This is a genomic window from Aquimarina acroporae, from assembly GCF_023195925.1.
Classification (GTDB): domain Bacteria; phylum Bacteroidota; class Bacteroidia; order Flavobacteriales; family Flavobacteriaceae; genus Aquimarina; species Aquimarina acroporae.
The window spans coordinates 57,672-240,637 of sequence record NZ_JALPRE010000012.1 but is presented as its reverse complement, the minus strand read 5'-3'; the positions used below and the strand labels follow the sequence as shown (position 1 = coordinate 240,637).

Here is a 182,966-nt window from a genome sequence, read left to right as displayed (position 1 = left end):
GATTTGTAGTATCGTTAATGGTGATTGTTTGTGTCACATTGATACTATTCCCAGCAGCATCCGTAACACTATAGGTTCTAGTGATCACTTCTGGATTACTGTTTCCATCACTAACATCACTTACAAAGGCTACTGTTGGTGTACCACAGTTGTCTGCCTCATCAGTAACCACAGTGATATCTGGCGCTGGTGCAGCACATTGTGCTGTGATCGGTGATGGGTTGCTTGCTGTAGGATTGGTCGTGTCCTCAACGGTAAGTTCTACGTCATTTGAGGTAATAGCATTACAAAGATATGTTGAACTAGAAACAATCACACGATAACGATTTCCATCAGCGCCTACTGGTGCATTTGTTATTGTTAAAGTCGCAGAGGTTACTGTACTATGAATACCACTATTGGTTAAATCATCCCAAGAACTACCATTAAACAACTGCCATTGATATGTATTAGCGTTAGATGTCGTAACACTAAATGTAGTGCTTGTATCAGGGCATATGGTTGAATTGGTGGGTTGAGTAGTAATGGATGGAGCTGTACCTGGAGTAATCACATTTGAATTTGTTCCCGTATATCCATCGCTTCCTGAAGTTACTACTCCGTTTCCATCTACAGTTAATCCAGAACCAAAAGTACCATTACCTAATAGTCCGTTATTATCATTATCGGTAAATCCTGCTTCGATGACATCATCACATCCATCATTATCACTATCTAATTCTAAAAAATTATCGTCATTATCGGTATCGCTATCGGTTACTGTATAATTTATGGTTCCGCTATTTTCATTACCCACTCCTTGAACAACATCTGGAATACCATCAGTTCCTACTGCTCCTGAAACGACTCCATTTACCTGGGTTTGATTATGCCCTGCTTCTACCGCATCATAAATCCCATCATTATCACTATCTAGATCTAAATGGTTGGGAACTCCATCTTGATCACGATCGAAGGTACTATCTAAATCATCACATATTCCATCGGTATTTCCATCAGTACATGTCGGAGCACTTCCACTCCCATTATTATCGGCATCCTGATAGTTTAATATTCCATCATCATCGGCATCGGCAGAAGGATCTACACCTAGATCATTTTCTAAAGTATCAATTATCCCGTCGTTATCATCATCTAAATCTACTTCATCTGGCACATCATCATTGTCTGTATCTAATGTTCCGATGATCGTTATAATTAAATTTGCTGAATCTGTATTTAGCGCTCCATCCCTCAACGTATAGGGAGTAGAATCTATTAATGTTGCTCCAGCTGCTAGAGCGATTACAGCAGGGTTATTTTGATCTAATACATATGTATATGTCCCGTCTGAATTGATGGTTAAAAAACCATACATCGTGGGAATTGAATTTCCTACATTGGCAGCGACTCCATTTACTTCTGATACTGCAACAACATTCTCTCCTTGCCAAAATATATCTGAAACTCCAGCTATTTGTCCACCAGGATCGGCATCGGTTGCATCTGGACCATAATTATATGAAATCACCAATTGATCAATTGGCGCTTGGAAAGCAACATTAATGTTTCCTGTTGCATCAGCTTCTATTGCTGTCCCCGTCCCGTAATAGGTATCAGATCCTGCATCAACAATTCCTCCAGTTATTATAAAATTATAATTTACCGGTGTTGGAGATCCTCCAGCAAAACCTTGAATGGTAATTTGATCCTGCCAGGCAGTTCCCTGCGAGTAGTCAATATCGGTTACTAAAAAACCAACATTAAAAACCTCTTGATCAAAATCTATAATAAGTTGAGTATCTGATACTGGATTGGTTGCAGGGTCAATATTAAATAACAAATATCCTGTATGTCCTCCATTGGTAAGGTTATTTTGAGAAGTCTGATTAAAAGCATTCCCTGCTCCACTTGGATCTAACGAAGTAAAGTCTAAACTTACCCCATCAATAACCCTCGTTTGCCCTGTAACTGTTGCTCCATTAACAAATTCATTCTCCCATATAAGACGGGATAAAGGTCTATCTAATAAATCTTGTCCACTTACTCCGTCCCCATCAATTACATTACCGGTAGCTGTATTTACTACTCCTACACTTACGCTATTATTATCATCTACCGCTACTGGAGGATCATCTACTCCATTAATCGTAATGGTTAAAATTCCATAATCTATTCGGCCAGTAAGATCTTCAACGGTATATGCTATAATATCATCTAATGAAGTGGTACTTGTGAGACCTGCGACTGCTGGACTGCTAGTATTAACAGTATAAGAATAAGAACCATCAGACTGAATAGTTATTGAACCGTATAACGTTGTATATGTAGAACCCACTGCAGATGGAAATACGTTCACCTCAGAAACTGATAATACTTCTCCTGGGGTACTATCGGTATCATTTGTAAGAATATTCCCAGTAATTGGTGTAACTGCATTTGCAAGTATGGTACCAGTATCATCTACTGCAACTGGTTCATGTCTCCAAACTCGAATAAACGTATTTGCGCTTCCCATCCCTGCATTAGAATCAGTTACGGTAACAGTCATCGTTCTTACTCCCTCTGTATAAGAGTCGTTTAAGTCTCCATAAAAAAGAGTAGCCATAAAACTTTCAAATACACTATTAGGGATAGGTAAACCATTAGCCTCTGTAACCGTAAAATTTGTACCTCCTGTTTGTGTAAATGTTAATACTGTGCTTCCGAAGGTATAATTCACAGCTTTATCGGCTCCATTAAAAAAGAAAAGATCAGTGCCACTAAATGGTGGAATAGCAAAAAGCTCCTGGGGGTCTAACACCCCGCTAATGCTTATGGTGGCACTTACGATATTTCCATCATCCGATGTAACCGACTCGTTTTGGGAAACCCTATATACAAGACCACTTGTGGGTTGTACAAAAAAACTAAAATCATTACCCGTAGTATTTCCATCTAAATCAATAACAGGTGCTGCTCTATTTGCTCTTGCACTTCGAAATTGTACACTAAAGGAATTATCGATAAATAAATCCTCTGGGAAGAAGATAGATTCTCCTCCTGCATCTTCGCGCTCAAATAAATATAAAGACTTTGGATCATCTATGCCTTTTATTTGATTCTTGGTAGTCTGCGCCAAGGAAACCTCGGAATAAAAGAGCGTAGTTAAAAATAAAAAAACTAACAACGAATAACGTATAAAACTTTTATCGTTATTGGTCTTTTTTAATGCTGTAACTTCTGAATTAGATGTATGCGAATTTTCTATTTCTAGATATAACATATTTGCATTTTTAATAAGATGATGTTTTACTTTTTATAATTTGCACTGACGTAATCCTAAAGAGTTAAAGTGATGTGTAAGCTCCTTTTAACTTCAACACTGTTTGGTTTTAAGTGAATGTAATCCCACGAAAAACCGGTGTGGCTGTGATCTGATATTTTTTCATAATCATTTCATACTTCTTTTCTTTGTTGATATGGGGCATATGACCAATTGAAAATATTGAATGGGATGAATTGTTTTGATTTCTATTGAACTGTATTTCGAATAACATTCTATAAGGGGAAAGACAGGATGCTAAGTATTCGCTTTTTACGAAATTTAAAAAGTGTTTTTTGAAACAAAAAGATGGGAAAAGATAAAACAGAATACCAAAATTATAGTAGAAAAACTGGTTTTGGTTGACCAAATATTTTTTAAAAAATCTGTTTTGCACTGTGGACCAGTACATACCTTTTAAAGAAATCCATAGGAGTAAATCTCTGCCTCTAAATTTTGAAGAAGCATAGCATATAAAATTAACCATAGGCAGGTAATTTAGATTGCATTTTGTTTCATTACATACCCATAACTTGGGTATTGCATTTACAACATTTTGACGTGCATTCTTTCTAAATCAATACTACTTGGTTTGTATAACTCTACTAAATTGTTGAAACATTCTACATTTTTAAGGGGTGATTAAACAATCTAGAATGTATTGTACTTACAATTTATATAAGTAGGAATGATAAAGTATACCTGTTGATATTTTTATGTATTTAAATTTAAATATAAATAATTGATAATTTGAGTATTAACACATCAAACTAATTACGGAAATTCCATAACCAATTTTCTGTAAGTAACACTACCATATATGCAATAATATGCATGATTAATATTTGGTAAAAGGTCTTTCTTTAATAGAAAGACCTTTTCACAAAGTGTTATCTTTTGAGCTTATCTTTTCTACCCATCGGTATTGTCATCTTCTGTTACGCAAGTACATTGTCCTGTGAAAATATTAGCTTGTACTGTACCATTACAAGGGTCGCTACAAGAACTCATAATGTAATCACCTCCATGGATGAATTTTTGCGCATTTCGATCTAAAGTTTTTACTCCTGTAAGGTTTAATAAATTTTTCATGATTAATTTTTTTTAAAATAATTATTCTTGAACTTTTAGAGACACTCAAGACTTATGTCTTAGTAATGAATATTGCTTAATAGTCTTGAATTAACGATAATGAGGAAGCTTCAAAAAAGGAATATGCCACATATCCGTATAACACCATTAGAAATACAATAGATACAACTAATGCTAATATCGATTTTGGATTCTGTGCGGGTGTTAAACTTGCAGAAAAATGTTTTGAAACAAACAGAAATGTTGGAAATGTAGATTTCATTTTGGTTAACTTCATTATTATTTAATCGTTATTCAAGTTTCTACTATTGTTGGCTCGCCAAAACTTTTACAATAGTAAAAAGGTTCTTATTTAATTGATATTAAAGATGTTTAGAACTAAATATAAAGGCTAACAAAACGATGATTAGTTGTACATATGTTTTGATCCAAAATTTGAAATATTTATCCTATACTTTTCAATCAAGTTAAATTTATATATAAATGACTGATTATAAATATTTTAAAACATCAAAATAAGTACGGTAAAACCTCAGTAAAAAACATAATTAGTTAAAAATCAAACACTTAAACAACGTATCATTACTTAAAAAAAAGGTGTTTGACCGTTTTTTTAAGAAAAAACACACCAAAAACATGTAAAAACACCTAATATTTACTTATTTAAAAGTGTGCTCACGAAGCTATTAATCGTCAAAAAACGTCGTTTAGTCGATTTTCAACATCAATCCTTGAAAGTTATTATTTTAATTTTTCTGCTAAAAGCAAGGTTCAAAGTTTGTTCTTTATTAGAACGTTATTTTATAAAAAAAAACCAAATGAGTAAATACCTATGGGCTTACTCATTTGGTAACACTTATCAATTATTTATTGAATTAAAATAAACTAAAACTTACCTTTTCAATACTTGATCTTTGTATGCCATTTAAAACTTCTATCGCTCATAAAAAGATAAGTCTTAAAAGCATAACTTATTCATCTTCATAAATCGCTATTCAGGTCTGCTATTGTTGGCTCGCCAAAGTTTAACAATTCACAGATATTATTTTATATCTCTCAAAAATTAAAATCGATTATTAGTACCAATTTCAATTCAAGAAAAAACATATTTTACCATTGTTATCATAACAAACAATATATGTCATGATAATTTGACGATCAAAGAAGTGACGGCTAGTAATAAAGAGATAACATATGGTAATAGGGGTAAGAAGAAAGTTAATCTCTTTATATTTTATAAACCGAAAAACTTATGTTTTTTAGTTTTTACTTATACTATAAAAATATACATAATCTATGGAAAACAGGTACTTTAAAACAATAAAATAATTACGGTAATAAATAATCAAAGTTTTAGATCTTAACTACTCAAGCTATCATTCAATATTCTATTAAAAAGCTAAACCCTTATGGTTTAGCTTTTACAATGTCATGTTATATAGTAGTTATGCTATGTGACTACTATTTTACCAGAATAAATTCACTTCGACGATTGCGTTGATGTTCTTCTTCACTACATTTAGAATTATTATTACATCTATTAATTAACTCAATTTCACCATAGCCGCGTCCAGTAACTCTTGAGGCATCTATTCCTCCTTTTTCAATGATATATTTTACCGTACTTTGCGCTCTTTTCTCACTAAGCTTAAGATTGTAACTATCATTGGCTCGACTATCGGTATGCGAACGAACCTCAATTTTTAGTACTGGGTACTCCTTTAGCGCAGCAATAATCTTTTGAAGTTCAATTTCTGCATCTTTTCTTATGAATGACTCATTTAAGTCAAAATAAATAGTTTCTAATTTTAGTAATTTCGAAAGATCATCTCCTGGCTTAAGACTAACATTCTCCAATCCTCCTGTTCCTAATTGCATTGTTAAATTATGCTCAAATTCAAAAACATTATTGCTAGACAATATTACTTCTGTAGCCGTGTATTTCTCTTTATATGCTCTTAAAGCATACGACCTATCACATTCAATATCAAACCGATACTGACCAGAAGCATCAGTAAGTATTCGTTTCAATTCATTATTTTCTGCATCCATTAAAAGTACCTCAGCATTTACAATTATCTCTCTTGTATTAGCATCGGTTACCACACCTGAGATGTATTGATTACATTCTGTAATTAAGTCTTTTATTTGTTTAAACCTATAAATGTCATCGCTACCTTTTCCTCCTAGTCTATTACTTGCAAAGTAGCCTATTTTAGTGTCTTCATTCAACACAAAACTAAAATCATCTTCTGGACTATTAACAGGTTTCCCTATGTTATAAGGTATTGATAACTCTCCTCGTTCGTTAGGAATAGCTACAAAAACATCTAATCCTCCCAACCCCACATGACCATCGCTAGCAAAATACAACCTTCCTAAATCACTAACATACGGAAACGTTTCACGGCCTTCGGTATTTATTTTATCACCAAGGTTTTTTGGTGTCCCAAAAGTTCCATCTTCATAAACATCTACCACAAACAAATCTGATAATCCTTTACTACCAGGCATATCACTTGCAAAATATAGTTTTTTCCCATCTGCACTCAATGCTGGGTGAGCTACTGAATAATTATTACTATTAAAAGGCAATTCTTCAACATTCGTCCATTTATCACCTTCTAGAGATGCTTTGTACAATTTCAATAAAATAGTTCCCTCTTCATTTGCCTCCAACTTTTTCTTAGTAAAATTGTTCCGAGTAAAATATACCGTTTTACCATCATTACTAAACGATGTAGACGATTCATGAAAACGGGTATTAATTTTACCCTTAAGTCTTTTAGAATCTGAAGATTCCTTTGAGCTTTCTGAAAGATCTGCTACATAGATGTCAAGAAAAGGCATTTCATCCCACTCATGTATAGTCTTAATCATACTACCGGCTTTATTTCTAGCCGAAGCAAATACAAGTTGGCCTTGATGATTAAAACTTGGAGCATGATCAGAAAATTGGGAATTTACATTCATCGTTTCTATCTCATATCTTCCAGATTGCATCTCTATAAATTTCAAATAATCCCTAGTGCTCACGAAATATTCTGCTCGTTTATCTTTCTCATAAATTTTATTGAATTGCTCCATAACACGGTCTGCTTCTTCATATCTTTTAGAGCTTTTCAATGTTTGGGAATAACGAAATAAATATTCAGGATCCACTTGGTTTGGATAATTAGTAGTCAATTTTTCATACCATGATACAGCATCTTCTAATTGCGCATTGAAATAGTACGAATCTCCCAATTTTTTAAACAGATCTAAGGATTCATAACCACTTTCGGCTACCTGAAGATAAATCTTACGTGCGTCTACATAGGCGAAGCGGTTAAAATTCTCGTTTGCTTTTTCTAATCGTTTTTCTTGACCATATCCAAAATCGATACAAATGAGAATTATAAGGATACATATACTATATTTTTTTAATATCATAATCATTTATTTTACGCGAGTTTCTAAATTGAATTGTTAGTTCATACATAAACTTTGAATGTATCAGAAATAAAATCATAGTTTAGAAGAAACGAGGTGTGAGCATTCTGTTATATTTTTTAAACAATTCAAATCTTAACATAACTTCATAACTACCATCATTGAATTGTGACCGTCCTAGCTCTGTAGTCTCTCTGTCATATGCAAATCCAATCATCATAGAGTCTGATATCTGGAAGCCTACCTGCCCTGTTACTGCAGCACTCCAACGATAAGCCACTCCCAGAGTAAGCTTCTGATATAATAAGAAGTTTGCAGAAACATCTACCTGTAAAGGCGCACCAGATACTAATTTGGTAAGTACTGCTGGTTTAAACTTTAAATCGTCTGAAAGATTAAATACATGCCCTGCAATCATATAATAATTAATTCTTTCTTCCGCTAGGAAACTGGTTGATTCGCTTCCACTTATAGTAGTGCTTTCGTCAAAGTGATCAGTCTCTAAAAGGTTGGGAGCACTTAATCCAAAGTAAAATTTGTCGGTATGATAGTAAACTCCTATTCCTACTTGCGGACTAAATTTATTATCGATATTATTTTCGAACAATGCATCATTCTGATTAAATCGGGTAAGCTGTTGAAAATCTACATTCAGTAAATGTGCTCCTCCCTTGATCCCAAGGCTTAGCTTTCCATATTCTGAAGTAGGAATAGTATAAGAAAAATCAATGTCTATATAGGTTTCATTTGTGGGACCTATCTCATCATTTATAACCGATAACCCCAGCCCTACTCTTTCATTCTGTCCCAAAGGCGTATTAAGGGTTAATGTTTGGGTACGAGGGGCTCCTTCCAGGCCTACCCATTGACTGCGATGGAGCCCCATTATACTCATTACTCCTCTGCTTCCAGCATAGGCCGGGTTTACACTTATGGTATTATACATATACTGCGTGTACTGCGCATCTTGCTGAGCTTGAATATTATAAAACCCAAAACTCAAAAGTATCGTAACTATTATTTGCAATTTTTTCATTTTAAATATTTTTAGTTTTTAAATAGTCTTTTTGGCTTTGCCAAGACTTTTAAATTTTGGTTTTTAATTATTGAGATATAAATATCCTGCTCTACTCTTTTGTTCTCCAGATTCTAGATTGTAATAAAGAATATAGTAGTATGTTCCATCGGGTAACTTGTCTTTTTCTTCTATGGTAGTTCTTCCCTTTGATATTCCTCTGAAGAAATTATCATCTCTTCCATAGTTATCAGACTTAAATACCATAACACCCCAACGGTTATATATCTCGAGTGTATTCTGTAATGTTTCTATTCCACTAATTATGAATACATCATTGATTCCATCCCCGTTTGGCGAAAGTGCTGTGTATACGGTAACTCCATCTTCGTCTATATTGGTAGGAGCATTTGGCTCTAAGTAATCCGGAACTCCATTCCCATTTGTATCTACGGCATCATTAGGGTTACCATCTCCATTTAAGTCTGATGATTCATCGATGGTTAATATACCATCACCATCGTCATCATTATCCAAAATATCTGGAATATTATCTCCATCGGTGTCTCGAGGATCACTAGGATTGTCCCCTATTTCAAACTGATTTAATACACCGTCTTGATCACAATCTCCATTTGGAACAGCTCCTGGGTTAGGGTCACAAGGATTTAAAGGATCTGTATTATTTGATTCTTCATCCAAATCCATGACTCCATCTCCATCAGTATCACTTAGATTTATTTCTATCGTCCCGATAGCAGTATTTCCTCCGGGGTCAGTTGCCATAACACTAATGATATCCATATCTTCTAATACTGGGAAACTTCCACTATCTGGCGTTACAATATCTGGGTCTATACTCCAGTTCCCTGAGGCATCTGTAGTAACAGTATATGTAACTTCTGGGGTACCATCGCTATTTTCATCAACAGTAATGGTTAAGGTTTCATTGGCTTCTCCTGTTCCTGTAAGTACAGGTGTAATATCGTTAGTTATGTAATCATCTACTGAGATTGTAACTGTATCGATTGTCACAACCCCTGATCCACTATTTCCTCCTGCATCGGTTGCTACTACATCTAAAGTATCATCATCTACCAATACTGGTAAGGATCCACTATCTGGCGTAGCTATTCCTGTATCTACACTCCAGTTACCTGTAGCATCGGTAGTAACAGTATATGTAACTTCTGGAATACCATCTCCATCTTCATCAACGCTAATGGTCAAAGTCTCATTGGCCTCTCCCATTCCGGTTAATACTGGAGTGATATCATTTGTAGTAAATGTATTAGCAGTTGGAACAACAAGATCAATAGTCACAACTCCTGATCCCCTATTACCCCCTGCATCAGTAGCTACCACATCTAATGTATCATTATCGGCTAACAGCGGTAAGAAACCATTGTCTGGTGTAGCTGTCCCGGTATCTACACTCCAATTACCTATAGCATCAGTAGTAACTGTATAGGTTACCTCTGGAGTACCATCTCCATCTTCATCAACGGTAATTGTTAAGGTCTCATTAGCTTCTCCCATTCCCGTAAGTACTGGAGTAATATCATTAGTAGTAAACGTATCTGCTGTTGGAGCTACTATATCTATAGTCACAACTCCTGATCCACTATTACCCCCTGCATCGGTAGCTACTACATCTAATGTATCATTATCTGACAAAATCGGAATAAAACCAGTGGTTGGAGCAATTATTCCAGTATCTACACTCCAATTACCTACGGCATCAGTAGTAACGGTATAGGTAACTTCTGGAGTACCATCTCCATCTTCATCAACGCTAATGGTCAAAGTCTCATTGGCCTCTCCCGTTCCTGTAAGTACAGGAGTAATATCACTAGTAGAAAAGGTATCTGCAGTTGGAGCCAACAGATCAATAGTCACTACTCCTGAACCACTATTTCCTCCTGCATCGGTAGCCACTACATCTAATGTGTCATTATCTACTAATACTGGTAGTGATCCACTATCCGGTGTTTCGGTTCCAGTATCTACACTCCAATTTCCAAGGGCATCGCTTATAACCGTATATGTCACTTCTGGTAAGCCATTTCCATCTTCATCAACTGAAATTGTTAAGGTCTCATTGGCCTCACTTGTTCCTGTTAACACTGGAGTAATATCATTCGTGGTAAAGGTATCGGCCGTTGGAGCTACTAGATCAATAGTTACAATTCCAGAACCACTATTTCCTCCAGGATCGGTAGCTACTACATCTAATGTATCATTATCTACTAATACTGGTAGTGATCCACTATCCGGTGTTTCGGTTCCAGTATCTACACTCCAATTACCTACGGCATCAGTAGTAACTGTATAGGTAACTTCTGGAGTACCATCTCCATCTTCATCAACGCTAATGGTCAAAGTCTCATTGGCCTCTCCCATTCCGGTGAGTACTGGAGTAATATCATTGGTAGTAAAGGTATCTGCCGTTGGAGCTACTATATCTATAGTTACTACTCCTAATCCACTATTACCTCCTGCATCAATAGCCACTACATCCAAAGTATCATCGTCTGTTAATACCGGTAATGAACCACTATCTGGTGTTGCTGTTCCAGTATCTACGCTCCAATTACCCATAACATCAGCAGTAACGGTATAGGTTACTTCTGGAGTACCATCTCCATTTTCATCAACAGTTATAGTCAAAATCTCATTAGCTTCTCCCATTCCTGTTAATATTGGGGTAATATCGTTAGTTGTAAATGTATCTGTTGTAGGTGCGGTAAGATCTATCGTTACTACTCCTGATCCACTATTACCTCCTGCATCGGTAGCCACTACATCCAAAGTATCATCATCTGTCAATACTGGTAACGAACCACTATCTGGTGTTGCTGTTCCAGTATCTATACTCCAATTGCCTGAAGCATTGGTAGTAACTGTATAGGTTACTTCTGGAGTACCATCTCCATCTTCATCAACTGTGATTGTCAAAGTCTCATTGGCTTCTCCCATTCCAGTAAGTACTGGAGTAATATCATTGGTAGTAAACGTATCTGCTGTTGGAGCTACTATATCTATAGTTACTATTCCTGAACCACTATTTCCTCCTGGATCAGTAGCCACTACATCCAAAGTATCATCATCTATTAATACCGGCAATGAACCACTATCAGGTGTTGCAGATCCTGTATCTACACTCCAATTACCCATAGCATCGGTAGTAACGGTATACGCTACTTCTGGTGTACCATCTCCATCTTCATCAACGGTAATCCTTAAGGTCTCATTAGCTTCTCCCATTCCGGTTAACATTGGGGTAATATCGTTAGTTGTAAAGGTATCTGCTGTTGGCGCAGTAAGATCTATCGTTACTACTCCGGTCAAACTTATATTTCCTGCCGGGTCTGTCGCAATAACATCAAGAGTATCATCATCATTTAATGCTGGTAAAAAGCCACTAATAGGAGCTGTAACACCAACATCTATACTCCACTCTCCAGTTGCATCTGCAGTTACGGTATACGTGGCCTCTGGACTCCCGTCTCCATCTACGTCGACAGTTACTGTAAGTACCTCATTAGGTTCTGCATCACCAGTAAGAATTGGAGTAACATCATTGGTAGTAAAAGTATCTACAAATGGTTCTATAAGATCTATGGTAACTACTCCTATTGGGCTATTATTACCACCCAAATCGGTTGCTACAACATCAATCGTATCATTATCGACCAATGTAAGAGGAAATGTACCGCTATCTGGAGTCAAAGACCCGGTATCTACACTCCAATTACCGCTCCCGTCTGCTGTTATAGAATATGTAGCTTCAGGAATGCCGTCACCATTGGTGTCTGCTGTAATGGTTAAAGCTTCATTTGGTTCTGCTGTTCCTGTTAAAACAGGTGTGATATCATTAGTTGTAAAGGTATCTGCCACTGGAACAAATAAATCAAAAGAGACTACTCCTATTGTGCTACTGTTACCAGCAGGATCTGTGGCTATTACATCAATTGTATCTCCATCTGAAATTCCAGTAGGAAAAGTGCCGCTATCTGGAACCGCCACACCAGTATCCAAGCTCCAATCTCCAGATGCATTTGCTATAACGGTATAGGTAACTTCTGGAGTTCCGTCTCCATCCTCATCTACAGTTATAGATAATACTTCATTAGGTTCTGCACTTCCAGTAAGTACCGGTGTTACATCTCCGGTTACAAATGAATCTGCTGTTGGTGTCAATAAATCAATACTTACGATTCCTGTAGCACTGGTATTTCCTGCCGGATCAGTTGCAACTACATCGATTGTATCGTTATCTACTAAAGTTAGAGGAAATACACCGCTGTCTGGAGTTGCTCCCCCTGTATCTATACTCCAATTACCTGAGGCATCTGCTGTAACCGTGTATGTTGCTTCTGGTGTTCCATCTCCGTTAGTATCGGCAGTAACCGTTAATACTTCGTTTGGTTCTGCTGTCCCTGTTAAAACGGGTGTGGTATCATTTGTAGAAAAAGTATCTGCTACTGGCGCTAATAAATCTATTGTAACTATTCCTATTGCGCTGCTATTATCTGCTAAATCAGTTGCTACAACATCAATGGTATCATTATCTACCAAAGTTAACGGAAATACTCCGCTATCTGGTGTTACCGCACCTGTATCTACACTCCAATCTCCACTTCCATTCGCAGTTACTGTATAAGTAGCTTCTGGAATACCATCACCGGTGGTATCTGCTGTTATTGTTAACACCTCATTTGGCTCCGCAGTTCCTGTTAAGATTGGTGTTGTATCATTTGTTATAAAAGTATCTGCACCTGGTACTATATTATCAAAAGTTAAACTAGCAGAATTTGATGTTGTAGAACTACATACATAAGTATTATCCATTAGAATAACACGATATAGGTTCCCATCATCACCTGCTGTAACTCCTGTTAATGTAAGCACAGCTGTATCACTACCTGTATAAATATCACTTCCATTTGCTGGATCTATATTTACAAAACCTGATCCGCTTCCATCATCGACTTGCCATTGGTATGTATAATAGTTCAAATTAGGTGCTACGGTAAACGTTTCTGTTCCAACACCATTTGCATATTGATTAGTTGGTTGTGTGGTTATTGTAGGTGCACTACCTGCCTGTTGATAATCTGCCAAGGTATTATTGGTTGGTGCAATACCATCAGCATTTGCAGGGGTAATACTATAATCAACTCCCGAACCTGCAGTAGTCACCAATCCTGTCATACTGGTTGTAAGAGAACCATCTACACCATAAACTCCAGTATCTCCACCGTCTGCACTAGCATTCGCGTAGGCTTCATTGGCATCTGAGCAACCATCTGCATCACTATCCAAATTTAGAAAATCGAAACTTCCATCTGCCAAGGTATCGATTGGTGAAAGCCCGGTTCCCGCTGAGGAAGGAATACCATTAGTTGTTGGAGTATTTCCTACTGTTCCGTTTGCCTGACCTGGATTTGTTCCACTAGTAGTGCCTCCAGCTTCGACTACATCATAAATACCATCATTATCAGAATCTAAATCAAACGCATTTGGAACATTATCTCCATCGAAATCAGCAAGGCAATAATTCAAATCATATATTGCTAGAGTAACCGTTGCTCCTGTTGGAGTATTAGTTTCTTTACCTGTAGTGATTACAATTTTGTCTATCGGTTCTGTGAATGTAAATGTTACTTCATTATTTGTAAAGTTTCCAGATCCTGGTCCGGTACTGGTAACTACATTTGGGGCAATTAAGTATACATTTGATGAAAGGTTTGAAAAATTTGAAGAATCTATTGGTAAAGCTTGAGTTCCTCTAAAAGCTTCAAACTTAGCCGCGTCATAAAAAGCGGTTGCTGTTCCATCTAAACCTCCAAGTTTAAAGGTTACATCTGATACTAACTCATTAAAAGTTAATGTATATACCGCAGTATTTGCGCCTGGAAAATTGGTTTGCCTGGGTTGCATATATAGGTAACTTCCTGTTATTCCTCCTGAATTACTTCTTAATTGAATACCATTTGCCCAAACAGCTCCCCCAGTAAGCGCATAAGTAAAGTCAAAGTTAGCGGTTTTATATGGAGCTAAATCGTCAAGAGAAAGGCTTGCAGAAAAATCTGTGTTCTCGGCATATCCTGGAGTATTGATAACTCTATTTGTACCAGGGCAATCTGCTTCCAAATTATCTGTGATTCCATCATTATCATCATCAAGATCAGTCAAATTACCTATTCCATCTCCATCAGTATCTTCATCAACCAAAATAGTAATCGTTGCCATATCACAAGGAGCCGTAAGGCCTGCCTCACAAATTTGATACGTAATTTGATATATTCCTGTTGGGGTACCCGCAGTAACGGTTACTTCTCCATTGGTGGTATTTAATACTACACCAGGATCAGAAGCTGCAGTAATTAAAGTTAAATCCACGTTTCCAGTAGTTGCAGTAACCGCACCAAAAGTATCGTTCGTCAACACATTGGTGATAGCTGTTCCTGCTATTCCCGATATAATTTGTGAAGTATTTGTATCATTGTTTGCATTTATACAAGTACTTGCATCATTACTATCTACAACGGCTGTATTTGTGCCAAGACCATAATTAATTCCTGTTTCAGTAACCAATCCGTTACTATCTACTGTTGCAGGATCTGAAACTCCAAATTGTCCACCATCTCCTCCATCGGCATTGGCATCACTATAAGCTTCATTGGCATCACTACAACCATCGTTATCACTATCTAAATTGAGATAATCAGGAGTACCAGGAGTTGTTTCTGTAGGTGTCAAACCAGTTCCTGCACTGACTGGTATTCCTATAGCACCTGCTGTGGTACCTGGAGCGCCATCTGCTTCGCCATTACTATCTGCATCAGTTCCTCCTGCTTCAACTACATCATAAATACCATCATTATCACTATCTAAATCCAAGTGATCGGATACATTATCACCGTCAAAATCAAAAGCAGGATCCAGGGTATCACATATTCCATTTAAATCAAAGTCTGAACAAACTGGCGGAGTAGCAGTACCATTATTATCTGCATCTTCAAAGTTGAGAATTAAATCTCCATCTGCATCACCAGAAGGATCAACATTCAAAGTATTTTCATCGGTATCTAAAATACCATCGTTATCATCATCGAGATCTGCCTGATCTGAAGAACCATCACCATCTATATCATTTGTACCAATTATTTGATTAATAAAAACAGCAGAATCCAGAGAACGATCCCCGGTATCTGCAATAGCCATTTTAAATCTATAGGTAACTCCGGCAACTAAACCATTTATGGTTCCTGTAAACTGTTTTGTAACTCCATTATATTCTGTAAAAATAGTTGGTGTTCCCGAATTTGTGTTACATGTTCCTGCTGGACCTGGAGGTGTGGCTACATCAAATCCATTATTGATGAATAAAGAGCTTTGCGACAAATCTGTTGGTGAAGGAAAAAAGGGTTCATTACACCCTAAATATCCTCCATTAACTGTATTAACCGATACCGCATTAGAAGTACCTGGTACTGTTGCAATATTCATTGGACTGGGTATTCCAGGGCCCGAAACAAAAAAACCAAAAATATCGTTATAAATAGTACCTACATAATCTGGATATTCATCTGAACCAAATTGATAGGTGATTTGTAGCGCAGTTAAGTTTGGGTCTAAAACCACATCAAAAGAAAATACGACCACATCAAAATTTGCCGTAGGATCAATAGCAACGATTTCTGGATCGTTATAGGTGGTTGAAGGTTGTGGGGTCAAACTAGACTGTAATTCTGTATTTTGTTGGTTTAGAGCCTGAGTTATGCTTCCTGTAGTCATTACAACTCCGGTGTCTATTTCTAAACCAGCACCTACTAGTCCGTTCGAAAATGTTGCTAATTGAGCAGTTCTTACTCCATTTTCTAATGAAGGATTAGATATTGTTATTCCAGGGCCAGAAAGCTCATTAACAATATCAATGTCTGAAGGGTTTCCCACCGACGTTGCCTGAGAAAAAACGCTCGAGGTAATGCAACATAGTAGAAAAAATAAAAACAATTGGGTAGTCTTTTTCATAAGTGATCTTTTATTTATTTTTTGTACTCTGGTGAGAACAAATTTTGGTTTCGTAGGAATAAACTTAACACCAAGATCTATTTTATTGTCTTTATTATCGATAAAACAAAAAAAAGTATCGTTTAAAAGCTTTTTTGCTTAGATAAAAAGTAAATCATCACAATGATCACTTGAAATACAACTATAAAGGTGTCTTACCACGTATGTATATTGGATAGACATAGAAACAATACAGACTCTATATGAAAACTAAAGGGTAAATAAAAAGCTTAAACTGTAAGAGTATTTTGAAACTTTACAGTTTAAGCTAATATGTTTGTATGAATTCAAAACTTAACTGATGAATAAGTTTGAAATCACTTGAAGTTATTTTAAAAATTCTGAGAATTATTCTACGAGGATAAATTCACTTCTACGATTAAGCTGGTGTTCTTCTTCACTACACTTTGAACCATTATGACAGGTATTCATCAATTGACTTTCGCCATACCCTCGACCAGTTACTCTGGAAGCATCGATACCTCCTTTTTCAATGATGTATTTTACCGTACTTCTTGCTCTACGTTCACTTAGAGCCATATTATAATTATCATCGGCTCTACTATCGGTATGGGAACGAACATCAATCTTCAATTCTGGATATTCTTTTAAAGCCGCAATAATTTTCTGCAACTCTACTTCTGCATCAGATCTAATATTAGATTTATCAAAATCGAAATATATGATTTGTAACGCTAACATTTTTGCCAGGTCTTCTCCAGGTTTAGCCTCACCATCTTGCAAACCAGGCTCTCCCAGCTGTAATGCTAAATTATGCTCAAACTCTAAAACCTTATTAGTAGAAAGCAGTACCTCTGTGGGCCCATAACCTGCTTTAACCGCTCGTATTACATAATTAGTATCACATTCTAAATCAAACTTATATACTCCTTTATCATTCGTAGCAGTGCGTTGTAATTCAGTATTGTTTTCATCCATTAAAATTACCTCGGCTTCAGTAATTATATCTTTAGTATTCGCATCGGTTACCTTACCAGTTACATATTGATTACATTCGGTAATAAGCTCTTCTGTTTGCTTAAAACTATAAATATCATCACTTCCTTTTCCTCCTTTTCGATTACTAGCAAAATAACCGATTTTGGTAGATTCGTTCAATACAAAACTAAAATCATCTTCAGAGCCATTAACCGGTCTTCCCACATTATAAGGCCTTGACAGTTCACCAGAATCTTCTGGAACAGAAACAAAAACGTCTAATCCTCCCAAACCAACATGCCCATCGCTCGCAAAGTACAACCTTCCAGAATCACTAACATAGGGAAATGTTTCCCTTCCTTCTGTATTAATGATATCTCCTAAATTCTTTGGAGTTCCAAAAGTACCATCATCATTGATATCTATTACAAATAAATCTGAAAGTCCTTTAGTCCCAGGCATATCACTAGCAAAATAAAGTTGTTTACCATCGGGGCTTAAAGCCGGGTGTGCCACCGAATAATCATTACTATTGAATGGTAATTCTTCTATATTAGTCCATTTACCATCTATAAAGGAAGCTCTGTATAATTTGAGAAGAATAATTCCTTCGCTGTTGGAACCTAAGCGTCTCTTGGTATAATTATTTCTGGTAAAATATACCGTTTTACCATCTTTGCTAAAAGAAGTAGAAGATTCATGAAAACGGGTATTTATTTTACCTTTTATTTTTTTCGGCGTTTGCAGTATTCCATTTTCTTCAATGATATCTGAAGAAAATAAATCCAAAAACGGCATTTCATTCCATTCATGAACTATTTTAGACATTCCATTACCTCCACTAGCAGAAGCAAAAACCAATTGTCCTTGGTGATTAAAACTAGGAGCATAATCTGAATATTTGGTATTAACACTTAAGTCAAGAAGTCTGAATTTGCCCGATTGCATTTCAATGAATTTCAAATAATCTCTTCTATTCATGAAGTATTCGGCTCTTTGATCATTACCTGTTAGCCCATTAAACTTTTCCATAATTTCATCGGCTTCATCATAACGTTCTACGCTTTTAAGACTTTGAGAATATCGAAACAAATATTCTGGCTCTACCTCATCTACATAATTAGAAATCAGTTTTTCATACCAGGGAACGGCATTCTCTAACTCGGCATTGAAATAATATGAATCTCCAATTTTTCTAAATAAATCCATAGATTCATAACCGCTTTCTGCTACTCTTAGGTAAATTTTACGGGCATCGACAAATGCGAACTTCTTAAAATTCTCATCTGCCCTTTCCAGTCGTTTTTCTTGCTGAGCAAACCCCTGGACACATGTCAAAAAGATTAGTAAAAGTAGAAGTTGGTGTTTCGTTGAGTTCATTGTAATATTATTTTAAAATAAGAGCTATAATTATTGACGTGTGTTTTTCTTTATGAATATATTATAATTTTAAAAGAATCTAGGGGTTAACATACGATTATATTTTTTGAACAGCTCAAATCGCAGCATAACCTCGTAGCTACCATCATTAAATTGCGATTGTCCTAATTCGGTAGTTTCGCGATCATAAGCAAACCCTATCATCATTGAATCTGATACCTGGAAACCTACCTGCCCGGTTACTGCTGCACTCCAGCGGTAAGCAACACCCAGTGTTAATCTTTCATACAGCAAGAAATTCGCAGAAACATCGACCTGCAATGGTGCTCCAAATACCAATTTGGTAAGTAAAGCAGGTTTAAATTTTAGGTCATCCGAAAGATCAAATACGTGACCAGTAATTAAATAGTAATTGATTCTTTCTTCTGCTAGAAAACTTATTGCATCACTATCATTAAGCGTGGTACTCTCATCAAAATGATCGGTCTCCAAAAGATTAGGAGCACTTAACCCAAAATAAAACTTGTTGGTGTGATAGTATATTCCTACACCTACCTGCGGACTAAATTTATTATCGATATTATTCTCGAATAAGGCATCATTCTGATTAAACTGTGTAAGTTGTTGAAAATCTACATTTAGCAAATGTGCCCCTGCCTTGATACCAAAACTTAATTTCCCATATTCTGAAGTGGGAATGGTATACGAAAAATCAACATCTATATAGGTTTCGTCTGTAGGACCAATTTCATCATTAACAACTGATAATCCTAACCCAACTCTTTCATTGTCCCCAATTGGAGTATTAAGAGTTAAGGTTTGTGTACGTGGTGCACCTTCTAGCCCTACCCACTGACTTCGATGAAGTCCCATAACACTCATGACACCGCGACTTCCAGCATATGCTGGGTTTACACTTATGGTGTTATACATATACTGAGTATACTGTGCATCTTGCTGAGCATTTGTTTGATGAACTATGAAATTTACAAGAACTAAAGTTATAATTAGTATTTTTTTCATCTGCCCTGGTTTAGATTTTAATTGCATATTTGGTGCATTATATGGTTTTAGAGTCATGACTTACTTTGTTATCTATTAATATATAAATATCCCGCCCGACTCTTGCGTTCTCCAGATTCTAATACATATTCCAACACATAATAATAAGTCCCAACAGGCAACTGATCTTCTTTTTCTGGGGTGATTCCTTTTGAAGAAATCCCATCAAAGAAATTACCATCTCTACCATAATTATCAGACTCAAATACTTTACCTCCCCAGCGGTTAAAAATTTCAACTCTGTTTTCTAAATCTTGAATTCCTCCTATTATAAATACATCATTAATACCATCTCCATTTGGAGACATTCCGGTATACACAATTACGCCGTCATCTCTATCTAAAATTGAATCATCATTATCTGGCTGAAGGTAATTCGGAATTCCATTTTCATCGGTATCCAGGGCATCTTCGGGATCACCATCTCCATTAGGGTCTGGCTCTTCATCTTCGGTTAAAAATGGATCTCCATCGTCATTATTATCCAAATAATCAGGAACATTGTCACAATTATTATCTATTGCACAATCGGTATCTTGAGTATCCCCTGTGTTAGGATTACCATCGTTATCTGGATTAACTCCTTCAAACTGAGTATGCACTCCATCACCATCATCATCTACATCTAAATAATCTGGAATAAGATCTCCATCGGTATCTTCATTTATGGGATTATCATCTGCATCATAATCTTCAAATACGGTATATACCCCATCATTATCATCATCGATATCTAAATAGTCATAAATACCGTCGATATCTGAATCTTGTGTATCACCAGTTTCAGGATCCCCATCACCATCAGGATTCGGGTTCTCGTCTGCAGTAAGCACATTATCTCCATCATCATCAGTATCCTGAAAATCGTCAATCCCATCTCTATCAGTTTCCTGAACAGCATAATTAACTACTCCTCCATCAGGATCATCCTGAACCACATCAGGTATTCCATCAGTTCCAAAAGGCCCTTCCAATCTTCCATCTCCATCCATATCTAATTGCCCATGTCCAGACTCATAAATATCGTTCACACCATCTCCATCGGCATCTAAATCCAAACGATCTACGATTCCGTCAATATCTGTATCAAGAGCTATATCACCATTTTGTTCTTCTTCATCTGTAATTCCGTCATTATCATCATCTAGATCAATTGCATCTGGAATTCCATCTGAATCACTATCTAATGTTATCGAAAGTACATTGGTTGTAGCGGAACAACTAACTCCGTTTAATTCGCTTATATCTACTCTTTGAAACCAAGTATCTTCGGTCAAAGGTGGACTATCATAGGTCTCTCCTGTAGCACCCACAATATCGGTAAAAGGACCCGTAGAGCCTACCGTACTACTTTGCCACTGATAAGTAATCGTACCATCGGCCGCAGTGGCAGTGGTTTCTGTAAAAGCTACAGGGTCTTCTGCACTTACTATAATTTGATCGGCGGCAATTACTCCTGCTACAATATTATTTACAGTGACTTCAATTACGTTCGTTATCGCTGAACAAGACACGGTGTTAAAAGTTGATGTATCAACTCTTTGGAACCAGGTGTCCTGACTTAGCGCTGGACTATCATAAGTAGCACTATTTGCCCCTACAATATCATTAAAAGGACCTGTTGCACCCGCAGTACTGCTTTGCCATTGATAGGTGATTACTCCATCGGCAACAGTTGCTGTAGTTTCTGTAAAAATAACTGGATCTCCTCCTTCGCAAATCGTTTCGTCTGCGGCAATAACTCCTGCCGTAATATCATTTACACTAACCGCTATGATGTTCGTGGTTGCCGTACAGGCTATAGTGTTCAAGGTTGAAGTATCTATTCGTTGAAACCAGGTATCTTGAATTAATGCAGGACTATCATAACTAGCACTATTTGCCCCTACAATATCAGTAAAGGGTCCTGTAGCTCCAGTTGTACTGCTCTGCCATTGATACGTAATTGTACCATCGGCAATCGCCGCAGTAGCCTCGGTAAATGCAACTGGATCTCCTCCTTCACAAATAGTTTCATCGGCAGCAATTACTCCTGCTGTAATATTATTTACCGTAACTGCTATTACATTGGTAGTTGCTGTACATGCAACAGTATTTAAAGTTGAAGTATCTACTCTTTGGAACCAAGTATCCTGAGTGAGTGCCGGACTATCATAAGTTAAACTAGTTGCTCCCGAAATATCGGCAAAAGGTCCGGTAGCACCAGCAGTACTACTTTGCCATTGGTAGGTTACTGTACCATCGGCAACAGTGGGTGTTGTTTCGGTAAATGCCACGGGATCTCCTCCTTCACAAATAGTTTCATCGGCTGCAATTACTCCTGCAGTAATATTATTTACAGTAACCGCAATTACATTAGTAGTTGCAGTACAAGCTATGGTATTCAACGTAGAAGTATCTACTCTTTGAAACCAGGTATCTTGAGTTAATGCAGGGCTATTATAAGTCGCACTGGTTGCTCCCGAAATATCGGCAAAAGGTCCTGTAGCACCAGCTGTACTACTCTGCCATTGGTAGGTTATCATACCATCGGCAACCGTTCCAGTAGTTTCGGTAAATGCTATAGGATCACCTCCTTCGCAAATGGTTTCATCGGCAGCAATTACTCCTGCAGTAATATTATTCACAGTAACTTCAATCACATTTGTAGTAGCGGTACACGCAACAGTATTTAATGTAGAGGTATCTACTCTTTGGAACCAAGTATCCTGAGTGAGTGCCGGATTATCATAAGTTACACTAGTTGCTCCCGAAATATCGGCAAAAGGTCCTGTAGCACCAGCTGTACTGCTCTGCCATTGGTAAGTTACTGTACCATCGGCAATCGTTCCAGTGGTTTCTGTAAAGGCTATAGGATCATCTCCTTCACAAATAGTTTCATCTGCTGCAATAACACCGGCAGTGATATTATTTACTGTAACCGCTATTACATTGGTAGGTACCGAACACGGAATAGTATTTAATGTTGATATATCTAATCTTCTAAACCAAGTATCCTGAGTGAGCGACGGACTATCATAAGTTGTATTCACTGCTCCAGAAATATTTGCAAAAGGTCCTGTAGCTCCAGCGGTACTGCTCTGCCACTGGTGTGTTATAACTCCATCTGCAGTGGCTGCTGTATCTTGTGTAAATGCAACAGGATCTCCTCCTTCACATATGGTTTGATCGGCTTCAATGATACCTGCAGTAATATTATTTACAGTAACTGCTATCACATTGGTAGTAGCGGTACACGCAACAGTATTTAAGGTAGAAGTATCTATTCTTCTAAACCATGTATCTTGCGTTAACGCTGGGCTGTCAAACACATCATTTGTAGCACCACCAATATTTGCAAATGGACCCGTGGCCCCAGCAGTACTACTCTGCCATTGATAGGTTATAGCGCCATCAGCAACCGTTGCTGTAGGAACGGTAAACGCTGTAGGGTCTCCTCCATCACAAACAGTTTCATCTGCAGCAATTACCCCAGCCGTAATATCATTTACTATAATTGCAACAACATTGGTTTCTGTACTACAAGAAACACTATTGAAAGTATTGGTATCTACTCGTCTGAACCAACTATCCTGGGTAACTACACCAGAGTTATAGACATCTGTCGTTGCTCCTCCAATATCAGCGAAACCTGCAGTAGCACTCGTAGTGCTTATTTGCCATTGATAAGTGATGACGCCGGAGTCTACACTTGCAGCTGTTGCTACTGTAAATGCTGCTGGATCTCCTCCTGTACAAATAGTTTGCTCTGCAGCTATAACTCCCGCAGTAATCTGACAATTATCTCTAAAAGAAAGATCATTATCTAAGGGTACTGGTGTAGGTGCTGCATCATCATCAAAATCACCATAAATTAACTGTAAGTTGGCTATATCACCTGTTGTAACCGCATCATTAACATCCCAGATAACCGTATTGTCTACGGTATCAAATAAATCATCGATTCCATCACCATCAGCATCTGCAAAAGCTACAATCGCATTGTCTGTATCCCCATTTTCTTCAATATCTAATATGGTATCTTGATCACTATCTGTATCTAAATAATCTGGAATACTATCTGCGGGATTATCTGTATTTACAGGTGCTAAACCAGGACCTCCTCCATTGGTTGTTAAATAAGCATTATTTACTCCTGAATTTATAACATATTCGGTTGGAGTTGTTGCTACCGGAATGGCATAGGTCGCTGTACTTTGTGCTTCAACATTGTCTGGGATTCCATCATTATCTGAGTCTAAATCAAAATGGTTTGGAACACCGTCGGCATCATGATCAAAAACAGGATCTAAACTATCGCAAATTCCATTGGCATCTAAATCTGCACAAGCTGGTGCGGTTGCACTACCGTTATCATTTGCATCTAAATAGTTCGGAATTCTATCCCCATCAGCATCTGAAGAAGGATTCACACCTAAGGTATTTTCTGTAACATCTAAAATTCCATCATTATCATCATCTATATCTAAACCATCTCCCACACCATCATTATCGGCATCTTCAAACGTAGGATCACAGGTGTTAGAAATTCCATCACCATCATCATCTGGCCCTACCTCCTGGTAATCTGCTGTTAAACTGGTATCGGTATCAAGAGGCGCGGCATATGTTGGTGCCGGAGTCCCAGAAGTTACTAATCCGTTAGCATTTACAGTAGCTGGGTCTGGACCATAGACACCAGTATCTCCTCCATCAGCATTTGAATTATCATATGCTTCATTGGCATCGCTACACCCATCACCATCACTATCTAAATTTAAAAAATCAACACTCCCATCGGCAAGTGTATCGGTAGGTAAAGTGATCCCAGCTCCAAAATTAGCTTCAGAAGGTATCCCATTATCTGCTGTATTATCTGTATTTCCATTATCGTCATCATGTCTTCCGTCGTTATCAGCGTCTAAACCTCCAGCTTCAACTACATCATAAATTCCATCATTATCACTATCAAGGTCAAATCTGTTAAAGATTCCATCGCCATCAAAATCACAATCTGAAGAAAATGTAAGTAAGTTATCATCCCTTGTATCACCATTGGTTGCATTTTCTACCAACGACCATTCGATTTGGGTCATCCCCATTGGACTTGTAGCAATAATTTTAATACTACCATGCCCGGTAGCTTCTGGTGGAGTAACCTGAGTATTATCTAATGTTCTTGTTCCCGGAATATAAGTCATTACCGCATTTGAAGAAACCAATTGTTCTGTATGTTGCGCCCCGGTAAACTGATAATTAGATCGTTCGATACTTCGGAAGTGAAAAGTGATCTCATACACTGGTTGACTAAAGGTCAATACAAAATCTACATCATTACTCACTGTATTTGCATTATCGGTACCCAAGAACAAATACCCTACTGCTACGTTTGGATTCGGACTGTGATCTGGTACATTAAATATACCTACCGGACCTCCAACACTTAATTGATATAGATCTCCCCCATTTTCGGTAATAGTAAGATCTGCCGTTGCCCCCAACGAAGGAAAACTAATCCCGCTAATTGTTTCTATCGGCCCCGTGCCTCCCGAATTTGTAGCCCCAGAATAGTCTGCAAATTGTGCGGTACACTCTACGGTATCTCGTATTCCGTCATTATCATTATCTAAGTCTACTGCATCAAGCACATTGTCATTATCTACATCTTGACTCATCATATCACTGAGACCAAGAAGCAAAAATGCGGTTAACAGTATTTTGATTTTAGAAGCGTAAGTTAGTTTCATAAGCCTGCCCTTTTTGTAATCGTATAACATTTCGATATAAAATAATTGGTTCTGAGATCAAAACATGTGCTTTTGATCTGCAAAAAATGATTTGTGAAAAAAATTGGATGTTGGAAACGCTTTCTTCTTTAAAAGTATAAGAAGCCGACAAATTGGGCCATAATAGTAAGGCCGTAATTCTTGACGATAGGTTGTTGCGTTTGCTCATTCTTAATTTATTACCGTTTGCTTTGGTCTCATACCAAGGCAAAACCGTTAATCATGTAATACACCAAGGGGGGGATGCGTATACCACACGTACCATCAATACTTAATAGTAAATCAAACTTATAATGCAATAGAAAAAATACACTAAATAAAACCAGGGGATGGTCTATCAATGAGAGGGGGGAGTTGTTAAATAAAGTGCTAAATGTACTATTTCCTTATACGCAAAAATTTATGTTTGATTTTATCAAATTAAGTTTTTCTTAATGCCGTAAATGTAGATATAATAAATCTAATCGCAAAGAAAAATGACCTTCAAAATACGGTTTTAGCGTAACAAAATAAAGGACTAAGTCTTTTCTTACAGACGCTGGTACGAAAAAGGCTATCCATTGGGATAGCCTTAAATATTTCAATATGAGTTATTTCTAGATCTTATATAAATCCTCTTCGTCTAGCTTCTTCTAGCAATTTTTGATCATCTGCTTTGGCTATTGAGAACATCTCTTTAATTTGATTTTTTCTTTTCTCAATTGCACTTAAAGAAAGGCTTACATAATTAGGAAGATTTTTTGTTTTTACCCCTCGAGAAAGGTGATATAAAATCTTTAAATTCTTTTCATCTAGTGAAAACTTATTGGTCATCATTTTTCTAAAATGATCATTAACAGTTGCACTATAATATGCTTTCCCTTTTACAATATTATTAAAAGCCAAAAGGAGTTCGCTAGAAGTAAGATCACTCTTTATCAAAAATCCTGCAGGATTGATATTCTTAAGAATGTTATGAATTCTATGATCTTCTCTATGCATCGTTAAGATAATAATTTTTGCTTTTGGCAGTAACTCTTTTGCATGTTTTGCCAAATCCTCACCAGAAGTAATACTCCCATCTGACGACGGAGGTAATTTAATATCTACAAAAAGCATATCATAAGGAGTAGTTTCTGATGCCTTTACAATTCTATCGTATGCATCATCGCAGTTGGAAGCGATATCTATTTTAATCTGATACTCTTTTTGATTTTCTCCTAACAAGGTATTCTTATACCCTTCAATGATCATAGGATGATCATCAATCATAAGAACTTTTAGCTTTTTCTTCATTTCAAATGTTGTTGTTTTTTTCTCTTCAAACAGAACGTCATATTATTTTAACTATGAATAGGTAAAAATAGTATAACCCTCATTAAAGAATGGTTCTTTTTTTCAGTTTAAACAGGAACACTAACCGATACCGTGGTACCTGCGTTATTGTTACTTAAAAATTGAACTACCCCACTCATCTGACTAACCCTAGAGGTAATATTTTTTAGACCAATTCCTTTTTTGACCTTGGTGCTTTTAAATCCTATTCCATCATCCAAGATAGTAAGATTTATTTTATCTTCTACATAATCGAAATTTATTTTTATACTTTCTGCCTGCGCATGTTTAAAAATATTCTGTAGTGATTCTTGTAATATCCTAAATAAGTTTACCTTTTTCTGGTCATCGATATGCTCCCAATCGATATCTTCGTCATTATTAAATTCGAAATGAATATTGTTTACTTCGCACAAATCACTTATTAAACTCTCGACGGCATCTATATAAGCAACATCAGACGGTAAGGACTCAGTACCCAAATCATGAGATATGAGGCGTATTTCTTTTTCTATAGATTTTAGCTCTTCTATATATTTATTACGCGCCTCGGTAAACCCATCGTTGGCGCGCTGGTTGATCCCATCTAAACTTAATCGTACTCCAAACAAGCGACCCAGTACCCCGTCATGCAACTCCTCAGACATGCGCTTTTGCTCGAGTTGGCGCCCTTCTTCGAGTTTAATTTGCTGATTAAGTAGTAAACGGTAAATTTCCTGGTTAGCCTCTTGCTGAGTTTGCGCAAACAATAGTTCCTTATTGCTTTGTTGCTGTCTAAATATAATATACCCCAACAAAAACAGTGCGGTTAGCCCTAAAATAGCAATAATTAAAATTTCATTCTCACGACTTATTTTAAGGTTTCTTTCGGCTATTTCATCGGTTTCGAAGCGAATTCTTGCAAATTTATCTCTAAATAACCTTTCTTCTTTAACCAAACTATCATTCAACTTGATGTACTTATTAGCATAATCTAAGCCCTTTTCACTTGAAGAGATTTCGGAAAGGAGCTGATAAGACGTAAGTAACTTTTCATTATTATTAACCTCTAGAGCTGTATTTTTAGCTCTCTCAGCATAAAAATTCGATAAACTATCATTTTTCAATGTTTTATAATACTCCGCCAAATGCAGTGTATTGGTAGCTATACCAGACAAGTCATTAATGCTATCTCTTTTTCTTAAGGCTTCCACAAACAGCGGCAAAACATTTTCTCCATCATCACCAGATAAAAAATTAACATAAGCAAAATTATCCAAAAGTAAAGCATGATGCTTAGGCTGAGTATCTAGGAAATCAACATACAATAAAGCGCGATTATAATATTCTTTAGCTTTATCATATTTTTTTTGAGATTTATATACAGTTCCAATATTATTATTCCCTAAAACTGCATACAATACTTCTTTATTAGTATTACGTGCATATTCTATGGCTTTTTTATGATAAGATACAGCATCATCATATCTTTCTAAATATTTAGCTACAGTTCCTAAATTAGAATACGATAAAGGTATATAAGATTCCTCTTTATCATCATCTATCTCAAACTTTTTTATTGCTCTAATAGTAAGGTCTTCACTTCCTGTATAATCTTTTACTTTTCTCGAAAGTTTAGCTAAATCAATTAAAACTTTTCCATGATCGTACGCATAGGAACTTGGATCTTTAGTTTTATCCTTATCGTAAGATGAATAGATTTTATCAGCCTCGTTAAAATTTTTATAAGCACTATCTAATTCTTTATTTCTATAGTAAATACCCAGAAAACCATAACTTTTAGCCATCTTAGTAGAATCTAAAATCTTTTTAGCTATATCAAGAGCTTTCAAATTCAACCTTTTAAATTCATTCCTATTCTTAATACTATAATATTGTATTGAGACATCATGTAGCTTTTCAATTTTGGGCCTTGAATCTGGCAAAGTGCTAATAACGCCATAAGCTTTCACCAGCTCTTCTTTCCTTTCAGTTATTGATCTAGATTTATCACTAGCATTATTAATATGAGTATCTATCATATTAAATTTTAATGAAATATTTTCATTATTATCACGATTGGTTTGCTTTCCACAGCCAAGCAAAATAATCGAAAAAACAAGAAATATTATGTTTTTAAAAAAAGATTTCATACAACAAATAATCTTATACATAACTAAGGTAAGTAATTAATCAAAAAAAAAAAATAAGGACCATCTTAATATTTTAAGATGGTCCTTATTTTTAGGATGTAGAAGTATTAATACTTTAATAATACTCTTATTTTGGATTCACTTCTTCGTCACCGTCCTCACCAATTACTTCAATATTTTCTAAACCTATTTCTTCGTCTACAGTATCTGTTTCACAACCAATAAATAATGCACCAAAAAATAATATCGCGAAAAAAGTTTTTATAGTTCTCATAGTATATATCTTTAAATTTTAATTTTGATTAACAACGAATTTTTTAATTATTTGTAGGAACAACCTCTTCATCACCATCTTCGGCCAACATTTTGAATTCTTCAATTCCTACTTCTTCGTTAACTGTATCTGCTTCACAAGCGATAAAAAATGTACTTAAAAATAATATTGCAAATAGTGTCTTTATAGTTTTCATAGTTGTTGTCTTTTTGTTTAATACTTGTTTTTTTTTAATAGAAATCATTTGATTTCCAGGGGTTTGTTAAAAATCTAATTTTACTTAGGGGCTACCACTGCGCATGTGATTTATATTGTCAAATTACTTAAGTAAACTGTTGTACTGGTTTGTAATTCTAATTGTACACTACAAATGTACGGGCTTATGCCTCGCGCGCCCAGAATAATAAGGTATGTTTAGTAAATGACCGTGTTTGAGAAGTGGTTGTACCGATTATACGAGTGAATGAACCGATTTTGGAAAAACCGTAATTTTTTGAAGTATAATTCCTACATTTATCTATATGTAAAACCGTAACCGTACATAACAAAAAAAACCGATAGAAGCAGTTATCTATCGGTTAATGTTTAAATAATACTTTGTTAAACTAGATTTGCACCAAGCTTTTCTTTGCCAGATTATCTTTAATTTCTTCTACATTATTTTTATATGATTTTGAAAAAGGAATCATATCGTTGGTATTTTTAATAGCACACTTTGCTTTTCCAAAATGTATTCTTGACACATAATGGGTATTGATAATATAGCTGTTGTGTATTCTCACAAAATGATCGGGTAATAGCCCTTGAAAATGTTTTAATGTTTTAAATGCCTCTACCTTATTACCATTACTCATGATGAAATCGGTGGTATTATTATCGGCCTTCAAATACAATACTTCGTCTACATCTACAAACCTATAATCACCATAAGATTTGAAACATAATGTAGCATCTACCTCTTTGTCGAAATCTTTTTCAAAACGCATTAAAGTTCTGATTATTTGACCCTTACTCAACGGTTTTAAAATATAATCTAGAATTCTATTGCGTATACCCTCAATGGCATAATCTGTGGTTTTTGTTACCACTATAAACTCCGGCAACACTGTCATATACCTAGCCAATTCTGTCATTAAAGCGTATTGTGTTTTTTCACAAGTTGATCCAGGTACTTCTGGTTCTAAAAAGACTAAACGGGGCTTTCTCTCTAGAATTAAATCTAATGCAGATTGCTCATCTTTTGCAATACCAGTACAGATATAATCGGTCTGTTCTTCGAGGGCAATTTGGATAGAATCAGCAATTTTTTGATCATTATCAATAATTACATAGGGATATTTCATAGGGTATGAGATTAAAAAAATTAGCGTTGGTATCTAAGCATTGTATTATTCTACTTACAAGATAGGGTTTTTACTAACCATTTATATACGGTTTTACCGTAATATAAGTACGGAAACTATTTGTAATCAAGCAGTTACAATTTGCTTTTAATCGTTTAATAACTGTCTTTTATCGACTTTATTGTATCCTGTATTCAAAATCAACAATTCTTAAAATAAACCTATCATTTTGTTAAAGGCCGCAAAAATAAGAGTAGCTCTTTAAGAATAGGTACTTCCAATGTTATTTTTTAAGCTTTTTTGTCATAAAAAAGGTCTTTTACTCATAAAAAAACACATCTAAATAACATCAACTAAAACATTTTTAGATAGTTTTAACCTGTAAAACAATTCAACTAATAGGTTTTTATGAAAAAGATTGTAGTGCTTACCGGTGCAGGAATTAGCGCAGAAAGCGGTATTAATACGTTTAGAGATGCGAATGGATTATGGGAAGGTCACGATATTATGGAAGTAGCTTCTCCTATTGGTTGGCGCAACAACCCAGAACTCGTATTAGATTTTTATAATAAAAGAAGACAGCAATTGCATACCGTTTCTCCTAATGCGGGACACAAAGCTTTGGTAGCGCTTGAAGAACAATACGACGTATCGATCATTACACAAAATGTGGACAATCTGCATGAGCAAGCTGGTAGCTCTCATATTTTGCATTTACATGGTGAACTCTTTAAAGTAAGAAGTCAATTTGATGAAAACCTAGTATTAGACTGGAAAGAAGATTTGGTGCTAGGCGATCTTTGTGAACATAATTCGCAGTTACGCCCTCATATCGTATGGTTTGGAGAAGATGTGCCTATGATGGAACAAGCCATAACGATCACCGAAACCGCAGACATCTTACTTATTATAGGTACTTCTATGCAGGTCTATCCCGCGGCAGGTTTACTGCAGTATGCTCCTTACGACACTCCAATATATTTTATCGACCCTAAACCAGCAATAGCGCCTTCTGCGAGACTTACTATTCTTGCCGAAAACGCTTCTGTAGGGGTTCCTAAAGTTGTAAGAGAGTTATTAGACGGTTAGACACATATTATAATGTCATCCCAAGCCTGCTAGATCAGCAGGCAAAGAATGACGGCGCTTTCAAAATAAGCAAGTTTGTATACAAATTAATTCATCGGGCCGGTAATAGAATCGAGTACAGGAACAGTATCTCGCACTTCTATTTGTAATGTGTCTTCTTTTTTGACAAACCCATTTTGTTTGAGTTCTTTTGCCCAATTTATAAGTCTTTCAGCTTCACCACTATTTAGTTCTCCATGAATCCAGGTATAGGGTTTTAAGGGCATCTCCTTCATTTCTATTTCTTCAACAATTTCTTCCAATTTATGTTTCTTTCTTTCTTCATCATACAAATCCCACTCTGAAACATTAAAATGCTCTCTGCCCTCTTCTATTTGATATGCCATCCAATGGGTTATTGGGCTTACCTCCATATACCACGGATATCGTGTTGTATTACTATGACAATCATAACATTTTTCTTCTAACACCTGCCGTACATCATCAGTAACCATAGCTTTGGTTTCAAACGCTGTGATACTATCATAACTCCCTTCATTTTTTTGAGGTCTCAAAAATTGAGAGATGACAAATACCAAAAGCAAAAGAAAAAATATGTTTCTGAACATGATTTACATCATTTAGTAAACAAATCATAATCATTACAATCTGCGATTACCGAATAGATAACGATTTTAACAAGTAATTATTATTAGTATTCTGTGATTAAAGAAATTTACAAGTCCATAATTGCTATTTTTACCGGTACATTTACGACCAGCACGTACACACATGAAATCACTTGAAGAAGTAATAGAAAACATAAATCATTCCCGCGAGCAAAGAGGTTCTTTTGCCAACCTTATCACCTCACGACCTCAATTGTTACCAGAGCTTCTTCAAATTTGTTCAAGAGTAGATGAAGAGGTTTCTTGCAGAGCTGCATGGGGATTAGAGTTCTTGTGCAAAAAGAATATCGAAGCTATTCTACCTTTTCTAGATGAATTGGTGGTTCTGGTTCCAAAAGTTTATAAAGATCCCGCAGTAAGGCCGATGGCAAAAATTTATGAATACCTAACTTTGGCCTACTATACTCAAAAGAAATCTAAGGTAAGACAATATCTTAGCCAAACACACCGGGAACAAATGGCCGAAGCTTGTTTCGATTGGTTAATTACAAACCAAAAAGTAGCACCTCAAGCCTACTCTATGACTTCTCTCTATTTATTGGGAACAGAATTCGACTGGATACATCCTGAATTAAAAATCACCCTGGAGAATAATTACAGTACAGGAAGTGCTGCATATAAAGCACGTTCTAGAATGATTTTAAAAAAGCTAAAATAACCTTGGTAAAAGTCATTTCTACAGCTTGTTATTTTAGTTAAAAAATCTTAGTGGGTTCGTTCGTAATTCGTAATTAATTGAATTATCTTTGCCCCTTTCAAAAACACACACAACATTATGTCTATATTTCCTTTACAAGCCATATCACCCATAGATGGTCGTTATGCTTCAAAAACACAATCACTAAGTGTTTATTTTAGTGAAGAAGCATTAATAAAATACCGTGTTCTTGTAGAAATAGAATATTTTATCGCTTTATGTGAACAGCCACTGCCACAATTAGAAAGTATTGACAGTTCACTATTTGAGAAACTAAGAGCGATATACACCTCTTTCTCTTCAGAAGACGCCTTAGCGATAAAGGAAATTGAAAAAGTAACCAATCACGATGTAAAAGCAGTTGAGTATTTTATAAAAGAAAAATTCGACACATTGGGCTTAGAGCAATATAAAGAGTTCATTCATTTTGGATTAACTTCACAAGACATTAATAATACCGCAATACCTTTAAGTATTAAAGAAGCGATAAGTAATGTATACATTCCTCATTATACAGAATTAATTACTAAACTTAAGGCTTTGGTAGAAGAATGGGAAGCGGTATCTATGCTAGCTCGCACTCACGGGCAACCTGCTTCTCCGACACGATTAGGAAAAGAATTTCAGGTATATGTAACTCGTTTAGAAGCTCAATTTGATTTATTAAAAGATATCCCAAGTGCTGCTAAATTTGGAGGTGCGACAGGAAATTATAATGCTCACAAGGTAGCCTATCCATCTATAGACTGGAAAGCCTTTGGAACCGAATTTGTTCAGGAAAAATTAGGGCTACACCACTCTTTCCCTACCACACAAATCGAACACTATGACCATATGGCTGCTTTGTTTGATGGGCTTAAACGTATAAACACTATCCTAATTGATCTGGACAGAGATGTTTGGACCTATGTTTCCATGGATTATTTTAAACAAAAGATTAAAAAAGGAGAAGTAGGCTCATCGGCAATGCCGCATAAGGTAAATCCTATAGATTTTGAAAATAGTGAAGGTAACTTAGGAATTGCCAATGCTTTATTTGAGCATTTGGCTGCAAAACTACCTGTAAGTCGTTTACAACGTGATCTTACCGATAGTACTGTGCTACGAAATATCGGAGTACCTTTTGGGCATACTCTTATTGCTTTTCAAGCGACCTTAAAAGGGTTGAAAAAGTTATTACTAAACGAAGAGAAATTTGCGCAAGATCTTGAAAACAACTGGGCGGTGGTAGCAGAAGCGATTCAAACTATTCTTAGACGTGAAGGGTATCCTAACCCATATGAAGCTTTAAAAGGACTGACTAGAACCAATGAGACCATTAACCAAAATTCTATAGCCAACTTTATAGACACGCTAGAGGTTAATGACACCATAAAATCTGAATTAAAAGAGATTACACCTTCTAACTATACGGGAATTTAGATAGAAGAAAAGAATATTATGTAAAAAGGCCTTGAGTAAACTCAAAGCCTTTTTTGTTTATCAATAATTGACGGTCTTTTAGTCTATATCTATGGTCTCGCCTATTTTTCTAAAAGCTTCCATATCTATATTACCTTTCTCAACAGATTTCATAAGCTTTACCATTTTCTCTGGTCTCATATTATCACCTAATACTCTTACCAAAGCCAATCCTTTTTTTTGATCGGTAGCAAAAACGATTACCTCATCAATATCATTGTCTTCTCCCTGATATTTAAGTACCGCATTGGTACCATTTGAACCGAACTTCATCAAAGTTTCATACTTATCGGTATTAAGAATTTTAGCGATATCTGCACTTTCTTTTTCAAAACGCGCTTTTGTACCTTCTTTTAACGGTAATGCCAGAAAGTTTACTTTTTTAATGCTTTCTAAAGCTTCTTTTTCATCTTTACTTAATTCTATGCCATCTTTATCTAATAAACTAGACGGGATATCTACAGCAATAAACTCATTGTCATTTTGATGATCTACAAAATACTGTTGCAACGAAGTGTCGCTGTTACAACTAGCAAATACAACTACACTTGCCAGTGCTAAAATTCTGAATACTTTTTTCATGATTATTATTTTTTTGATTGATTGTTCGTTTTTAATCTGCACACATGCAGATAGATGAATGTTAAAAACTATGTTTCTCCCACCTAGTTGGCAGAAGAAACATAGTTTTTGCAAAACGTATTAGTTACGTTTCTCTACATTTTTCAATTCTTTACCTCCTGGTATATTAAGATCTTTTGCGAGCTTTGAAACTTGTTTAAGATCAATATTTCCTGTGATAGTTAAAATAACAGTTTCTGGTTTTCCATCTTTAGAATCGTTACCTACCATGTACATAAATAGTTCTTTTACATGGTCTTCGTCACTACCAGGTTTGATGTAAAACTTAATATTCTCTCCATCATCTGTTTTAATTCTCATTAACTCGTCAAGAGAAGAACCTTTTAAGTATTTTGATACATCTCCTCCCATTTTTTGAGCGACATCTTTATTCTCTGTAACAAATACTTTAATATTATTTATGTTTTCTACCAGATTAAGGTATTCTTGAGTTTCCTTATCAGAACTTTCAAAATCGATTTTGCTTAAAAGTTTGAACATTTTGTTGGTGATTACCATAGAGGTTACATCACTCATATTTTCATACTTATCAAAATAACTTTGTGCATTCGATACATATGGTGCAACTACAAGTATTAAAAGGATTGCTAACTTCTTCATAATTATTGCTTTTTAATGGCGTTTTTACAACGTCAAGATTTTTTGTTTTTACTTAATAAATTTCTTTTTAGTGTTTTCAAATTCTTGCAGATACACTAAATTCTGCTTACCCTCATTCATATATTGAGAAACCATATTGAGGATTTTTTTGGTTTCCTGAAGTGCTATTTCCGGATCTTCAAAAGTATCAACAGGCTCAGTACTATCAACAGTTCTGGTTAAAAATATCCCTGCGATCAATGCGATCGAAGCGGCTACTCCTATCCATTTATACTTTGGTGTTCTACTAGCCTTAATTTTAAGATCCTTAGTAGCAGTTATGGTACTTTCATTAGAAAAATACTGAAACAAATCTTTGTATCTCTCCAGATGCGACGGCACAGTTTCTCCGGTAAAATAAACCTTTAATTCTTTTTCTTCAGAAATGGTCGTTTCGCCCTCAAAATACTTTTCCAGTAGCTTTTCAATGTTAGACAACTCCATAATTATGTTTTTTTAATAATTCTTCTCTAATTTTTTTTCTTCCTCTCGATAATGCTACACGAACTGCCGTTTCGTTAATCTCTAACATTTCTGCAATCTCAGCATTGTCATATTGTTCTATATCCCTTAACTGGATAATCATTCTTTGTTGTTTAGGCAGATCATTCATTATTTTACCTACCCAATCTAAACTATCCTTTGCCTCTACTTGTCTTTGTAGTGAAGGACGTTCATCCTGATAGTTGCTATGCACTATTTTCAGATTGCCAGTCTCTTTTGCTTTTAATTTATCATAACAATAATTTTTGGTCATTGTTACTGCAAAAGCTTCTACATTTTTATATTCTGCCATCTTGCTTTTGTTCTTCCAAAGCTTCAGCAACACTTCCTGCGTAGCATCTTCTGCCTCTTCATTACTTACCAATAATCGTTTTGCAAGCCTAAATAGCTTATCTTTAAAACCATTGGTTAGCGTTATAAATGCTCTTTCTTTCATTTTTTGATTGGTTGATGTATAAAACTTGTTAGCTTTATACTAGGGAGACGACTATACCTTTAATTTGTTACATTCTTTTTTAAAATTATAATAAAGTAGTTACTTTTAGCGCTATATAGAATAATAAATATACTATGAGGAACTTCAAATATATTGCCATTTTATTTCTTTTCGGAAGTTTAGTTGTTGGATGTTTTGATGACAATGACGATGTCCCTCAAGTTTCGAGTACTCTTGAAATCAATAATTTTATCTGGAGAGGAATGAATGCTTTCTATTTATACAAAGCAGACGTACCAAATCTAGCAGATGATCGTTTTTCTTCAGATCAGCAGTTGAACGACTTTTTAAATAGTTTTTCTTCTCCTCAGGAAGTTTTTGATGCCCTACAATCTAGTGTAGACGAGTTTAGTTTTTTGGTTGATGATTATATTGCCCTAGAACAAGCTTTCGATGGAATAACTCAAAATAATGGGATGGAGTTTGGATTGGTACGATACCCTAATGATCCTTCTAATGTTTTTGGGTTTGTGAGATATGTACTACCTGATACTGATGCAGAAAATAAAGGAATTAAACGAGGTGATATTTTTAATACTATTGATGGCACCCAAATTACAGATCAAAATTTTAGAGAACTAATTAATTTAGATTCATATACTATAGGACTAGCTACATTTGATGGCACCATTATAACCCCTAATGGAAATAGTATTGAACTTACTAAAGTACAGTACACCGAAAACCCAGTATTTATTACCAAAACCTTAGATGTGGGAGGAAGCCCTGTAGGATACTTAATGTATAATGCTTTTACGGGAGACTTCGATGCTCAACTTAATGCTGCTTTTTCTCAACTCAAAGCGAGTAATATCACAGACCTAGTACTCGATTTGCGATATAATGGTGGTGGCTCAGTAACTACCGCAATAGATTTATCGAGTATGATTACCGGGCAGTTTGCGGGTGAAGTATTTAGTACAGAAGAATGGAATGCTGACCTGCAAGATCAGTTTGGCAGTGTAAACCTATTTGATACTCAAATAAGAACCGGAGAAGCTATTAATAGCCTTGGGCTAGACAGAGTTTATATTTTAACCACTCGTAGTTCTGCCTCAGCTAGTGAATTGGTGATTAATGGTTTAGACCCATATATTGATGTAATTCAGGTTGGTGCTGCCACCCGAGGGAAATTTCAAGCTTCTATAACTATTTATGATTCTTCAAATTTTAGAAGATTAGGTGCTAACCCCGGACATACTTTTGCGATGCAACCCTTGGTGTTAAGATCTATCAATTCTGCTGGATTTACTGATTATTTCGATGGATTTGCTCCTGAAATCGCCATCGATGAAGATTACAGTAATTTAGGTATTCTAGGAGAACCCAACGAACCTCTTCTAAGTGCCGCTCTAGATCATATTTTGGGGAATCGAAGTTCGAAATCATACCACATTTCCGTATTACAAAATGTCGGAAATAGTAATATGCTATTGCCAGATTTCGAACTTATGTATAAATAAGAATTCGCTATCACAATACAACGAATTAACATTCGTTAGTATTGTAATTACCAAATTAAAAGCATATTTTTGCAAAAATTTAACATTTAAAGTATGGATACAGTAAAGGCAAAATTGTTATTGCTTATGTCATTATTGCTAATTTTTTCTTGCTCTAGCGATGACGATGCCACCCCAGATTCTGGTTCAGGAACAGAAACTATTAATAATCCCGACCAAGATATAGATCAATTCATTTGGTCCGGTCTTAATGCAGCTTACTTATATAAAAGTGAAGTGAGTAATCTAGCTAATGATGCATTTGCAACTGATCAAGACTTGAACAAGTTCTTAAGTAATTTTGCTACGCCAGAAGACACTTTTGACGGGTTGTTAACCAAAAGAACCGTGAATATTGGAGGTGAAACTTTTGAAATTGATGCTTTTAGTTTTATTGTAGACGATTATGTAGCTCTAGAACAAGCCTTTAGTGGTGTTTCTAAGAGTAACGGAATGGATTTTAGATTAACTTTGGTGTCAGACACTTCTAATGATGTTTTAGGTTATGTTCGTTATGTACTTCCCGGTACCGATGCAGAAGCTAAAGGAGTAAAAAGAGGTGATTTCTTCAATTCTGTAGATGGAGAAAAACTAACTAGAACTTCTGACTTCAATGAAATATTTGGTAGAGATTCTTATACCATTGGATTAGTAACAGTAAATAATGGAACAGTAACTGAAACTGGCACTACGGTATCACTTACCCAAGTAGAATATACCGAAAACCCAATCTTTATTTCCAAAACTATAGATCACGAAGGCAGAAAAATAGGATACATGATGTATAATAGTTTCGTTGGTGATTTTGACGATGAACTAAATACTGCTTTCGGACAGTTTAAAACTGATGGTATTGAAGAACTCGTTCTTGACCTAAGATACAACGGAGGAGGATTGGTGAGAAGCGCTATTGATATGTCTAGTATGATAACTGGGCAATTTAACGGAGAGATTTTCTCTAGAGAAATATGGAATGCAGAACTACAAGCTCAATTTTCTTCTGGAGCTGATGGTGAGGAAGCTTTGATTAATAGATTTAGAAATACAATTTACACAGGAGATAACATCAATTCTCTAGGCTTAACCAAACTATATGTTCTTACCACAAATAGGAGTGCATCTGCAAGTGAATTGGTCATTAATGGTCTCGAGCCTTATATTGATGTTATTCAAATCGGAACAACTACTTCTGGAAAATATCAAGCTTCTATTACACTCTATGATTCTAACGGATTTGGAAGAGAGGGTGCTAATCCTGATCATACCTACGCAATCCAACCATTGGTACTGAAATCGGCTAATGCAGCTGGAAAAACAGATTACATAGCTGGTTTAGCTCCTGATTTTGAATTCCAAGAAAGTATACTTAATCTTGGAACGTTAGGAGATCCAACAGAGCCTATGCTTAAGGCAGCGTTAGATGTTATTGTAGATGGTCAAATTGCGTCTGCGAGAACCAAAAGCGAAACTCAGTTCTTAGGAGAATCTATTGACTGGGAGCGTAAAGCGATGTTACCAAACTACCAGAAAATGTATATAGATACCAATAAATTCGAATTGGTTAGAAAAACATTGGAATAAATAGGCAGATAATTTATCAAAATAAAAAAACCATCTACGCGGGTAGATGGTTTTTTTATTCATTCTTTTTTTATCTAGAAATTCAGGTTAAATCCTAGTCTTAGGTTCCTTCCTCTAGTACTAAAACCAAAAATTTCTTGATAATCCTCATTCGTTACATTATTAAGTGCTCCATATACCATAAAATTCTGCATTAATTTGTAACTTAAATAGAAATCTAAAATCCCATAAGAGTCAAGTGTTCTAGCTTCTGATGCAAATGTTGTAGTGTTAAAGAAACTATCTTCTCTATCATCATTAAACTGATAACTTAACGATGAGAACACCTTTTCATTAATCTGGTAACCTACACTAGCATTCACTTTAATTTCAGGAATTCTAATTTGAGATAACTCTTCGTCTACATCTGTGTAAGTAAAATTACCCGTTAATGATAATTTATCTTCTAGTAATCTTGAATTAACTTCGAACTCGACTCCACTAGTAGTAAAATCATCACCTATATTTTGATATTGGAATACGAATCCTCCTGTATCTACAAAATCAACAAAATTTTCTTCGAATCGTGTAAAATAAACTACACTAGCCCTAAATTTTCTACCTCCCAGATATTCCAGACCTGCTTCTACAGTAGTATTCTCTTCTGGTTCCAAATCTGAATTACCAAAGTTTGGAGAAAACAACTGAAACAACGAAGGAGTAATATAAGCTGTAGAATAAGATGCCAAAGCTTTTACAGATCTAGTATCATCCAATTTATATGTGTAAGATGGGTTCACGCTATACACCAAATGAGTTCCATATGCACTATGAATGTTTAACCTAGCTCCCAGGTTTACATTAAGCCCAAAATCTGAAACGTAAACTACATTTGCATAAGGATCGATAATATCAAAATCGGCTACAACATCATCTATGGTTCTTACCAACTCATCATTTCTAGAAGGAGCACTAAAACCATCATAATCATTATTAGAACCATTAACCCCTAATACTGTATAAAAGGTATCATTAAAATTGTATTTATTATAAACATCATAAGAGTAAAATCTACTTTCATTTTTTGATGCGAAGGTGTTTGATAAGAATTCTCTATCTAATAAAGAGTAACTGTTGGTGAAGAAAACACTACCATTAGTATACTCAAATTCTATAGACGCTCCTGCTCTTAATTGTCGGCTAAATGCATCATTAATTGCATCTGCACCAGCACCAGCATCAAATTCATTCTTATACTGATCTAAATTTCCAAACAATTGAATGTTAATACGATCATTAAGCTCGTACCCCACTTTTGCGTTTACATTAAATTTTGAATATGCGTCGTCTTCAAAAGGAACTACTGATGTATCTTCTGGTAATCGTTCCGCAGCAGACAAACCATCAGAAAACTGATTACTAAAACTCGCTAAGTAAGATACTTTTCCTAAAGTACCATTAACAGAAGCTAGATTTACAAATTCGTTTACATCGTAATCTTGGTCTTCTTGAGATTGATTAGTTCCTATGCTCGATTGAAAATTTGCAGAAATTGCTTCTTTACTTTCAGATTTTGTTGTAATGTTAACAACTGCTGTTGAGGCACCCGAACCATATAGTGTACTTGATGCTCCCTTAAGAATCTCTATTTGTTTGATTTGATTTACCGATAATAATCTCAAATCAAATTCTCCGGTAATGGTAGATGGATCACTTACAGTAATACCATCAACTCTTATAACCACCTGTCGATTTCTACCTCCTCGAATAAAATACCCCAAAGATTGTCCAGGCGCACTGGTATTTCCATTAATTTCAATACCAGCAACTCTATTAAGCACAGTAGCCACAGATTGCCCTTGACTACGCTCTAATTCTTTTTGTGTGATTTTTGTAATTACTTTACCACTTTGTTCTCTTTTTAATCCAAATTTAGAATCGGAAATAACCACCTCTTCTAATTCATTGACTGTCTCTTCGTTTTGTTCTTCCTGACCAAATGTCAAAGAAGTACCCAGCACCAAGAAAGCTGCCCCTAAAAAAACCTTTTTGTTCATTAGTTAAATACTTAATTTTTACAATAACCGGAAAAAAGTATGTAGTTTACCCATACCCAAACCTTTATCCCGAAAGTTTGATATTAACAAATAATGGCAGGTCTCCTGGCTTGCGTTTTGTTATTTACCTTCCCATTCTTAGCATCAAGAACAGTGGTTTTGAAGTTTGAATAACAAACACCAAACATTATACATTTGGCAAAGCTTACAGTTGCGGGAACAGCTCGGGAATGCCTATAGATAATAGCGTCACCCGATTCCCTTTTAATCCATTACACTTTTGAAAAGAATAACAGAACCAAAATTCTGCGCGAATGTATCATATTTTGTGGAATTTATGATGTGTTTAACAAATAAATAATTAATAGAAGTAACTTTGCCAACGCTAAAAATCATCACACATGCTATATTACATCACAGGGGGCGAGCGATCAGGAAAAAGCAGTTATGCACAACAATTGGCTCTTCAGTTGTCTGACAACCCTTTCTATCTGGCTACATCTAGAATTTGGGATGATAATCATCAAAAACGTATAAATAGACATATTGATGATCGTGATGATCGCTGGAATTCTATAGAAGAAGAAAAGGAAATTTCTAAAGTAATCCAGAAAAACACTGTGGTAGTTGTAGACTGTGTGACGTTATGGCTTACCAATTTTTTTGTAGATACAAAAAATGATATTGAGTTGTCCTTGTTACAAGCAAAGGAAGAGTTTGACAAGCTGCTACATATCGAAGCCGATATTATCATTATTTCTAATGAAATTGGCATGGGAGTTCATGCTTCAACCGAGATTGGAAGAAAATTTACCGAATTGCAAGGTTGGATGAACCAACATATCGCAAAGCATGCCGATAAAGCTATATTGATGGTATCTGGAATACCTGTTGAAATAAAAAATACTATAAACTAATCAAGTCAATGGATTTCAAAATTGAACCTATTTCTAATCCACAATTAGAACAAACACTATTGCATAAAATCAACACCAAAACCAAACCTATTGGTGCTTTGGGAACTTTGGAAGACGTTGCTTTTCAGATCGGAAAAATTCAACAAACGCATGATCCAAAACTCAAACAACCCACCATCATTGTATTTGCCGGGGATCATGGTATTGCAAAACAGGGAGAAGTAAATCCATACCCTCAAGAAGTTACCGCTCAAATGGTGTATAATTTTTTAAATGGTGGTGCTGCCATCAATGTATTTTGTAAACAGCATCAAATCGATCTGAAAATTGTGGATGCCGGTGTAAATCATAATTTTGAGACTTCTAATGGACTTGTCAATGCAAAAATAGCAATGGGTACCAAAAACTACCAGGATGCACCAGCTATGAGTATAGAAGAATACCATAAGGCCATAACTACTGGGTCAGAATTGGTAAAAGACACCTTTAAAAAGGGATGTAATAGTATAGGTTTTGGAGAGATGGGAATTGGTAACACCTCTTCTGCATCTTTACTCATGTCTTATTTCACTAATATATCAATTGAAGAATGTGTCGGTTCGGGAACAGGTCTTGATAATAATGCGATTGTTAAAAAACAAAATATTTTATCTCAGGTATTTAATCAATATACTATTACTTCACCTGTAGAAGCGTTAACTCATTATGGCGGTTTTGAAATAGTAATGATGGTTGGAGCTATATTAAGAGCTGCAGCATTAAAAATGACCATTATTATTGATGGTTTTATTGTAACCGCAGCGCTTCTAGCAGCTCATGCGCTAGATAAAAACGTTTTAGATTACTGTATTTTTGCACATACCTCTGGAGAACAAGGGCATCAAAAAATGTTAACATTTCTGAATAAAAAACCTCTTTTGAATCTAGGTATGCGTTTGGGTGAAGGGACTGGAACTGCAGTAGCATTTCCTATTATAGCTTCAGCAGTAGCATTTTTAAATGATATGGCTAGTTTTGAAAGTGCTGGTGTTTCTGAATCTAAATAATATTGAAACAAAATAACTATTAGCTTTTTTTGATTTAAACTGAAAACAATCATATAAGCCTATGAAATTTGGTATTCTCTCTATAGTAATAAGCCTCATTGGATGTTATTTTTTGTATCGATTTCATACGTTTATTTATGAAACCATGCTCCTTTCAGAAATAGATATTCTTAACCAGAACAAAACCACACCTGTTCCAGAATTAGAGTCTTATATAAGACTCTCCAAAATAGTTTCTGTGAGTATAAGTCTACTAGGACTTTACTTAGGAATCATGGCATACCGAAAAAGACCACAAGTAGGCGTTTTGAGTATCTCTTTTGCTGTTACTTTGTTGTTGCTAAGTTTTGTTCCTTTTTGGTTTTACATGTTAGAGGGGGCTATTACAGAATTTAAAAATTCCTTATCATGAAAAAGGAGATCCATATATTTTTTACTGCTCTTATGTTTTTCACACGAATACCCTGTCCAAAATGGGTAAATCATGACCCCACCTATTTACGATTAAGTGCAAAGTATTTTTCTTTGGTCGGTATTTTAGTAGGAAGTATTGGTGCTTTTGTTTTTTATGTATCTTCTCTACTATTTTCTATTGAGATTTCATTACTACTATCTATGGTTTCGACAATATACACCACGGGAGCCTTTCATGAAGATGGTTTTGCAGATGTATGCGATGGCTTTGGAGGCGGTTGGACCAAGGACAAGATTCTTTTAATTATGAAAGACTCTAGACTAGGCACTTTTGGCTCTGTCGGACTTATGTTGTTACTCGCCATCAAATTCATGGCCTTGCTAGAGATTAATCCTGATTATATTCCCATAGCTTTAATTGCCGGTCATAGTCTTAGTCGATTCATCGCAACCACATTAATTTATACGCATAGTTATGTACGTGAAAATGATGATAGTAAAGCAAAACCGGCCGCCAAACATATTTCTTTGAGTATGGTTATTATAAGTGGAATTTTTGGCATACTGCCAGTGTTCCTTTTTCAAAACCCTTGGATTTTCCTTGCTTTAATCCCAATGTATATATCTAAAGTTTTCTTAGGAGTAAAATTTAAAAAATGGATAGGTGGTCAAACTGGAGATTGCGCTGGGGCGGTTCAACAATTAAGCGAAGTCGTATTTTACCTTTCAACTATAGGGTTATGGAAATATATTTGATAAGACATACCACTCCAAACATTGGAAAAGGAATTTGCTATGGTCAAAGTGATCTTGGTGTTACTTCATCTTTTGACATAGAGGTAGCTCAGATTCATAGACAAATACCGATTCAGGAAATTTCAACTGTATACAGCAGTCCACTACAACGATGCAAGTTATTAGCAAATACATTCTCGAAACCTGTGATTTGTGATAACCGTCTCAAAGAATTGAATTTTGGAGATTGGGAACTACAAGCATGGGATGATATCCCGAAAGAACAGTTACAACCATGGATGGATGATTTTGTAAATGTAACCGTTCCTAATGGAGAATCCTACATAATGCTACAACAACGAATATTAGAATTTTATGCTTCTCTTGATCTATCTTCCAAAGAAAAGATTATTGTCGTAAGCCATGCCGGTCCCATAAGAGCTCTCTTAGCCCATCTTCAGAATATTACATTAAAAGATTCTTTCAATATAAAAATTGCCTATGCAGAGGTGTTCTCCATTTAGATCAAGTTTAATCGCGCAAAGTTGTAATTTGATGAAGTCTCTTTTTCAATGACCTCTACATTCAGTGCATTTCTAAACAAAGGAGCATTGATCACCAAAGTGTGGTATTCTCCATTTTCACCACATGCATCTACACCTAAAGTTTCGAACTCTTCGACTAGTTCTCTGTTTATTTGTCTTCCCAAAAAATCTGGTCCCAATGTTTGGTTGCAAGATGTAATTATTGCCTCAATACCATAATCTATCATTTCTAAAACCAATTCTTTTCTTGATTGTTGCCAAAGAGGTAACATTGGATTCAAATTCGCTGCCTTAGATACTTTTTCTTCCCATTCTCTATGAGAATCTATATCGATATCTCCAAAAACAGAATGCTGTAAGTTATAAGATTGTGTCAAAGAGGTAAGGTTTTCAATATAAAGACGTTCATAATCATTCCAGGTACTTTCAAAAAAATGAATTGGTAAATCGAGTGCATCAGCCTGTGCCTTCAAAATTTCTTTTGGTATCCCGTGAGAACGAGAACGATCTCCAAACTCATTGAGTACAGTAAGCAAAACCGAAGGTTTAAACTCATTACTCACCGCCTTATGAAAAGCATAGCAACTATCTTTTCCTCCGCTCCAAGAGCATAAAAATGTTTTTGTTTGCATTCGGTAAAATTAGGTAACTAATTTCAAATTAGAATTACAGTGTTTTGTTACTTTTACAAAAAAATATCTATGAGAACTTTTTTTTTGATTGCAATTTCCTTGTTTTCATTTTTAGGATGTAAGCAAAAGCAAGAAAATACAGAACAGCTCACGGTGATGTACCTTGCTCCACAAAAAATAGAATATGCCAAAGGACTAACTATAGAACATCACAAAACTTACAAAAAAATAAGAGTTCATACTCCTTGGCCAGATGCACAAAAAGAACTTATTTATGTTTTACATCCTAAAGGAACTGATAAACCCTATACTTCTAATGAAGATGTTTTTGTTCAGGTCCCTGTAGAAAGAGTTGTTGTTACTTCTACCACAGACATCCCTATGTTAGAGTATCTTGGTTTGGAACAAAACTTAGTAGGGTTTCCCAATACAGATTACATATCTTCAGAAAAAACAAGAAAACTAATAGATAGTGGCGCCATAAAAGAATTGGGTAAAGAATACAATTTAAATACCGAGGTCGTATTAGAATTATCTCCAGATCTAATTATTGGATTTTCTGCTTCTGGAGATACTAAAGCCTATGATTTGATTCAAAAAACAGGTACTCCTGTAGTAATTAATGGTTCTTGGATGGAGGAACATCCATTAGGAAGAGCTGAATGGATAAAATTCGTAGCTGCTTTTTTTGGAAAAGAAGCTATAGCGAAAGATGTGTTTGAAGGTATTAAAAAAGACTACATTGAAGCTTTATCCTTAGCACAAAACACCAACGCATCACCAACTATATTATCTGGTAATATGTTTAAAGACATTTGGCACGTTCCTGGAGGAAACAGTTATGTTGCCAAATTTTTGAAAGATGCCCATACCACCTATTTATGGCAAGACGAACAAAATACCGGCAGTATAGCGCTAAGTTTTGAGAGTGTACTTGAAAAAGCGCAAAAAGCAGATTTATGGATTGGCGCCGGTAGTTCTAAATCGCTAGATGAGCTTAAAGAAAAAAATCATCAGTACGCCCTATTTGAAGCATTTAAAAATAAAACCGTATATTCTTCTTCATTAAAAACTGGTGCTAAAGGAGGTTTAATATATTATGAACTCGGTCCTATGAGACCCGATCTTATCCTAAAAGACATTATTAAGATCGCTCACCCCGAGTTATTAAGCGAATATGAACCCTATTTTTTTGAAAAACTTGACTAATTGACCCCAAACAAATCATACAAAAAAGTTTTTATTGGCATAACTATTTTTATGCTAGTTTGTTTTATAACCAATATTAGCCTTGGTTCGGTATTTATTCCTTGGTTAGATACTTTAAGTGCATTGGTAGGTGGCCCGGTAGAAAAAGATTCCTGGAGACATATTATTATTAACTATAGACTTCCAAAGGCGTTCACCGCTTTAATTGTTGGTAGCGGTCTTGGTGTTTCTGGACTTATGATGCAGACATTATTCCGTAATCCTCTTGCTGGTCCTTTTGTTTTAGGTATAAGTTCTGGAGCAAGGTTAGGTGTTGCAATTTTAATTTTGAGCAGTGCTTTTACAGGAACTTCATTGTCATTATTTTTAGTTTCAAAATGGGGACTTGTCATTGCGGCAAGTTTAGGAAGTGTACTGGTTCTAATCGCAGTTATGCTAGTTTCTGCAAAGGTTCGGGACACTATGGCTATACTAATTATAGGACTTATGTTCGGAAGTATCACCGCAGCGGTGGTGAGTGTACTTTCATATTTCGCTCCTATGGATAAGTTACAACAATTTACATTTTGGGGATTTGGTAGTCTAGGTAACTTAAGTTGGGGCGATTTACTTATTTTTTCTGGAATTTTTATGCTGGGTATACTCTTATCAATACTATCGATAAAACCCCTTAATACCTTATTATTAGGTGAAAACTATGCTAGAAGCCTTGGACTTAATATAAAAACAAGTAGATTTTTAATTATTATTTCTACAGGATTGTTAGCTGGTAGCATTACAGCCTTTGCCGGCCCAATTGCTTTTATAGGATTAGCCGTACCTCATCTCACAAGGCAGTTATTTCATACCTCTGATCATAAAACCCTAATTCCTGCGGTAGTACTTATTGGTAGTATAATTATGCTAATTTGTGATACCATTTCTCAAATCCCCTCTAGCGAATACACACTACCGATTAATGCCATTACTTCATTAATTGGAGCTCCGGTTGTAATTTGGCTTTTGGTAAGAAAGCGTAAAATGCTATTTTAAAGCTTATCAAAATTATACCTACTTATGGCTTTAAAGGTATTTCTATACTTACTATGGTCCCTCTACCCAATTTAGAATCTATATGTGTAGCTCCATATAACTTTTGTACCCTGCCCTCTATATTGTTTAAACCTATACCCGCAGATACCTTACCTTGATCAAACCCTTTACCATTATCTTCATAAACCACTCGTAGGTTGTTTTGAACTGCATCTATTTGTATATCTACTTTGCTTGCATCTGCATGTTTAATGGTATTTGTAATGAGTTCTTGAAATACTGAAAACAATTCGTTGTGAAAAAAAGCATCAATTCCATTAATCTCGCCTTCTTGATAGGTAGAAATATCAATAGTTAAGTCACTTGCATTCCCAATGTTTTCCATGTATTCCTTTAGCAACTTTGTAAAATTGGAATGACTAAATTTATCTGGGACCAAATCATGAGAAAGTACTCTAACTTGCTCATAAGTGTCATCAAGTTGATTATAAATTAGATCTAAATTATTCAAATCTTCTTTAACCGTACCGAACTGAAGCTTTATAGCAGCTAAATTCCCCCCTATCCTATCATGAAGTTCTTGAGCTATTCGTTTTCTCTCTTGATCCTGAACATTTATTGATGTTTTAATAAGTTTCAACTCTTGATTTCTAATCAAAGCCTCAATTTTTTGCTCTCCAATTTCCCTTTCTCTTTTATGAAGTAAACTTTGCCCTTTTAACTTTTGGTAATACATAAATAGCAAACCAATTAAAGGAACAAGAATAATCATAAAGGCATACAATATGATTTCTTTTTGAGATTGTTGTTTTTTAATCTCTAAGCTTCTTAATTCCTGATCTTTTTTTAGAACCGATATCTCTTTTTCCTTCTTTAATGTTTCATATTGCACCTCCAACTGAGCGATTTCCTTATTTTTTTGTAAATTAGAAATAGAATCCTGTAACTGGTTTTTCTTCTCCGTAAACTCTAGAGCTTTTCGATAATTATTCTCTAAAAGTGCAATATCTTTTAATTTGTGGTAGACATACCATTGTTGTTTCAGAAAACCTGAGTTTTGAGCAATCCCCAATACTTCATTATAGTTTTTTTTGGCTTTAGAAAGCTCTTTTTTTCCAGTGAATACTTCTCCAATATTTATCATATTATTTAGAATGATCAAAGGATAATCGTATGCTTTTGCTATTTTCAAAGATTCATTAAAATATGTTAGAGCTTCATCATCTTTGTACATTTCCAGATATACCGCACCAATATTCATTAAAGTGACTGCCTTACCTCTATTGCTATTCGTAGAAGCGGTATCATAATACTCTAAAGCTTTCTTATGAAAAAAAAGAGCCTGGGTATAATTTTTTAAATCCAGATAACACAGCGCAATTGAAGAATAACGCTCTGGGTTCTCTTTATATTTAAGAGCCGACATATAAACTTCTAAGGCTTTATCTACATTTCCCATAAGTCTATGGGTTATTGCTAAATTTGACAATAAATCATCCAGAATTTCATAATCTCCAAGTTTCTCGGCGGTTTCTATTCCTTTTAAAGCCCATTTTTTACTATCGGCGATTAGATTTTTATCTCGAGATGCATTTGAAAGTGTTAAGTACAAAACCGAAAGAGTCTCTAGTGATAAAGCGTCTTCTTTTGTATCTATAAGTTTAACTCCTCTATTGGCATAAAACAATGCAGAATCTATAGCATACTTATAATAATGAAACAAAGCCAAAACCTTATTTCCTTTTATTTTGTTATCTAAGATTTTAGTTCTTTTCAAAACATCGTGACTAATATGAAAAGCTTCATCTCGTCTTTCATCTTCCTTTCTTACATAATCTTCCGCTTTTTTAAGTAGTTCCTGGTCATCCACATCTGAGAATTGGGAATTAAATTGGGCTTGAGAACTAGCAATACCACTCAATATAAATGTAGATAGAAAAACAATATATTTATAAAAATAAGACATGGTAAGGGGTAGGAAGTTTAACAATGTACAAATTGGTTGTATTTATAGGTCAAGTATAATAAAATTATATCAAAACCCTTTATTTATTAGTCTTAGATAAGTTTTATCTTTATAAAAACTTCCTTTATGAACAACTCTCAGTATTTAGACGGTATAAAAAAACAATTTTTGTACTACAAGTCTTTAGGTGAAAAGACTATAGATCAACTACCTCAAGAAAAATTATTCTGGCAATATAATAATGACAGCAACAGTATTGCGGTCATTGTAAAGCACCTATGGGGGAATATGATGTCGAGATGGACAGATTTCTTAACTTCTGATGGGGAGAAAGAATGGAGAAAACGAGATGCAGAATTTGAAAGTGATATAAGAACAAAAGACGAATTGTTATCAAAATGGCAAGAAGGATGGGACTGTCTTTTTGAAGCCTTGGCCAGTATTAACGAAGCGAATTTTAACACTCCCGTGTATATTCGTAACATCGAGCATAGTATCACCGATGCTATTAATAGGCAACTGGCACATTATTCATATCATATCGGACAAATAGTGTTTCTCGGTAAAATGATTGCGGGTACAAAATGGGAAAGTCTATCTATTCCAAAGGGGAAATCCAAAGACTACAACCAGAAACGTTTTTCTGTACCTAAACATAAGGCGCATTATACTGATAAACTTATGGATAAGACTAAAGACTCTTAGCTAATCTTATTCATAATTAAGCTCGATAGTCAATAACTCCTACCTGTTTGTTAATAACTATGGTTTTGTGCATACCAAAATCCTTATTGAATACAATTATATTTGCGTAAAACTGTACAAAATAAGTCACACATACATATGAAATTTATAGTATCCAGTTCATATTTGTTAAAACAACTTCAGGTTTTAGGGGGAGTAATAAGCAATAGTAACACCCTACCAATTCTAGATAATTTCTTGTTCGAATTAGATAATAATTCTTTATTGGTATCGGCTTCAGATCTTGAAACAACAATATCTGCTAAACTGGAAGTAGAATCTGGTGATCAAGGTACAATTGCTGTACCAGCCAAGTTATTGTTAGAAACATTAAAAACCTTCCCAGAGCAACCGCTTACTTTTGTGGCTGGAGATAATAATACTGTAGAGATTAGTTCTAATCATGGTAAATATGCCTTGGCATATGCAGATGGAGAAGAATTTCCAAAGGCAGTCGAACTAGAAGATCCTAGTGCCACTACTCTTCTGGGAGATGTCCTGGCAACTGCAGTGAGTAAAACCATATTCGCTACCGGAAATGATGATCTTAGACCAGTAATGAGTGGAGTGTTTTTTCAATTCTCTACCGAAGGCTTAACTTTTGTAGCTACCGATGCACATAAACTGGTTAAATATACTCGAGAAGATGTTACTGCATCGCAATCTGCAGAGTTTATCATGCCTAAAAAACCTTTGAATCTCCTTAAAGGAATTTTGGCAGGTAGTGATAGCGAAGTATTGATCGAATATAATGAATCCAATGCAAAGTTTTCTTTTGATGAAACGCAATTAATCTGTCGATTAATAGATGGGAAATATCCTAATTATGAGGCCGTAATTCCAAAAGAAAATCCTAATAAATTAACCATTGCCAGAACACAATTCTTAAATTCTGTTCGTAGGGTTTCTATTTTCTCTAACAAAACAACACACCAAATTCGTTTAAAAATAGCTGGTGCAGAACTTAATGTTTCTGCCGAGGACATCGATTACTCAAACAAAGCTGAAGAACGATTAACTTGTGATTACCAAGGGGATGATATGCAAATTGGGTTTAATTCTCGATTTTTGAGTGAAATGCTTAGTAACCTAAATGCAGATGATGTACAACTAGAAATGTCATTACCCAATCGTGCCGGAATTCTAACTCCTGTAGATGGGCTTGATGAAGGAGAATTTGTGACAATGTTGGTGATGCCAGTAATGCTAAATAATTAGAAATAATATTTTTATAATACATAAAATCCAATCCTATACGGGGTTGGATTTTTTGGTTTTTAGGTTTTCTTTGGAATCTACCCGTTTTTATAGTATGTTTATAATGTATATTATATAGCCATGACCAGAATTTTGGTATGATTATAGTGATATGTAATTAAGCATTTTGAAGCAGACTATATCGAACAATAGAATCGACTTGGTAAATGAACACCAAAAAAATGAGTCAAAACTATTAAGTTGTAAGGACTGGTCTTAATGAGCAAACCGAAGCACTTAAAAAGTAAATAAGACAACAGAAATAACCCAAAACATAGAATTATATAACCCAAACGTATCGATCATGAAATTTAAATTAATAGCAATTCTTTTTATTGCAGGAATTATAGCAAGCGGATTTACGACCGAAAAAGAAGTTTATGATGGCATCGTCTATCAACTAGATGTAGAGTCATTAACAGGAAAACCGGAGACATTCAGTTTAAAAATTGTAAGTACGCCATATGGTAAAACTGAATCTAAAGAAATAGTGTTAAATAATGTACAAACTCCTTTTGAGAAAACACTATTAGATGGAACACATGTTATCTCAATTGATACCTATTCAGACAAAAAAACAATACAAGGTACTATAATTGGCTTAGTAGACGGGAAGAAAAAAACAGGAGCTTCATCGGTTAATGAAGAAACCAAAACTATTACACTGTATGCAGGCCCCGATGGCAAATGTGGTGCTGCTCAATAAACTATGAGTATTCAATACAAAAAATAAAATAACACAATCTTATATAGCGCTTCGAAAAGCGCTATATTTATTTAATAGTAAACAGGATACGATTATATGAAAAAAATTGGGGTTATTGGAGCTACTGGAATGCTTGGGCATCATGTTGCCAAACTAATTCAAAGTTATCCAGAAAATGAGCTAGTAGTTATTCATAGAGAAACCTCAAACCTATCTACCATAAGCGATTTAAATTACACTTCAAGAGTTGCAGATCTCAACAATTTTGAGAGTTTAAATAACGCTTTCAAAGAATTAGACTATGTTTTGAACTGCGCTGCTTACTACCCTACTGTACCTAAACCTCTAAAGGAAGAACTTAAAATTGCGAACTTACAAATGAAAAACTTTGTAAATGCTATTACCGAAAACAACATAAAAAAAGCACTATACTTAGGAGGATCTATCGCTATTCCTAAATCTGAAAATGGTATTGCCGATGAAGAGTTAAGATACAAAAGTACCCCTGGGAATCGATCTGCTTATGTTCAGGTAAAATGGTTGATGGACAAAATTGCCAGAAAAGCGGGTAAGATTGGAGTTCCTATAGTAATAGGCATACCATCAATGACTTTTGGTGAATATGATTATGGTCCGTCTACCGGGAGAATTATTACCAATACCGTAAACCAAACCTTACCAGGTTTTGTAAATGGCAATAGAAACGTGGTATATGCTGGTGATGCTGCACGTGGATTAATTTTGGCATGTTTAAAGGGAAGGGTCGGTGAACGATATTTAATAACCGGTGAGAATATCTCGATGGCAGAATTAATCAAAAAAATTACATTAATTGGTGGAATATCAGAAATGCCAAGAAAAATCCCACTACATGTAGCTAAACTTGTATCAAAGATCAAAATGACCAAATACAAATTACTTGGAGGAGAATTACCTTTACTTAATGATACTGCAATCGCAGTAATGTCTGCTGGTCAGTTTTTAAATGGTGAAAAAGCCAAAATAGAACTTGGGTATGAACCCAAAACCAATATAGATACAACTATCAAAAAAACCTTAGATTGGTTTAAAAGTCAAAATTATATAGACACAAAATGATAGAAGCACAAATTCATGCTACAGATGGATATCTGCTATCGGCTAATATTTATGCTGCCAATTTAAGCATAGATAAAAACAAAGTGCTCATTATTAATTCTGCAACTGCAGTTGATAAAAAATTATATCATCATTATGCTATGTATATCTCACAGCAGGGGTATATGGTTATCACCTATGATTATAGGGGCATTGCAAACTCAAGACCCAAAAAATTAAGAGGCTTTGAAGCCTCCTTTTTAGACTGGGGGAAAAAAGATTTTGAAGGTGTTCTAAATTTTGTTTCTCAAAAATTCCCATCTCAAAAAGTAGTAGTTTTTGGACATAGTATAGGAGGTACTATTATCGGCATGACCGAAAAAAACAAGATCATTAGTGGTGTGATTAATATTGGAGCACAAACCGCATATTATAAAGACTGGGACAAAAAACAGCGAAGAAAAATCTATTTTCTATGGCATATTGTTCTACCATTCATTACCGCTATTTTTGGGTATTTCCCTGGAAAAATGCTTAGAATGTTAGAGGATATCCCGAAAGGAGTAATTACACAATGGCATGGTAGAAGATTACATGAAAATATGAGAATGCAATTAGAATCCAACGGTATTAAATTCTATTACCATACTTACCTCAACAAACTACTAACATTGGGCGTTGAAGATGATCCTATAGGTACAGAGATTGCAATCAAAAGAATTCATGACGCTTTTGAATCCTGTGATAAAGAATTGAGCATAATAAAATTAGTAGAAGTTCCTACCACTAAAATTGGTCATTTTGGTTTTTTCAGTAGAAAATTTAAAGAGTCTCTCTGGCAACAAACATTAACATGGTTTAATGCTATCTAAAATAAAATACTATGACACTACAAGATATTAAAGATGGTCATTCTAGAATACAACCTCATATACATAGAACGCCAGTATTAACTTCGAGATTATTGAATAAAATTTCTGGTGCTACCATTTTCTTTAAATGCGAAAATTTTCAGCGTATGGGAGCTTTTAAAATGAGAGGAGCTACCAATGCTATTCTACAGCTAACCAAAGAACAAAGGAACAAAGGAGTCGTTACACACTCTTCTGGGAATTTTGCACAAGCTTTATCTCTGGCCGCTCATAGTCTTAATGTACCGGCATATATTGTTATGCCTTCTACCGCTCCGCAGGTAAAAAAAGATGCTGTGAAAGGCTATGGAGGTCATATTATAGAATGCCCACCTACCTTACAGGATAGGGAAAAAACCGCCTTAAGTATTCAAGAGGAAAAAGGAGCTACGTTTCTTCATCCATCAGATGATCTTGATGTTATAATTGGTCAGGGAACTGCTGCTATTGAACTTTTAGAAGATCATCCAGATCTAGAATATATCTTCACCCCCGTAGGAGGCGGTGGATTAATAGCAGGTACCGCACTTGCCGCACATTTTTTTGGAAATAATTGTACTGTGATTGGTGGAGAACCCTTTGAAGTTGACGATGCCTATCGATCTTTAAAAAGTGGTAAAATTGAAACCAATACCTCCACAAATACTATTGCCGATGGATTAAAAACTCAATTGGGTGATATTAACTTTCCTATAATAAAAGAACATGTTTCAGAAATCATTAGAGTTGAGGAGCAAGAAATAATCGATGCCATGAAACTCATCTGGGAGCGTATGAAAATTATTATAGAACCTTCATGTGCAGTTCCCTTTGCGTCATTATTAAAGGATAAACATAGGTTTAAAAATAAAAAAATAGGCATTATCCTTTCAGGTGGGAATGTTGATTTAGGTAATCTCCCCTTCTAAATACAAAAATAAATTTTTAAGAGTTTAGATCCTCTTTTTACTGAATCTTCAAGTTCGAGATCTAGTAATATTTCATTTTTACTCGTTATTATTTGCTTATCCCTTCTTACAAAAGAATTTATTATTTTTTTAACAGAGCACCAAAACGTCTTTATTTACAATGCTTTACATACATCAATACTAATTAATTAGTTGTATTACTAATAAATTAGTTGTACTACTAAAAAATTAGTAGTATGTTTGTGTTATAAAATTGAATCATGCAAAAATTAGCCAAGAGAGAAGAACAAATTATGCAAAGTTTATGGAAACTTAATAAAGCTTTCATAAAAGAAATTATTGCAGAGTTACCAGATCCTAAACCACATTACAATACCACTGCTACTATTGTAAAAATTCTTGAAGAAAAAGGTTTTATTAGTCATGTGGCCTATGGAAACAGTTTTCAATATTATCCATTAATTTCTAAAGATGATTATCAAAAAGAAGTTGTGGGCGACGTGGTAAACAATTATTTTGATAACTCTCCCCTAGCCTTGGTGAAATTTTTTGCTAAAGAAGAGAAAATAAACACCAAAGAATTAGAAGAAATTATACAACTGATCAAAAAGAAAAAATAATGGACTATATTATTCATAGCTCGGGATTAATAGCATTTTCATATATCATCTATCGTTTTTTTCTTTCCAAAGAGACTTTTTACGGCTTAAACCGATGGGTATTATTAACATTGGTAATTCTTTCGTTTACCTTACCGTTAATAGCTGTTCCCGAAAGTTTATCTTTTAGAAATTTGGTAGAGGAAGAGGCTATTATTGCTCCACTCACCGACTCTTCTTCAATTGAAATTTCGCAAGGTACAATGACAATGGAAGAAGTTCCTAATGTTGAAACTTCACCTTCAACTTATGAATCAACAAGCAGCGCAATAGGGTGGAAAACTATTCTGAAATATATCTATTTTCTCGGAATGTTGGTATTTGGTATTCATTTCCTAATCCAACTTGGAGTACTTTTATACAGAATATTGAAATACCCAACCATTGAAGTCGATGATTATAAGATTATCGAAACCAATAAAAAACATGCGCCTTACTCGTTTTGGAATCGCATATTTATGAATCCGAGTCAATACAATCCCGATACGTATCTACAGATTCTGAAACATGAACAAATGCATATTAAAGGAAAACATAGCCTCGATATGCTTTTGGTAGAATTATTAGTGATGCTGCAATGGTTTAATCCCTTTGCATGGTTGTATCGAAAAGCTATAGATAACAACCTAGAATATCTAACCGACGACGGTATGCTTAATATTGGCGAAGACAAAGAAAATTACCAGTTGAATCTTTTAAAAGTTTCGACTCCTAATATGCCAACGGGTTTGGCAACAAGTTACAATCAATCATTTCTCAAAAAACGAATCCTTATGATGAATTCTAAAAAATCAACCGCAAAATCAGGATGGAAATACCTAATCATTATTCCATTACTTGCTTTATCTGTATTTTCCTTTAACCCGATAAAGCCAAACACAACATTAACCCATGAAGATACTTCTTCAGATATGCCATTGGATGTAAATTCTGAAACTATAACCGAAGATACTCGAGATTTCACCAAAGGAGTATGGGATGCCGAACTGGGTGGAGGAAAACTATGTGTGATGTACCGAAGTGCAGAGCCTCTAAAACGAAGTTATTGGTCCACGACAAGATGCTATGACCCTTCATATTTTAGCAACTTTCCTAAAGGAGACCGTCGAGAGCTTAAAATAACCGGTGACGCTGGTACCATGACCTACACAGGCGAATTTGATAACAAAATTGGTGATGGAAGATACACCTTTACCGCCGATGAGCGTTTTGTAAAATCTCTTAAAGCCTACGGATTACAAGCCGAAGGAGGAGATCTTGTTCACTGCTTTCTTACTGGTTTTGATAATACATACCTGGCATACCTAAAAGCAGAAAATCTTGACATCAACCAAGATGACTTTGAAGATATTATTCACAAAGCACTTCCGTTAGACAAATTAAAACTATACAGAAAAGAGTTAAAAAGGTTAGGCTATACCGAGTATACAATGGAAGAAATTAGCAAACTTAACTTATTTGATGTTGATATAGACTATATCAAGTTTATCAACAAAATTAATGGTAACAAGGTTTCTCTAAGAAAAATTACCAAGGCTAAAATTCATAACCTTTCCCCTGAATTTATAAAATCTTATTCAGACAAAGGCTACGGAAAATTATCGCTAGATGAATATATAAAATTAAAAATTCACGATGTAACTCCCGATTATATTGCTACTTTTAAGAAGGAAGGTTACGGAAACATCTCTACCAAGGAGGCTAAAAATCTTAAAATTCATAACGTAACACCAAAGTTCATTAATTCTTTTAAAGCTGTGGGATATAACAATATTACTCTTAAAGAAGCAAAAGAGCTCAAGATTCATAATGTCACTCCTACTTTTATTAAAAGTATCAAGAAAATTGGATATCCTAATGTTACATTACAAGAAGCAAAAAAATTAAAAATCCATAATGTAACTCCAGAGTTAATTAATGCTTACAAAAAAGCTGGCCAAGAGAATCTTTCTTTAAATGAAGCTGTTAAATTAAAAATTCATAATGTAACTCCAGGCCAGGTAAAAGGTGCAAAAAATTATTCTTACGAATCCCAAGATTCAGATTCTGAATCAAGTTCAACCAATAGCTTTGGAAGTAGTAAACAAGAGTTTCAAAACACTCCAAATGATTACATCAAACAATTTAAGACTCTAGGGTATGACAATGTTTCTGTAGATCAAATCATTTCGTTAAAAATACACAATGTAACTCCTGAGTTCATTAAAATGTTTAACAATGCTGGATATAAGAACATTCCTCTTGATGAAGTTGTAGGTTTAAAGATTCACAATGTAACTCCGGAATTTATAAATTCCTTCAAAAAAGCGGGCTACAAAAACATATCCCTTAATGATGCTAGAAGCTTAAAAATACATAACATCTCGCCAGATGCTGCAGAAGCTTACGCAAAGCTTGGGTATACCAACATTTCATTAGATCAATTGAGATCATTAAAGATACACCGCGTATCTCCAGAATATGTTGCAGAATTCAAAAAGTCTCGATTTGGAGATCTACCATTAAATGAAATTGTATCTTTTAAGATTCACAAGGTTACTCCAGAATTTGTAAAGTCTTTTGAAGATCTAGGGTATAAAAACATTACTGCAGACCAGGCACAAAGTCTAAGAATTCATAGAGTTACTCCTGAATTTGTAAAATCATTAAAAGAGCAGGATAAAGATATTTCATTAGATCAAGCCATAAGAATCAAGATTCACTTTTAAACATTTTATGGTTTAACAAACATTCATCAATCAAAAAACGAAATATTGCTAATTCTTGTGCAAAAACAGCCTAATCAGCTACATTAAAATAAATAGCCCAAGAAATTTCAGTTCCTGAAGTTATGTTAATGAATAAGAACAGAATTTACCGGTCAATACTTGTAAGTTTACTAATCGTGATGCAAACCGCAAGAGCTCAAGAGCATTTAATTTACGAGCCCGGACAAATGCTGGCAGATTTGAAAAAGTTTAAAAATGTTTTGACTAAAGTACACCCTGGAACCTTTACTCATCAAACTTATCAAGAGTTTGATCAAATGGTAAATGTATTGAAGTTTCAAACTTCCAAACCAATGCAAGCCAAAGAATTCTATAAAGTTATTCTTAGACTTGTCGCAAATCTGCATGATGGACATACCCAAGCATATTCATTCGGTAAACTTGGAAATATCATTAATAACCAAAAAAGGTTCCCGTTTCAGATATACATTAAAGATGAACGATTATTCATCGTAAAAAATTTAAGTTTACAAGAAATCATAGAGGGATCAGAAATTCTTTCTATAAACGGGAACTTAAGTAATGAGATAATTTTCGAAATATTAGAACATTATTCTTCAGATGGTAAAAGTCATAACGGAATGCGACATTGGCTGGGAGGACCATATAAACCCTTCTACAACATCTATCCTGAAATTTTTGGAGAGCAAGCTACATATGATTTGGTGTATCGAGATGTTGAGACCCATAAAATCGCAAAGACCAAGGTTAAATCTATTTCAAAAGAGGATTATAAAAAAAGAGAGTCTATAAGGTATACAACAAAAGCAACAACTGAAGAGGCTTTTAGTTTTGATATTAACAAAAATGACAATTATGCGTATTTAAAAATAAACCGCTTCTTTAAGACAAGTTATGATGAACCCGAAAATACTTATCCCATTTTCTACAAACAATGTTTTAAAGAAATTGCTTATAAAAATATCAAAAACCTTATTATCGATTTAAGGAATAATGGGGGTGGAAAAGCAAGTAACGCTGCTTATCTACTGCAATACCTTGTTAATCAAAATTTCACCCCTGCTAAAGAAATCACAACCATGGGGGATGACAAGTACTTCTTGAACATTCTTGGAGACAGTCTTAACCTGAATGAGCCCTTTGGGTTAAAACAAAAAAAAGATGGCACATACAAAGTTACAGACCACAAATTATTAAGAGATTTGATGAACTACGCCCCTATTGAAGAATATCAATTTAAAGGGAAGTTAATCGTTCTTATCAATGGAGGAACTTCCTCTGCAGCAGGTATTGCTGCCGGCTTACTAAAACAATATACAAATGCCAGCTTAGTTGGAACAGAGACCTATGGGTATGCCGGCATTAGCAATGGTATTCGTCAAATTTCGGTTAAAGGGGATCATACTGAGGTAGCAATCTATTTACCTCTGCTACACGCTAAATACAACATAAACAAACATATTCAGAAAAGAACAGTAGTCCCAGATTACAATGTTTCTAGTTCCATTAGAGATATTGTTGATGGTAAGGATGTTATTCTACAATTTGCATTGAAAAACCTGTTGACGACCTCCAATAAAAATCAATAAAAAACAAAAGGCTGCTAATTCCCATTTTAGCAGCCTTTTCTTAACACTAATAATTAAAATATTAGATCCGCAATTAGATTCTTGGTAAATCTCCATCCCCTTTCAACGGTAGATTAGAGCTTCCCATTAAATATTTATCTACATGATGCGCAGCTTGTCTTCCTTCAGAGATTGCCCAAACAATTAAGGACTGTCCTCTTCGACTATCACCAGCTGCAAAAACACCTTTTACATTGGTAGTATAATTTTCATCACTAGCTTTTAAATTTGTTCTGGCATCCATATCTACTCCCAGCTGTTCTGCAATTGTAGGCTCTGAACCAGTAAACCCTAATGCTAATAATGCTAATTCACACTTCCATTCTTTCTCTGTTCCTAAAACTTCTTTAAGTGTAAAACGTCCGTTTTGTTTTACCCACTCTACCTCAGTTGTAATAAGTCCTTTCAGATTTCCATTTTCATCACCTAAAAATTCTTTTGTAGAGATACTCCAATGACGATCTACACCTTCTTGATGTGAAGAACTTGTTCTTAGTCTCATTGGCCAAAATGGCCAGGGTTGATTCGCAGGTCGTTCTGTAGTGCCTTTACCCATAATTTCAAAATTGGTAACAGAAGTTGCTCCATGACGTACCGAGGTCCCTATACAGTCTGACCCAGTATCTCCTCCTCCAATCACAATCACATCTTTGCCAGTCGCCAAAATCTCTTCTCCCAAGTCTTTTATACCATCTACTCTTCTGTTATTTTGTGGTAAGAAATCCATAGCCTGTACTACCCCATTAAGATCTGCTCCTTTTATAGGTAGATTACGTCGAACTGTAGCTCCTGTACAAAGCACTACAGCATCATAATCTTCTTTAAGTTGATCGGCAGAAATGCTTTTCCCTATTTCTGTGTTTGTTTTAAATACAATCCCTTCTTCTTCAAGAACTGCCAGCCTACGATCTATAATATGTTTTTCCATTTTAAAATCTGGAATTCCATAGCGCAATAATCCTCCTGCTTTCTCATCTCTTTCAAAAACGGTTACTAAATGCCCAGCTCTATTTAACTGTTGTGCAGCTGCTAACCCAGCTGGTCCAGAACCAACTACCGCAACCGTTTTTCCTGTTCTCTCTTTAGGTGGGTTTGCTTTAATCCATCCATTCTCAAAAGCCTGCTCTACAATATTTTTTTCAATATTCTCGATTGTAACCGGGTCTTCATTAATTCCTAATACACAAGCTTCTTCACAAGGAGCAGGACATAATCTCCCTGTAAATTCTGGAAAATTATTGGTAGAATGCAAAATAGAAGCAGCTTTCTCCCATTTTCCTCTATATACAGCATCGTTAAAATCGGGAATCAAGTTTCCTAACGGGCAACCGCTATGACAAAACGGTATACCACAATCCATACAACGTGCACCTTGATTTTTGAGTTTCTTTTCAGGCATTGCCACGGTGAACTCTTTATAATCTTTTATACGATCTTTAACAGGTTCGTACTGCTCAATTTCTCTTTCAAATTCTAAAAATCCAGTTATCTTTCCCATGTTTCTAATCGTTTTATGCTTGTGCTAATTTTTCTTCTTCTAATCGTTTTAAAGCCTGCTTATACTCCTCTGGGAATATCTTAATGAACTTTGGTAATTCTTTTTCCCAATTTTCGAGTATTCTTTGTGCCAAAGGACTTAATGTCGCGTTGTAATGGTTTTCGATTAACGTTTTCAGTTCTTCAACATCGTTTTGTTCGATAACAGGATCAAGGTTGAGCGCTTCTTTATTACAATGTGCTTCAAAAGTCTTTTTATCATCATAGATATAAGCAATTCCTCCAGACATACCGGCTCCAAAGTTTCTTCCTACCTCTCCCAGAATTACCGCTATTCCTCCAGTCATATATTCACAACCGTGGTCACCAATGCCTTCTACAACAGCTTTGGCCCCCGAGTTACGAACACAGAATCTTTCTCCTGCTTTTCCATTAATGTATACCTCACCTGCAGTTGCTCCGTATAAGGTTACATTACCGGTAATAATATTTTCTTCAGGAACGATCGTCGCTTGATCTGGAACTTTAATAATAAGCTTTGCTCCAGAGAGACCTTTTCCTAAATAATCATTAGTGTTTCCATTGACTATCATAGTTAATCCTTTGGTAGCAAAAGCTCCAAAACTTTGACCTGCTGCTCCAGTAAAATTTAACTTTAAAGTATTATCTGGTAAACCGTGGGCACCATAAATCTTTGAAATTTCATTACTTAAAATTGCACCTACAGCTCTATCAGTATTACAGATATCAAAATCTAAAGTGGTTTTCTCTTTACGGAATAACGCAGGATGCGCTTGCTCAATAATTTCAAAATCTATTGATTTCCCTAATCCGTGATCCTGAATTTCGGTATTATAGATTTCAACTCCTTCTGGCGCTTCAACCTGATGTAGAATTGGTGTTAGATCAATTCCCGCAGCTTTATAATGGGCAATAGCCCTGTTATGATCCAGTTTACTTACCTGGCCTACCATTTCGTTTACGGTTCTAAATCCAAGTTGTGCCATAATCTCTCGAAGCTCCTGAGCAACGAAATACATATAGTTTACAACATGTTCTGGTTTTCCTTTGAATTTTTTTCTCAATTCCGGGTTTTGAGTTGCTATACCTACTGGACATGTATTAAGGTGACACACTCTCATCATTATACATCCTGAAGCTACTAAAGGTGCTGTTGCGAATCCGAATTCTTCAGCTCCCAATAAACAAGCTACTGCTACATCTCTACCAGTTTTTAGCTGTCCATCACACTCTACTACTACTCTACTTCTAAGGTTATTTCCTACTAAAGTTTGTTGCGCTTCTGCAATACCTAACTCCCAAGGTAATCCTGCGTGCTTTAGTGATGTTAATGGCGAAGCTCCGGTACCTCCATCGAATCCAGAAATAAGAATAACATCGGCTTTAGCCTTAGCTACTCCGGCTGCAACAGTCCCTACTCCAACCTCAGAAACCAACTTCACATTAATTCGAGCATCTCTATTCGCCGATTTCAAGTCATAAATAAGCTGCGATAAATCCTCAATAGAATAAATATCGTGATGCGGTGGAGGTGAGATTAAACCAACATACGGAGTAGAATTTCTCGTTTTGGCAATCTCAGGATTTACTTTTGGACCCGGAAGCTGTCCCCCTTCTCCAGGTTTTGCTCCTTGTGCCATTTTTATTTGAATCTCGGCAGCACTAGTTAGGTAGTTTGATGATACTCCAAATCTACCGGAAGCTACCTGCTTAATAGCACTATTTTTCCAATCTCCTCCAACATTTTTGTAAAAACGTTCTGGGTTTTCTCCTCCTTCTCCAGAGTTACTCTTCCCTCCTATACGATTCATGGCAATAGCCAAATTTTCATGGGCCTCTTTACTTATTGAACCATAAGACATTGCTCCAGTCTTGAATCGCTTAACTATTTCGGTCCAAGGTTCAACTTCATCTAAAGGAATAGGGTCATAATTTGAAAATTCTAATAACCCTCGAATGGTCATTAAGCTTTTTGATTGCTCATTGATAAGCTCGGCATACTCCTTATAGGTCTTAGGATCATTATCACGTACCGATTTCTGTAACTTTGCCACAGACAACGGATTAAACTGATGTTTTTCTCCGTTTCGTCTCCATCGGTATTGCCCTCCAATTTCAAGATCGAGATTGGCTTCTACCTCTCTTTCTACATAGGCTCTATGGTGCCTTTTGGAGATTTCTTTCTCTATTTCGTATAATCCAATTCCTTGAATTCTTGTAGCCGTATTCGGGAAATATTTTTCTACTACGGTAGTATTAATCCCAATACACTCAAACAGTTGTGAACTTCGATAAGAATTCAAGGTAGAAATTCCAATCTTGTTCATCACCTTCAACACTCCTTTTCCAACTGCTTTATTATAATTATTGATAGCTTCTTCAAAGCTAAGATCTACAATATTCTTTTCTGCGATCTGTTCCCCGATAATTTCATTTACCATATATGGGTTAATCGCACTTGCTCCATAACCAAATAACAGTGCAAAGTGATGTACTTCTCTTGGCTCAGCCGATTCGATAATCATACTCACCTTAGAACGTTTGCCTAACTTCTGCAAACCACTATTCACAAAAGAACACGCCAATAACGCCGGAATCGGAGCTCTATGTTTACTCACATTTCTATCAGAAAGGATAATAATATTGTTTCCTTCATCGATAGCTTCAGAAACTTTATTTAACATGATTTGCAAGGCATCTTCTAATCCATTTAGTCCTCTGTTAATATTATATAGCATTGATATTGAAGAAGCCTTAAACCCTTTATCTGTATACGTTTTAATTTTATCTAAATCCTCTTTAGAAATTACCGGGTTTTGAATTTTAAGCTTATTACAATGCTTATCACTGGTATCAAAAATATTATGATCTGCTCCTAATGTTAAACTTATATCACAAATTAATTCTTCTCGAATACCATCTAATGGTGGATTCGTAACCTGAGCGAATAATTGTTTGAAGTAATTATAGATAAGCTGTGGTCTTTCTGAAAGCACTGCTATAGGAGTATCTGACCCCATAGAACCAATAGGTTCTTTACCACCCTGTCCCATAGGCGATATAATAGTATCAATATCTTCTTGAGTATATCCAAATACTTCTTTTCTCTTAGCTATGGTTTCTTCTCCTAAGAACAGTGGACAGTCATTATAAGGTATATCTTTTAAGTGAACCAGATTTTTGTCTAACCATTCTCTGTATGGATGTTTTGCCGCAATCTCTTCTTTAATCTCCTCATCATTAACGATTCTACCTTCATCCATATTTACCAGGAACATTTTTCCTGGTTCTAGTCTACCGTGATATTCTATATTTTGTGGATCAATATCGACCACTCCAGTTTCTGAAGACATGATTACATATCCATTTTTTGTAACCGAATATCGAGATGGTCGCAGACCATTTCTATCTAATACAGCACCGATGTAATTCCCATCAGTAAACGGAATAGAAGCTGGTCCATCCCATGGTTCCATCGCACAAGAATTAAATTCGTAAAAGGCCTTTTTAGCTTCAGACATTTCAGGGTTCTTTTCCCAGGCTTCTGGCACCATCATCATCATCACTTCAGGAAGTGACCTCCCTGTCATTAACAATAACTCAACTACCATATCCATAGAGGCAGAATCAGACTTCCCTGGTAAAACCACAGGAAGTACCTTTTTTATATCCTCACCAAACCAATCGCTCTCCAATAATTCTTCACGAGAACGCATTCTAGTAACATTTCCTCTTAACGTATTTATTTCGCCATTGTGACACATGTAACGAAAAGGTTGTGCCAAATCCCAGGTTGGAAATGTATTGGTAGAAAAACGCTGGTGTACCAATGCCAGTCTAGTTACCACTTTTGGATCTAGTAAATCCTCATAATACAACTTAATATCTTCTGGCATTAATAATCCTTTAAATATTAAGGTCTTTGTAGATAAACTAGGCAAATAGAAAAATTTACTTTCAGATAACTTAGAACTATAAATAGTATGTTCTGTCATTTTTCTGGCAGTAAATAATTTTAGATTAAAATCAAAATAACTTTGATCTTCTCTTTCTTTACCTATAAATATTTGTTTAATAAATGGTTCTGTAGTGGCTGCAATTTCTCCCAGATGTATAGGATCTACGGGAACTACTCTCCACCCTAACAAAACAAGTCCTTGATCTGCTATATTCTTTTCAAAAGTGTCTATACAAAACTGCCTTTGATTCTCTTTCTTTGGCAAAAACACATTACTCACTGCATATTCTCCAGCTTTAGGTAAATCAAAATCACAATTCTCAACAAAAAAGTCGTGAGGAATATCTATTAATATACCGGCTCCATCACCCGTTTTCCCATCAGCACTTACTGCACCTCTATGCTCCAGTTTTTCTAAAATTTCTAAAGCTTTATGTATAATGTCATTTGACTTTTTACCTTCGAGGCTACATATAAATCCAGCACCACAAGCATCATGCTCGAACTCTGGCAAATACATTCCTTGTTTCTTCATAATAATTTCCAACTTATTTTATGAACTCGTTAAGAAAAGTTCGGTGTTTTATGTGTATGAAATTAACAAATCGTTAAGGAAGGAGAAAGAAAACCGAAGTAATCAACATCACTTTTCCGGGCTATCCAAAAAAAAGGTCACTTGAATAAAATAATCACAAAATAAGGTCCTCTATTTAAGAATTTGATAATGCGATTTTTTCAAAAAAAACCAAATTTCATGCGGGTTTACGTAAAAAATTGATCACTTTTTTATCAAAAAAATGTATTTCAAACGTTTTCGTAAAAAAACCGAATTTTTGAAGTGAAGAATCATCATTTTTTTCTTCTAAAAATACATACCCCTAATTTTTTAGGGGGTATTTATTACAAAATGATAAAAATTACGTGATAACCCCATAAAATTTGGATGTAAAAAACAATTTCACATATTTTTGATCTGAATTTAACATTAATTTTAACTTTTATTCTTTATGAAGAAAATAGAGGCAATCATTAGGAGATCAAAATACCGTGTGGTTAGAGAAGCACTACATGATAAGGGTGTATTGTTTTTCTCATATTGGGATGTAACCGGAGTTGGTCACGAACAAAAGGGAAGTGTTTACAGAGGTATTTCTTACAGTACTACAGATATACAAAGGAGATATTTATCAATTGTGGTAAATGATGATTTCGAAGAGGCTACCATTTCTGCAATACTTGAAGCTGCCAAAACGGGAGAAGTCGGAGACGGAAAAATATTTGTATCTGATGTAAAGGATGCATATCGAATTCGTACCGGCGAAAAAGGTGGGGATACTTTAAAATAAACCTTTGTAACAACTAAAAATCAACTAAAACTTAAAATTAAAACACATATTTTATGAATAATATAGAACAACAAGATGTACAAAAAGCCGTCGAAGCTGCTGTCGAAGGGATCAACGGTGACATGGCAGCTTTATGGATTACGCTTTCTGCTATTCTAGTATTCTTCATGCAAGGAGGATTCACATTAGTAGAAGTTGGTTTTACTCGAGGTAAAAACGCTGCTAATATTGTAATGAAAAACATAATGGATCTCTCTATAGGTTCAATTATATTCTGGGCTATTGGGTATGCCATCATGTATGGAGATGAGGTTATAGCCGGTGGTTTTTTTAGATGGAGTTCGAGTGATCAAGGGTATGCTTTTTTTCATGCTGATGACTGGTATAACCTATTCTTTCAAACTGTTTTTTGTGCTACAGCTGCTACTATTGTATCTGGAGCCATTGCAGGGCGTACAAAATTTTCTACCTATTTAATTTTCTCTTTTATATTAACTGCTATCATATATCCTATTTCAGGTAGCTGGTACTGGCCATTTGATGATGATGCATGGCTAAACACACTAGGGTTTGTTGATTTTGCAGGTTCATCTGTAGTGCACGCTGTAGGTGGTGCAGCAGCATTCGTAGCTGCCAAACTGGTAGGGCCACGAATTGGAAAATATGAAGATGGTAAAGTTAATGTAATCCCAGGTCACAACATGCTTTTTGGTGCTCTTGGAGTTCTAATTCTTTGGCTAGGTTGGTTTGGATTTAACGGAGGTTCTCAATTAGCTTGGGGAGGCAGTGATACTGTAGGTGCTGGAAGTGTTATTATCAACACAAATATAGCAGCCGCTATTGGAGCTATTGCAGCATTATTATTTACTTGGATTAAGTATGGTAAGCCAGATGTCTCTATGACTCTAAATGGAGCTCTTGCTGGTTTGGTAGGAATTACAGCTGGTTGTGGTGCAGTAAGCCAGTTTGGCGCACTTGTAATTGGTTTAATTTGCGGAATTGTTGTTGTACTTTCTATTGAGTTTATAGACAAGAAATTAAAGGTCGACGATCCTGTAGGTGCAATTTCTGTACATGGAGTATGTGGTTTCTTAGGAACTGTGTTGATAGGGTTTTTGGCAACAGATGGTGGTCTTTTCTACGGAGGAGGAGCCAAACTATTAGGAGTACAAACCCTAGGTTCTCTTTCTTATATAGGATGGGCAGTACTTACTAGTTTTATAGTATTATTTATCTTAAAGAAAACGATTGGATTAAGAGTTTCTGAAAGAGAAGAAATTGATGGTCTTGATGTGCACGAACATGGTATTAATGCATATGGAGAATAAATTCATACAAAATTAATCAACACAAGATTTAAATTGTGTATTGCAATAGAAAGGGCAGTAAATACTGCCCTTTTTTTTATTTAATAATAGTTATCGAAAGTGGATACGAAGGTTGTTCACCGTTACTCGCTCTAATCGCATTGATAATTGGAAAAACTAAATACAAAATACCAATTACAATAAACCCTAAAATCCCTAAACCAAATAGTAATACTAAAGGAATACAAATAAGTGCATAAATAAACATGCTGATCTGGAAATTCATAATAGATTTCCCATGTTCATCCATAGCCAAAACCCTTTCACGTTGGGTTAGCCAAAGAATAAGAGGAACCACAAACCCACCGAAACCGGTAACTAAATCCAGCAACTGTGATAAATGTGTGATTACCAATAATGATTTGTCTTGTCTCATGATTTTGTTTTTTGATTGATGATTGAATTATTTGCTAAAAATATTAGCAAATATACTTATATGACGAAAATAATAGCAATTTGTTACATTTTTAGTTGAACTTTTTAAAAAATAAGACCTGGCTTAGATTTTTCATAATAAGGCAAAAAAAAAGGCATAGATCAATTTTGATCTATGCCTTGATAAGAGACTGTTATCGTTATCCTATGGGGCAACTTGCTTCTAAACTTTCTGGACCGCATCCAAAGTGAGAAGCGCAATCGTATAATAATTCTCCTTGTCCATTATGATAAGAAATACCATAAGCTTGACCTCCTCGAATACTGTTTTCTTCAAGTTTAGTAATTACTTTCTTGTTTAAAGAAAGACTGATCTTTTTGTTTTTTTTCATTTTATAAGGTTTTAATTATGAGTCCCCTGAACATTTAAAGACACTCAAGGTTTATGTCTTTTAAACAACCTCTACACCTAGGATAAAGTGGGCTATTTAATGTTTATATACGACCTCAAGATAACGTTACCCTCCTAATTCATGTTTAACAAAAGATTTGCTTTTGTACATCCAAATCAATTAGGTAAAAGTTAAACACAAAAAAAAGAGTCATCCTTTTACAGATAACTCTTTAATCAATCTAATGCCCTACTTAATTTATTCTAGTTTATAATTAATTTTTTAGTTAATGATTTTTCTTTAGTATCCAGTTTAATCATGTAAATACCTTGTCCCAGAGACAAACTTCGCGTTGAAATTCTGTTTTCGCCAGGTTGTAAGGTGATTTGCGCTTGTTTTCTTCCAAGAATATCGTAAACAAAAGCATTTGTGCTTCCTTTGGTAAATCCACTTAAATAGATAGAAAACACATCCTTTGTTGGATTAGGAGAAATACGAAGTCCAAATAAATCGCCTTCATCTTCGGTACCTAGAACCGGAGTAACATTTTCTAAAGTTGCAGCACGCTCTGCCAAAGCAGATTGCCCACAAGATCCTTCATAAACTTTTACATTAGAGAAGGTAGAATTATTGCCAGATCCAGCATCATTATCGTTTATGAAGACTAACCTATCCATGGTTCCCGTATAAAAGTTACCAACAGGAATTACATAGGTGGTAGTACCACCAGAGTAGTTATCATAATTGGTCACTCCATAATTTTGAGATCCATGAACTTTAAAATATCTGGTCGATGTTAAGGTATTATCATCTTCGAAACCAACAGCATGAATCTCTCCTTGAGAAGAACTACTGAAATTGAATTCTATAACCGTATTTGGAGTTACTGTATAATTAAATGCAATATACTTCCAGGTATTGTTAGTTAAAGTTAAGGAAGCCCCTCCTCCTCCAACAGAAGAATTACCTGCAGCATCCTGATTCGAGAATCCTACGATTTGAAAATCGTTGAAGTCTAAATCACTACAAGTAGGTGGTGGAGTACTAGATCCATTTTGTATACTCACGGCATCGATAGCAATATCACTTTGCCATCCGCTTCCTCCAGAACCTGTAACTACATTAAATCTAAGCTGAACGCTGCTTTCTCCTGCATAAGCAGAAAGATCTACGCTGGCTTGATTCCAGTTACTTCCTTGTTCTCCTGTTCTGCTGAAAACACTTGCCCAGCTTCCTGAGTTATTGGTCCTTGCCTCAACGGTCAAACTGTTAATTGCGCTTCCTAACATATGATATTCAAATGTTAGATTAGGATCAGATAGACTTCCAAAATTCAAACATGGTGAATTTAAAATTGCTCTTTTGTTGGGATACCCCGTTCCGTTTCCAGAAGCTTCTACATAGATATACGTGCTACCATCTGCTGCGCTGCTTGGTCCTGTTCCACTCGAAGGCGTACCTCCAGAATTTCTAGACCAGTTTAAATCATCTCCAGAACTGGCTTGCTCCCATTGCCCGAAATTAGATTCAAAACTTTCACTAAATGGATATGATGTAACATTCCCAGAACAGTCTTCATTTGGTGGTGGCGGTGGAGTTGTTCCCAATCCCATAGCATCCCAAAAGGCAGGAATTGTAGCTCTTTCTCCAGAGTTTGATCCCCCAGAACCTGAACATCCTCCATAGGCGTGAACTCCCACTGCATTACCTGTCGCCTCATCTATAATCGGGCTACCAGAGTTTCCTCCAGTAGTATCGGCTCTATAACGCACAAAAGTATTGGTCACCGAAGAAAGAGGCCCAGAATGTGTTTGCTGAGTTTGGTTATCGATACCAGTATCAGTTCCAAATCCAGTGATTCGAATTGTATTACCAGGTGCAGATTGCACCACATTAAAAGATTTTCCTTGCGCCTGAATTGGCGTAAGTCCAGTTTGAGTATTGGCGCTAGCTGTAAAAACACCCCAGTCATTAGCTTGGCTTGGACTATTAGGATATGGAGAAACAAAATTACCAATAGGATATTGATCTTCTGGCCCAGGGTGTACGATAGTACGATCTGGATTAGATTTCGGTACATTAAATTCTATAATCTGTGCACGACTACCTATACAGTGACCAGCTGTTACTAATCTTCCGTTGGTAATGATCCAACCCGTACATCCAATAGGAACGATTCTTCCGATAGCATCATCGGTAGAGTCTACCCTATCGTCATTAGATCCACACTGAGATTTTGTGTTAGGATCTTTAATCCCGATACCCAGCTCTTTTACGTTGAGACCAATAGAATTTTCTCCTTTGGCAACATAAAGTCGTAACGTTATTTTATCTCCATTAAAATAAGCACTGGTGTTTTTCCAGTCTTTAATATTAGCTGAAGTTAACTTTTGCGTTCCCCCGTCTAATTCTGAAGTGATAGTAAGGGAACTATTTTTCCCTAGGTTGATATCTTCAAAAAATAAACGCAACCATGTTGCTCCTGGTTCTGTTACCGTTTTTGTTAAAATTTCGGCATTACTTTTACCACCACTACCACTAGTTCCCTTTGTCCATAAAGACAAGTTTACATCTTTGTATCGTGTTGGCAAAGGATCGGTTTGCGCCCAATTGATAAGGGGCATTAATAAAAATACTGTGCAAATGAGTATTCCTAGTGCGGAATAAGAATACCTTTTCGTAGAGTGAATTGAGTTTGTGTTGTGTAAATTCATACGAATAAGAATTATTTATTATTGGTTAGACATTAAATTAGCTGTCAAAAAATGCTGTAGACAGTCAAACTACAACATCGTATTCCAATACCATCTGATCCTTCGACCAGTTTTCTCTTATTCTCTCCCCAAGAGGGATGTTACACACTAATTTCTTAAGTGGCTTATCTCCTTTGCTTTACAAGATAGGAAAGAAAAACAACACCTCAAAAAAAGTTTGATCTTGCGTGTTTAAAGTGAATATATTAATCTCTATTTTTGCCATTCAGTAAACGATATGATTTCACAAGATACCATAGTAGCATTGGCGACACCCTCTGGAGCGGGTGCTATTGCAGTGATACGCGTTTCAGGAAAAGACGCTATTACTATTTGCTCTCCTCTTTTTAGGTCTATAAGCGGGAAAGAATTAAAGAAACAAAAAAGTCATACCATTCATTTAGGTCATATCATAGATGAAGAACGTGTACTAGATGAAGTATTGGTTTCTATTTTTAAAGGGAGCAACTCCTATACCGGAGAACCCACTATAGAAATTTCGTGTCATGGGTCTACGTATATTCAACAAGAAATCATTCAACTTTTACTTCGTAAAGGATGCCGAATGGCAGATGCCGGAGAATTTACATTACGAGCTTTTTTAAATGGAAAACTAGACCTGTCACAAGCAGAGGCCGTTGCCGATTTGATTGCTTCAGACTCTGAGGCTTCGCACCAAATTGCCATGCAACAAATGCGAGGAGGATTCTCTAATGAGATTAAAAAACTAAGAGACGAACTTCTTAACTTCGCCTCTCTTATAGAGTTAGAACTCGACTTTGCAGAAGAAGATGTTGAATTTGCCGATAGAACCCAATTTAAAGAACTCATAGCTAGAATTACCAATGTTTTAAAACGTCTGATAGATTCGTTTGCTGTAGGAAATGTGATTAAAAATGGGATTCCGGTAGCTATTGTAGGAGAACCCAATGTTGGAAAATCTACACTTCTTAATGCCCTACTCAATGAAGAAAGAGCTATTGTTTCTGATATAGCAGGAACAACTAGAGATACGATTGAAGATGAAATTACTATTGGAGGTATAGGGTTTAGATTTATAGATACCGCTGGTATACGAGACACCAAAGACGTAGTTGAAAGTATCGGGATACAAAAAACCTTTGAAAAAATAGAGCAGGCAAAGGTGGTGATTTATTTGGTCGATAGCTCATTACTTACCCCAGATAGTCTAAAAGACTTAAAGACTGAAATTGGAAAAATCAAGAATAAGTACCCACAAAAACCTTTGGTAATTGTTGCGAATAAAGTAGACAAACTTGAGCAGAACGAGATTGATCATATGGTTTCAGAAATTGAAAATATTCATTTGTTATCTGCAAAATCTGGTTTGGGTGTTGAAGAATTACAAAACAAACTCTTAGATTTTGTAAACACAGGTGCACTTCGTAATAACGAAACTATTGTGACCAATACCAGACATTACGATGCACTTTTGAAAGCTCTTGAGGAAATACAAAAAGTTCAATATGGGCTAGACTCAGGACTATCTGGTGACTTAATGGCTATAGATATTCGACAGGCTCTATATCATTTTGGTGAGATTACAGGCGAGATTTCTAGTGATGATTTATTAGGTAATATTTTTGCAAATTTCTGTATCGGGAAGTAACTTTTTTTTACAGAAAAGCATTCATACCTGTAGTAAATATTATAATATATCTAATTTTTAAGTGTTTGTAAACACTTAAAATTAGTTACAAACAGTTACAACACCATATATAAGAAATATAGTTACCTTTAGTAATTATATACACTTATTAGCAATAATACTATAATGAGTAAACTCCAAAATTTGATATTATTATCTCTATTTTCTACCATAACTTTAAGTTGTTATCATAAGAAAGAAGAATTAATTGGAGAGTGGAACGTAACTTCTTTGAGTGAATATCCACTTTATATAACAAATTATGATGATGCTAAATTGGACAAACACTCAAAACTAAGAATTACTGAAAACGGGAAATTAGACTTCTATTTAAAAGATACTTTAAGTGAATCATATTACTATGAACTGGAAAAGAATGATTTAATTCTAATTTACAGTGATTATGGAATACCACTCAAAATTACCAAGCTGAATCCAAATAAATTGACTCTAGAAGCGAGTGGGTTTGGAAACTCTAAATCCGAAAGGAATCGCAAGATTAAAATTGAACTGAAAAAATAAAAACTATTGCTAACACAATATATGATCATAGCAGCAAAGTAATTAATCGGTGGGTTGTTCTATATTTATGAAGGCGCAATGCTCTCAGAATGGAAAAATTAGCAATCAATGCGCAGAAAAATCAAAACGTAAGGTAACATTTTGTTCTGCTACGATACATATATTAAACGTTATGCTTAATGAAAAATGACTGGGAAAGATTTACTTTATAAATATCTTGATTATAAATATTTGTGGTCAAACTCGGACAGATTAAATGAAAAACCCAGTATTATTAGACGACAGCAACTAAACTCATTGTTAGATGCTTTTGGTCTTTCTAAAAAACATATGAATCCTTTGGTGCAGATGAAATACTTCCTGTCAGGAAGAAAAAAAGAATTAAATCGTTCCCAACATTTAAATAAATTATCTGATATACAATATTTTGAGCAAGGAGAATTTCTAAATGATCGAGAATATGATGTAAATAAAGAATTAATTACATGTGCTTTCGACAAAATAAAAGAGTTATATAAAAATCCCCCTGAAAGTAGAATGAATAGACCAATTCATATTGGATGGATGTTTAATGACCTTATGAACTTTAGACAAGAAATATTAAAATTGCTTATCCATGGGGAGGTATGGACGAAGGTTTTGCTGTAGGATTGATTTACAGTAAGTATCTTCAAAGCGAATTAAAGAAAACTATAAACGAAAATCTTAATAAAATTGACGAAACTTTATGGTTAATAATAGACCCTCAAAAAAGAGAAATTGACTTGCAAACTATAAAATCCGAATTTCAATACCCAGATGTGGATTTAGAAGAAATTGACCTAAATTGGAGAATTGGAAATTATTAAAAAAAGCATAACAATTTGTATAGTTCATTTGCTCCCTTCGGGAAGCAAACGCACCATACAAGAGACGTTAGGGGTAATAAAAAATACTCTTACTAATTCAAATGATCATTTCACTTAATATAGATTTTCTTCAGAAGAAGTTTAATGTAGTTTCGTGAAAATTTGAAAGTTTAAATGATGAAAAAAACACTTCTATCCATAATTATTATATTTTCTATACAAAACACTTTTGCTCATCAAGATTTCTGGATGATTAAAGACTATGGGAATATCAAAGTCAGAATTAAAACAGGATATCAATACGAGGAAATTAATAAAGTTTTTATTTATGGACAATTGGCTGAAAAATTAGCTATTGAACTAGGATATAAAGATCAAATCTTTCTAGATTTTAATCATCATTATACTGGCGAATGTGAATCAGATTATTTTATTTCCTATGACAAAGGAGCTATTGAATATACTTGGAATGGTTCGACTGACCAAAAATCACTTTTAAGAAACAAATCAATCGTAATTCGACAAGTTTCGAGAAAATTTAATGCAGAAACAACATTAAAACTTGTGGAGTACGCGATCCAAAACTTACCTGAAATTAAATCTAATCAAAATTACATTGTATATAATGAGAACTATTGCCAATGGAAAATTCAAACAATAGATATGATGAAAATTAAGCAATCAGTTGAAGAGTCAACAAGTCAAGAAATAAAATCTATAATGTCTACTAGAATTGAAAGACCAGATAAAGATTTTAAATTTGGTTATACATACTATTGGCAAAATGATAAATATTTAATTATTGATAGGGATGTCTATGGTAAAGAGAGAATTGTAAAAGAATTTGAGGAGCTTTATGACTTCAAAAAAGTTGGGAATTGCACCTTTGTTTTTACTTCAATTTCTGACTTTTACACTGTAAACAAAACATATGGTAGAAGACCAGAAATTATATCAAAAAAATGGACCATTAATAACGCTGAATTGAATTATCGGCCATACAAGTTAGAACACCTCGGAGGTTATAAATATTCTATTTATTTTTCCTATAATTCTAACGAGGAAGGTTGGCAACCTAAACCTAGTACGCTGATTTATGATGAAACAACTGACGAATTAATAAAATTGTAAAAAAAACCGCTAACAAGGTGTATAAATCATAGTGGCTTCGCCATAACGATTCATACACCCGACGTTGTATGTCATTAAAAAACAAACTCTTTGAATAAATTTACAGCTCTAATATTGATTCTAATAATTGCACCAATTTTAGGCGGAGTTTATGGAATTTTACACGACCAGATTACTTATTCAATCTCTGAAGAATATTATTCAAAATTTAAATTCATTCAATTCGGACTAGAGAATTGGGGGTTAGGACAAAACATAGGAACAACAGAAAAACCTGAAATTATATTAGATAACCCACGATTTGGAGCAAGTATTGTCGGAACTTTAGCTACTTGGTGGGTTGGAATGATTATAGGAGTAATTCTAGGATTCGTTGGGCTGATACACAAGAATGGAAAAATGATGTTTAAAACGACAATGAAAGCATTTCTTCTAACAATAGTAATTGCTCTAATAACAGGGATTACTGGACTTGTATATGGAAAATCATTTTTGACAGACAATCGACCCAATTGGAATTTACCTGAGCACTTAAATGATTTTGATAGCTTTATTATGGTTGGTTCAATGCATAATTTCAGTTATTTAGGTGGACTAATAGGACTAATAATTGGAATTATTTATAGCTTGAGACAAAAAAGAAAAATAATTACTTAAATAATAAACTGATATTTAAAATGAACCTTAACCTTCTTGTAATAAGAACGAGTAATCCAGAACTTTTAAAAACTCAATATGAGAAAATTGGTTTTAAATTTGATTATCATCAACACGGAAAAGGTCCCTATCATTATGCCTGTGAGTACAATGGATTTGTTTTCGAGATTTATCCTTTGACCAAATCAATGACAAAAGCGGATGGAAATCTTAGGCTAGGGTTTGACATATCTAATTTAAGTTCTGTTATTGATAGATTAAGAGGAACTGACTGGATAATAAAATCTGATATTAAAAAAACTGAATGGGGAATAATAGCAGTTATTCAAGATTTAGACGGACGGAAAATAGAATTGAAGAATAAGTAAAACGCCATACAACAAGGTATAAAAAACATAGGGCGGTTTAGGCTAAACTTGAAAGTCTGTCTTTCTTTACAAAGTCGCCAAATATAAAATTTGGCATTTTCAACAAAAAAGATAAAAGCAAAATATTATATTTGGCTTATTACCAATCCGAAACGTATCGCTTATCAACCGCCCCACGTTTCTTATACGAGACGTTGTAAACAATTATGAACGAACGCGAAGACTACTTTAGAATTTCCAAAAATGGACACGTTCACACGTTGAGCGATAGAATTCCATTTAACTGGACAGAACTATTGATTTGGACTTCTACTTCATTCATATTTCTGATTTGGTTTCTCGGAATTGGAATCGGAATTTTTGTTGCGATTTTGACTTTAATCGGATACACAATTTATCGATTTGCCTCTTGGATTTACTACTCAGAATTAAAAATAGACGAGAAAAGCGGAAAAATAATCCGACTGAAGAAAATTCTTGACCGAACTCAAAAAACGGAATTGATAAGCGATAAGTTTGACCCAAACCGATTTGAATACTCGGAATTGACTCGAAGTGGAAAAACTAAATTCTTAATGAATTATCGGACACATAAAAACAACGAATTATTAATATTAAAAAACAAAACAGATAAAGAACAAATTGAGAAATACATTGCGGAAAAAATAACTGTTTACAACAATGTATAAAAATAATTGCTCAATTCTGGGCTTAACTAAAGGTAGTTGCAAGTTTACTACGTCTGATTTTCCTTCGGAAAATCCTCGCACGCAAACCCGCAACTATTCTTATACCAACCATTAGCAACAAGAAAAAATGAATGATATTCTAAAATTAGCGCGAATACAAATTGTTCTTATCGTGCTTTTCATTTTTTTCAAATTTATTAGACCTTCTATCATAGAAGGAAACTACTCCGAATGGATAAAAATTACTCTTTTATCGTTACCCAATTTCTTTGAAGGAATTATTGGAGTTTTGATTTTGACCGGATTAGGACTTTATTTAAATATTAAAGTGTTTAGTCCCGACAAACAAATTGGAACGAAGTTAGTATATGCAGTAGCATTAATTTTGGCTGGAATATATGTGCTCACTCAAGAATTTAAAATTCACAACCTAGGAGGAAACAATGTGTTTGACAAAAATGATGTGATATTTTCTATTGTCGGTCTAATAATTGGATACTCAATAGTTCGCATCATTAAACCCGTTGTTAATCGAACAATATAACAACGAAAAATCATAACCAGTTGCTAACAATGTGTATAAGTAATAGCGGTTTAAGTGATGAAGGGAAAGTATAACTATAAAAACAAGGGTCTGTACTAAACTGAAAAGTTAGTTGAGTATAAATGCGCTACTACTCATACACTAACCGTTATAGGCAATACCCTAAATACTTTATAAATAGTAAAAAACTTAAATGAGAAAAAAACTAAAAATTATATTTCTTACAATACTTTCATTAGTCCTATTCCTCTTAGTACTTCTTTCCATTCAATATACACCTACCTATGTTTATCGACTTATAACAATGAATGTCGCAGATGTTTATGATTATAAGAACTTTGAAAATCACGAGATTCAGGGAGCGAAGAGTACCAATACATTCATTTCTCAGCCTAAAGAGAAGTATGTTGAGTCACTATTTGAGGAACTAGTAACTAAAACTGGATTTAATAGTTTTGATGAGTGGGCCATTCAGTCTCAAACTACTGCACTTATTGTTATACAAAAAGATACAATCATTTATGAGAAATACTTTAATGGTTTTAGTAGAGATTCCTATTTTCATTCTCAATCTGTAGCAAAATCTTTTATATCATTTTTAATAGGAACTGCTATTGATGATGGTCTAATTAAAAGTATAGATGACCCTATAACAAATTACATCCCTGAACTTTTAGAGCGTGATGAACGCTTTAAAAAAATAACTATCAAAAATTTACTCGAAATGCGTTCTGGACTTGAGTACAATACCAGTCATATACCCTTCACTAACATTCATTCTCCTTGGCATGATGAAGCGGTTGGTTACTACCACCCTAATGTTCGAAAGCTACTACTTGAGAATGTAAAGGTTTCTTCTGAACCGGGGAAAATTTTTCAATATTCTAATTACAATACAAGCTATCTGGGATTAATTCTTGAAAGAGCTACTAAATTAACTGTATCCAATTATTTAGAGCAGAAATTGTGGTCAGAAATAATGGAGTATGATGCACTTTTTTCTATAGACAGCGAAGAATCAAATTTTGAATATATGCCAAGTCGTTTGATTGCCCGAGCTATTGATTATGCACGTTTCGGTCAGTTAATGCTAAAAGAAGGAAATTGGAATGGCGATCAGATCATATCAAAGGATTGGGTTCTTGAATCAACTAGAGAAAACAAATCAATTCCTAGAGATATATACCCAAAATGGTTTGGAAGAAGTGAGAAAAGAATTTATTATAATTACCAATGGTGGGGTCACGTAAATAAAGATGGTTCTTTTCATTACTATGCAAATGGGAACCTAGGACAGAATATTTACATTATCCCCCAAAAAGAAACTGTAATCGTTCACTGTGGCAATTCACTGAAATATTATAGTGGAGATTTTGACTTATGGGATGTTGCTTTACAATTGAATTAGTAAATAAAAACTGGCTGTAACACGGTGTATACAACATAGCTAATAAGTACTAAACCGAAAGGTTTGTGTTTATTTGCAAAAACCGCCAAATTTTTAAATTTGGCTTTTAGAATAGAAAAATTAAAAACAAAATATAAAAATTCGGCTCTGTGTTAATTCGAAAAGTTAGTACCTTTTTGCACGCTACGTTTCATGCACTGAGACGTTGCGTATAAGCTGATCAAAGGAGATGTAAATATGAAAACAGTAACTATAAAACATGCTGAAAAACATGAGTTAGATTGGATAAACGCAAAATACAATGAAATTGATTTTGTTGAATCTAATTATGAAAATGAATATATTGTTATTGCTAAAGTTGAAAATGAAAATGCTGGACTTGGTAGATTGGTGAAAATTGATGACAATAATGCAGAACTTGGAGGAATTTATACCTTTCCCAATTTTAGAGGTTTAGGAGTTGCTGAAAACATAGTTCAGAATTTATGTGAAAAGAAACCATTTGGGGAATCTAATATTTGGTGCCTACCATTTGAAAATTTATTGAATTTTTACTCAAAATTTGGATTTAAAATTTATAACAGTATAAAAGTTCCTGAAAAAATAATTAGAAAGCTGGAATGGTGTAATTCTGAAAGTAATTATGGAAAGAAGGTATTACTGCTTTGTAAAAAAAATAAAGCCAACTTACAACAATTTGTATAGTACGTATGTTCCTTGAGGGATGTAAACGCACCATACAAGGGACGTTAGGTACTATAAAATCAAATGAGGGAAATATTAATAATAATATCAATTGTGTTTTCAAGTTTTTATTTGAGCGCTCAAAAAAGTCAAATAAAACAAACTACATATAACGATGAGAATTATTGGAAATATGAATCTGTAGATTCCTTGAACAATACTCCGTTCAAGTTTCCAACTGATTTGTTAAGTCGAGATGGTAAATTCGCAAAAGACGGAAAATGGATAAGTTTTTTTGAAGAAGACAGTTCTAAAGTTGCCAGTATATTTGAAGTAAAAAATGGTAAGCTAAATGGAAAATCAACTCAATTTTACTTTAACGGAGGTAAACAAAGTGAATATGAATTCCTAGATGGCGAACAAAATGGATATGAAAGATACTGGAATAAAAAAGGAATATTGGTATTAGAATATCAACATAAATATAAAGATTATCTAAACTTCCAATCTTCTGTTCGAAATGGAGAATGGAAAGATTGGAATGATAACGGAACTCTTATCAGAATTAGAAATTTTCAAGATGATGAATTACATGGAAGGCAATTAAAATTTCTTGAAAATGGACAATTAGAAAAAGAAGAATTTTACATCAAGGGAGTTAAAACAAATAATTAATAAGAAAACAGTACCTAACACTAATGTATGAAGTCTTATTCCCTTTGGGAAGCAAACACACTATACATTAAACATTACCTACGAGCACCAAAAAAACTAAGTGGACAACAAAATAGAAACATATGACACTCTTTGGAGTTTAGTTGACCTTGACACAAAAGAACACAAGGTAAAAGACATTACAACATTGTTTTTAAATGCAATGAACGATTGGCCAACCATGAATCAAACTCTTATTGTTGAATTTATAGGAGAACTTAAAACCTTTTTCGGAACGCCACTGACCATTGAAAAATTAAATATGAATAAATTCAACGGACAAAACGCTTGGAATTTAGAAGCAGGAAGCTCAATTGCTGAACTAATAGACATTTCAACAAGGTTTGGCAACGAATCAGACTTTGATAAAATCCTAAACAACATTCTCAATCATTACAATAAAGAATTTAACAAGGTGGACTTTATTGCCGAACTTCGATATTTAACGACTGAAGAAGGTGGGCGAAAAACACCTACAAAATCTGGATATAGACCACAAGTTAAATTTGATTTTGACGAAATGCAGACTTCTGGACAACTGACTTTTATTAATAAAGAATTAGTAAATCCAGATGAGAATGTAAAAGCGAAAATAAAAATTTTGTCACCTGACCATTTTGCAAATACTTTAGCAGAAGGAATGGAGTTTGAATTTAGGGAAGGTGCGACAATAATAGGAAAAGGTAAGATTGAATATATCGTGAATGAAAAATTAGAAAAGCCAGCGGCGGGTAACACTGTATATAACAAATAAGGCATTTAGTGGTCTATGAAAGCTCAACACCTTTTCCCTGCCCTACTTACTTTATACAAATCATTAGCAAACACTCTTGAAAAATTGAAATATATTAACTTTCTACTAATACTTATAACGCTTAGTTGTTCGAACACCAAAACTAAATCGAATCACACAAATATTCCAGAACAAAATATTGATACCATAAGCTATCATTATAGCGGATTCAATAATGGACTTAAACTTGATTTATTAAGTGATGGTACTTTTGTAAACGAAAATTATTTATTTGGTTGCACTGGTGGTGGGGAAAGTAAGAAAGTATTCGGTACTTATAAATTGGATAGTATTAAACTAATATTAATTCCTCAAAAAGTGGAATTTATACAATATCCTATGGATATGCAGTCAGAACCAACTACTACTAAGGTTCCGTACGGAATTGACTCTCTTACTATTAAAACTGAATACCAAATTGTTACTTGGGGAAATAAAAAATATCTTTTATCTGATTTTTATGATTCAGTCTGGAGCAGTGAAAAAGAAAATGATTATATAAGATTTGCAGATTATTTAAATTCTGGATTTGAACCTAAAACGAGTGGAAGGTATTTAGTTAAAGGAACTAAAGATTCTATTACCTCACAATTTGACTTAAGTCAGATACCCGAAAAATGGCAAAAATACTTTCTAAAAGAACCTATCACAGCAAAAATAAAAAGTTTAAGAAAAGTGATTGACCAAGAAGACCATGAAAATTTTTGGTGGCAAATAGAATTGAATAAAGGAGAAGACCATGGAGTATACAGTCGTCTAACAATGACCACCAAGGATGATATGTTTTTTATTGATATTGATTCGGTTCTAAAAAATAGTAGTTATGGCAAATATTATATGCCTGATTTTACCCCTGATAAATATCCTATTGGAACTGAGTTAAGAACTAAATGGAAATAAAACACGTTTGCTACTTATTTTCATATGGTCATATTCCCTTCGGGAAGCGAACATATCATATAAGGAACGTTGCCCACAACACCAAAAATCTAAACCGAAATAAAAAAATGAATGAATCCAAATTTGACTGAATATATAAAAAGATATGTGACTTTTTCAGAAAAAGAAAATAACCTTTTTCAATCTTACCTAAAACCAATTAAATTAAAGAAAAAAGAATTTCTACTAAAAGCCGGTCAGTTTTGCAAATCAAGATTTTTCATTACAAAAGGCTGTGTTCGCTTGTTTTATATTGACAATAAAGGCAACGAACAGATTATACATTTCGGAATTGACAATTGGTGGATTACCGACTATGAAAGTTTGATTACCAATAAACCTACTACTCTAAACATTCAAGCAATAGAGCCTACAGAATTGCTCGAACTGCCACAAGAAAAATTTGACGAACTGTGTGATAAAGTGCCACAGACCGAGCGATTATTTAGAAAAGTAATGGAACGAACCTATATACCTATTCTAAAAAGAATCGAATATATCTACAGCCTGAAAGGTGAAGAACAATTTCGTCTTTTTATATCTGAAAATCCTGAGTTTACACAACGAGTACCTCAATATATGATTGCTTCGTATTTGGGAATGTCACCAGAATTCGTTAGTAAAATAAGAGCAAAAATAAAGTAAACCTATTTCTTAATCTTAATTAAGTTTTTTCATTCAGAAAGTATCGACCTTTACCCCAAACCAGATTAAATATGAAAAAAACACTTAAACTATTGGTAATTCTAACAATTATCGGTTGCCAATCAGAGAAATCAAACCCTAATCTTACAAACGAGCATACGAGTCAAGCTAAAAACGAAACGGATATCCAAGATAAACACATTAGACCATACAAAAAAGAACTTCCAACAATCGGACTATTGATGTATAACGGTGTTTTGCAAGGAGAAGTAATCGCTACATCTGATGTTTTTGCAAAATTGGACCAGAATGGCAATCAGCTTTTTAATGTCATCTCAATAGCGGAAACCAATGAACCAATTGTAACAGAAGAAGGAATGAAATTTGTTCCCGATTACTCTTTTGATAATTGTCCACAATTGACAGCTTTGTTCGTGCCAAGTGCCTATGATATGCACGCACAAGTAAACAACAAAAAAATTATCGAATTCATTAGGAACAAAAATCAAGAGACGAAATATATGGTAAGCAATTGTGCAGGAGCTCAACTAATCGGAAAATCAGGAATTGCAGACGGACATAAAATCGTTACTTGGATTGGTGGTGGAGAAAACTTACAAAAGGACTATCCGAATTTAAAGGTACAAAACGACAGTCTGGTAGCTTTTGTAGAAGACGGAAAATTTAGCTCATCTAATGGAAATTTAGCCAGTTATATTTCCGCCTTAAATCTACTGGAGAAAATGACAAGTCTAGAACATAGAGAATTTGTTGAAAGCTATCTTTATCTCGACCAACTTCAAAATTGGGAAAGATAAAGTACTGTGGGTAACAAGATGTATAAATCATAGCGACTAAACGCCACAACGATTCATACATGCAAAATTACGAATCATTTGACGAAACGTCAGACAAAATCAATAGTGTATGAGTATCTCCAAAAGGCATCAACTTGTCAATTAATTGTTGTAAGTGAAGTTGGTTTTTTAATATCACTTTTAAGTGAATATTTTGATTACCAGTAATTCTATAAGCCTTTTCAATTTCCGAAATAGAAGGTATTGTACTTAGCAGTAATTTTAATTTTCCATGAAATACTTTTACCAAAATAAAGGCTTCTAAATCATATCCAACTTTAGAATGGTCAATTTCGATACCATATTTTTTAATTACACCGGTATCTTCCATTTTTAGTATTCGCTCTCTAACCGCTGAAGCAGATAGTTTAATTGTTCGTCCTACTTCTGCAAAAGAAAGTCGAGCATCTTTTTGTAATTGCTTTAAAATAGAAACATCAATATCATCAATCATTGAAACAATTATTTAATAGCTTAAATTTAATTGATTCAAAGGTAAAACTAATTTATGACAAACGATTCGTCTTTTAATTATGGTAAGTATATCGGAAATTTGTTAAAAATATATGAGTTATGAGTATCGTAATTTGTTTTAACAACAAAGACCCAAAACCTTGGCAGAATGCATTGGCGTCAAAACTAAAAGGGGTGAACATTGAAATTTACCCAGAGGTAGAAGAACCTGAAAAAGTAACTTTCTCATTGTGCTGGAAACCTGATAAGAATGCATTATCAAAGTTTAGTAATTTAAAAGTTGTTCAATCTGTTGGAGCTTCAGTTGAGCATATTATTCAAAGTCAAAATCTTTCTCCTGATTGTATTCTAACAAGAATTATTGATCATCAATTGTCGCAAGATATGTTTGAATATATTCTTGCCGGAATTATGTCTCACCTTAAAAAATTACCTGAATATCAACTTGACGAAAAACAAAAACCTTGGGATCAAAAACCTTATAAAAGAATAGACAATACACGTATAGGTATTTTAGGTCTGGGTAAAATAGGTACTCATGTTGCTGTAAAACTCGAACAGCTCGGTTTCAAAGTCAAAGCTTGGTCGAAATCAGAAAAATCTGTTAAAAATATTTTATGCTTACATGGTCATGATGGTTTAAGCAATGTCTTATACAATACCGATATTTTGATAAATATTTTACCATTAACAGCGGAAACAGAAAATATATTAAACATTAGACATTTAGAGCAACTCAATAAAAATGGGTATTTAATCAATGTTGGAAGAGGTGAACATTTAGTGGATTCAGATTTACTTATATTATTAAATAACAATCATTTATCAGGAGCTTTGTTAGATGTTTTTAGGACAGAGCCATTACCGATAGAACATCCTTTTTGGCAGCATGATAAAATTAGAATCACGCCTCACATTGCAGCCATTACCAATGTAGATACTGCTTCTGACATTGTAGTAACAAATTACCAAAACCTCTTAAAAGGGAAAGAATTGATAAATATTGTTTCATTAAAAAAAGGGTATTAGATATGAATAGATTTCACTTAGCATTTAAGGTTAAAGATATACAGAGCACGTACAAATTTTATCACAAAATATTAGGATGTAAAATAGGACGAAAAACTGATAACTGGGTTGATTTTGATTTTTTTGGACATCAATTATCTGCACATGTTTCTGATAAAACCTCCTCGTTAGATTATTGCGGAAAAGTAGACGAAGTAGATGTACCTATTCCACATTTTGGGTGCATTTTAAAACCGGAAGAATTTGAAAAAATAAAAAATACTTTAGCATCCAATAAAATTGAATTTATCGTAAAACCACAGATAAGATATAAAGAAACTCAAGGAGAGCAACAGACAATGTTTGTATTAGATTTCAGCAATAATCCGATAGAATTTAAGAGTTTTAATGATGAAAAAGACATATTCTAAAAAAAGGTGATAAACGCAGTATCTAAAAAAGTAAACAGCTTTAAAAACGTTTTGTCACTATTACAATTCTATAAGCAAAATACCTTCTGTTGGGCCAAAAAGGCCTTCTATTAGACTTAATATAATCAAATTTAGACCCTAAGAGTCAAAAATTGAGTCTCAAGGGTCTAAAATTAGACCTAAGACGTCAAAATTTAGACAAGGTCGTCTCAATTTTAGACTATCGGTGTCTAACACTTCGTAAGAATAGCCCAACAGAAGGTTAAAACGGCCCATTACATGGCCGATATGTTCTAACGTTTAACGCAGCAGTATCAATTTTTGATCATACCTATATTATTCATAGGTTTTTAATAGCTCGTTTTGCTCTTGAATCGCACTTCTAAATTCTTCTTTCAAATTAGCAATCAGATCTTTTACGCTAGGCGCATCATTAATAGCGGCTACTCCCTGCCCTGCCGACCATATGGTTGCCCAGGCTTTTGCTTCATTTTCATCTACCGTTAATTCTTCACCAAAATCTACTTTGGTCTTTCGGGTTAGCATCTCTTCGGTAATCCCCATGGCTTCTAAACTCGGTCCCAAGAAATTTGCAGCAACTCCAGAAATAGCGGCAGTATAGACAATATCACTTGCTCCGCAATTGATTATCATATCTCTATATTCTTTTGGCGCTTTGCTCTCCTCTGTATTTATAAAACGAGTTCCCATATATGCCAAATCTGCCCCCATCTGCCTTGCCGAGGCAATATCTCTTCCGTTACTGATACATCCTGAAAGTAATATCGTTTTCTTAAAAAACTGCTTAATTTCTGAAATGAACGGCATAGGATTTAATGTTCCTGCATGTCCTCCGGCTCCGGCTGCCACCAGGATTAACCCATCTACTCCTGCTTCACTCGCTTTTTCGGCATGACGTTTTTTAATGACATCATGAAAAACCAATCCTCCGTAACTATGAACCGTATCTACCAATTCTGAAACCGCACCTAGCGATGTAATAATTAATGGTACTTGATGCTTTACACATAAAGCAAGATCTGCTTTTAATCTCGGGTTTGAATGATGAACGATTAGATTTACACCAAATGGCGCTGGTTTTTTTCCTGTTTCTTTTTCAAAATCTGAAAGAGCTTCTTTAATCTCAATAAGCCATTCTTCAAAACCTTCAGAAGTTCGTTGATTTAAAGCAGGAAAAGTCCCTACAATTCCATTCTTACAGCACTCAATAACCAACTGAGGTCCTGAGATTAAAAACATGGGTGCCGCTACCGCTGGCAAGGTTAATTCGTTAATAAAGGATGCTTTACTCATTTATAATAAACATTTATTGATGATTTCTAATTTCTTTACACAATATAATACAATTTATATATAACCAAAGCTTTATTAAACTAAACCAATAAGTAAGTAATTCATAGGAACATCTTCTTGACTTTCTCAATTAAGATAGCCAAGATAAACCTCATATAGTGTTACCTTATTTTTTTAATAATTCCATCGTATGTTTTCAACCCACTCCGATAATGATTGTGGTGTTACATCAAGTATTTCCTGAGAAGCTTTATAATCTTTGGCTAAGATTCTATCAATATTAAGATCTAAAAAACGATATAAGTTTGAAATTTCCTTGGCGGCTATTGCTCCAAAACTAGGACTTAGATTTTGTTCAAACTCATCAGGAGATAGGCTAACAAAGTGTACAGGCTTGTTTATTTTGGCACTAATTTCCTGTGCTATTTGTTCCCCGGCAAGAAGATTTCCACCAACAAAAAGTGTTCGTCCTGCTAACTCAGGTTTCTCAATGGCAGCAGTAATATATTTCGCAAGATCCGTATGACTAATCCAAGGTACTTTTTGTCCTTCTTTAATAGGGTAAGGAAGAATCCCTTTTTCGATAATCAAAGGTATTGACCAGGGAGCCGTTAAATTGTCTAAATAAATATCAGGACTTATTGTTATCACGTTTAACCCAGATTCGTCAAACTCTTTTTTCAAGATCACTTTGATATCTACACCAAGTAAATTTGCTTTCTCTTTTGGTAAATCAAAACCAGAATTAAATACAACTAATGGCACATTTTCCTTTTTAGCAGCTTCGATAAAATTTTTGGTTATAGATATCGCCTTATCTTTATCAAAAATCAACGGCAATGTAAATACGGCTCCATTTACATTTCTTAACGCAGATGATACCTCATTTACATTTTCGAACTCTCCAGGAATTGCCTCTACTCTACTATCAATAGTATCACTTTTTAAATTGCGTACCAGGGATGATACATTAAAGCCTCTCTCCAGTAAAAGTCGCGCGATTGCCGCTCCTTGAAATCCCGTTACCCCACTTACAAATATTTTCTTCGCATTCATTATTACTATTTTTTAAATTCAATGCAAAATTATAATTTAGCTTACTAATATTCTAGTACTTACCTTAAGGTAAGGTACCTACTATTAGGTAAAAATTTTAAATTTAAAGGTGTTTTGAAGGCAAAAAAAAATGAAAATAATTTAGAAACATGTCCAGTTAACAATACTCTAAAGATAATTGGTGGCAAATGGAGGTTACGAATCATTCACGAAATTGGTGAAGATAAAAGGCGATTCGGTGAATTAAAACGCCTAATTCCTGAAATAAGTGAAAAAATGCTAATCCAGGAATTAAAAGTATTGGTAGAATACCGAATACTCATCAGAAAAGCATATAAAGAGATTCCTCCAAGAGTTGAATATTATGTTTCTGAAAGAGGTAAAAAAGTATTTCCTATCATAGAAGAAATCAAAAAGTTTTCTAATGAGACAAATTAATAAAAGTGAAATTCAAATTCTATGATCTAGCAGTTTTATCTTAATAGATAGGTTTTCAAAAATATGGTGATTAAATTATTAATAGCAATTATAAGTGGTATTGGACTTGGGATAAGTCTATTCTTTGGTATCTATCTACTTAAAGGTAAAAAGATTCAGAATACTATCTTAGGAATATTGCTAGTTGTACTTACGTTAAGAATTACCAAATCGGTGTTTTATAATTTTGTAGAACTCCCTGTTTTTATTAAAAACCTGGGGCTAGCAGCAAATTTAGCCATTGGCCCATTACTATATCTATATGGGCGTTCTCTTTTCGTAAGCGCCAAAATTCAATTAAAGTGGGCTGCACCGCATTTTATCCCTTGTTTACTCTACATCGTTTTCTGCTTTAAAATCCCTAATGATACCAATAGTAATTTTTGGAAATTGAGCTATAGTTTTATTCTGGCACACTCATTTTTTTATGTAATTGCAAGTTTATTTATGGCCCGAAAAAAAACCATTGAAGTAGACAAAAAAATAAGAGAATGGTATAAGCTTTTGGTGTATGCTCTTTGCGCAGTTTGGACAGTTTACACATTAATATTTGTTAAGTTAATCCCTATCTATTCTGCAGGTATCGTTGCATTCTCAATTCTCATGTTTATTATCCTCTTTTTAGCGTTCGACAGAAAAACAATGTTTTATGAAGATCCTAAAGAAAAATACATAAACTCAAATATTACGCTAGAAGATGGCAAGTTACAGCTAAACCGGATAAAAGAATTAATAGAAGGTGAAGCTCTTTATTTGGATCCCGATTTAAAACTAGCATCATTATCTGCAAAACTTAATTTATCTCCCAGAGATATATCTATGATTATAAATAAATACGCCAATAAAAACTTTTCAAACTTCATTAATGAGTACAGAATAGAAAAAGCCAAAGAACTTCTGGTAGGTAGTCATATGAATACAAAAATTTTGGCTATTGCTTTAGACTCTGGTTTCAATAGCCTTTCTTCTTTTAACGTGGCGTTTAAATCATTGACAAAATCTACGCCCTCGCAATATCGGTTGAAACACGCAACCAAAGTAGTCTCCTAAATTTAATATTAAATCCCTATTGGATTCATGAATTCGATAGACTGTATCTCTGATTTTTAGTTGATTTAGCATAAATTTTAAACATTATGGATACAATAAATCGAAGACAATGGTTAAAAAATTCTTTAGCAACTTCTGCAGGTTTAAGCCTGCTCCCCCTGAACGTCTTTTCTGAAACTGACACAGCCCATACAAGGAAAAATCAAATTGATAACAACGACTCGGTTAGGAGATTACTTTACAATGAAAATCATTTGGGTCCAAGCAAAAGTGTTGAAGATATAATCAAGCAAGTTACATTTCGTAGTAACAGATATTCTACATTTTATGAATATGATGCAAACGCATTAAAACAGTTAATCGCTGAACAAGAAGGGTTAAAACCTGAAAATGTTTTACTTGGGCACGGGTCTTTTGAGCCGCTAATTTGGACAGCTACTCATTTTGGAAGTAAAGGGGAACAAATAATTGTGCCTTCCCCAACATTTGATGTGATCGGACTTTTTGCCAGAAAGATCGGTGCCAACGTAGTTCCTGTAGAAGTTGATTCTGATTTTAAAATGAACTTGACAGAAATGGAATCCAGGATAAATCCTAAAACAAGCCTTTTAACCCTCTGTAATCCTAATAACCCTACAGGAACAGCTATAGAAACCGATACCCTAAAATCATTCTGTAGGATGGTTTCTGATAAAACTACCATACTTGTTGATGAAGCTTACATTCATTTTATGAATTCCTGGAAAGAGAAATCAATGGCACCGCTTATTACCGAAGGAAAAAACATTCTTATAACTCGCACGTTTTCCAAAATATATGGTTTAGCTGGTTTACGAATTGGTTTTATGCTAGGACCAGAATCAATTATAGCCGAGATGGAAAAAAAATTCACATTAGGATTCCCGGGCAACATGCCTAATTCACTTAGTGTCGCCTCTGCCATTGTCTCTTTAAAAGACGATGCGTTTTTAGAAACATCAAGAAATAACAACACCAAAATACGTAAGGAGTTCTGTAATGCGCTTGACGCCATGGGACTAAATTACCTGGGTAGTGAGGCTAACTTCGTATATTTTGATGTGAAAAATTTTAAACCATATAAAGAACTTATGCTTAAAAACAATATTCTGCTTGCTGGGGGCTGGCCTACAAAACCTAATTGGGCTCGAGTTACCATGGGATCAGAAGAGGATATAAGTTTCTTGTTTGATAAAATGAAAGGAAAGAAATGGTTATAACCATTTCTTTCTGTTCTTGTTTTAATTTTTAAACTTATAGCTTAGTATCAAACCAAAAAATGAAAGTTATTCGCAATTAAACAGACTACTCATATACCATTAAAAAACTGTAACCATGAGTAAAGATTTTGTAAGTGATATTGCTTTTAGCCCAGAGGTAAAAAAAAGACAAGAGGAAATGGGTTCTAGAGGAACCTACCAAAAAATGGCCGAAAAAAGAGACTGGCAACATCTTATTACCGAGAACCTAAAATCATTTATTAGTCTTAGAAATTCATTTTATATGGCCTCTGTAAATGCCAATGGTCAACCTTATATACAACACAGAGGTGGGCCAAAAGGATTTCTTAAGGTTTTAGACGAGAAACATCTTGCTTTTGCAGATTATTCTGGCAACAGACAATATATCTCTGTTGGTAATTTTGATGTCAATAACAAAGTACACCTTTTTCTGATGGATTATCCTAATAGGATGCGTATCAAAATTTGGGGAGAAGTAGTTGCTCACCAACCAGATGATAGCCTATTGGACCTTGTAAAAGACGAAAACTACATAAGTTCTATTGAACGAATTATCAAAATTAAGGTCAACGCATGGGACGTAAATTGTCCTCAACACATAGAACAACGATATACTATTGATGAGTTTCAACCTAGAATTGAACAATTAGAAAAGAAGATATCGATGTTGGAAAAACAGTTAGAAGAATTCCAAAATCAAAACAAGTAATTTTCTAAAGGTATCACAAATCTAAATTTGGCCTTTACGACAAATAACCCAAATGCTTTTGATAATTAAGAATTTTAAGGTCACTACAAACGAAGTGCCTGATAAAGATTTACCGGAGTGAAATTATGGCTTTGTCCGTTACTGGTTCCATTAGACGCGGCATACATTTCACGTAAAAACAAAACTACACCATAAGAATAGTTTATTTTATCAATCCACTCATTAAAATACGCTTCTTTTTTGGGAGTCTCGGTATATTGATAAACCTTTTGCTTAAGTTTTTCTAAAGACGGATCGTCAAATATAGGACGTGTTGGGAATAATTTTGATTGATCATCTGAAATCCCAAGTCTTGCTTTAATCCACTCAACATCTATCCTATACTGCACCATCACTTTTTCTTCCATCTGATCGTAAATCCCTCTCTGAAACACTAATCTTGCAGTACTTTCGGGAGTAATATCACTCATATTGAATACAAGTTCACCATCGGAGGCTAAAAGATATTGTCCATCTTTTTTACTGTTTTCTAGTACAACAGTAAAAGGAATTCCATTTGCACTTGTGATACTAAAATCTTGGGAACTATTTTGACGTATGGTAATTTGCTCATTTTGCCCATAAACCTGGGTAATAAAGCATAAAACTGGTAGAATAAGTAAAAACTTTTTGATGTTTGTTGTCATGTCAATAAGGGGGTAATTATTAATACTTCAAATTTATAATTTCACAAATTGTTTTCAAAGCCTGAGCACATTTTTTCGCAAACGCTTTTATTGTGAACTTACAAAGCAATTTTCAAAAACCATACCAACTTAAAAATGATATTGTTACATAGGCAACTTGGTTATGAACAAAAATTGATTAAAAAGGTGAATAGGTAGTTTTTAAGAAACTCCTTGCATAGTTAACAATGTTGTAGACCATACAATTACAGAAGACAAGAAGATACCTACACTGTTTGCAACAAAAGCTTTTCTTCTTTTTATCTTAAATAGATATGTAGCTATACTACCGGCATAAACTCCGGTTCCAGGTAATGGTATCATTACGAACAATAACAACCCCCAAAACCCATATTTTTTAATTTTGTCTCCAGATCCGGTTTTTGCTCTGCGTGCAACAAAAATTGCAGCTTTCTTATAAGGATTCCAGCGTAATAAGTAGTTATTAATTTTTTCAAGAAAAAAGATCATAATAGGGAATACCAAAACATTGGCTAAGAAGCACAAAATAAATACCAAATAGATATTGAGACCATTAATGAGCCCATAAGGTATACCTACCTTAGCTTCTCCAAAAGGAGAAATACTCCATAGCATGGCTATTACAAATTCTTCAATCACTACTTCCTTTTTTTGGGACGACAAAGATAATGCTCTTTCTTTACAAGAAGCGTTTTAAAATCATAAAATTGGTTAAATCAGCGTAATTTTTAAGCAGATAAACCACAAATCTTCTTCATAATTATAAACAATACTTCTAAAACATATAATTTTAAAGCAATCAACATTCTTTTTGTTAAACACTTTACTTACAACCACTTGTCGATTATTAATTCTGTTAGTCGAATTTAGTCCTGTTTTTTCAAATCAAAGTATTGATTTTTAACAGTTTTTAACATACTTTTGAATATGGCAAGTATCAAAGACACTTCTTTTTATCACAACGCTATTCAAGTTATTAATTATCCTTTTGGAGATTATTACCTTTTTGACACTTTCATTGTGGGCGAAGTGCATAAAGATGTTGTATTTAACTGGGAACAACATGCAAAACAGGTGGTTGAAGAAATCACTGAACTCTATGATCAAAACGGAAAAAATCTTGTATATATCTCTAATAGAATTAACCCCTACTCTGTAGTTCCAAGTGATTGGTTAAGTTTTTACAAATATAGATATATGCTTAAAGGTTATGCTATCGTTAGTTATGACCAAAAAGGATTATTAAACACCTTATTGGAAAAATTATTTATGAGAAATAAATTACAAACATTCAATAACATAACCGATGCCATTACTTGGGCCAAAAGCTTATCCAAAAAGAATAAGCACAATGCTGCCTAGAATCGCCAATTTCTTATTTGATGGTTTCTATCACTTCTCCACAATTCAACATTAAGTCTCCGTAATACGGATTTTTTACTTCTTTACTTTCACTCAGCCAAATTGCACCTTTATTGCCATCTGCCATAGGACACTTTTGTACATATATAGCCTGATTTGTACCTTCTATTAACATCGCCAGCTCAACCATATTTTTATTGAAGTTAACAAAGTACTTTCTTCTCGTATCAATATTAGTAGTTTTCAACATTTCTCCCAGTATTTTTTTACAATTATCAAAATATGATTTTTCTGACTTTGATAAGGACGTAATATCAGTATCATTAAAATTTGATAATAGTGTCTTACCAAAATTTGAAACCTCTTCTACGTTAGAGTCTACAAAGGCATTTTTAAATTCAAAGTAAGATGAGAGTGCCTCCAAAAAGCTTTTTTGAAATGCTCTTGACATCTCGGTTTTTGGTGTTGCATCCATTACATTATTCTCATCTTTTTTATTCATCATTGATTTTTTTCCTTGCAACTGTGCAGCCGCATCGACAGTAAAAGTACCATTAGTAACGATTTCTTCACCTGGTTGCAAACCAGATAAAACCTCAACATTATCACCATTCTTCACCCCCAAAACCACTTCTTTCATTTCAAAAATTGGTTCATCAGGTTTTATTTTCACGTATACCAGAGAACGTTTACCGGTCCACATTACAGATGACGCAGGAACCAGTAATTTTGATACATGCTCAATATCACTTTTCGTTTCGACTATACCATTTACAAACATTCCAGGTTTAAAAAGAGCGTTATTATTAGTAAGAACAACGCGAATGGATGTTGTTCGGGTAGCAGTATTTAAGACAGGATCAATAAAAGACACTACACCTTTGAATGTTTGATCTGGATAAGCATTGGCTGTTATCGCTATGTTTTGCCCTTTCTTAAATTGTGATAATTGCCGTTCATACACATCAAACTCGGCCCATACTGTACCTAAGTTACTCACTTTAATAATGGGTTGTCCTCTTTTCACATAGTCTCCTTCAACTGCAATTACCTCTGTTACGGTTCCAGAAACCGTGGCATATACAGGAAATTTGTCACGAACCTTTTCTGAGCTTTCTATTGATTGTATTTGAGCATCAGACAGCTTCCATAATTTTAGTTTATTGCGAACCGCTTCATACAATCTCGGTTGCGATTCTTTGAGCGAAGCCGCCGTAATAAGTTCTTGCTGCGTAGCCACCAATTCTGGAGAATATATAGTGGCCAGTAATTGTCCTTTATTAATGTTCTGACCTTCGTAATTCGCATTCAATTGCTCTATCCTTCCATCAAAATAGCTCGCTTGCACGGCTATAGCTTTTTCATTCGCAGCTATCTTACCCGATATGGAAATACCATTATTACCATCTCTTTGTGTATTTCCCACCACTGTCGTCTGTATATTGGCAAGTGCAATTGCATTCTCTGTTAACCTGAATTGTTCTTGAGACAATCCGTTTGATCCTCCTTCTACAGGTATCAAATCCATTCCGCAAATGGGACAATCACCAGGTTCGTCTCTCACGATTTGAGGATGCATAGAACAGGTCCATTGTTCATTATGATCAGAATGAGCCTCAATATGATTTGAAGTCTCTTTGGGGCTCTTAAAAATTAAATATCCTATGAATAGCCCTAGCCCAATCGAAATTGCACAGAATATTACTATTTTCTTATTCATAATTAAGCCATTTGAATTAACATAAAAATTGACATCAAGATCATGATGATATTCTCGATAAACGTTGCTTCGGTCATCGGTAAATTCATAGTAGTACCAAGACACGCACATTGAATAGATTTTTTATCAAATAACACTTTTGTTACTCCAAAAGTGGTAATTCCTAAAATTAGTAATGTCGCTACCAACGCGAGAGGAATATACAGACGCATTAAAAACAAAATAGCAAGAGATAATTCTATAAAAGGATATATCCAGCCATAAAAAGGCACCAATTTGGCCAATGGATCATACATTCTAAACGACTCCGGAAACCCACTAAGATCCAACAATTTAAAAAAGCTGAATACCACATAAAAAAGCCCCATAAAATCGAGCATCATGTTTTGAATGTTCCAATCTTCATAATTCAGCAAAACACTAGCTATAGCGATATACCCAAAAATGATAAAGAGAGGTCGTAATTGCTTGGCTTTACTAGACACAGATACCGAATTAGGATTATCCTTCAAAATATCCAGATTTTCACCATGGTCTTTTTTCTCTGTTATGGTATATTTTTCTGGCAACAACAGTCTTAATTGATTTAATTCGATGTATGAATCTGTTTCTATAATGGCTTCCGATTTTTCTAAATCTACAGATAGATTGAGAATTTTTTGGTGATTACGTAGTTTCTGTTCTACATTATTTCGACAACCATTACAGGTCATCCCGCTGATGTTATATTTTAAAATCATTCTTAGTTACTTAAATAGTTTATCATCGAAGATTGCACATAATAATCTTCGATAGCATTAATTTGATTGACCTCAAACTTTAATTGAAGTTCTTGAATATCTAGCAAATCATTAAAATTGATCGTACCAGTCTCATAATTTTTCATTAAAATTTGCTCTGCGTCTTTGGCCCGTTTTAGGTTTTTATCTTGAGTATTAAATGAGATACGGGCTTTATTTCTAAGTGCTATCGACTTTGCTAAAAGAGACTCTAGTCTATGCAAACGTTCCTCTTGCTGAAAAGTTATCTCTTGTTTGCGAAGTTCATTTTGTTTGGTTACAGAGCGATATTGCTTATTAAAAATAGGAATAGAAACAGAAACCATAGGCATTACTATATCTTTACCATTATCGTCAAATACCATATTTGGTCGTTCCTGAACGGGAACATAATCTAATCCAAACCCGATCTTTGGAGAACCTTTCTTTTTATTTAATAATTCTTCCTGAATAACTGATGCAAACATCTTATCAAAACGAAGTAGTTCTGGATTCAAACTTAAGCTATCAATAAATGCTGGATCCTGATGGGGGATAGTAATTGCGGTATTTACATCTATCGGTAAAGCAACATCTCTATTCAATAAATTATTGAAATTAACTGTCTCTCCTAAAATTTGTTCATGAAGGATTTCAGATTCTTGTTGAAGTTCATTTTGTCGAATTTGTAAAAGTAACACATCTACCGCTCCTGCTTTTCCTACTTCTATAGATCGTAAAGCTAAGGTTTCATAGGTCTTAAGAAGTTCTATATTTTTGGTCAAAACACTACGCTTCGCGTTCAACCTATAAAGTTGGTAGTACGATTTTGTAACAGCCAAAGCTAATTTTCGCTTGGCAATGATATATTCTACATAATCGATTTCTGCCATTGCGCTGGCATGGTTCTGCCGGGTTTCCACAGTACCAAACCAGGGTAACATCTGTTTAGCCGAAAATTTTGCTACTTGTGCTCCTGTTCTTGTTTCTGGTTCTCTAACAAAATATCCAGCACTAAATTCTGTATTTGGCAACCAAGTAACTTCGTTTATTTTTTCCTGAGCGATATTATATCGCATCTCATATGCTTTAATACTTTCATTGTTTTTATCTGCTTCATTTATATAAGACTGCAACTGTTGCGCCTGAACAAAAGTAGGTACAACGAATATCAAGCAGCCTATGATTTTCATATACTTCATTTTTTGATTCTTTTTAGTTGAACTTCTTGTCTCCAGCTATATAGCACGGGTACCACAAAAAGAGTAATAAGTGCAATGAGCATTCCTCCAAAACTGGGTATTGCCATAGGTATCATTATATCACTTCCTCTTCCGGTAGAGGTTAAAATAGGTAGCAATGCCAATATGGTCGTCGCAGTGGTCATTAAACAAGGTCGTATACGTTTCTCCCCAGCTTCTATGATACTTGCGCGTATTTCTTTTATATCTGAAGGCCTATTTCTTTCAAAAGTTTGAGTTAGATAAGTAGCCATTACCACTCCATCATCGGTAGCGATACCAAAGAGCGCAATAAAACCAACCCAAACCGCTACACTTAGGTTAATGGTTTGTATCTGAAACAAATCCCTCCAGTTCTCTCCGAATACATTAAAATTTAAGAACCAATCCTGACCATATAGCCAGATCAGAATAAACCCTCCGGCAAATGCCACTGCTATACCAGTAAACACCATAAAAGAGGTAGCTACACTTCTAAATTGAAAGTAGAGTATCATGAAAATTATGAACAGTACTATGGGCACTACCAAAGACATCGTCTTTTCTGCTCGCAACTGATTTTCATACGTTCCGGTAAAGACATAGTTAATTCCCTTTGGAATAGTAAGCTCATTAATTTCTATCTTATTTTGAATAACCCGTTGTGCATTTTCAACTACATCTACTTCTGCAAAACCATCTAGTTTATCAAATAGCACATAACCAACTAGAAAAGTATCTTCACTTTTAATGGCCTGCGGACCTTGTTCATATCGAATCGTAACAAGCTCACTAAGTGGTATTGGACTTCCTTTGATAATAGGTACATATATGTTTTCTAAATCATCTGGTGTACCTCTTAATTCTCTGGGATATCGTACTCTTAATGCATAACGTTCTCTACCTTCAACAGTTTGTGTGACGGGCATTCCTCCTACTGCTGTTGCTATTATACGTTGTACATCTTCAATAGTAATACCATAGCGGGCTAACTTTTCCCGATCTATGTCCATAAGTATATAGGGTTTACCAATTATTCTATCTGCAAAAACAGCTTCTTTCTTTATTCCTGTACTTGTTTTTAGAATCTTCTCTAGTTGTAAACCGAAAGCTTCTATCTCTTCTAAACTCTGTCCCTTTATTTTTATTCCCATAGGTGCTCTCATTCCTGTTTGTAGCATCACCAATCTGGTTTCAATAGGCTGTAATTTAGGAGCTGATGTTACTCCCGGTAATTTAGTTACCCTTATAATTTCATTCCAAATATCATCGGGAGATTGAATCTCTGGTCTCCAATTCCTAAAATATTCACCTCCCTCATCTTCTATCAATAAACCTCTGTCAATACGGTATGGGTTTAATAAATCTCCTCCCATATTCGAGGCCTTTGAATTATCTTTTAAATTGGGATTAGTAACCATGCTTCCATTTTTCAATACAAAATCACCATTACTATCTACTTTAAATCGTTGTGGTTCTCCTTCTTTGTTCAATTCATATTCTGAATGATATTGAATCATATTTTCATACATCGACAAAGGTGCAGGATCTAGAGCAGATTCTGTTCTTCCTGCTTTACCAACCACAGTTTTTATCTCAGGAATTGAAGCCACCGCCATATCAAGCTGCTGCAGTACACGTTTGTTCTCTTCTACCCCAGCGTGTGGTAATGATGTGGGCATGAGCAAAAATGAACCTTCGTTAAGTGATGGCATAAATTCTTTTCCTGTATTTTTCATGATCAATATTCCGCAAATAACAATGTAAAACGGAATTGATAGAAATACAAACTTGTTATTAAGCGCCCATTGTAACATACGGCTGTAGTACATTTTAAACACCCAAAAGATTCCTAAAAGTCCAAAGCAAATTATCCCCACAAAGAATAAATTCAATACCAAGTTCTGTTCGAATCCTAAAGGTCTCCAATAAATAGCAAGCAGAAAAACAATCGTAACCGACGACAGTATTATAGTACTCAAATTAAACTGTTTTTGAGAAAGTTTATCTAGCAATGATAGTATCGTTAAAATTCCAAAACCAATCAATACCAGCCCCAACCAATAACCAAATATAATTGCTAAAAAACCTAGGACGATTAAAACTCCATTAAGCACGTATTTATAAAACGTCCTTAGACTTTTTCTCTTAAAAAAATAAGCCGCAAAGGGCGGAATTAAAAATAATGCCACTACAATGGAAGATACTAGTGCCATCGTCTTTGTAAATGCCAATGGACGAAATAATTTTCCTTCGGCTCCTATCATAGTAAAAACAGGTAAAAAACTAATAATCGTAGTAAGTACTGCAGTAAATATTGCTCCAGAAACTTCTGCTGTAGCATTATATACCATTAGATTAATAGCAAGCTGATCTTTTTCTTTTTTGTTTTCATTTTCCTCTAAATGTCGAACGATATTTTCTGAAAGAATAACACCTACATCGACTATGGTTCCTATGGCAATTGCGATACCTGATAGTGCCACAATATTAGCTTCGACATTAAACAATTTCATGGCAACAAACACCATTAAAACTGATACTGGTAACAATCCCGAAATAAGAACTGAAGCTCTTAGATTGAACACCATAATAACAATAACCAATATAGTGATCAATATCTCCAATGTTAAAGCCTCACTTAGAGTTCCTATAGTTTCTTCTATTAATTCGGTGCGATCATAAAAAGGTACTACAGTTACTTGAGAAGTTCTACCGTCTGTCAGTACTTTTGTAGGTAAACCGGCAGATAGTTTTGCTATCTCATTTTTCACGTTGTCGATTACCTCCATAGGATTAGCTCCATAACGAGCTACCACTACCCCTCCAGCCACCTCAGCTCCTTCCTTGTCTAATATCCCACGTCGCGGAGCCGGTCCCAAGTGTACATTAGCCACATCTTTTATTAGAATAGAAGTATAATTTTCTGACCCTACAACTGTATTCTCAATATCTGATATCGATTTTACGTTACCCAAACCTCTAACCAAATATTCTGCTCGGTTAATTTCTAAAGTTTGAGCTCCTGTATCCTGGTTAGATTTTTTTAATGCCTTGACAATATCATTAAGGTTGATATTATATTGGCGTATGAGCTCTGGGTCTACATCAACCTGATATTCTTGAACATAACCTCCAATAGAAGCTACCTCCGATACTCCACTTGCAGAAGAAAGCGAATACTTTACATAATAATCCTGTATACTACGAAGCTCATGAAGATCCCAACCGCCGGTAACATTACCCTTTTCATCACGTCCCTCTAGCGTATACCAAAAAATTTGCCCTAAACCAGTTGCATCTGGTCCTAAGGTTGGATTAACTCCTTTTGGAAGTAACCCCACAGGTAAAGAATTTAGCTTCTCTAATATTCGACTTCTTGACCAGTAAAATTCTACATCTTCTTCAAAAATGATATAGATACTTGAAAAACCAAACATCGAAGAACTTCTTATGGTGTTTACACCGGGAATTCCCATTAATGCTGTGGTAAGAGGATATGTGATCTGATCATCAATATCTTGAGGTGAACGACCTTCCCATTTTGTGTAAATTATTTGTTGGTTTTCTCCAATATCAGGTATCGCATCTACTGCTACCGGATCTCTTGGAAAAAAACCGAAATCCCATTGAAATGGAGCGTGCAATATTCCCCAGCCTACGAAGACTGCTAACAATAATACTGCTACTATTTTGTTTTCTATTAAAAATTTAATTGGCTTGTTCAGCATTTTGAATGTAATTAGATATGTACTGAAAAAGTGTATGTTATATATACACTATACGTTTAGCCCAAAAACAGAGTTCTGTTGGGCTTATTTCCAATATCTAATAAAATCAAATCAAAAAGGTCTCGTAAAGGATCTGATAGTCCTTATCGAGTAATGGAGGAGGATACTCTATAAATGATGTTATCGCAGTATCCTTAGCAGAAAAAAGATATATGTACGAATGGGTAAAACTTACTAAGAAAACCTGTTGCTCAAAAGTAAGATTTTTGACAATATCTTTCAGGTCTTCTTTACCCTCTACTATTATCTGCTTATCTGTACAACAAGATTTCTTTTTCGTTTCAACACTACATTCCTGTGTAGATTTCATTTGTGGCATCTCACAGCTTTTTGCCACATTAAAAACAGAAACATCTACTAGTGTTTTTCCACAATAATGCATGTTCACCGAAAAAGACATTGTCGATAACAATACCAATACGGCTAACAAAGAAGCGCAACTATTGTGAATGATTTTCTTCATATATACTACAAAATTACAAAATTCCTTATAAAACTCTAAGTTTTAAAGTTCTTCATGCTGTTTTAGGGAAAGATACCTGCAAATGATTTACATATTTTTGCCTGTATTTGTTAGGAGTATCTTCTATAACACGTTTGAACAATCTATTAAAAAGAGACAAGCTATTAAACCCACAATCAAATGCTATACTAGTAATAGTAGCATCGGTATTCACCAGTAAATTACATGCATTTTGAATTCTAATTTCTGTGAGTGCCTGTTTAAATGTTTTACCAGTACTTTTCAAGAAAAAACGACAAAAAGAGCTTTCTGTCATTCCTATCTGTTGAGCTACTTGTCTTGTCGAAATAGCTGTTTGATAATTCTCCTGAATGATTTTATAAATATCTCTAACTCTTTCGGTATGATTTACTGAGAGTGTTAAAAACTGCTTCACTTCCAAACTCTCATAACTAGTATTAGCTAATTTCTGTAATACTCTAAACAACTGTAGCAGTTTTTCTAGAGGAGAAAGCCCTATCATACTTTTAATAATCTCACCTATATCATGTTTATCTTTTGAGGTTAACGTTAACCCGGCATTCGAATTCACAAGTAATTCTTGAATATCTTCAAATTCTGTAAAAAACTTACTCGCTTCTTTTATATCTTCTCCTTTGAACTGAATAACATATTCCTCATATACTTCGGATTCAAAACCTACGTTAAAACAATTATGAGGAATATTAGGCCCCAACAATATTAGATCTCCATCTTCAAATCGACTTATTTTAGTCCCAATAAACCGTTTCCCTTTACCCGATGGTAAATACACTATTTCATATTCTGGATGAAAATGCCAACGACCTCCATATGGCAAAAAGGGGGCTTTTGAATAAAATACCTTAAACGAGGATCCCTTTGGGGGAATCACTTTCTCAAAAGAAGCTTTTCTCATACTCTTAATTATCTGACTAACTAGAACTGAAAGACAATTTAATGCAAAAAAATGCACAACAAGTTAAAAATAGTGTAAAGTTTTCACAATAAATTTGATGATAATCTAATGTTTTTCAACACACACCCATAAAACAACAAAATATACATCATAAAATATGTCTATATCCCGTCACTATCCTTCTCTAATTTTAGGGGATAGTGTGTCAACATCAAAAACCTAAAAAGATTATACAATTATAAAAAAGTAAACCGTCTGTAAAAGAAGATCACAATTTATGAAATCACTCTATTTAACTCTGGGGGTAGTTTGTCTTATGATTGCCACAGCTTGTTCTTCCAAAGAAAAAAAGGAAAAAGAAACCATTACGATAGGAACAAAAACCGAGGATAAAAAAGTAACTACAGAAAAAAAAACTACCACACCTGTCATGTTGGACAACAAAGGTATAGGCCCTATTACAGAAGTTACCTTTGATGAAAATATCAATACAGTATTAGCTAGTAAAGGAGAACAGCTGTTTAAGTCTAAATGTCTCGCTTGTCATAAAGCAACTCAAAAATTCATCGGACCTCCAATGGTCGGAATCTATAAAAAAAGAAGTCCAGAGTGGGTCATGAATATGATTATGAATCCCGATGAAATGCTAAAGAAAGACCCTGTAGCCATGGCCCTACTTAAAGAATACAACAATACGATAATGCTAAATCAAAATATTCCTGAAGAAGAAGCAAGAGCTATGGCAGAATGGTTTAGGACTCTAGAATAATCTCAATTTAACTCAAAAATCAATTTTTATTATGCAAAAAGAACCGCAATATGATGTCATTGTAGTTGGCACCGGAATTAGTGGAGGCTGGGCGGCAAAAGAACTTTGTGAAAAAGGCCTAAAAACACTTGTTTTAGAACGTGGACGCATGGTACGACATGTCGAAGATTACCCGACAATGAATGACGATCCATGGGATTATAAATATAAAGGGCAACCTTCTCGAAAAGAAATTCAAGAGCAGGAAAAACAGCATAGAACAGGATATGTAACCTCAAAAGCGCATCGCCACTTTTTTGTGAATGATTTAAAACACCCATATAACGAAACTAAACGATTTGATTGGATTCGAGGATATCACGTTGGAGGTAGATCATTGATGTGGGGTAGACAAAGTTATCGGTTAAGTGATATCGATTTTGAGGCTAATAAAAAAGAAGGAATAGCCGTAGACTGGCCTGTGCGCTATAAAGATATTGCGCCTTGGTATGATAAGGTAGAAGAATATATCGGGGTAAGTGGAGAAAAATTAGGGCTTGAACAATTACCCGACGGACAATTTCTTCCTCCTATGGAACTAAATTGTGTAGAGGAGCACTTAAAATCTAATATTGCAGATAATTACGAAGATCGACTTATGACCATAGGTAGATCTGCTCATATTACAGGCACGAAAAAGTTTGAAGGTCGCATGAACTGTCAGTTTCGCGATCGATGTATGAGAGGATGCCCTTTTGGTGCATATTTTAGCAGTAACTCATCTACCTTACCTGCAGCAGAACGTACGGGTAATATGACCCTTCGCCCTCACTCTGTGGTTTATGAAGTAATGTATGATGATAAAACCGGAAAAGCTACAGGAGTAAAAGTGATCGATGCAGAAACCAAAGAAAAAATGGAATTCACTGCAAAAGTTATTTTTCTATGTGCTTCAGCTATTGCTTCGGCAAGTATTCTTTTACAATCCAAGTCTGAACGCTTCCCTAATGGAATGGGAAATGATTCTGGTGAGCTGGGACATAATATTATGGACCATCATTTTAAAGCAGGAGCCTATGGTACATTCGACGGATTCGAAGATAAGTACTATAAAGGAAGAAGACCAAATGGTATCTACATCCCAAGATTTAGAAATATTGGAGGAGATACCGATCAGGAGACTTTTAAACGTGGATATGGTTTTCAAGGTGGAGCCAGCAGACACGACTGGGAAGACATGGTTGCTGAACTTGGTTATGGAAAAGAACTAAAAGAAGAAATATTAAAACCAGGAAAATGGAGAATGGGGCTAAATGGTTTTGGTGAGTGTTTGCCTTATCACGAGAACAAAATGACCCTGGACTATGAAAAATTAGACGAATGGGGGCTTCCAACGGTGACTTTTGATGCTGAATTCAAAGAAAATGAACTAGCAATGAGAAAGGATATGATCAAACAAGCGATGGATATGCTTGAGAAAGCCGGTTTCAAAGATATAGAAGCTAGAGATGACATTGGTGGTATCGGACTCGGAATTCATGAAATGGGAACAGCTAGAATGGGACACGATCCCAAAACTTCTGTACTCAACAAGCACAATCAGATTCATGCAGTTCCCAATGTATATGTGACCGATGGTTCTTTCATGACTTCTGCAAGTTGTGTAAACCCTTCCCTGACCTATATGGCGTTTACTGCCAGAGCTGCAGATCATGCTGCAAAACAAATTCAAAAAAACGCTTAATGTTATAGAGTATGAAAAGAAGAGAAGCCATAAGAAATATTGGGATTACGGCCGGAGCACTTGCCGTAACACCAACAATGTTAAGTATACTACAAAGTTGTACTAGAGAAATACAATTGACCTGGACTCCAGAATTACTTTCTGAAGATGAAGCCAAAGTGTTAGATCAGCTGGTAGATTTAATTATTCCAGAAACCGAAAACATTCCCGGTGCGAAAGCACTAAATGTTCCCATGTTTGTAGATCGATTTGTGAATAACGCGTCTAAGGAAGAAGAAGCATATATGTTTAAGAAAATAGCGGGTATGTTTAATGATAACCTTGGGATTAGCGAAGAAAACCCGGTAAAAAAGATCAAAACTGAAACCTATGATGCTCTTTTAGCTAAGTATCTTAAATCATCAAAAGAGCAACAAGAAGCCTATGAAGAGGAAATGGAACAGCTTACTGGTCCAGAAGACCTAGATAAAGTATCAAAAGACGCTTTGTTTTTCACATATTTATCCTGGATTCGTGGTTTATCTATTTGGGGATTTAAAACTAGTGAAGAAATAGGTAAAAATGTTCTTGCCTATCTACCGGTTCCGGGAGAGCAAGTAGGATGTGATTCGTTAGAAAATTTAACTCAAGGAAGAGATTGGTCTCTTTAAATTAATATATCGTATAAATTCAAGGTTATGTTTAAAATCATTTGCAAAGGGTTGCTTATTCTTTTGTTTATTAGTTCGTGTAAACAGAATAATACCGAAAAAACTGAAATTCAAGAGGAAAAACCAATGGAAGAAACTGCGCAACAATCAGAGTCTAAGCCTTTTTTCAAACTATCTTTGGCGCAATGGTCTCTTCATAAAGCAATTCAAAATGGAGACTTAAGTCCATTAGATTTCGCAGAAAAAGCCAAAGAACTTGGGTTTGAAGGTGTAGAGTATGTAAGTCAACTCTATGACGATGAGCTCAAAAAAGATGAAGATCCTAAAAAGGCATTGCAACAACTTCTGGAAACGTTAAAAGCAAAAAGCGAAGAGCACGATATACAAAACCTTATGATTATGGTAGATCACGAAGGAGATCTTGCAGTTGAGGATGAAAAAGAAAGAAACAAAGCCGTAGAAAATCATAAAAAATGGGTAGATGCAGCTCAATTCCTAGGGTGCCACTCTATTCGAGTTAACCTATTCGGCACCAATAATCCAGAAAAATGGATGGAAGTATCGATCGATGGTTTAAGTAAATTATCGGAATATGCTGCTACCAAAAATGTAAATGTAATCGTAGAGAATCATGGGTATCTATCTTCAAATGCTGCAATGCTTTCTGAAGTTATGAGAAAAGTAAATATGTCCAACTGTGGAACATTGCCAGATTTTGGCAACTTTTGTCTTGAGCGAGAAGGCGGAGAACGTTGGGGATCAAAATGTGTAAAAGAATACCCTAAATATGAAGGTGTAGCACAAATGATGCCTTATGCCAAAGCGGTAAGTGCAAAATCTTATGATTTCGATACAGAAGGAAATGAAACTACCATAGACTACAAAAGGATGTTAGACATTATCAAAGAATCAGGTTATGATGGTTTTGTAGGAGTAGAATATGAGGGAGAGCGCCTTAGCGAAATAGAAGGTATAATTGCTACACGAGATTTATTAATTAATCTTTCTAAATAATTTAACTAGATTAGGATGAAAATTAGCACACAAATCCAACTATCCTTAATGATGTTTCTCGAGTTTTTCATTTGGGGAGGGTGGTTCGTTACTATGGGTATATATCTACCCAACACATTAAAAACAACAGGTGTAGAAACGGGTATGGCCTACTCTACCCAGTCCTGGGGTGCTATTATTGCTCCTTTTATTATAGGATTAATTGCAGATCGTTTCTTTAATGCCGAAAGAATATTAGGTGTACTTCATCTCATTGGAGCATTTTTAATGTATCAAATGGCCAATGCTACCGATTTTGCAGTTTTCTATCCATATGTTTTAGGATATATGATTGCCTACATGCCCACCCTTGCTCTAGTAAATTCGGTTTCATTTAATCAAATGAATGATCCCGCTAAACAGTTTTCTTTAGTACGAGTTTTCGGAACCATAGGTTGGATTATTGCTGGTTTACTTATTAGTTATGCCTTTCATTGGGATTCTGAAGAAGGTATAGCAAGTGGTATGCTAAAAAATACATTTTTGATGACCGCTATAGCTTCTGCCTTTTTAGGAGTTTTTAGTTTTACTTTACCCAAAACCCCTCCTACGGTCGACAAAAGCCAAAAAATAACAATTGCAGACATCTTGGGGTTAGATGCCTTGAAACTTTTGAAGGATCGCAATTTTCTTATATTTTTCCTCTCGTCTATTCTAATTTGTATTCCTTTGGCATTCTACTACCAGCATACTAATCAGTTTTTGAGCGAAATAAAGGTACCCAATCCAACTGGAAAAATGACCATAGGGCAAGCCTCGGAAGTGCTATTCATGTTACTATTACCTTTTTTCTTTAAGAAGTTTGGTTTTAAAAAAACATTAATGGTAGGAATGCTGGCGTGGACGGTTAGATATTTACTCTTTGCTTTTGGAAACTCAGGTGAATTGGCCTTTATGTTACTTACTGGAATCGCGCTACATGGTATTTGTTATGATTTCTTTTTTGTTTCGGGACAAATTTATACCGATAGCAAGGCCGGAGAAAAAGTAAAAAGTGCTGCACAAGGATTGATTACTTTGGCTACATATGGTTTAGGAATGCTAATTGGTTTTTATGTGGCAGGTAAAATTACCGATAACAATCTTATTAGCGTAGGTGTACATGAATGGAACAACATATGGGTATTCCCTGCCGTATTTGCGGGAGTGGTGATGTTATTATTTGCCATCTTTTTTAAAAATGAAAAAATAGAATATAAAGAATAAATTATGACCCGACTTAAAATGGGAATGGTTGGCGGGGGAATAGGCTCTTTTATTGGAGATGTTCATCGTAAAGCTGCCAGTATTGATGGAATGATAGATTTGGTATGCGGAGCTTTTTCTAGCAGTGAAGAAAAGAGTATTGCCTCTGCCGAAGCACTTGGCATTCCAAAAAAACGAGCCTATAAAAGTTTTGAAGAAATGATTTTGGAAGAAGCAAAACTTCCGCAAGAAGAACGTATGGATTTCGTTTCCATAGTCACTCCAAATCATATGCATTTCCCGCCAGCAAAAATGGCACTGGAACATGGTTTTCATGTGATTTGTGATAAACCCATGACACTAACCCTCGATGAGGCAACGACCTTAAAACAGGTGGTAAATTCTTCAAATAAAGTCTTTGCTCTTACACATAACTATACCGGGTATCCTATGATAAAACAGGCAAAAGCAATGATATCTAAAGGAGATCTAGGCACAATTAGAAAGGTAAATGCTCAATATCTACAAGGATGGTTAGCCACAGCTGTTGAAAAAACCGGACAAAAACAGGCTGCTTGGCGTGTTGACCCTAAACGTTCTGGTATTGGCGGTGCTTTGGGAGATATAGGCACACATGCCGAAAACCTAATAGAATATGTTACTGGTATGCAAATTTCAGAATTGGCAGCAGATCTTTCTGCATTTGGAGATGGTCGTACTCTTGATGATGATGGGAACATTCTACTTCGATTCGAAAATGGAGCAAAGGGTACTCTTTCTTTCTCTCAAATCGCAACTGGCGAAGAAAATAATCTTGGGATACGTGTGTATGGTACTAAAGGTAGTGTAGAATGGTATCAGGAAAACCCCAACGAACTTACAGTAAGATGGTTAGACCAACCCAAACAAATATATACTCCTGGAGGAAACGGAAGCTATCCTGAGTCTTCAGAGTATGTTAGGATACCGGCAGGTCACCCAGAAGGATATTTAGAAGGGTTTGCTACGATCTACAGAAGTTTTGCAAAAGAATTATCTCAGATAAAAAAGGGAGAATCGCCTTCTACTGTAAGAGATTTCCCAACTGTAGATGATGGTGTGCGAGGAATGAAATTTATATATGCCGCCGTAGAAAGTAGTAAAAATAATGCTTCTTGGACAAAAATTTAACCACATGAAAACAATTAAAGGGCCAGCTATTTTCTTAGCACAATTTATGGATAATAAAGCTCCGTTTAACTCCCTTGATGGGTTATGTAAATGGGCGTCAGATTTAGGATACAAAGGGATCCAAATTCCTACCTGGGAAACCAGACTTATCGATTTGGATAAAGCAGCAGAGAGTCAAACATATTGTGACGAATTAAAAGGTAAGATAGGAGATTACGGGTTAGAAATCACTGAACTTTCAACGCATTTACAGGGGCAACTTGTAGCCGTTCATCCGGCCTATGATATCATGTTCGATAATTTTGCTCCAGATAACTGTAAAAACAACCCTCAAGAACGAACTCGATGGGCTATTCAACAAGTTAAAAACGCTGCTACTGCTAGTAGACGGTTAGGAATCAAAGCACATGCTACTTTTTCTGGAGCTTTGCTTTGGCATACCATGCATCCATGGCCACAACGACCTTCTGGACTTGTAGAAATGGGATTTTCTGAACTTGCAAAACGTTGGCTTCCTATTTTAGATCATTTCGATAATGAAGGAGTCGATGTCTGCTATGAAATACATCCTGGAGAAGACCTACACGATGGAGTTACCTTTGAGCGTTTCCTAGAAGCCACAGGAAATCATAAAAGAGTGAACATTCTGTATGATCCAAGTCATTTTGTACTTCAACAGTTAGATTACATCGAATATATTGATCACTACCATGAATTCATTAAAGCCTTCCATGTAAAAGATTCAGAATTTAACCCTACTGGTAAAAAAGGAGTTTTTGGTGGTTATAGTGATTGGGTAGATCGTGCTGGGAGATATCGCTCTCCCGGGGATGGACAAATCGATTTCAAAACTATTTTTGCAAAGCTAACTGAATATGGATGTGATCTTTGGGCAGTTATGGAATGGGAATGTTGTATCAAATCACCAGAACAAGGTGCCCGAGAAGGAGCGCCTTTTATTCAAAGACATATTATTGAAGCTACTCAAAAGGCGTTTGATGATTTTGCCGGAGCGGAAACGGATAAGGAACAACTCAAAAAAATATTAGGTTTATAACCTATCGCAAAGAACTTACTTTTATGAAAAAATTATGCTATCTATTTTTTGTTTTAGCCATAGCTATAGCTTGTAAGCAAGAAACTAAAAACGTAGATATTAAAGAGGAGAAAGAAACCGCAGAAAAAGTGGAAGTTAAAACTCCTGAAAAAGAAATTACAGACCCCAAAGAAACTGAGGTTTGGGAGCCTGAACCCAAAGCTATTTCTTTTAATGATAATAATGTACCCTCTGATGCTATTATTTTGTTTGATGGTTCTAATTTAGAAGCTTGGGTCTCTGCTAAGGATTCAGTTTCTTCTGCAAATTGGGTCATTCATAACGATAAATCGATGACTGTAAAACCCGGAACAGGAGATATACAAACAAAACAAAGCTTTGGTAGTGTGCAATTACACCTAGAATGGAGTGCTCCAGATGTTATAGAAGGTGAAGGACAAGGACGTGGAAATAGCGGGGTGTTTTTCCAAAATAAATATGAAGTTCAAATTTTAGATAGCTATCAAAACAGAACCTATTCTAATGGGCAAGCTACATCAGTATATAAACAACATATACCTCTTGTGAATGCAACCAAATCTGCCGAAGAATGGCAAACCTATGACATTATCTTTCATGCTCCAGAGTTTGATGAGGCAGGTAATAAAACAAAGTCTGGTACATTTACTGTAATTCATAATGGCGTATTGGTTCAGGACCATGTAGAGATTTTGGGAACTACAGAGTATATTGGACCTCCTAAAAACCCGGCACACGGAAAAGGCCCAATAAAACTACAGGATCATAGTAACCCTGTACAATACCGAAATATCTGGTTAAGAGAACTATAAACAGAACTCTACAATAAGTTAATTTTTAGATTTTCCAATTGCTTTCAAGAGGTTTTCTTTGGCTGTATTTAAAATAGCGTGCACATCTCGTAATGTGATGTCTTGAGCATTATTGAAATCTACTAAAACGTGATCGTATTTTTTAGGGTATTTCTTTTGAATAGCCTCTCTCACATACTTTATCGCTGGTCTTAAATGCCGATATTCGCCATCTATAGTAACAGATGATTGATAAAGTGCGCAAAACAAACTGTAAGTAGTATTTGATTCACAAATACGATCATCACTTTTATTCCATTTTTTATCAGAACTAAGTAGTTTGATCGTATTTTCAATAATTTTCACTTCAACCTCACTGGGTTTAAACCAATTTCCTTGTAATTGAGCATCCTGAAAGTTAAACTCCTTGATGACCATGGGTAAGATTTTAGTTCCATCTTCAAAATTTCCAGCATAATATCCGTTTGTATACTGAATGAGTGTTGCAACTCTTTGGGGTTTATTTGGCCAAGAAATTTCTACAAACCTTTGTACAGTATCATTTTTTAATACCTTAAATTCCATAGGGCTTTTTCCATATGGAGCAAGAATTACTTTCTTTAGAGCTCTTCCCTTTTTTACAATGTGATATCTTCCTTGCAAAATATTCCCACCTTCATCCGTATAGGTACCAAACCATAAGAGTTGTTCCTGGGCATAACTTTGAACCCCTAAACAAAAAATAATGGGTATAAGAAAACGAATGATCTGTGAATGATTGTTTTTTTTGATTGATGTAAACATGTTGTTAGTTTTAAAAGATCCTTACACATAAGACCTAGCAAACTGTATTTAGTTACACCTTAAAACAAAAAACATACTGATTAACAAACACTTAACTTGATATTTAATTCTGCTAGTAACTGGTTATATTAAATCGGAATCGTAAAATAAAAGGTACTCCCTTTTCCAACTTCAGAATTCAACCATATTTTCCCTCCATGAGATTCAACGATTTTCTTACAATGTGCCAAACCAATTCCTGTACCTTGATATTCATCTCGAGAATGTAGTCTTTGAAAAATTGCAAAAATTCGATCCTGATGTTCTTTAGGAATTCCAATACCATTATCGGTTACAGAAAACTTCCAGTAATCTCTATTTTCTTCGCTTAGATCGGTGACTTTTATACAATTTATATGCACCTCAGGAACCGTAGTTTTGGCCCTAAATTTAATTCCATTGCTTACTAAATTCTGTAGCAAAAGACGAATTTCTATTTCAGATCCCAAAACCACAGGTAAATTTGCAGCCGTTATACTTGCTCCTGTCTCTTCAATTCTTGTCTTGAGATCGCTTGTTAGCTCTTTAAAAACTTCATTAACATCTACTTTTTCATAATCACTTCTTCTTCCTAATCTCGAATATTGCAGTAACGCATTAATGAGTCTCTTCATCCGTTCACTAGCATCCTGAATAAAATTAAGACTCTCTTTACCGACTTCGTCAAAGCTATCTCCATAATCTTCAGATATTAAACCTATGAAGCTCGAAATGGTGTTTAAAGGTTCTTGCAGGTCATGACTGGCGATGTAAGCAAACTGTTCTAATTCTTTATTCTTACTCTCCAACTCTAAAGATTGCTCGTAGATGGCGAGGTTTTTTTCTTGTAGTTCTTTGTTAAATCTTTTCTTCGCCAAGTAACTCCTATATACCATAAAGCTCACCAGTAAAAACAAAGCTACTAGGCATATCAACAAGATATTGATCTTCTTTTGCTTATTGAGCTCTGTAGATTGCTTCTCAAGTGTTAGCTTCTGATTTTCAATTTGAGATTTCTGATTTTCTAGAACCTCATACTGTTTTTCAATTTCGAGATTGCTACTATCTATTTTTATCTGTTGATTTTGAATATAAGTAACCTGTTCCTGAATATTTTTTTCAAGTTCCTGCTCGATCAACACTTTTTCTTCATACTTCTTCTGTTGCAACTGACTCTCAGTAAATAAACTTTCTATGCGTCTATTTTGCTTCCCAATCTCCTGTCTTTGGTCTCCTATTTGCTCAAGTTGATCCGTAATTTGAGTATTTTGATTTTGTATTTGTTGTTCCCTATGTTTAATAACCGATTGTTGTTCTTTACTTTCTTCTTGAACAACCTGCAGAGTTCTTTCGGTTTTTCTATATAGCTGTTTCCATTTTTCAGAAGAAGTAATCGCCGCTCTGCGTAGTGTAGGAGCGATTACGAAACCTTCTTTTTGAATGCGATCTACATTGATTTCATATTCAAAAGAATCCCCAACATTCACCATATTGATCATAGAAGAATTAAAATTATAATCTTCACTCACCAAAAGAATGTTTTTTCCTGTAATCTTACTTAGGATGTAATCTATACTATAGTTATACTTCTGATTAACATATAATAATTGAATATCTTTGACTGCTTTTACAGATTGAAACCGCAATATCTCTACCGGTTTATTATTAATTTTTCTCTTTAAAGCGAGGGCTTTAAGGTCTAGGATAGTTCGGTCTGGTCCTAGAACTCCAATCTTAAACGTTTCTTGATCTTCGGCATTTGGCCAAGCTATTTGTTGTGCAAAATTAAATGTAAAAATTGCTCTTTGTAATCTTTTTACTTCTTCATTTCCTAACTCTTGAGCATAGATATCTCCATAAGAAAACACCAACATAAAAGTTACAACAAGTACTGAAACGATATGATTTTTAATATTTAGAGTATCAAACATCATAGCCTAAGTAACATTCTAACAAAATAATTGGCTCCATTTACTCCAAATTGCTGTACTCTTCTACTATACATAAAGTTACCATCTTCGGTATTTGCCGAATGCGTATGTCGATCTGGGAAAACATTAAATACATTATTCCCCCCTATTGTACATTTTAAATAGTCATTAAACTGATAAGAAATAGCAGCATCTGTAACTAATTTAGGAGAAAATGTTTGATCTCTAGTTTCTACCAAACCTGTAAATTCGTTTAGCACCCAATTTGCTGAATCCCCATCTTGCGGATGAATAAATTTTACCTCTCCAAAAACCGTGTTTACCAACTGGAATCTAAACTTATTTATGTCGTAAGACAATAGGGAATTTACCTTGTAACTAGGTTGACCATCCTCTACTCTTGAGATTTCTTCTCTATTGAATAGAACTTCCTCTTGTCCTATGAGCGCTTGTGAAACTTTTATACCTCCTTTTACTCTGGTTTGTGTTATGTTTGCTCCTAAAGAGGCATTAAACTCACCTTCATATAAGGGCGTTTTAAAAAACAATACCGCATCTGCTCCATTCGTTTTAGAATCTATGGCATTGGTAAAAAACTGGGCGGCACCTACGTTAAATGGTTCCAAAATAGTCTCATAACCTTCAGCAAACCTTCCAGACAGTACAATTCTATCATCAATATCTATCATATAATAATCTAGGCTGAAGGTAAAATTATCATTAAACTTTCCACTAAATCCTGCACTAAGATGGCTCGATAATTCCGGTTTTAATTTTTCTATCCCAAAAGCTTCTGTTACTATCGCACTTTCATTATTGAATGTTCCTACCTGAAGGCTTTCCCCATTAATAAACTGGGTGCTTACGTTCTGAAAAAACACCTGATGTAATGAAGGAGCTCTAAATCCAGTAGAGTAACCTGCTCGTACACTAATATTTTCATTAAGCCTATATCGCCCAGAAAGTTTCGCTATCGTTTGGCCTCCAAAATCATTATACGCTTCGTACCTAATTGCTCCTCTAAGTAATAGTTCATCGGTAACGTTAGCCTCTACATCGACATATCCAGAAATATTTGTTCTGAAACGATTCAATTCATTTTCTGGTTGAAATCCGGGGAAAACCTGAGCCCCTGCAATACGGGGCTGCTCTATCCCATTTTCATTTATAAAAGTACTGCCCCCATCGATATAAGAAGCTTCTTCACCTGCAATAATCTGATAATTTTCTACTCTTAATTCTGCTCCAAAAGCAATATTGATTCCACTTAACCAATCGAAGGTTCTTGAAATATCAAGATTTGTAGTATTTTGTTTGTAGATAAAACCTCCTGCATAAAATGTTCTAGGAGAAGCAACTCCTAAGGATGCATTATTAGAATTATTGACAGTGTAATCTAGTCTATTAATTCCTATAGAGTGACTGAAATCTACATCCCATCCATTTTTTATTCCTCTAATACCACCTGCAATTGCATCATCTTGAATATCGGTTAGTATTTCTGGTGAAAAACCATTAGGAAAAAGTTCAAGTACTACCCTATCCTGATCTTTAGGAAACCTATAAAACCCTTTTGAATTGCCTTCACGATAGTTTCTCCCCCCTTGCATATAAAATGTAGCATTGTCAGACATTTTAATTTCACCATTAAATGCTAGAGTTAGATTCTGAGTTTCGGCGCTTCCTATCTCCATAACTCTATTATCTGAATATCCTGTTTGCTGAAAAAAATTATTCTGCTGTATTAGCAATTCATCTTGATCAACATCATTGGTATATACACGCCCTGTATAGTTACCAGCTCTATTTATAGATTCTCGTTCGCGGTATTCTGCTGTAACATTTATAAACCCTTCCTCACCAATTTTCAAACCAAAATTTGCCGAAGAATACAGGTTAAAACCATCTCCTTCTGTTGTTATCCCAGCTCTATTATCGATTTGAATAATTTCTGTTTGTTTTTTTAGAATGATATTAATCACTCCAGCAATAGCATCAGACCCATATTGCGAAGTAGCACCATCTCTTAATACTTCTATGCGTTCAATGGCCGCAATGGGAATTGCATTAAAATCTGTACCCACAGATCCTCTACCAATAGTCCCATTTACATTGAGCAAAGAACTACTATGTCTTCGTTTTCCATTTACCAAAACCAAAACCTGGTCTGGGCCTAATCCTCTTAACGTAGCAGGGTCAATATGATCGGTACCATCTGCTATAGTTTGATTTGTAGAGTGAAAAGACGGGATGAGATAATGTAAAATATGGCTTAATTCTACTTGAGAAGAATTGGTAAGTTGTTGAGGAGCCACAATGTCTACCGCTGCTGTATTTTTGAGTAATGATTTAGGCTTTGCTCTAGATCCAAGTGATACAGGTTGATCCATAGAAAAGCCTGTTTCTAATATAAAATCTAAAGTTACCTCATCGCCTACTTTAACGGTTACCGTTTTAGAAACCGTGGTGTACATAACGAATCCAGCGCTTACCACGTACTCACCTTCATCAACATTAAACGAGTAGTTCCCATTAACATCTGTTGTAGTAAGTAAATCTGTACCTTCTATGCTGATGCGAGCTCCCGGTAAATTCCCAAATTGATCAGATACATTACCAGATATGACCGCTCTGGTCTGAGAGTAGGTTGTGGTTGTCAGGCAAAAAATAAATAGAAATAAGAAATATGATGACTTAAAATCTACCATTAAAAGATGAATCGTGCGTTTTATTAAAGTTTTAATGTATTTACTAATTTTAATTAATATGTCAAGATTAACAGGAATATTTTAAAACTAATACAAGTTATTACAATATGCAAAAAAATAGCTTTACATTCTCCTCATTACACTACTAATTTTAAGTTTTCTGTACATTTATTCGAAGTCACATCCTTAAAATATTTTTGTAGAATGCCACAAACAATCTTTTTGGACAGCATTTTTTCTCTAAATTCTTTAATCTCAGGAATGCTATCGGCCTTTTTCTTTTCTTCTGTACTCAATTCTGCCCCCAACATTAGTATGATTACCGGAGGATTGTCAAAGTGTATTTTTTGATATTCCTCTATAAATTCCCAACCATTCATTACAGGCATATTAATGTCAAGAAAAATTAGTTCTGGCTGTCTTGCAGTTTTTAAAATCTCTAATGCTTCATTCCCATTCTTTGCGACTAAAACTTCTTCTATACATTCAGTTTTTTTAAGAATGGTTTTATTGAAAAAATTGGTTGCGTCACTATCATCAACCAAAAGAACATGTTTTATTTTCCCCATATTAAAAAATGTTTCTTATCCCTAAACTTAATTCTTTCGTTTTCAAAAAATAAAGTAATTCAGCATCATATTTACCCATAATTTCCTACTAAAACAAAAGGCAAAAATCCAAAAACCCTGAATACCAATAAAAAGAAAACGAAAAAATAATTGTTTTAGCGTTGAAAAGCACAAAAATACGACAAAAAACAACTTTTCAACATGTTATTAAGAATGAATTAACAACCAAAAAGTGTCTTGAAAGCCTTAAGAGTTAAAATGATTTTCTAAAACATTATCCAAAAGATCTAAAGACAAGGGCTTGTTAATAAAATCATCTACCGAGTGATTTTTAATAGATTCTTTTACATCATCGGGGTTAGAAGATGTAGATAATAAAATAACCTTGATACCCTGGATCAACTCTTCGTTAAGCTTTGAAAACTCTACCAAAAACTCCCAACCGTTCATAGCTGGCATATTAATATCTAAAAAGATTAAGTCTGGTTTAGTGGCTGAATTTTTCTCGACCTCATTAAGGTACTGTAGTGCTGCCATTCCGCTTTGAACCGTATTCACCTGGTCAAAACCATCGTGTTTGGTTACAACCCTTTGATTGAAGAAGTTTGTTGCTTTATCATCATCTATTAACAACACACAATTAACAGATTTTTCCATATGTATTTTCCAATTACACAATAAAGGAAATAAACTTATTTGAATTATCAACTATAAAAATAAATTTTATGAAACAGTTTTCGTTAAAATCTATTTTTTTTCGACCAAAAGACAATACTAACTAAACAATTTTAGGGAATTTACCCCAACTCATGTGAATTTTTAATTCAATGAACTCCAAGACTTTGATAAATCTTTAACAAGTACGTATTAAAAAATAAATGTAATTTTGAAATAAAACGAATACAGTCTTTTTGTATTCAGTAAGGGAATATATGCTTGAGAAAATAAATAAGAGATCCAAAACAAATTTGGTGACGTATGATTTTTTTAATCATACATCTAAGATACCAATTCACGATTGGAACTTAGTAAACAAATCTAGTAACACTTTTCTATCATTAGATTATCTAAGAGCCTTAGAAAATACATTATACAATAGTATCAAATTTAGGTACATCATTTTTTACCAAAATAAGATCCCTGTGGCCATAGCGGCAGCACAACTGATAAAATTTAATTCTGCTCAATTAAAATTTCAAGAGTTTCCCTGTAAAATAAACAATGCTATTAGAAATAAATTATTCAAGAATCTAGATGTAAAAGTTTTGGTTTGCGGTAATTTATTTTCTTGTGGTGAACATGGTTTTCTGTATAACGACAAGATAATTAGTGCAAATAAAGCATTTGAATACCTTTCTGATGCTTTAAGAGACATACGAAAGACTGAGAGCGCAAATAAACCTTCTTTTATTCTTTTGAAGGAGTTCTGGCCAGAATCTTTTAAGAGTAGTGATCATGTAAAAGAACATGATTTCAGAGAATTTGAAGTAGATGTTAACATGGTTCTTCAAATCAAGAACGATTGGAACACCTTTGAAGACTACCTTGAAAGTATGCGAACAAAATTTAGAACAAGGGCAAAAAAGGTTTTGAAGAATTCTAATGAAATTGAAGTAAAGAATTTTGAAGTCTCAGATATTGAAAAATATGCCAAAGAGATAAACACTTTGTACTTATCAGTACTAGAAAAAGCAGATTTCAAAATTGGTAAATTAAATGCTTCAACATTTATGCATTTAAAGCACAGCTTGAAAAAATCTTTTGTTTTTAAAGGGTATTTTTTACAGCAAAAATTGATTGGCTTTACAACTTCTTTTATCCTTCTAGATGCCATTGATGCTAATCATATAGGAATTGATTACTCCTTAAATAAAGAGTATGATATTTACCAAAAAATGCTATATGATTATGTAGATTTGGCAATACAACACAAGGCAAAAGAACTTCGCTTGGGTAGGACAGCAGAAATTATTAAAAGCTGTGTTGGTGCCAAACCTGTACCTATGAAATTATATGTACGTCATGGAAACTCTATTTCTAACACCTTGCTAACGCCCCTGGTCGAACTTATATCACCAAGTGAATATGAAGTTAGAAACCCCTTCAAACTTCAATTAGACTAATATTTCTATACATGGATTCTTTAACCCAAATCGTTTTAGGTGCCGCTGTAGGCGAAGCCGCCCTAGGAAAAAAAGTTGGTAACAAAGCTATGCTTTGGGGTGCCATTGCCGGTACCATTCCTGATCTTGATGTGTTATCCAAAATGTTTGTCGACAATGTTACAGCAAATGAATTACACCGAGGTTTTTCACACTCTATACTTTTTAGCATAATGGTCGCCCCAATACTAGGTTGGCTAATTTCTAAACTATACAAAAACAAAGAAGCAAATTGGAGAGATTGGTCTAAATTAATGTTTCTAGGGTTATTTACACATCCTCTCTTAGATGCCTTTACTACTTGGGGAACACAACTATTTTGGCCGCTAGATTACAAAGTAGCATTTAATAACATTTTTGTGGTAGATCCGCTTTATACGGTTCCTTTTCTAATTTGTCTTATTATTACCATGTTCTATAAAAGAACACACCCTAAAAGAAGAATGTATAATAACCTTGGGATATATGTAAGTAGTTTTTATATGCTGATCACATTGGTATTGCAATGGAATGCAAAGGCAAATTTTTCGGTAAGTCTAGAGAATCAACATATACCTTACAACGAAATACAAACCCGCCCCACTCCGCTCAATAGCATTTTATGGACTGCCAATGTAGAAACTCCTAATTCTTTTTTGATCGGCTATCACTCTTTACTGGATGAAGATGATATTATTGATTTTTCGGAGTTCCCCAAAGATCATCACTTATTAGGAAATATGAAAAATGACCCACTTATCTCAAGGCTTATAAGGCTTAGTGAAGGTTGGTATACAATAGAAAAACAAGGAGATAAAACCTTTTTTAATGATCTTAGGTTCGGTCTCTTGGGAATTGGTAGAGACGCGAATCGTTTTGTTTTTAGTTATGAACTATTTTATGATGAAGAAGGTAGATTACAAGCCAAAGAAAGAGAACGTATGGCTCAAGATGCTTCTCCCCTGCTTAAAAAACTATTTCATCGAATACTTGGAAACAAATCATAGAAAAGGCCTGAACATAAAGTCAGACCTTCTTTATAATTCTTTTGTATTTGTTAGGCAAACTGACAAATAACTCCGCCCATAAGGGCTAAGCACACCACCCAATATCCTACATTGACAGCTATATATTTAAATCCTTTTTTCTCAAACATCGCATTGGTTCCTAATACTGGTAAAACAAAAAACAGTCCTGCTATTCCTCCATGTAATGCTCCATGTCCAAAACTTCTATGATTTTGTCCATAATTTTCCATGTAGATCTGAGAAAATTTATAGGTTTCAGAACCTACTTCGTTCCAAGCAGGATCTGCCATCAAACTCGAAAAAAAGTTAAATTGATGTATTACTATACCAGTTAACATTGCCGCCAGAAAGAAACTAAAAACATAGCTAAGTATAAAAACCAATGCCATATTTCCTCCTTTTAAATCCTCCTCGGTAAATCCACATGCATTCATCCAGGCAGTTCCAAAAACCTTGGGATTGTACCAGATAAAACCTAAGATAAGGGGGACTAGAGCTGCAAGTGCAGTAATTAGAAAATTAAATTCCATATTGATTAGTATTAAAAGTTGTTACTCAAATATAAGTAAAACTTATTTCTTTAAATCTACCAAACCATATATAGCAACCTCATAGAGAACAAGATAAGAAGGACTCCTGTAATTCTAAAAAAAACTGTTAGTCGTTTTTGAGAAACGATTTTTTTCACTTTTTTAGATAAAAATACTTTCAATAAATCAGTAGTAAATATCCCCAATAGTACTGCCAAAATAAAAAGTGTAAGAGATTTGATATCTGGATACTGTTTTTGCCCATAGTTGTACACGCCAATCCAGACAGCGAATACAAAAGGGTTAAAAAAGTTAACACTAAACCCTTTAAAAAAAAGGATACCCAAGTTTCTGGAACTTACCGTTTTTACACCAACCTGAGTTCTTGCTTTTTTTACTAAATAATTAATTCCAAGTATCAAAACTATTATGCTTCCCAGTACTCCCACCCAAAACTCATTTTCTTCCAGATTGAAAAATGAAGAAAGACCAAAATGACACAGACCCACACAAACTATATCACTTACGATAATCCCCAAAGCTACTGCTACACCAGCTTTGAAACCAAATTGTAAACTACTGTTCAGTAAAAGAAAAAAAACGGGACCTACGAAAATAATCATTCCCAATCCGATACCGAAACCTTCTATAAAAGACATAAACAAGTATTACTTTAGGTATTTGTAAATATAGATATTCTTTGATTTATGCTCCCTAATCCAACGAGACCAAATTTAAAGATTGTATTGAATTTTGGGCCATGAACCAACTTCAATTATGGTATCCGTAGGAAATTGATAATATTTTTGCATTTGTTCTAAGAAATGGTTCTTTTAAATACCTATATTTATCGCCGAAAACATAACTATTTTATGAGCAATTCTTATAAAGTTAAGGTAGATAAAAACTTTGAGTTTGATTTTACCGATAAAGACATCTCTGAAATTGATGCAATACCAGTATCAGACAGCCAATATCACATTATTGACGATTATTCTTCCTATCAAACAGAAATCAGCAATTCAGACTTCAACAAGAAGGAATATACCGTTAAAGTTAACAACACAGAATATCAAGTAACTATTTCGGGTGCGTTAGATCTGCAAATCGCAGCCATGGGATTCTCTTTGGGGTCTTCGAAACAGGTAAATGCTATTAAAGCTCCTATGCCTGGGCTTTTATTGGATATTCAGGTAGAAGCTGGCCAAGAAGTAAAAGAAGATGATCCGTTATTAATCTTAGAAGCTATGAAAATGGAAAATGTAATCCTATCTCCAAGAAATGGAGTGATTAAAGGCATTTCTGTTTCTAAAGGAGACGCTGTAGATAAGGGTCAGTTATTAGTAGAATTCGAATAACTCACTACACGAGTATAACAAAGAACAGTATCATTCTATTATTATTTTAATATGAAGAAAATATTAGTTGCAAATCGCGGGGAAATTGCCATCAGAGTAATGAAGACTGCGAAAAAAATGGGTATTAAAACTGTAGCGATATATTCTACGGTTGATCGTAATGCTCCACATGTTAAATTTGCAGATGAGGCCGTTTGCATTGGTGAGGCTCCATCAAATCAATCCTATTTACTAGGGACAAAAATTATTGAAGTTGCTAAACAACTTCATGTAGATGGAATTCACCCCGGCTATGGATTCTTAAGTGAGAATGCAGACTTCGCAGAAGAAGTAGAAAAAAACGATCTTATTTTTATCGGTCCTAAATCAAAAGCTATTAAGGTTATGGGAAGTAAGCTAGCAGCAAAAGATGCTGTAAAAGCTTATGATATTCCTATGGTTCCGGGTATAGATGAAGCAATTGACGATGTAAATAAAGCCAAAGAAATAGCTCTGAATATTGGTTTCCCTATTTTAATTAAAGCTTCTGCAGGAGGTGGAGGAAAAGGAATGCGGGTAGTTGAAAAAGAAGAAGATCTTGAGTCACAAATGCAACGAGCTATTAGTGAAGCAACTTCTGCATTTGGAGACGGATCTGTTTTTATAGAAAAATATGTTGCCTCTCCTCGACATATCGAAATTCAGGTAATGGCAGATAGTCATGGCAATGTTATTCACTTGTTCGAAAGGGAATGTAGTGTTCAAAGAAGACATCAAAAAGTAGTGGAAGAAGCTCCTTCGGCTGTACTTACTCCAGAACTTAGGAGCAAAATGGGTGAAGCAGCGGTGAGAGTTGCCAAAGCTTGTGATTATTTGGGTGCAGGAACTGTGGAGTTTTTGCTAGATGAAAATCATAATTTCTATTTCCTGGAAATGAATACTCGTTTACAGGTAGAACATCCCGTAACTGAACTAATCACAGGAATCGATCTTGTTGAATTGCAAATTAAAGTCGCTCGTGGAGAAACACTCCCTGTAACTCAAGAAGAACTAAGCATAACCGGACATGCGCTAGAACTTAGAGTATATGCAGAAGATCCTTTGAATGATTTTTTGCCTAGTGTAGGGAATTTAGAAGTGTACCAAATCCCGGTAGGAGACGGTATTCGCGTAGACAACGGTTTTGAAGAAGGCATGGATATCCCTATTTATTATGATCCTATGCTGGCCAAACTTATAACTTATGGTAGCACAAGAGAAGAAGCGATTCAGTTAATGATTAAAGCTATAAATGAGTATAAAGTAGTAGGAGCACAAACTACGCTTCCATTTGGGAAGTTTGTTTGTGAACATGAAGCTTTTACTTCAGGTAATTTTGACACTCATTTTGTAAAAAAATACTATTCGGCCGATAAAATTCAGGACAAAATAGCTCAGGAAGCTAAAATTGCTGCCGTTATTGCAATGAAACAATATATTAACGATCAAAAAACGTTACGAATACCAACTCACTAAACTATGGATGCTAAAATAAAAACATTACAGGAAAAAGTTGCTCAAGCAAAACTTGGTGGGGGTCAACAACGTATCGAAAAACAACACGAAAAGAAAAAGCTAACTGCTAGAGAACGTGTAGAATACCTGCTTGACGAAGGATCTTTTGAAGAAATTGGAATCCTGGTTACTCATAGAACCACAGATTTTGGAATGGATAAAGAAATCTACTATGGAGATGGTGTAGTGACAGGATATGGTACCATAAACGGAAGACTTGTTTACATTTTTGCTCAGGATTTCACCGTATTTGGTGGTGCGCTATCGGAAACACATGCAGAAAAGATTTGCAAAGTTATGGATTTGGCTGTCAAAGTAGGCGCTCCTATTATTGGTTTAAATGATTCTGGAGGTGCCCGAATTCAAGAAGGTGTTCGATCTTTAGGTGGTTACGCAGATATTTTTTACAGAAACGTGCAAGCATCTGGAGTAATTCCTCAAATTTCTGCCATTATGGGACCTTGCGCCGGTGGTGCTGTATATTCTCCTGCGATGACAGATTTTACAATGATGGTTGAAGATACTAGTTATATGTTTGTAACTGGCCCCAATGTAGTAAAAACAGTTACAAATGAAGAAGTAACTTCTGAAGAACTTGGTGGTGCCAGCACCCACTCAACAAAATCAGGGGTGGCTCATGTTACCTCTTCAAATGATATTGAATGCCTTGAAGACCTTAAGCAATTATTGAGCTATATGCCTCAAAGTAACGCTGAAACTCCAAAAGCTATTCCTTATACTTTGGGAGATGAAGTGCGTGAAGAACTGTCTGATATTGTTCCTGACAATCCTAATAAACCATATGACATGCATGAAGTCATAGCAGGAATCATAGACGAAGATTCTTTCTATGAAATACATAAAGATTATGCTGAAAATATTATTGTTGGTTTTGCTCGTCTTGGAGGGCGAAGTATAGGAATCATAGCTAATCAACCTTTGTTTTTGGCAGGTGTTTTAGACGTAAATAGTTCGAAAAAAGCTGCTCGTTTTACTCGTTTTTGTGATTGTTTCAATATACCATTATTGGTTCTTGAAGACGTTCCTGGTTTCTTACCTGGTACCGATCAGGAATGGAATGGAATTATTGTTCACGGAGCAAAATTATTATATGCACTAAGTGAAGCTACAGTACCTCGTGTAACTGTAATCACTCGTAAAGCTTATGGTGGTGCGTATGATGTTATGAACTCAAAGCATATTGGAGCCGATCTAAATTTTGCTTGGCCAACAGCTGAAATTGCAGTTATGGGTGCAAAAGGTGCTAGTGAGATTATCTTCAGAAAAGAAATAAAATCTGCAGATGATCCTGAAGCTAAACTTGCCGAAAAAGAAGCAGAATATGCTGATAAGTTTGCCAACCCATATAGAGCTGCTCAAAGAGGTTTTATCGACGAGGTAATATTACCTAAAAACACGCGTAGAAAGCTTATAAAAGCTTTTAGCATGTTAGAAAACAAAGAAGTAGAAAAACCCAAACGAAAGCACGGAAACATACCTTTATAGAGGTTATCGTAATAATTAAAAATCCCTTGTAAAATTTACAAGGGATTTTTAGTTTATTAATAATTTTTCGTATTTTCTTCTACGATTAACTTTAGCTTATTTAAATTTTCATCCTCCTGATCTTTCATTGAGCCTTTCATGAATGAAATCATAGATTTAGCGAAGATTCCATTTCCTACAGTGGTAGATTTTGATTTGATGCTAGTTTTCCCATCTTTCTCTTCCATAGAGATTTCATAATCCATATTCATAAAATCCATTGTGAAAGTCATTGCCATCAACTCCTCTGGTTTTATCTTGGTAATGATTTCCTCCATAACCATTTCCTGTCCTTGATCTTCAACATAAACCTTGGATACTGCTCCTACCGTATTTGGTGTTCCGCTCACTAATTCAGTTTTCACAAAACCCTCTATCCAGTCAGGTAGTTTAGATTCATCAGACATTACTGCCCAAACTTCTTTTACCGGCTTATTAATAACAACTTCCCTTTCGTAATAAACTGAAGGAGTAAATAACCCTTTTCCAAAAAACACCAAAGCAATTGCGATTACTACAAAGAGTAAATATTTAAGATATTTCATAATGATAAAGTATAATGAATGAATTAATACTCAATGACAACTTCCATAACCATTCAATCAACCTTGAAAGCACTTATAATTTTTAAATAAGCACCAACTTAAGGATTACATCTAAAATTCAGTTTCACCTCGGTAAGTTCTGTCCAAATGGGGTGTTCTCTTTCTTTTGGGGACAAATAAAACCAAATAATATTCTTTTGATTAATTAAGCAGTTTTCGGTCTTAATAGTAATGTTAAGTGTAATCATTTCTTTTGCAAAAAACTCATCGTAAAGAGTAACAGAACCTTCAAAAACATGCTCTTCTATTTGCTGAATAGTAGCTTTTGAAGCGGGTATTTTTTTGAAAAAATTAAAATTAGTTATTGCACCTGTATTCATAAGTCCATCAAAATACACCTCAATTATATGTTCTAAGCTATTGACATTTCCTTCCAAACTTTCCTCAATCATCCAAAGAAAAACATAAGAAAAATACCCTTCACTATGTTGTTCTCCCCATCCCGGAGCAAACCGTATATATTCTTCACCGGTATAGTCTAAATCCCCAGCAAAAATTAGAGGAAATTCTAATACTTCATTACGCCAATTCTCATCAGCCACCAGAACATTTTCAATAGAATTATGTAACCGAAAGTATAGATACCCCGCCAGCATTAATACAAGAACAACAATTGCAGCAACTATCTTTAAGAATCCTTTCAGTATTCTTTTCATATGTTTTTAAGATATTTTTCCGAAGAAATTATCATGAAACAATTCTTAAGCTACATTAACATCTTCATTATGTTTTATAAAATTAAACAAATTGTTTTTCATAATGACATTCTACACAACAAATCTTTAACACCTCATAATCAAGCTGTTTTATATCATTGTCGTAATTAGCATAAAAAAGCTGCCTCAATATTGAGACAGCTTAAAATTGTATTCTGTGTTTAAATTTTTCTTTCTCACTTCCATTCCATTTTCAAACAGGTATATGTTTCTAAATACTTTTGAAAATTAGAACTTCATTGAATTTTACATTTACGAATAACTAGTATCTACATTATCATACACACGAATACCTTTTATTTTTCCTGTTTCCATATTAATATCATAAATAGAAACTCCTGCTTGTGGTTTAAACGTTGCGCTTCCCCACACATCACAAGTGTATTCTCCTGCAAAAGTTCCTTTTTCTGCATCAAAAATGTAATTATGAAACTTTAAGGGAACACCTCCATCACTGAAAAAATGGTCAAAATGTTCACGCAGACCCTCTTTTGTTTTATGGGTCCAGCGCCATCCAGCAGGTTCTCTAAAATACACATCATCATCAAACGAAAGCGTATTCATCGCTGTTTCAGTAGCCCCCTTTGCAATGGCATTAAAATAATTTACGACCTCCTTAGGCTCTGTTAATTCAATTAGATCAGAAAAAATTGATGCTCTAAACACATGTCCCTCAGTAATGGGGTATACAGAATGATATGTTCGAATAGCATTGTATTTATCTCCTTCTTTAACCAATATTACTACCAGGGGTAAATCAAAAGTATTATGCAATAGTATATCATACTCAATCACCAAATGTTTTTGATCTTCAAATTGTTGGAATTTTTTAATTTCCTTGATTTCATCTTTGAGATAATTATATTGTCGTTTTAGCAACTCTACCCCACTTGCTTTACCTTTTGCAAAACCAACAGATTGAAGATCTAGTTCTACATTTTCTGTAAGATCAGAAAGTATACTTTTATATTCTTGTTCAACTATTTTTTCTATAAAATTCATTTTCAATAATCGTTTTTAAGGTGATTATTCTTTGATCGACAATCATTTCGGCTCTTATCAAGTTTAAAACTTACCATTATCATTTTTCCAATCTTCTTTTGATGGAATAGTTGTAATTACATCCCAATGTTCCACGATTAGGCCATTTTCAAGTCTGAATAGATCATAAAATGCGGTATGGTCACCTTTTCCGAATTTACCTTCACTTACGGTAAGCACAAAGTTTCCTTCACCTAGTATCATGTGTAGTTTGTCGTACTCCATAACCAATCCGTTTTTAGCAAAATACTGCATTGCCGCTCCAAAACCTTCTAAACCATCTGCTACAGCAGAATTGTGCTGTATATATTTTTCAGGATTGATATAACTTGCAATTTTGTCATTTTTATGGTTAAGCAAAACGTCATCGACAAATTTTTTGACAATAGCTTTATTTACTTTTGTTTTATCCTTGTCTGTAATATCTTTTGCTCCATCAAGCTGGGTTCTACCACTAGGATTTGGTGGAGTGATTTCGGCCAAATTGTCCCAATGCTCTACGATTAAACCATTCTCGAATCTAAAAACATCGAACCCTACTTTAGGTCCAAAAAAGTCATACTCGGTGTGAGTGAATACAAAATCTCCATCTTCAAAAGCTCGTACTACCTTGGCCTTAAAACCTCCTTCTGGAGCATTTTTCATTACCTCACCAAAACCTGCAAGTCCATCTCCCACGGCAAGATTATGCTGCACATATTTTTGCGGATTTATATAAGAAATTGGTGTCTGATCTCCTGTGTTAAAGCTATTCAATAAAGCAACAACTTTTTCTTTTTTTGTTAAGTACGAACTTAACGATTCATATCGGCCCATAAACATACTAGATTGATCCATTTTACTCATAAACTCTTTTGCTGTCGGATTTGACATAAAGCCACTCAATGAAGCATCTGAAGCTTTTTTTGTAGTCCAATACACAGCTACAGCTTGTTTCCCTTCTTCATTTACACCAGTAAGTCTTTGCAAAAAACCTTCCCTTTTCCCTGTAAAATCTGTTTCCACTTTTTTATTGAGAACATCAAATTTTTCTAAATCTGTATTTGGTTTTAGATCAAAAGTCATAACTTCAACAAACTCACTATTATTTGCATTAAACGCACTATCCATAGCGTATCTTTCCATTTTCATTGAAGTTCCATCGATCATCTTAGCATAATCCGATACCGATGGATCATCCATAAATTTCTGCATTGAAGCATCAGCGTCTGCAATATTATCCCAGTATACAATAACAGCATATTCTCCTTTATCATTAATTGCGCTTTGTCTTTTAATAAAGCCCGGTTGTTTACTCGTAAAATCCTTTTCTACCTGAGCATCTCTCTCTTTAAAATCTATAGGATCAGTATCTGAGTTAATTTTAAAGGTAGTTACCTCCATTATGGTTTTGTCTTTATTAGACTTTTCTTTGTTTGCACAACTACCAAGAAGAATAGTAGCAAGTACCAGTGCAAGTTTGTTGACATGTTTCATTAGTATTGTTTTTGAAGTAGAATAATTTTACTCCAAATGTAATTCAGCCTTATGAAAAGGAAATAGTAAAAACTATCCCAAATAGTGTCAAAATGGGAAAATCTTAATGGTGTGCTTGCCGATAAGCTTCGGGCGAAGCATCGACATATTTCTTGAAGTATTTAAAAAAGTTAGCTGGATCCTCAAAACCTACCGTGTATGCAATTTCCTTTACCGGCATATTCGTTCCTAGCAATAATCTCTTAATCTGAGTAATTACAATTTCATCTATAAATGTTTTAGCAGGTTTATTAACTATTGCCCTTACAATTGTGTTTAACGTTTTAGTCGAAACCCCTAATTTATCTGCATAAACCTTTACTTGTTTATATTGAAAACAATCTCTTTCTACCATTTCTTGAAAGGACAAAAACTCTGGCAAGTACTTCCTTTCTTTCAATAGTTCTCCTTTCTTTGATTTAACACGAAATAGCTTTGTAATGATCATATGTAATGCACTACGGGTAATCCCAATTGAGTACTCATCGATGTATTTACTTTCTAATTCTACTTGCCTTATAAGAGTGGCAAAATCAGAAAATTCTTCCTGATCAGGGCTAATCTCTATCTTAGGAAAACTTAATAATTCATTAAAAAGTTGTAGTGATTTTAAAGCCTCCATTTTATTAAGATGACTCACAACAAATTCTTCAGTGAAGATTAATAAATACCCTTCAACATTTGGACTTTTAAAAAACTTTTGAATTTGATCTTTCCTAATAAGTAATATCGTTCCTTTTTGATATTTATAATCGGTAAAGTCGATAGTATGATAACCTTCTCCATTTGAAACAAAAACGATCATATAGAAATGTACGATATGGTTTTTACAGATATCATGATCCAGTTCCCTGGTAAGGAGTTCTTCTAAACGAACAACCTCAAAATAAGATTTAGGATTCGTCTTATTATCAAACTCAATATGCCGAATGGTTTCTTCTTTCATTAAAAGATTTTACTCATTTTTCTTCTATAAAGATAAGGTACTTATATTTTGTATCGTAGCAGCTCTTCATAAGGATTACCTTTTAATCCCAATAGTTTTGCAAAAGCCGATTCAGTTTTGATTCCTTGTAATTTAAGTTTTATGATATCTTTTCTAAACTGAGCCCCCATTTTATTTAATATCTTATATTCTATAACCATATGTTTATAAGCATGTTGTAAATGAGTAGGAATGTCCTGCCCGAATATCTCAATATCAAACTCAGTTACCTTAAAACGAGCTATTGTAGATTGTATACCATTGTATTCACCTGACTTAATCATAAACTCTTTTTCTTTTTGAAAACAATCGATAAGTACATTTGAGAATTCTATATGATCTTTACAATAACAAATGATATCTAGATCACTATCAGGCACATCGATATTAATGGGAATTGTACCTGTTAATACAGGTGTATAAGAGCTAAGCTTTTTAACAATTTCTAATTCATAGAGTACCTTGTAGGCCTTTTGTTGACGTACATTGCCTGTTTTAAGGTATTTTATATTTAAAAAATCAGTTTCCAAAGTCGCAAATTCAAAGTTTTTCTTTTATTCAAAAACAGAACTATATATAAGAAACAGCTACCTCATTCAATTCAGTCTCATATACCATAACTCCTTGATTTTCAATATCTAATTTGCTTAAACGTACTCCTTTTTCGTTCCATACAGCGCTTTGTCCAAAGCTTAAAAAATTATCACAAAAACCAACACTATTTGCCATGAGAATAGGTGTTTTGAATTCATTAGCAATTTTAGGAAAATGATGATAAGCTTTTGTCACTCCTGCCTTTGGTTTAGCTACACTGGCTATATAAATATCTGCACCTGCCTCCTTAGATTTCAAAAAATGTTCGCGTTGTAACGTTTCATAACAAATACCAACTGCAACTTTCTTTCCATTAATTTCAAATAGTCGTTGATCTTTAGCTTCAACAAAATATGGCAATTCATCTTCATGCAACAGTTGTTTTGAATATATACCTCTATGCTGTCCTGGTCTAAACATAATCATGCTTATATGTATCCCTTCTTGCCCCTTGGTAGGCATACCAACACCAATTGCGATATTATGGTTATCCGATAGTTTTTGAAACTTATCAAAAATAGTATCTGCGACATCTACTGCAAGTTTTTTTGCTAAATCGGGTTCATAGCCAGTAATTGACAACTCTGGAAAGATTACCAAATCTGAGGAGCCTTCAACTGCATACTCAATTATTTCTAAGTGGTTTTTTATGTTCTCATCGATATCTCCTTTGTAAGATTTGGATTGCGCAATACAAATTCTCATTTCAATTTTTCCTTAAGTGTATGTAGATTTTTATATGAATCCCTTATAAAATATCTACAAATTTAGCATTAGCTAAAGTAGAAAATATTAGGTTACATTAACACCATTAAGGTTACAGAGGATAACATTACCATTTTAACTTCAAAAAAATTAGTTTAGACCTCTTTTCTGGGAGAAAATAATACTATGCTAAGTAATTCTACCTGTTTTTAAAAATGAGTAATTGTACTCTGTTTTTTAATCATTGCTTTTAAGAACTTTATCTAACAACTTAAAATATATTTAATATGGAAACTGCAAGTTTAGACAAAGTATTTAGCGTAGATGGTAATCAAGGGACTTCTACAGATGGAATAGAAGTAAATGCATATGGACAAGGACAGTGTTCTGGGGTGACCTATACAGTACCTGCTCACGCCACGATTGATGTTAATTTTGATATTAATATGCAATGCATTACTCCTGACAATGTTAAAGCATTAGACAGCTTAATCAAAAGTCTTCTTGATGCATCAAAACAACATGAATATGATGAGTTATCTAAAAAAGAATCTAGTGGTGGGGTAAGTTTCTTTTTGTTTTTCTCTGGAGGAGTAAAGTCCTCTTATTCAGACACAAAACATACTATGGACAAATGGGGGTTGAGTGAAGAAAACCAACAGCGTATTGTAGATGCAATGTTAAAATTTACAAATGAACCTAATACTTATAAATATTCTGGCACCATCACCAACGATAAATACGACTATTCTGTATCTGGAAATCTCTTCGGAATTGTAATGGATTGCACTATCCAGAAAGGGGAGTCTCACCAACAAATTAGAGTTCTGGCACCAAATGTACATATGAATTCTTCAGATGGATCAGGATCTCTTCCAGTGGTAGGAAAATTATACTAACTAATCTAATGAGTATGTGTTACCTAAAGAATCATTATTCCTTGGGTAATGCATACTTTTTTAAAGATGTGCGTTTCTTTCCCCACATACTCGGCATATAAGATATTATTCTTAGTAAAAACAGTAGTCTTAAAGTACATATATCTATTTCCTATCATCTTCATTTATGCACAAGAATATCCCAAAGCTACTAATTATGCGCAAAATGCCTTTCAGCTTGGCATTGCTGCAGGGTATTCGTCTCCAGAATTATTAGGAAATCATAGTCTGGACATCTTAAGTAGTACACTAAGTGATACTAATGTGCTAAACGCTACCGAGTCTAAAATTGCAAGTACTACTATTTCTCCAAGCTGGTTTATAGCAGCTGAAGCAACTTACCGTTTAACTTCAAGCATTTCAATAGGTATTTCCTCAACTTACAGAAACAATTATGATCAGGAAACTCATATGCTTTTCTGGCAATTCAAACAGATGGAAATAAATAATATAAAAGTCTCTTCTTTTGCAGAATATCGGCAATTATCAAAAATCAAAAACACTACTTTTCTTGTTACTTCCCAATATAAATTTGATCAAATTCAGCTCAATGAATCTTCTACGGTAAATTTTGAAATAGGCATTGGTTCTGGAATATCTATATATCACATAAAATCCTCGATACCATATGTCTTTATGCAAATGGATATCGAAGGAGATTCGGTATCTCAACATTTAGTCTTAGGTCCAGGTCAGTTATTTGAGGAACATTACCAAACTACAACCTATAGTGCTCAACTATCTGCTTCACTTTTATTCAACATAAAACAATCGTTTGCTTTTCAAATAGGATTTGGTCTCACCCATCTCGGAAATTTTGTTATTTTGAAAAGAGGTCAGAAAAATGAATCTTTATTTATTCTTGACAGTTTCAATTCACAGGACCAAAATGTTTTACAACAAGAGTTATCTATTCGCAGTACGAATGATACAAGAAAAATTATCGCTTCAGAACTTTATCTAAAAATATATCTTTAATAAAGTTGGCTTATCACTCTTCTACTCCAGCATTGCCACCACCCTTGCAGGAGCTGCAGAAGCTCCGACAATTTTTAGCGGAAAAACAGCTACTTTAAATCCACTATACGGCAATGCGTCTAAATTTACCAATTGCTCCATATGACAATACTCTTTATCCTTCCCGACCAAATGAGCCTCCCAAAAGAGCTCAGAATTATTGGTTTCTTTAGCTTTCTTTACCATATGTGGTAATGGCAGGTCCCAACCCCAGGAATCTATACCCATTACCTTTATTCCCTGATCTATTAACCAAGAAGTTGCCTCGGCGCTCATACCGGTGCCTATTTTATGAAAATCTTTTGTTCCATTAAATTTATCCCTTCCTGTTTTTATAAGCACAATCATTCCTGGAGATAATGATAATTCATGTGCAGAAAGGAAAGATTCAATATCTTGAATTGTTATAGGATCAAAATCTTCTTTGTGTTTCATATCGACAACAATACCTTCACCAAAACACCAGTCTAAAGGTACTTCATCAATAGTTTTAGATTTTTTACCATTGGTTGTTGGAGCATAATGCCATGGGGCATCGATATGAGTGGTAGCATGTACTCCCATTTTTTGTATAGTATCATCTGCCCAACCTACAAAATCTTTAGGAAATAATTTAAATGGTAATCCGAATATGCGAATAAGCCATTTGGCTTTCTTATGAGGTTTGTGTTTTATTTTCACCCTCATAAACCAGGGATCATTTTTATTATATTGAATAGGCTTTGAGAGGTCTATTATTTTCATTTAGTGGTATATTGTATTTGTGCTAAGTGAAAGTACAAAATTTACTGAGAATACTTTTTATTTCTTCCAACTACACTACCCTATCATACTAGGTAATTATACCCATTTCATGAAATGGAGTAATTCTACTCTGGTACAACCACAAGTTTACTACTACATTTGAAATGTAAACAAGAATCAAGTAAGGGAAAAACAATAGTCATAATTGTAGGCGGCATCTGAAAAGCCTTTACTAAAAAGAGTAGGAAAAATTAAAACTAAAATATTATGGGATTTTTTGGTAAGCAGCCGGTAGATCCGGCTAAATGTAGCGTAACATATCTTTGGACAGGTTTAAGAACACCTGGAATTTTTTCTGTAACTGTAGAGGGAGATGCTCCTAATTATTCATACGGATTTAGTCTAGTACGCGATTCACACTTCGTTGGTGGGCTGAAAGTAGATGCTATGGGATGGACAGGCCCCTTAGGAAAGGGCACTACACCATATAAAGTGCAACATTCGTTTAATGGAGAATTTAAACCCAAAGTTGTTATTTCTGGTTCTAATGGAGATTTTCTGATAGACGTAAAAGAAATACCTTATGATCAAGTAGACGATTATGTAAAATCTAAAGCAGGATAAAATAAGATTACTCTTTTTTTAAGTAGTCGTCACTATTTTACCCAAAACCATATTGAAAAAGAGGATACTCAAAAATTAAAGCTCTATTGGTTAACAGTTTTAATTTGCCGAAGAAACTCACCTAGAAACCAAGACACCGAAGACTTTGGCAAGTTTAGTTTCGTAATTAACTTTTGGTATCCTCTTTCACTAAATACCCAATAACTTATTTTTGCGGAACATAAAAAGAGGTTGGAATACTCCAACCTCTTTCTTACTTATAAGTAATAAATTATTTTTTAATTTAAGGTAGCTACCGGAGCTGTAAACCCTCTTTTAGTTACAGTTCCACTTGTTCCTGTTCGGTTACCTCTTAATAATAATATTCCTGCTACGTGTGGCGATGCCATAGAAGTACCAGAAATTCTATTAAACTGTCCGTTTAACCAAGTAGACCATACTGCTGTACCAGGAGCCCAACGATCTACACTACTACCATAGTTTGAAGTACCTGCAGCCGTTCTATTACGAGTCATATTACCTACATTCCAAGAGTTACTTGTACGTAATCTTTGTGGTGAATAAAACTGAGTATCGTCATTGCTATTTCCTGCTGCCATAGCTCCAATCGCTCTTCCTTCAAGGTTTCTGAACGCATTATCAATGGCTTGAGAAGTAGCTCTGTTACGGAATCCTACGCTGTAGTTCCAAGTATCTCCGTTTCCTGCGTTATTTGCAACATAATCTACACCAGATAGAATACCAGAAGTAGCACCACTACCTTGAGCGTTTAATACTCTAACAGAAACCACGGTTGCTCCATAAGCTACACCTATAACTCCTGAACCATTATTTCTAGCAGCAACAGTTCCCGCCACGTGAGTTCCATGTCCGTTTTGATCTACCCAAGATCCACCAACGAAACTTCTGCTTCTACCAGTATTAATATTTAAATCACTATGCGGAGCAATACCACTATCGATAATCCAGCAAGTTCTGCCGCTTCCGTTAGCTCTTCCTACCAATTGTACTCCCCAAGGTAAAAATTCACCATTTGGAAGTCCAACATCCTTAGTAGCATCCGATTTATCGTTAACAGTTGCAGGAAGGGAGCTTACAGGTTTACCCATATCCATATCTAACTTATGGATAATATCTGGTTCTACAAATGCCACATCTGCGTCATTACTAAGTAGTTCAGCTTGCTTAGTAGAAAGATTGGCAACAGCAAAACCTTGAATAGCATAACTATAAATTTCTTCTAAGTTACTATCTGCTATAGCATATTTTGCTAATGTTTGTTGGGACTTCGCCTGCATTTTAGCTACATCTCCAGATAAAGATTTATCATCATTATAAATAACGATGTACTTTCCAGATACTGCTTCGTCTGCACCTATATTATCTGGTGTCTCTAGTTCAATTCCTGTTTCTGCGTCTGTGAATCCATCATTATCTTTTTCACAACTGTAAAAGAGAAAAGAAAAGACAGTAATTGCGCTTAAAATTCTAAGTTGAGTTTTCATTGGTTTTCAATGTTTGTGTTAAATAAATTTTTAAAGTTAATTTGTTGAGATCTCAAAACTAGTTGCTCAAAAGTATAGATTAATTCTTACACAGAAATACGGCAAAAACGTAGTAAAATAAGGGTTAAATTTGGTTTTCTCATGGTGAAACAGGAATAAGTATTCTTCATTATTTAATAATGCAACCTAGTTGCTTTACTGAATACCAAAGACTTAAACAAAGAATAACAGTGTGTTAAAATATGCGCAAATTGAAATCAAACAATCAAAACACTTGTTAACATTATTTAACTGTTAATTAACTTTATTTTAGTAAATTTTAAGATTTTAAAAAAACCAAATGTTAACGTATTTACCCTGAAAATCAATGTTATTGGGATTCTTTTTCGTCTAAGACAAACAAATAAAATTCCTACAAACCCCTACCTCATTGTTTATTTGTTAGAATTTAAGATTTTATGAAGATTTCTTTATTATGAGGTAGCATATAATGAAAGAGTCTCTGGCTTACTTTCTCACTTTGAAAGAAAGCCAGAGACTCTTTTTATTGATCTTAACGAGAGCTAAGTCTATTTATAAAGATTTATCCATAATTTCCTGAACCACTTCAGGATTAAGCAATGTACTTGTATCTCCTAGGTTACTAGTGTCTTTTGAGGCTATCTTTCTAAGAATACGACGCATAATCTTTCCACTTCTGGTTTTAGGAAGACCTGGAACAAATTGAATTTTATCCAGTTTTGCAATAGGTCCAATACGTTCGGTAATCTGTTGATTTACCTCTTTACTTAAATTATTACGATCTCTGTTTTCCCCTGTTTCTTTTAGAATTACATAGCCGTACAATGCATTCCCTTTTATATCATGAGGGAACCCTACAATAGCTGACTCTGCAACCGCAGGATGCTCATTTATGGCATCTTCAATTGGAGCGGTACCCAGATTATGACCAGAGACAATGATCACATCATCTACTCTGCCAGTAATTCGATAGTATCCTACTTCATCACGCAAAGCGCCATCACCGGTAAAATATTTATTCTCAAATGCCGAAAAATAGGTTTCTTTATAGCGTTGGTGATTACCCCAGATAGTTCGTGCCATAGACGGCCAGGGAAATTTTATACAGAGACGTCCATCGACCTGATTTCCTTTTATTTCTAAACCATTTTCATCCATTAAAGCGGGTTGAATTCCTGGTAATGGTAATGTCGCATATGTGGGTTTGGTGGGTGTAGAATATGGAATGGGTGAAATCATGATACCACCAGTCTCTGTTTGCCACCAAGTATCTACAATTGGAGATTTCTTTTCACCAACATGATCATTATACCAATGCCATGCTTCTTCATTAATAGGTTCTCCTACAGTTCCCAGTACTTTTAAACTAGAGAGATCGTGGTTAGTTACATAATCGAGATTCTCTTTTGCCAATGCTCTAATAGCAGTTGGCGCAGTATAGAATTGAGTAACCTTATGTTTTTGCACGATATCCCAAAATCTGCCAAAATCAGGATACGAAGGCACACCTTCGAACATTACTGTTGTTGCTCCATTTGCCAAAGGCCCATATACTATATAGGAATGACCAGTTATCCAACCTATATCTGCCGTACACCAATAAATATCATTTTCTCTATACTGAAATACATTTTTAAAGGTATACGCCGTATATACCATATATCCTGCTGTGGTATGTAACATCCCCTTTGGCATTCCTGTAGATCCCGAAGTATACAAAATAAATAAGGGATCCTCAGCGTCCATTACCTCAGGAACACAATCTTTGTAAGCTTCATCAAGTAATGGTTGTAACCAGTGATCACGACCACTTTTCATTTGCACATCAGAGTTGATTCTTTTTGCTACTAAAACAGAGCGTACTCCTGGGCAGCTCTCTAAAGCCTCATCTACTATACCTTTAAGATCTATTGTTTTCGCACCTCGGAAGGAACCATCAGAAGTGATTACCATTTTTGCATCACAATCATTTATTCTAGTCGATAATGCTAAAGCAGAAAACCCTGCAAACACAACCGAATGAATAGCTCCTATACGGGCACAAGCCAATACTGAAACTGCAAGTTCGGGGATCATTGGTAAATAAATACAAACGCGATCTCCTTTTTGCACGCCTTGCTCTTTGAGAACATTGGCAAACTTACAAACACGTTCGTGCAATTGTTTATAGGTAATATGTTGTGCGTCTTCTTCTGGATTATTAGGCTCAAAGAGAATAGCAGTTTTATGTCCTCTATTTTGAAGATGTCTATCGATACAATTTTCGGTAATGTTTAACTTAGCTCCTTCAAACCATTTCACCTCCGGTTTGGTGAAGTCCCAGCTTAACACATTATCCCATTTTTTTCTCCACATAAAGTGTTCTTCTGCAACTTCTGCCCAGAACGTTTCCGGATCACGTACAGATTTTCGGTAAACCTGATAATATTCTTCAAGATGTTTTATGTGATAATTACTCATTGTTGGTATGTTTTATATTCTTTATGTTAATTTTTATTTTTCTGATCCTTCGGCGTAAATAATCCGAACCAATTTGGGTTAAGAAATTTTAATTGTATCAAAACCCAAAGAATGACAACAAAACATAATCCTATAACTATAGAATTTGCAGCACTTATTTGTGTTTTCGTCTCCAACAAAAACCTTAGAAACAAAGAGATTACTACATAAACACTAATAAATATATCTGATGCCAATGGTTTTAAACGTACTTTCATTTTTACATATCTAAATTAAATCCTTGTTGTTTGCGCACAACATCAAAAGTTAATTCAATAGTTCATTTATTTCTGCTACCAGTTTTTTTACTGAGAAAGGTTTAGTAAGGTACTTATCTGCTCCCATGCTTAATCCCTTTTCTATATCTGTAGCTTTATTTTTTGCCGAAAGAAATACGACTTTGGTATTCTTAAGGTTTTTATTATTCTTTATTTCTTTTAAGGTCTCGTAACCGTCTACATTGGGCATCATAATATCTAGTAATACCACATCCGGAATCTCTTCTTCGGCAATTTGCAATGCTTCACTACCATCTCTGGCGATGAATACTTCAAAATTTTTCTTTTTGAACGTGTATTCTAGGGACATTACAATATTAGGTTCATCATCTACAATTAAAATCTTTTTCATATGCTTAGCTATTCACCTAAGGTTTGCTCATTTGGGTATGGTAAATAAAAAACGGGCTCCTTCTTTATACTTTTTATCCACCCAGATTTTTCCATTATGACTTTCAACAATTTTTTTACTGATCGCTAACCCCAATCCGCTACCTATAGGTTTTTTTATATTTTGATGTTTGGACTGGTAAAATTTATCAAAAATATAGTTCATTTCCTCTTTTGGAATGCCTTTTCCGTTATCTTCGACTATAATTTCTACGGTTTGTTTTTTCTGACGGACATGCACCTTTATCTTTCCAGTTTTTTCATCTGAAAACTTGAGCGCGTTCGATAATAAATTTGTGAGTACCTGAATTATTCTATCTTCATCATAATTCGCCTGTATTTGATACCCATCATTATGTATTAGCTCCACTCCTTTGTTTTTTGCAATCTGCTCAACACCATGAATCGCCTTATCTACAGTTTTATGAACCTCTCTAGATTCCATGTCGAGATGCTCTTGTCCCTTCGATAATTTTTCGAGATCTAAAATATTGTGTATTAACCTTGTTAATCTATCTGAATCTGTAACTATATTTTCCAGAAACTTACTTTTTAGATCTTCAGGCATATCATCGTCATCTGTTAATACCTCTGAAGCCGCCTTGATTGAAGTTACAGGGGTTTTAAGCTCATGAGCAATAGTATCTAGAAATTCATCTTTTATTCTATCTTGTTCTAGCAGCTCTTCATTAGCTGTTTTTAGTTTTTGGGTAAGTTTGGTTAATTCTTCAGATTTTTCTTGAAGTGCTTTATTTACTGCTATAGTTTCTTTTGATTCTTCTAATATTTTTAGAACCTCAAGTAAACTCACTGGTTCTTCTTTGGCTACACTTCCTATCAATATTCGAGCAGAAGCACTACCAATCGTTCCCGTTAATAGTTTTTCAGAAAACTTAATCAATCGGGCATCGGCCATTTCTTCCTCTTTAGAAATTCCATATTTTAAGTAAAACAAATTCAGTGCTTTTTCTGTGCGTTCTTTTCCTAAAAAACGGTTTAACATGTTTCTAATATCAGAGATAAAAGCTTCTCCTTTCCATACAAAAGCTCCATCTTGTAAATTGGCATAATTACTACTATTCACAAACATTTCGGCATAATTTCGTTCTCTGTAGTTCCCTTTAGACAGCAAGGAAATAATTAAAAAAGTTAATGTATTAAAGAACATACTCCAAAAAAAGGAATGTGCTTCTGGGCCTAAAAAATCTAAACCAAACAATGCGTATGGCTTTAAGAGTTTTATCCCAAATAATCCGTTTTCCACAAACAGATTGTTTCCTGCCAGCACATTTACAATAAGCGGTAGGATTAACGTATATATTACAATAAAAACACCTATAATCATTCCTATTTTAACTGCTTTCGCAGAACCACGATTCCAAAAAAGTCCCATAAAAAAAGAAGGAGCCAATTGAGCAATAACAGCAAATGAAATTAAACCTATAGAATACAACGACAATTCATAGGAAAAGTTGATATAGAAAAAGTAAGCTGCGATAATTAAGGTAAATATTGAGATACGTCTTATATTTTTGATATACTTCTCGTTTTTTTCAGGATCTCCTTTCAAGAATTTATCAAGGAATCCGTAGGGAATAATAAGGTTATTACTAACCATTGTAGATAGCGCCAATGTAGATACAACTACCATCGAAATTACAGCAGAGAATCCCCCAAGAAATACTAATAATGCCAAAATAACATTTCCATTTTGTAACGGTAGTAATAATGTATAGTAATCATGGTTCACTTCTCCTGAAATACTAAGGTTTCCTGCCCATGCTATGAAAATTACGAATATGTTAAATAATAAAAGGTATAAAGGAAACATCCATATTGCTTTCTTTAAATAACGCTCTCTGTCATTTTCGACCACTGCAACATGAAACTGTCTGGGGAGCAGGAAAATAGCAAAAAAGGAAAGCATGATCGTAAACATCCAGTTAAAACCAGATTCTAAACCATTAAAAGAGGTGATTTTCTCAAAATTTCCGAGCATAGAAGTTTGGTTATAAATATCTTTTGTGCCATCAAACATAAAAAAGGTAACGTAAATCCCAATTACAAGGAAAAAGACTAACTTCATAATAGACTCCACAGCTACCGTAGTCATAATACCTTTTCGATGCTGAGATGCGTCTGCTGCTTGAGTTCCAAAAAAAGCAACAAATATTGCCAAAAGTACAGCAATATAAAAAGTAGAATCATCTACAATTAACGTAGCATTGTAGCTAGTATCGTCGGTAATAATTTCAAAGGTTTCGGAGATCGCTTTAAGTTGGAGCGAAATGTAGGGAACAATAGCAAAAACGCAAATTATGGTGACCAGTGCACCCAAAAAACGATTATTACCATATCGTAATGATATAAAATCTGCAATACTAGAAACCTTATGTTGTTTAGAAATTCTGATAACTCTACGCATTACGAGAATCCACAACGGAATAGATATCACAGGACCAAGGTAAATAGTGAGAAAACTTATTCCTGATTGGGATGCAATACCCACACTTCCGTAATATGTCCAAGCCGAACAATATACAGCAAGAGACAATACATAAATGTATGGATTATTGACCCATTTGCTTTTTGAGTTTTTCTCTGCCCAAAAGGCTACTAGAAATAAAAAAGTCAAATAGACAATTATGATAGATATCAAAAGATAATTATTCATAGTGCCTATGTAAGATGATGTAAGAAATAATAATTGCCAATATCCATATCAGGAAAATAAAGAAATAGATCATTGGGAAACCAAAAATTTCGCCAGAATGGTCAAAAACTAGTACCAACGGAACGTTCCATAATAAAAACAGCACCAATGAAAGGATGATAAGTTTTTGCTGATGTCTTTTCTTCATTTTTGAACTCACTCTATAAAGTTAGGAAAAAACGGTGCCATAACTAAAATTATAGCACCGTATTCTACTAAATTAAAAACTAATGATGTGAAGCTTCTCCTGCTCCACTTGGGATTCTTATATCTTCAACAATTTCTTGCACTTCTTTTGGTGGTTCTGGAGTCATTCTGGAAACGATTACAGAAACAACTACATTCACAACCATCGCAATGGTACCAAAACCTTCTGGAGATGTCCCAAACCACCATTCTTCTTTAGGTCTGGGTTCCATAACACCAATTAATCCTGTTTTATATACAACCATGTAGATTAGCATGAGGGTGATTCCTACGATCATTCCTGCTACTGCTCCTTGCCTATTCATACGCTTATCAAAAATACCCAGTATAATCGCCGGGAAAAATGATGCCGCAGCCAAGCCAAATGCTAAGGCTACCACAGCTGCCACAAATCCAGGAGGATATATCCCAAATAATCCTGCTATGATAATTGCAAATAGAATACTAATTCTAGCTGCCCAAAGCTCTCCTTTTTCAGAGATATCTGGTTTGATTTGTTTTTTAATAAGGTCATGAGAAATAGAAGTAGAAATTACCAATAATAAACCAGCTGCAGTTGATAATGCAGCAGCCAAGCCTCCTGCGGCAACTAGTGCTACCACCCAATTAGGCAAATTAGCGATTTCAGGATTTGCTAAAACCATAATATCTCTATCTACATATAACTCATTTTCAGAACCACTGGCATTCGAAACTAATCTTTCTCCATTTACTCCTCTTTCACCAGTATACTTTGGTTTACCTTCTGTTGCGCTACCATTTACATATTGTATTTTTCCATCACCATTTTTATCCGACCATGCAATAAGACCAGTGTTCTCCCAGTTTTTAAACCATTCTGGGACCTCTTTGTATGGGTTATTGCTTACTGTTTCTATCAAATTAGTTCTAGCAAAAACTGCAATCGCAGGAGCAGTCGTATACAAAATAGCGATAAACAATAAGGCCAATCCAGCAGATTTTCGAGCATCCTTTACTTTAGGAACTGTAAAGAAACGCACAATCACATGTGGTAATCCGGCAGTACCTACCATAAGGGCAAGTGTAATTGCGAATACATCCCAGGTAGATTTTGAACCATCGGTATACTCATTGAAACCTAATTGTGTATGTAGAGTATCTAACTTCTCAAGTAAATATGTTCCGTCTTCAACTGTACCACCCATTCCTATCTGCGGAATGATATTTCCTGTCATTTGCATTGATATAAAAAATGCTGGAACCATAAAGGCAAAAATTAATACACAATATTGAGCCACTTGTGTATAAGTAATTCCTTTCATCCCTCCTAAAAAGGCAAATACCAGTACCACAGCCATTCCTATAACAACTCCCAGAGTAATATCTACCTGTAAAAATTGAGAAAACACGATACCTACACCTCTCATCTGTCCGGCCACATAAGTAAATGAAACGATTAACGCACATATCACGGCTACAGTTCTGGCGGTATTAGAGTAATATCTATCCCCAATAAAATCGGGAACTGTAAATTTCCCAAACTTCCGAAGATACGGAGCTAATAAAAGTGCTAACAACACATAGCCCCCAGTCCACCCCATCAGAAAAACAGAACCATCATATCCCATAAAAGATATCAAACCTGCCATAGAAATAAACGAAGCTGCACTCATCCAGTCGGCTGCGGTCGCCATCCCATTGGCTAACGGAGAAACACCTCCTCCGGCTACATAAAAATCTTTGGTTGAGCCTGCTCGGGCCCATATAGCAATCCCAAAATACAGGGCAAACGTAATCCCTACTAAAATCCATGTCCATACTTGAACGCTCATAATAATATATTTTTTTGGTTAGTATTAAGATTACTCGTCGTAACCATATTTTTTGTCCAGTTTATTCATCAATCGCACATAAACGAAGATTAGAATCACAAAAGTGTAAATAGACCCTTGCTGAGCAAACCAGAAGCCAAGTTTAAACCCTCCTAGTCTTATATTGTTTAATGCATCTTTAAAAAGTATACCCGCTCCATAGGAAACTACAAACCAAATAATAAGAAGAACTACCAGGTACTTTAAGTTCTGTTTCCAATAAGCAACTGCTTTTTGTTTATCTGTCATAACTTTATATTTTATAAGTAAATCATCGCTTGCAGGGTAACAAAACTTTGCGCATCATTATCCCCGTATTTTGTATTTAAATACTCTAAAGTAATTTTAGAATGATGCCCACTGAAATAAGCATTTGCACCTACTCCAAAAGTTGTGGCATTATCATCAATCGCGTCTATCGATCTCGTGTTAAAAGAAGCATAAGGTTGAAACTTGGTTTTTTTATTGTCATTGGGGATAACATAACCAACGTGTCCATAAATCATGGAACCTGTTTCATAGGTTTGTCCTAAGGTAAAGTTTTTTCCGTAATCATTATTTTGATATGTAGCATAAGCCGTAATTGCAGATCCATTTTCTCCTAATGGAGCATCATAAAAAGCGTCTACCGCAAAAATGGCTACATCTTCACCTTCTAATTCTCCCGTACTATTTGCTACTACACTACCTTCTGGGTGAAAGAAAAAACCAGCTCCTACATTAAAAACCTTTTTACCTCCCAGATAGGTACCTACTTTGTAAGGAAGGAAATTCGATTCCTGATCAAAAAAGTTATAATCAAAATAGCCTGCAAAGTTTTTCCCAGCATCTTTAGAGCCAAGTAGTCTTCTACCCGCATATACTGCCGGGCCATCTGGGGTCGGATCTGTAGTTTCTTGTAAATTATTGGTTCCAGATTCATTAATAGATACTCGATATTGAAGTTTTCCAAAAGTACCTTTGGCATAAATACCAATATGTCGTGCGAATTGATCGGATAACCCGATGGTTGCCCAGGATTGTCGATTATTATCAAGAGTCATAATATTTAAAGTACTCTGATTATTAAGTCTTGATATTCCATTCCAATAATGAAGACCTGCTCCAATAGAATGATTAGCGTTTAGATTGTATTGCCCCCATACTCCGTGAAAAAAAAGCTGAGACTCCTCTCCTCGCCCTAAAGGACTTTGGTTATTTGCGTTTAAACTATTGAGTCCGAAATGAGTTAGAATTAAAAAATCTTTGTTAATCTGAGCATAGGTCAAAATCCGCGCCCTTCTGATGCTCATGCTTGTATTACTGACATCGTCGGGAACGTCATCTTGGTATCTCGCCCAAAATTGTGCCCAAGATATAATTCTAAAATATTTAGAGCCATCTTCATTGAGTTTTACTTTTAGTCCACCATTATAATCTGGCGAACCCTGGGAATACGTATACTGGAATGTAAAAAATATGGAAACTACCAGTATGATTAGCTGTTTTCTCATAGAGTTTAAAAGATTAGATTAGTAATAAATTGATTTTGTGCGCGATACTAATCTCTTAAAATCTACTAGTTAAGAAAAAACTAATATATTTATTCGTTAATTTACTATAGTTAATCTCTAAAACGTTCCCATTTGATTAGCATAAACTTATCTCCTAATTCAGTTACAACTACTCCTGCTCCCGATAAGTTTTGTACTTCTCCGAAGTAGGCAGATAACTCCGAAGCGCTAAGAATTTTATAGGTAGGATGATAGTTTGAGTTATAAGGACGTTTAATGTTATATTTTTTTACCCAATTCATGATGCTTACATGTGAAATCCCCAAAATACGTTCAATCTCTCGATAGGTTAATCCCTCTAAATACAACTGTAAAGCTTTGTTAACATAATAATCATCTATTCTTTTCCCAATTTTATTTACAGAAAAGAAATACCCACAAGATTTACATTTAAATCGCTGACGATTGTTAACTATTCCACTTTTAATATAATCTTCAGAATTACAATTTGGGCAAGATGTAATTTTCATATATATTTATTTAGCATAAATATATCAATTTAGCAATAAATATAACAACTATAACCTAAATTTATTATTAAAAGCCCAGTGTTTATCTTAAAAAAACACACTATTCTCACGATCTTTCACAAACTAAAATTATTGAAGCTTCGTTTTACATACGTTATAGTTTGATTTAATACAATAGATTTATTAGCTTTTCAGCTTAAAAATAACCTTTACGCCCCATGAGTAATAAAAAAACCACTCAATATGCCATATATGCTGTTGCTGTTCTGTGTGCTGCTTTGATCAATGAGTACATTATAAAGTACGTCAAAAAACATATTGATCAACAAGGATATCTTCTGGTATTGATAGATATGATTATTGTAGTATTAATTTTTGCACCTGCGTTTGCTTTCGTTTCTAAATACACAAAAAAATTCTCTCAAGCATATCTTAAAACCTCAAAAAAATTCTCAACTAGTAATAAAAGAGGGACCTTATTAGGATTCACAATCGCTATTTTTATTCTTTTTATTCTTTATGCACACCTAAGGCACAATATTGACGTGATTAACGATATAAAATCTCTAGTTCCTTAATTTTTAGACATCACAGATTGAAATTGCTTCTTTTAACGCTGAGAGTTTATCATTATTGGTGGGTATAAATTCTTGCGCTACGTATCCGCTGAAGTTTGTTTCGAGTATGGCCTTCATAATTGCGGGGTAATTCAACTCTTGGCTAGCATTAATCTCATTTCTTCCGGGAACTCCTCCAGTATGATAATGATTAATATGCTCATGGTATTTCTTAATGGTTGAAATGATATCTCCTTCCATAATTTGCATATGATAGATGTCATATAACAATTTAAAATTGTTTGAACCTATTTTCTCTACCAGAGCGACTCCCCAGGGAGTATGATCACATTGGTAGTCTGCATGATCTACTTTACTGTTTAGCAACTCCATAATAAGAGTTACATTATTTTTCTCTGCGTGTTTTACCAAAGTATCCAGTCCCTTTGCACAATGCTCCAGCCCTAGCTCATCAGAAATTTTATTTCGATTCCCAGAAAACACTATAACTTGTTGTATTCCGGCATGAGAGGCTTCGGAAATTAATTTCAGGTACTTTTGCTGCAGTATTTCATGATTTTTAGGATCATTGAATCCATCTACAATGCTTGCAAAAGAATCAGTTGCCAACGAACAGTTCAAACCTTTTTCCTTTACTATCCCCCATTCATCAGGTTTCAAAAGATCTATTGCCTTAAGGCCTAAATCTTTTCCTTTTTCGGCAAATTCTTCCAGAGCAATATCCTGATAACACCATCGACAAGCAGAATGATTTATATTTCCTTTTAATTGGGATAATTTACCATCAATCACATGCTCTGTTGCACTTTTAGATTCATGATCAAGTGCAGGAACTCCTATGCTCATAGCTCCCAGGCTTAAAGATATATTTTTAATTACCTGTCTCCTATTAATTTTTGAATTAGACATAATGAGAAAATTTGTGCGAATGTTTTTTTAAAGATACTATTTAAATAGCATACAGTAGCATAACTTAACTCTGTTCTTTTATAAATTCATCTATTTGGGATTGAGAAAATATAGGATTTGCACCTTCACTTCCTGCGACCATAGCTCCAATAAGACATGCTTTATCAAGAGATTTTTGAGGACTCTCCTGTAGAATCAAATTTGAAACGAGTGTAGCCAAAAAGGAATCTCCTGCTCCGACAGTATCAACAACAATTACCTTGTAACCAGTGTTATGATAAAATTCATTGTCATAAAACAAAGTGGCTCCCTTACCCCCTTTTGTAACACAAATTTGACTGGTATTTGTTTTATTAGCTATAGATTTTATGTTGTTTTCAATATCATTCTCTTGAATATGTAAGAGATCACATAACTCCTCTAGTTCTTCATCGTTGAGTTTAATAAAATCCGCCTTTTCCATAAGTTCTAAAAGCTCGTCTTCGGAGTAGTGAGGTGGCCTTAGATTAACATCCATGATTTTATATTTTGCTTTTTGAAGCAAAGCTAACAATGTAGTTCTTGATACCTCATTACGACTAGCCAAACTACCGAACACCAAAGCATCAGATTGTTCTACTTCTTTTGAAATCGCATCTGAGAATTCGATAAAATCCCAAGCAACAGGCTCACTTATTTCGTATGTCGCGGTATTGTTTTCATCTAATGTAACCACTACCTCACCCGTTTTATACACATGATCTATTTGACAAGTATGAATACCAACACCTTCTTTTTCTAGATGTTTCAATATATTATTACCTAACTCATCATTTCCAACTCTAGTAATTACAGATGTTTTTATACCCATCGAATACATCCTTAGAGCTACATTAAGTGGTGCCCCTCCTATTTTTTTGTGTTCAGGGAATATATCCCAAAGTACCTCTCCAAAGCATGTTATTCTCATCATATTAAAATTTCCTTCTAATTTAATATTAATCCTTTAATAAAAACAACCCCCACAGGTTAACAACTCCTCTGGGGGTCTAGGCTGAAACTAAAAATTAAACTAACTCAACTTACACTCAATTAAACTTGTTTCAGCTTCTCTTCTATATGTTCTAAGCATAAATTATTTATGCTTCCAATGTGTGTATGTTTGGTGTTTTTATCCGGTTGGTATCGTCCCTCTTCTATTTCCTTCCCAATTTGTACATAGGCATCTCTAAATGAAAGTCCGTTTTTAACCAACTCATTCAGAGTATCTACACTAAATAGATAATCGTACTTATTGTCATCTAAAATATTTGTATTCACAGTTACATTTTTCAAGGCATATATTGCCATTTCCAGAGAAGCTTTAATATCTTGTATTGCAGGAACAACTCCCTCTTTTAGTAACTGTAAGTCTCTATGATAACCACTAGGCAAATTATTGGTCAACAAGGTTAATTCATAGGGTAAAGCCTGTATTTTATTACATTTTCCTCTTATGAGCTCAAATACATCTGGATTCTTTTTATGAGGCATAATGCTAGATCCTGTAGTAAATTCTGAAGGAATACTCATAAAATCAAAATTCTGACTCATATATAAACAGACATCCATTCCCAACTTTGATAAAGTACCTGCTATACTACTTAAGGCAAAAGCAACCGATTTTTCAGACTTACCTCTACTCATTTGCGCAGCTACTACATTATATTTTAATGTAGAAAAATCTAATTCTTTTGTTGTAAAATCTCTATCAATAGGAAACGAACTCCCATAGCCAGCAGCACTTCCCAAAGGATTTTGATCTACTACTTTAAGGGCAGCGTTTACGAAGTATAAATCATCTACAAAACTTTCGGCATAGGCAGAAAACCACAACCCAAAAGAAGAAGGCATTGCTATTTGTAAATGTGTATATCCTGGCAGTAGCACATCTTTATATTGATCTGCCGATTTCAATAAATTTTGAGATAACTCTTTTACCAATACTTTAATTTGCTGCAGTTCATCTTTAAGATACAAATGCATTGCTACCAAAACCTGATCGTTTCTAGAGCGAGCAGTGTGTATCTTTTTTCCTGCATCTCCAATTCTTTGCGTTAATTCGAACTCGATTTTGGAATGTACATCTTCAAATTGCTGGTCGATAGAAAAAGTTCCAGCCTCAATTTCTATCATTAACTTTTGAAGCTCTCTTTCTATATCTACAATTTCATCGTTGGAGAGAATTTTCACCTTATGAAGCATTTTTGCATGTGCCAAAGTTGCTTTTACATCGTATTTGGCAATTACCAAATCTAACTGTCTATCATTTCCTACGGTGAAGATATCTATTTTTTGATCTGTTGGTAATCCTTTATCCCAGAGTTTCATTCTTTCTATTCTTTATTCCTTAAACAATACCTTCTAGTATTTCTATATATAATTCAATTCCGTTTTCAATTTCACCTACATAAATAAATTCATCAGCAGAATGTGACCGAGTAGAGTCTCCCGGCCCCAGTTTTAATGATGGGCAACTAAGTACCGATTGATCTGACAAGGTGGGAGAACCATAGGTCGTCCTGCCCAAAGCAATCCCAGATTGTACAACAGGATGATCGATAGGTATCGATGAAGACCCAAGATGTAACGACCTTGGTTTGACAACTACATTTTCGGGCATTGCTTCTTGTACAATACTCAAAACTTCTTCATTCTTATATTTATCATTTACCCTAATATCAACTACTAAGTTACACGTAGCAGGAACAACATTATGCTGTTTCCCAGCATTAATCTGAGTAACGGTCATCTTAACTTTACCAAGTGTTTCAGAGGTTTTTTCAAACTCATATTCTTTAAACCACTCTATTACCTTAAGAGCATTGTAAATAGCATTATCATCGTTAGGATGGGCTGCATGACTTGCAGTACCCTTTACGGAAACATCTAGTACCAGTAATCCTTTTTCTGCAACTGCTAATTGCATTAAAGTAGGCTCTCCAATAATACCAAAGGATACATTTTTCAAATATTTCAATACACTTTTCAATCCTAATGGACCACTACTTTCTTCTTCGGCAGAAGCAACAATTACAAAGTTGTATTTCAAATCTTTTCTGTCAAAAAAATAGGTAAAGGTGGCCAATAAGGAAACCAAACACCCTCCAGCATCATTACTCCCTAAACCGAATAATTTCCCATCTTTGGTAAAGGCTTTAAAGGGATCGTTTGTATAATTACCATTTGGTTTCACAGTGTCATGATGCGAATTCAATAAAATAGTAGGTTTCGAAGTATCGAAATACTTATTATAAGCCCAAATATTATTGTTTTCTCTTTCATAATTTATACCATGCATCGTAAACCATCCTTCAATTAATACCGCGGTATTATCCTCTTCTGAAGAAAAAGAAGGTGTCTCTATTAATTGATGTAATAACTCTATGGCACTATTTATTAACTTTTCTTTCATTGTTTATAGGCTCAATGTGGTGTGTTTAATTGTTTGGTCTTTAATAAAATCGGCGTTAGCGATATGTACACTGCTCACATTTTTATGTAGGGCATCAAAACAGTTTTGTAGTTTAGGTAACATTCCATCAGCTATCACCTCATCATCTCTAAGTTTGGTATATTTTTCTAAATCTATGTTTTCAATTACAGAATCTTTATCGTTTATATTTTCTAGTACCCCTTTAAGTTCAAAACAATAAAAAAGAGATACTTCAAAATCTTCACTCATAGCAGAAGCGATTTCTGAAGCTATCGTATCTGCATTTGTATTAAATAATTGTCCGTTACCATCATGAGTAACTGCACAAAACACTGGAATAATCCCGATATCCAATAAACCTTTAATAGTAGTATGATTTACATTAATCACATCCCCTACGAATCCATAATCAATAAACTGAACTGGTCTTTTTTCAGCTACGATCACATTGGCGTCTGCTCCGGTTAACCCTAATGCATTACAATTATTTTTTTGTAACCCCGAAACTATCGCTTTGTTGATCAAACCTCCGTAGGTCATAACAACAATATCAAGATTCTCGGCAGAAGTGATTCTTCTACCATCAATCATTTCTGTCTTCACTCCGAGTTTTGATGCGAGCCTAGTTGCAGATTTACCTCCTCCATGGATCAAAATTTTTGGACCTTGAATCTTAGAAAAATCCCTTAAGAATGTGGCTAAAGCATTTTGATCTTCTATGATGTTTCCTCCTATTTTTGCTACTAATAATTTTTGCCTTTCCATACTACTTTGCTTCAAGAATTTTCTTCAAAACCAATTGTGCTGCATAGGTTCTATTGTTTGCTTGTTCTATTACGATAGAATGTTCTCCATCTAACACTGCGTCATCAACCACTACATTTCTTCTAACCGGAAGACAATGCATAAACTTAGCTTGATTGGTAAGTTTCATTTTACCTTCGGTAATTCTCCATTGTTGATCACTCCCTATTTGACCATAATCTGAATACGAACTCCAATTCTTCACATACACAAAGTCGGCATCTTTTAACGCATTTTCCTGGTTGTAATCAATGGGCACGTCTTTGGTAATCTGACTGGCTAACTCAAATCCCACAGGGTGGGTAATTACAAAATCTGCTTCCATTCGTTGCATCATTTCAACAAAAGAATTGGCAACTGCCTGGGGCAAAGCTTTTGGATGCGGTGCCCATGATAATACAACCTTTGGTTTCCTAACTTTTTTATGTTCGGTAATGGTAATCGCGTCAGTCAATGCCTGTAATGGGTGCCCTGTTGCACTTTCCATATTGACTACCGGAATGGTAGCATACTCAATAAAACTCTTTAAAACCTTCTCTTTATAATCCTCTTCTCTATCTTCTAGCTTTGCAAAGGCTCTGATTGCTAGCACATCACAATATTGAGAAACAACCTGAGCAGCTTCTTTAATATGTTCTGAATTTCCCTGATCCATAACAACTCCATCTTCATATTCAAGCGACCATCCTTCACCTGTAAAATTCATAACCATAACATTCATACCAAGGTTTAGTGCTGCTTTTTGTGTACTTAAACGGGTACGAAGGCTTGGATTGAAAAACAATAACCCAATGGTTTTATTCTTCCCCAAATAATTATGCGACAAAGGGTTTTTCTTTAATACTATCGCTTCATTTACCCAATCATTAAGGGCATCAATATCTTGTACAGAAAAATAATTATTCATTATACACTACTTTTGTTATTCTTGTAAATGGCACAGTTTCATTAATTGCATTCATCATGAAGTTATCTTCAAGACCATTTACTATCCATGTTTCAATATTTTCATTTTGCGCAATTCTTGCTGCTTCTATTTTTGTTTTCATTCCTCCTGTACCATGACTCGAAATTGAAGTTGCTACTTCTTTTTGTAGCTCATCAATATCATATATTTCTTCAATAGTTTTGAAGGTTTTATTTTCTACAGATTCTTTGGTACAAATCCCATTAGTATTGGTAGCGATTACTAACATATCTGCATCTAGTAAAGCAGCTGTTAACCCCGCTAGTTTATCATTATCACCAAATTGTATTTCATCTGTCGCTACAGTATCATTTTCATTTATGATCGGAATGTAATTGTTGTCTAAGAGTACATTTATTGTATTTACAATGTTCACCTTAGATTGTTCTCTTTCAAAATCTGAATAGGACAATAAACACTGTGACGTAAGCAACCCTAAATCCCTGAAGCTTTCCTGAAAAATCCTCATTAAATGCGGCTGACCAATTGATGCTAATGCCTGTTTGATATTTATTTCTTTTCCGTTACTTTCTAAATTCACGAATTGTTTCGCCACAGCAATGGCACCAGAGCTCACAATCACAAATTCATATTCGTTTTGCAAAGCCACAATTTGCCTTCCAATATCTTCAATCTTACCTCTGGAGATTTGATTGGTCTCTTTGGTAAGTGTATTCGATCCTATTTTTAAGACAATTCTTTTTTTATCTAATCTGACCTTCTCCATGTATATACCATTTGTTGGTTACCAAATGTTGCAAACCAATAGGCCCTCTTTGATGCAACTTATCTGTACTTATAGCCAATTCTCCACCTAATCCGAGTTGAAAACCATCGGTAAAGCGGGTAGAAGCATTATGATACACCGCAGCACAATCTACCGAAGTCATGAAATCATTGGCAATTCCATTATTTCTTGTCATGATAGCTGCAGAATGCCCTCCGCTATATGTATTGATCTTACTAATAGCTTCGTCTAAACCATCGATCTCACCGATTACAATTTTGTAATCTAAAAACTCTTCAAACCAAACATCGGCATCCTTTATAGGAGTTACCTCTTCATAATTAATTAGAGACTGGTCTCCATGTATTTCTACATTGTAATTTTTTAGTGAGGTGATAAGATTCCTAACAAAATCCTCCTTGTTAGGTAAATTTTTATCTATCAACACCTTATCTACAGCGTTACAAGCAGATATTTTATCTGTTTTTCCATTAACAATATTATCTAAAGCTAAAGCTCTATCGGCTTCGTCATGAACATATACAAAGTTGTTACCTCTTCCACTAACGATTACCGGACAGCTCGCATGTGTTTTCACAAATTCTATAAGTCTATCTCCACCTCTAGGCACAATGAGATCTACTTTTTGAGTTGGTTTTTGTAGAAAATCCTGAGTTTGAACTCTATTATAATTTAAATAAGTAACCCAATCGACAGGAATCCCTGTACTAGAAAGTGCCAGATGCCAAAGTTTGACAATCTCTTCATTAGAATTCAAGGACTCTTTTCCTCCTTTAAGTAAGATTTTGTTCCCAGATTTAAATGCAATTCCAGCAGCTTCAACAGTAACATCTGGTCTTGATTCGTAAATAATTAATACCGTTCCAAAAGAAGCCGTTTTATTGTAAACCTGCATTCCATTATCATGAGTAAATCTAAACCGTTCTACTCCCAAAGGGTCTTCTTGCGATGCTAATTGCTTTAAAGAAGTGATCATTCCTTCAATCTTGTCTGAATCAACCTTTAATCTATCAAACATAGCTTTATCATTACCAACATAGCTTTCTATATCCTTTTGATTTGCGCTAATGATATGTTGTCTATTCTGATCTATAAGAACAGCCATTTTTTCTAATACCGAATTTCTTTGTGCTATACTCAATACTAAACTCATCTTTATACTTTTTCTACAATTAACACCTGTTGTAATGCTTCGATAAACTGATCTATTTCCTGTTTACCAATAGTAAGCGGAGGTAATATTCGAAGTAACTTTTTATTCATAGCTCCTCCTGTGAAAATATGTTGATCATAGATAAGTTTCTTACGTAAATCTGAAATTTGAAAATCAAACTCCAGTCCTACCATGAGTCCTCTACCTTTCATTTTCAAAACTCCAGGAAGTTGGGACACTACAGAAGCAAAGTACTCTCCGGTTAATCTAGCATTATCGATTAGGTTTTCGGTTTCAATTACTTCCAAAACAGCCAAAGCTGCCGCACAGGCAAGATGATTTCCCCCAAAAGTGGTCCCTAGCATTCCATAGCTAGATTTAAAATGGGGTGCAATCATGATACCACCTATTGGAAACCCATTTCCCATTCCTTTAGCGATTGAAATAATATCAGGAGTAATTTCATGATATTGGTGAGCAAAAAACTTTCCCGTTCGACCATATCCAGATTGTACCTCATCAAGAATTAGCACTGCTCCAAATTCATGACACAAGGCTTCTAATCCTTTAAAAAAGTCAGTATTTCCTTCATCCAGACCACCTACCCCTTGAATAGGTTCGATAATAACAGCACAGACATCACCCTTCACCAACTCAGCTTGGACTAACTCTAATTTATTTAAAGGTAAAAAGGTGACGTTCTGCTGTTTATTTAAAGGTGAATTGATTTTTTCATTGTCTGTAGCTGCTACAGCTGCAGAAGTTCTCCCATGAAAACCATTTTCAAATGCAATCACTCTTGATTTACCTGTATTAAAAGAGGCTAGTTTTAGTGCATTTTCATTTGCCTCTGCTCCAGAGTTACACAAAAACAACTGGTAATTTTCATATCCAGATAGTTTCCCAAGTTTCTCTGCTAACTGCACCTGAAGGCTATTCTGAACCGCATTGGAGTAAAATCCAATTTTATCAATTTGTTCTTTTAGTTTATTTACATAATGAGGGTGTGAGTGCCCAATAGAAATTACCGCATGACCTCCATAAAGATCCAGATATTCAGCCCCATTCTTATCGATAACCGTTGCATCAAAAGCTTTTACTGGTTCTACCTCATATAGTGGATATACATCAAATAACTTCATAATATAATCTTATTGTTGGTTAATTATTTTATGGTGTTTATTTTCTCATATGACGCCATAACTCCTTTGATCACCGAGGAACTAAGTCCTTGATGTTCCATTTCATTTAGTCCTTCGATGGTGCATCCCTGGGGAGTAGTAACTTTATCAATCTCTCTTTCTGGGTGTGTTCCATTTTCTGCTACCAGTGTAGCAGCGCCAATAGCAGTTTGCACGGCTATTATTTGTGCCTCGTGAGGATGAAATCCCATTTGAATACCTCCTTGAATCATAGCTCTTAGAAATCTCAAAAAGAAAGCTATTCCACTAGCTCCCAAAACAGTAGCAGCTTGCATGAGTCGTTCTTCTATAACCAATGTTTCACCTATTGTATCAAACATTTTGGCAACCATATTCAATTCTTCTTTCACATCGTCATTGGCAGAGATACAAGTCATAGATAGTTTTTTCGCTGCTCCGGTATTAGGCATAACACGTACCACTTTATTATCTGGTAATACTTCATTAATTTCAGCAATCGAAGTTCCTGTTACTGTAGAAATAAGAACCTGCACAGATGTAACATGCCCTTTAATTTCTTGTAACACGGTATCTAGTTGCCTGGGTTGTACGCATAGTATTACCCATTTCACATCCTTAATAGAGGAAATAATATCTTGCGAGGTCGAAACACCAAGTTTTTCTTCAACTTCCTTTAAATTATACTTCGACTTATCGACAACAGTAATATTTTTTGCTTCAAAAAGGTCACTATTTGCTAATCCTGATATAATAGATTTACCTAAGTTTCCTCCTCCTATTATTGTTATTTTATCCATTTCTAAAATGCGCTTGCTTTTAATTCTAATCCTGTTTTTTCTTCTAATCCAAACATTAGATTCATATTATGTATTGCTTGCCCAGACGCTCCTTTAATCAAATTATCGATAACCGAAGTGATCAATAACATACCATTCTTCTTAGTGACATGCAGAATACACTTATTGGTATTAACCACTTGCTTTAGATTAATTTCATAATCTGAAACTATAGTGAACTTTGCCTCTTTATAAAAGCTCCTATATAACTGTAAGGCTTCCTCTTCTGTACCATCAAATTGGGTATATAGAGTTGCATAAATTCCTTTACTGAAATTCCCTCTATTTGGAATAAAAAACAGCGGAGATTCAAAGTTTTGTTGTTTCTGTTTTATACTTTGCTCTATCTCATCCAGATGTTGGTGCGTAAATACCTTATAACTTGAAAAATTGTTATCTCTCCAACTAAAATGAGTTGTGCTTCCAGGTACAACTCCTGCTCCGGTACTTCCGGTGGTTGCATTTATATGCACCGCTTTATTTAGTTTTCCTTGAGACGCTAATGGTAATAATGCAAGTTGAATTGCTGTAGCAAAGCAACCAGGGTTTGCAATATGATCAGCCTGCTTGATTTTTTCCCTATGTAATTCAGGTAAACCATAAGTAAAATCATTACCTAAAAAACTTGCATCTTTGGCCAACCTAAAATCATTCCCTAAGTCTATTACTTTAGTAATCCCAGAGAACGTATTGTTTTCTAAAAAACTCCTTGATCTTCCATGTCCCAAACAAAGGAAGACTACATGTACATCAGGATTTATTGTATTGGTAAAATTTAAATCTATTTCTCCAACTAAATCAGGATGTTGCTTTGCAATACTTGATCCAGCATTGGTAGTACTAAATACAAAATCTATATCTACCATTGGGTGATGTACTAATAGTCTTAGCAACTCTCCTGCAGTATACCCTGATCCTCCTATAATTCCTACTTTTATCATGATTACTCTGGGTTTACGTTGTGGTATATTTTATTGGCATTGCCATATATTTTGATAAACCCTTTTGCGTCATCGGAGGTCCAAGAATTATTCATTTCTCCATATTGACCAAAATCTGATTTCATCATATCAAAATTCGATTCAATTCCTTCAAGGGTGAAGTGATAGGGTTTTAATTTCACCTTCACATCCCCAGTAACCGATTTCTGAGAATCTTCAAGAAATACTTCAATATTTCTCATAACCGGATCAAGATAATTTCCTTCATGAAGTAACATCCCATACCAATTTGCCAATTGTTCTTTCCAATATTGTTGCCATTTTGTTAATACATGTTTCTCCAATAAATGATGTGCTTTAATAATTACTAGTGGAGCAGCAGCTTCAAAACCAACTCTTCCTTTGATTCCGATAATGGTATCACCTACATGTATATCTCTTCCTATGGCAAAAGCTTTGGCCAGCTCCTCAAGTTTTTGAATATTTTTTACGGGTGTATCTTCAATTCCATCAAGCCCTACCAACTCACCTTTTTCAAAATTCAAAGTGATGATTTCTTCTTTTTCTTTTTGAAGTTGACTAGGATATGCATCCTCTGGAAGAGCGCTATGTGAGGTAAGTGTTTCTTTTCCTCCAACACTTGTTCCCCAAATCCCCTTATTAATTGAATACTGAGCCTTTTTCCAACTATAATGTACTCCATGTTTTTCTAGATAAGCTACTTCTTCTTGTCTAGAGAGACGTAAATCCCTAATCGGAGTAATAATTTCGATTTCTGGAGCTAAAGTTTGAAAGATAACGTCAAATCTTATTTGATCATTCCCCGCTCCGGTACTACCGTGAGCAATATATTTTGCCCCTACTTTTTTGGCATAATTGATAACTTCTATCGCCTGAAAAATTCGCTCGGCACTTACCGATAAGGGATATGTATTATTCTTTAAAACATTTCCGAAAATTAAATACTTAATCGCTTTTTCATAAAACTCCTGGAGTATGGTTTTATTAACATGAGAAGAACTTCCCAACTCATAGGCTCTTTTTTCGGTTTCAATCAATTCTTCATTCGAGAAACCTCCAGTATTCACTAAGATGGTGTGAACTTCTAAGTTTTTCTCGTTGATGAGATATTTTACACAATATGAAGTGTCTAACCCTCCACTATATGCCAATACTACTTTTTCCATAGCACTAATTGTTTATTGTTTGAAAGCATAGTTTGCTTGATTCTTTTTAATCTTTTTAAAACTTTTTTATCGTACCACTTTCTGGTTTTTGTTTTTTCCTTTGCTGGGTCATACAACATCCCAGTGCAAAGACACATCTTATGATCTTTGGAAGTAAGAATATCGTAATTGGTACATGTTTTGCACCCAGACCAAAACTTTGGATCATCTGTTAATTCTGAAAACGTTACAGGTTTGTAACCTAAATCGGAGTTAATTTTCATCACTGCCAATCCCGTTGTTATTCCAAATACCTTTGAGCTTGGGTATTTTTTTAGGGAATAATCAAACGTAAATTTTTTAATTTTTTTGGCTAATCCTTGATTTCTAAAATCGGGGTGCACAATAAGACCCGAATGGGCTACATATTTTTCATGTCCCCACACTTCTATATAACAAAACCCAGCAAAACGATCTTTGGATAAAGCGATTACCGCATTACCGTTTTTCATTTTGGTTTGAATATATTCAGGAGTACGCTTAGCAATACCAGTCCCTCTGATTTTTGCAGAGTTAGATATTACTTCGCATATTTCCTGTGCGTACTGAAGATGATCTTCATTAGCTATAATGATGTCTACCTGTTGCATAAACGTACCTCCGTTTATCAAAAAGTTATAATAATTGTATCTTATTTGTGTAGTGGTATCCGAAGTATGATACAGAAGAAAATACGCTTTAAAACACTCTATTATAAAGAGTACTTTAAATATCTTCTATATACATTTGGATGTCTCTCGGGGAAGCAGGACGCACCTACTTCAAATGAAAATTAGACCCCCAAGGGGCGACGAAAGCGGCGTGTGGGTATATTGATATTACCTAATGCGTTCAAGGGTTGAACGTTAACTTCTGAATAAAATATTTTTGCCGTTTTCATGATAGTAACTCTAAATCGTCGGCCGAAGCCCCTTTCGTTAACTAATAGTGCAATATTACGTAAAAACTTTTTACTAAACTAAAAAATTTAGAAAAAGACGTTATTAATAAGTTTTTCTCAAAAAACACCTAAAAAAATTAGACATCATATAACAAAATGATAAAAAAACAGAGAATCAAAAAACAACATATCAATACTATATTTTGTCCACATTTATAACAAACTATATGATTAATAGTTGTTTAAATTGGTTGACCAATTAAATTTTACTACTTTTACACATTCAAAAAAAGTAAACCCAAAATACTATGAAACATTTAAAATTACCCCTACTTACCTTTATTCTTGTTTTTTCATGTACTTTTTACAATTGCTCGTCAGATGATACTCCTGTAAATGATCAAGAACAAGGGAGCGACACCAATGGCGGTTCTGATGAGGACAATAACAACGATAGTGACGGAAGTAATGATGGAGATGGAAACAATGGAGATGAAAATAATGGAGACGGGAACGACGGAGACAGTAATACAGATGGCACCGATTCAAGTTCTGACATCCCATACGTAGCACTAAATTTAACCAGTTGGAAAATAACATTGCCAAGAGACTTAAGTGGTGATGGTAAAGCAGATGAAGTATACTTAGATGCTACCAGAAATGATTATGCTCAAGATCCAAGTTTTACAGAATATAAAGACGAGTTCTTTTTTGTTGAAAATGGAAATGTAAGATTTCTTTGCCCCACAGAACAAGGCACACCAACCACCAGTAATTCGTCGAATACTAGAAGCGAGCTAAGAGAAATGCCCTCCAACGGTGATGGAGAAACCGGCTGGGATGCTACAGATTCAAAAATAAAAACACTTACTTTTAAAGTAAGAATAATTCAAACCTCTTCTACCAAAAAGTTTGCCTTTGCTCAAATTCATGATTTTCAACAAGACGTTTGGGATGATCTTTTAAGAGTTCAGATACAAAGTGATAAGGCTTTTGCCAAAGAAGGAGATACAGGTAGAATATATCTACTTGGTGATGTTATAGAAGGCGAACTTTCTGATGGTTTTCCTATAGATTTCAGAAGTCAAAACTATGCAGATCGGTATATCAAAAACGATTACGTCTTAGGGGATTGGTTAACATTTAAGATAACAGTACAAAATAGTACATTAAAGATTTATCTGGATGATATGAGTACACCTATACGAAGCTATGACAACATAACGTGCACCAGTAATTATTACAAAGCTGGATTGTATAACCAATCTGTTAATGATACAAGTACCGGAAATGGAATCGTAGAATTTAGTGAAATTACAGTTTCAGAAAACTTCTAAAGCTCTCGTTCTTTAGCTACAACAACAAGTTAATATAGTTGCCTGACTTCTACAATATTTTGAAGTCGGGCATTTTTTTTGCAATATCCTGATATAGAATAATTAGGTGCGACATGCGTTTACCTATTCGGAAAACAAAACGCTAATCGAAATATCAACTACGCATATTTTTAACTCTTTTTTTGTTAAATATTCAATTTTAATTTGTGAAAATCAACAATTTAATATAAATTGGTTGACCAATTTAAAATCATATTTATCATTTAACACAAACTAATTATTATGGAAAACTTTAAAAAAGTATTTAGCTATGGCCTATGCTTAATAGCATTTACTTTACTCACTAATTGCACCACAGACATTGAATCTGTAGAAGACGCTGCTCTACTAGAAGAATTAAATGATCAAAAACAATCACTATCTAAATTATCTATATCATCTGTTTCTGCAAATGGTGATGACGGTAACGTTCCTGCAAATACCTTAGACGGAAATTTAAATACCAGATGGTCTTCTTTAGGGAGAACAGGAAAATATATTACCTATGACTTAGGATCTGTTCAAAATATTTCCAGAATCAAAATAGCATGGTTTAAAGGAAACCAGCGAAAAGCATTTTTTAAAGTTAGAGTAGGGAATTCTACTTCAAGTTTATCAACTGTTGTAGATCGAAAACAAAATGGTAGCAGCGGTAATACAACGCAACTAGAAACTTATGATTTCAATCAAGTGTCTGCTCGTTATGTAAGAATTTCAAGTTTTGGTAACTCCAGTAATGACTGGAATAGTGTTACAGAAGTTGAAATCTATGGCAACGGTTCCAATGGCGGTGGTAATCCTCCCCCTCCTCCTTCAGGCAATACACCTTATGATTTGTTAGGTCTCCAGAACTGGAAATTAAATGGATTAGAAGGTTCTAAGTCGAATAATAATTACGTAGACCAAATCCCCAATTTATCGTCCTATACAAATTCTGACTGGTTTTTTCTTGAAAACGGTTGGAGCATCTTTCAAGTGTGGTCTGGCAGTGATACCTCATCTGGATCTGGCAACCCTAGAATGGAACTAAGAGAACTAACTGCCGATGGAGATAACAATATCTTTTGGGATGGAACCACCAGTAAAGAACACCGAATGAAATGGAAAGTACGAGTTGATCGTTTACCAAGTTCAGGAAAAGTATGCTTTGGTCAGATTCATGATAAAACAGATACCTTCGATGATGTTATTAGAGTTCAATGTCAAGGATCTGCAAACCAGACCAGCGGTTCGGTAAAAATGAGAATTAATGGATATGTAACCGAAGTATTAGAAGGTGGTGGCAAGACCGTGGGTAACTTTAACCTTGGTGAAGAAATGTATCTAGAGCTAACATATCAAAACAAGATTGTCAAACTCTACGAGCTCAACAGCAGTGGTAATAGAATTAGAACCATTTATACCTCAAAAAGTGTTTCAGCTAAACAAAACTATTTTAAAGCTGGGAACTATTTGCAATCTATGAAAGGAAAGAGTTACAAAAGTTCTGATTATGGAAGAGTTGCAATACAAAAACTTGACGTATTTCACTAAAAAACCTTAACATAAATACTGCCTCATAACATCAAGGCCATTTAGAAAAAAATCTAAATGGTCTTATTTTTTTCTAAAAAAACTACTCTATTTAAAATTATTTAATAGTTTTAAGTTAGTTTTTATGTTAAAAACACATTTTTTCAAATATACCTACGTAAATTTTGAATATTTATGAGCTTGAATGTCAGTGCAAATATTGAAAAATCAAAGAAACCAAAAATCGATGTTGAGGAAGTGATCATTTCCAAAATCAAAGAATTGATCAACACCAAGCAGCTGGAACCAGGTGATCGACTTCCTGCAGAAAGAGATCTAGCCATAAAATTTGGTGTATCGAGAAATCAATTGCGTCAAGCTATTCAAAAATTAGAGTTTTACGGACTCGTAAAAAAATATCCTCAAAGTGGCACAAGAGTTTCAAACATTGGGGTTACCGCATTAAACACAATGATGTCGGATATTTTACAACTTCAAAAACCTGACTTCAAATCGCTGGTTGAAACTAGAATTATTCTGGAGACTAATGCTGTTCAATTGGCTGCAACCAGAAGAACAGAAAAGCAAATTGAAGAAATTCAAAAGGCACATGAAGCCTATAAAATAAAGGCATTAAAGGGCATTGAAGCGGTAGAAGAAGATTTGATGTTTCATATAAAAATTGCAGAAGCTAGTAACAATAGTGTTATTAACTCTCTAATGCTCATCATTACTCCAGAAATTATCACCTATTTCAGAAAAAACAAAGTGTGTAATAAAGAGGAGAATCATTCTCTTATTGAAGAACACCAGGCAATTATGAATGCGATTGTAGAAAAAGATGCCGAAAAAGCCGTACTCCACCTAAAAGATCACTTTAAAGATTTATATAAATATTGCAACCAATAATATGGTCTGCACGGCTTATATAAGCTGATCTTAATAACAATATCGATCTTTTTTAACAAAAAGAATTCATTTATTTCAAAAAAAACCATCAGTTTTTCTTGTACAATCAATTTATATCTTTATTTTTGGTTAACCAATTTGGTTAACCAGATTTATTATGAAAAACATCACTCCACTTTTCGTCTTACTCTTTATACTTTTTTCTTGCTCCAAAGAAAAGAAAGAACGGCAACAACATTCTGTAGTTAAAACAATTCAAGATTTTCAGGAGGCAGTTAAAACAGCTCAACCCGGAGATTCTATACTATTAGCAAAAGGTATTTGGAAAGATGCTGAATTACTTTTTGAAGCTAAGGGAACCCCAGAAAAACCGATAACACTTACAGTTGAAGAAAAAGGAAAAACCACTTTAGAAGGTGCGTCTTATTTGAGAATGGCAGGAGAACATCTTGTAGTTAGCGGGTTGGTTTTTCAAAATGGTTTTACTCCTACTTCAGAAGTAATTTCATTTAAAAAAGACAAAAAGAATTTTGCTTCTAACTCAAGACTTACAGAATGTGTCATAGACAATTACAGCAATCCTGAAAGAAGAGAGCAGGATTATTGGATAGGGATCTATGGGAAAAACAACCGAATTGACCATAACCATTTCGAAGGAAAAAGTAACCTAGGTGTGACCATGGCTGTACGCTTAAATTCAAAAAAATTCATTGAAAACAATCATCGCATAGATCATAATTATTTCGGCCCCAGACAAACTCTTGGTTCAAATGGCGGAGAAACACTACGCATCGGAACAAGTCATCATTCCCTTAGTAACTCAAACACATTAGTAGAATATAATTATTTCGATAGATGTAGCGGCGAATTGGAGATCATTTCTAACAAATCCTGTCAAAATACATTTCAGAATAATGTTTTTTATGAATGCAGAGGTACGCTTACTATGAGGCACGGAAACGAGACTCTAGTAAAGAACAATATATTTATAGGCAATAAGGTACGAAGCACTGGAGGTATTCGAGTGATCAATGGTAAGCAAACCGTTGAAAATAATTATGCCATTGGCCTTACTGGTTATCGCTTTGGAGGTGCCTTGGTGGTTATGAATGGAGTTCCCAATTCACCACTTAACCGATATTTTCAAGTTGCAGATGCAAAAATAAAAAACAACACTTTTATTAATTGCGATTATATACAATTGTGCGCAGGAAGCGACAGCGAAAGAAGCGCAACTCCCATTAATTCGGTTATGGAAAACAACATTTTCTATAACGAAGAAAAAAATGACATTTTTACCGTTTATGATGATATAAGTGGTATACAATTCAACAACAACATTATCAGTTCTAACACCAAACCTATTAGTCCAACTGGTTTTACTCAACAATCTCTTAATTTAAAAGAGCAACAGAACGGATTGCTTCTACCCGATAACAGTTCTTTAAATGCTGGAGCAGAATTACTCAAAGACATTCCTACAAAAGAAAATACTGGACCATCTTGGTATACTAAAAAAGAAAAAAATGTAACTTTTAATTCGGGTAAGACAATTCAAGTAGAACCTGGGCTTAATACACTCGTTGATGCTATTAAAAATTCTACTCCTGGAGATATCATACAACTTACTTCGGCACATGGATATCAGGTGTCTAAAACCATACCTATACTCCACCCTATTACGGTTACTTCATTTCTTGAAAAATCTACCATCACTTTTGAAAAAAAGTCACTGTTTGACATACAAAATGGAGGAAGTCTTAAATTAAATAAATTAATATTTGATGGTCATGAAGCTCCAGATTATTCGGGGAATTCTGTGATAAGAACCAGCAAATATTCTATGAATAAGAACTACAAATTATTGGTTAATGCATGTGAATTTAATGATTTAAATATTAACCATTCTTTTGACGCGATTAAGGTTTATAAAAACACGGTTGCAGATACTATAAGCATTACCAATTCTATTTTCAAAAACATATCTGGTAATGTCCTTGCTCTTGATAAAGAAATTGGGGAAAATGGGATTTTTAATGCTGAATTTGTAATTCTTGAAAACAATATTTTCGATCAAATCGATGGGGCAATTTTAAATTTAGTTCGTGATGGAAAAGATGAAAGTACTTTCGGGCCGTTTTTAAACTTTAATCATAACCTAATCAACAATGTGGGGCATGGAAAAAGAAATACGAATAAGAAAGCAATCACTCTGGTTGGAGTTCAAAATGCTGTAATAAAAAATAGTATTTTCAAAGATAGTAAAGGAGTTCAAATGCACTTGGTAGTAGGAGGCCCGATAGCCAAAATACATCATAACAACTTCTATAATTCTGAAAAAGTGATCGTAACAGGGGATCAACCTTTCGATATGCATACACTATGGTCCATAGAACCAAAGTTTGAGAATAACGATTTTCATAAGTTACATGAAACATCTAAGTTACTTGGAAAAGCAGATGATAAACTCAATCCAGGAATTGTCCTTAACTAAACACTTCGTCAAAATGATTTCGTTAAACACAAAAGGAAGGTCACTATTATCTGTTTTTGTTTTACTATTGAGTTTACAGATAACTGGGCAGGATCACCCGGGTTTAATCCTTACTAAAACCGGAGTAGAAAATATTAAGCAACACCTAGGTGCGATTCCTATTTTTGATAAAACATTAGCTGAATTCAAAAAAGAAGTAGATGCAGAAATTTCTTCTGGAATTCACGTTCCTATTCCAAAAGACATGGCGGGAGGATATACCCATGATCGACACAAAAAAAACTGGAGTATATTATATAAATCAGGAGTATTATACCAACTACTCAATGACACCAAATACGCTAAATATGTATTGGATGTATTGAAGGAATATGCAAAAATGTATCCTACCCTTCCAAGACATCCCCAGGAAAGATCTTATGCAAGAGGAAAAATTTTCTGGCAGTGCCTTAACGATGCCAATTGGTTGGTATATGTTAGCCAGGCTTATGATTGCGTATACAATTACATTAGCAAAAAAGATAGAACGTATTTAGAGAAAAATCTATTCATCCCATATGCTAATTTTCTGTCAGAAGAAACTCCGCAGTTTTTCAATCGCATTCATAACCATAGTACCTGGGGCAACGTAGCAGTTGGAATGATAGGCTTGGCTATAAACAATGATGAGCTTGTCGACAGAGCTTTATACGGTTTGAAAACAACAAGTTTAGAACCCGACATGAAAGATAATGATGGAGGTTTTATTATTTCTGAAGACCAAAAGTCAGGGTTTCTAGCAAACCTTGATAGTCCTTTCTCTCCAGACGGGTATTATACCGAAGGACCTTATTATCAGAGATATGCGATGTATCCATTTATGATATTTGCACAAGCATTACAAAACAAAAAACCTGATCTCGACATTTTCAAATATAAAGACGGTGTTTTAATAAAGGCAGTTTATGCGTTGCTAAATCTTACAGACACGCAAGGAGAGTTTTTTCCACTTAATGACGCCCAAAAAGGAATGTCATACTTTTCAAAAGAATTAGTTTCTGCCGTAGACATTGCTTATCATTTTGGTTCAAAAGATAAGCAACTACTAAGTATTGCCGAAAAACAAAATCGAGTGCAATTAGACGAAACAGGTCTAAGCATAGCACTGGGAATCAAGAATAAAAAATCAATTGAATTTCAAAAAAAATCATTGGAACTAAAAGACGGCGCCGATGGTCGTGAAGGTGGAGTTGGAATTTTACGATCAGAAAATTCACAACTTGAGCTTATTATGAAATATAGTGCCCAAGGATTAAGTCATGGACATTATGACAAACTCTCCTTTTCATATTATAATAAAGGAGAAGAAGTAGTACAAGATTATGGCTTAGCTAGGTTTGTAAATATTGAACAAAAAAATGGAGGCGGATATTTAAAAGAAAATAAAACCTGGGCCAAACAAAGTATTGCTCATAACACCATTATTCAGGATCAAACTTCACATTTTGGTGGGAAATACGAAATTGGGAGTAAACATCACTCAGAAAAATTCATTTTCGAAATTGAAAATCCAAATTTCAAAATCGTAAGTGCAACAGAAGAGAATGCATATCCAAATACCAAACTTCACAGAACCATGATTATGATTGAAGATGAAGATTTTGAAAACCCATTATTGATTGATATTTTTAAAGTATCCTCAAACACCGAACATCAATATGATCTCCCATATTATTATAGAGGACAGATCATAGATACTAATTTTAACTATGACATCTCCCCCAGCCTAAAACCTTTAGGAACCAAAAATGGATATCAACATTTATGGTTGCAAGGAAAAGGTACCATAAATGATCCTACAAAAACGATACAAAATACTTGGCTCTTAGCAAATACATTTTATACGTTATCTACATTAAGCCATGCTAATGATGAATTTTTATTTACTAGAATTGGTGCAAATGACCCAAATTTCAATTTAAGAAGAGATCCCGCATTTATATTAAGAAAAACGAAGGCCAAGGATAACGTATTTATCTCAACCATAGAAGCTCATGGAAGCTATAATGCCGTAACAGAGATTGCAAAACATTCATCTAGTTCAATTCAAGAAATCAGAAAACTCAAAATTGACGATGATAATTATGTTGCCTGTACCATCATATTAAAAAATGGGAAACAACATACATTTATTTTATGCACCTCAAACAACACTAAAAGCGCAAAGCATTCTATAAAAATAGATGCAAAAACTCTGCAATGGACTGGCCCCTACTACTACTTTAAAAATTAGTAAACAAACATAAACATATAGCAAAATGAAAAGTTTCGGATCAAGCGATGTATTTATCAAAGGAAATGAAGTGACATGGGAAACCGTGGGAGAAGGCGTAAAACGTCAAATCATGGGATATGATGACAAAATCATGCTAGTGCATGTGAAATTTAAAAAAGGGTCAGAAGGTCCTATACATGATCATCATCACTCACAAGTTACCTATGTACAAAGCGGTGAGTTTGAAGTAAGTATTAACGGTGAGAAAAAAATTCTTAAAGGAGGTGACTGTTTTTATATCCCACCACATGCACCCCACGGAGCCATCTGTCTGGAAGATGGTGTGTTAATTGACGTATTTAGCCCTATTAGAGAAGACTTCATGTGAACTCTATTTGTGCGCTAATATTTTTTAAGAATTGTCTTTCATATGAAAAATCAAACTTCAAATTGACAATTCCTGAAAATTTTAACATTTAAATTGACAATTAATTTTTGTTTAACATTTAAATAATATATATTTGGTAAACCAATTTGGTTATCCAATTTGGTTTACCAGTAAAACACAAGTCAATTATTCAAACCAAAAAACAATCAAACTATACATTATTATGAAACTATTCGAGTAGTAAAAGCAAAAAAGGACAGGTGCACGCCTATCCTTTTTAAATTACTTCTTATCGGAGGGAAGTAATACTTAACACATGATCTATATTCATCACATGCCTTGCAAAAATACTAAATTTTAATAAAACTGTAGGTTATGTGATTCGTAAAAGGGGAATAGGGAATACATCTTCTTTATTTATTCTTCATTATGATATCTACCGATATCTATCTCATTGTAGAAACATAACATATTTAAAATGAATTTTAAAATTAAACTAATCTTTACTGTCTTGGTTTTGTTACAGATACCACTGCTTGCACAGGACAGTTATTTACTTTCTGGAAAGGTTACCGACGATAAAGGGTTACCTATCCCAGGAGTAAACGTAATTATAAGCAATACTACCAAAGGAGCATCTACCGATTTCGATGGATTATTTCAAATCGAAGTTAAAAATGATGATGTACTTCAAATTTCTTATATAGGATACGTTGCACAAACTATAGTCGTTTCCGGACAAAAAAATGTAGAAGTAGTTCTTGTAGAAGACTCTGCGGTACTTGATGAAGTTGTTGTTATTGGTTATGGAACGCAAAAGAAATCATTACTTACAGGATCTATTTCTAAAGTCGTTAATGAAGACTTAGATCAAATAGCAGTTTCAAGGGTAGATGAAGCTTTGATTGGTCAGGTTTCTGGTGTAAATATTAGAAACTCTGAAGGAGAAGCAGGTTCTGCGCCTACTATTAGAATTAGAGGGGTTGGATCAATAACCTCAAATAACGGACCACTTGTTGTAGTAGATGGTGCTGTTGTAGATTCAGATTTTTTGACCAACTTAGACATGAACAATGTTGAATCTTTTGAAGTATTAAAAGATGCTGCTTCTGCCGCTATCTTTGGTTCAAGGGGGTCAAATGGAGTAATACAAATTACTACCAAAGAAGGTAAAGAAGGTAAAGCCAAGTTTACTTATAACACCTTTACCGGGATTAAAGAAGGAAGAAGAAGTGATGATTATGATATAGATTTTCAGGCAGAATTAGCCAGAGAACGTCAAATAACAGGCGGACTTTCTTTAGGAAGTCAATTTAGACAATTCATTAATGCCGAAAACGACTGGCAAGATATAGTTTTAGACGGAGGAACTATTCAGAGTCATAGTTTTAGTGTTCGAGGAGGAAACAAAAAAACAAAATATAATGTTAACCTTAGTTACGTTTCTGATGAGGGAGTATTACTTACCGATAGCTTTGAAAGATACCAGGCTCAATTAAAACTAAGCACCAAGGTTACAGATAACCTAAAAATCGGAGCTAGCTTCTCCCCTTCTTATTCAAAGAGAAGAAGGTTCAGTGCAACCGGACTATATGATGTTGTGCGCCAACCATCCTGGGTACCTACACGTTTAAATGAATTTAATATCAATCTTGTAAACAGAGTTCGTGATGGTGGTAGATATGCAGATGCTCAAATTGGAGATTATGTCCTACAGAGAATGTTCGACGACTACCAGTATCCTGCTGGTGCCACAAGTATATTTGATGCTTCTGGTAATTTTCAAGGTGTTCCAGTTACAAGTGGTGTAGATATTAGTAATACCAGTAACATTAACCCTCTTGCAAAACTATTAGAACGCAGACGTTTTGAAAATAGATATAATTTCTATGGGAATTTATATGCAGATTATAAGTTTACCGATTACCTGAGCTTTAAATCGACATTTACTGCTACCTACGAAAATAGAATAAATACCGATTACCAAGGTATAAATAGCTCAAGAAACGGAGCTGCAGCAGCAAGCGCATCATATGACACTCGAAGTCGATACGCTCTTATTTCTGATAATATTATAAGTTTCAACAAGATATTTGGAAAACATAAAATAAGTGCTATCGCAGGGGTATCTTTAGAAAATAGATTTTTTGAAGAGTCTCAAATAGAAGCTAGTGGATTTACCTCAGACTTAATACCAAATGTTGGTGGAGGCTCTATCATTAACGATGCAACAGCTTTCGAATATGAAAATTTCTTAAATGGGTTTTTAGGACGGGTAATTTACTCTTATGACGATAAATATCTGTTCAATGCCAGTATCAGACGTGATGGTAGTTCAGTTTTTGGTAGTGATACGAAATATGGAAATTTCCCGGCAGTATCTGCTGGATGGGTAGTGTCGAATGAAAAATTTATGGAAAATGCCGACTGGGTTAACCAACTAAAATTTCGGGTTAGTTATGGTGTCACAGGTACAAATGCTTTAAATGGTGATTTCTTAACCGAAAATTACCCTTCTCTAGCATTACTTGAGCCATCAAGTGCTGTGGTCGATGGCGCAATTACCAATGGTTTTGATCCTGTAAATATTCCTAATGCACTTCTTCAGTGGGAACGTTCAGAAGAAATTAACCCTGGGGTAGATTTTGGATTCTTCAATAACGCTATTTCAGGTTCTGTAGACTATTACAAAAGAACAAGTGACGAATTACTTTTAGACAACCCTGTATCGGGAACTACAGGTTTTACCTCAGCATTGGTTAACCTTGGTACCGTAGAAAATGAAGGATTCGAAGTAGAACTACGTACAAGAATTATAAGCACTCCTAAAGTTAAATGGGAAGCTACTGTGATAGGATCATACAACAAGAACACTTTAGTTGATTTTGGAGATTCTAATGGTCAGGTAGTAAACACTAATGATGGAAGTAGATTGGTAGAATGGATTAACCTAGTAGGCCAGCCTATTTCATCGTTCTATGGTTATGTATTTGATAGAGATATTCCTTTTGAATTCTTAAATGATCCCTTTAGACAAGTTGGTAACAGAACACAGTTTGCTTATGCCAAAGATTTAAATGGTGACGGTCTTATTGATGAAGATGACAAAACTATTTTAGGTGACCCGTATCCAGATTTAATTTGGAGTTTTGGTAACAATGTTACTATTGGAAACATGGACTTTAGTTTTCTATTTCAAGGAAGTCACGGCGCTAAAACCTATAACTTAGGAGATCAGTACATTTTTGACTTCTTCAACAGTAATACTGTAGATTTTGACAGATCTATTACACCAGATCAGGAGTTTTTAGTACAACGTATTTTTACCAGTCAACTGGTTCAAAATGCCGGTTATGTAGCCTTAAGAACAGTAACTTTAGGATACAATTTCCCGAAAGAGGTTACTTCAAATTTAAATTTATCTAATCTGAGGTTATATGCCACTGGACAAAATCTATTGTTTATCACGGCAGATGACTATACGGGTTGGAATCCTGAACATGTACGCGAGCTAACACCTTTAACTTTTGGTTATCAAAGAGGAGGTACGCCAATACAAAGAACAATTACATTAGGAGTAAATGTTGAATTTTAACACAAAAAATGAACTCATGAAACTTATAACAAAATATTCATTATTGTGCTTGACCCTTCTCCTGTGGTCTTGTGATTTAGATACAGTTCCTGAATCTGCTACTACTGTAGATAGTTTTTTCAACGATGATGAAGAGATAACGGCAGGAATAATAAATATATATGACGGTTTACAAGGTAGTAACCCTTTAGAAGGTGATGGAGGATTTAACAATCCACATTTAGCTATTCAAATAGAATATCAAATGGCCGAAACCTTAAGTGATAATTCAAGAACCAAAAGTGGGTCTCCACAAGGATTTGATTTTGAAACTTTTACTGTTACACCCGAAACCGCAGCGGTTATTACCTATTACAGAAGTATGTACAACATTATTTTTAGGGCCAATTTGGTGCTGGAAAACCTTGAAAATGCTTCTAGCGGTAATGCTAATAAATTTGAAGCAGAAGCTCGTTTTCTAAGAGCCTACGCTTATTTCAATTTGGTTCGTTTTTATGGAGATGTTCCTCTGGTTGATAGAGTGATAGGACCACAAGAGACCGAAATTGCATTTACCAGAGTCGATGAAGATTTGGTATACGATCTAATTGTAAGTGATCTGCAATTTGCTGTTGATAGCGATTTAGATAACAGTTTCAGAACTAGAGCATCAAAAGCAGCAGCTCAAACGTATTTAGCAAAAGTTTATTTAACGTTAGGCACAAATTATCTGGAAGCGCAACGTCTACTTGAAGATGTAATGACTAGTGGTGATTATAGTCTTGAACCTAATTTCTTAGATATATTCTATAATGAAGCTAATGATGAAACCATATTTGCTGTAGGATTCGACGATACAATTGTAGATGATAGTCAAGGTTTTTCTGCAGAATTTCTTGATGCTGTTGGCCGTGGTACCGGTTCAAATTATGCTACGGCAGAATTAGTAGCAGCGTTTGATGCTTTTGGTGGTAACCGAGGACAATTTAGTTTTAGAGAAGATCCGGGAAATCCTGGTTTATTTCAAACCGTAAAATTTTTACCAATAGTTGATGAGAGTGTGGGAGTTACAACTGCTCCAGCAAATCCTAGAATTGCTGGTAATGATTGGATCATTACCCGTTATGCAGATGTACTGCTTCTGCATGTCGAAGCTATTCTTGCTGGTGGGCTAGAAACCAGTGCTCCGGCGGCAATAGCTTCGTTTAGTGCTGTCCGTCAGAGAGCAGGAATAATGGACCCTGTAACTAGTATAACCAAACAGGAATTAATGGATGAAAGACGTGTAGAATTAGCTTTTGAAAACCACCGTTTTCTAGATTTAAAACGTTTTGGTGTAGCGCAAGAGGTGCTATCGGCGTTTTCAACTTCAAATAGTTTTGATTTTCAAGCTACCGATCTATTATTACCAATTCCTGGTGCAGAAATCGCCATTAGCCAAGGATTGTTAAAACAAAACCCCGGATACTAAAGAAAAAACAGTAATGTCATGAAAAAAATAAGTTTAAACAAAGGACTAATATCAAAAACCAGTAAGGCTATACTTCTGGTTTGTACAATGATATTTCTTTCTTGTGAGTTCGTAGACGAATTGCCCGAAGCAAACTCGATTGCAGATGAGACTCCTCCAAATGCATTTTTCACTTTTACCAATGGTGTAGAAATCGAAACCTTTACTCAGGTAACATTTGCAAATCAATCAGATAATGCAACCTCATACAGCTGGGATTTAGGAGATGGAAATACTTCAACCGAAATAGATCCTGTAAACACCTATCCGGGAGAAGGTTCGTATACTGTTACCTTAACGGTTTCAGATGCTTTAGGTCAAACTTCTACATATTCAGAAACTATAGAGTTAATTGAACCAGAAGCTCCGGCCGTTCCAGATCCAGTATTACTAAATGTTGATTTCAACAGACTCCCAAAATCGTCGGGATCTGATTGTACTTGCTCTGGATGGATTAATAAGAGCGTTGGTGAACAAGGTGAATCTAGTAGCGGTAATGGTTCAGATGTTATTAAACTAGATAATGCAGAGCCAGATCACGCTTATCAGGAATTTGCTGTTGTTCCTAATGCAGATTACAGAATTGAAATACCTGTACAATTTCAATCAGATCAAACAGGAGATTTACCAACTCAGTTAGAAGTGAGAGTTTTGGCTGGAGAAGGTTATGTAGATGGTTATACCCCTGTGTATTATACCGACACTGTTGAAATTCCTCAGGATGACTTTGGATATACTTCTATTCCTCAAATTGAAGAAGCTGGCAATAACCTGATGGTTGAAGTGGTCGATAACCCTAATAATACAGAATATAGGCTATACACATTTTTCTTCAATTCTGGTGCCAATGATAGTGTTGCGCTATTTATTAGAGGAATTGGAAATTCTGGACCAGAAGACCCTGCAGATTTTGCAATGTATGGCTACTCTAGTGGTGATGAAGAATTACGCGTCGATTCTGTAACCATTACTGCTGTTAATTAAAATGTAATTGAGAAAATGAAAAACATTCATAAAAACATATTACCCCTTTTGGTAATAATATTTATATCTGTTAATGCTACTGCCCAGGCCCAGGGTAGTAGCGTAACAGATTTGAATGTTAAAAAAGAAAGGAAGAAAAAGAAAAAGAAGTACAGGCTACCTAAAATAGACTTAAGTAATTGGAAAGTAACACTACCGGTAGGTAAACCAGACGAAGTTTCACCTCCCGAAATTTTGGATTATGCAAATAATGAAATCCTAAAAAAGTATATGTATAATGATTCTACAGATGGATCACTCGTATTTTATGCATTTCCGAATTCAAAAACTGCAAACACCAAATATTCGCGATCTGAATTACGTGAACAAATGGTACCAGGTGATAATCATACCAATTGGACATTTGCACAAGGAGGAACAATGAAGGGGAAATTACGAATGGGTGATATCTCTAGAGATAAAAATGGAAAATACCATAAAACCATTATCATGCAAATTCATGGTAGACTTTCTAACGATCAAAGGGCATTAATCGGTAAAAAAGACAATGACGCCCCTCCAATATTGAAGATCTATTGGAAGGATGGAAAAATAAGGGTAAAAACAAAAGTGTTAAAAGACCCTAGTATGTCGCAAAAAGAAATACTAAAAAAGAACTCTTGGACCGACGATAAAGGATTTACATTTAAAGAAAAAGTAGATTTCAAAAAATTCACCTTGGAAGTAAGGGTTACCAAAGGTAAAATGATTATTGCCTTAAATAACAACGAATTTGTAACCTATGATGATCATAATATAAGTAGATGGGGTGTATTTGAAAATTACTTTAAAGCTGGCAACTATCTCACTACTCAGGATCCCGATGCTTATGCTAAAGTGAAATATTATAGCCTTGAGGTAACACATTAACACCAACTAAAAAACTAAATGAAAATAGTTTTGAATTAGCCAATATGTTGAGTTTGTTACCCTTTCTATACTAAAGGGTAACAAACCCAAAATATGAATAAGAAAAATTAAAAATAAAGATATAGAAGGCTTTTGTAGTACACGATAAATTTAATAAATTTGGAAAACCAATCTGGTTAACCAATTTAGATAATACTCTAAACAACCATGAAGTTAGAAATTTTAAAAAATGAAAATCACGACATTCAAAAGAAAATAATTTCTAAGATTCGGGATTTGATCAACCATAAAAATCTTGAACCTGGAGATAAACTTCCTTCAGAAAGGACTTTATCTGAGAAATTTGAAGTGAGCCGTGGAAATATTAGAGAAGCCATTCAAAAATTAGAGTTTTATGGTCTTCTAGAATCCATCCCCCAAAGCGGTACTTTTGTTGCTAACATTGGCGTTACCGCCATGAATGGCATGATCGAAGATATTTTAAGATTAGAAGAACCCGATTTTAAGTCTTTGGTTGAAACCAGGATTTTATTAGAGTTAAAAACTGCACAGCTTGCAGCAATGCGTAGAACGGAAGAAGATTTACAAGAGATAAAAGACGCTCTTGACGCCTACTCAGAGAAAGTGATTAATGGAGAAGATGCCGTACAAGAGGATTTATTGTTTCATTTAGCTATCGCAAAAGCAAGCGGAAACAGTTCAATGAATACATTCATGCTAATCATTACACCGGGTATTATTACAAATTTTGAAAAGTATCATGTTTGTGACAAAAACCAGGCTTTTTTGGGTATTCAGGAACATACAGACATATATGCTGCAATTCGAAGTCAAGACCCAAAACTGGCCAAAGAAAAAATGAAAGCACATTTTAAAATACTATATCAATATTGCTATAACCAAAAATAATTAACAACCAAAGAAGGTAAAATTGCACGCTTTTATCTTCTATTAAAAAAATTAGGAGGGATAGTACTTAGATCATATAAAGAGAAAAAAGGATGCAGACAATGGCTTGTCCTCTACTACTACTTATCATTGGTTTTTGTATTAAAAATTTGAATTCTAGATACGTATCTATTTGATCGTCATATTTCTTATTATCTCTATTATAACTCAACAAAACTATGAAAATAAAAGGATTACGATGGTGGATTATTGGGCTGGTATGTCTAGCAACCATTATCAATTACATTGATAGATCTGCTCTAGGAATCATGTGGCCAGAAATGAAAAAAGATTTAGGGCTTACAGAAGAAGATTATGCCTGGATTATCAATATTTTCACCATTACCTATGCCGCCGGAAAATTCATCTCAGGTTGGGTTTATGACAAAGTTGGCACCAAAATTGGATTTGTCTTATCCATATTCTTCTGGTCTTTAGCTTCATTACTACACTTTTTTGCTAGAGGACTAGCTTCCTTAGGTTTGTATAGAGGTATATTAGGAGTCTCAGAAGCAGGAAATTGGCCAGGAGCAGTGAAAAACAATGCCGAGTGGTTCCCTATTAAAGAAAGAGCTGTAGCTCAGGGAATATTCAATGCTGGAGCTGCTATAGGATCGATTGTGGCCGCACCAACCATCGCTGAACTTTTTGGAGCATATGGTTGGAGATGGACATTTATTATCATCGGTGTAATCGGGTTCATATGGATTATTCCCTGGTTAGTATTCAATAAAAAACAACCCAAACAACATCCTTGGATTACAGATAAAGAAAAAGATTATATCTTATCAGACCAAGAGACTACAAAACAAGGCGAAACAGATAAAGGGTTACCTCTATTTAAAATACTTCAATTTAAAGAAGCATGGGGTATACTTGCTTCACGTTTCTTTATAGAACCAATCTGGTGGTTATTCGTTTTTTGGATGCCTATCTACCTAAACAAAGTATATGGCTTTAATGTAAAAGAAATAGGACTTTATGCGTGGTTCCCATATGTAGGCGCTGCCATTGGTAGTATTGCAGGTGGATGGTATGTACAAAGATTAATGAGATCATTAAGTCTTGATAAAGCCAGAAAACGTGTGATCGCTATGGGAGGAGCTATTATTTTTGTTGCCATTTTAGGTGCCATTCTATTTGCAGATACTCCTATGAAGTTTGTCTCCTTCGTATTTATCGTATTATTTGGTTTCCAGTTTTCTATTAGTAATATTCAAACACTATCAAGTGATTTATTAAAGAGTAAATCTGTAGGGGCTCTTGCAGGTCTGGCAGGAACCATTGGAGCTATTTCGGTGGCAATTATGAACTTCATCATACCCAAAATAACCAAAGTGTCTTACACTCCAGCTTTTATTATACTGGCTGTTTTAGCACCATTGGCGGTATTATCAATATTCGTATTAATCAAAGAGATAAAACCTTTAAAAGAAGAAAAATAAAACAACTAAAATAAATTATTAGAAAATGAACTTAAATGGAAAAGTAGCCATAGTAACCGGGGCTACCGGTGGAATTGGTTTCGGTGTAGCAAATAGATTAGGTAAAGACGGGTTTACTGTAATCTTGAATGGTATAGAAGATGATAAAGGAGCTGAAAGAGTAAAAGAGCTTGAAGCCGAGGGCATAACAGCAGAATACTATGGTTTTGATGTAACTAATGAAGATGCTGTTAACACTAGTATAAAAGCTATAGGAGAAAAATATGGTAAAATCAATGTACTAGTTAATAACGCAGGTGGATTAGGTGGTAGATCTAGATTTGAAGAAATGACTACCGAATTTTACCGGGGTGTAATGGCTCTAAACCTCGATTCTACCTTTTTTGCGTCAAGAGCTGCTATACCTTATCTAAAAAAAGGAGAAAATTCAACTATTATAAATTATTCTTCCAATGCTGGATGGACGGCTGGTGGACCTGGAGCTGGAATTTATGGGACCTCAAAAGCTGCAGTACATGCAATTACCAGGGCTTTGGCAAAAGATTTGGCAGAGTACGGTATTAGAGTAAATGCTGTGTCACCTGGAACCATCGATACTCCTTTCCATGCACAGATTAAATCAACAAAACCTGAGGTTTTTGCTTCATGGAAGAATAACATTCTTCTCGGAAGGTTAGGACAACCTGAAGATGTTGCCTCTGTAGTTTCCTTCCTGGCAAGTGACGATGCAGCTTTTATAACTGCCGAGACTATTCAAATTGGTGGAGGTCAAGCATTAGGAATTTAGTTATAAATTTAAAGTATTAATATAAACCAATGAAAAATGAGCTTAAAACACATTTTTCATTGGTAGTCGACTATAAAAAACCCGAAAATGAATAAAGTAGTAACCTTTGGAGAAATTATGATGCGTATTGCTCCATTGGGTAATAAAAAACTAAAACAGTCAAATCAACTAGAATACTACTTTGGAGGTACCGAAGCTAACGTTGCTATATCTCTTTCTCAACTAGGTAATAGCACCCAACATGTGAGTGTCGTATCTGATGATTTTATAGGAGACGCTGCCAAAAGTTATCTTCAAAAATTTGGAGTAAACACTAGTTCAATACTATTTTCAGAACACCCTCTTGGATTTTACTTTCTTGAGACCGGAGCTGTAATGCGTTCAAGTATCATATCGTATAACAGGTCTAATTCTGCTTTTAGTCATATCGATCCCAAAATAATAGACTGGAATACGATTCTTGAGCATTGCAACTGGTTTCATTGGACTGGTATTACTCCAGCTCTTTCAGAAAATGCATATCAAGTTCTTAAAAAAGGACTCGAAATAGCAAATGAAAAAGGTATACCTATTTCGGCGGATCCAGCGTATCGAAGTAATCTTTGGAAGTATGGTAGAAATGCTAAAAAAACCTTAAATGAATTAGTAGGGCTATCAAGTATTTTTATAGGTGGTCCTAATGAAATTAATGAACTCTTAGGCACCTCATACTCCTATACCAATGAGGATTTTTTGAAGAGTAGTAAAAAGCTTGTTCAAGAACACCCAAACATTGCCAAAATTTTTGATAAAACTCGTGTATCGATAAATGCGAATTGGCATAAAATAAGGGCTAGAATGTGGAATGGAGATACATTTGAAGAAACAGATGAATTTGAAATAACTCATGTTGTCGATCGCATTGGCACAGGTGATGCTTACGCCTCAGGATTGATTCATGGGCTGTTACACTACGACGATACAAAAGCACTTCAGTTTGCAAACGCATCCTGCGCCTTGAAACATACTATTGAAGGTGACGCTAATCTTGTCTCAGAAAAAGAAATATTAAACGTGATAAACGGTAATTTAAACGGTAGAATAGTAAGATAAATGGCTAGATTTAAAAGAATAGAAGTTGTACAAAAAATGGGAGAAACAGGTTTGGTTCCATTATTTTACCATGAAGACTCTCAAATAGTTAAAGCCGTTATAAAAGCATGCTATGAAGGAGGCGCCAGAGCATTTGAGTTTACAAACAGAGGGGATTATGCACATGAAATATTTTCTGAAGTGTCTAAATGGGCGGCTCAGGAATTTCCAGATCTAATACTAGGAATAGGTTCAATTGTAGATCCCGGTACTGCTGCGCTATACATTCAGAATGGTGCTAATTTTATAGTATCTCCAATTCTTAATCCTGAAATTGCCAAAGTATGTAACCGAAGAAAAATTGCATGGCTCCCAGGCTGTGCAACCCTTTCTGAAGTTAATTATGCTGAAGAACTTGGTGCCGAAATTGTAAAAATCTTTCCTGGAGCTCAAGTAGGAGGCCCAGATTTTATTAAAAGTATAAAAGGACCTTGCCCTTGGTCTGATCTCATGCCTAGCGGAGGAGTTTCTCCGGAAAAAGATAATCTAACACATTGGTTTACTGCAGGAGCATTTTGCGTAGGTATGGGATCAAAACTTACCGTTAAAAATGCAGATGGAAATTACGATTACGCAAAAATTACTGATCTAACTAAGATTTCTATGCAAATTATAAAAGATGTCAAAAAAACGTACTAATCTTATATGTTGTGTTGTTATGTAAGTAAACCTATAAGCATTAGCGTACTCTTGACAAGTTTGATTTTCACTTTTGTTGTCAAAAACCCCTTGTAACTGTGTTACGAGGGGTTTCTTTTAGTATAAATTGTAATGATAAAAAGGATGATGTAGGTAATCATCTTTTTTTACCTATTGAGAAACTGTTCTATTAATTTCCTCCAAAAGTAAATAATAGTCCAAGATTAAAAGCGATATCGCTTACCGTAGCATCTCCGGTCTTACCCGCATTCAAATAAGTGGCATTTACATTAAGTACTCCGTACTTAAATCCTAACGCAGGACGAAACGCAAAGTTCGATGTACTTGCTGCTAACTCAGCATTAGTACCATCAACTTCAATAGCTCCAATGGTAGCCAGACCCAAACCAAGACTACCATATGGTCTAAATCCAGATTCTGTGAAGTAATAACGTCCA

General features: G+C 34.8%; 154 protein-coding genes and 1 riboswitch (1 of these 155 only partly in view). Of the genes, 78 read left to right on the top strand and 76 right to left on the bottom strand.

The annotated features are described in order from the left end of the window. The 14 genes from M0D21_RS18345 to M0D21_RS18280 all read right to left on the bottom strand — a co-directional run. A partial coding sequence (locus M0D21_RS18345) for a beta strand repeat-containing protein (RefSeq protein ID WP_248332162.1) occupies nt 1-3,244 on the bottom strand: 3,244 nt, incomplete at its 3' end. Nucleotides 3,245-4,195: 951 nt separating this feature from the next. Continuing rightward, a complete protein-coding gene (locus tag M0D21_RS18340) occupies nt 4,196-4,375 on the bottom strand; it encodes a hypothetical protein (RefSeq protein WP_248332160.1) in 180 nt (59 codons plus the stop codon). 76 nt (nt 4,376-4,451) lie between these two features. After that, nucleotides 4,452-4,637, bottom strand: coding sequence for a hypothetical protein (locus tag M0D21_RS18335; RefSeq protein WP_248332157.1), 186 nt, complete (start codon nt 4,635-4,637; stop codon nt 4,452-4,454). Nucleotides 4,638-5,836: 1,199 nt separating this feature from the next. Continuing rightward, the gene (locus M0D21_RS18330; RefSeq protein ID WP_248332155.1) at nt 5,837-7,807 is read right to left on the bottom strand and encodes an OmpA family protein; all 1,971 of its coding nucleotides are present in this window, start codon (nt 7,805-7,807) and stop codon (nt 5,837-5,839) included. 82 nt (nt 7,808-7,889) lie between these two features. Next, nucleotides 7,890-8,843, bottom strand: a complete 954-nt coding sequence (locus M0D21_RS18325) for a PorP/SprF family type IX secretion system membrane protein (protein WP_248332153.1) — start codon at nt 8,841-8,843, stop codon at nt 7,890-7,892. 63 nt (nt 8,844-8,906) lie between these two features. Further along, nucleotides 8,907-16,865: a choice-of-anchor L domain-containing protein gene (locus M0D21_RS18320; protein ID WP_248332152.1), complete on the bottom strand. Its 7,959-nt coding sequence runs from the start codon at nt 16,863-16,865 to the stop codon at nt 8,907-8,909. Between the two features lie 387 nt (nt 16,866-17,252). Beyond that, nucleotides 17,253-19,223: an OmpA family protein gene (locus M0D21_RS18315; RefSeq protein ID WP_248332151.1), complete on the bottom strand. Its 1,971-nt coding sequence runs from the start codon at nt 19,221-19,223 to the stop codon at nt 17,253-17,255. 69 nt (nt 19,224-19,292) lie between these two features. Continuing rightward, nucleotides 19,293-20,246, bottom strand: coding sequence for a PorP/SprF family type IX secretion system membrane protein (locus tag M0D21_RS18310; RefSeq protein ID WP_248332150.1), 954 nt, complete (start codon nt 20,244-20,246; stop codon nt 19,293-19,295). 68 nt (nt 20,247-20,314) lie between these two features. Then, complete coding sequence (locus tag M0D21_RS18305; RefSeq protein ID WP_248332148.1) at nt 20,315-26,011, bottom strand: gliding motility-associated C-terminal domain-containing protein; 5,697 nt, start codon at nt 26,009-26,011, stop codon at nt 20,315-20,317. Nucleotides 26,012-26,653: 642 nt separating this feature from the next. Continuing rightward, entirely contained in the window at nt 26,654-27,325 is a 672-nt protein-coding gene (locus M0D21_RS18300; RefSeq protein WP_248332147.1) for a response regulator, read from the bottom strand. Nucleotides 27,326-27,432: 107 nt separating this feature from the next. Next, nucleotides 27,433-29,385 carry a tetratricopeptide repeat-containing sensor histidine kinase gene (locus tag M0D21_RS18295; RefSeq protein WP_248332146.1) on the bottom strand — a complete coding sequence of 651 codons (1,953 nt, stop codon included), beginning with the start codon at nt 29,383-29,385 and terminating at the stop codon, nt 27,433-27,435. Between the two features lie 238 nt (nt 29,386-29,623). Further along, nucleotides 29,624-29,770, bottom strand: coding sequence for a hypothetical protein (locus M0D21_RS18290; RefSeq protein WP_248332145.1), 147 nt, complete (start codon nt 29,768-29,770; stop codon nt 29,624-29,626). Between the two features lie 43 nt (nt 29,771-29,813). Further along, complete coding sequence (locus M0D21_RS18285; RefSeq protein WP_248332144.1) at nt 29,814-29,966, bottom strand: hypothetical protein; 153 nt, start codon at nt 29,964-29,966, stop codon at nt 29,814-29,816. 409 nt (nt 29,967-30,375) lie between these two features. Beyond that, nucleotides 30,376-31,113, bottom strand: a complete 738-nt coding sequence (locus M0D21_RS18280) for a LytR/AlgR family response regulator transcription factor (RefSeq protein WP_248332143.1) — start codon at nt 31,111-31,113, stop codon at nt 30,376-30,378. 408 nt (nt 31,114-31,521) lie between these two features. On the opposite strand from M0D21_RS18280, the gene M0D21_RS18275 reads away from it, so the two are divergent. After that, nucleotides 31,522-32,202, top strand: a complete 681-nt coding sequence (locus M0D21_RS18275; RefSeq protein WP_248332142.1) for an SIR2 family NAD-dependent protein deacylase — start codon at nt 31,522-31,524, stop codon at nt 32,200-32,202. 86 nt (nt 32,203-32,288) lie between these two features. Here M0D21_RS18275 and M0D21_RS18270 read toward each other — a convergent pair whose 3' ends face one another. Then, on the bottom strand, nt 32,289-32,810 hold the full coding sequence (locus M0D21_RS18270) for a heme-binding domain-containing protein (protein WP_262922135.1): 522 nt from the start codon (nt 32,808-32,810) through the stop codon (nt 32,289-32,291). Between the two features lie 163 nt (nt 32,811-32,973). Here M0D21_RS18270 and M0D21_RS18265 point away from each other — a divergent pair, with 163 nt between their 5' ends. Together M0D21_RS18265 and purB are read left to right on the top strand one after the other, a co-directional pair. Next, nucleotides 32,974-33,528, top strand: a complete 555-nt coding sequence (locus M0D21_RS18265; protein ID WP_248332140.1) for an adenylosuccinate lyase — start codon at nt 32,974-32,976, stop codon at nt 33,526-33,528. A gap of 117 nt (nt 33,529-33,645) precedes the next feature. After that, entirely contained in the window at nt 33,646-34,989 is a 1,344-nt protein-coding gene (gene purB, locus M0D21_RS18260) for an adenylosuccinate lyase (protein WP_248332139.1), read from the top strand. A 78-nt stretch (nt 34,990-35,067) separates the two neighbouring features. Here purB and M0D21_RS18255 read toward each other — a convergent pair whose 3' ends face one another. From M0D21_RS18255 to M0D21_RS18240, 4 genes are all read right to left on the bottom strand, one after another. Continuing rightward, the gene (locus tag M0D21_RS18255; RefSeq protein WP_248332138.1) at nt 35,068-35,610 is read right to left on the bottom strand and encodes a DUF4252 domain-containing protein; all 543 of its coding nucleotides are present in this window, start codon (nt 35,608-35,610) and stop codon (nt 35,068-35,070) included. A gap of 120 nt (nt 35,611-35,730) precedes the next feature. After that, nucleotides 35,731-36,270 (bottom strand): DUF4252 domain-containing protein, encoded by a 540-nt coding sequence (locus tag M0D21_RS18250; RefSeq protein WP_248332137.1) that lies wholly within the window; start codon nt 36,268-36,270, stop codon nt 35,731-35,733. A gap of 48 nt (nt 36,271-36,318) precedes the next feature. Continuing rightward, nucleotides 36,319-36,753, bottom strand: coding sequence for a hypothetical protein (locus M0D21_RS18245; RefSeq protein WP_248332136.1), 435 nt, complete (start codon nt 36,751-36,753; stop codon nt 36,319-36,321). Then, nucleotides 36,740-37,249 (bottom strand): RNA polymerase sigma factor, encoded by a 510-nt coding sequence (locus M0D21_RS18240; RefSeq protein ID WP_248332135.1) that lies wholly within the window; start codon nt 37,247-37,249, stop codon nt 36,740-36,742. The genes M0D21_RS18245 and M0D21_RS18240 overlap by 14 nt, the downstream gene beginning before the upstream one ends. A gap of 134 nt (nt 37,250-37,383) precedes the next feature. On the opposite strand from M0D21_RS18240, the gene M0D21_RS18235 reads away from it, so the two are divergent. Both M0D21_RS18235 and M0D21_RS18230 read left to right on the top strand, forming a co-directional pair. After that, nucleotides 37,384-38,772 (top strand): S41 family peptidase, encoded by a 1,389-nt coding sequence (locus M0D21_RS18235; protein WP_248332134.1) that lies wholly within the window; start codon nt 37,384-37,386, stop codon nt 38,770-38,772. A 93-nt stretch (nt 38,773-38,865) separates the two neighbouring features. Continuing rightward, nucleotides 38,866-40,392 carry a S41 family peptidase gene (locus tag M0D21_RS18230; protein ID WP_248332133.1) on the top strand — a complete coding sequence of 509 codons (1,527 nt, stop codon included), beginning with the start codon at nt 38,866-38,868 and terminating at the stop codon, nt 40,390-40,392. Between the two features lie 74 nt (nt 40,393-40,466). On the opposite strand, the gene M0D21_RS18225 is transcribed toward M0D21_RS18230, so the two are convergent. Next, nucleotides 40,467-42,428 carry a TonB-dependent receptor plug domain-containing protein gene (locus M0D21_RS18225; protein ID WP_248332132.1) on the bottom strand — a complete coding sequence of 654 codons (1,962 nt, stop codon included), beginning with the start codon at nt 42,426-42,428 and terminating at the stop codon, nt 40,467-40,469. A 78-nt stretch (nt 42,429-42,506) separates the two neighbouring features. Further along, a riboswitch (cobalamin riboswitch) is annotated at nt 42,507-42,746 on the bottom strand. An 83-nt stretch (nt 42,747-42,829) separates the two neighbouring features. Between M0D21_RS18225 and M0D21_RS18220 the strand changes: the two genes are divergently transcribed. From M0D21_RS18220 to cobC, 5 genes are all read left to right on the top strand, one after another. Beyond that, nucleotides 42,830-43,345 carry a bifunctional adenosylcobinamide kinase/adenosylcobinamide-phosphate guanylyltransferase gene (locus tag M0D21_RS18220; protein ID WP_248332131.1) on the top strand — a complete coding sequence of 172 codons (516 nt, stop codon included), beginning with the start codon at nt 42,830-42,832 and terminating at the stop codon, nt 43,343-43,345. A gap of 8 nt (nt 43,346-43,353) precedes the next feature. Beyond that, nucleotides 43,354-44,391 (top strand): nicotinate-nucleotide--dimethylbenzimidazole phosphoribosyltransferase, encoded by a 1,038-nt coding sequence (gene cobT, locus M0D21_RS18215; protein ID WP_248332130.1) that lies wholly within the window; start codon nt 43,354-43,356, stop codon nt 44,389-44,391. Between the two features lie 61 nt (nt 44,392-44,452). Continuing rightward, nucleotides 44,453-44,803 (top strand): hypothetical protein, encoded by a 351-nt coding sequence (locus M0D21_RS18210; protein ID WP_248332129.1) that lies wholly within the window; start codon nt 44,453-44,455, stop codon nt 44,801-44,803. Next, complete coding sequence (locus tag M0D21_RS18205; RefSeq protein ID WP_248332128.1) at nt 44,800-45,561, top strand: adenosylcobinamide-GDP ribazoletransferase; 762 nt, start codon at nt 44,800-44,802, stop codon at nt 45,559-45,561. Before M0D21_RS18210 ends, M0D21_RS18205 begins: the two co-directional genes overlap by 4 nt. Next, nucleotides 45,546-46,064: an alpha-ribazole phosphatase gene (gene cobC / locus M0D21_RS18200; RefSeq protein WP_248332127.1), complete on the top strand. Its 519-nt coding sequence runs from the start codon at nt 45,546-45,548 to the stop codon at nt 46,062-46,064. The genes M0D21_RS18205 and cobC overlap by 16 nt, the downstream gene beginning before the upstream one ends. Here the strand turns inward: cobC and M0D21_RS18195 are convergent. After that, nucleotides 46,061-46,717, bottom strand: a complete 657-nt coding sequence (locus M0D21_RS18195; protein ID WP_248332126.1) for a Dph6-related ATP pyrophosphatase — start codon at nt 46,715-46,717, stop codon at nt 46,061-46,063. The genes cobC and M0D21_RS18195 overlap by 4 nt on opposite strands. 69 nt (nt 46,718-46,786) lie before the next feature. Between M0D21_RS18195 and M0D21_RS18190 the strand changes: the two genes are divergently transcribed. Further along, on the top strand, nt 46,787-47,926 hold the full coding sequence (locus tag M0D21_RS18190) for an ABC transporter substrate-binding protein (RefSeq protein WP_248332125.1): 1,140 nt from the start codon (nt 46,787-46,789) through the stop codon (nt 47,924-47,926). A 51-nt stretch (nt 47,927-47,977) separates the two neighbouring features. Continuing rightward, complete coding sequence (locus M0D21_RS18185; RefSeq protein WP_248332124.1) at nt 47,978-48,958, top strand: FecCD family ABC transporter permease; 981 nt, start codon at nt 47,978-47,980, stop codon at nt 48,956-48,958. A 22-nt stretch (nt 48,959-48,980) separates the two neighbouring features. On the opposite strand, the gene M0D21_RS18180 is transcribed toward M0D21_RS18185, so the two are convergent. After that, nucleotides 48,981-50,924 carry an ATP-binding protein gene (locus M0D21_RS18180; protein ID WP_248332123.1) on the bottom strand — a complete coding sequence of 648 codons (1,944 nt, stop codon included), beginning with the start codon at nt 50,922-50,924 and terminating at the stop codon, nt 48,981-48,983. A 126-nt stretch (nt 50,925-51,050) separates the two neighbouring features. On the opposite strand from M0D21_RS18180, the gene M0D21_RS18175 reads away from it, so the two are divergent. The 9 genes from M0D21_RS18175 (at nt 51,051) to M0D21_RS18135 (ending at nt 61,504) form a co-directional block, all read left to right on the top strand. Continuing rightward, nucleotides 51,051-51,629, top strand: coding sequence for a DUF1572 family protein (locus tag M0D21_RS18175; protein ID WP_248332122.1), 579 nt, complete (start codon nt 51,051-51,053; stop codon nt 51,627-51,629). Nucleotides 51,630-51,767: 138 nt separating this feature from the next. Next, nucleotides 51,768-52,886: a DNA polymerase III subunit beta gene (gene dnaN, locus M0D21_RS18170; protein WP_248332121.1), complete on the top strand. Its 1,119-nt coding sequence runs from the start codon at nt 51,768-51,770 to the stop codon at nt 52,884-52,886. A gap of 343 nt (nt 52,887-53,229) precedes the next feature. Further along, nucleotides 53,230-53,631 carry a hypothetical protein gene (locus tag M0D21_RS18165; RefSeq protein WP_248332120.1) on the top strand — a complete coding sequence of 134 codons (402 nt, stop codon included), beginning with the start codon at nt 53,230-53,232 and terminating at the stop codon, nt 53,629-53,631. 96 nt (nt 53,632-53,727) lie between these two features. Then, nucleotides 53,728-54,729 (top strand): NAD-dependent epimerase/dehydratase family protein, encoded by a 1,002-nt coding sequence (locus M0D21_RS18160; protein ID WP_248332119.1) that lies wholly within the window; start codon nt 53,728-53,730, stop codon nt 54,727-54,729. Then, nucleotides 54,726-55,580: an alpha/beta hydrolase family protein gene (locus M0D21_RS18155; protein ID WP_248332118.1), complete on the top strand. Its 855-nt coding sequence runs from the start codon at nt 54,726-54,728 to the stop codon at nt 55,578-55,580. Before M0D21_RS18160 ends, M0D21_RS18155 begins: the two co-directional genes overlap by 4 nt. Nucleotides 55,581-55,591: 11 nt before the next feature. Continuing rightward, the gene (locus M0D21_RS18150; RefSeq protein WP_248332117.1) at nt 55,592-56,527 is read left to right on the top strand and encodes a threonine ammonia-lyase; all 936 of its coding nucleotides are present in this window, start codon (nt 55,592-55,594) and stop codon (nt 56,525-56,527) included. A 260-nt stretch (nt 56,528-56,787) separates the two neighbouring features. Then, nucleotides 56,788-57,147 (top strand): BlaI/MecI/CopY family transcriptional regulator, encoded by a 360-nt coding sequence (locus M0D21_RS18145; protein WP_248332116.1) that lies wholly within the window; start codon nt 56,788-56,790, stop codon nt 57,145-57,147. Continuing rightward, entirely contained in the window at nt 57,147-59,894 is a 2,748-nt protein-coding gene (locus M0D21_RS18140; protein ID WP_248332115.1) for a M56 family metallopeptidase, read from the top strand. The genes M0D21_RS18145 and M0D21_RS18140 overlap by 1 nt, the downstream gene beginning before the upstream one ends. A gap of 128 nt (nt 59,895-60,022) precedes the next feature. After that, the gene (locus tag M0D21_RS18135; protein ID WP_248332114.1) at nt 60,023-61,504 is read left to right on the top strand and encodes a S41 family peptidase; all 1,482 of its coding nucleotides are present in this window, start codon (nt 60,023-60,025) and stop codon (nt 61,502-61,504) included. Between the two features lie 73 nt (nt 61,505-61,577). Here M0D21_RS18135 and M0D21_RS18130 read toward each other — a convergent pair whose 3' ends face one another. Together M0D21_RS18130 and gltB are read right to left on the bottom strand one after the other, a co-directional pair. Beyond that, entirely contained in the window at nt 61,578-63,041 is a 1,464-nt protein-coding gene (locus tag M0D21_RS18130) for a glutamate synthase subunit beta (RefSeq protein ID WP_248332113.1), read from the bottom strand. A 13-nt stretch (nt 63,042-63,054) separates the two neighbouring features. Next, on the bottom strand, nt 63,055-67,554 hold the full coding sequence (gene gltB / locus M0D21_RS18125) for a glutamate synthase large subunit (RefSeq protein WP_248332112.1): 4,500 nt from the start codon (nt 67,552-67,554) through the stop codon (nt 63,055-63,057). Between the two features lie 472 nt (nt 67,555-68,026). Here gltB and M0D21_RS18120 point away from each other — a divergent pair, with 472 nt between their 5' ends. Both M0D21_RS18120 and M0D21_RS18115 read left to right on the top strand, forming a co-directional pair. Further along, complete coding sequence (locus M0D21_RS18120; RefSeq protein WP_248332111.1) at nt 68,027-68,365, top strand: P-II family nitrogen regulator; 339 nt, start codon at nt 68,027-68,029, stop codon at nt 68,363-68,365. Between the two features lie 53 nt (nt 68,366-68,418). Next, nucleotides 68,419-69,693: an ammonium transporter gene (locus M0D21_RS18115; protein ID WP_248332110.1), complete on the top strand. Its 1,275-nt coding sequence runs from the start codon at nt 68,419-68,421 to the stop codon at nt 69,691-69,693. 76 nt (nt 69,694-69,769) lie between these two features. Here the strand turns inward: M0D21_RS18115 and M0D21_RS18110 are convergent, their stop codons facing one another. From M0D21_RS18110 to M0D21_RS18100, 3 genes are all read right to left on the bottom strand, one after another. Then, nucleotides 69,770-70,108: a DUF4870 domain-containing protein gene (locus tag M0D21_RS18110; RefSeq protein WP_248332109.1), complete on the bottom strand. Its 339-nt coding sequence runs from the start codon at nt 70,106-70,108 to the stop codon at nt 69,770-69,772. 199 nt (nt 70,109-70,307) lie between these two features. Next, nucleotides 70,308-70,499 (bottom strand): class I lanthipeptide, encoded by a 192-nt coding sequence (locus M0D21_RS18105; RefSeq protein ID WP_248332108.1) that lies wholly within the window; start codon nt 70,497-70,499, stop codon nt 70,308-70,310. A 263-nt stretch (nt 70,500-70,762) separates the two neighbouring features. After that, on the bottom strand, nt 70,763-73,123 hold the full coding sequence (locus M0D21_RS18100; RefSeq protein ID WP_248332107.1) for a T9SS type A sorting domain-containing protein: 2,361 nt from the start codon (nt 73,121-73,123) through the stop codon (nt 70,763-70,765). Nucleotides 73,124-73,490: 367 nt separating this feature from the next. Between M0D21_RS18100 and mnmE the strand changes: the two genes are divergently transcribed. The 16 genes from mnmE to M0D21_RS18020 all read left to right on the top strand — a co-directional run bounded on the left by mnmE (nt 73,491) and on the right by M0D21_RS18020 (nt 85,681). Next, on the top strand, nt 73,491-74,882 hold the full coding sequence (gene mnmE / locus M0D21_RS18095) for a tRNA uridine-5-carboxymethylaminomethyl(34) synthesis GTPase MnmE (RefSeq protein ID WP_248332106.1): 1,392 nt from the start codon (nt 73,491-73,493) through the stop codon (nt 74,880-74,882). Between the two features lie 165 nt (nt 74,883-75,047). After that, entirely contained in the window at nt 75,048-75,443 is a 396-nt protein-coding gene (locus tag M0D21_RS18090) for a hypothetical protein (protein ID WP_248332105.1), read from the top strand. A gap of 186 nt (nt 75,444-75,629) precedes the next feature. Continuing rightward, a complete protein-coding gene (locus tag M0D21_RS18085; RefSeq protein WP_248332104.1) occupies nt 75,630-76,091 on the top strand; it encodes a hypothetical protein in 462 nt (153 codons plus the stop codon). Next, a complete protein-coding gene (locus M0D21_RS18080; protein ID WP_248332103.1) occupies nt 76,070-76,291 on the top strand; it encodes a hypothetical protein in 222 nt (73 codons plus the stop codon). Before M0D21_RS18085 ends, M0D21_RS18080 begins: the two co-directional genes overlap by 22 nt. 174 nt (nt 76,292-76,465) lie before the next feature. Next, nucleotides 76,466-77,422, top strand: coding sequence for a hypothetical protein (locus tag M0D21_RS18075; RefSeq protein WP_248332102.1), 957 nt, complete (start codon nt 76,466-76,468; stop codon nt 77,420-77,422). Between the two features lie 90 nt (nt 77,423-77,512). Beyond that, on the top strand, nt 77,513-78,079 hold the full coding sequence (locus M0D21_RS18070) for a hypothetical protein (protein WP_248332101.1): 567 nt from the start codon (nt 77,513-77,515) through the stop codon (nt 78,077-78,079). A gap of 20 nt (nt 78,080-78,099) precedes the next feature. Continuing rightward, on the top strand, nt 78,100-78,447 hold the full coding sequence (locus M0D21_RS18065) for a VOC family protein (protein ID WP_248332100.1): 348 nt from the start codon (nt 78,100-78,102) through the stop codon (nt 78,445-78,447). A 206-nt stretch (nt 78,448-78,653) separates the two neighbouring features. Next, entirely contained in the window at nt 78,654-79,136 is a 483-nt protein-coding gene (locus M0D21_RS18060; RefSeq protein WP_140596067.1) for a hypothetical protein, read from the top strand. Between the two features lie 127 nt (nt 79,137-79,263). Next, nucleotides 79,264-79,680: a hypothetical protein gene (locus M0D21_RS18055; RefSeq protein WP_248332099.1), complete on the top strand. Its 417-nt coding sequence runs from the start codon at nt 79,264-79,266 to the stop codon at nt 79,678-79,680. 193 nt (nt 79,681-79,873) lie between these two features. After that, nucleotides 79,874-81,088 carry a serine hydrolase domain-containing protein gene (locus M0D21_RS18050; protein ID WP_248332098.1) on the top strand — a complete coding sequence of 405 codons (1,215 nt, stop codon included), beginning with the start codon at nt 79,874-79,876 and terminating at the stop codon, nt 81,086-81,088. Nucleotides 81,089-81,325: 237 nt separating this feature from the next. After that, nucleotides 81,326-81,793 carry a GNAT family N-acetyltransferase gene (locus tag M0D21_RS18045; protein WP_248332097.1) on the top strand — a complete coding sequence of 156 codons (468 nt, stop codon included), beginning with the start codon at nt 81,326-81,328 and terminating at the stop codon, nt 81,791-81,793. Between the two features lie 111 nt (nt 81,794-81,904). Further along, nucleotides 81,905-82,447: a toxin-antitoxin system YwqK family antitoxin gene (locus tag M0D21_RS18040; RefSeq protein ID WP_248332096.1), complete on the top strand. Its 543-nt coding sequence runs from the start codon at nt 81,905-81,907 to the stop codon at nt 82,445-82,447. Nucleotides 82,448-82,547: 100 nt separating this feature from the next. Beyond that, a complete protein-coding gene (locus M0D21_RS18035) occupies nt 82,548-83,240 on the top strand; it encodes an EF-Tu C-terminal domain-related protein (protein WP_248332095.1) in 693 nt (230 codons plus the stop codon). Between the two features lie 15 nt (nt 83,241-83,255). Continuing rightward, nucleotides 83,256-84,179: a hypothetical protein gene (locus M0D21_RS18030; RefSeq protein WP_248332094.1), complete on the top strand. Its 924-nt coding sequence runs from the start codon at nt 83,256-83,258 to the stop codon at nt 84,177-84,179. Nucleotides 84,180-84,290: 111 nt separating this feature from the next. Next, nucleotides 84,291-84,863, top strand: a complete 573-nt coding sequence (locus M0D21_RS18025) for a Crp/Fnr family transcriptional regulator (protein WP_248332093.1) — start codon at nt 84,291-84,293, stop codon at nt 84,861-84,863. A gap of 71 nt (nt 84,864-84,934) precedes the next feature. Continuing rightward, nucleotides 84,935-85,681: a DJ-1/PfpI family protein gene (locus tag M0D21_RS18020; protein WP_248332092.1), complete on the top strand. Its 747-nt coding sequence runs from the start codon at nt 84,935-84,937 to the stop codon at nt 85,679-85,681. 67 nt (nt 85,682-85,748) lie between these two features. Here M0D21_RS18020 and M0D21_RS18015 read toward each other — a convergent pair whose 3' ends face one another. After that, on the bottom strand, nt 85,749-86,174 hold the full coding sequence (locus M0D21_RS18015) for an Lrp/AsnC family transcriptional regulator (RefSeq protein ID WP_248332091.1): 426 nt from the start codon (nt 86,172-86,174) through the stop codon (nt 85,749-85,751). Between the two features lie 119 nt (nt 86,175-86,293). Between M0D21_RS18015 and M0D21_RS18010 the strand changes: the two genes are divergently transcribed. Beyond that, entirely contained in the window at nt 86,294-87,223 is a 930-nt protein-coding gene (locus M0D21_RS18010) for a 2-hydroxyacid dehydrogenase (RefSeq protein WP_248332090.1), read from the top strand. A gap of 2 nt (nt 87,224-87,225) precedes the next feature. After that, nucleotides 87,226-87,633, top strand: a complete 408-nt coding sequence (locus tag M0D21_RS18005) for a VOC family protein (protein ID WP_248332089.1) — start codon at nt 87,226-87,228, stop codon at nt 87,631-87,633. A gap of 336 nt (nt 87,634-87,969) precedes the next feature. On the opposite strand, the gene M0D21_RS18000 is transcribed toward M0D21_RS18005, so the two are convergent. Both M0D21_RS18000 and M0D21_RS17995 read right to left on the bottom strand, forming a co-directional pair. Next, on the bottom strand, nt 87,970-88,947 hold the full coding sequence (locus M0D21_RS18000) for an NAD(P)H-dependent flavin oxidoreductase (protein WP_248332088.1): 978 nt from the start codon (nt 88,945-88,947) through the stop codon (nt 87,970-87,972). A gap of 174 nt (nt 88,948-89,121) precedes the next feature. Next, nucleotides 89,122-90,003 (bottom strand): SDR family oxidoreductase, encoded by an 882-nt coding sequence (locus M0D21_RS17995; protein WP_248332087.1) that lies wholly within the window; start codon nt 90,001-90,003, stop codon nt 89,122-89,124. 114 nt (nt 90,004-90,117) lie between these two features. Between M0D21_RS17995 and M0D21_RS17990 the strand changes: the two genes are divergently transcribed. The 4 genes from M0D21_RS17990 to M0D21_RS17975 all read left to right on the top strand — a co-directional run bounded on the left by M0D21_RS17990 (nt 90,118) and on the right by M0D21_RS17975 (nt 93,498). Next, the gene (locus M0D21_RS17990; protein WP_248332086.1) at nt 90,118-90,441 is read left to right on the top strand and encodes a winged helix-turn-helix transcriptional regulator; all 324 of its coding nucleotides are present in this window, start codon (nt 90,118-90,120) and stop codon (nt 90,439-90,441) included. 63 nt (nt 90,442-90,504) lie between these two features. Further along, the gene (locus M0D21_RS17985; RefSeq protein ID WP_248332085.1) at nt 90,505-91,530 is read left to right on the top strand and encodes a helix-turn-helix domain-containing protein; all 1,026 of its coding nucleotides are present in this window, start codon (nt 90,505-90,507) and stop codon (nt 91,528-91,530) included. 86 nt (nt 91,531-91,616) lie between these two features. After that, entirely contained in the window at nt 91,617-92,768 is a 1,152-nt protein-coding gene (locus M0D21_RS17980) for a pyridoxal phosphate-dependent aminotransferase (RefSeq protein WP_248332084.1), read from the top strand. A 115-nt stretch (nt 92,769-92,883) separates the two neighbouring features. Continuing rightward, a complete protein-coding gene (locus tag M0D21_RS17975; RefSeq protein WP_248332083.1) occupies nt 92,884-93,498 on the top strand; it encodes a pyridoxamine 5'-phosphate oxidase family protein in 615 nt (204 codons plus the stop codon). A gap of 83 nt (nt 93,499-93,581) precedes the next feature. Here the strand turns inward: M0D21_RS17975 and M0D21_RS17970 are convergent, their stop codons facing one another. Both M0D21_RS17970 and M0D21_RS17965 read right to left on the bottom strand, forming a co-directional pair. Further along, nucleotides 93,582-94,184 (bottom strand): hypothetical protein, encoded by a 603-nt coding sequence (locus tag M0D21_RS17970; RefSeq protein ID WP_248332082.1) that lies wholly within the window; start codon nt 94,182-94,184, stop codon nt 93,582-93,584. A gap of 201 nt (nt 94,185-94,385) precedes the next feature. Further along, on the bottom strand, nt 94,386-94,820 hold the full coding sequence (locus M0D21_RS17965; RefSeq protein WP_262922136.1) for a COG2426 family protein: 435 nt from the start codon (nt 94,818-94,820) through the stop codon (nt 94,386-94,388). Between the two features lie 312 nt (nt 94,821-95,132). Between M0D21_RS17965 and M0D21_RS17960 the strand changes: the two genes are divergently transcribed. Further along, nucleotides 95,133-95,567, top strand: a complete 435-nt coding sequence (locus M0D21_RS17960) for a hypothetical protein (protein WP_248332080.1) — start codon at nt 95,133-95,135, stop codon at nt 95,565-95,567. A 13-nt stretch (nt 95,568-95,580) separates the two neighbouring features. On the opposite strand, the gene M0D21_RS17955 is transcribed toward M0D21_RS17960, so the two are convergent. The 6 genes from M0D21_RS17955 to M0D21_RS17930 all read right to left on the bottom strand — a co-directional run bounded on the left by M0D21_RS17955 (nt 95,581) and on the right by M0D21_RS17930 (nt 104,456). Continuing rightward, a complete protein-coding gene (locus M0D21_RS17955) occupies nt 95,581-97,287 on the bottom strand; it encodes an efflux RND transporter periplasmic adaptor subunit (protein WP_248332079.1) in 1,707 nt (568 codons plus the stop codon). A gap of 2 nt (nt 97,288-97,289) precedes the next feature. Continuing rightward, nucleotides 97,290-98,027, bottom strand: coding sequence for a heavy-metal-associated domain-containing protein (locus M0D21_RS17950; RefSeq protein ID WP_248332078.1), 738 nt, complete (start codon nt 98,025-98,027; stop codon nt 97,290-97,292). Between the two features lie 2 nt (nt 98,028-98,029). Further along, nucleotides 98,030-99,247, bottom strand: a complete 1,218-nt coding sequence (locus tag M0D21_RS17945; RefSeq protein WP_248332077.1) for a TolC family protein — start codon at nt 99,245-99,247, stop codon at nt 98,030-98,032. Continuing rightward, nucleotides 99,244-102,996, bottom strand: coding sequence for an efflux RND transporter permease subunit (locus M0D21_RS17940; protein WP_248332076.1), 3,753 nt, complete (start codon nt 102,994-102,996; stop codon nt 99,244-99,246). Before M0D21_RS17940 ends, M0D21_RS17945 begins: the two co-directional genes overlap by 4 nt. 106 nt (nt 102,997-103,102) lie before the next feature. Next, nucleotides 103,103-103,519: an HYC_CC_PP family protein gene (locus M0D21_RS17935; protein WP_248332075.1), complete on the bottom strand. Its 417-nt coding sequence runs from the start codon at nt 103,517-103,519 to the stop codon at nt 103,103-103,105. A 52-nt stretch (nt 103,520-103,571) separates the two neighbouring features. Beyond that, on the bottom strand, nt 103,572-104,456 hold the full coding sequence (locus M0D21_RS17930; RefSeq protein WP_248332074.1) for an AraC family transcriptional regulator: 885 nt from the start codon (nt 104,454-104,456) through the stop codon (nt 103,572-103,574). A 277-nt stretch (nt 104,457-104,733) separates the two neighbouring features. Here M0D21_RS17930 and M0D21_RS17925 point away from each other — a divergent pair, with 277 nt between their 5' ends. From M0D21_RS17925 to M0D21_RS17890, 8 genes are read left to right on the top strand one after another with little or no spacing between them, the layout of a single operon-like run. Beyond that, nucleotides 104,734-105,225: a c-type cytochrome gene (locus tag M0D21_RS17925; RefSeq protein WP_248332073.1), complete on the top strand. Its 492-nt coding sequence runs from the start codon at nt 104,734-104,736 to the stop codon at nt 105,223-105,225. 31 nt (nt 105,226-105,256) lie between these two features. Beyond that, the gene (locus tag M0D21_RS17920) at nt 105,257-106,948 is read left to right on the top strand and encodes a GMC oxidoreductase (protein ID WP_248332072.1); all 1,692 of its coding nucleotides are present in this window, start codon (nt 105,257-105,259) and stop codon (nt 106,946-106,948) included. Between the two features lie 11 nt (nt 106,949-106,959). Continuing rightward, on the top strand, nt 106,960-107,598 hold the full coding sequence (locus M0D21_RS17915; RefSeq protein WP_248332071.1) for a gluconate 2-dehydrogenase subunit 3 family protein: 639 nt from the start codon (nt 106,960-106,962) through the stop codon (nt 107,596-107,598). Between the two features lie 27 nt (nt 107,599-107,625). After that, on the top strand, nt 107,626-108,612 hold the full coding sequence (locus M0D21_RS17910; protein WP_248332070.1) for a sugar phosphate isomerase/epimerase family protein: 987 nt from the start codon (nt 107,626-107,628) through the stop codon (nt 108,610-108,612). A 15-nt stretch (nt 108,613-108,627) separates the two neighbouring features. Next, nucleotides 108,628-109,857 carry an MFS transporter gene (locus M0D21_RS17905; protein WP_248332069.1) on the top strand — a complete coding sequence of 410 codons (1,230 nt, stop codon included), beginning with the start codon at nt 108,628-108,630 and terminating at the stop codon, nt 109,855-109,857. A 3-nt stretch (nt 109,858-109,860) separates the two neighbouring features. After that, nucleotides 109,861-111,006 carry a Gfo/Idh/MocA family protein gene (locus M0D21_RS17900; protein ID WP_248332068.1) on the top strand — a complete coding sequence of 382 codons (1,146 nt, stop codon included), beginning with the start codon at nt 109,861-109,863 and terminating at the stop codon, nt 111,004-111,006. Nucleotides 111,007-111,010: 4 nt separating this feature from the next. Next, nucleotides 111,011-112,063, top strand: a complete 1,053-nt coding sequence (locus tag M0D21_RS17895) for a sugar phosphate isomerase/epimerase family protein (protein ID WP_248332067.1) — start codon at nt 111,011-111,013, stop codon at nt 112,061-112,063. Nucleotides 112,064-112,086: 23 nt separating this feature from the next. Beyond that, complete coding sequence (locus M0D21_RS17890) at nt 112,087-112,893, top strand: 3-keto-disaccharide hydrolase (protein WP_248332066.1); 807 nt, start codon at nt 112,087-112,089, stop codon at nt 112,891-112,893. A gap of 18 nt (nt 112,894-112,911) precedes the next feature. Here M0D21_RS17890 and M0D21_RS17885 read toward each other — a convergent pair whose 3' ends face one another. From M0D21_RS17885 to M0D21_RS17865, 5 genes are all read right to left on the bottom strand, one after another. Continuing rightward, on the bottom strand, nt 112,912-113,676 hold the full coding sequence (locus M0D21_RS17885; protein WP_248332065.1) for a DUF6197 family protein: 765 nt from the start codon (nt 113,674-113,676) through the stop codon (nt 112,912-112,914). A 128-nt stretch (nt 113,677-113,804) separates the two neighbouring features. Beyond that, nucleotides 113,805-115,628, bottom strand: coding sequence for a YfiR/HmsC family protein (locus M0D21_RS17880; protein WP_248332064.1), 1,824 nt, complete (start codon nt 115,626-115,628; stop codon nt 113,805-113,807). Beyond that, nucleotides 115,625-118,333 (bottom strand): TonB-dependent receptor, encoded by a 2,709-nt coding sequence (locus tag M0D21_RS17875; protein ID WP_248332063.1) that lies wholly within the window; start codon nt 118,331-118,333, stop codon nt 115,625-115,627. The genes M0D21_RS17880 and M0D21_RS17875 overlap by 4 nt, the downstream gene beginning before the upstream one ends. Nucleotides 118,334-118,470: 137 nt before the next feature. Continuing rightward, nucleotides 118,471-118,902, bottom strand: coding sequence for a response regulator (locus M0D21_RS17870; RefSeq protein WP_248332062.1), 432 nt, complete (start codon nt 118,900-118,902; stop codon nt 118,471-118,473). A 246-nt stretch (nt 118,903-119,148) separates the two neighbouring features. Continuing rightward, complete coding sequence (locus M0D21_RS17865) at nt 119,149-119,559, bottom strand: response regulator (protein WP_248332061.1); 411 nt, start codon at nt 119,557-119,559, stop codon at nt 119,149-119,151. A 275-nt stretch (nt 119,560-119,834) separates the two neighbouring features. Between M0D21_RS17865 and M0D21_RS17860 the strand changes: the two genes are divergently transcribed. After that, nucleotides 119,835-121,025 (top strand): hypothetical protein, encoded by a 1,191-nt coding sequence (locus M0D21_RS17860; RefSeq protein ID WP_248332060.1) that lies wholly within the window; start codon nt 119,835-119,837, stop codon nt 121,023-121,025. 11 nt (nt 121,026-121,036) lie between these two features. Continuing rightward, complete coding sequence (locus M0D21_RS17855) at nt 121,037-122,050, top strand: metal-dependent hydrolase (protein WP_248332059.1); 1,014 nt, start codon at nt 121,037-121,039, stop codon at nt 122,048-122,050. A gap of 50 nt (nt 122,051-122,100) precedes the next feature. Here the strand turns inward: M0D21_RS17855 and M0D21_RS17850 are convergent, their stop codons facing one another. Both M0D21_RS17850 and M0D21_RS17845 read right to left on the bottom strand, forming a co-directional pair. Then, the gene (locus M0D21_RS17850) at nt 122,101-122,601 is read right to left on the bottom strand and encodes a DUF1761 domain-containing protein (RefSeq protein ID WP_248332058.1); all 501 of its coding nucleotides are present in this window, start codon (nt 122,599-122,601) and stop codon (nt 122,101-122,103) included. Nucleotides 122,602-122,657: 56 nt separating this feature from the next. Beyond that, entirely contained in the window at nt 122,658-123,260 is a 603-nt protein-coding gene (locus M0D21_RS17845) for a LysE family translocator (RefSeq protein ID WP_248332057.1), read from the bottom strand. Nucleotides 123,261-123,473: 213 nt separating this feature from the next. Here M0D21_RS17845 and M0D21_RS17840 point away from each other — a divergent pair, with 213 nt between their 5' ends. The 3 genes from M0D21_RS17840 to M0D21_RS17830 are packed head-to-tail and all read left to right on the top strand — an operon-like array spanning nt 123,474 to nt 126,998. After that, nucleotides 123,474-123,959 (top strand): acetyl-CoA carboxylase biotin carboxyl carrier protein subunit, encoded by a 486-nt coding sequence (locus M0D21_RS17840; RefSeq protein WP_248332056.1) that lies wholly within the window; start codon nt 123,474-123,476, stop codon nt 123,957-123,959. Between the two features lie 51 nt (nt 123,960-124,010). Then, complete coding sequence (gene accC, locus M0D21_RS17835) at nt 124,011-125,453, top strand: acetyl-CoA carboxylase biotin carboxylase subunit (RefSeq protein WP_248332055.1); 1,443 nt, start codon at nt 124,011-124,013, stop codon at nt 125,451-125,453. A gap of 3 nt (nt 125,454-125,456) precedes the next feature. Beyond that, the gene (locus M0D21_RS17830; RefSeq protein ID WP_248332054.1) at nt 125,457-126,998 is read left to right on the top strand and encodes an acyl-CoA carboxylase subunit beta; all 1,542 of its coding nucleotides are present in this window, start codon (nt 125,457-125,459) and stop codon (nt 126,996-126,998) included. Nucleotides 126,999-127,054: 56 nt separating this feature from the next. On the opposite strand, the gene M0D21_RS17825 is transcribed toward M0D21_RS17830, so the two are convergent. The 7 genes from M0D21_RS17825 to M0D21_RS17795 all read right to left on the bottom strand — a co-directional run bounded on the left by M0D21_RS17825 (nt 127,055) and on the right by M0D21_RS17795 (nt 133,198). Further along, nucleotides 127,055-127,582, bottom strand: coding sequence for an SRPBCC family protein (locus M0D21_RS17825; protein WP_248332053.1), 528 nt, complete (start codon nt 127,580-127,582; stop codon nt 127,055-127,057). Between the two features lie 98 nt (nt 127,583-127,680). After that, nucleotides 127,681-128,298, bottom strand: coding sequence for a hypothetical protein (locus M0D21_RS17820; protein ID WP_248332052.1), 618 nt, complete (start codon nt 128,296-128,298; stop codon nt 127,681-127,683). 312 nt (nt 128,299-128,610) lie between these two features. Next, nucleotides 128,611-129,360 (bottom strand): nuclear transport factor 2 family protein, encoded by a 750-nt coding sequence (locus M0D21_RS17815; RefSeq protein WP_248332051.1) that lies wholly within the window; start codon nt 129,358-129,360, stop codon nt 128,611-128,613. A 63-nt stretch (nt 129,361-129,423) separates the two neighbouring features. Then, entirely contained in the window at nt 129,424-130,875 is a 1,452-nt protein-coding gene (locus M0D21_RS17810; protein ID WP_248332050.1) for a hypothetical protein, read from the bottom strand. A 103-nt stretch (nt 130,876-130,978) separates the two neighbouring features. Then, a complete protein-coding gene (locus tag M0D21_RS17805) occupies nt 130,979-131,860 on the bottom strand; it encodes an AraC family transcriptional regulator (protein WP_248332049.1) in 882 nt (293 codons plus the stop codon). A 41-nt stretch (nt 131,861-131,901) separates the two neighbouring features. After that, a complete protein-coding gene (locus M0D21_RS17800) occupies nt 131,902-132,429 on the bottom strand; it encodes a DUF4269 domain-containing protein (RefSeq protein WP_248332048.1) in 528 nt (175 codons plus the stop codon). A 40-nt stretch (nt 132,430-132,469) separates the two neighbouring features. Beyond that, nucleotides 132,470-133,198: a carbon-nitrogen hydrolase family protein gene (locus tag M0D21_RS17795; RefSeq protein WP_248332047.1), complete on the bottom strand. Its 729-nt coding sequence runs from the start codon at nt 133,196-133,198 to the stop codon at nt 132,470-132,472. Nucleotides 133,199-133,485: 287 nt separating this feature from the next. Between M0D21_RS17795 and M0D21_RS17790 the strand changes: the two genes are divergently transcribed. Continuing rightward, nucleotides 133,486-134,097: a hypothetical protein gene (locus M0D21_RS17790; protein WP_248332046.1), complete on the top strand. Its 612-nt coding sequence runs from the start codon at nt 133,486-133,488 to the stop codon at nt 134,095-134,097. 66 nt (nt 134,098-134,163) lie between these two features. Further along, nucleotides 134,164-135,114 (top strand): hypothetical protein, encoded by a 951-nt coding sequence (locus tag M0D21_RS17785; RefSeq protein ID WP_248332045.1) that lies wholly within the window; start codon nt 134,164-134,166, stop codon nt 135,112-135,114. Nucleotides 135,115-135,135: 21 nt separating this feature from the next. On the opposite strand, the gene M0D21_RS17780 is transcribed toward M0D21_RS17785, so the two are convergent. After that, nucleotides 135,136-135,897, bottom strand: a complete 762-nt coding sequence (locus tag M0D21_RS17780; protein ID WP_248332044.1) for a cyclase family protein — start codon at nt 135,895-135,897, stop codon at nt 135,136-135,138. Between the two features lie 267 nt (nt 135,898-136,164). Here M0D21_RS17780 and M0D21_RS17775 point away from each other — a divergent pair, with 267 nt between their 5' ends. Continuing rightward, complete coding sequence (locus M0D21_RS17775) at nt 136,165-136,521, top strand: hypothetical protein (protein ID WP_248332043.1); 357 nt, start codon at nt 136,165-136,167, stop codon at nt 136,519-136,521. A gap of 278 nt (nt 136,522-136,799) precedes the next feature. On the opposite strand, the gene M0D21_RS17770 is transcribed toward M0D21_RS17775, so the two are convergent. From M0D21_RS17770 to M0D21_RS17730, 9 genes are all read right to left on the bottom strand, one after another. Continuing rightward, nucleotides 136,800-138,026: a S8 family serine peptidase gene (locus tag M0D21_RS17770; protein WP_248332042.1), complete on the bottom strand. Its 1,227-nt coding sequence runs from the start codon at nt 138,024-138,026 to the stop codon at nt 136,800-136,802. A gap of 573 nt (nt 138,027-138,599) precedes the next feature. Continuing rightward, complete coding sequence (gene acs / locus M0D21_RS17765) at nt 138,600-140,507, bottom strand: acetate--CoA ligase (protein WP_248332041.1); 1,908 nt, start codon at nt 140,505-140,507, stop codon at nt 138,600-138,602. Nucleotides 140,508-140,813: 306 nt separating this feature from the next. Further along, entirely contained in the window at nt 140,814-141,176 is a 363-nt protein-coding gene (locus M0D21_RS17760) for a response regulator transcription factor (protein WP_248332040.1), read from the bottom strand. A 27-nt stretch (nt 141,177-141,203) separates the two neighbouring features. Beyond that, nucleotides 141,204-143,888 (bottom strand): ATP-binding protein, encoded by a 2,685-nt coding sequence (locus tag M0D21_RS17755; RefSeq protein WP_248332039.1) that lies wholly within the window; start codon nt 143,886-143,888, stop codon nt 141,204-141,206. After that, nucleotides 143,881-144,075, bottom strand: coding sequence for a hypothetical protein (locus tag M0D21_RS17750; RefSeq protein ID WP_248332038.1), 195 nt, complete (start codon nt 144,073-144,075; stop codon nt 143,881-143,883). The genes M0D21_RS17755 and M0D21_RS17750 overlap by 8 nt, the downstream gene beginning before the upstream one ends. 79 nt (nt 144,076-144,154) lie before the next feature. Further along, nucleotides 144,155-145,927: a sodium:solute symporter family protein gene (locus M0D21_RS17745; protein WP_248332037.1), complete on the bottom strand. Its 1,773-nt coding sequence runs from the start codon at nt 145,925-145,927 to the stop codon at nt 144,155-144,157. 30 nt (nt 145,928-145,957) lie between these two features. Beyond that, the gene (locus tag M0D21_RS17740) at nt 145,958-146,215 is read right to left on the bottom strand and encodes a DUF4212 domain-containing protein (protein ID WP_248332036.1); all 258 of its coding nucleotides are present in this window, start codon (nt 146,213-146,215) and stop codon (nt 145,958-145,960) included. Between the two features lie 11 nt (nt 146,216-146,226). Continuing rightward, the gene (locus M0D21_RS17735; protein ID WP_248332035.1) at nt 146,227-147,459 is read right to left on the bottom strand and encodes a hypothetical protein; all 1,233 of its coding nucleotides are present in this window, start codon (nt 147,457-147,459) and stop codon (nt 146,227-146,229) included. Nucleotides 147,460-147,569: 110 nt separating this feature from the next. Continuing rightward, a complete protein-coding gene (locus tag M0D21_RS17730; protein ID WP_248332034.1) occupies nt 147,570-147,989 on the bottom strand; it encodes a transposase-like zinc-binding domain-containing protein in 420 nt (139 codons plus the stop codon). 218 nt (nt 147,990-148,207) lie between these two features. On the opposite strand from M0D21_RS17730, the gene M0D21_RS17725 reads away from it, so the two are divergent. Beyond that, nucleotides 148,208-148,567 carry a hypothetical protein gene (locus M0D21_RS17725; protein ID WP_248332033.1) on the top strand — a complete coding sequence of 120 codons (360 nt, stop codon included), beginning with the start codon at nt 148,208-148,210 and terminating at the stop codon, nt 148,565-148,567. 3 nt (nt 148,568-148,570) lie between these two features. Here the strand turns inward: M0D21_RS17725 and M0D21_RS17720 are convergent, their stop codons facing one another. From M0D21_RS17720 to M0D21_RS17660, 13 genes are all read right to left on the bottom strand, one after another. Then, nucleotides 148,571-149,476, bottom strand: coding sequence for a hydroxypyruvate isomerase family protein (locus tag M0D21_RS17720; protein WP_248332032.1), 906 nt, complete (start codon nt 149,474-149,476; stop codon nt 148,571-148,573). Nucleotides 149,477-149,540: 64 nt separating this feature from the next. Continuing rightward, nucleotides 149,541-150,428, bottom strand: a complete 888-nt coding sequence (locus M0D21_RS17715; protein WP_248332031.1) for a carbohydrate kinase family protein — start codon at nt 150,426-150,428, stop codon at nt 149,541-149,543. A gap of 119 nt (nt 150,429-150,547) precedes the next feature. Beyond that, complete coding sequence (gene argH / locus M0D21_RS17710) at nt 150,548-151,825, bottom strand: argininosuccinate lyase (RefSeq protein WP_248332030.1); 1,278 nt, start codon at nt 151,823-151,825, stop codon at nt 150,548-150,550. Between the two features lie 19 nt (nt 151,826-151,844). Next, a complete protein-coding gene (locus M0D21_RS17705; RefSeq protein ID WP_248332029.1) occupies nt 151,845-152,909 on the bottom strand; it encodes a M20 family metallo-hydrolase in 1,065 nt (354 codons plus the stop codon). Nucleotides 152,910-152,912: 3 nt separating this feature from the next. Beyond that, complete coding sequence (gene argB, locus M0D21_RS17700; protein WP_248332028.1) at nt 152,913-153,695, bottom strand: acetylglutamate kinase; 783 nt, start codon at nt 153,693-153,695, stop codon at nt 152,913-152,915. Nucleotide 153,696: 1 nt separating this feature from the next. Next, nucleotides 153,697-154,641: an N-acetylornithine carbamoyltransferase gene (locus M0D21_RS17695; protein WP_248332027.1), complete on the bottom strand. Its 945-nt coding sequence runs from the start codon at nt 154,639-154,641 to the stop codon at nt 153,697-153,699. Next, nucleotides 154,634-155,428 (bottom strand): glutamate 5-kinase, encoded by a 795-nt coding sequence (gene proB, locus M0D21_RS17690; RefSeq protein ID WP_248332025.1) that lies wholly within the window; start codon nt 155,426-155,428, stop codon nt 154,634-154,636. Before proB ends, M0D21_RS17695 begins: the two co-directional genes overlap by 8 nt. Further along, a complete protein-coding gene (locus M0D21_RS17685; RefSeq protein WP_248332023.1) occupies nt 155,406-156,602 on the bottom strand; it encodes a glutamate-5-semialdehyde dehydrogenase in 1,197 nt (398 codons plus the stop codon). Before M0D21_RS17685 ends, proB begins: the two co-directional genes overlap by 23 nt. A gap of 2 nt (nt 156,603-156,604) precedes the next feature. Next, nucleotides 156,605-157,744 carry an aspartate aminotransferase family protein gene (locus M0D21_RS17680; RefSeq protein WP_248332022.1) on the bottom strand — a complete coding sequence of 380 codons (1,140 nt, stop codon included), beginning with the start codon at nt 157,742-157,744 and terminating at the stop codon, nt 156,605-156,607. 23 nt (nt 157,745-157,767) lie between these two features. Beyond that, nucleotides 157,768-158,562 carry a pyrroline-5-carboxylate reductase gene (gene proC, locus M0D21_RS17675; protein ID WP_248332021.1) on the bottom strand — a complete coding sequence of 265 codons (795 nt, stop codon included), beginning with the start codon at nt 158,560-158,562 and terminating at the stop codon, nt 157,768-157,770. A 2-nt stretch (nt 158,563-158,564) separates the two neighbouring features. Continuing rightward, nucleotides 158,565-159,542, bottom strand: a complete 978-nt coding sequence (gene argC, locus M0D21_RS17670) for an N-acetyl-gamma-glutamyl-phosphate reductase (protein WP_248332020.1) — start codon at nt 159,540-159,542, stop codon at nt 158,565-158,567. Nucleotides 159,543-159,544: 2 nt separating this feature from the next. Further along, nucleotides 159,545-160,729: an argininosuccinate synthase gene (locus M0D21_RS17665; protein ID WP_248332019.1), complete on the bottom strand. Its 1,185-nt coding sequence runs from the start codon at nt 160,727-160,729 to the stop codon at nt 159,545-159,547. Beyond that, entirely contained in the window at nt 160,717-161,358 is a 642-nt protein-coding gene (locus M0D21_RS17660) for a GNAT family N-acetyltransferase (RefSeq protein ID WP_248332018.1), read from the bottom strand. The genes M0D21_RS17665 and M0D21_RS17660 overlap by 13 nt, the downstream gene beginning before the upstream one ends. Before the next feature lie 598 nt (nt 161,359-161,956). Here M0D21_RS17660 and M0D21_RS17655 point away from each other — a divergent pair. The 15 genes from M0D21_RS17655 to M0D21_RS17585 all read left to right on the top strand — a co-directional run bounded on the left by M0D21_RS17655 (nt 161,957) and on the right by M0D21_RS17585 (nt 182,508). Next, entirely contained in the window at nt 161,957-162,985 is a 1,029-nt protein-coding gene (locus tag M0D21_RS17655; RefSeq protein ID WP_248332017.1) for a polysaccharide lyase family 7 protein, read from the top strand. 282 nt (nt 162,986-163,267) lie between these two features. Further along, nucleotides 163,268-164,557 carry a polysaccharide lyase family 7 protein gene (locus M0D21_RS17650; RefSeq protein ID WP_248332016.1) on the top strand — a complete coding sequence of 430 codons (1,290 nt, stop codon included), beginning with the start codon at nt 163,268-163,270 and terminating at the stop codon, nt 164,555-164,557. Between the two features lie 174 nt (nt 164,558-164,731). Beyond that, nucleotides 164,732-165,445, top strand: coding sequence for a FadR/GntR family transcriptional regulator (locus M0D21_RS17645; protein ID WP_248332015.1), 714 nt, complete (start codon nt 164,732-164,734; stop codon nt 165,443-165,445). Nucleotides 165,446-165,602: 157 nt separating this feature from the next. Continuing rightward, nucleotides 165,603-167,939 carry a polysaccharide lyase 6 family protein gene (locus M0D21_RS17640; protein ID WP_248332013.1) on the top strand — a complete coding sequence of 779 codons (2,337 nt, stop codon included), beginning with the start codon at nt 165,603-165,605 and terminating at the stop codon, nt 167,937-167,939. Between the two features lie 13 nt (nt 167,940-167,952). Beyond that, nucleotides 167,953-170,211, top strand: coding sequence for an alginate lyase family protein (locus M0D21_RS17635; protein ID WP_248332011.1), 2,259 nt, complete (start codon nt 167,953-167,955; stop codon nt 170,209-170,211). Between the two features lie 25 nt (nt 170,212-170,236). After that, nucleotides 170,237-170,581: a cupin domain-containing protein gene (locus tag M0D21_RS17630; protein WP_248332010.1), complete on the top strand. Its 345-nt coding sequence runs from the start codon at nt 170,237-170,239 to the stop codon at nt 170,579-170,581. A 478-nt stretch (nt 170,582-171,059) separates the two neighbouring features. After that, nucleotides 171,060-174,176, top strand: coding sequence for a SusC/RagA family TonB-linked outer membrane protein (locus M0D21_RS17625; RefSeq protein ID WP_248332009.1), 3,117 nt, complete (start codon nt 171,060-171,062; stop codon nt 174,174-174,176). 16 nt (nt 174,177-174,192) lie between these two features. Then, a complete protein-coding gene (locus tag M0D21_RS17620) occupies nt 174,193-175,626 on the top strand; it encodes a RagB/SusD family nutrient uptake outer membrane protein (protein ID WP_248332008.1) in 1,434 nt (477 codons plus the stop codon). 18 nt (nt 175,627-175,644) lie between these two features. Then, nucleotides 175,645-176,649 (top strand): PKD domain-containing protein, encoded by a 1,005-nt coding sequence (locus M0D21_RS17615; protein ID WP_248332007.1) that lies wholly within the window; start codon nt 175,645-175,647, stop codon nt 176,647-176,649. 15 nt (nt 176,650-176,664) lie between these two features. After that, complete coding sequence (locus M0D21_RS17610; protein WP_248332006.1) at nt 176,665-177,558, top strand: polysaccharide lyase family 7 protein; 894 nt, start codon at nt 176,665-176,667, stop codon at nt 177,556-177,558. A gap of 207 nt (nt 177,559-177,765) precedes the next feature. After that, nucleotides 177,766-178,467, top strand: a complete 702-nt coding sequence (locus M0D21_RS17605; protein ID WP_248332005.1) for a FadR/GntR family transcriptional regulator — start codon at nt 177,766-177,768, stop codon at nt 178,465-178,467. A 218-nt stretch (nt 178,468-178,685) separates the two neighbouring features. Beyond that, on the top strand, nt 178,686-179,951 hold the full coding sequence (locus M0D21_RS17600) for an MFS transporter (protein ID WP_248332004.1): 1,266 nt from the start codon (nt 178,686-178,688) through the stop codon (nt 179,949-179,951). A gap of 25 nt (nt 179,952-179,976) precedes the next feature. Further along, nucleotides 179,977-180,738, top strand: coding sequence for an SDR family NAD(P)-dependent oxidoreductase (locus M0D21_RS17595; protein WP_248332003.1), 762 nt, complete (start codon nt 179,977-179,979; stop codon nt 180,736-180,738). A gap of 87 nt (nt 180,739-180,825) precedes the next feature. Then, on the top strand, nt 180,826-181,830 hold the full coding sequence (locus M0D21_RS17590) for a sugar kinase (protein ID WP_248332002.1): 1,005 nt from the start codon (nt 180,826-180,828) through the stop codon (nt 181,828-181,830). Further along, nucleotides 181,831-182,508, top strand: coding sequence for a bifunctional 4-hydroxy-2-oxoglutarate aldolase/2-dehydro-3-deoxy-phosphogluconate aldolase (locus M0D21_RS17585; RefSeq protein WP_248332001.1), 678 nt, complete (start codon nt 181,831-181,833; stop codon nt 182,506-182,508). A 190-nt stretch (nt 182,509-182,698) separates the two neighbouring features. Here M0D21_RS17585 and M0D21_RS17580 read toward each other — a convergent pair whose 3' ends face one another. Next, nucleotides 182,699-182,966 carry the 3' portion of an outer membrane beta-barrel protein gene (locus M0D21_RS17580; RefSeq protein ID WP_248332000.1) on the bottom strand. Its footprint extends 287 nt past the window's final position, so only the last 268 of its 555 coding nucleotides appear in the window; the start codon falls outside the window, past its right edge; it ends in the stop codon at nt 182,699-182,701.

Coding starts and splice junctions, on each gene's coding strand:
- M0D21_RS17725 (WP_248332033.1), top strand. CDS start 148,208: ATGAGTAATAAAAAAACCACTCAATATGCCATATATGCTGTTGCTGTT.
- M0D21_RS17815 (WP_248332051.1), bottom strand. CDS start 129,360: ATGAATTTTATAGAAAAAATAGTTGAACAAGAATATAAAAGTATACTT.
- M0D21_RS17705 (WP_248332029.1), bottom strand. CDS start 152,909: ATGAAAGAAAAGTTAATAAATAGTGCCATAGAGTTATTACATCAATTA.
- M0D21_RS17785 (WP_248332045.1), top strand. CDS start 134,164: ATGTGCGTTTCTTTCCCCACATACTCGGCATATAAGATATTATTCTTA.
- M0D21_RS18150 (WP_248332117.1), top strand. CDS start 55,592: ATGACACTACAAGATATTAAAGATGGTCATTCTAGAATACAACCTCAT.
- M0D21_RS17600 (WP_248332004.1), top strand. CDS start 178,686: ATGAAAATAAAAGGATTACGATGGTGGATTATTGGGCTGGTATGTCTA.
- M0D21_RS17790 (WP_248332046.1), top strand. CDS start 133,486: ATGGAAACTGCAAGTTTAGACAAAGTATTTAGCGTAGATGGTAATCAA.
- M0D21_RS17875 (WP_248332063.1), bottom strand. CDS start 118,333: ATGGTAGATTTTAAGTCATCATATTTCTTATTTCTATTTATTTTTTGC.
- cobC (WP_248332127.1), top strand. CDS start 45,546: ATGGAAATATATTTGATAAGACATACCACTCCAAACATTGGAAAAGGA.
- M0D21_RS18085 (WP_248332104.1), top strand. CDS start 75,630: ATGACTGGGAAAGATTTACTTTATAAATATCTTGATTATAAATATTTG.
- M0D21_RS17870 (WP_248332062.1), bottom strand. CDS start 118,902: ATGGGGAAAATAAAACATGTTCTTTTGGTTGATGATAGTGACGCAACC.
- M0D21_RS18245 (WP_248332136.1), bottom strand. CDS start 36,753: ATGGAGTTGTCTAACATTGAAAAGCTACTGGAAAAGTATTTTGAGGGC.
- M0D21_RS18275 (WP_248332142.1), top strand. CDS start 31,522: ATGAAAAAGATTGTAGTGCTTACCGGTGCAGGAATTAGCGCAGAAAGC.
- M0D21_RS17830 (WP_248332054.1), top strand. CDS start 125,457: ATGGATGCTAAAATAAAAACATTACAGGAAAAAGTTGCTCAAGCAAAA.
- M0D21_RS17640 (WP_248332013.1), top strand. CDS start 165,603: ATGAAAAACATCACTCCACTTTTCGTCTTACTCTTTATACTTTTTTCT.
- M0D21_RS17610 (WP_248332006.1), top strand. CDS start 176,665: ATGAAAAACATTCATAAAAACATATTACCCCTTTTGGTAATAATATTT.
- M0D21_RS17635 (WP_248332011.1), top strand. CDS start 167,953: ATGATTTCGTTAAACACAAAAGGAAGGTCACTATTATCTGTTTTTGTT.
- M0D21_RS17685 (WP_248332023.1), bottom strand. CDS start 156,602: ATGAGTTTAGTATTGAGTATAGCACAAAGAAATTCGGTATTAGAAAAA.
- acs (WP_248332041.1), bottom strand. CDS start 140,507: ATGAGTAATTATCACATAAAACATCTTGAAGAATATTATCAGGTTTAC.
- M0D21_RS18120 (WP_248332111.1), top strand. CDS start 68,027: ATGAAGAAAATAGAGGCAATCATTAGGAGATCAAAATACCGTGTGGTT.
- M0D21_RS18030 (WP_248332094.1), top strand. CDS start 83,256: ATGAAAGCTCAACACCTTTTCCCTGCCCTACTTACTTTATACAAATCA.
- M0D21_RS17605 (WP_248332005.1), top strand. CDS start 177,766: ATGAAGTTAGAAATTTTAAAAAATGAAAATCACGACATTCAAAAGAAA.
- M0D21_RS18075 (WP_248332102.1), top strand. CDS start 76,466: ATGATGAAAAAAACACTTCTATCCATAATTATTATATTTTCTATACAA.
- M0D21_RS17620 (WP_248332008.1), top strand. CDS start 174,193: ATGAAACTTATAACAAAATATTCATTATTGTGCTTGACCCTTCTCCTG.
- M0D21_RS18015 (WP_248332091.1), bottom strand. CDS start 86,174: ATGATTGATGATATTGATGTTTCTATTTTAAAGCAATTACAAAAAGAT.
- M0D21_RS18295 (WP_248332146.1), bottom strand. CDS start 29,385: ATGATAGATACTCATATTAATAATGCTAGTGATAAATCTAGATCAATA.
- M0D21_RS18310 (WP_248332150.1), bottom strand. CDS start 20,246: ATGAAAAAAATACTAATTATAACTTTAGTTCTTGTAAATTTCATAGTT.
- M0D21_RS17905 (WP_248332069.1), top strand. CDS start 108,628: ATGAAAATTAGCACACAAATCCAACTATCCTTAATGATGTTTCTCGAG.
- M0D21_RS18185 (WP_248332124.1), top strand. CDS start 47,978: ATGCTAGTTTGTTTTATAACCAATATTAGCCTTGGTTCGGTATTTATT.
- M0D21_RS17940 (WP_248332076.1), bottom strand. CDS start 102,996: ATGCTGAACAAGCCAATTAAATTTTTAATAGAAAACAAAATAGTAGCA.
- M0D21_RS17720 (WP_248332032.1), bottom strand. CDS start 149,476: ATGTCTAATTCAAAAATTAATAGGAGACAGGTAATTAAAAATATATCT.
- M0D21_RS17775 (WP_248332043.1), top strand. CDS start 136,165: ATGGGATTTTTTGGTAAGCAGCCGGTAGATCCGGCTAAATGTAGCGTA.
- M0D21_RS18135 (WP_248332114.1), top strand. CDS start 60,023: ATGAATAAGAACAGAATTTACCGGTCAATACTTGTAAGTTTACTAATC.
- M0D21_RS18335 (WP_248332157.1), bottom strand. CDS start 4,637: ATGAAATCTACATTTCCAACATTTCTGTTTGTTTCAAAACATTTTTCT.
- M0D21_RS17985 (WP_248332085.1), top strand. CDS start 90,505: ATGGTGATTAAATTATTAATAGCAATTATAAGTGGTATTGGACTTGGG.
- M0D21_RS18055 (WP_248332099.1), top strand. CDS start 79,264: ATGAATGATATTCTAAAATTAGCGCGAATACAAATTGTTCTTATCGTG.
- M0D21_RS17650 (WP_248332016.1), top strand. CDS start 163,268: ATGGAAAACTTTAAAAAAGTATTTAGCTATGGCCTATGCTTAATAGCA.
- M0D21_RS17995 (WP_248332087.1), bottom strand. CDS start 90,003: ATGAATGCGAAGAAAATATTTGTAAGTGGGGTAACGGGATTTCAAGGA.
- M0D21_RS18100 (WP_248332107.1), bottom strand. CDS start 73,123: ATGCCCCTTATCAATTGGGCGCAAACCGATCCTTTGCCAACACGATAC.
- M0D21_RS18065 (WP_248332100.1), top strand. CDS start 78,100: ATGAACCTTAACCTTCTTGTAATAAGAACGAGTAATCCAGAACTTTTA.
- M0D21_RS17660 (WP_248332018.1), bottom strand. CDS start 161,358: ATGCAACAGGTAGACATCATTATAGCTAATGAAGATCATCTTCAGTAC.
- M0D21_RS18250 (WP_248332137.1), bottom strand. CDS start 36,270: ATGAAGAAGTTAGCAATCCTTTTAATACTTGTAGTTGCACCATATGTA.
- M0D21_RS18285 (WP_248332144.1), bottom strand. CDS start 29,966: ATGAAAACTATAAAGACACTATTTGCAATATTATTTTTAAGTACATTT.
- argH (WP_248332030.1), bottom strand. CDS start 151,825: ATGAAACTCTGGGATAAAGGATTACCAACAGATCAAAAAATAGATATC.
- accC (WP_248332055.1), top strand. CDS start 124,011: ATGAAGAAAATATTAGTTGCAAATCGCGGGGAAATTGCCATCAGAGTA.
- M0D21_RS17920 (WP_248332072.1), top strand. CDS start 105,257: ATGCAAAAAGAACCGCAATATGATGTCATTGTAGTTGGCACCGGAATT.
- gltB (WP_248332112.1), bottom strand. CDS start 67,554: ATGAAGAAACAAGGAATGTATTTGCCAGAGTTCGAGCATGATGCTTGT.
- M0D21_RS18045 (WP_248332097.1), top strand. CDS start 81,326: ATGAAAACAGTAACTATAAAACATGCTGAAAAACATGAGTTAGATTGG.
- M0D21_RS18090 (WP_248332105.1), top strand. CDS start 75,048: ATGAGTAAACTCCAAAATTTGATATTATTATCTCTATTTTCTACCATA.
- M0D21_RS17885 (WP_248332065.1), bottom strand. CDS start 113,676: ATGTTTACATCAATCAAAAAAAACAATCATTCACAGATCATTCGTTTT.
- M0D21_RS17825 (WP_248332053.1), bottom strand. CDS start 127,582: ATGAAATATCTTAAATATTTACTCTTTGTAGTAATCGCAATTGCTTTG.
- M0D21_RS18140 (WP_248332115.1), top strand. CDS start 57,147: ATGGACTATATTATTCATAGCTCGGGATTAATAGCATTTTCATATATC.
- purB (WP_248332139.1), top strand. CDS start 33,646: ATGTCTATATTTCCTTTACAAGCCATATCACCCATAGATGGTCGTTAT.
- M0D21_RS18005 (WP_248332089.1), top strand. CDS start 87,226: ATGAATAGATTTCACTTAGCATTTAAGGTTAAAGATATACAGAGCACG.
- M0D21_RS18325 (WP_248332153.1), bottom strand. CDS start 8,843: ATGAAAAAATTGCAAATAATAGTTACGATACTTTTGAGTTTTGGGTTT.
- argC (WP_248332020.1), bottom strand. CDS start 159,542: ATGATAAAAGTAGGAATTATAGGAGGATCAGGGTATACTGCAGGAGAG.
- M0D21_RS18115 (WP_248332110.1), top strand. CDS start 68,419: ATGAATAATATAGAACAACAAGATGTACAAAAAGCCGTCGAAGCTGCT.
- mnmE (WP_248332106.1), top strand. CDS start 73,491: ATGATTTCACAAGATACCATAGTAGCATTGGCGACACCCTCTGGAGCG.
- proB (WP_248332025.1), bottom strand. CDS start 155,428: ATGGAGAAGGTCAGATTAGATAAAAAAAGAATTGTCTTAAAAATAGGA.
- M0D21_RS17900 (WP_248332068.1), top strand. CDS start 109,861: ATGACCCGACTTAAAATGGGAATGGTTGGCGGGGGAATAGGCTCTTTT.
- cobT (WP_248332130.1), top strand. CDS start 43,354: ATGGATTTCAAAATTGAACCTATTTCTAATCCACAATTAGAACAAACA.
- M0D21_RS18195 (WP_248332126.1), bottom strand. CDS start 46,717: ATGCAAACAAAAACATTTTTATGCTCTTGGAGCGGAGGAAAAGATAGT.
- M0D21_RS17750 (WP_248332038.1), bottom strand. CDS start 144,075: ATGAAGAAAAGACATCAGCAAAAACTTATCATCCTTTCATTGGTGCTG.
- M0D21_RS17680 (WP_248332022.1), bottom strand. CDS start 157,744: ATGAAGTTATTTGATGTATATCCACTATATGAGGTAGAACCAGTAAAA.
- M0D21_RS17935 (WP_248332075.1), bottom strand. CDS start 103,519: ATGAAGAAAATCATTCACAATAGTTGCGCTTCTTTGTTAGCCGTATTG.
- M0D21_RS17845 (WP_248332057.1), bottom strand. CDS start 123,260: ATGTCTTTTATAGAAGGTTTCGGTATCGGATTGGGAATGATTATTTTC.
- M0D21_RS18320 (WP_248332152.1), bottom strand. CDS start 16,865: ATGAAAAAGACTACCCAATTGTTTTTATTTTTTCTACTATGTTGCATT.
- M0D21_RS17715 (WP_248332031.1), bottom strand. CDS start 150,428: ATGATGAGAATAACATGCTTTGGAGAGGTACTTTGGGATATATTCCCT.
- M0D21_RS17590 (WP_248332002.1), top strand. CDS start 180,826: ATGAATAAAGTAGTAACCTTTGGAGAAATTATGATGCGTATTGCTCCA.
- M0D21_RS18235 (WP_248332134.1), top strand. CDS start 37,384: ATGAGGAACTTCAAATATATTGCCATTTTATTTCTTTTCGGAAGTTTA.
- M0D21_RS18050 (WP_248332098.1), top strand. CDS start 79,874: ATGAGAAAAAAACTAAAAATTATATTTCTTACAATACTTTCATTAGTC.
- M0D21_RS18155 (WP_248332118.1), top strand. CDS start 54,726: ATGATAGAAGCACAAATTCATGCTACAGATGGATATCTGCTATCGGCT.
- M0D21_RS18145 (WP_248332116.1), top strand. CDS start 56,788: ATGCAAAAATTAGCCAAGAGAGAAGAACAAATTATGCAAAGTTTATGG.
- M0D21_RS17960 (WP_248332080.1), top strand. CDS start 95,133: ATGGCAAGTATCAAAGACACTTCTTTTTATCACAACGCTATTCAAGTT.
- M0D21_RS18000 (WP_248332088.1), bottom strand. CDS start 88,947: ATGAGTAAAGCATCCTTTATTAACGAATTAACCTTGCCAGCGGTAGCG.
- M0D21_RS18270 (WP_262922135.1), bottom strand. CDS start 32,810: ATGTTCAGAAACATATTTTTTCTTTTGCTTTTGGTATTTGTCATCTCT.
- M0D21_RS17890 (WP_248332066.1), top strand. CDS start 112,087: ATGAAAAAATTATGCTATCTATTTTTTGTTTTAGCCATAGCTATAGCT.
- M0D21_RS17665 (WP_248332019.1), bottom strand. CDS start 160,729: ATGGAAAAAGTAGTATTGGCATATAGTGGAGGGTTAGACACTTCATAT.
- M0D21_RS18265 (WP_248332140.1), top strand. CDS start 32,974: ATGAAATCACTTGAAGAAGTAATAGAAAACATAAATCATTCCCGCGAG.
- M0D21_RS17585 (WP_248332001.1), top strand. CDS start 181,831: ATGGCTAGATTTAAAAGAATAGAAGTTGTACAAAAAATGGGAGAAACA.
- M0D21_RS18110 (WP_248332109.1), bottom strand. CDS start 70,108: ATGAGACAAGACAAATCATTATTGGTAATCACACATTTATCACAGTTG.
- M0D21_RS17855 (WP_248332059.1), top strand. CDS start 121,037: ATGGATTCTTTAACCCAAATCGTTTTAGGTGCCGCTGTAGGCGAAGCC.
- M0D21_RS17730 (WP_248332034.1), bottom strand. CDS start 147,989: ATGAAAATTACATCTTGCCCAAATTGTAATTCTGAAGATTATATTAAA.
- M0D21_RS17880 (WP_248332064.1), bottom strand. CDS start 115,628: ATGATGTTTGATACTCTAAATATTAAAAATCATATCGTTTCAGTACTT.
- M0D21_RS17975 (WP_248332083.1), top strand. CDS start 92,884: ATGAGTAAAGATTTTGTAAGTGATATTGCTTTTAGCCCAGAGGTAAAA.
- M0D21_RS18305 (WP_248332148.1), bottom strand. CDS start 26,011: ATGAAACTAACTTACGCTTCTAAAATCAAAATACTGTTAACCGCATTT.
- M0D21_RS18340 (WP_248332160.1), bottom strand. CDS start 4,375: ATGAAAAATTTATTAAACCTTACAGGAGTAAAAACTTTAGATCGAAAT.
- M0D21_RS17850 (WP_248332058.1), bottom strand. CDS start 122,601: ATGGAATTTAATTTTCTAATTACTGCACTTGCAGCTCTAGTCCCCCTT.
- M0D21_RS17760 (WP_248332040.1), bottom strand. CDS start 141,176: ATGAAAAAGATTTTAATTGTAGATGATGAACCTAATATTGTAATGTCC.
- M0D21_RS18230 (WP_248332133.1), top strand. CDS start 38,866: ATGGATACAGTAAAGGCAAAATTGTTATTGCTTATGTCATTATTGCTA.
- M0D21_RS17955 (WP_248332079.1), bottom strand. CDS start 97,287: ATGAATAAGAAAATAGTAATATTCTGTGCAATTTCGATTGGGCTAGGG.
- M0D21_RS18060 (WP_140596067.1), top strand. CDS start 78,654: ATGAACGAACGCGAAGACTACTTTAGAATTTCCAAAAATGGACACGTT.
- M0D21_RS17895 (WP_248332067.1), top strand. CDS start 111,011: ATGAAAACAATTAAAGGGCCAGCTATTTTCTTAGCACAATTTATGGAT.
- M0D21_RS17615 (WP_248332007.1), top strand. CDS start 175,645: ATGAAAAAAATAAGTTTAAACAAAGGACTAATATCAAAAACCAGTAAG.
- M0D21_RS18020 (WP_248332092.1), top strand. CDS start 84,935: ATGAAAAAAACACTTAAACTATTGGTAATTCTAACAATTATCGGTTGC.
- M0D21_RS18315 (WP_248332151.1), bottom strand. CDS start 19,223: ATGAACTCAACGAAACACCAACTTCTACTTTTACTAATCTTTTTGACA.
- M0D21_RS17770 (WP_248332042.1), bottom strand. CDS start 138,026: ATGAAAACTCAACTTAGAATTTTAAGCGCAATTACTGTCTTTTCTTTT.
- M0D21_RS17915 (WP_248332071.1), top strand. CDS start 106,960: ATGAAAAGAAGAGAAGCCATAAGAAATATTGGGATTACGGCCGGAGCA.
- M0D21_RS17735 (WP_248332035.1), bottom strand. CDS start 147,459: ATGAGAAAACAGCTAATCATACTGGTAGTTTCCATATTTTTTACATTC.
- M0D21_RS17910 (WP_248332070.1), top strand. CDS start 107,626: ATGTTTAAAATCATTTGCAAAGGGTTGCTTATTCTTTTGTTTATTAGT.
- M0D21_RS18205 (WP_248332128.1), top strand. CDS start 44,800: ATGAAAAAGGAGATCCATATATTTTTTACTGCTCTTATGTTTTTCACA.
- M0D21_RS17965 (WP_262922136.1), bottom strand. CDS start 94,820: ATGCTATGGAGTATTTCTCCTTTTGGAGAAGCTAAGGTAGGTATACCT.
- M0D21_RS17930 (WP_248332074.1), bottom strand. CDS start 104,456: ATGAGAAAAGCTTCTTTTGAGAAAGTGATTCCCCCAAAGGGATCCTCG.
- M0D21_RS18330 (WP_248332155.1), bottom strand. CDS start 7,807: ATGATATTAAAAAAATATAGTATATGTATCCTTATAATTCTCATTTGT.
- M0D21_RS18175 (WP_248332122.1), top strand. CDS start 51,051: ATGAACAACTCTCAGTATTTAGACGGTATAAAAAAACAATTTTTGTAC.
- M0D21_RS17820 (WP_248332052.1), bottom strand. CDS start 128,298: ATGAAAAGAATACTGAAAGGATTCTTAAAGATAGTTGCTGCAATTGTT.
- M0D21_RS18280 (WP_248332143.1), bottom strand. CDS start 31,113: ATGAAATATCCCTATGTAATTATTGATAATGATCAAAAAATTGCTGAT.
- M0D21_RS18160 (WP_248332119.1), top strand. CDS start 53,728: ATGAAAAAAATTGGGGTTATTGGAGCTACTGGAATGCTTGGGCATCAT.
- M0D21_RS18290 (WP_248332145.1), bottom strand. CDS start 29,770: ATGAGAACTATAAAAACTTTTTTCGCGATATTATTTTTTGGTGCATTA.
- dnaN (WP_248332121.1), top strand. CDS start 51,768: ATGAAATTTATAGTATCCAGTTCATATTTGTTAAAACAACTTCAGGTT.
- M0D21_RS17865 (WP_248332061.1), bottom strand. CDS start 119,559: ATGGAAAAATCTGTTAATTGTGTGTTGTTAATAGATGATGATAAAGCA.
- M0D21_RS17925 (WP_248332073.1), top strand. CDS start 104,734: ATGAAATCACTCTATTTAACTCTGGGGGTAGTTTGTCTTATGATTGCC.
- M0D21_RS18225 (WP_248332132.1), bottom strand. CDS start 42,428: ATGAACAAAAAGGTTTTTTTAGGGGCAGCTTTCTTGGTGCTGGGTACT.
- proC (WP_248332021.1), bottom strand. CDS start 158,562: ATGGATAAAATAACAATAATAGGAGGAGGAAACTTAGGTAAATCTATT.
- M0D21_RS18165 (WP_248332120.1), top strand. CDS start 53,230: ATGAAATTTAAATTAATAGCAATTCTTTTTATTGCAGGAATTATAGCA.
- M0D21_RS18190 (WP_248332125.1), top strand. CDS start 46,787: ATGAGAACTTTTTTTTTGATTGCAATTTCCTTGTTTTCATTTTTAGGA.
- M0D21_RS18300 (WP_248332147.1), bottom strand. CDS start 27,325: ATGAAGAAAAAGCTAAAAGTTCTTATGATTGATGATCATCCTATGATC.
- M0D21_RS17755 (WP_248332039.1), bottom strand. CDS start 143,888: ATGAATAATTATCTTTTGATATCTATCATAATTGTCTATTTGACTTTT.
- M0D21_RS18010 (WP_248332090.1), top strand. CDS start 86,294: ATGAGTATCGTAATTTGTTTTAACAACAAAGACCCAAAACCTTGGCAG.
- M0D21_RS17860 (WP_248332060.1), top strand. CDS start 119,835: ATGCTTGAGAAAATAAATAAGAGATCCAAAACAAATTTGGTGACGTAT.
- M0D21_RS17945 (WP_248332077.1), bottom strand. CDS start 99,247: ATGAAGTATATGAAAATCATAGGCTGCTTGATATTCGTTGTACCTACT.
- M0D21_RS17805 (WP_248332049.1), bottom strand. CDS start 131,860: ATGAAAGAAGAAACCATTCGGCATATTGAGTTTGATAATAAGACGAAT.
- M0D21_RS17625 (WP_248332009.1), top strand. CDS start 171,060: ATGAATTTTAAAATTAAACTAATCTTTACTGTCTTGGTTTTGTTACAG.
- M0D21_RS18210 (WP_248332129.1), top strand. CDS start 44,453: ATGAAATTTGGTATTCTCTCTATAGTAATAAGCCTCATTGGATGTTAT.
- M0D21_RS18255 (WP_248332138.1), bottom strand. CDS start 35,610: ATGAAAAAAGTATTCAGAATTTTAGCACTGGCAAGTGTAGTTGTATTT.
- M0D21_RS18240 (WP_248332135.1), bottom strand. CDS start 37,249: ATGAAAGAAAGAGCATTTATAACGCTAACCAATGGTTTTAAAGATAAG.
- M0D21_RS17695 (WP_248332027.1), bottom strand. CDS start 154,641: ATGAATAATTATTTTTCTGTACAAGATATTGATGCCCTTAATGATTGG.
- M0D21_RS18025 (WP_248332093.1), top strand. CDS start 84,291: ATGAATCCAAATTTGACTGAATATATAAAAAGATATGTGACTTTTTCA.
- M0D21_RS18080 (WP_248332103.1), top strand. CDS start 76,070: ATGGACGAAGGTTTTGCTGTAGGATTGATTTACAGTAAGTATCTTCAA.
- M0D21_RS17595 (WP_248332003.1), top strand. CDS start 179,977: ATGAACTTAAATGGAAAAGTAGCCATAGTAACCGGGGCTACCGGTGGA.
- argB (WP_248332028.1), bottom strand. CDS start 153,695: ATGGAAAGGCAAAAATTATTAGTAGCAAAAATAGGAGGAAACATCATA.
- M0D21_RS17645 (WP_248332015.1), top strand. CDS start 164,732: ATGAGCTTGAATGTCAGTGCAAATATTGAAAAATCAAAGAAACCAAAA.
- M0D21_RS18105 (WP_248332108.1), bottom strand. CDS start 70,499: ATGAAAAAAAACAAAAAGATCAGTCTTTCTTTAAACAAGAAAGTAATT.
- M0D21_RS17655 (WP_248332017.1), top strand. CDS start 161,957: ATGAAACATTTAAAATTACCCCTACTTACCTTTATTCTTGTTTTTTCA.
- M0D21_RS17810 (WP_248332050.1), bottom strand. CDS start 130,875: ATGAAACATGTCAACAAACTTGCACTGGTACTTGCTACTATTCTTCTT.
- M0D21_RS18130 (WP_248332113.1), bottom strand. CDS start 63,041: ATGGGAAAGATAACTGGATTTTTAGAATTTGAAAGAGAAATTGAGCAG.
- M0D21_RS17970 (WP_248332082.1), bottom strand. CDS start 94,184: ATGACAACAAACATCAAAAAGTTTTTACTTATTCTACCAGTTTTATGC.
- M0D21_RS17950 (WP_248332078.1), bottom strand. CDS start 98,027: ATGATTTTAAAATATAACATCAGCGGGATGACCTGTAATGGTTGTCGA.
- M0D21_RS17630 (WP_248332010.1), top strand. CDS start 170,237: ATGAAAAGTTTCGGATCAAGCGATGTATTTATCAAAGGAAATGAAGTG.
- M0D21_RS17780 (WP_248332044.1), bottom strand. CDS start 135,897: ATGAAAATAATAGACCTCTCAAAGCCTATTCAATATAATAAAAATGAT.
- M0D21_RS17840 (WP_248332056.1), top strand. CDS start 123,474: ATGAGCAATTCTTATAAAGTTAAGGTAGATAAAAACTTTGAGTTTGAT.
- M0D21_RS17980 (WP_248332084.1), top strand. CDS start 91,617: ATGGATACAATAAATCGAAGACAATGGTTAAAAAATTCTTTAGCAACT.
- M0D21_RS18220 (WP_248332131.1), top strand. CDS start 42,830: ATGCTATATTACATCACAGGGGGCGAGCGATCAGGAAAAAGCAGTTAT.
- M0D21_RS18180 (WP_248332123.1), bottom strand. CDS start 50,924: ATGTCTTATTTTTATAAATATATTGTTTTTCTATCTACATTTATATTG.
- M0D21_RS17795 (WP_248332047.1), bottom strand. CDS start 133,198: ATGAGAATTTGTATTGCGCAATCCAAATCTTACAAAGGAGATATCGAT.
- M0D21_RS17745 (WP_248332037.1), bottom strand. CDS start 145,927: ATGAGCGTTCAAGTATGGACATGGATTTTAGTAGGGATTACGTTTGCC.
- M0D21_RS17740 (WP_248332036.1), bottom strand. CDS start 146,215: ATGACAGATAAACAAAAAGCAGTTGCTTATTGGAAACAGAACTTAAAG.